We start from the raw sequence: 230,686 nt of genomic DNA, 5'->3' as shown, positions 1-230,686 counted from the left end.
CCCTTCATACTTATTAAGAAAGTATGAAGTCTTCATAAAAAAATCATGGGATCCCCGAAGACGCTGCTCTTTTCAGGGATCCCTCTGTCATCCATTTTTTTTACTTATTTCAACTGTTTCACTTCACTCTTAGGTTTTTCGGTTATTCCGGAGCCACCCCGAGTGCTCTCTGAAGATACGCTATCGAATGTTCCCGGTTTTTCAGAAGAAGACTGCGTGTCTCTTCTTTTCTGTCAAATGCCATTCGTTCAAAAGCTGCGCCTTCCTGCGCGCTGTCCATCAGGTGATCCGTAAGGTTCAGCGTCTTAAGCAGGTCGGATGTCCGGCTGCCCGTGCCCGAGTGAAGCATTGATATAAATGGTTTTTCATAAATCACGGAAAATACCGTGCCATGAAAAGAATTGGTGAGGACAAATTCTGCATTCTCGATATAATCCAGGAATTCTCCCGGTATCGATGTAAAACATGTCTCCAGTTCATTGATAAAATACGGCTGTTCTCTCTTCTGCACAATCGGAAGCCCCAGCAAACGGGACATATAATTTGCAAATTTCACCAGTTCCGTATTATACTCCATCATATATACAAAAATGTATTTTTCCCTATGCTCCCTTTTAACCTTCAGAGCCTCGTATTCTTCCTTATCAAGCAGCAGGGTCGGGTCCAGTACAACATCAATCTCTTTATCCGTCAATTGAGCGAGCGCCGGACGTGCACTGGCCTCACGGACCGAAATGAAATCGAGCTGCCCAAGTCCTCTGCGGTATTGCTCATGATACACCGGGAGGATGTAGTCGCTTCCTATACTCGCCGCATAAGAAATCTTTTTAACATCGTCGCCGAGAAATTCCAGAAAAAAGGCAGGGTCATAACCGCCTGTATGCTGTACATTCCATACCTGGTCGCTTCCTACGATACAGGCATCAAGACCCATATCTGCATTCTTCAGCTCCTCGTAAGTATGATACTCCCCAAGCAGATGATACTCATCCCTCATAAATTTTTCATATCTTTCATGCCGGAGTATCAGCTGCGGCCTCGTCAGTTTCCGATAAAAACGATATCTGCTCAGACCTTTCGTCCGCGCCATGGGATCGTAGAGATTGTCTATCACATGTGGTCTGTAATTGACTACAAAAGGTTCTGCTCCAATCCTCTCAAGCGCCGTCTGCAGCGCCCATGTCTGCAGGCTTGCTCCGAAATTATACGCACTGTGAAATGTTACGATACCTGTTTTCAATGTCACACCTCCATCATTCTACGGATGCTGCTGTGATCCAGATCCATAACACGGTAGTTTTCCTTGTTTTTTGTCTTTTGATAAATTCCGGTTCCTGTAAATTCCTGATTGATACAATATACATCAAATCCTGCTTTTCCTTTCATCATTGAATCCACCTTCGAGCGGTAGGCTTTCTTATTCTGATAGGACTCTAATGAAAACTTCGTAAGATTGCAGATCTTTTTGCCATGCATATAGCTCAGCATTTTCAGATTCATAAGACTCATTCCGTTAAAGTATATAACATAATCGAACTCAGCATTTCCAAAATACTTCTTCAGCTCTCTCTCACACAGACGCTTCATCTTTCTGTTGATCATGCCGTTTTTCATTCCAAGTCTCAGATACATCCTCCGCGCGGCGAGTTCACCGTTTGTTGCATCAAGTCCTCCGGCAAGCGGCAGATATCCGATCTCTTTTTTAAGTTCCCGCAGCACCAGGGTGTTTTTCTGTGCCGCACTTTCTTTAAAGCAGATATAATAGTCGCACTCATTGGTATTTACCTGATTGATTTCCTGGATCAGCTTACTGAAGTTTATTTTGTCCGAAATATTATCCAGATAAATCAGAACCTTTTCCCGTTTTGCCGCAGTCTCAGCACTTTCTGTCTCCACACCGCCTCCGACAGACACCAGAGAACGGCATACTTTCTCAGCCGTATCGGCAACGTCAAAAGAACAGTATCTCTCCCGGAATTCCCCATATCCGGCATTCGGCTCCGCAATCTCAGATATCAGTGTTTCAGCCGTATCGACTATCGGCAGTCCTAAATCATCGAGATCAATGTACATCCCGTTCTCGCTGAGATACGCTTCCCGGTCATATGTAAACAGAATCATTTTCCTGCCGGTAACCCCAAAGTCAAACATCACCCCTGAATAGTCCGTGACCAGAACATCCGCTGCACTTAAAAAGTCATATGTCTCATACTCTTCCGGAAACGAACGGATATGCCGGTAAACGGAATAGTCAACAGCATCTGCCACGTACGGATGCAGTTTTACAAAAAACAGTTGGTCATCCGTAAGAAGCCTGTCAATCTGTGACAGATACTGATAAATGATCTTCAACTGTATCTCAAAATTCTTTTTAATCTGCGCGCCCCGCCAGACCGGCATGTAAGCGATCACCTGTTTTCCGCTCAGACCACAATCCCGGATGATGCGTTCAGACATCTCACCCTGAATCAGTGCACTGCTGCGCGGATGCCCTGCAAGCATGATCTTTCCCGGATAAATGTTGTGCAGCATATAATCATCCAGGAAAATATCTCTGGAATATTCGTTCTGAAACAGCATCACGTCTGAGATCAAAGAGTTTCTCTGCTCATCTCCCAGTGCAAATTCGCGTCCCTGTACCTGCCTTCCCAGCATTTTCAAGGGAGTTTCGTTTGGAATATGGAAATACACCTGCCCCTCTCTTTTCACAAAGTATCCAGGCAGCGGTGTATCTGTAATCAGATAGCCGGATGCCGCAAGCGCCTCGGTGTAAGCCTGCGAATTGACTTCTAAGGTCTGCACTCTGTCCAGCTGATACATTTGTGAGAGTTTTTCCCACTTTTGCCTGCTTTTCTCACTGACCGCAAGCAAAATCTGATACTCTTCGAATTCCGGTCTGTGGAAGATGCGGATCATATGAAAAATATCGCTCCCGATGTCCTCTCCACGGCTTGACTCCAGAAAAATCTGCTTTTTACTGACACCTGATTTCAGGCAGGCAAGTGTGTAATCATAACCCGCAGACCTCCGAAACACACGAAGAAATTTAAGCTTCTGCGCAATTACTCTTTTCCTTGACCTCGCGTGCTTTAACTCATGCAGAAAACCTGATATTTTCTTTCCGAGCGCTCTCACCCTCTGCTGGATACCCTGAGGCACTATTCTGTTTAAAGTAACTGATATAAGCATTTTGTTTCTGCTGCAATATAGCTTCAGGCGTTTTTTAACAGCCGGTGAACTGGAATATTTTAAATAGTGGTTTTCTCTCCAGTCGGGGAAGTTACGGTCCAGGAAATCATGTGTCTCTTTCACCATTCGCTTTTTCAATTTCAGACTTGCTTCCTTAATATAAAACAGTGCCGGATAACGGTAGAAAAAATGGCGGGTACAGATGTAAGCCAATTCTTCCCTGTAGCATACATCAAACTCATGCTCCTTCATAAAACTCATAACATCATCAAACGCCTTGACAATATCAAGCGTGTCTTCAGAAAATGAATTCAAAAAACCGCCTGTTGTCGTTCGGCGATAATTATAGAGATGGTCCTTCACCACACCAATATTTTTCGCCACACATGCAAGCTTCAACACATATGCAAGATCCTCAAAACGCATATTCTCTGTAAATTTTACAGACAGAAACAATTCCCGTCTTACCAGCTTATCCCACGGAAACGGGGAAATCCAGCATAGTTCGAACGGATACTGTGAAATCGTAAAGTTCTGACTTGCCGTCATCATAAAGTTTTTATTTACAGTGTCCTTCCCTCCCGGGTTTTCGTATATATTGTTTCTATTGCAGAGTACAATATCATTGCCGTCGCCTGATGCTTTTTCATAGAGCACTTCACACATCTGAGGCTCCACAAAATCATCACTGTCCACAAACAGCAGGTACTCTCCGTTCGCCCTGTCTGCCCCGTAATTTCTTGCATAGCTCACGCCATGATTTTCAATGGAATATACTCTTACTTTCGGTGAATATTTCTTTTCGTATTCTTCCAGAATCGCCGGACTGTTGTCCGGGCTCCCATCATTAACAGCAATAATTTCAATATCTTCAAGTGTCTGGTTTACAAGACTGTCCAGGCAGGTGCGCAGATAACGTTCAACCTTGTAAACCGGCACGATCACACTAATTTTACACATACATTTCTCCTTTGTAGGTCAAGTCACATGGAATCATAGCATATTCTAAAAAGCTTTTCAATCTTTTCACGTTTCCTCTTTTTGTCAGACAGGACGGTAATGCCATACAGCCAGCAATACTGCCTGTACAACGACGATAAGGATACCCCTGTATATAAGCGGCTGCTCATACACAGAGAATATCCTCATTAACCATACCGCTGCCGGCTTACTGTTGTATTTTCTGATTGATATAGCTATTCAGTTCTCCGGCATTATCCACAGCTATGACGTCAAGCTGATAATACTTTGGCGCAAAAGTAGCTCTGATAATCTCATTTGCACAATTATTTTTCCTGCTGCCATTAAGCAGCACAAGTTCCGGAACAAGGTCTCTCTCCCAGCAGAAACACAGCATCTTTTCTATCGCGGAAATTCTCTTCTGAACTTGTTCCGTGTCGATATCCAGATTCATGTCATTCGAGCGTTTCCAGGTAGTTTTTTTATAAAATCCCAGTTCTTTTAAAATCCGCGCACATACATATCCGATTGTCTGTTTCGGATAATAAAACAGGGGATGGCTGTTTTTTTTCTTATCTGCCGTTTTCCCAAGCGCAAGAAACAAATGAGGATGAATATAGCTCCAGTCCCGGGGACTTATGGCCCATCCGAGCTCTTCAGCTTCCGAATAATCAAAGACTATGAAGACCTTTCCATTTTTCTTCACATGGCTGAAATAGGTCTTCAGCATCGCAAAATCCATATAAAATGACCGCTTATACGTCACACAATTATAAATTCCGCCATTAAATCGCGAAAAATCAATGTACTTCCACGCTTTCGTCGATCCTACAACCAGTCCGGGAACATTTCTCCACCGCAGATCCTGAAAAAAGCCGGCCGGCTTCTCCCTGGTCCACCATCTTACACTGAGCTTATCGGTGAGCAAAACTGCTCCGCAGATCAGGATCAGCAAAGCGTCTGCAACAATCGCGGGTATAATCCCAACCGTCATGGTAAAAACCAGTGTCAGAAAGACCAGCGCCAGAACGATTGCAGCTGCCACTGTTAATTTCAGGTTTTTCTTCGCAAATTCGCGAACTTTCCTATATATTTTTTTTAGCATCATCGAATCCCCTTAATACCCTGGACAGCATCTTGACTCAAGAAAGATCTTAAAATGGCTGTCCAGACCAGTAATCGCATCTCTGTCCTCCTCCGAAAGTGCAAAAGAAAAAATATCCGTATTTTCCTTTACTCTTTTCTCGCTGCTCGTCTTAACAACGGGCACCAGTCCGCGCTCTATATGCCAGCGCAGTATGATCTGTGCAAGGGATACGCCGTATTTCTCAGCGAGATGATTAAGAAGTTCATTTTCTCTTATTTCCGGTATCATACGGCACAGCGGACTGTATGCCTGAACCGTAATATGATTTTCCTCACAGTATTCAAGTACCTCATTCTCCGTATTCAGGGGATGTACCTCATTCTGCATAACAGCAGGAACGACGTTGGCTCCTGCTCTCTCAAGACCTTTAAAATGCCTCACAGAGAAATTGCAGACTCCGATATTTTTTACAATACCCTCCTCATACAGCTTCTCCATCGCAAGCCACGTTTTTGTATAATAGTCCGGCTGAGGCCAGTGGATCAGGATAAGGTCCCAGTAATCCAGATTTGTTTTTTCCAGACATTTTTCCACGAAAGGGCGGATCTCCCCCTTTTTGGCTATCATCTGCCACTCGTCAATCTTGGTGTCCAGAAAGAAATCACTCCTCGAAAGCCCTTCTCTCTTGGCAATGAGTCCCCGCACAGCTGCAGAGAGCATCTCTTCTGTTCTGTAGCTCGGTGATGTATCAAACCCCAACACGCCGTTGTCAACAGCCGTTTTTACAACGGCGTCCATATCCGCCTGTTCATTCATCTGAAAAGATCCAAACATCATCTGTGGTATTTGATTCCCGTTATTTAAAGTAATTGAATTCATGGATTATCCGTCCTCAGTTCTTTTTTCCGCCTGCACCTGAAATAATATTCCCCAGGGCCGTCTTCATCTTGCTTTTGATCGGCGCCGCAGTGTTGGGCTGTCTCATTTTAAAGCAATGTTCTTTGAGGCTGTCTGCATCATACTTCTTATCGGTGAAGACTTCCAGGAAGGCAGGTCTGTCAGCAGAAGGATTGATAAACTCGTCCAGCACAGAATCAAGCTCCTCCGTAGTCTTCGCAGAGTAATACCTGAAATTCTTGCTCTCGACCCAGCCCTGAGCACTGGTAAAATGTTCAGCCGCAATGTGCTGATTCAGTGTCGGAATGACCTTTTCCCCGATAAAATAATGGAATTCCGCAGCACCGCTGTTATTGATAAGCATAATTCTGACATTTTTTCCGAGATGACGGATCTGCAAAGCATTCATATCATAGAAAAAGCTCAGGTCACCAATCACAAGGAAACAAAGTTTATCCGCAGCGATCACAGACTGCCCCACAAATGTGGACATAGAACCATCTATACCGAATGCACCGATGTTACTGTACGCAGTAACACCTTCCGCAACCTCGCATTGCTGCATGATCCTGGTTGAATTTAGAATTCCCAGATGCATCAGTGATCTCGCCGGTATCTTCCTGGCAAGCGCTTTGATCGCATAAGAATTACTGAACGGGAAATCAGGGAATTCCGCTCTCACCCTGGCTTCTGCCCATTTATCATAATATTTTCGATCGTTTGCCATCATGGCTGACGCTTCATTCGCGAAGTACGCAAAGAAATCTGCCGAAGTACACTCAAAGATTGCGGTCAGGCTCTTAAACATATCGCACACTCTGCCGCCCTCATCGACTGACCAGTGCTCGAACTGTCCATGCTTCCCGATCAGCAGGTCTTTGATCCGGGAGACAAAATTTCCTCCGATCGAAATCACGATTTCCGGCAGGTACTCGTCAAATGATTTAAATGGCATCACCTCAGCAGCGCCAAATATATTCAGCGCGCCTTCACACTCAACATTGGAAATGTGTTCCGTTGCGATCACACAGTTGTATTTTTTCGCAAACCTCATCATGTCATCAAGTTCTTTTCTCTGTGGAGGGATATGTTCACCGCAGACAACCATGATCCTGCTCGCTTTTTTAAGCCTGACTGCCATTTCCTTCCACTTATCCATATCTCTCATATAATCAAATCTTCTGATCACTTTTACATCAGGAAGCTTTGGTTCTGTAAAAATACCGAGATCCTTCGGAATCGGAATATTGACCTGAACAGGTCCATTCCCATGATGCCTGACTTCAAGGAGCGCCTCGTTTATCATTCTCTGACAAGCCCATGCATCATCTTCGTCTTTGACAACCGGAAGGTTTACACATTTTTTACAGAAATTGCGGAACATGTCAACCTGGTTGATCATTTGGTTCTCCATCTGTTCCAGCATGTTCGGATTTCTGTCGGCAGTTATTACAAGAAGCGGCACTCTGAGATAAAATGCCTCTGTAATACCCGGGGTATAATTGCTTGCCGCGACGGATGACGTACAGCAGATTCCCACGATTTCATTTCCAAGCTGCTGAGAGAGGCCGATCGCAAAGTATGCTGCACTACGCTCATCCACAACAGAATAGCAAGTAAAAAATTCATCCTGTTCAAGGCAGTGATTGATCGGTATATTTCTTCCGCCCGGTGACAGCACAACGTGACGAACATTATGTGCTTTCATTAATGCGATCAGATATTGAACATTTTTTGTTTTTGAATACATATTTTCCTCCTGGTCCTTCAGAACAGTATATCTTATGATATACGTTTTTTCACTTTATCAAACATCGTCATAACCTTCATTGCCATCTTAACCGGCAGACGGTTATTCAGCCATCTGTATCTGGCAGCTGTCTTTAATGCGCTGAGGACATCTGCCGCCAGCGCTTCCGGACAGACGCCGTCGTTGATCGCAATGATATTGCTGATAACCTGTGCCACGAATTCCGGGGTTTTTCCCGCCGGGTTTGACTTTGCCACAATCCAGAAATACGTTATACATGCCTGGCGGTGGATCTCATAATAATCCCGGTTAAAATCTTTGAGAATATCCAGCATCCTCATATGGGCCTGCTGTGAGGCCAGTCTTGTACTGCTGAAGTTTCCGGCTGTATTCATTACGCTCTCATTATTGGTATAATAATGATAATAAGCCTTTCTGGCAAATACACCTTTGTTCCAATTTTGCCCGGCATACATCAGCCATATTCCATCTTCTGCAACTTTTATCGTTTCATCAAACAAAATCAGATTGCCGTTCTCATCCATAAGGGATTCTTTTTTATAGATTTTATTCCATATAAAATTGCCATACCCCTTCAGACCGCCGGCATTGCCGCATATAATAAGCATTCCATGAAAAATATCATACTGATCCCCGACACCGTCCAGGGCATGATCCGTCCTGCTGACTGAAGAAATGACACCTTTGTTCTCAGTATCCACATACCAGCCAAAAAGCGCCACATCCGCATCCTCCTCAACGAGCTTCGGTACGATGTCGGAATACGTTTCCGGCTCTATCCAGTCATCCGCATCGCAGAAATGTATATACTGGCCGGAGGCCGCGCTCATACCGGTATTCCTTGCGGCGCTCACCCCCCCGTTGCTTTTGTGGATCACTTTGACTCTGTCATATTTTCCGGCATATTCATCACAAATCTTTCCGGAAGTATCCGGTGAACCGTCATCCACCAGTATAATTTCTGTATTCTGATAAGTCTGATTCACCAGAGAATCAACACATTTTCTAATATGTTTTTCAGCATTGTAAATGGGCACAATGACGCTGACCAGCGCTTCGCCCTGCTGTGTTAACTCCATATTTTGCACCATTCCATATCCTTTCCTGATGGCTCATGCCAGTTTGCAAGCTTTGAATCCTATTATAAACATATTGTTAATCTCGGTCAACATATTTCTACACGCCATAATCCGAGTCAAATTCCGGCAAACTTGACAGAAGACGGGCATTGGCATAAAATGAATGCACACCAAGGAGGTAGCGCATGCAGACATCAACATTCGATATAGATAACGCCGTGATACTGGCTGCTGGTTTTGCGTCCAGATTCGCTCCGCTGTCACTGAAGACGCCAAAGGCTCTGCTGACAGTCCGCGGAGAAGTCCTGATCGAGCGGCAGATCCGGCAGCTGAAAGAGGCCGGTATCCATGATATTTACATTGTAACCGGATATCTGAAGGAACAGTTTCAATATCTTACCGGGAAATGGAATGTCACCCTGATCGAAAACAGGGAATATCAGGAACGGAACAATCATTCTTCCGTCTGGGCCGCGCGCAGCGTACTCGCAAACACTTTTATCTGCTCTTCTGACAATTACTTCCCGGACAATCCCTTTTCCCCGGACGGCACCCTGCCTTACTATTCTGCGCTGTATGCCCAGGGACCTACAGAAGAATACTGCCTGACAACAGATTCCACCGGAAAAATCACAGATGTTCAGATCGGGGGCAGTGATTCCTGGTATATGCTGGGACACGTACTGTTTGACGAGGAATTTTCTAATCAGTTCCTGCGGATCCTGGAGGCCGAATATGACCTTCCCGCCACGAGAAGTCTGATGTGGGAAAACATTTATATGAAACATCTTGCAGAACTCACGCTCTACATTAAGGAATATCCCGAACATGCGATCCTGGAATTCGATACGCTGGACGAACTTTGTCTCTTCGACCCTACTTACTGTTCATACCGTGATTCACTGAAATCGTAGATTTTACGGAAACAAAAAAGGAAGATTGCCCCCGGTCACCAGACCCGTGGTAATCTTCCTTTTTTATGTCACTCCCGCTTCCGTCAGCTGCGATGTTCGCCGAGACCGCTCTCAATAGCCTCCACGAGTGAATCCAGCGCTTCCTGCTCATCCGGACCCTCACATACAAGTTCAATTTCATCCCCGCATTTCACACAGGCACCGAGTACGCTCAGCACACTTTTTGCATTGGCTGTGCCCTTTTTATAGGTAAATGTAACCAGCGCCTTGTAGCGGATCGCGAGATTGCACAACAACCCTGCAGGTTTCAGGTGGAGTCCTGACGGATTTTGAATGATGACTTTCTGACTTACCATAATTTCACCCCTGTTTCTTTATTCCAGCTTCGACACATGTACCAGTGTTTCCACCGGCTCCAGCAGCTCACAGCCCGCCGGAAGAGCTATATTGACCGGCACTTCATAATCACCGGTTCCCATATCCCTCATATCCACACTCATGGCAATCGCGCTTTCAGTCAAAGCACCCAGTGTACTGTCATCGGCTTTCACCCCGATCACAATTTTATCTGTGTCAAAGACAACTCTGAGATTCTCATCCAGATTCTGCACACTGATATTCTTCGTCTGCAGCGTCAGCTGCTTGCTTCCGATCGGTATGATACTCATATTGACAATCGCCGTTTTCACGTTATTCGTTACTCTGAGCCCATCCGGCATATAATCGGAAAGATTCAGTTTTGTCTCAAAGTCTTTCTCCTGTCCGTCAACCACGACCGCACCCGCCGGCAGATCGATCGTATACCCGTTCTGCGCAAGATTTGCAAGTGCTTCGTCCGTCCCGGCAACGGAAATCGTAGACGGGGTGATCGAAACATTGCCGATCTGATACCCCTCCGCAGGTTCTCCCATATAGTTCACGTTCAGTTTCACCTCATCCCGGACCGACCAGAGATCCACATGCACATCCACCACCGGTTCTCCAATATCAAATTTCAGGTAACTCATCTTGGTATCAGAAATGGAATCCTGATTCTTATCGATCACCTTAAGACTGGATGTCACCGTTGTATCCTGCTTAATACCCGAAGCATCCACAGGTGCATCCACCCGGTCGATTTTTCCGATGAGGGAAGCCGGTCCGGATATCGTCACTTTCTCCGGAGAGGCTTCCGCCGTCCCCACTTCATATCCTTTTCCCTGCTTGTCGTTCTCCACATTGACGCTGATAGTAAAGTCCTTGCTCTCAACGTCTTCGATCTGAATCGCCATCGTCTTCGGTATGACTGTAATGTTTTCCGCCGGCACCCTGTCACATGTCGCCGTGATCGGCACCATGACCGGAGTCGTATCCATGTTGACGATCTGGGTCAGATCGGCAACGGCAACAATATCTTTTAACCTGTTCTCAACAACAGAGCTGTTCCCCTTTAGGATCACAGTCGCCATCTGCTGTTCGTCATCCACCAGATATGTCTTTCCTCCGCTCTCGATGTACGCTCCATTCTGGATCGTCACGGGAACGTTATAACTTCTGACTACCACCGGGTCGTTAATATTTACGATGATCAGCCATACGAATACCGCGATCACAACCGACACAATCTTCAGGAGCAGGTTATTTGTGAATTTTTTCTGCATTTTTCACCCTCCCTCTCCATCTTTTCCTGCCGGTTTCATCTCCCGGATTTTTTTTCTGAAGTTTATAGAGCTGCTCTCTCAGTTCATTCGGCGCTGCGCCTGTGTAAATCTTCCCTCCCAGTGTATAAGAAACATTCCCGGTCTCCTCGGACACGATGATCGTCAGCGCATCGCTGACTTCACTGATTCCGACGCCGGCTCTGTGTCTCGTTCCCAGATTTTTGTTCAGTGTCAGATTGTCGGAAAGCGGCAGATAACACGTCGCGGCCACCACCCGGTTATGACGCACAATGACGGCACCGTCATGGAGCGGGGTATTATGCTCAAAGATATTGATCAGCAGCTGACTCGTCAGAACTGAATCCAGCGGGATTCCTGTCTTCTCATATTCCCGCAGAATCACATTATTCTCAATCACAATCAGCGCGCCCGTCTTGACTTCACCCATATCATACGCCGCGCGTATCAGCTCATTGATCGTCGTATCGCTGATCTTCCACTCCTCAACCTTCGTATTGTCAAAACGCAGCAGCGAGTTAATCATATTCTTCTCTCCCAGCTGCTCCAGCGCCCTTCTGAGCTCCGGCTGAAAGATGATGATCAGCGCAGTGATGGCGACAACACCGAGGTTTGTAAAAATCCAAATGAGAACATCCATATGAAGCAGGTAGGCAAGTATCAAAAATACGACTACCATCATCAGCCCTTTGAGCAGCGTATATGCGCGGGTACTTTTTACCCACAGCATGACATAGTAAACAAACACCGCGATCAGGAGGATCTGTATGATGTCTATAACTTCTATGGACTTCGGAAGAGAAAGATTAACCCAGTACCGCTTTAGTAGTTCAATATATTTTTCCACGCAGTCACTTCCTTTCCATAGTTTTTATCAGATTTGATTTTCAGGTTAAATTCATATTTTTCAATGGATATGAATATCTTTCAGTGATTTCTCCAGCTTATCTTCCAGATTTTCCGGAATGTCATTGTCTGCTTCGATCGTCTTTACGGAACGCTCCGGCCTGGAAATCCTCATCTTTGGAATCGCTTTCACGTAATAGTAATACTCATCATCCTCATACTGCAGATATTCCGCCCTGGAATAATCTACGTTAAACACAAAAAATTCCAGGATCAGCAGCAGGATCACGGATACCGCCGTACCTGCAATCAATACGGCAATTGAACCTGCCATATCCAGGAAAAAGCCTCCGATGATCATAAGGATCAGATACAGAACCCCGCCGCTAAAGATAGCGATTGTCCATGCGTAATCGGCTGATGCCCTCCGGATACAAAAGACTACCAGCGTCACAGCGATAAACGTGATCACGGTCATCCACATCTCCTGGTTCTGAACCAGACCGTCGAGGAGTGTCGTAAGCCTCTGCGCCAGTTCTTTTATCTCACCATCCTGAAGCAAAACGGCTTTATCACTCACAAGACGCATAAAGTAATACAATACAGCCCCGCAGGAAACCGATACGCAGGAACCCGCATTTCCGGTCAGACCGTAAGCAATGGGAAGCGCACACGGTATCTGAAGCTGAAACGCGAGCGGAGTCAGTACAAGTGCAAGAGCATCTCTGCGGGAAAATCTAAGATACAGGATCATCAGAAGCAGCAACAGGACCAATGCGAACGCTGCAACTTCAATACCGACGGCATAACAGTGGCCAACGATCAGAAAACATCCAAAGACCATGATCGCCGTGATCGGCAGGATCGCACACAGCAGAGCAAGGATCAGCACTACAAAAACACTGTTCAGCTGCGGCAGAAAACCCAGCATCATATTGATGTTGATAAACACAACAAGTGCAAGGCCGAATTTCAATACAGGGTTCAGATACACACTGCTCTTTGTATAAAATGATTTTAGTTTTTCCTTAAATTCCAAAAAAAACGTCATGAATGGACACCTCCCCGCGGCTCCTTCTTTTTCCCTCTCTGCTCGTCCTGTCCGTAGAGCCGGGCCAGTTCATTCAAACCGTCATAATAATTCTTCACATTCTCCCTCGCTTCTTCATACCTGCGGCGCTTTCTGATATATGTAACAACCGAATACAGGATCAGGAACAATAAATATCCGATTACAAACTCCAGAATTACCACCGACATATTAACTTTATGAAGATTATCCAGCAGGTATTCCATGTTATAAGCAATGATGGCGCCCCACACGAGAAAGTATCCGATTGTGGTAAGTATAAAATTCTTTAGCAGCCCAAGTCCAATATAATCACCGCGGTAATACTTACTGATCCGCAGATCTTCTTTTCCCGCACCGTCTTCATAACGGGCAAGATTCGTCATAAGACGAATACGATTCTGATCCAACATAAGCCTTCCTCAAAGTCATCTCAAATCTTCTAATACATCACTAATTGTAGCATACATACTGTTCTATGAAAAGTTCTTTTTAAAAACCATGTCCGGTACAGGCAGTCAGCACAAAGACGGATTTTACGCCTTTTTGTTTCAGTCCGGATGCCACGGCATCCGCAGTGCTGCCTGTCGTATAAATGTCGTCCACCAGCAGAACCCGGCTGTAACTGCCCGCAGAATTTTCAACCGTAAACGCCCGGACCAGGTTCTTTCTTCTCATATCGCGTGTCAGCTCCTTCTGTGGTTTTGTCTCATGAACCCTTTTCACCAGATCGGTGCGCACCGGAAGTACTGCATGTTTCCCCAGACTGAGTGCCAGCACCTCAGCCTGATTATACCCTCTCATACGCTCTTTTTTCCTGTACATGGGTACCGGAATGATGACCTGTGGTTTCCAGCGGCCAAGCCTTTCCCTGCCGGCCGCCGCCATCGCCCTGCCATAAAATTCCCCGTACTCTTTCCTTCCGTGGAATTTGAAGCGCATCATGGAATCCTTCACCCATCCGCGATAAGGAAACACACCGTATCCTTCCTCAAACGTATGGCGGAATCTCCTGCAGTCGTCACAGTATTCATCCTCTTCCCGTTCAATAAACTTCCCGCAATGTCCGCAGTGAAAGCCTTCCATCACGGAAAGCTTCTCAGCGCAGCCAGGACAGAGGTTCCCGATTTTCAATCCGACAACCCTATCGCATACCACACATCTGGCCGGATAGATACATCCGAGAATCCACTCACTGATATTCATAAAGCGTCCTTTCTCCCCGGCGCCTTATTGTTTCCTTCTAAATCTTCATCTCCCGAATCCGAAGATCCAGTGACGTATATCGTTTCTGCTCCGACTCATTATGTATCATCTCACGGAACACCTGATCACTTCCGACTACCGTGACACATTTTCTGGCCCTTGTAACCGCCGTGTACAGCAGATTGCGGTTCAGCAGCATGCGCGGGCCCGAAAGGATCGGAAGCACAACGGCCGGATATTCACTTCCCTGTGATTTGTGGATCGTGATCGCATACGCAAGTTCCAGCTCATCCAGCTGCTTGAAGGTATAGTCCACAAATCTGCCTTCTTCAAATTCTACGCAAAGCGTCTCTGCAAAATGATTGATACTCCTGATGATACCCAGATCCCCGTTGAATACACCGACACCACTCTCAGCGGCGATCCCGTGCTGCCCGCGGATCTCCCATTCCAGCTGATAATTATTCTTAATCTGCATGACCTTGTCGCCTTCACGGAACAGACCGCTGCCATGTTCTTTCTCCTGTTTCTCATCAGAAGCGGGATTCAGATACTTCTGCAGGATCCCATTCAGCCGTTCAACACCAAGCAGGCCTTTTCGCATCGGTGTCAGCACCTGAATGTCCTGCGGCCTGGCATCAACGTAGCGCGGAAGCTTCTCCTGAATTAATGCGATGACTACACGGATAATGATATCTGCATCATAACGTTTCAGGAAGAAAAAATCCTCACTGTGGTTGTCCAGTGAGACCTCCTCCCCCGCGTTGATCCTGTGGGCATTTACGACGATATCACTTTTCGATGCCTGACGAAAAATCTTATTTAATTCGACCACGCAGAAAGCTTCTGACCGGATCAGGTCCTTCAATACGCTTCCGGGTCCGACACTCGGGAGCTGGTTCATGTCACCGACAAGAATGAGACGCGTCCCGACAGTGACCGCGGACAACAGCGCGTGCATCAGATGGATATCCACCATGGACATCTCATCGATGATCACCACATCTGCCTCGACGGGATTCTGCTCATTGCGCTCGAAATGAATGTTGGCGGAGGACTCTTCAACTCCTCCCGACAGTTCCAGCAGCCTGTGAATCGTCTGTGCCTCATACCCCGTGGCTTCTGTCATCCTTTTCGCAGCCCGTCCCGTCGGTGCTGCCAGGCAGATGTCCATCTGCTCCGAAGCAAAATAGCGGATGACTGCATTGATGGTCGTCGTCTTGCCTGTCCCGGGTCCTCCCGTCAGGATGAGCAGTCCATTTCCGACAGCTTCAACCACCGCCTGACGCTGACGCTCATCCAGCGAATAGTCATATGTGGACTCAATATTCTCCAGCTTTTTCCGGATGGCGCCCTCATCCTCCTCACACCGGACATTCAGTTCGCAGAGCATTCTCGCAGCATTCAGCTCCAGATAATAGTACTGCGCAGCGTATACCGCAGTCTCGGCTTCTTCCTCCTGCGTAACCGGATTGTAATCTTTTGGCAGTTCCTGCAGCACAACCTTACGCTCAATAGCCAGATCCATAATATATTTTTCAATATACTGCACCTCGATTCCCAGAAGTCCCGAAGCGCGGTACAGCAGCTGTCCCTTCGGCAGATAACAATGTCCCTCTGCTGCTGCCTGTGCGAGGATATAGAGCAGGCCGCTCCTGATCCTGAACTCCGAATCGGTATGTATCCCCACCTTTCCGGCAATCTCATCTGCAATCTTAAACCCGATCCCCTGGATCTCCTCCGCCATCCGGTACGGATTTTCTTTCAACATACCGTAAATCCGCTCGCCGTAATGGTTATATATTTTCACACCTAAAGAAATGGAGATTCCGTACTTCGAAAGAAAGAGCATCGCACTGCGAAGCTCTGTTTTTTCTTCCAACTGTACCGCAATCTCCCGCGCCTTTTTCTCACTGATTCCCCTGATCTCTGCCAGCCGCTCAGGCTCTTCCTCCATAATGCGCATCGTATCATCCCCAAAACGCCTGACAATGCGTGCTGCCAGTGCAGTTCCGATACCTTTTACCGCACCGGATCCAAGGTACCTCTCGATCGCCGCCGCATCTTTGGGTGCGCGGATCTCATATTCCTCCACCTTGAACTGCTGCCCGTACAGAGAGTGTTCCGTATAAGCTCCGCTCACTGCAAGGCTCTCGCCCTCTGTAACCCCCTGAAGGATTCCCGTGCAGGTAAGCGGCGATCCGTCTGTCATCAGATTAAAAACTGTATATCCATTCTCCTCATTGCGGAAAATAATGTGTTCCACATATCCTTCTATCGTATCCTGCATAAGTCTCTAAATCTTTCCCAGCTTATCCATCACTTCAGCATATCTGCCCGTTCCCTCAGCAACCGCATGCGACGGGTTTTCAGCTGTCATTGTATTAATGCCGGTTGCTTCCTCGATCAGTTCCTCCAATCCGGCCAGAAGCGAACCGCCTCCGGTCAGGACAATTCCGCGTTCCGCAATATCGGCGGCCAGTTCCGGCGGAGTTGTCTCCAGCACGCCGTGAATCGCCTCCACGATCTGTGTTGTCGAATCCGTCAGTGCTTCGCGTATTTCCTCCGAAGTCAGGGTGACTGTTTTCGGAAGACCTGTGATCACATTCCTTCCCTTCACTTCCATTGTGTCTGTCTGAGTGCGCGGATAAGCGCTCCCGATCCTGACTTTAACGGCTTCCGCCGTCTGTTCGCCGATAAACAGATTATGCGCTTTCCGGACATACCGGATGATCGCCTCATCAAAGTCATTGCCGGCAATTTTTATAGATGCGGATACCACCGTATCACCGAGTGAGATCACCGCAATATCGGTTGTTCCTCCTCCGACATCGACAACCAGGCTTCCGTAGGGAAGCGTAATGTCAATGCCCGCCCCGATCGCAGCAGCCACCGGTTCCTCTATCAGGATGACTTCCCGTGCGCCCGCCTGGTAAGTAGCCTCCTCCACCGCTTTTTTCTCAACTTCCGTCACTCCGCTCGGCACGCAGATGCTGATGCGCGGTTTCCTGAAAGCTCGTCTCCCCATGGCTTTCTGGATAAAATACTTCAGCATGCGTTCCGTTATCAGATAGTCAGAGATCACGCCCTGCCTAAGCGGGCGGATAGCCGTAATATTACCCGGAGTCCGGCCGATCATCTGCCGGGCCTCTTCTCCGATGGCTCTCACTCTGTCTGAATCTTTATCATATGCCACTACGGACGGTTCCTTCAATACAATTCCTTTACCCTTCGCATATACCAGAATGCTGGTAGTCCCCAAATCAATTCCGATATCTACAGACGCCATACAAATCCCCTTTCTTTGGTTCCCGATACCCTGGGAACTATACATGTCATTATATACAATCGCCCCTTAAATAGAAAGCGTTTTTTAGAGATATTTTTCGACATAACGCCCGGTGTAGGACTGCGGGCAGGCCGCTACCTCTTCCGGGGTTCCCTTCGCAATCACCGTGCCGCCCCGGTCCCCGCCTTCCGGACCGATGTCGATGATATAGTCAGCTGTTTTGATAACGTCCAGATTATGCTCTATCACGACAACTGTATTTCCGCCTTCTGAAAGGCGTTTCAGGATATCGATGAGCTTATGGACATCAGCAAAATGAAGTCCCGTGGTTGGTTCATCCAGAATGTAGATTGTCTTTCCCGTACTCCTCCTGCTCAGCTCCGTTGCAAGCTTAATCCTCTGAGCCTCGCCGCCCGAAAGCGTCGTGGAAGGCTGTCCCAGCCGGATATAAGAGAGCCCAACATCATACAGGGTCTGAATCTTCCTGCGTATCGAAGGCACATGTTCAAAAAACTTCAGCGCCTCTTCCACTGTCATATCCAGCACTTCAAAGATGTTTTTTCCTTTGTACTTTACTTCCAGCGTTTCGCGGTTATACCTCTGACCCTTGCAGACTTCACACGGCACATAGACATCCGGAAGAAAATGCATCTCAATCTTCAGGATTCCGTCTCCGCTGCACGCTTCACAGCGGCCGCCCTTTACATTAAAGCTGAAGCGGCCCTTCTTGTACCCTTTTGCCTTCGCATCGGCCGTAGCCGCGAAGAGGTCACGGATCAGATCAAAGACTCCGGTATACGTTGCCGGATTGGACCGCGGTGTTCTGCCGATCGGCGACTGATCAATATCAATCACTTTATCAAGCTGATCGTATCCGACGATCGTCCTGTGTTTCCCCGGTATCACGCGTGCGTGATTCAGCTTCCGCGCCAGCTTCTTGTACAGAATCTCATTGACGAGTGAACTCTTTCCGGAACCGGATACCCCGGTCACACACGTCATCACCCCCAGCGGAATGTCAACATCGATATTCTTGAGATTATTCTCAGCGGCACCTTTTATGGTGATAAAACCTGTCGGTTTTCTGCGCTCTGCAGGAACCGGTATCCTCATCCTGCCGCTCAGGTACGCGCCCGTAATGGAATCGGGGTTCTTCATCAGCTCTTCCGCCGTTCCGATCCCGACCAGCTCGCCGCCGTGCTCGCCGGCGCCCGGCCCGATATCAACGACGCAGTCTGCAGCAAGCATGGTATCCTCATCGTGTTCCACCACAATCAGCGTGTTCCCCAGATCCCGCAGGTGGCAGAGCGTCTTCAGCAATTTGTCGTTGTCACGCTGGTGCAGGCCGATGCTCGGCTCATCCAGAATATACGCGACGCCGACAAGTCCGGAACCGATCTGTGTCGCAAGCCGGATTCTCTGAGCCTCACCTCCGGAGAGCGTTCCCGTGGCACGAGCCAGAGTCAGGTAATCAAGACCCACGTCCAGCAGAAAACCTACCCTTGCACGAATCTCTCTGAGCACCTGGACTCCGATCATCTGCTGTGTTTCTGTCAGTTTCAGTTCTTCCATAAAGCGACTCAGCTTTTTGATCGACATATCCGTTACTTCATGGATATTCTTATCCCCCACCGTCACAGCCAGAGAAGTGCTTTTTAACCGCTGGCCTTTACAGGACGGGCATGGTGTGATCCGCATAAAACTTTCGTATTCTGCCTTGAGTGTCTCAGATCCTGTCTCACGGTATCTGCGTTCCACATTCCGTATCAGCCCTTCGAAAGCCACATCGTAGATTCCCTCTCCCCGCTGGCCTTTATAGTAGACTTTTACCTCTTTTCCCTTCGTCCCGTTGATCAAAACATCCCTGACCTGGTCTGAATACTGTTCGAACGGCGTGTCCAGCGAGAACTCATACTCTTTCGACAGCGCTTCCAGAATCGCATGAGTATAACTGCTTTTATCCGTACAGGACTGCCAGCCCATCACGGCAATGGCTCCATCCTCGATGCTCAGGGACTGATCCGGAATCATCAGATCGACGTCAAACTCCATCTTGTATCCCAGACCCAGGCAGACCGGGCAGGCGCCAAACGGATTATTAAATGAAAAGCTTCGGGGCTCAATCTCCTCCATACTGATACCGCAGTCCGGACAGGAAAAACTCTGGCTGAACTGCAGCTGCTCACCGCCAATGACATCGACCACCAAAAGCCCTTCCGACAGGTCCAGTACACTTTCAATGGAATCCGTCAGACGTTTTCCGATCCCGTCTTTCACCACCAGCCGGTCTACTATAATTTCTATATTATGTTTAATATTCTTATCCAGTTTGATCTCTTCAGAAAGCTCATACAGATTCCCGTCGATCATGACTCTCACATAACCGCTTTTTTTTGCCTGTTCCAGCAGTTTTTCATGACGGCCCTTGCGTCCGCGCACAACCGGGGCAAGAAGCTGAATCTTCGTGCCGGAGGGCAGATCCATAATGTGGTCCACCATCTGGTCTACGGTCTGACGGGCAATCACCTTACCGCATTTGGGGCAGTGGGGAATTCCGATACGTGCATACAAGAGGCGGAAATAATCATAGATCTCCGTCACGGTGCCCACCGTAGAACGCGGATTTCTGTTTGTGGACTTCTGATCAATCGAGATTGCAGGGGAAAGTCCCTCGATGCTCTCCACGTTCGGCTTCTCCATCTGTCCCAGGAACTGCCGCGCATAGGAAGACAGACTTTCCATGTAGCGCCGCTGGCCTTCCGCATAGATCGTGTCAAATGCCAGAGAGCTTTTCCCCGAACCGCTAAGACCCGTGAGAACCACAAACTCATTCCGCGGTATGTCTACGTTCAGGTCTTTGAGATTATTTTCCCTCGCCCCGCGTATTTTAATAAACTGTTTTTCCTGTTTCCAAGCTGCCATGCTGTGCTCCTTCTTCATTCTTATGTAAACTATATCGCCATTTTCCTGTCCCTGATTTTACCACACCCGCGGACCTTTTGCAAACATTTGTTCGTTCATCAGAAGGACAGAAGGAACTCCGACATAACAGCGTTACTCACAGATACTCCCTCTCTGGACAGACGCACTCTGCCGTTTGCGCGTTCCATCAGACCCAGCTCCACGAATCTGGCGATCACGGCACCGTAAATTTCGTCCATATCAGCCCCGTACAGCTGCAAAAATCTGTTTTCAGATACTCCCTTCGTCATCCGCAGACCCAGGAACATGAATTCCTCCATCTGTTCTTCGGCAGTCAGTGTTTCCCTGTTTTTCCGAATGCTGTCAGGCTCGCCGCTCACTGTCAGGTATTCCCCCATGTTCTCCGTGTTTGAAAACCTGTTCTCTTCAATCAGAGATGAGGCTCCGAGGCCGAGGCCGAGATACGGTGTCCGCATCCAATACCCAATATTATGGCGGCATTCATATCCCGCCTTTGCAAAATTTGAGATCTCATACTGTTCGTAACCGCGGAACTTCAGAAAGTCCACAGTTTCCCAGTACATCTGCCTCTCTTCTTCCTCACCGGGCAAATCAAGTTCCTGTCCTGCAAACGGGGTACCCGGCTCAACGATCAGACTGTAAGCGGAAATGTGTTCCGGTGAAAAGGCCGCCACAGTCTCAAGGCTCTTCCTCCATGATGCACGGTTCTGACCGGGCAGGGCCATCATCAGATCTACATTGATGTTTGAAAAACCGGCATTTCTGGCTTCCTCGAAATTCTCCTGAAAATCCCGGAACGTATGAATCCTGCCAAGGCGTTTCAGTTCACTGTCAACCGCAGACTGCAGCCCGATGCTGAGTCTGTTGACGCCTCCCCTGCGGTAAGCAGACAGCTTTTCCCTGTTCAGTGTACCGGGATTTGCCTCTATTGTTATCTCGGCATCCGCGGCAAGACAAAACCTGTCTCTTATTTTGTCCAGAAAATGTTGAATCCATTCCTCCGGTATGACAGACGGCGTACCTCCTCCAATAAAAATGGAGGATATCTCCGTATCATCCGGGAGCACTGTATTCTCAATTTCTCTAAGCAATGCCTTTGCGTAGGCATCCTGCCGTGCCGCGTCTGCCGGACCGGATAAAAAATCACAGTATTCACATTTCTTCACACAAAACGGTATGTGCAGATACAGCTCTGTCGCTTGTTTCATCTTTGCCCCTTTCCGGGATGGGTCTCGCACTAAGGGGACGGGACCAGCCGTCGTAGTCCCATCCCCCTGCTCATTACTTATCATCCAGTTTCAAAACGCTCATAAACGCTTTCTGCGGAATCTCCACATTTCCTACCTGGCGCATGCGTTTCTTTCCTTCCTTCTGTTTCTCCAGAAGTTTACGTTTACGAGAGATATCTCCTCCGTAACACTTTGCAAGTACATCCTTCCTCATCGCTTTCACTGTCTCGCGTGCGATGATCTTGCTGCCGATCGCGGCCTGAATCGGTATCTCAAACAGCTGCCGCGGAATCTCCTGTTTCAGTTTCTCACACATCTTTCTGCCGCGCTCATACGCGGATTCAGAGAATACGATAAAGGAAAGAGCATCCACCTCCTCGTGATTTACCAGAATATCCAGTTTCACAAGTTCACTGCGCTCATAACCCAGCATCTCATAATCAAATGATGCGTATCCTCTGGAACGTGATTTCAATGCGTCGAAAAAGTCATAGATTATTTCATTCAAAGGCAAATGGTATTTCAGAAGTGCCCTGGTAGTCTCCATATATTCCATCCCCTGGTACTGACCACGCCGCTCCTGACACAGGTCCATGATCGGACCGATAAATTCCGTCGTCACCATGATCTCTGCCTTTACCATCGGTTCTTCCATATATTCAATCTCTGACGGGTCGGGAAGATTCGACGGATTCGTAAGCTCGATGACTTCTCCGTTTGTCTTGTACACCTTATACACAACGCCTGGTGCGGTCGTCACGAGATCCAGATTGTATTCCCTTTCAAGACGCTCCTGTATAATCTCCAGATGGAGCAGGCCCAGAAATCCGCAGCGAAATCCGAAGCCCAGCGCAACCGAAGTCTCCGGCTCATAAAACAAAGAGGCATCATTCAGCTGAAGCTTTTCCAGCGCGTCCCGCAGATCCTGGTATTTCGCCCCGTCTGCCGGGTACAGGCCGCAGTATACCATAGGATTGACCTTTTTGTATCCCGGAAGCGGTTCTGCACACGGGCGGTCATTGTCTGTGATGGTATCACCCACACGTGTATCCTTCACATTCTTAATGCTGGCCGTCAGATACCCAACCATACCAGCGGACAGTTCCTCGCACGGGAGAAACTGTCCCGCCCCGAAGTATCCCACTTCCACGACTTCAGCCGTCGCTCCTGTCGCCATCATCCGGATGCTTGTCCCCTTTTTCACACTTCCCTCTTTGATACGGCAGAATACGATCACGCCTTTATAGGCATCATAAAGGGAATCAAAAATCAGCGCTTTCAGCTCTGCCTCCGGATTCCCTTCAGGTGCCGGGATCTTTTTTACGATCTGTTCCAGTACTTCTTCGATATTAGTTCCAAGTTTTGCCGAAATCTGCGGCGCATCCCCGGCCTCAATGCCTATGACATCCTCAACTTCCTGAATTACCCGTTCAGGATCCGCACTCGGCAGGTCAATCTTATTAATGACCGGCATGACGTCCAGGTCATGGTCCAGCGCCAGATAGACATTCGCCAGCGTCTGCGCCTCTACACCCTGTGCTGCATCCACGATCAGAATTGCACCGTCACATGCTGCAAGACTTCTCGAAACTTCATAATTAAAATCGACATGACCCGGGGTATCGATGAGATTAAAAATATACTCCTCACCGTCATTTGCCTTATATATGATACGCACTGTCTGTGCCTTTATTGTTATTCCGCGTTCCCGCTCCAGCTCCATATTATCCAGAACCTGTGACTGCATCTCCCTCTCAGTCAGCAGCCCCGTCTTCTCGATGATACGGTCTGCAAGCGTTGACTTACCATGGTCAATGTGTGCGATAATACAGAAATTGCGGATTTTGCTCTGGTCTACTGCCACACGAATTCCTCCCAAATGTACAATGTTTTCCTGATAATTTCCGGCACCGGTATTCCGATGCTAACTCAGTATTATAGCACACCTGCCTTCGGCTTGTCATTCACCTTTTAATACTTTATTTAAAATATAGGCAAACGGCTCCATTGCATTGCGGGCCTCCTCCACAGTATTTGTCTGCGCTCCCACCTCGAGCAGAATGGATTTCGGCCGCAGATCCAGGTTATAACGGTATCCTTTAAGATATACGCACCGGGTAAGCGTAGGATAATACCCAGCCGCTTCGTATTCCAGCCGGAAAGAAAACGCCAGATTCGCGATCACATTTTCATTTGGCAGATAGTCGAGCGCACCGCTTTCATTTGTATAACTCAGACCGTTAAAGTACATGATCTGTGCTGTCGGTTTGCCGTTAATATCCGTCACCAGATGTTTATCCTCCGACACTCCGTCCCTGTGCAGGTCAATGATCACTTCTATGGATGGATTTTCTTCCAGAATCTGCAGAAGTCCCTCTCGTGCGGTGTTGTACGCTTTACTCCTGTCAATCTCGCCATCGATAATATCAAAAGTCTGCGTATCATGGATCACATGGTAACCGTACTGTTCCGTGAGTATCTGTGTCAGGTAGTCCCCTACCCCCGTAACCCAGGTTGAGGTATCCTCCGGATCAGAATCAGCAAACTGTTCCTGAGAGTGTGTATGATAAATCAGAATCTGCGGCTGCGAATTATCCTGCTGCATGGTCAGATCGTGTTCCATCAGCGTATCGATGTTCAGTGTATCCTCACCGATCGTTGTATTCGGATCCACAACAAAAAAGTGGTTCAGCAGATAATCAAAATTGCGCAGACTCTCGAGAGAAATGTCAAACAGCGGATTCACCGGATTTACCGTCTCCACTGTATCCTGTGTCTCATCCTGATTCTGTTCTTTCTGTGCAGCAGCTTCATTTTCTGCCTCTACCGCTTTACCCTGATTTTCCCCCAGCAACCGCTCCGCAAGGGTTCTCCCATTCATCTCAAGAATGCTTTCACACGTTGATTCGTCTTCCAGAATCACAGTCTCATCTTCCGCCTGTGTCGTATAAAATAAACCGGGCATATATATGGAAACAGCCTGTTCTGTCAGCCCAATACCGATACGTTCCAGTAAAAGCTGCCTTCTCACCGCATCATCCTGCCGGAAAATCCATACTGCCTGTATCACATTATAAATGCCAAACCCCAGCATCAACAGAAAAAACAGGCTTTTTAATATCGTGTTTTTTTTCCTCAATCGGCATCACCTCATATCTATATATGAAGCTGCCTCCCATGTTATACTTCATTCAGTGCGATATTTAATCCTTCTGAGATGGTATAACTTAAATTTTTTACCGTTTCATCCACATCTTTCGGTGTGACAAACATGCTGTGAAGCTGCGGTGTGATCAGCTCTGAGAGAAATTCCTCCATTTCCGCTTCTTCGAGCGTCTCCAGAAGATGTTCCATGGCATCATGCACAATTGTCGCAGCATCTACAACTGTCGGAACCCCAATGGCAACGACCGGAACCCCAAGCGTCTCCTGATTCAGACCATTCCTGTGATTCAATACCCCGGAGCCCGGGTTGATACCCGTGTCCGTGATCTGGATAGTACAGTTCAGCCTCTTCGTGCTGCGGGCTGCAAGTGCATCGATCGCAACGACGATGTCCGGTTTCGTCTCACGTACAACCCCCTGCAGTATTTCTAGAGTCTCCATACCGGTCTGCGCCATAACCCCCGGTATGATGCTGCTTACTATATGCACACTTCCCTCGCCCACCGCTGCCGCACCGTATTCCTTTACGATGTGGCGATTGATATCCAGGTTCCTCACAACCTCAGGCCCCAGCGCATCCGGTGTAATATCCCTGTTTCCGAGACCGGCTATGAGCACAGATTTTTCCTTTTTCAGACCCATGACTTTTCGGAGATGATGCGCCAGTTCCTTCGAGACCTCACGATGGTAATCTTCATCCGGAACTGTCAGATTAGGTGCTTCCATCGTAATATATACACCTTTCGGCTTTTCCATGATTTTGGCGCCGCGGTCAGTTTCAATAATGACAGTGGTTGTCTTTATCTCTTTTTCGCTGTCATAGCGTTCCCTGATGACGACCCCTTCTATTTCTACGTTGTCCTTTTCAAACTTCTCTTTGCTCTCCACAGCCAGATCTGTACGCACGCGGTACTTCGATATCATATCTTCCGATCTCCTTGTCATAGATTTTTTAATATCTTCTGCACTTTCTCCATGAAATATGTATGCAGAACAAAGAGTCCAAAAAGAAGGCCGAAACAAACACCGCCGGCGGATTTCTCCGCCGGCGGTTCACATACTGCATAATCAGCTTAAAACTTTATTATTTCATATATTCATCTACATTATCAGCTGTAACAGGAACAAACGGTACCCAAAGGACATGTCCCGTCTCATCCAGTGTAAAATCTGTTCCTTCATTCAGAGGTTTTCCATCTACGAGATTCTGTGCGGATTTCATAGCTGCAACTCCCTGTCCTTCTGCGTCCTGGAATACCGTCATAGCCATCGTACCTTCTTTGATTGCCTGGCATCCGTCAACTGTTGCGTCTACACCTACGATCGGAACCGAAGCCGGATCAATGCCTACGGAATTCATAGCTTCGATCGCTCCCAGTGCCATCGCATCATTGTTGGAAATAATACAGTCATATTCAATGGTTGTCAGGAGCGGTGTGATCATATCCTGTGCTGTCGCACGGTCCCAGTCTGCCGCCAGCGGAGCTGTTGCCTCCGTCGCTGTAATTCCGGCGTCTTCCAGTGCCTGAAGACAGGACTCTGTACGCTGTGTGGTAGATGTCTGTCCAATCATACCGTTCAGCAGGATATACTTAATTTCTGTCTTGCCCGCTGCCTTAAACTGCTCAGCCAGGTATTCCCCCTGATACTTTCCGGATTCCATCTCGTCGGATCCCGCGTATACCACACTATCGCTCAATACAGATTCTTCTGTCGGATATCTGTTAATAAGTACAACTTTCATATCGCCTGCTGCCTCGACGATCTGAGAACATGTCGCCGGGTCAACCGGATTGACGATAATCGCCTTCTGTCCGTCGTTCCTTGCCGTCTCAACGAACTGAAGCAGTTTACTGGTATCATTCTGAGCATCCTGAGTTACCATGTTGACGCCCATGTCTTTAGCCGCATTCTGCACACCGGTTTCCAATGTAGAGAGAAATTCATCTCTGTTACTGAGAATCAGTGTAACTGTTCCCAGATCCCCCGACCCTTCTGCCGACTCGCCGCCTGCGTCTGAATCTTCCGCAGGCGCGGCATCTTCATCTCCGCCTGCATCTGATTTTTCTGCCGGAGCAGCATTTTTTTCCTCACCGCCGCCGCAGCCGGACAGCATCCCCAGTGCTAATACTCCAGTCAGTAAACATGCTAATAACCTTCTCTTCATAAACCTTTTCCTCCTATACCTTTTTTGACACTCCTAACCTTATGTCACTGAAGACTTTTTTCTGTAATGTCCGCCATTACTAAAATTTTAGTAAAACTAGGCTTCACTCCTATCAAAAGCCTGTCAATTGACTAATTTTATTGTACAATTTCACCCTGCATTTGTCAATAAATTTTTTGTTTTATTCACGCAGAGGAAGCCCTCTGTGCAGTGATTGCCAGCAACAGTCCAGACAGCATGAAAATCTGTACAGTGTCGGACATTAAGCATGTTACTTTTTTCTCCCGGATTTTCCTGAAATATGTATTGACAAACAAAAAGAAGTGTCATAAAATATATAAGCATGTGTATGTTAGAGCTTCGTGTCACTCTAATATATGAAAAATGAGAAAACAGAAAAAAATAATAAATCATCAGATGATTATTGGAGGTGTACGTTTTGGCTAATATTAAATCCGCAAAAAAAAGAATCCTGGTAAACAGAACAAAGGCTGCCAGAAATAAAGCAATCAAATCTGCTGTAAAGACTTCTATCAAAAAAGTAGAGACAGCAGTTGCAAATAAAGACAAGGAAGCAGCGAACAGCGCTTTACTGGAAGCTATTTCCACAATTGACAAGGCTGCTGCAAAAGGTGTGTACCATAAAAACACATCTTCCAGAAAAGTTTCCCGTCTGTCCAAAGCAGTAAATTCAATCGCATAATAACATGACAAAAAAAGAACAGCCATCCCGTCAGTGGCTGTTCTTTTTTATGCGCTCTTAACACACACTCCCGTATTCCTTTTACCATTTTAATTTCCCGTCTGCTATGCTGTAACTATAAGAAGGAGGGGTCCATATGACACGAGCAATTTCCATCACAAATATACATGCAGTGCATAATACCAGGATAAAAGAGATACGCTTTGCATACAGTCCAACCGCTGCCTTGCTGTCGGTATTTTTCGGACTTCCGATCCTCACGCTCGGCACTGTGTTTGCAGTCTGCTATCTGATCATGACGCCCGTTGCGTGGCTGTGCGGCTGGCCGCTTTGACGGGCATCGGCATACAGCGCGGCATCATGCCGCGCTGTATTTCACGATCAGCAGCTCTACGCTCATCACATCTGTCAGGCGGCCCGTTTTCACCTCTTCCTCAGCCTGCAGAAAATCATCCAATGCCTCCTGCAGCATCTGTTTCCTGTATTTGCCCGCATATCCCAGATAGTTCCGCACCACAAAGCTCTGTACTCCGATTTTAGAAGCCATTTCACTCTGGCTGTATCCCGCCTCTGACAGTTCTTTTATCTGCAGCAGATGATTGAACTGCCTTGCCAGAAGAAAGAGAATCCGCATCGGCGGTTCTTTGAGCTCAAGCAGGTCATAATACAGCTTCAGAGCCTGTTTCTGGTCCTTCTGAGCAACCGCACGCACCATATCGAAGATATGATTGGCCACCTGTACAGAACACACGGCCTCGATGTCAGCAGTCGAGATCACATCGCGTCCCGCTGTATAGGCAAGCAGCTTTTCCAGTTCATTCTCAATCTGATACATATCATTTCCGGTACATGACAGAAACAGTTCCATGTCCTGTTTCGTGATCTTCCTGCCCTCCTTTTTCAGTGTTCCAAGTACCCAGCGCATCAGTGTGCCCTCATTTTGACGGGCAAATTCCACGATCTTTCCCGTATTTTTTACCGCCTTATACATACGGCTTCTTTTATCAATCTCCTCCTCCACAAACAGGAGATACAGATAGTCCGGCAGCTGTGAAAGATACTCCGGCAGTTTTTCGCACTGTCCCTTAAAAAATCCCGTCTCCTCCAGGATGATCACCCTGTTCTGTGCCAAAAAAGGCAGCGTCTCTCCCAGATCGATCACTTCGCCCGGTGAAACTCCTTTGCCACGAAATACCGTGCGGTTCATCGTGTCATCTTCGGGCAGCCAGGCTGACGAAAGTTTATCCCGGTATTGCTTTTTCAGATATCCTTCCTCCCCGTAAAACAGATAGACGTGTTTAAATTCATTATTTTTAATATCTTCCAATATACTTTTCATACAACTACGATACCCATTTTATCCCGCTTTGTCAACGCCTGATTTATCCATAAAACTTGTCAGCCTCAGCTTTTCTTTTCCATCTGTCTCAAGCATGACTGCTCCCGTTTCCGTGGTCTGCCAGATCCTGGCCCCCGTACGTTCAATACGCTTTACCACCTCCGGATGAGGGTGTCCATATCTGTTGTCCGCCCCGCATGAGATAAAGCAGATACCCGGCAGCGCCGCATTCAGAAATTCTTCTCCCGTTGAGGAAACCGAACCATGGTGTGCAACCTTCAGAAGCTGACAGGAAACATCTCCTTCTGCCACCTGTTCCTCCGCTTTCCCGCAAAGATCTCCCGTAAAAACTGCCGTGAATCTCTTAAAATCAATTCTCAGGGTCAGAGACCCGCTGTTTTCGTCCTCCGGAATCTCGTGCGGCGGCGGATGGAGCACCGTAATGCAGACCTCACCGTCTATGATCCGATCCCCCTTTTTCAGATAGATGACCGGAATCCCCGACGCCTCTGCCGCCTCTGCCAGCTCTTTTTTTCCGGTTGTTTTCATCCAGTACGGCAACAGCAGTTTCTTTACACGCAGGGAGGTGCGGTGCTCCCTGATCGCCGTCAGTATCTCCAGTATTCCGTTTGTGTGATCTTCGTCACCGTGTGTTACAAACACCCCCTCGAGCGTCTGAATTCCGCTGCTCTTCAGGTATGGCAGAATCCGGTAGGTTCCCACGTTTCCTGTGCTGCTGCTCCCCCCGTCCAGCAGATAGTGCGCTCCCGACGGTAATCCGAACACAAAAGAATCCCCCTGACCGACATCCAGCATTGTCACCTGCAATCCGCCCGGAATGCGAATACACAGGCAGACCACGGCCAGCACAGGCAGCAGCAGTTGCCAGACACTTTTATCCCGCCTCTTTTGCCTCCCATACATCAGACAGATCCACATTCCCACGGCTATATAATAAATCGTCATCTGAATCTGCGATGGTTTTCCCAGAATCCAGGTGGCAAACGGAATTCTGCACACGATCTGCAGCACGGCGTCGTACGCTGCGAGTGCCAGCTTCCCAGGCAGGAGCAGCATTCTTCCAGCGCCCTGCGAAATCAAACCGCCAAGACATCCTGCGGCACCAGAACCCAGCACCAGAGGAAGTATCGGAAGCAGCAGAAGATTAAGCAGCGGGGCAAATACCGGCAGTTCATAAAAATAGTACAGCGTCAGCGGAAAAGTCATGATCCACACGGCGCCAAAAGACTTTAAGGCACTTCCCGCTCCTTCCCTGCTCCTGAATACCGGCAGTATCAGGCCAATCCCCAGCACGGCCGCATAAGACAGCAGAAAACCGCTGTACCACAGATATCCCGGATATTCGGCCAGGATCAGAAGCGCCGAGAACGCCAGACCAGACATCAGGTCATACGTTCTGCCGGTCAGTCGGGCTCCTGCAGTTAGAGCAAACATGATAACCGCCCGCATTGCTGAGACGCTGGAACCCGTAAAAATACCGTATCCCACCATCAGGAGCGCAGAAATACTCCCTGCCATCCTGCAGCCGCATCCAAGCTTCATCAGAAGACGGAACATGCCCATTCCCATCACTGTCAGGTGCAGTCCTGAAATGGCCAGTATATGCATCATCCCGCCCATCTGATAGGAACTCCTGTCGATGTCTTCCAACAGGCTTTTATCCCCCAGGACCATAGCCGCAAGCACCCCTGCCTCCCGCGGCGCCTCCCGCTGCAGGAAGCCGCACATTTCCTCTCGGATGCCGGCCAGGAAATTCCGTATGGGGTATCCGTTTCCATCCAGGACCTCGATCGTCTCAGCACTCATCAGCGCATCGATTTTCTGGACAGTATGATAGAATCCCTGGTCAAACTGCCCCGGATTCGTGGGGGACGGAATGCTGTACAATTCTCCCGTTACGAGGATTATGCTTCCGATCTTAACTGACTCTTTTTTCTCTGATTTAATTTTTATATTTCTAATGGAATAACGTCTGGTCTGAATGACCAGTTCCGTTTCTCTCAGATAGAGATAAGATTTGTCACTTTTTGTTTCCTGCCGGAAAATTCTTCCCGTTACCCGGCACCTGGCATTTTCTTCTGAAAATGCCGCAACGGCTTCATTCGGTCCGGGACCGCCCGCATGGGTGATCCCAAGACTTTCCAGAAGCCAGATACCTGCCATAACCGCGATGCACAGCAGGCATAATGGACGTCTATTCATCCGCATCCTCCACAAAGCTCATGTCCTGGACAAAGAATTGATCCAGGCTGACGCTGTCAAGATACTTCACCTTGGTTTCCCCGCCAATGGAAATCTGGACCTGTTTCACATTACCCGTGCGTGTCAGTGAATTGACAATGGAATACACCGGTATCTCTGCCAGCATATTAGGCGCCATATCCAGATAGGCTTTGTTAAGATTTACATAACACACACCATCAGCAACCGTTACTCCCAAGATCCGCGTTTCCTGCGGCATTGTAGCTAAATGTCCCTGCTCCTTCGGACCTTTCAGCAGCTGCTCTACGATCACACGTTCCAGAGGCATACTGGTGCTGTAGTACACGCTGCGGCTTTCTTCCGCCAATCGGTCACCGCTTTCATTCGCAAAGTAAAGCTTCATCGTAACAGACTGATAGGCGTTGATCTCACTGCCGGAATTCTCGACAAAGGAATCGGCGTTCAGAAGCTCCACATCCTTGCCGTAAGAATCCTTCAGACGTTCACCTTCTACCTGAAAACCCACACAGGTAACTCCCGGAATCTGAGTGAAAGTCCTGACCAGGCTCGCACGGATTAATACTTCTTCCGTCTTATCGATTCCATTGTACGCCTGATTAAAATTAAGCCAGAGCACATCCTCAGACAGCTTCCTGCTGATCAGATTCACACCGTCCGGCAAAAGGTCCGTGCCCGTTTCCTCCCCGAGTTTTTCAAAAACCTGTGTACACATCTCAGTGACCATGGCCTCTGTGCCGGTGTTTTCCAATACGCATTCCGTATTCACTACCCTGCTTTTCTCTTCGCTTACATAATACAGCTGATACTCACTGTCAGTTTCTTTTTCCTGTTTCCCGCCGGAACATCCGGCGGCAGCGAGACAGAATACTGCCAGGAATATTCCATATAATATCTTTTTCATGACTTCCCTTCTGACTGACGTTTAATCAATATATGTGAGCGGTATCCTTACAGAAAATGTAGTTCCCTCGTTTTCCTTGCTGTAAACTTTTACCGCACCGTGATGCATCAGAACAGCACTTCTGGTGATCGCAAGCCCCAGACCGGTACCCCCGATCTCTCTGGAATGCGATTTATCGACACGGTAAAATCTTTCAAAAATATGATCCAGGTTGTCCTCCGGAATACCGACCCCGGAATCCGCCACCGTCACATAAAAATATTTGTGGTCCGCATTCAGAGAAACGCGCACCCATCCTGCATCCACATTATATTTGATCGCATTCTCCACGAGGTTAGAAAGTGCAAGTGTCAGTTTCACCTCATCGACCTCCGCATTTACCGGCCGAAAGCTGTCCAGGATCAATTCAATATTCCGCTTCGCAGCGATCGGCTTCAGCCGCTTCAGTATCAGTTCCAGCAGCTCATTGATATTGATAGATTCTATATTGAGATCAGCCGCCTTTTTGTCCAGCTTGACCAGCGAGAGAAGGTCTGTGATAATCTTGTTCTCACGGTCGATCTCCTCCGTGATATCCTGCATGAATTCCTGATACATCTCGATCGGCACATTTTCCTGGCCTACGAGTGAATCCGCCAGCACTTTAACCGATGCAAGCGGAGTTTTCAGCTCATGAGAAACATTCGAGACAAATTCCTGCCTCGACTCATCCAGTGTTTTGACTCTGCTGAGCATCTTATTGAATGCATCGGTGATCAGTTCCGTCTCCGTATAATCCGGCACGGAAATATTTTCGTCCAGATATCCGTCCGTGATATCCTCGATCGCCTTGGTGACGCGAGCAAACGGTTTTACCAGAATGCCCGACAGAATATAGCCAAACACAAGAACCAGCAGCGCAATGACAAGAAGCAGCAGCATGCCTTTCTGTTCCAGAATATCGATGCTGACGGCTATCTCGTCCGTTGACACGCTGACAAGCATGACACCGCTTATCTCCTTCTCACCGCGGGATTCCTGGATGGGAACCGCGATCTCTATAAAACGGTTTTTGCTGTCATACTGGCTGGTATCCTGGCCGCGAAAACACTTGACAACCTCCTCCGAGATGATGACCTTTCCCTTATCCAGATCATACGTGTCAAATATGATTTTATAGTCTTTATTTATGACAAGGATCCTGCCGCTGTAAATGTTGGAAAACAGCGACAGTTCTCCATCCACAGAAGTGGAAGCGGAATCCTCAAAATACTTTTCCGATATCAGGAGGTTCGACAGAATATCACACTGATTTTTAACATTCGAGTTGCGGAGCGAAACCGCCCGGTCCTCATAACTGCTCACAATACCGTTTTCCACAACAATACTCGGCACAATTCCGATGATGACCAGGATCAGCATGATCCTGAAGCGCAGACTTTTAAAAAACCTGAAATGTCTTGTTATACTAAGCCTGGAAATAGTAACCCACTCCCCACTTCGTATGCACGTACTTGGGATCGCTCGGATTTGCCTCTATCTTTTCCCGCAGGCGTCTGATATGTACGTCCACCGTCCTGACATCTCCCAGATACTCATACCCCCAGATGATCTTAAGCAGATTTTCCCTGCCGTAAACCTTGTTGGGATTAAATACCAGAAGCTCCAGCAAATCAAACTCCTTGGCTGTCAGATTAATTTCTTTTCCCTGGATATACACGCGTCTGCTCTCGCAATCCAGTCGCAGTCCGTTGATCTCCACCACTTTTGCTTTTTCTTCTTTAGCTGCCGGTTTCGAAGTTCTTCTGATGATCGCCTTAATTCTCGCCTTGACCTCCAGAATATTAAACGGCTTCGTAATATAATCATCTGCACCGTATTCAAGGCCCAGGATTTTATCCATATCCTCGCCCTTCGCCGTCAGCATAATGATCGGTACCTGAGAAAATTCCCTGATCTGCTGACATACCTCCAGACCATTGAGCTTGGGAAGCATCAGATCCAGCAAGATAATGTCGTATTCATTATTCTTCGCCATTTCCAGCGCCTCTTCGCCGTCATAAGCGCATTCAACTTCCATATTGTCCTGCTCAAGACTGAACCGTATGCCTTTTACGATCAGCTTTTCATCATCCACGACCAGTACTTTTTTACTCATATTTTTTCACTCCTCAATTCACCGTGATGCTCTCTTTTATCTTTTCAAACGTCTTGTCTGCAATCCCGTCAACATTTTTGAGTTCCTCAATGTCCTGAAAGGTGCCATGTGCCTCCCGGTATGCCAGAATCGCCTCTGCCTTAGCCGCGCCTATTCCCGTTAATTCCGTCAGTTTCGCGGCATCCGCCGTATTTATATTGATTTTCCCATCCGTCTGCCCCTGCATATCGCCAGCGCCGTCCTGTACCGCCGCCTCGGCCTCAGCCAGAGTCAGAACGGTAATCTGTTCTCCATCAGACAGCTGCCTTGCCTGATTCAGGGCCCCGGCATACGCTTCCTCCGTCAGACCTCCCGCAGCTTCCACCGCATGGATCACCCTGCTGCCTGCTTCCAGTTCATAGACTCCCGGTACAGCGACCGCACCGCAGATATAGATACAGATATCTTCCCTCTCCTCTGCTGCCGGCCCGTCGAAATCAGTTTCCTTTTCCGGTGTTTCATCCAGTTCATAAACTGTTTCTTTCCTGCAGCCGCCAAGGATCATCATGCCCATCAGAAACAGAACCATTTTTCTTATGCTTTTTTGCCACAGCTTTTCCATTATTTTCCTCCTCTGCATTTCACACGTGGAGTCCCCGAAAAAGCCTCTGCACAGCTATAATCATTGTAACGAATTTAAGGTGTGATTACAAGTCATTTTTCCCATTTAAAAATGACGATACCCACGATGGCAATGAGTACCCCGATGATCTTCTGCCATTCAAACGGCTGACGCTCCGTTCCGAACATGCCAAACACCTCGATCAGATATGCTACGGCAAGCTGTGAGATGACAATCAGCATGACTGCCTGCGCCGGACCGAGAACCCCCATGCTCTGTATAACGGTTACGGTGATAAACGCCCCGATCACTCCGCCCAGAAGTGTATACTTATGGTCCACCGCAAACAGCGTTCCTACTTCCGGGCGTCCCGTAAAGAACCATGCAACCGCACAGACGGCAAACGCAGTCAGCTGTACCCAGCCTGTCGATACCCAAAGCCCTGCCTGCTTTGTCACTTCTGTATTAAATACCCCCTGCACACTCATCAGCGCCCCCGACAGCAGAGCGATTAAAATTCCCAACATAAAAATAACCTCCGGATTCCTTTTTCATGTAGGATATCCGAAGGCTCATACATTTATGCTTTTTCTTTTATTCTCCCTCTTTTTTGTCTGATCGGCACATGCGTCAGCCAGTCCATAAATTGCGTAAAAACCGGTGCAGAAAGCAACACGACGACAGCCAGCGAAAGACCGACCAGAAGCACAGTCTCCACCAGCCAGTTCATGGCAAGAAGCTGATCACTCCATGCTTTCATACAGGAATAAAAAAGTCCGTGAAACAGATAGATCGGCATCGTTCGGCTGCCGACACCTGAAAATCTGCTTTTTGTCTCCGGCAGTACGATCAAAAACAGCATCGTCACAGTAAAGGAAATCCCGTAACAGATGAGACGTATCAGGATTCCCTCCGCTGTATCCTCCTGAAGATAATTGTAATCATACCTTCCATAAAACACTTTCGCGGAAAGCCCGTATCCCACTGCCATCACCGCCAGGAGCATCCCGACAAACACGAACATCATATAGGCAGTCTTCTCCGAAATATGTATTCTAAGCTTCGTGACCCAGCGCCTTTCGAAATGAACCCCTAACAGAAAAAACGGGTAGAATACCAGCATACGGGGAATCGTGAGGAAATTGTCGTCGATGCCGGAACACCCCACCCAAAGCCCCAATGCGAGCGCGACTACGAGATGGCCCGGAACCTTTCTCACCCATGGCGTAATCAGTTTCCATACGAACAGCGCCATCAGGTACCAGAGGGAAAATTTCGGATAAAACAGATACAGCTCCGTCTCTTTGTGTATCACCAGCACATACAGCAGATAATAAAGCACCTCAAATACGAGGTACGGGACAGCCAGCTTGCGGATCAATTCCCATACGCTCGTCTCTCTTTTCGAAAAATAACCGGATATAAAGACAAACGCTGGCATATGAAACGAAAATATCGCCCATTTTAACATTCGAAGTATCACGTTTTCATCTGGAGCCAACTCAATAAAATGCCCTACGACCACCAGCACGATAAGCATGGCCTTATAATTGTCAAATAAAAAATCTCTCTGCTTCTCACCTGCAGCCATAACAAGGTACCCCTTTATATTTGCCAATCTCAGAAAAAAAAGTTATAGTTATTGTAAAAACAAAAAGAAGGAAATCTTATGAAAAAACGAACACTGCTCACAGCCGCCTGTCTCTGTCTGCTGGGAGCCGGACTGATTCTGCACAAAACCATAAACCGTACTCATCCCATACGCGTCGCCTGCGTGGGTGACAGCATCACCTGGGGCGCATATCTGGAGAACCGCAGCACTGAGTGCTATCCCTTCCAGCTTGGACGTCTTCTGGGGAAGGAATATACCGTGAAAAATTTCGGGGTCAATTCTGCCACTGCACAAAAAAACGGCGACAAACCCTACTGGGAGCAAAAATCTTTCGCCAAAAGTACTTCCTGGAAACCGGATATTGTCATTCTGATGCTCGGTACCAATGACACAAAGTCAAAGAATCGAACCAGTCCCGACAACTTTGCGGACGACTATGCCGAATTGACAGATCACTACATTTCCTGTTCATCCAGGCCAGAGGTCCTGCTGATGACACCGCCGCCTGTTTTCACACCCGAGGGGGAAGATTCCCCGCGCTTTGATATGCACCGGCAGACCCTGGAGCAGGAAATTACTTCCATTTATAAAATTGCCCGTGAAAGGGGACTCACCGTTATCGATCTGTATGATGTACTGAACGGTCAGTCCCAATATTTTCAGCTCGACGGCGTCCATCCAGACAAGGACGGAGCGGACGTCATCGCCCGCACCGTCTATCAAGCGTTAAGCTGACAGGCTTTTTTTCAGTTTTTCTATCATTTCATCCACATGTTCTCTCGTGATAACCAGCGGCGGAACGAGACGCAGTACATCGCTTCCCGCAGAGATCACGAGCAGCCCGTTTTCAAGCGCCCGGTTTACGACCTCACCGACAGGTCTCCCGGAGATCACAAGCCCCTGCATCAGACCCTTCCCGCGGCGTGCGGCTATACAGTCGTACTCTGCCGCCAGCTGATCCAGCTTTTCCTCCAGATATGGGGTTATTTCCCGTACATGCTCAATGATCTCATGTTCTTCAAACAGTTCAAAAACCCTGGAAACAGCAGCGCATACAAACGGATTTCCACCATACGTCGTGCCATGGTCACCCGGCTTCAGCGATGCTTCCGCCACTTTCTCATTCATCACAAATGCCCCGACAGGTACTCCGCAGCCGAGCGCTTTGGCGGATGTCATGATGTCAGGCCTGACGCCGTATCCCTGCCACGCAAAGTAATGACCGGTTCTGCCCATGCCGCACTGTATTTCATCCAGTATCATCACGATATCGTGATCATCGCAAAGCTCGCGGACGCCTTCTAAAAATTCCGGGTCTGCGGGATAGATTCCGCCCTCGCCCTGCACTGTCTCCAGTATAATCGCACATGTTTTATCTGTGATCAGTTTTCTTACACTGTCCAGATTATTATAAACGGCAAACTTAACACCGCCCATCAGCGGTTCAAACGGCTCCCTGTAATGTGCATTTCCGGTTACAGACAGTGCGCCGATACTCCTTCCGTGGAACGAATGCTCCATCGCAATGATCTCATGACCGGCATGTCCGTCACGCTGAAAGGCATATTTCCTGGCCGCTTTGATCGCACCCTCGATCGCCTCCGTTCCGCTGTTCGTAAAGAATACTTTATCCATCCCGCTGGCAGCGATCACTTTTTTCCCCGCCTCCATCATCGGCAGATTGTAATACAGATTAGACACGTGCATCAGCCTGTCGATCTGTTCCTTCAGTGCGTCCGCATATCCCGGATAGTTATAACCGAGGGCGCACACTGCAATACCGGCAGCGAAGTCCAGGTACTGCTTTCCTTCCACATCATAGAGGTATACGCCGTCTCCTTTTTCAAGAACGATTGGAAACCGGTTATATGTATGCAGGATATATTCTTCCGACGTCTCCATCAACTCAGTTGTCTTCATGATAAAATTTTTCCTCATCTTCCCGTAAAATAGCTGTCCCGATACCTTTGTTCGTAAAAATCTCCAAAAGCAGACTGTGCGGTATCCTTCCGTCCAGAATATGAACGCGGTTTACACCTTCACTGATCGCATCAATACAATTTTTGAGCTTTGGAATCATGCCACCTCCGACATTCCCATGTTCGATCAGCCGAACTGCCTCTTTTACCCTCAGTTCGGAGATCAGGCTGTCCGGATCGGAAGGGTCCCGGTATACGCCTTCGATATCCGTCAGGAACGCCAGTTTCTCCGCATTAACAGCCTCAGCGATCGCACATGCAGCATCATCCGCATTAATATTATATGTCTGAAAATGATCATCCAGTCCAACCGGACACACAATCGGAAGAAAATCTTTCTCCAGCAGGTCGTATAGTATCTTTGGGTTCACCTCCCTGATGTCGCCGACGAACCCGATATCCTCACCGTCTGATAGCTTCTTATCCACTTTCAGCAGTCCGCCGTCTTTGCCGCTGATGCCGACAGCCTTAATGCCGAGAGACTGCACAAGCGTGACCAGTTCCTTGTTGACTTTGCCGAGAACCATCTCCGCCACTTCCATCGTGTCAGCATCCGTCACCCGCAGCCCGTTCACAAAGTGCGGTTCCATTCCAACCTTGCCGACCCAGCGGCTGATCTCCTTGCCGCCCCCGTGCACGATGATCGGTTTAAATCCAACCAGTTTCAGCAGTACAACGTCCTCGATCACATTCTTCTTAAGCTCGTCGTCAACCATTGCACTGCCGCCGTACTTGACCACCACGATCTTCCGGTTAAAACGCTGAATATACGGCAGCGCTTCGATCAGCACCTCCGCCTTATCCAAATACATCTGATTCACCATAATCTTACCTCCGCTTATGAACGATAATCCGCATTTATTTTTACATAATCATATGTCAGGTCGCAGCCCCATGCCGTGGCAGATGCATCTCCCATCTTCACATCGGCAACCGCTGTCACTTCTTTTTCAGATAAAATTTTTGTAGCCTCTTCTTCACTGTAATCAAGTGCGATGCCGTCTTCAACGATCTTCAGTTTTCCGGCCTTGCTTTCGAAAAAGAGATCCACCTTCTCCGGATCAAACGCTGCTCCGGAGTAGCCCATCGCGCACAGAATCCGTCCCCAGTTGGCATCATGGCCGAAAATGGCCGCCTTTGTCAGAGAGGAGGTCACGATCGACTTCGAGAGCGTCACCGCCTGCTCCTTGCTCTCAGCACCGATCACCTTTACTTCGAACAGCGCTGTCGCACCCTCTCCGTCTGCAGCGATCGCTTTCGCAAGTTCTGTGTTTACTTCTTTTAACGCCTCTTTAAACGCATTGTACGACGCATTTTTTTCCGTGATCTTCGCATTTCCTGCCATCCCGTTCGCCAGCAGCAGGACTGTGTCATTGGTGGATGTGTCCCCGTCAACGGAGACCATATTATAGGTATCGCAGACAACATCGCCAAGCGCCTCCTGCAGCAGTTCTTTGGAGATGTCCACATCTGTTGTCACAAACCCGAGCATGGTGCACATATTGGGGTGGATCATGCCGGAACCCTTGCACATACCGCCAACCGTCACCGTAATACCGTCGATCTCAAACGTAACCGCCGTTTCTTTCCTGACAGTATCCGTCGTCATAATCGCCTGAGCCGCCAGTGTTCCCGCCTCCAGCGAATCCGAAAGCACCGGGACCAGTTTCTCGATCCCCTGCGCCAGATTCGTCATCGGAAGCTGTGCCCCGATCACGCCCGTCGAAGCGACAAGCACCGAATCCTCAGGAATGCCAAGCACACCTGCTGCGATTTCAGCGGTCATGCGGCAGTAAGCATATCCTTCCTCGCCGGTACACGCATTAGCCACACCGCTGTTGCAGATTACCGCCTGCGCAAACGGCTTATGATACACCTGATTCTGATCCCATTTGACAGGCGCCGCCTTCACCACATTCGTAGTGAATGTCCCGGCAGCCACACACGGCTTTTCACTGTATATCATCGCCATGTCTTTTATATTTCCCTTTTTAATGCCGGCAGCAATCCCGGCAGCCTGAAATCCTTTAGCGGCTGTGACGCCGCCCTCCATCTTCTTCATAATACTTCCTCCTTCTATCCGTTTACGGGAACATCGGAACCTGATACAGGCCTTCTGCCTCCTCAAACCCAAACATAAGATTCATATTCTGAACCGCCTGCCCCGCTGCACCCTTGACCAGATTGTCCATGGCCCCCATCATGATGATGCGGTTGGTACGCGGATCGATTTTAAAATTTACATCGACATAATTACTTCCTTCCACCCACTTCGTCTGCGGGCATACATCTCTATCAAGAACTCTGACAAACCGTTCGCTGCTGTAATATTTATCATAGACAGCTTTTACATCTTCATAAGAAACTGCACTCTTAAGGGATGCATACGCTGTCACCAGAATTCCCCGGTTCATCGGCACGAGATGCGGGGTAAAGTTAATCCGGATTTCTGAGCCTGCAGCATAGCCGAGCTGCTCCTCGATCTCAGGTGTATGCCTGTGTGAGGCCACACCGTATGCTTTGATATTTTCGTTTACCTCACAGTAAAGATTATCCATCTTGGCACCGCGCCCCGCACCCGACGTTCCGGATTTGGCATCGATAATGATCGTACTGCAGTCAATCAGCCCCTCTTTGATCATCGGGTAGACAGACAGCGTGCTGCACGTCGGATAGCATCCCGGATTCGCGATCAGACGGGCGTTCCTGATGGCTTCACGATTGATCTCACACAGGCCGTATACCGCCTCCGGCAGAAACTGCGGCGACTTATGTTCCAGCTTATACCATTCTTCATATACATGCACATCTTTTATACGGAAGTCCGCGCTCAGATCCACGATTTTGGTCTTTGACAGAATTTCTTCACTGACCAGTGAGGCACACAGTCCCTGCGGTGTCGCCGTAAAAATAACATCCGCCTCCTCCGCAAGTTCCCTCATATTATCATCGCGGCACACATTGTCCACGATCTGAAACATATTCTGATATACTTCACAGTATTTCTTATCAATATAACTTCTGGAACCATACCAGGCAATATCCACTTCTTTATGTCCGAGCAGCAGCCTGACTAGCTCTGATCCTGCATATCCCGTAGAACCGATAATTCCCGCTTTTATCATCTGTTTTCGTCTCCTTTTAATCTATGTTTTTCCACTGCATTTTATCTTTTTCGCCAAAAGGGCACTATTTTTATCATATACCAAATCGGGAAATTCGTAAAGTATTCTTTGCAGCTCTCCATGTTTGTATAATTATACATCCGCATAGTATAATATTCAAGTATTTTTTTTAATTTAGGGATTTCCTCTTGCATAATCAATGAGAATGATGTATATTATGCTCTAGAACATACAGCGGCCCACTCGGCCTGCATAAAACCACGACGGAGGATAAGGATTATGAAAGAAAAAGTAGTATTGGCATATTCCGGCGGACTTGATACAACGGCAATCATTCCCTGGTTAAAAGAACATTTTGATTATGACGTCATCTGCTGCTGCATCGACTGCGGACAGGGGAACGAACTTGACGGCCTGGAAGAAAGAGCAAAGCTTTCCGGCGCTACCAAGTTATATATTGAGAATATTATCGACGAATTCTGTGATGATTTCATCATGCCCTGCGTAGAAGCAGGCGCTGTATACGAGCACAAATATCTGCTCGGCACATCCATGGCACGTCCGGTCATTGCAAAGAGACTGGTTGAGATCGCAAGAAAAGAAGGTGCGACTGCTATCTGCCACGGTGCTACCGGAAAAGGAAATGACCAGATCCGCTTTGAACTCGGAATCAAAGCCCTCGCTCCGGACTTAAAGATCATCGCTCCATGGAGAATGACCGACGTCTGGACCATGCAGTCCCGTGAGGATGAGATCGAGTACTGCCGCCAGCACGGCATCGACCTCCCGTTCTCCGCTGACAGCAGCTACAGCCGTGACCGTAACTTATGGCATATCAGCCATGAGGGGCTCGAGCTGGAAGATCCGGCAAATGAACCAAACTACGACCACATGCTGGTACTCGGCGTGACTCCTGAGAAAGCTCCGGATGAAGGCGAGTATGTGACCATGACTTTTGAGGCGGGCGTTCCGAAGACACTGAACGGCAAAGACATGAAAGTATCTGAGATTATCACGGAGCTTAACGCACTCGGCGGTAAGCACGGCATCGGCATCGTCGATATCGTTGAAAACCGTGTTGTCGGCATGAAATCCCGCGGTGTCTATGAGACTCCCGGCGGAACCATCCTGATGGAGGCTCATGATCAGCTGGAAGAACTGATTCTGGACCGCGAAACACTCGAGACAAAGAAAAAGCTGGGCAGCCAGTTTGCACAGATCGTATATGAAGGAAAGTGGTTCACACCGCTGCGCGAAGCAATCCAGGCGTTTGTAGAATCCACTCAGAAATACGTGACCGGTGAAGTGAAATTCAAACTGTACAAAGGCAACATCATCAAAGCAGGAACCACCTCCCCGTACAGCCTGTACAACGAGTCACTGGCTTCCTTCACCACCGGCGATCTGTATGACCATAACGACGCTTCCGGATTCATCACACTGTTCGGCCTTCCGCTGAAAGTCCGTGCGATGAAGATGGCTGAGACCGAAGAAAAATAACATCATACAGTTAATGATTATAAAACACAAAAATTCCCCGCAGCGGATGATATCCTCTGCGGGGAATTTTTGTATCAGGATCTAAAAAATTTATGAAGGCTTTTGATCCATTTTCCATTTTTGTCAATCAGACACAGCTCAAAGTTATATGACTGACTTCCGTTATACGGGATATTCTCATCCATCAGGAATACGTTTCCTGCATTGTAGAATTCACCGCCGTAATTACGGTAGTTGCGGATCCTCTGCAGGGTACGGCTCTTCAGGCTGTACCGGTAAATTCCATCTGCATAGACACCCGCATACAGGTAATTTGCATCTGCGTTTGCACCTTTTATCTGTTCATTCCCGCTCACATAGAATAATGTACTGAAGCTGCCAAAGAGCGTGGTCCTGCTGCATACCGACCCATGGCTCCTGTTATAATAATAAATTTTTCCTTTGTCAAGTGCCAGCAGCTGCGCCCCTGCAATCGTCTTCACCGCACCCCCATCCACGCTCACGCGGCAGAGTGTATACCTGGAATATCCTCCCTTGTGATAAAATACATACTGACCGTCCGTCGTAATATCACGGACCCACGTGTTAGCTTCGGCAGTACAGATTTTTTTACGGGAACTTCCGTCCAATTTCATTTTATAGATACCGGTCGGCTGCAGGTCAAAACCATAGTTGTCCGCCTTATACGTTGTAAAATACAGCCACCCGTCAGCCGATGCCAGTTCTCCGCCACGCGTAATCTCTCTGAATCCGCTGCCGTCCAGATTCATACTGCATATGTAACGACTTGATCCACCGGTTCCGTATGCTTTGTCGTATACCATATAAAGTTTCCCATTACAGATGTTTAAATTCGAAAATCCATTGCGGTTCTTCACGGTTTTCAGTGCCTTTTTATCGCTGCCATCCTGCCTTACTCGGTAAATACCTTCACGCCATCCGTAATACACCCAGCCGCCGCTGTAGCAGGCCGTTCCGCCCCAGAGCATATTGGAAGCGGTATTTCCCAGCACGCCGGCCTTCCCGATCAGGTGCCCGTCACTCGCAAACCTGTATTTGGCTCCTCCGATGGTTTGAACGCCCCTGACCATCGCTCCTTTTGATCCTTTGCTTCCGGCCTTCTGGAAATAATACTTCTTCGAACCAATCGTCTGCCAGCCCAACAGCACTCTTCCTTTTCTTCCGTAGACACCGGCACGCTGAAAGTAGAAACGTTTTCCGGAAATATTCTGAAAACCGGTCAGCATCCTTCCTTTTCTTCCGTATGCTCCCTGCTGCTGAAAATAATAAGTATTCCCGCTTATCGTCTGCCAGCCCAACAGCATCTTTCCCTGCATCTCACTCGTTCCGCCTCGAATAAAATAGAAAATCTGTCCGCCAATCGTCTGCCACCCTGTTACTTTTTTTCCGTTTTTATAATAATAGATTTTTCCGTTTGCGCTTGCCCAGCCCTTCTTCGCACTGGCAGCCGCCCTTGGCTGTACGCCTTCAGATACGGCTTCCGGAAGCTCCTCCGCCTGCGGCAGAACCTCCGGCAGAGTCTCTTCCGGTTCATCAAAATCCGCATCCTCTTCCGGAAGCGGTTCTCCGGTTATTTCTTCGACTCCCGCTTCTACAGTCTCCTCTTCGGGCGGAATTGTCACCTTATCGTCTGTATCCTCCTGCCCCGGCACCTCCAGCTCTGTATCCTCCATTCCGGTATCCGGCATCTCCTCCTGCTCGGCTTCCCCCGTCAGCACTGCTCCTTGCCCATCAGGATTCATCCCTTCTGCAAGAGCAGATACCGTCATGCTGAAGACCAGCGCTGCCGTCAGCGCTGCTGTTCCCATACGTTTTAACATGTGTTCCCTCCTCATATCTATTTTCCTTTATTTTACTCCTTTTCCCTTTACTTTCCAATACCTGTCAGCAAAACATAAAAATAAATCCCCGGTCTTTACTTTTGGCCGGGGATTCCTGATTTTAAAGCTTTTTATTAAAATAAGCATAAAAGCCAACATACATCGCAGAAAGTATGATAATGACCGCCCAGAAGCACCAGAATACGACAATGCTAAAGAGACTTCCGATCAGCATCGCCGGGAGTGCCAGCAGCAATACTGTGAATCCCGCATACTGCATTGCTTTTTGCGCAATCATCGAACTTCTCTCATCACGGTTTTTCCTGCGTTCATCTTGCAGTGCTTTCTCATCACGCAGCAATTTTCTTCCATGCAGCAGTTTGACTGCAGAGCCGGCAATCAGCGCCGCTCCAAGTCCGACATAGACACCGCTTACAAAATCGGGTATATGCCTGCCTGTCATGCGCTCACCGATCAATATCCCAAACACGATCAACATGACGCCAAATACCATGATAAGCGCACATATCTTCTGATTCCGGCGGACTACATTTGCATAAGAACGATCCTCCGGTGACAGCCTTTCCAATATTTCTTCTATTAAACAGCTCATAAATTCTCCTCCTCCAAATCAAATATAAAAATGTCCTCAATCTTCATATCAAAATACTGTGCAATCTTATGCGCCAGCACGAGCGAGGCTTTGTACCTGCCGCTCTCCAGAGATATGATCGTCTGTCTCGTAACATCCACTGCGTCAGCCAGTTCATTCTGGGTGATCCTTCGTTCCTTGCGCAAATCCTGAATCCGGTTCTGCAACTCTCCACCTCCATGTATAGTTTGTTTTACATTTTTAGTATAGTACGCTTTACATTAAATGTCAAGTGCATTTTACATATCCATCTATCTTTTTCCTGGGGAGGCTTTATGGTGCAGGGAACGAAGTTTCTTATGCGATGAAAAACACCGCTGCAGACAGCCGATCTCTCAGCGGTCCTGCAGCGGTGTTACTATGTATCATATCTCAAAAATAAGAATTTTATAAGCCTGTTTTCTCAGCAATATATTTTCTTGCTTTGATCGCATATTCCAGCGGATTGGCAACAGCCGGATCCTGTTCTGCTTCTACGAGTACGTATCCTTCGTAGTTTGATTTCTCGATGATATCAAACAGCGGTGCAAAGTCAACATCTCCGTCTCCAGGTACGGTAAATACGCCGTTACGAACACCTTTCAGGAAGCTCCAGCGCTCTGCCTTGGATTTTTCTGCCATCTCTTTACGAACGTCTTTCAGATGGATGTGTCTGGTTCTGTCGATATATTTTCCGAGAACTTTTACAGGGTCAATGCCTGCAAATGTACAATGTCCGCTGTCAAACAGAAGAAATACATATTCCGGATCAACGCTGTCCATGAAACGATCGATTTCCTCTTCTGTCTGTACAACAGTTCCCATATGATGGTGGAAAGTCAGATACATATCTTTTTCTCTTGCGATCTTGCCCAGTTTGTTCAGACCGTCAACGAGCAGTTTCCACTCATCATCGTTCATCACATGTTTGCCTTCCCATACAGGCTGGTCCATCATTCCCTGGATGCTGTAGCTCTGCTCGGAAACGCCGATTACCTTAGAACCTACTGCTTTTAAGAAGTCAAGTTTCTCAACAAATTCTTTTTCAACTTCTTCGTATGGTTTTGTTACAAGGAAAGAAGAGAACCAGGAATTACAGATGGTCATTCCTCTTAATTTCAGAGCTTTGTTCAGCTCGTCCGGATCTGTCGGGTATTTGTTACCGATTTCACATCCCGTGAATCCTGCCAGCGCCATTTCACTGACACACTGCTGGAACGTATTCTCTGCTCCTAAATCCGGCATATCATCGTTAGTCCAACCAATCGGTGCAATTCCTAATGAAACTTTATTCTTATCTAACATCTTATCCTTTTCTCCTTTTCCATTCCTTATTTATTATAATACTTTGCGACAAATTCCTTTGTCACTTCTGCCGCTTTCCTGATGTTCTCTTCATGAGGCATTGCGTAGTATTCCGGACGGAATTCTTCGATTGTGCATACACCGTCGAATCCGATCTCATTCAAAGCTGCTGCGATCCCTGCATGGTCCACAACACCCTCACCCGGCCACAGACGTTTGTCATCGCCGCAGGATCCGATCGGCAGGTCTTCACAGTCATTCAGGTGATATACGAAGATCTTGTTCGGATCGGCCTTTCTCAGTGCTTCCAGGCTGGATCCCATCTCATGGAAATGGAAAGTATCCAGCGTAACGCCTACATTGGGAAGACCCACTTCCTCCACCACATCGTATGCTGTCTGGAACTGATTGACAGAGCATGTCGGCACGCCGCAGAACTCTAAAGATACGCGGATATCCGGCCCCATTTTCTCAGCGATGTAGCGCAGTCTTGCCGCTGCCTCTTTCTTAATATCATTGACGCTCTTGTCCAGTCCCACGTTGAAAGACGGAACGGCGATCAGCATCTTCATTCCGATCGCGTCACATACTTCCTTGATCCAGTCAAGGTGCCAGTCCATGGCCAGAGTCTGGAATGGATCCAGCTGGTTAAAGAATTCCAGCGTATTGTAAGCCCATGGTTTGATGTTATGGTTCTTAAACCATTCCCCCAGCTCTTCCAGTGTATGGCCTTCCTGAATGTATTTTGCGATGCAGTCATAGCGGATTTCAAAATAATCGAACCCGTATTTCTCACACATCTCCAGGTCTGCCATCAAAGATTGACCTTCACACTTCAAAGCTGTTGCTTCATTGAAACCAATCTTCATCCTAAATCCTCCTTATTCTCTTAAACTTCAGCGATCCACATATCATTGCCAACTACCTTTTACGTGTCCTCTCGCATAGATTTATTATAATTTTTTTCGGAGGATTTATCAACTGTTTTCATGAAAAACATCACATTTTTCACATCGGACGTTCAGCGGTAAAATTCCGGTTTTTCCCCTGTGACAATCGGTTCAACCTGACCGCTCTTCTGTGCCTTGACAAACGCGTCTGCCGTCACTGCTGCAACGTAGCCGTCCCACGCCGTAGGACCGTTGATGATACCTTCGGCAGCGGCATTTACCCAGTCCTGAAGTTCGGTATCGTACGATTCGATAAAACGGTTGATCCAGCTCGTCTCGATACCGGTTGCAACACTCGCGTCACTTTTAATGATCGGCGTAGCCGGCGCCGCCAGCTTCACAGTTCCTTCTTCGCAGACGACTTCGCAATTGATATCGTATCCGAATTTGCAGTTCACAAACACTTCAACGTCGATCGTCATGCCGCCTTTGGTCCGGAAAATCATGAACTGGGGATCCGCAAGGTGCGGCAATGCATTCTTTGTTCTCTTGTTCATAATAACCTGTGCCGATTCGTACTCGTCGTCGATCAGCCAGTGCATCACATCAATTTCATGGATCAGCGTATCATGCACGGCCATTTCCGTAGAGTAGGTATCAGCCACTACAGGATTGCGGTGCGTGCAGTGAGCCATCAGCGGTTCCCCATATTTCTTCGACATAAGTACTTCTTTCAGCTGATGGTAGCCCTTATCATACCGGCGGTTAAATCCCACCTGCACAAGATGTTTACCGGATGCCATCTCAGCCTCTACGATTTCCTTGCAATCCGCCGCTGTCGTAGCAAGCGGTTTCTCCGAAAATACTCTTTTTCCCGCCGCAATCGCCTGAAGTACGGTTTCCTTGTGCGCAAACCCCGGCGAGGTCACTACCACTGCCTCTACATCCGGGTCTGCAACAAGATCGGCTCCGTCTGTATAGACTTTTGCCCCGCAGATCCCGGCAGCTTTTCTGGCGCCTTCTTCAAACACATCAGACACAGCGACAACCTGTACGCCCTGCAGCTTTTTGCTCAGCCGCTTAATATGCTCCTGACCAATCATCCCACAGCCTACAACACCAACTTTTAACATAGCAAAATCCTCCTTAGAATGAATAATAAGTTTACTTCTCTGTCACTGTTTCCCACCTTAATCTATCTTCAGTATAACACCGCGTGCACGTGTACACCATTTGGAAATATGCCCAATATTATCGGATCATTTTTATGCATTTTTCCAGAAATAATGCCGCCTGTTATACAGGCGGCAGATTATATCTGGTTCGTATCGTAAGATCCGTATACTGAAACTCACACTGCGGTTTCTCTCCGTCAAACACGAGATGAAAAAGTACCATAATCGGTTCGTAGCCCTGAACTCTTGCATTCTGCTCCAGCACAAACGCGATGTTTCCGTCACACAGCAGTTTTCTGTTATTCTCATTCAAATCATTGGATATGATCTTCACCCTTCCGATGATCCCCTCTTTTTCCAGCGCCGCACAGACTCCCTGCTCCACATTTACCGTCAGAAATAATCCACTGATCTCCGGGTGGCGCTCCACCAGTTCCCTGGTAATATCCTCAGCAATAGCGTCGCTGTTGTACGCATACTGTACGCCAACGAGTTTTATTTCAGGAAAACGTGCTGCAATCTCATCACGAAATCCTTCCACCCGCTTGTTCAGACTAGGATTCGCCTCATAGCCCGTGATAACGCCCACTTCTCCGCGCCCGCCAATGATTTCACCCATCAGGCCGGCTGCCGCCCGCCCGCATTCATACGTATTCTGACCAATATAACAGAGACGGCTGCAATCTTCAAGATCGGTATTAAATGTGACAATCGGAATGCCATATTCATCCGCAAACCGGTCAATCGTCTCCTTCGTCCGTCTGTTCATGGATGGATTCATTGCAATCGCATGTACATTCTGTGACCGGAGCTCCTCCATCGCATCGATCACCGCTTTCGTGTTCAAACCTTTAATTTCTTTTAAGACCACGGAAGCCCCGAGATGACCCAGTTCTTCCCTTGCCGCCTCTATTCCTTCGAGAATCCCCCGCATGAACATCGTCTCGACTTCCTGGAGAACTACCCCGATGCAGATAGATCGTCTTGCCATGGCGAGCGCCTTGCCCGCACGGTTCGGACGGTACCCCATCTCCTCGGCGATCTGCCGGATACGGTCTGCCACCTCGGGTCGGATCCGCCCCCTGTTGTTCAGCGCACGGTCAACTGTCCCCCGGGATACTCCGGCGCGTTCTGCAATTTCCTGTAGTGTCACTGCCATAATATGTCCCCTTCCAACAGTCAGCAATCTATACGTTGCAGCAGATTTTATTAAACCTCATCCAGCCATGTGAATCTTTCATCATACGTGCCCACCGTCCACGGATTGTCATCGAAGTGACGGATCATCCATACGATAAACATCCGATACCCCGGTGCCGCAGACTGCGGATGCGTCTTGCCTCCCGGAATGGCACTGAAACTTCCATCCTTAATGTAGTAGACATCTTCTCCTACAAAGCTGGCTCCAAACCCCTCCGGACGCTCAAACTTAAAGTAATACACTTCCGGCTGCGGATGGGTGTGCGGAAGATAGCCGCACCAGTTTCCAGGTTCATTCATGATTTCTCCGATCACCATATTCGAATATGGTGCTGATTCATAGTCGAATATCGTACTGACTTTCCGCTTCGCCGTATCTCCATATTTCCCATGACACCTCTCGATCCAGGGCGCATCCTCGGGGCCGTACAGCTTTGAAGGAAAAGTCCTGTTATTATGAGTGGACTGTATCAGTAGTTCAACGTCATCAGACTTTGCCGTAACCGTGATCTCAACATTTTTGCAGACGTGCAGGCACCACAGCCCTTCCGTCCAGACATCTTTCCTGGAGACCTGCTGCACCTGTCCATCCCATGCCAGGCTTATGTTCCCCTGAAGCAGCAGCACTGCAGTCTCCTCCTCAGGTTTTCTCAATGTCTTCACAGATCCCAAATTCATTCTGAACAGCCGAATATCCATCAGCATATCGCTGTAATCGCCTTCATACTCTGTTACGATCTGTTCACCGTCCGCACTCCAGGCGGGATAGCCAAAATCTTTTCCCATTTTACACCTCCAGCATATCTTTAAATACAATTTTGGTGGAAGGCAAAAACCCTCCACCAAATTATAAATCGTATGATGTTGAGGCAAAGATATTTTGCCCCTGATTGATGCCACGGATTGCTTCGCACGATGTGCTCCCGCATCTCCGCTTCGGTCAGTGCTAAACAAGTGCCACCGGCACTCAGCACCCTGACATCAATATTTTCTTGCTTCTGCTCTTCCTTCCATAACACCTTCGCAGGCTTCGCGAACGCTTTCTTTCTCAGAAGTAGTAGCAATGCCAACATTCCACCATGACTCATATCCGTCAGTCATCGTTTTCGGAATAACTTTCAGATCAAACAGGCAGGCAACCGTCTGTTTCTTAGCATCTTCCAGAGCATCTTTCAGTTCCTGAATCGTCTTACATGTATATGTCTTCAGGCCGTATCCCTCGCCAACTTTTGCGTAGTCAACCGGGATCAGGTCACCACACGGCTTCTGTCCTTCACTGTAACGGAACTCAGTAGCAATGCTTCCGATACCATGGCCCATCTCCAGATTGTTGATGCATCCGAATCCACAGTTGTCAAATACTAAAATGTTAACTTTCTGTTTTTCCTGCATGATGGTCATGATCTCGCTGTGCAGCATCTGGAAGCTTGCATCTCCGACAACTGCGTATACTTCGTTGTCCGGATCAGCCATTTTCACGCCGAGTGTTGCCGCAACTTCATATCCCATACAGGAATAGCCGTACTCTGCATGGTATCCGCAGCGTTTATCTGTTGTCCACATTCTCTGTGAACAGCTTGGAAGACTTCCGCCTGCTGTAATGTAGTTGGCATCTTTGTCGATCACTTCGCGGATCGCTGCAAGTGCGGCCGTCTGTGTGATCATTCCGCCCGTCATTTTAACAAATTCCGGAACAGTACGCGGATCTCTGTTTTTGATGATCGGATCGAAGTCATCGCCTGTGTATGTAATGCCTGCCAGATGAGCCATTTCCTCATCCCATGCCTTTTTAGCCGCCTCAATCTCTCCGCTGTATGCAGAAACATAGCCCTTTGCTCTCAGCTTCTCAGCCAGCGCTTCGATCGTAACCTTGGCATCACCGACAGCCTTTACTGCATCCATTTTGTATGCGTGGTATCTGTTGTTATTAATTGTAACAAATTTTGAATCTGAATTTGTAAACAGTCTCTTAGAGCTTGTCGTAAAATCAGACAGTCTGCTTCCGATCGCAATGACAACATCTGCATCTTTCGCAATGACATTGGAAGCAAGTGTTCCCGTAACACCGATACCGCCCAGGCAGTATGGATGGCTTGATTTGCAGGCACTCTTACCTGCCTGGCTCTCGCCGAATGGAATTTTAAATTCTTCACAGAATTTCTCAACCGTTTCGCCTGCTTCAGAGTATTTCACACCGCCGCCTACAATGATAAGCGGTTTTTTCGCTTCTGCGATCACTGCCGCAACATCTTCCAGTTCTTCGTCAACTGCAACCGGTCTTGTAATCCTGTGTACTCTCTTCTGGAAGAAGTAGTCCGGGAAGTCAAAAGACTCACCCTCTACGTCCTGACAAAGCCCAATGCAGCATGCGCCTGCTTCAGCCGGATCAGTCAGCACACGCATTGCGCTGATCAGCGCCGTCATGATATGTTCCGGACGTGTCACGCGGTCCCAGTATTTACAAACCGGTTTAAACGCATCATTTGTTGTGACAGCAAGGCTGTTGCTCTGCTCCAGCTGCTGCAGAACCGGATCTGGCTGTCTGGAGGCAAATGTATCTGCCGGGAATACCAGCAGCGGAATATTATTTACAGTTGCAGTAGCACATGCTGTAACCATGTTGGCAGCTCCAGGTCCTACAGAAGATGCACAGGGAATGATCTTTCTTCTGTTGTGCTGTTTTGCAAATGCAATTGCAGTATGGCACATACCCTGCTCATTTCTTCCCTGCATAACTTTTAACTGACCAGGATTTGTATCCAGCGCCTCTCCAAGACCGACAGCGATACCATGTCCGAAGATGGTAAAGAAGCCTTCAACAAATTTTGTCTCCTGACCGTCAAGGCTGACGTACTGATTGTCAAGGAATTTTACAATTGCCTGGGCAACTGTCATTCTGGTTGTTTTTTCCATTGCTCAATATCCTCCTATTCTACGCGGCATCCTCCGATGCCTCACCTGCTTGCGTGCCTTTTTGACACGCAATTTACTTACCTTTTATGCACTTATTCTAACACCTGAGCCTCTTTCGCGCAAGCATTTTTTGTGGATATTCCCTTATTTTATATTATACACAAAAAAAAATCCCTCAGTTGGAGGGATTGCACAAAAGTTTTGGCACGCACTTGGCACGCACAGCGTGCCAATTAATTCTAAATATTGTATTTTGTAAGAATTTTAATGTCTGTGAACATCATATCCTGATTTAATTCTCTTCCCTTGATCAGATGATCATACAGAAGGTGAATCGCCCGGTACCCCTGAACATACCCTTCCTGATCAATCAGGAAATCAAAGTAATTCTTTTCCAGAGCCTCGGCATTTTTCGGTGTCATATCGTACACGATGACATACGGCCTGTGTTTTGGCCTGATTTTGTCAAGCGCACAGCACACACCGCCCTGCCCCCGTGACGCCACGAAAATCCCAGCCAGATCCGGCATCATATGCATGGTGTTCACAATAATCTGCTCCACTTCTTTGGCATCCCCGGAACTGCTCTGTACGCCAAGCAGCTCCATATCCGGAAACGACTGCTTTACTTCTTCGATAAATCCTTCTACCCTCAGGCTGTTGACACTGTTGGTAAAAAAACCGGTAATGATCAGTATTTTTCCGCTGCCCCGCGTCAGCATTCCCATCAGCCCTGCGGCGGCACGGCCGCTTTTTCTGTTATCAAGACCCACAAAACAGCTGCGCTTCGTACCGACGATATCAGAATTAAATGTCACAACCGGTATATGCCGCTCCTCCATCAGCCTGTTAAGGCGGCTTCTGACACTGTCACACTCCACGGGCATGATTGCAAGTCCCGATATCCGAAGTTTGTCCAGTTCATCGATGGCTTTTAACTGCTCCTGCTCATCCACCGAGACAATATTGCGGATATAAAGAACCACATTCCGTTCTCTCAGCTCTTTTTCAACGTCCGCGATACCCTGATGCACCGGAATCATGAAAGAGGACTCCGACATCTGTGTAATCACTCCGATACGAAGTTCGCCCTCTTGATTCTCGTCCGTTTCCGCTTTTTTTCGCGGATGATAATCCAGTTCCTCAGCTATTTCCCAGATTCTCCGGGCTACCTCAGGGTTTATTCTCCCTCTGTGATTAAGCGCCCGGTCAACTGTTCCGCGGGAAACCCCGGCAATCTGTGCTATCTGTCTTATCGTTCCAGCCATTTTCTCCTACTCTCACTCATATAAAAATTTCTGGTTTTCTTCGTGGTCTATATTACTGCTGTCTATCCACTGATAGCCTGCGTCGATCACTTTATCATTCTCCAGCCCCAGAATCGCCCTGGCAGCCGAAGTTATCGTCGCATATCCCATGCCAAACGGATTCTGACAAACAGTCCCATACTCTTTACCATCTCGGATGGCCTCCTGCTGTCTGGAACCGGAATCAAACCCCACCATCAGAATATGGGCATTTTCTTCTGTGTCCAGAACGTCCAGGACCTCAGATGCCATCGTCTCATCAGTCGCAAAGATCCCCTTGATGCCAGGTCTTTCCTCCAGCACTGACAATAATCTGTCTTTTACACTTCTGTCATCATCCGGATCATCCGCGTAAATTACCTCCATAACCACTACGGAACCGTGAGAATCCTGTGTTTCACTCAAAAATCCCTGCACACGTTCGGATATGGATTCCCCTTTACGCTGCGACGCAACAATCAGCACTTCTCCCGATTCATTCATCCCCTGACTCAAACGGCGTGCTGCTTCCGCTCCCGCCTCCCTGTTGTCCGTTTTACACACGGTATAGACAAGCTCATCCGTCATCACCCCAGAATCCAGGATAATCACCGGTATTCCGTTTTCCTCAGCCGTCTCCAGCTGAGCTTCACATGACCCCATATCAATGGCCGCCAGGCACAGCACCTGAGGATTCTCCGACAACACAGCATCCACAATGTTAATCTGGCCTTCCGCATCACTTTCATGTTCGGGTGCCTCAAAAGTCATATATATCTTGTCATCATCGACAAACCCTGCTTCTTCATTCAGATCATCAATCGCCTGCTGCATACCGGTCTGCACAGCTTTCCAGTAATTAGACTTCTTCCCTTTTACAACGACCGCAATATGAGAGGCAGCTGTCAGTTCCAGTCCTTTTACCGTCGTATAGTCCGTCTTCAGTTTCTGCTCATCCGGCAGTTCAATCTCCACTCCCGAATCTTCCGCCTGGCTTTCTTTAACCTCTTGCTCGTTATCTTTCTCTTCTGTCTGCTCCTCCCCCTCGTTTAACTTTGCGGAATCGTCTTTCCCGCACCCCACCGTAACTGCCAGTAATAACCCGGCCAGTAAAAGGCTCAGACATTTCTTACCCATTTCATTCTCCCTTCTTATTCAGCTTTTGCTTCTTTATAATACCGTTCAAGGTCCTCTTCCGGTATCTGAAAGCTCATTTTTTTACCCGTTGCCGGGTGCGTAAACCGCAGTTTATATGCACACAAAGCCAGCGTTTCATTTTCTGCCCCGGCATTGTATTTTGGGTCTCCTGCAAGCGGCATTCCCGCATGCGCCATCTGTACACGAATCTGGTGATGTCTGCCCGTCAAAAGTCTGATCTCCACTAATGCCCTCAGGCCGCGCTGTTCTATCAGCCGGTAATGTAATATCCCCCGTTTCGCATTTTTTTCCGACCGTTCAACTACCCTGGAACGATTTTCTCTGCCGTCTTTTACCAGATAATCTTCCAGCATACCCTCTCCCGGCACATGATCCGTCTCAGCAACTGCCAGATAATACTTTTCCAATGTACCATCGGTAATCTGCCGGCTCAGGTCTCTTGCAGCCCTTTTTGTCTTTCCGAAAATCACCAGACCTTCCACCGGCTGATCCAAACGATGAACGATCCCCAGATAAGGAATTCCCTGCAATCCAGCGCTGTTTTTCTCAGATAAATAATTTTTAACAGCGCTCTCCAGGTCCATCTGGCCAAATCTTGCACTCTGTACCGCCATCCCTGCCGGTTTGTTTATCACAATCATATCACAATCTTCATATACTATGCTTTCTTCGAGATTTCTCATTCGGAACTGGGTCATATTCATTACTCCCTTTCAATCAGGCAAGGATTTTACACAAATTACCTTTTGACTCCAACATCATTATATATAAAAGTACAAAAACAAGCAACCGCTATATCTGTTTTTCGATATAACGGCTGCTTATGAATCTTCGTTATTCAATTTTTTCTTCTCTCTCTCTTAAATATTATATGTCAAATTTACTTCTTTACGAAACATCAATAGTTCCATATTCAATTATCTATATAAATTTAAATATTTGATATTCCCTGCTCGTAAGTGATAAACTTACTTAGAAGTTATATATATTTATCTCATATTAAATTCTTTCTCTATCTTTTAAATAAATGAAATCATTTAATATGCTTCTCATATGCTTTGATTGAAATGTGATTTTTATAAATTCCTCTTACTTTAAACCTTTGGATTATACTTCTCTTCTTCGGATCACAGCTTCTCACTTCTATCTTCTGAATTCTTTTTCAGGAATGAAAGATTCTCTTTATTTGATTCTCTCCTCTGATGATTTCATTCGATATTTCTATAGATTTTTAAATTTCATTTCTGATTATTTAAAATCTCAACTATATCTCCTGGTTTCACTTTTGGATGTGTTCAATTCCACCTTCAAATACCCGATTTCTCGTCTCGCATATCTGATATTGGGATAAAGATTTTCTTTTGTTCCTTACTATTTTTCTTCTTCCGATTTTGTCCTTAACTCTTATCTTTCAATTTCGATCTATGAATCCTTAGATTTGTTTCAGATTCTTTTATAAAGTATTCACTGTCTCATCTTCTGCTTCTGAGGAATAATTCAAAATGTTGATTATCATATTTCTTTACATATCATAATCTTTGAATTATTTTTTGTGGTATATGTTCAATATGAAGGCCAGCTCTATATATACCTTTTAGCTTTTTCCTTTGTTTTTTCTTTTCGAAAATATGGAAGTCAATTTTTCATCTTATTAAAAGGTCTTCTCGCGGGGAACTGCTATGCCATACCACTTTCATATTGATTGTTATTATGTACCTCTCCCAATGGACTAACCTCCTTCTTCATAATTCTTTATATAAATTTATATGTAGAAATTATGAACTCTGTTGAGTGTTTGTTGACTGGTTTCTTTTGATGTATTTATAATAACAGATGCCGTTCTATTTGTCAACACATTTTTTAAATTTTTTTCTATTATTTTCATAACCATTACCTTTACCACAAGTACACTGTTTATTGTATGAATTATATTAAATTTCCTGATAATTATGTTTTTCACTAAAAAACAAAAACTGCGTCCTGAAATTGGACGCAGCTTCATATATATCTGTTTATATCATTGTATTCCCATCTGTTCTTATCTGATGATACTGCCAAGCAATCCGTATGACACGATACTCATAATCACAGACGCCAGGAAAATCCCAAGAAGAATCGCCAGAGATGATTTCTTAATATCAATATCAAGAAGCGATGCAATCAGTGCTCCCGTCCATGCCCCGGTTCCCGGAAGCGGAATCCCTACAAACAATACCAGTCCCCAGAACTCATACTTCTCTATCTTATCACTTTTTCCCATCGCCTTGCGTTCCAGCCATTCGATCATCGGCCGGAACAATCTCGTCTTCTTCATCCATTTGAAAATCTGTTTAATGAACAGCAGAATAAATGGAATCGGAAGGATATTCCCGATGATGCAAAGAGGCAGCGCCGTCAGATACGGTACCTGCAGCAGGGATGCGGCCAGCAGCCCTCCTCTAAGCTCCAGAATCGGCAGCAGTGAAATGATAAAAACTACAGCCGTTTCCGATATATAAGGTGTCAGGTTGGCGGTAAACCATTGTACCAGTGAATCCATGTTATGCTTCTCCCTTTTCTTTTCTCTCTGCTAAATAGTGTTCCAGAAACTCTATCAGCTTTCTCATCTCTTCCGGTGTTCCGATGGTTATCCTCAGGTGATTGCTGATCCGCGGCTTATTAAAGTAACGGACATAGATATGTTCCTCGCGGAGTCTGGCAAATAATTCCGATGCCGGGCAGCTTTCATGCGCCGCAAAGACAAAATTTGCCTTGGAATCTTTAAAAGAAAATCCCAGACGCGCCAGCTGCGCCTGTGTCCATTCCCGTGTCTCAGTGATCTTGCCGATCGTTTCCCGGAAATATGTTTCATCTTTTATGGATGCCTCACCCAGCTCCAGCACCGTGGCGTCCATCGTATAGGAATTAAACGAATATTTCACGTCGTTCAGACAGCGGATCATCTCTTCATTACCGCAGGCATAACCGATACGCAGGCCTGCCATGGAACGGGATTTTGAAAATGTGCGCACGACGAGAACATTGTCATACTCTCTGATCAGCGGCAGCGCCGTTTCCGCACCAAAATCCACATAAGCCTCGTCCACAACTACGACAGATTCTCTGTTGGATTCGATGATCTCTCTCACTGACTCCAGGGACAGCTCTGCCCCCGTCGGCGCATTGGGATTCGGGAAAACAATTCCTCCGTTCACCTTTTTATAATCACCGGCAACAATATCAAACTCGCCGTTCAGCGGTATTTTTTCATATGGAATTCTCAGAAGCTCTGCCCATACATCGTAAAATGAATATGTGATATCCGGAAACAAAATTGGATCGCTGCCGTTAAAAAAAGTCATGAACGCCATAGCCAGCACGTCATCAGACCCCACCCCGACGAATACTTCCGTCTCTCTCAGCCCGTGATAATCGGCGATCGCTTTCACAAGCCTGTGTGCTGTAGGATCCGGATAAAGCCGAAACGTATCTGTCCTCATATCCTTCAGCGTCTGTTCCACCATCGGCGACGGCGGATATGGATTCTCATTCGTGTTTAATTTTATCATATCCGGATCATCCGGCTGCTCACCCGGCACGTAAGGAACGACACTTCTTACATTATCTTTCCAAGTCTTCATCGATTTTCCTCTCTGTGTTCCATCAGGCATTAGCGCAATACCTGACCTGCATAAATTGTTCAATTCAGAACAACAGTATACCCGGTTTTACGGCAAAAAGCAACCGGGTATTCACCATCTCAATATATCATAAATACCCGGCTTCACGCCTCACGCCAGCTTTTAACCAGCTCCACTTATTCAGTTTAACAGATCGCGGCAAATGTGGAATTTGCCACTACTTCATCCTGCATCGCATCTTTCAGAACTGTATCTGATATAACCCTGCATAAATACCATCCTTTTTCAGCAGCTCCTCATGCGTCCCTTCCTCAGCAATGCCATCCTGTGTCAGCACAAGGATTCGCTTTGCATTGCGTATCGTCGAAAGGCGGTGCGCGATGACAAACGTAGTCCGGTTCTTCGCCAGATCTTCCAGCGATTTCTGTACGACCTTCTCACTCTCATTGTCCAGCGCCGAGGTTGCTTCATCAAAGATAAGGATCGGAGGATTTTTCAGGAATACTCTTGCAAGCGCAAGCCTCTGCTTCTGTCCGCCGGAAAGTTTGATTCCGCGCTGTCCGATGTCTGTATCATAGCCGTCCACCAGCTCACTGATAAATTCATGGGCGTTTGCCGCCCTCGCCGCCCGGATCACCTCCTCGTCCGAGGCGTCCGGTTTTCCGTAGCGGATATTATCCATGACCGTCCCCGCGAACAGATAGACATCCTGCTGTACGATCCCGATCTGCCGCCGCAGGTCTTTCAGTTTGATATCACGCACATTGATCCCGTCAATCTTCACCTCCCCGCTGCTCACGTCATAAAAGCGCGGAATCAGGCTGCACAGCGTTGTCTTTCCTGCCCCTGAACTGCCGACAAGCGCAACATATTCTCCCGCATTCACCTTCAGATTTACGTGCGAGAGAACATTCTGGCTATGGTCTTCATAGTGAAACGATACCTGGTCAAATTCCACATCACCGCTGACATGATCCACCGAAACAGCATCCGGTCCGTCCTTGATATCCGGAGCTATCTCCATAACCTCAAGGAACCGGTCATAACCACTGTATCCATTTTGAAACTGCTCCGTAAAGTTGACCAGCTTTTTGACCGGTTCAGTAAAGTTGTTGATATAGAGCAGAAAGGTCACCAGGTCTGCCACCAGCAGTTTCCCGTCTGCCATCAGAAGCGCACCTGCAATCAGAGATCCTACCGTGATCAGCGTCGTAAACGCCCCCATTCCGGAATGATATCCTGCCATATAACGATAGCTCTTCCGTTTTGAATCCACAAAGCGCTCATTGCCGCTTTGGAATTTGGATAGCTCTTTCTTCTCATTTCCAAAGGATTTGACGACCCGGATGCCTGCCAGGCTGTCCTCGATCTGGCTGTTGATATCCGCAATGCGGGCACGGTTCTCCTTAAACGCATGTTTCATCGCCCGGTTGAAATACACGGCATAGATCATCATCACCACAACAATGACAATCGCCACCAACGCCAGCGTGCCGTTGATGTTCAGCAATATGATAAAAGCACCAACCAGTTTGATCAGTGAGATCACCAGGTCTTCCGGACCGTGGTGCAGCAGCTCGCTGATGTCAAACAGATCACTCGTAATGCGTGATAACAGATGCCCCACTTTCTGATTATCGTAAAATGCAAAAGAAAGCTTCTGATAGTGCCCGAAGATTTCATTTCTCATATCCCGCTCTATGAATACACCCATCATATGTCCGAAATAAGTAATAAAATAGTTGCAGCCCGCCTCAATCAGTACCATGGCAATCATCAAAATACCAAGCTTCAGGATCATCTGCCTCGCATCTGCCAGATCCATCTCCGTCACATTTGATGTGATATAACGCACAAGAAGGGGAATTACCAAGGTAATTCCCGCTCCCGTAACTGCAAACAGCAAATCTGAAAAAAACAGACCTTTATATGGTTTATAATATGAAGCAAGCCGCATAAGTTTTTTGTTCATCGTCCATTTGTCCCCCTCATCCGTTGATATCATTCCTGCGCTCATTCTACCACAACTTTCGGGGGATGAATAGTCCTTCTACGCTTTCACGATCCGATAATAAGTTCTGGCCGTCAGCGCATAGACGATTGCATAAAAAACAGCAAAAATAATCAGTGTGGTAACGGTGCACCCTGCAAACAGCACCGTGTTCGTGAGGTTCATGAGTGCCAGCAGCCGGGAAATGATGGGAAATGCAAAGGCAATATGCACCCCGGCCATCAGAAGCGGCAGAAAGAACACACTTAACACCTGTGAACGGATGGATGCCTTGACTTCCTGCCTGCTCATGCCCACTTTCTGCATGATTTCGTATTTTCCGGCGTCATCATAGCCCTCCGAGATCTGTTTATAATAGATAATCAGCACTGTCGCCATCACAAACAGCGCCCCCAGGAAGATCCCAAGGAAAAACAGTCCCCCGTATGTCACATAAAAATCCGCCTCGGACTCCTGCTTTGATTCCACATAAGAGAAGTAAGAGTTATCGGCCTCCTGACTTACCGCAGTTCTTACCAGTTCTGCACAGGCCATTTTCTCCTCTTTGCTGCCGTTCATGTCCAATCCGATGATATAGTTGATTCCAGTTCCCTGATCGTCCCCAAATGCCTGTGTTTTCAGTTCGTATAAGTTCAGCAGCATCTCTTCATCCGGTACAACCACGCAGACAACCTGCACAATGTCCTGCATTGCACTTTTCTGAGGTATGGAATCGAGCCGTTTTTCTACAGTTAATTCATCTCCGAAAAGCTCGAAAGTATCCGATACTGATTCTGTCGAATCGTATACTGCCACCCCATCCGACAGTTCCAGCTGTTCTCCCCCTATACGTTTAAAATCTTCCTGGGTAAGTACATAGAAAGATATCATATCTGATACACCGGAAGATGCCTCCTCATCCGATGTAAACCCGTCATCCGTTTTAACGAGAGGGAAGTAGCGCTCCGTATAGTCCCGGATGTCTATATCCGTGCATGCAGACTGTCCGGCTGCCTCTTTTACTTTCTGCAGCTGCTGCGCTCTGTCGAATTCGTCTCCCGGCCTGTAATCAGCACTTATCTTCATGTCATATGCAAAGCGCGTATCCAGCAGATCGTCCATCCCGCTGTACAGTGACACCGTCGAGGAGATCATGACGAGCACCATGGTGCAGAGAATGCAGATCGTGGCAAGACCAGCCGCATTCTGTTTCATCCGGTAGATCATCCCCGACACCGATACAAAATGACTGGTTTTATAATAGTATGCCTTATGCTTTCGCAGCATCTTCAAAATAGCGATACTCCCCGCGGTAAACAGACAGTAGGTTCCGATGATCACGAGAAGCACCGCAAAAAAGAACCATGTCAGGGCTGCCAGCGGATTCTCGGTAGCAATCGCAATGTAATAGCCCCCGCCCAGACACAGAACCCCGATGACAGCCAGCAGCCATTTTGTCCTTGGTTCTTTCTCACCCACCTCAGTTCCGTGAAGCAGCTCGATCGGGCTTGCCGTGTGGACCTGACGCAGGCTGTTCAGCAGGATCAGCAGAAAAAGAACAAGGAAAAAGACGGCTGTCACAGCCAGGCCGTTTGCTGATATGGAAAACCCGTAAGCAATATCAAAATGCAGAATACGGTACAGCAGCAGAATCATCAGCTTACTGAACAGAATGCCGAACACCAGCCCCAGACCAATACCCGCCAGTGCCGTATACAGTGTTTCCCAGAGCATCACTTTTGCAATGTGTCGTTTTTCCAGTCCAAGTATATTATAGAGGCCGAACTCTTTTTTCCTGCGCCTGACCAGAAAACTGTTCGTGTAGAACAAAAAGAAAAAGGAAAAAATCCCGACCAGCCATTTTCCCATTTCCAGCATGGACTTGAGGCTTCCGCTCTTCGTGGCTGAATTTCCCGCCAGAAAATACATATTATAAAACATGGCGACCGTCATAATACAGGCTGCTATATACGGCAGATATGTCCTTGTATTTTTTTTGATATTCGTACGGGCCAGTTTCCGGTATAATCCCCGCTTATTCATGATTGCCTCCCATCCCTCGCCCGCTGCGATTCGAATCAGAGATGAGTGAACTGCCGAGTTCACCCTCATCACCGCCGGTCATAATCACAGACTGAGCGTCCGCGATTTTCTGATACATCTCTTCCGACGTGCTGGATGCTTTATAAATCTGATGGAACACCTCTCCGTCTTTGATAAAAAGCACACGTGAGGCATTGCTGGCGGCACGCACGGAATGTGTCACCATGAGGATCGTCTGTCCAGCCTCGTTGATATGCCGGAATGTCTTCAGCAGTCCCCGGCTGGCTTTTGAGTCGAGCGCCCCGGTCGGTTCATCTGCCAGGATCAGTTCAGGTTTGGTGATCAGTGCTCTGGCCACCGCTGCCCGCTGTTTTTGCCCTCCGGATACCTCATATGGATACTTTGACAGCAACTCCTCAATCCCCAGCTCTTTTGCGATCGGGTCCAGCCTCCGCTCCATCTCCTTGTAGTATTTTCCCGCCAGCACCAGCGGCAGATAGATATTATCCCGGAGTGAAAATGTATCCAGCAGATTGAAGTCCTGGAATACGAATCCCAGATGATCCCGGCGGTATGCTGAGATCTCGGCCTCCTTGATCGAATCACTGCTTTTTCCATTCAGTAAAACCTCTCCGCTCGTCGGGGAGTCCAGCATCGCCAGAATGTTCAGCAGCGTCGTCTTTCCTGACCCCGATTCCCCCATAATCGCTACAAACTCTCCTTTCTCCACTGAAAAAGATACATTTGAAAGCGCCTGCACGGGATTCCCCCCGAAACGTGTCGTATATACTTTTTTTAAATTCTGCACTTCTAATAATGCCATATCTGTTACCTCCAGTTTTTATCTCATAGAACTCTGTGTCCCTTTCATGTTTGAAGTATAGCAAAAAGGAGAATGCCTCGCCTTAGTTTTGGCTTACATTCTCCTTTTTAAACTTACAGTTTCGTAAGGTATCTTCTAATAGCAAACCTTGCATTTTCTGCTCTTTCCGCTCTGTGATACGGACCCGCTCTTAATGGTTTTAGATCTGGCAAGTGACGGGCAATCCCGGGTAGAATGGTATACTGACCCACCTGGCGTCCAGTAAACCGTCACGTTGATGCTGCCCTTTACGGTCACTTTACAGGAATAGCTTTTACCACCGATTTTCGCAGTTACCGTTGCCGTCCCCGCCTTCTTTCCGGTCACCACACCACTCGACGAAACAGCAGCCACCGCTGAATTACTTGAGGACCAGACCGCCTTCTGTGTCGTATCACACAGTTTCAATCCGTATTTTACACCTGCGTTAAGTGAAATGGATGTCTTTGACAGGTAAGGATTTCCCATTGTGATCTTTACACTTTTTGCAGCGCTCCATGAAGAATAATACGTCGTGCTGTAAACTTTTTTATAGGTGCGCACCCGGACATAATACGTATTTCCCTTTGGCAGATTTGAGACTGATGTGCTCAATGTGCTGTTCTTTGATATTGTCAATGTCTTTGCTCCGGAAAATGAATCATTCGTGGCATACTGAACCTGATATCCGGTAACCGTACCATTTTTATTCCAACTGATACTCATCTTGCGGGAATCACTGTTTTTTATACCTGAGATGAACGTTGCCTTCGGATTGACCGTCACGGTGATCGCTTTTGTCGCTTTGTTATAATTCGTTGTCGCCGCCGCGGTGATCGTGATCGTTGTCCTTCCAATACCCGTAATCGTGATCTTTCCTGTACTTGAAACTGTTGCAACCTTCGGATTACTGGATGTAAAACTTAATTTCCCGTTGCCTTTTGTCTGTCTGGCTCCTGTAAAAAATGCTGCGTTTCCGTAAACTTTCGTATGATTGGCTGCGCTCAATGTCTGTGAAGCTTTATTGATCATAAAGCTTTTCGTGACTTTTCCGCTGTAATTCGCTTTGAAAGTAATGACTACATTGTAGGTCCCCGCGTTTTTGCATCCCGGAGAGTACGAAACAGTATAGTTTGCAGGATGAATCTCTTTTCCATCTGCACCTTTTACGGTGACAGTCGGCTTCATCACCTTTCCATTGTAGGTATATTTTGTATTGGAAAGCGTAATAGTCTTCGGATAAGAAAGGATTTGTGTCGCCGTCTTGCCACAGCCTGTACATTTTCTTATGATCTTGCCGTCTGCACTAAGTGTCGCTTTCGTGAGACTGTCGAATTGGTAGGTGTGGCTGATGACAGGGATTTCTTCCTGCTCTTTTATCACAGTGTTACATACGGAACAATGGCTTCCTTCGGTCTTCCCCGGCTGTGTGCAGGTTGGTGATACCGCTTCATCTTTTACTTCCGTGTGGGCAATAAGAGCAATTTCTGTTTCGCTGTCTTCTTTTATTGCATCACATACGCTGCAATGAATGCTTTGAATTCCGGTTTCTGTGCAGGTCGGGTCTTTATCTGCTGCCCATTTATCATAAGTATGTACCTCTATAAAAATTTTTTGACTCTCGCCATTACAAGTCATAACCACTGTTGCACTGCCCTCTTTTATTCCAGTAACAACACCTCCTGCGTCAACAACTGCCACCTTATTACTGTTAATATTATCTTCAGATATTACACTGAAAGTCGGATCCAAGGCGCTCGCAGTTATATTCATACGGTTTGCTTTAATGCTACCAACAACATAGCCATGTTCACCATCAAAAACACCTGACGACATCATGCTCCCATACTGGTATGCGTTGATGCTGTCGGTTACTGTTAACCTGGAATTCGCATATAATTGGCCATAAACATATATATTTCCATTTATTGTAGAGGATGAATCAACATACAGTTGGGCGTCTGATGCAACATATACATTTCCTGTTACTTCCTTATTTGACCAGTGTACTTCTCCACTAATATAAGTCCATCCTTCTGGTACCCCATCCTCTTTACATTCCCATTGACACTCATCTGCGTTATAACCATCAATTTCCAGTCTCTTTGTTTCACCAACTCCAATCTTCAAAACACTTCCGGAACGACTATCCAAAACTGGAACTGATGAAGTTTCCGGAACTTCCTCCACTTCTAACTCAGCCTTCGGAAGCACAGTATCAACCTCATCTTCTGACTCAGGAGTTTCTATAATCTCCTCATCTTCCTCCTGTTCCAGAATCATTTCTCCACCCGACACAACATCCTCACTGGCTCCTGATACATCCAGTGGCAAAGCAGTAACCAGCATTACCGCCGACAATAATACCGTAAGACTTCTCATTCCCTTCATTATACTTTTCCTCCCTCATTTCATCCAAACAAAAAAGCACCCCCATCAGAGAATGCTCACCTAGTGCTGCAACTGGCTGTCGTACTTAATCGCTTAGACCCTGTAGTTTTGCGTCACAGGCTTCCGCCTGTTTGCCATGACTTCCACGTAACACCACAATTTCTGATACGTGTTAATATTAATGATTTAATTATATCATCTTTTGGCAAATTTGTCATGACTTCTATCAAGTGACTATGATATTTTCACTCATACTGTTGAGGCGTGATATTACAATTATTCCTTCACAAGTCCCAATGCCAGAAATATTGCGGGGATGCATAAAATCCAGGAGTGAATCACTGATATTTGTATAATAATTTCACCACCTATAAATCCTACTCCAATCCCAAAATTCAGAAAAAACAGCAAATAATAAATGACATATATTCCTATACCGGCATACAACATCACTCTATTTTTGTGCCCCAGTGTTACAACATTTTTTTTATTTAAAAACAGCAACAAAAACAACATCACAACAAATATTCCCACAACTCTTATGGTATTGCAATAGTAGAGGACATATGGTGTATACCGTATGCTTTGCAGCCGCGCTAAGTATGGATATAGCAGCAGATCTAATACCAGATATGCTACGGACAAAATTGCAGACATAACCAGTAATGCGGTCTTATTTTTATTCTGTTTTATTTTATTCTCTGACTTCATAGCCACTCTCCTTAAATTGCTCCATAATCATTTTAATATAAAATTGCTGATCGCTTTAAATATAAATTGCAGCTTTGCCTTTCATTACTCAAAATTCGGACAAAATAATTAACGCCTCTGACTAAGCGACTCTTGCATTTACTGACGTCTAAAATTCACCTTCCAAAAGTATTTAATATGGCTGTATCAAAGTAAGCATATCAGATGCCTCATCCAATATGCCTACTTTTTAAATACAAATTAAGTTAATATGTAAAGCATTATTATTTAATAATTAACATTACAGCTGATATAAACATATTTACCACCTATTGTTGCGTGAATAGTGGCACCTAAGTAGTGCCCAATACCATATCCATATTTTCCCGCAGGCCATGAGGGTGTAACCGTTGTGGTCGAATTTGAAGATAACCCAATAGAGCTATTTCTTCTATTTGTTCCTAAAGCCTGACCGTAAGTCATTGACATTCCGGAAATAGAAGTCGAACCACTTCTTCTCGTCCAATTTCCAGTAGCTTTTGTAAGATTCGCATAGGTTCCATTATCTGTATATGAAATTGTTACTGTACCACGCCAGCCAGAAAAATCATCATAATTAGATTGCCCTGCACGAGCCATATCACTTTGGCTGCCACCGACCTCAATAATAGTAGTTGTAACTGGTCTGCCTTCTCCATCAACCTCTGCTATTGATCTTGCATCATCAATTTCATATTGTTTTACTTCTCCAGTAGCTAAATCTGTGATTTTTACAGTTGTAGTAATCTTTGAAGATGTATCCTGCGCAAACACAGGAATGCACATCATTTGTGTTACCATACATATTAATAATAATAAACACCAAGTTTTTCTTTTGAAATTCCATCTGAACATATTCAAATTCCTCCTTATTTATTATTGAATAGTTTTATGGCCAAATTCACTTACCAATGGAATCTCCTCCTCTCATATTCCCCAATACGGTTTTAATTATTTTCCACTTTGTCCATAATAAAATACTTTGTAAATACATAATAACACATTATAATATAATTATATATCAATATATTATTTTTTTAGATTTACTTTATTTTGCAAAAATTATATTCTCAAAATTGACATATGTACCTTTTTCCAGCCGTAACAAGGGCAAACCAGATATCTCTATCCGATATGCCCATCATCAATCAGTAATCTCAACTTTCCACTCCATCATCGCCTGATACACCTTATCCGGTATATCTTCTTTGTATTGTTCCGCTAAATCCTGAATTAGATCTTCCTTGTATTCTTTGTATCTGGCAAATGCCTTTTCCGCAGAATCAAACCTTCCCAGTTTTATACTTTGTCCCATAAATGCAACGCAAGCCCGATATTTCTTTTTCTCTCTGTCGTAGCTAACCCCAATTGGCAAATCACCTCTGGCAGATTTCCCGTTAATAAATACCGTATTGATAATATGCGGCACAAAACAGCAGGTCTCCGGGCTATATACCGTATTGCCTTTAAACAAAATATCTTTGTCCAGATCCAGTTGCTCATCGCCATATTTATGTTTCTCATGCCAACATTTGAAGTTGCTGAAATTCTTCCATTCCTCGCATGCCGTGCCGTCTTTATACTGTGGTTGTCGCTGATGGAATTTTTCATTATAACAGCGGCTCAACATATCATGCCACCGATGATACGCCTCAGAATTACAGTCAACATTGTTACTTCCGCGATATCCAATCCCACACATCACCGGCTCCATGCATTTTTTACTCTATGTGTCCAGTTTAAATTTGATATCATTCATGACTTTGATAATAAACTCTTCTGAGTCCTCGCCATATTGATTGTAATGATTCTTTACGATTCTGTACTGTTCCTTATTCAGCGGAATCAGGTTTTTATAGTAATTATTCGCTTTGTCAAATCCTCGATGCCATACGTAAACATTATTTTCAATATCTGATTTTACGACAAATTCCTGCACGACTGCTTTCGGTGCATATAAGATTTCTCTTTTGGTAGTCCATTTGCCGCCTGAAAACACATTTTTTCTGACCCCATATTTCAATACCTGATATTTATCATAGCTTCCCGGTAACAACACATATTTTTCGCCATTCCTGAAATGAATACATCGCCCGTAATTGGACAGCCAATACCCGGGATAATCCATCAGCTTCACAAAGACCTCATCTTCACCAATTGGAACAATATCTGTCAGGGTTAAATCTAATATTCGTTCTGGTTTTATTTCTTTATACTGCCTGCGTATGATAATATCAATGTTGTCGCTTAATTTGTTTTTGTTCATCGCTCGTTCTTCATACCGGCATTTTCTGCATGTAGAGATACGATATGTCTTCCCATCCTTTGGTTTTATCAGCTCAAATCGATCAATCGGCAATTCCCTGCCACATGCCTTACATATTTTTGTTTCATCCATTTTGTTGATACATCTCCTTATTTTATGCGCAATAAAAGAGACAGCAGCAATCATGTACATACTGTCTCTGGTTCCCTGTTACGATTTAAAATACACCCCTGTATCAAATAAACAAAGGTATCAAAATTTAATATACCTTATTCCTCCTCATCATCTACCAGATCAAACTCTTCTTCGTCATCGATATGCTCAATAAAATGCTTTGTAAATTTAAACTTATACGTCGTATGCTCCGGGATGATATATTCTCCATCTGTCCAATCGTTTGAAAATTTCCTTTTCTTTACAAGTTGCGGGTAAAAAGAACCGAATTCCCGCAGATATATCCGATTCCCTTTTTGCAGCTCAGCTCTGATCACCTTCAAAAATGCTTTTAGGATCGGCTTAATATCTTGTTTATAATATCCGCTTTCCTCTTTTACCATATTGATTAAATCACCGAATACCGTTTTATTTTCCATCATGATGCCTCCTCTCATTTTGTCATGAAATCGTGTTTTCATTTTTACTGTATTTGTCGTCACAGAATACCCCTGTGACTTCGTATTTGCCCTGTAGAGCCATTTAAATGCAGTGGCTGTGACCTTATTTAGGCATTAAAATAAGCCCACTATCTGCTCGATCAAGAGTCAATAATGGACTTATGCTAATATCTGAATATTCAGTTTTTGGTATCATATCAGGGCTTTTTTCAAAGGGGTAAAATAGGGGTAAACTTCTCATCAAAATCCCCTGCAAACGCCGTAAAATCAAGAAAAATCAAGTTTTCTTTAACTTACAGTTTCGTAAGGTATCTTCTAATAGCAAACCTTACATTTTCTGCTCTTTCCGCTCTGTGATACGGACCCGCTTTTAATTGTCTTAGATCTTGCAAGTGACGGGCACTCTCTGGTGGAATGATATACTGACCCATTCGGTGTCCAGTAAACCGTCACGCTGATGCTCCCCTTTACGGTCACTTTACATGTGTATGTTTTGCTTCCGATTTTCGCGGTTATCGTTGCTGTTCCTGCCTTCTTTCCGGTCACCATGCCATTTGACGAGACGGCGGCCACCGATGGATTACTCGAGGACCAGGTTACCTTTTGCGTTGTATCACTCAGTTTCAACCCATACTTTGCGCCTGCGTTGAGCGAAATTGATGTCTTTGAAAGGTAAGGATTTTCAATCGCAATCTTTACACTTTTTGCCGCGCTCCATGAAGAATAATAAGTAGTACTGTAAACCTTTTTATAGGTGCGTACTCGAACATAGTATGTTTTTCCTTTGGTCAGGCTGGAAACCGACGTGCTCAATGTACTGTTTTTATTTATGGTTAATGTCTTTGCCCCTGAAAATGAGGTGTTCGTGGCATACTGAACCTGATATCCGGTAACCGCTGTGTTTTTATTCCAGCTGATATCCATCCTGGAGGAAGAGCTGTTTTTGACACTCGAGATGAACGTCCCCTTTGGGTTGACCGTCACGGCGATCGCTTTCGTAGCCTTATTATAATTCGTTGTTGCTCCCGCAGTAATCGTAATCGTTGTTCTTCCAATACCTTTGATCGTAATCTTTCCCGTACCTGAGACCGTCGCGATCTTCGTGTTGCTGGAGGTAAAGCTTAATTTGCCGTCACCCTTTGTCTTCTTAGTTCCTGTAAAAAATGGTGCATTTCCAAAAACTTTTGTGTGGCTGGATGCGGTCAGTGTCTGCGACGCTTTATTGATTGTAAAACTTTTCGTGACTTTTCCGCTGTAATTTGCTTTGAAAGTAATGATCACATTGTAAGTACCTGCATTTTTGCATCCCGGAGAATACGTAACGCTATAGTTTGCAGGATGGATTTCCTTTCCGTCTGCACCCTTTACGGTGACTGTTGGCTTGATGACCTTTCCATTGTAAGTATACTTTGTATTGGACAGCGTAATCGTCTTTGGGTAAGAGAGGATTTGTGTCGCCGTCTTGCCACAGCCTGTACATTTTCTTATGATCTTGCCGTCTGCACTAAGTGTCGCTTTCGTGAGACTGTCGAATTGGTAGGTGTGGCTGATGACAGGGATTTCTTCCTGCTCTTTTATCACAGTATTACATACGGAACAATGACTTCCTTCGGTCTTTCCTGCCTTGGTGCAAGTCGGGGGCACTGCCGTATCTTTTACTTCCGTGTGAGCTGCAAGGGGAATCTCTTCTTCACTGTTTTCTTTTATAACATTACAGATGCTGCAGTGAATGCTTTTGATCCCGGTTTCTGTACAGGTTGGTTCCTGATCAACTGTCTGTACTGCATTCCAGGTATGTCCGGTCGCAGAAATTGCTTCCTCTTTTTCCGCACCACATGCAGCACATAAATACTGCATGATACCTGTTTTTGTACAGTCTGGTGCTTCCTGAATCACACCACTTCCCCATTGATGAGCTGTTTTTAATAATTTTTGTGTCTGCAGGACTTTCCCGCAATTGACGCATTCTTTGGTCTGCTCTCCTTCCACGGTACAAGTTGGGGTAATATAAGTTCTCCATTCCCCCTGCTGGTGATCCGTTTTGGCAACCAACGTATCCTGATAAGAGGTGCCGCATACCTCACACTGGTGCAGCGTATATCCCGGTTCCGTACATGTCGGTGCAAACACCACACTGTTAAACCGATGACCAGCCGCCCAAATCACCTGGTGTTCTATTTTCCCGCACTCACTGCAGACGCGCTTTTCCATTCCCTGCACGGTACAGGAGGCTTCCTCTACGATCTGCCACATGCCAAATATGTGTTGATGTTCTTCCGGAATCCAGTCAGTAAGCGAATCCTGATAGGAATCCCCACATACCAGGCATGTGTGTAATGTATATCCCTGAGAAGTTTCTGTTGGTTCTAACACTGTATCCTGATATTGATGACCCATTGCATTAATCAGTGACGTTTCCGTCATGCCGCATTCACTGCAGCTTCTGATACATTCTCCATCTTCTGTACAAGCAGCTTCTTTTGATATCTCCCAATCAGTAAAGCTGTGCTCCCTGGCTTGTGTATAGTCCCCCTGATAAGCATCCCCGCATTCGCTGCAGACATAATTTGTATAACCATTAGCCGTACAGGTTGGCGGGATGATTTCCTGTTCATAGGAATGATGTCCGATCTCGTTTTTGTCTATTTTATAGATATCGAATTTTTGAGTATTCCAGTTATCACCTCTTCCCCATACCTGAAGGTTACTTGTTTGTGCGCTAAGATCTAAAACCATATCACAGCATATGGGTTTCACGTAATATGCACTATCCAAATAGTACAAATTAAACCTCTGTGCCGTACTGTCCCACTCATCGTATACCTGTACATTCGTGCCTGCGCCCGAACTTCCGTAATTTGTGACATCCATAGCTCTGCCATCGAGCATTGACAGGATTTTGTAAGAACCATCTGGCTGTCTTATAAAATGCCATACCTGATTGTTTCCACACGCTTTGGCGTCTCCCTCCACATTATTTCCGTTTTGGGTAATCACAGTTCCTGAATCCGTATGTTCAATATAAGCGTAGAATTCGTCTCCCAGATTTTTTTTATCAACAATCGTAAATGAAACATATTCTGTATCACACCCTCCGGAACCATTATATACACTGAAATAAGCGCTGTATTCTCCTGCTCCCAACGTCGATGCAGCAGCAAAGTAAGTATTATCCGTTACCTGTTCTGTGATCACGCGCCCTGCACCAACCTTATCAATTCCGATAACTGCCCCTTTTGCACAGATGCTGTCTACGGTGATTTTTATGTTCTCTTCCAAAAGGTAAGAACGCTTTTCTGTTTTGACGCTGCTATAAGAAGCCCCACCAACAACAGAAAACATAATTCCTTCCGTATCCACAGTTCCAGAGCCATTATACACAGAAAAATATACGTAATATGTTCCCATGCCAAGTGCTGATGCAGCAATCGAATATTTATAGTCTTTGACCTCCTCGGTAATCACACGTCCCACACCGACTTTATCGATTCCGATGACTGCCCCTTTTGCACAGACCGTATCTACAGAAATTTCTATTGTATCTTTGATATCATACCATTCCTGTGATTTATTTAGCCCTGTATATCCTGGTTTTCCTACGACTGCAAATTCGATCCATGAACTGTCAACCGTTCCATAGCTGTTAGTGCATGAAAAATATGCTGAATACTCTCCTTCTCCATAGGTGCCTGCTGCAAATGTATAGGTACCGCTGTTCACATCAGTTCCGACAATTTTTTGTCCGTCTTTAAATAAGGACATATAATAACTTGTGGCACCATCCGCATGAATATAAAGGGATATTGTATCTTTGATATCATACCAAAATGCACTTTTGGATACGGTTGGATTTGTCGGGGCAGACGAGGCATTTGTAGCTGCATAAGGTGCCACGTATACGTTTGTCAATGTGGCAGCCACTTCACTTTTTGAAATGGTTTTACCCCACATAATTTTACACTGCCTATCAGAATTACAATCTGCATAGGTAATGGTATCCCCATTTACCGCAGTCACCCAGATAGAATGCCCGTTATTTTTGTACCGAATCGCATCTCCTGCCTTTAACTGATCGAGTGATCTCGTTTGCCTCCATCCCGTACATATACTTCCATAATAATCAAACGTCAATTTATTCACAAATCCAAAACATTGGATCGCCTGTCCGAAACTATTACAGCCGCACCAGCCGGAATAATCTGTATCATTTTTAGAACAGTTTCCATGATGCGTACATGGGGTGTTGGTATATCCATCGGGATTATTCGAAGCGCTCCCTGCATGATTCCAATATTTTCCTTCCGGAAACTTTGCTTTCAAACCATCAATAGTCTCTGCCTGAACGACTGAAGCACTCATCCAAAGGCAAAAAAAGCACCAGACGAACAGACATAGCCTGATGAATCTTCTCCTCGACTGGTAAAGGCGGCATTTGTTCTCTGAAACATTTTCTTTCAACATTTTCCCTCCCTCATTTTGCCTAAACAAAAAAGCACCCCCATCAGAGAATGCTCACCTCATGCTGCAACTGGCTGTCGTACTTAATCGCTTAGACCCTGTAGTTATGCATCACAGGCTTTCACCTGCTTTGCTATGATGACCCACGTATCTCCACCATTGTTTTTTGATACGTACTTGTTTTTAGTGATTTTATTATATCATTTTTCGGTAAATTTGTCATAAGTTCTGGAAATATTTACAAAAACAAAATGGGGTGACACCGCTCCTCCCGGTATCACCCCGCTGTCGCTCTCACTGCCTTACCCTTTTGCCAGCCTGGTCAACTCCGCATGAATACTCCTGGCCACCTCTTCCGGGTCCATCTGCATCTGCCGGCGGCTGAATAACTCGGCGTTCCACCACCCGTCATACCCAGTTGCCTTCACCGCATCGCAGTATCGCTTATAGTCGACCACACCTTCGCCGAGCGCGCAGTTGCGGATTATATTTTCATCCGGTACTGTCCCCTCCTTTGCCTCAAGCGAATCACTGACATGGACTCCGTAAATATAGTTCTTATCCATATCTGCTATTTCTTCCGGGGTGTCTCCGGCAACATAGGCATGCCACGTATCGATCACACATTTCACATTATCACGGCCGCAGGTCCTTGCGATTTCATAAGCCTGTGATATTTTGTTAACGGGTGTCCAGCCAAGCGGTTCCAGATACAGGCAAAGTCCATAATCCATGGCCAGATCCGCCAGCGCTGTGACATTCTTTTTCAGCAGCTCCATCTGTTTGTCGGCAGGCAGCCCGAGAAGCCCCTGGTATCCCTCATACGGTTCGTGGTTCTTAAAATGCCGAACAGCATTTACATCGGCAGGGCCTGTCAGGCATTCGATTCCCCCGGCGCCAATGGCGTGGGCGATTTCAAACATTTCACGGGCTTCCTTCATCAGCTTTTCAAAATCTTCCCCCTGTCGTTCAATATCCGGAAGCCAGCCGATCCCAACGATATCAAATTCCTTTGTTAGTTCCGCCAGTTCTTCTAATGAGTGCCTCGCCTCAAGATATGGTTTGATCATCGGAATCACCGTAAGTTCAACGCAGTCGAAGCCAACCTCTTTCGCTATCCTCAGATTCGTCACCAGATTGCCGCTGGCCGCGACCGACGAGTGCATTACAATCGCATTTTTCTTCATTATTAGATACCATTTCCTTTCTGTGCTGATCTTTTGGCGTTGCCGCTTTACAGCAGCTAACATGTGTCATTCATCATTTAACTTATGTCTCCTGAGGCAGTCCGTTCGGATAGACGAGAATGCGGCACACTTGTTTGGAGCGCATCAACTCAATCCCGGTGCCTGTCTCCTCGAGCAGAATTTGGTGTAAACGTTGCAAATACGGGGGGACGATCCACCTCTTTATGTTCTACTGCGGTAAAAACTCGTTCTCTGGAATCCATCATAATTTCATCACCCCTTTTTTGTTTCAATTGTTGTGGTTTTATGATACCATTATCAAATGAAAACAGAACAGACTGACAAAAAATACGGATCCCATAACGTCATGCAGAATTATCTGGAAATCCTGTTCTATGAGCTCTACAGGATTAAACGATAGATTCCAATCTGATCGCGGAATCCTAAAGGCCCTGGGCAGCTGGGGTATTCCCCTAAATATTTTAAAAACATTGACTAACGCGTCATCAGGCAGCGATGTGTAATGTGCACGCCTGCGGTGAAAGCAAATTTTAATAGCAAAGGAGCAGAAATATGGAGTATAGAGAAATAGGAAAAACCGGAAAAAAGAGCAGCATCATAGGATTGGGCTGCGAAAATCTGGACGGAAAACCTTATCAACAGGTCAAAGAGACGATCGATGCCGCGCTGGAGAACAACATCAATCTGTTTGATGTATTTATGCCCGGCAATGAGGTGCGTGAAAATATAGCCAGAGCTTTGGGTGAACGCCGCAGCGAAGTGATGATACAGGGCCATATTGGATCTACTGATATCAAACAGCAGTATGATATCAGCCGTGATTTACCCAATGTGAAAAAATATTTTGAGAACCTGCTCCGTATCTTCGGATATATTGACTTTGGAATGATGTTCTTCATTGACTCAGAGGAAGATTATCAGGGCGTATTCGACACAGGATTTGCCGACTATGTACAAAAGCTGAAACAGCAGGGAGATATCAGGCATATTGGTTTCAGCTCTCATAATCCCGTTATGGCAACGCGCGTGATCAAAACCGGCGTGCCGGAGATGATGATGTTCAGCATCAACCTGGCATTCGACCTCTATCCGGCACAGACAAACGCGTTAGACGAGCTGCACCAGGGATTGGATAAAAATGCCTTCTGTGGATTTGATCCCACGCGGGCCGCTCTGTATGCGCTGTGTGAGAAGATGAATATCGGCGTCACTGCAATGAAGACTCTGGGCGGAGGCAAGCTGATCTCTGCCGAACATACTCCCTTTGACCAGCCTCTCACAGTGGCACAGTGCATGGAGTATACCCTGACGCGACCGGCTGTAGCCAGCGCGATGATCGGCTGCCAGTCGCGGGAAGAGGTACTCGATACCGTGCGGTATCTGGACTTAAGCGAACGCGAACGTGATTACACTCACGTGATGAACACTCTGCGCAATGACTTCAAAGGGAATTGTGTCTACTGCAGCCATTGCCAGCCCTGCCCCGCCAAAATTGACATTGCCACAGTAAACAAATATCTGGATATCGCCCGCCTTGACCCGGACAACATTCCACCGTCCATCCGCTCTCACTATTCGAATCTCACTTACAGCGGCAGAGACTGCATCGGATGCGGGAACTGTGAGGCGCGCTGTCCGTTCGCTGTTCCTGTCATAAAAAACATGGCTGATGCAACAGAGATTTTTACTTAGGAGCACAGGCAAATGCTCCGCAAGGGTGCACCCAAAACAGGCATATCAGATGCAACGTCTGATATGCCTGTTTTTTCGCTATATCCCCCGCACCCTGGTCATTATCTTCTGATACGTGTCGGTTTTTAAAGTTTTTATTATATCATCCTTCGGTAAATTCACCATAAATTCCGGAAATATTTTTAGAAATTCTATCAGCTCTGCTTCGTCGTCATTTATGAAATAGGACACGTAAAACTTCGCGTCGTCCATCTTTATGAATTCATTGATTTTTCTCTTCACCATAACTCATCTACTCCTTCATACTATGACTTAATTAACAGTTTAGAGTTTATAACTCTAATTGTCAATAGAGTTTATAACTCTAGGATACAATATACAGAAATAAAACCAACTGGAAAATCAGGAGACGGTATGAATTACTTGAAGAGGATTCGTGAACTAAGAGAAGATAATGATTATACGCAGGCATACATTGGCAGCTTCCTCAATATAGGTCAGCGAACCTACAGTGATTATGAGTCGGGTAAAACCCGTATCCCATTGGATGCCATGATCAGGCTTGCCAAACTATACAATGTGGATATGAATTATATCTGCTGTATTTCCGACTGTAAAAATCCCTTTCCGAAGATATAAATTTAAGAAGTATTGAACTTGACAGCAAGGGGAGCACTCCCATAGCGAAGCGCTCCCCTTTATTTTCTGCAATTTTTCATAATGACCTACGGCGAGTATATCTCCTGATTCTGCAAGATCTTAATACTTATTAATCAGTCCCACATTGAGTCCGGCAGGGCATGGCTGGCAATGGTTGCAGTAAACGCCTTCATAACAGAAATACCCACCCCCTCTGCTCCCTAAGCCGCTGAATATATGCCAGAACCCCGTTTTTCTGATATGCACTCCAGTCCACTTCTTCGTCCTTTGATTGATCCGATATCTCACACAGTATTCCCCCATCTGAATTCATGATAAGTCTGAATCTCCATTAATTCACATTTATCAGTTCATACTCTTTCGTCCCATACCCAAGCTTCACCGCGGCATCAATCGTATGGGTGCCATGCATGGATTCTACCCTCTGCAGAAAATGGTCCCTTCCCGGATCTTCCGACCGATAGATCAGGTCCATGCACGCCTGATCAAGCGCTACCGGATCGAGCGACGACAGAATACCAATATCTTTCATACATGGATCTTCTGCCACCGCACAGCAGTCACAGTCCACGGACAGATTGCACATCATATTGACAAATGCCGTATTGCCTCTGAAATACTCCAGAACACTTCCGGCTGTATCCGCCATGGCTTCACAGAAAACATCCTGCTCTGCCATATGATCCCACACAATGTTCTGATCATTCGTATATCCTCCGGAATGGATCAGCGATTTACCCTCGCTGGATGCGCATCCGATGGAGAGCTGTTTGAGCGCTCCGCCATAGCCGCCCGCCGGATGTCCCTTGAAATGGGACAGCACCAGCATGGAATCGTAATTCGCAATATTTTTTCCCACATAGTTTTCTTTTAATATTTTCCCATTCGGAATATTCAGGACCAGGTCCGGTCCCTCGGCATCCATCAGATCAACATGAAAATACTGGTTCCATCCATGAGCCTGAATCAGCTTGATATGCTTCCCGGTGGAATTCCGTTCACCCTCGTATGCCGTGTTACACTCCACGACGGTTCCATTAACCGCCTCGACCATCGGCTTCAAAAATGCCGGCCGCAGATAATTCTGATTCCCCTTTTCTCCGGAGTGAACCTTTACCGCAACCTTTCCCGGAAGTTCCTTTCCCAGCATCTGATACATCCGGATGACCGCTTCCGGTGTGATTTTTTCTGTAAAATATACTTTTGCCTTTTTCATCGTTTTATTACCCCTCTTTGACATCAACTGGTTTTTCTGTTACTATGATTGTAATACCTGAACCTGACTTTAGGTCAACTATAATTTTAAGTTTTTTATATTTTCATAAAATGTCTGGAGGGATTCTATGTATAGTATCGGTGAAGTCTCAAAAATGTTTGATTTACCCATCTCTACCTTAAGATATTACGACAAGGAAGGATTATTCCCCGATATCGTGAGGGAACCTTCCGGTATCCGCAGGTTTAATGACAAGACGCTCGAAGCCCTGCGCGTCATTGAATGCCTGAAAAAATCCGGTATGGAGATCAAAGATATTAAGGAGTTTATGAAATGGTGTTCCATGGGAAACAGTACCTATGAGCTCCGGAAAAACATGTTCGTGAAACAACGGGAATCCGTCGAGGCGGAGATCCGAAAACTGCAGAAAGTGCTGGATATGATCAAATATAAATGCTGGTATTATGAGCAGGCACTGAAAGACAACGGGGAAGAGCGTGTTCGAAGTATGACGGCTGAGGAGATGCCGGAAGAAGTTCGGGATGCTTATATCAACAGCCATTAGACATTTTAAGAGGCGGTGGTTCTTTTTTAAAAAACCAACGCCTCTGCATTACTTCAGCTTCGCGATCATCTCCCCTGTCCTGACCTGCTGTCCCTCCGAGACATAAATCCGCTCCACAATGCCCTTTGCACCTGCCAGAATATTTGTCTCCATCTTCATGGCCTCGATCACTGCGACCGGCTGCTTCGCCTCGATCAGCTCTCCCTCTTTTACCAGTACCTTCAATATATTTCCCGGTATGCTCGCGGCGATCTCCATCGGGTTCTGCTCATCGGCATACAGCACGGAATTCATCGCATTTACCGCCACATCCCTGTCCCTGACACGAATGATCCTCCGGTTGCCGTCGACTTCGAAGATCGCTTCCCGGTAACCCTCGCTGTTCACCGCACGCACCTCCTGCAGCCGGACCATCCGGATCTTTCCTTCTCCCAGCTTGACCTCACATGTCTCACCTTCCTCCAGACCGTGGAAGAAGATATCCGATCCCATATACCGGAATTCACCTTTCTCCCGTATGTTCCTCACATAGTCTTCAAATACCCTGGGATACAGCGCATAGCTGATGACTTCCTGCTCCGTCCCCGCAAGCCCCAGTGTATCCTGCAGATAACGCCGCAGTGCACCAAAATCCTCCGGCGGCAGAAGTTCTCCCGGCCTCACGGTCAGCGGCTCCCTGCCTTTCAGCACCAGCTTTTGAAGTCTCTGCGGAAATCCGCCCTTCGGCTGCCCCATCATCCCCTCGAAGTAGGAGACGACGGAATCCGGAAAATCGACGCCGGCGGCTTTTTCATAAATATTTTCCGGTGTGAGACCGTTTTGGACCATGAAGATCGCCATGTCACCCACCGCCTTGGAGGTCGGCGTCACCTTGACAATATCGCCAAGCATCTCGTTGACGGTCCGGTACATCTCCTTGACTTCCGCAAACTTATGCCCCAGCCCGAAGCTTTCCACCTGCGGTTTCAGGTTCGAGTACTGTCCACCCGGTATTTCATATTTATAAATCTCAGCGGTAGATGTGGCAAGTTCTGATTCGAATCCGGCATAGACCGGCCGCACATCCCTCCAGTATTCCGAGATCTTCTGCAGTCCGTCCAGGTCAAGCCCGGTATCCCTGTCGCTGTGCCGGAGCGCGGCTGCAACCGAGTTGAGTGCCGGCTGAGAAGTGAGCCCGCTCATGGAGTTAAACGCGGCATCCACGATATCTGCCCCCGCCTGTGCCGCCATCAGGACCGTGGCAACGCCGTTCCCTGAGGTATCATGCGTATGCAGATGAACAGGAATCCCCACTTCCTGTTTTAACGCGTGTACCAGCCGGTATGCCGCCATGGGCTTCAGCAGACCGGACATATCCTTGATTGCCAGAATATGACTGCCCCTTTGCTCCAGCTCCTTCGCCATCTTTACATAATATGCAAGGTTGTACTTCTCCCGTGACTCGTCCAGGATATCACCGGTGTAGCAGATGCAGGCCTCTGCGACCTTCCCCTGTTTCAGTACTTCATCCAGTGCCGTTTCCATACCCGGGATCCAGTTCAGGGAATCAAAGATGCGGAACACATCGATGCCTGAGGCCGCCGACTGCCGTACAAATTCACGGACCACGTTATCCGGGTAATTCTTATAACCGACTCCGTTCGCACCGCGCAGCAGCATCTGGAACAGTATGTTCGGTATTTTTTCTCTCAGTGTTTCCAGCCGCTCCCAGGGAGACTCCCGCAGGAACCGGTATGCGGTGTCAAAAGTGGCTCCGCCCCACATCTCCAGTGAGAACAGATCCTGTCCATAGACAGCGACCGCCGGCGCAATCTTCTCCATATCGACAGTACGCATCCTGGTGGCCATCAGCGACTGCTGGGCGTCCCGCATGGTGGTATCCGTGACCAGCAGCTTCTTCTGCCGCAGCACCCACCCGGCCAGTTTCTCCGGCCCCATCTCCTCCAGCATCTGCCGGCTTCCCCGAAGCCCCGCCATTTCCTCCGGACGAAATCTCGGGAAGGCCGGGACGTTAAACTGCGGTTTCTGCCCCTTCGTCCCATTGACATACTTATCTCCCAGAAATTCGATGATCTTCAGTTCCTTATCCTCCACTTTACCGATATCCATCAGCTCCGGGTGTTCTGCGATAAATCCAGTGTCACACGCTCCTGCGGCAAAAACCGGATGGTTCAATACATTCAGCATAAACGCCAGATTTGTCCTGACCCCTTTGATCATCGTCTCCCGCAGTGCCCGGATCGCCTTGCCTCTCGTATCCTCGAAAGTCCTTCCCCACACGACCACCTTGGCGAGCAGACTGTCATAAAAGGGAGTGACGGCGGCGCCCTGAAAGCCGTTGCCCCCGTCGATCCGTATCCCCGGTCCGCCGGGACTTCGGTACGTTTCGATCACGCCTGTATCCGGCATAAACTCATGAGCGGGATCCTCCGTCGTGATCCGGCACTGTATGGCATACCCCCGGCTCCTGACGGATCCCTGTCCTGTGATCCCTATCTTTTCTGAATCCAGCGTGTAACCCTGTGCGACCAGAATCTGCGCCTGCACGATATCGATCCCCGTCACCATCTCCGAGACGGTATGCTCGACCTGTATCCGCGGGTTCATCTCGATAAAGTAGTGCTTTCCCTGTCTGTCCACCAGGAATTCCACCGTCCCGGCGCTCTGATAGCCGACCGCCCTGGCGATCTTCAGCGCATCATCGCAGACCGCCTGCCGCTGTTCCTCTGTAAGACACAGCGATGGCGTGAATTCGATGACCTTCTGGTGCCGTCTCTGGATCGAGCAGTCCCGCTCATACAGATGCACGAGATTTCCCTCCCGATCCCCCAGCACCTGTACCTCGATGTGCTTCGGATGCTCCAGGTACTTCTCGATAAAGATGTCATCGGCGCCAAAGGCCTTTGCAGCCTCACTTCTGGCGCTGCGAAACTGCGGCAAAAGCTCCTCTTCCGTGCTGACGATCCGCATCCCGCGTCCGCCCCCTCCTGCGGCTGCCTTCAGCATCACCGGAAAGCCGCACATCCTGGCAATCTTAAGCGCCTCTTCCTCCGTCTGAATGGCCTTCTCCAAGCCCGGGATCGTCGGCACACCCACGGACTGCGCCACAAGCTTAGATCTGATCTTATCTCCCAGCCGCTCCATCATCCCGGCAGTGGGCCCGATAAACACAATGCCCTCCCTCTCGCAGGCTTCGGCAAACTCCGCATTTTCTGCGAGGAAACCGTAGCCGGGGTGAATGGCATCCACGCCTTTTGCCCTAGCAAGCGCGATGATCTCATCGATCCCGAGATACGCCGCGACCGGCGCCTTACCTTTTCCGATCTGGTAGGCCTCATCCGCCTTCGACCGGTGCAGTGAGTGTTTGTCCTCCTCTGAATAGACTGCTACCGTCCGGATGCCGAGCTCATGACAGGCCCGAAAAACCCGGATGGCGATCTCGCCCCTGTTTGCCACCAATACTCTCTTAAATTTTCTGATTTCTCCCATACCTTTCCCGCCTTTCACTTATTTTCACACCGGGTATCTACATGTTTTTTCTGATCATCTTAATCACATCATCCTTCATTCTCTGACGTCCCTCGGTTTCCGTATCAATATTTACGACACGGAAAATCATCGCCTCCTTTCTGAATTCACATCCGGTCAGCGCATTCTGTATCCGTGGAATAAAGTCGGCATCCATGGCGTCCGAGTACGCCCGGCACTCCGTGATGACTGCGTCGTGTATCAGATATTCCAGCGTGATCCCCCCCCACAAATAACGTTCTTCCATTGCACAGCCAATCTCATCAAATCTGTTATATTTCCATTGATCAGACTGATACTTCTGCGATATCTTCTGAATTTCCGCCTCGTCCAGTTCCTCTATCCGAAGGGGTGTCAGGCCATACACCCTGCCAAATGCCTCCAGAAGGGCGGCTTGCAGAGAATCGACCGTAATCTGTGAATTTAAATCTGTGAGATTCACCACCCGGGCCTTCACCGAGTCAATCCCTTTCGACTGTATCTTTTTAAGCGATACCTTCAAATAGCGGGACAGACGTTCCAGATCCACCTGCACCATAATTGTTCCGTGGTGACAGCATCTGTCATGCTCTTCCACGAAGGCATTTCCAGAGAATTTCCGGCCATTGATCACGAGATCATTTCTGCCCTCTGCCCTGGCATGGAGTCCAAAAGAATTTACCGCCTCCAGCACTACCTGCATCTGCTTCTCCAGATGATAATCGGATTTTGTGGTCAGAAATGTGAAATTCAGATTTCCCAGATCGTGATATACAGCCCCGCCGCCTGAGCACCGCCTCACGAACGTACCTCCTTCTTCCTCCAGCAGATCCAGCTTACATTCTTTCCAGCAATTCTGATTCCGCCCGATCACAACCGTATGCCGGTTTCTCCATAAATACAGAATGCAGCTCCCCTCCTCTGTCATATGTAAGAGATATTCCTCGATCGCCAGATTCCGGCAGGGCTCCGTTCCATCCGACACAAAGTATTTTGCCTGTCTTATCATATCCCGCTCTCCTCCTTAACTTTATATTATAAATTATTTATTATCGATAATTCCATCTTATAAGAAAGCGCCTTTGCTCCTGTAAAACAAAGGCGCTTTCTTATTCGCCGTGTTCACTTTGCCTGTAAATATATTCTTCCATCAGGTTGGTCAGATGACCCTCCATCCGGTCCTTGACACCGGCGGCATCCCGTTTCTCTATGGAAGAAAGAATCTTCTGATGTTCCTCTTTCAGCTTCTGCAGGCTGTCCGGATCCATGAGCGCCGAGACCATGAACCAGTTCCGCATATTGCACTGCTCCCATAATTTCAGAAGGACCTCATTCCCCGTAGCCTGAATGATCATCTGATGAAAATTGGTATCACAATCCGTAAATCCCCGCAGATCCCCGGCTTTCGCATACCTGTCCATCTCCTCAAGCATATGCTTTAACTGATTTACGAGATCTGACAGCGCCTGATCCGACAGAGTATCGATCACATCGCTCATACTTTTTGACTCCAGGCAGATCCGCACACCGTAATTGTCCCGTATCTCCTTTTTCGTCATGACTTTTACCCTGGACCCCTTGAACGGCACGGTCTCTACCAGTCCCATTGCTTCCAGATCCCGGATGGCCTCACGCACCGGTCCCTGGGAGACACCGATTTCATTCGCCCAGTATGTCTCCTTAATTCTGTCTCCCGGTTTTAATGTCCCCTCGAAGATTGCATCTCTTATGATATTGCGCACCTCTTCGCGGAAGACCAGTCTCTGGGATTTCAAAGTTTGTTCCTGGATTTCTCTTTTATTCTGCAACGTCTTATCTTCCTTTTTCAGCATTGATATGTTTTGAAAATTATATCAGTTTTTACCAGTACCGTCAATGCAGGCCCTCATTTCCGGCCCGTTTCTCCAATATGCAGTAAAATCCTGTCTAAATTTTGTGCAATTTTATTGATTATAAATTATTGATAATTGATAATTCAAGTGATATGATGAATGAGAAGAGACGTCAAATCTGCAACTGTCAACTTACTATTTCATCTGATGGAGGTGTTTTCCTATGTTAGATAAGAAAACCTGTCTCTGGATCTACACAAAGATGTGGGAGATCCGGGATTTTGAAGAAACCGCATGGACCTTGTTCACAGAAAACAAGCTGCGGGGTTCTGTTCACCTGTATACCGGCGAAGAAGCTGTCGCAGCGGCTGTCTGCTCTCAGCTCTCAGACGATGACTATATCGCTTCCACTCACCGCGGTCACGGTCACTGCATTGCGAAGGGCGCGCAGCTTGACCGGGCTCTGGCGGAGCTCATGGGCAAGGCAACCGGTTACTGCAAGGGCCGCAGCGGCTCCATGCATATCGCCGATTTTTCCAAAGGCAACCTGGGCGCAAACGCCATTGTCGGAGGCGGAATTCCCATCGCCGTCGGCGGCGGGCTTGCCATTAAAATGCAAAACCGCCAGAACGTATCCGTCGCATTTTTCGGTGACGGCGCATCCAATCAGGGAACCTTTCACGAGGCTATCAACTTGGCAGCCGTGTGGAAACTCCCGGTTATCTTTATATGTGAAAACAATCAATACGGCATGACCGTACCGGTCTGGCAGTCCACCTCTGTCGAAAATATTTCTGACCGCGCTGCCGGATATGGAATTTCCGGTGAAACCGTGGACGGAAACGATGCTGCCGCCGTATTTGACGCGTTTGCCCGTGCAAAGATGCGCGCTTTGAGCGGAGAAGGACCCACGATCCTCGAATGTAAAACTTACCGCTGGCGCGGTCACTGGACCGGCGACCCGGAACCGTACCGTACCCGGAAGGAGGTCGAGGACTGGAAACAGAACAAAGATCCGATCGTCCGATTCCGAAGCTATCTTCTGGAGCATGAAATTGCAGCCGCAGAAGAACTGGACGAAATCCAAACCAAAGCTGCTGGCAAAATGGCGGAGGCCGTGACTTTCGCCCTGAACAGCCCTGAGCCCGATCCTGCTCATGTTCTGGACGATGTATTTTATGAAAAACAGGAGGTGTAATATTATGGGAAAACTCTCTTATGCACAGGCGATCCGCCAGACGATCGCCCAGGAAATGCGCCGTGACGAAAAAGTCTTTGTCATGGGTGAAGATGTGGAAAAGCTTGGCGGGGTCTATGGATGTACCCGCGATTTATATAAGGAATTCGGTACAGACCGGGTCCGCAACACCCCGATCTCAGAGTCGGCAATTATCGGATCGGCGCTCGGCGCCGCATGCTGCGGCATGCGTCCGATCGCTGAGCTTATGTACTGGGATTTTGCATTTGTCGCCGCAGACCAGATCTTTAATCAGGTAGCGAAAACACGCTACGTATTCGGCGGCAATGCGAAAATTCCTCTGGTAATCCGCGGTCAGCAGGGAACCGGACGCGGCAATGCAGCGACACATTCGCAGTCGCTGGAAAGCATTTTTATGCACATTCCCGGTATCAAGGTTGCCTGCCCGTCCACGCCGGCCGAAGCTGCAGGATTGCTCCGCACCGCTATCCGCGAGGATAATCCGGTATGCTTTTTCGAGCACAAGGTTCTGTACGCGTCCAAGGGTGAGGTTCCTGATGATCCGGAATTTATGATTCCTTTTGGAAAAGCGGATATTAAAAGGAGCGGGACGGACGTCACCATCGTAGCCAATCTGCTCTACGTGCAGCGTGCCCTGGAAGCCGCCGAAGAACTGGCAAAACAGGGGATCGAAGCAGAGGTCATCGACCCGCGCACGCTGGTACCCTTTGACTATGATACCGTCGCCGAGAGTGTCAAAAAAACCGGCCGTCTGATCGTCGTACACGAAGCGCATCAGAATAACGGCTGGGGTGCACAGGTGGTATCGCAGGTATCGCAGATGGTATTCCCCTATTTAGATGCGGCCCCTGTGCACATCGGAACAAAAGCCTGCCCGCTTCCCTTCAATACCATATTAGAGCAGGCAGCGCTTCCCGGTGTTGCTGATATCGTAAGCGCGTGCAGAGCTGCCGTGCATCGTTAGAAAGGAGACAACTATACTATGGCAAATATGATTATCATGCCAAAACAGGGCCTTCTGATGGAAGAAGGCACCATCACCGACTGGCTTGTGAAAGAAGGCGGAACCTGCACAGAGGGTCAGCCCCTTTTCGAAATGGAAACCGATAAACTGACCATCACCATGGATGCAACCGCCACAGGTACGGTACTGAAAATCCTGCATCCCGAAGGCGACACCGTCCCTGTCACCGAACCCATCGCCATTGTGGGCAAGCCGGGCGAGGATATCTCAGCACTTCTGGCTGAGAGTGAAAGTTCCGCTGACCCCGCCGTGCCAGCGCATACCGAAGCGCCAAAACCACAGTCAGAAGTCATGCCTGCAGCCGATGTCCCCGCGCCTCTTGCGCCCGGAGCAAAACTCCTTGCCTCCCCCCGCGCGAAGCTGTACGCCGAGGAGCATAATATGAACATACCTCCTATCACCGGCTCCGGTCAGGACGGCATGATCACTGAGCAGGATCTGAAGGACTATCTTGCCGCTCAGCCCGCCGCCACACCACTGGCCCGCAGGCTGGCGGACAACCGGGGCATTGACCTGCACGATGTCTCCGGAACCGGCTCTCGCGGAAAGATCACCTCCGCCGACCTCTCCGGTTCATCCGACGCCAACCCGGAAACTGCTGCGGCAGCCACTGCCGATGCTGCGCCTGCCGCATCCCCACGTGGAACCCGCCGCACTGCCATGAACGGCATGCGAAAGGCCATCTGCCGTAATATGCTGGCGAGCAAGGAGCAGAATGCGCAGACCAGCCACCGTATGACGGTGGACATGACGGCCGCCGTTGCGCTTCGAAATCAGTACAAGGCTTTGGGAATCAAGGTGTCTTACAATGACATTATCGTACGCGCCTGTGCCAAAGCGCTGCAGGATTTCCCGGTCGTCAACGCCTCTGTGGACGGCAATGATATCATTTATCATGATTATGTAAATATAGGCACCGCTGTCTCCGTGCCAAACGGACTGATCGTACCCGTCATCAAGGATGCGGACATGATCGGCCTGACCGGCATCGCAGAACAGTCTGCCGGGCTCATCGCCAAAGCCCGGGACGGGCAGCTGACCAGCGAAGACTACCACGGCGGTACCTTTACCGTGTCTTCACTCGGCATGTTCGACCTGGATGATTTTGTGGCAATCATCAATCCACCGGAATCCGGTATCTTAGCAGTTGGAAAGATTGCCAAAACCCCGGTTGTCGAGACCGATGAGAACGGCGAGGACCGGATCGTCATCAGATCCATGTGTGCGCTGTGCCTTTCCTACGACCACCGCATCATCGACGGCGCCGAAGCGGCAAAATTCCTGCAGAAGCTGAAAACGTATCTGGTAAATCCAGTGCTGCTCATTTAGGAGGTATCTATGAAAAAGTTCGATGCTGTTGTACTGGGCGGCGGACCGGGCGGTTATGTCTGTGCCATCCGTCTCAGTCAGAATGGCCTGAATACAGCGCTTATTGAAGAAAAAGACCTGGGGGGAACCTGTCTGAACCGCGGCTGTGTCCCCACCAAATCCCTGCTGCACTCCGCAGAGGTCTACCGCGAGGCCAGAGAAGCCGGCCGCTTCGGCGTGTCCGTTGGCGAAGTCTCCTTCGATTATGCCGCCTTTGCCGGACGCAAGGATGCGGTCTTAAAGACGCTGAGAAACGGTATTGCCGGGCTGCTCAAAAGTCACGGTGTTACCGTATTTACTAACCATGCTGTCCTTGACAGTCCCCGCCAGCTCCTGCTGGACGACGGTGAAATTCTGGAAGCCGATCATATCGTACTTGCCACTGGCTCAAGGCCTGCACGGATTCCCATCCCCGGCATTGATCTGCCGGAAGTAGTGGACTCAACCGCCCTCCTTGAGCTCACCAGCTGCCCAAAAAAGCTGGTGATCGTCGGCGGCGGCGTGATCGGAATTGAATTTGCCACCTTATTTTCCAGTCTCGGCACCTCTGTGACAATCCTGGAGATGCTGGATTCCATCCTCGCACCTCTTGATGCGGATATTTCCTCAGCCATCGGCAGCAAACTGACTGCCGGCGGCGTTCAGATCATCACCGGTGTGCGTGTCACCTCCATTACAGAGGGAATCACTGTTCATTACACCGATAAAGCTGGAACAGAAGGAAGTGTCGAGGGTGATCTCTGCCTGATGGCAGGCGGCAGAAAGCCGAACTCAGACAATCTGGGACTTGATAAGGCAGGTGTACGCCTCACAAAGCGCGGTCATGTGGATACTGACGGGCTGTGCCGTACCAACGTGCCCGGCATCTATGCCATCGGGGATCTAAACGGCAAGATGGAGCTGGCTCACGCGGCCTCCGCACAGGGACTGACGGTTGCATCCCATATCGCCGGTCTCCCCTGCAGGGCTTTTGATCCGCATCGGATCCCATCCTGCGTGTACACCGTTCCGGAGGCGGCCATGGTCGGGCTGACCGAACCCAAGGCCCGCGAGACTGGACGCGATATCGGCACCGGCGTCTTTTCCCTGTCCGGCAACGGCAAAGCAATGATTATGGGGCAAAATGAGGGCATGGTCAAGCTTATCTTCGATAAAAGTACCGGTGAAATCCTCGGCGCCCATATCTTAGCGCCCCGCGCTACGGATATGATTGCGGAGATCGCCGCCGTCATGAACGCGGAGGGAACCATCGACGAACTGGCCGAGACCGTTCATCCGCATCCCACCGTCAGTGAAGTCCTGATGGAAGCTGCCCACGCAGCGTATGGCAACTGTGTCCATGCTCCGAAAGTCAGAACAAAATAGCAATCCGCTCCTCCTTATTTTTAGATGCCGGGATTGCGGGAGCAAGCCAGAGGCATCAGTTGGGGGCAAAAAACCTTTTGCCCCCAACATCTTATATACATCCCAACTCAGCAGCTTCTTTCCTACGAGAAGCTGCTGAAACATTCTAATGATCCTCAAACAGATTGGAAAAATTGATAATGAAGAACCAACAAACGAAAAACCAGCTAAGAATCACCCTGCTGGCAAATGCCGGAATTGTACTGGAATATAACGGCTGTACCCTGCTACTGGACGGCATCTACCAGGACGATCAGCATGATTTCAGCAATCTTCCGCCGCATGCGTGGGACTGCGTTTCTCATTACGACTATCTGCTGTTTACTCACGCGCACCCCGACCACTTTTCTCCCGAGCTGACCCTTCACTTTCTGAAGAAGTACTCTGTCTGGGGAATCCTGCTGCCAGACTCTCCCGCCTTCTGCCGGGAGACTTTATTCCCGTATCTGAACAAAGAGCAGATTCCTTATCTCCCGCTCAGCGGTGACACCCCGCACATGAAGATCCAGGTAAAATCTGATATAAGCATCCGCATCCTTCCCACCGCCCATCTTGACAGGCATTACCAGGATGTTCCTCACTTCTGCTATCTGATCACCTGCGGCGGACGCTCTATATTATTTACCGGCGACGTGGATTATACCACGGAAACCTTTTCCCTCCTGAACGGTCAGAGGCTTGACGCGGTCTTTCTCAATCCTCTGTTCTTTCTGATGCTGGACACCCCCGCATATTTCCATGGCGTACTGAATACCGGAATGCTCTGCGTCTATCATGTTCCTTTTCCTCAGGATGACACCCGGCAGATCAATGATCTGCTGGCACACAGACTGGAGATTCTCCGGGATTCGGGGAGAACGGTGGTTGTGTTGAATGAGCCTCTTGAACAGATTGTATTCCCACAGTGAAAAACACACCAGCCCCATGGACCGGTGTGTTTTCCTCCTGCATTTTTTCTATTTATCCCTTTTTCTCATCAGATAGTCATAAGTTACCCGCACATTGTTTGTCTGAACGTATTCCATGCACTCCGACTGCCCGATATCCACCGGACAGCGGTCCGCAAAATGAATGCGGCTTACGCACTCCTCTTTTTCCCAGCCTTTGGCGATTCCATCGGCCACAGCTGCCAGCCAGTCATACAGGAATTTTTTGTTTTCTATGACCGCTTCTTTTCCTTTCACCGGCCCGTGACCGGGTACGATATAATCCACATCCAAACTGTTCAGCCAGTCCAAACTGGCAAACAGATCATCAAAGTCTGCACTGTGCAGCCAGATCTGACAGTCGTTAAACAGATTATCTCCCACGAAGACAACCCGCTCCTGGGGTACATATACGCTGACCTGTTCCGGTGAATGACCTGGGGTATGTACACAGTGGAAAACATGATCGCCCAGGGAAAACATCAGTTGCTCTGTAAAAGTGAGGTCCGGCGCCGCCACAATATATTCTTCTCGGGAAGGCATCCGCTCCAGAGCTTCCGGATCCTGACGCTGAATAATATCTACATTATAATCATGGACATCCATCTGAAAAGCTGCAGGAATCTTGAAGAAGCCGTCCAGGATCTTCTCATGCCCTATGATGGTGGCCCCCTCTTTTCTCAGCCAGTGATTGCCAAAAATATGATCAATATGTGATTCCGTATTCACCAGATAGCGAATACTGCCTGCCTTTTCTTTGGCAAAGGCGATCATCTGCTCCAGATTGGTGATCCACTGGGCTGTGTCAATAAATACCGCGCCCTCTTTCGTCAGGACGATACTGGGATCACATCCGCGGATTTCTGTTTCTGTATAAACATGCTTTGTTATCTGCTGCATAACGCTTCCTCTTTCCTGTTATCTTTTTTCAGAAAACAAATCGGGGAGCAGCCGCTCCCCGTCTGCTTTTCGAATCAGTACAGCTGGTCTACAAACTCCTCTACATTGTCAATGGTAATCAGATCCAGCGGATAGTACATCGTTTTCTCCTCCACGGTGCCGCCCTCGATCACAGTCACAACCGCGTCGATTGCAGGAATAACCATCGCACAGGGTGTCGTGATATCCATCGCCTGCTCACCATTTTTCAGACGCTCGTAGGCATCGAACTGGAAGTTCGCACCGCCTACCAGGATACCCTCCCGCCCGGAAGCTGCGATTGCCTGGCATACGCCGCCTGCCATCTCATCATTCGCACACCACACCGCGTCGATTTCCGGATGGGCTTTCAGCACACTTTCCATCACCGTCATGGCATCGGAACGATTGTAGTTGCCGTCCGACTCTGCCACCACCTCGATATCCGGATACTTGTCAACAATATTGTGGAATCCAACCGTACGGTTTTCCGCGGTAGAAACACCGGTACGTCCGGTAATATAAACCACCTTGCCTGAGCCTTCCGTGACATCTGCAATCCACTGACCGCCAATCTCTCCCAGTTCTACATCATCAGTACCTGAAAAGCATACATACTTGTCCGCAGCATTCGGTGCATCTCTCAGAACTGTTGCCACAGGAATGCCGGCGTCATAGCAGGCCCCGATCCCCTCATCCACTGAGTTGCTGCTCACTGGAAGTACAATGATTCCATCGCACTTTGCCTGGATCAGAGAGTTGATATCGCCCAGCTGCTTGGAGGCATCCCCTTCCGCATCCGTCACCGTATACTTATAGCCGCGCTCATTACACGTTTCCTCAAATACAGACGCAACCTCTGCATTGATCGCATTGGAATAGGTATCCAATGCCAGGCCGATGTGGTATGTGCCTCCGCCATCCTCGGAGCTCCCTTTGGTTTCCTCTGTCGTTTTGCTCTCTTCACCAGCTGCATCCTGCTTTGTCTCCTCCGTGTCCGCACTGCCTCCGCAGGCCGCCATCGATAAAAGCATACATAAAATCAGAGCTATAGAAAGCATCGTTCTCAATTTCTTCATTTGTCGTCTCCTTTTCCTTTTCGTTCTATGATGAGCAGCTGTGCCGCTTACATCACGCCTTTTTACGATTGCTGACATCCAGCAGTACCGCTCCCAGCATCAGAAGTCCCTTCACCAGCTGATTGTAATGGGTTGGAATTCCCATCAAAACCATACCATTGTTCAGCACTGCAATTATGAACACACCCAGCATCGTGTTCATGATACCGCCGCGGCCGCCCCGAAGGCTGGTGCCGCCGATGATTACCGCCGATACCGCATCCAGAGACCACCCATCCGCTGCATTTGTCTCTGCTCCGGACAACCGGGCCGTCAAAAGTACGCCTGCCAGACCTGCCAGCATACCGGCTATAAGATAGGTGGAAACCTTTATGCGGGCAGTGCGGATGCCGGAGAGGCGGGCCGCCTCCTCGTTGCTGCCGACCGCATATACATGCCGTCCATAACACCCCCGGTTCAATGCCACAAACGTCACGGCAACAATAATCACAAAAATAATGATCAAGGTCGGAATTCCAAAAAAGCTGCTGCGGACGATCGCCGTCAGTTTTTCACTGATCAAATAGTAGTTTTTGCCCTTGGTGCCTGCCATCACAATACCGCGCACAACCCGGCTCATAGCCAGTGTAAAGATAAATGGCTGCACACCGCTTTTTTCCAGTACCGCGCCGTTAAAAAGCCCGACTGCCGCTCCGATGGCCACGCCTGCCAGGACTGCCAGCACCGGAATATTGCTTAAATACCCCGCTGCGAGGCCGGCCAGGCATACCGTTGCATCCACGGAAAGGTCAATGCCCCCGGAAAGAATTACATAGGTAAGACCGACTGCCAGCAGACCATTGACCGTATTTGTCTTGATCACGTCTGAAATGTTGCTGATCGTCAGGAACTGATCTGTCAATACAGCAAACACGGCGCAGATGATGATAAACACCATCAACAAGGTATTCCTTTTGATAAATTCTTTTGTTTTTTCCATAGTTTTACTCCTCAACCGCTATCATCATGATTTCATCCTGTGTTGCCCCTTCTCCTGCAAGCTCGCCGCGCGGCTGCCCATCCTTCAGCACTAAAATCCGGTGTGCCATGGAAATCACCTCCGCCAGCTCCGAAGACAGCAGCAGAATCGCCATGCCCTGCTTAGCCAATTGGGCGATCATCTCATAGATCTCATCCTTTGATCCCACATCGATCCCCCGCGTGGGCTCATCCAGAATCAGGATCTTCGGATCGCGCAAAAGCCATTTTGAAAGCACCACCTTTTGCTGGTTGCCGCCGCTCAGATAACGGACCAGCTGTTCGGCGCCGGTGCATTTCACCCGCAGCTGCTGCGTCATTTCCCTGCTGAGCGTCTCTTCCTTTTTAACGTCCACAAGGCCCAGGGATGTTTTCATCTGATGCAGATTGGAAACAGCAATATTCTGTTTGATACTAAGATCCTGCAGAAGTCCGCATCCCTTACGGTCTTCGTTGACCAAAGCGATCCCGCAGCGCATGGCATCCTGCGGATGGCGGATCGATACCTCCCTGCCGTCCACGCAGATACGCCCGGCTAAAAGCTTATCCTCTCCAAAAATCACATTGGCCAGCTCTGTTTTCCCCGCTCCGAGCAGTCCTGTCACGGCCAGTACCTCGCCCTCGTGCAGCTGGAAAGACAGATCCTTCAGCTTCCCGGTAGTCACATGGTCAAGCTCCAGCAAAACCTTTTCCCCGGTAAAATTACGGTTCTCAACAAAGCGGCGGCCGCTTATAACCTCCTTTCCCAGCATCTGATGGATTACTTCCTGAAGTGTTATCTCACTGATCTGGGAAGTCGCTACATTTTTCCCGTCCCGAAGCACCGTGATCCGGTCACAGATCTCAAAGATCTCTTCCATATGATGCGAGATATAAATGATGGAGATTCCCCGCTGACGCAGGGTACGGATCGTCTTTAGAAAATGCTGGTATTCCCTGGGTGTCATCGCTGAGGTCGGTTCATCCAGAATGACCACTTTTGCGTCCCCCACCAGACAGCGGCATATCTCAGTAAAAAATTTTTCTCCGATCCCCACTTTGCGGATCGGGGTCCGCACGTTCACATCCAGATCCAGTTCTTTCATCATCCGAGCCGCCTCCTGCTCGATATACTTCTGATTAACCAGACCACGCTTCTTTTTTTCCTGTCCCAGAAAAATATTATCGGCAATGGAAAGATCCGGTGCCAGAGAAAGCTCCTGGTAAATGCATTGAATTCCACAGGCTTTCGCATCCACAGGATTTTTGATATCGACCACTTGCCCGTTCACGCGGATCTCCCCGCTATCCTTGCGGTGTGCACCCGACAAGATCTTAATCAGCGTGGATTTTCCAGCGCCGTTCGCTCCCATCAGCGCATGGATCTCTCCGGTCTTCAGGGTAAAATTAACATCCTGCAAAACCCGAACGCCAAAAAAACTCTTACAAATATCTGTCATTACGACCGCATCACTCATCATCGTCCCTCCTTCCTCATACACATTCACTCTGTTGGCAATGACCAGTTAAAACAGTTAAAATATGGTTCGCTGGAGCGCCTGCGGAAATCATCCGCGTCTTTTTTGCTCCAGTCATAGACGCCCCTGCCGGTCTTAAATCCTAACTCACCCCGCTCACATCTTTCCCTGATCAGCCCCTGTGTTTCTCTGGCATTGCACAGAGTCGGAAAAAGATAGTCTTCAATGCTGATGATCATATCCAGCCCGGCATAATCAAAATGCTCAAATATGCCGATCGACGTATACCGCGGCGCAAAACTGGTTCGCAGTGCCTGATCGATGGCCTCCGGCGATGCGATTCCCGCCTCAACCATATAAACTGCCTCCCGAAACAAGGCATGCTGCAGCCGGTTCGCAATAAAACCCGGCGCCTCTTTTTGCATCGTTACCGGTTCCCTTCCCACAGAACGCAGAAATGTCTCGATGATCTGAATTGTCTCAGGACTAGTATGTTCACTTGGCACTATTTCAACGCACGGCACCAGATGCGGAGGGTTGTACGGATGTGCCACAGCCAGCCGTTCCTTTGCCTTTATCTTACTGCACAGATCTTTCGGTGAAATTGCCGAAGTTGTCGAAACGATTGCCCGGAATTTATCGCAATGTTCTTCCACCCTTTGATATATGCGGTGCTTTAACTCAAGATTTTCTGCCAGACATTCTACAATAAAATCCGCATCCCTGATCGCGTCGATATCCCGTGTGATGGTAAGATAGCTGCGGCAGATCGCGGCCTGTGCTTCCGTCACAAGACCCTTTTGGGCCAAATCTTGATAATGAGTCTGATAGCGGACAAGGCCAGTCTTCTCCCCTCTCTCACTCATCGCCAGCATGGTGGTACGGTAACCGTTTCCGGTAAACAAGGCGGCAAGGCTCGCGCCGATCATGCCGGTACCAATAATTGCAATATTGTTTATGTCATCAATCTTCATGTGTTCCTCCTTATTGCTTTCTTTGATTGATCGATAATCGATTACTATTATGCGATAGAATATAACTCACCGACTCTTTCATCACCGCGGCTTTTATACGTCCTCCTCCCCCTCTGCTTCCATTTTTGCAAGAATCTCATCGCGAAGCTCACTCAAATGCTGATGCATCACATGGCGGGCCCCTTCTGAATCCCCCTCCTCCAGCGCTTTATAAATAGAAGCATGCCTTCTGGACAGATTAACCAAGGTCCGCTCGCTGAGATTCGCCGTTACATGCGTATACAAAGACACGTTTACAAGGTTCCACAGCTTCTCAATGACTTTGTTGCCGCTGCTGCAGATGATCGTTTCATGAAAATGTACGTCATAATCCACAAAAGAACCGATATCTCCTTTTTCCGCCGCCTCGTTCATCTTTTCGATAAATGTATGTGCTTCCTGCAGCCGGCTTTTTGTAATCCGCTTGGCAGCCTCACCGACTGCGTATTCTTCCAGAACCTCTCTGGCATCATAGGCTTCTTTCAGCTCGCTCTTTGTCAGGCGTTTTACGTAGGTTCCCTGATAAGATATATTTTCAGTAAGTCCATAAAACTCCAATTCTTTCAGTGCTTCCCTTACGGTCGCCTGCGAAACTCCCATATCAGCGGCAATTTTCGTCTCCACGATCCGCTCACCCGGCTTGAGCTCCCCTTCCACGATCGCCTTTTGAAGTGAGGCAAAGACCTCATCCTTTAATTTCTTTTTATTGATCACATCCATGTTTATCCACCCTTTATATGGTATACCTGTCGGCATTGTTTAAAAATAATATCAAAATTATAGAATTTTCTTCCAAACTTGTCAATTTATGTACACGGAGTCTTACTCATCGATAATCGATTATTTATAAGTTGTTTTAAATATAGCAGACAGTACTCATTGTGTCAACGACACTTTTTCATAAATATGTTTAAAGAAAATTGTGTATTTTTACAAGAACACCCTCCTGTCATGCGCATTTAAGACTTTCAATCTACAAATACAGTTTTTAATAAATGTTATCATTAACTATCAAGCTGGCAGCCGCATAGTGACCTGGCCTGGCATAGTCCAGAGGTCGTTGATTTACTCATAAACAGGAGATACACCATCTAACGAAGCCGGAAATATGATCCGAATCTCCGTTCCCTCATCCTGACTGCTGCTGATCGTCATCTCGGCAGCAGAGCCATAAATATGCTTCAGCCGATATTTTATATTTGCAAGACTCACCTGTGTGCCGGAGTCCTGCGGCCGGACCTCTGCCTCAAAATCGGCTATCGCCTGTTTGCTCATACCGATCCCATCATCAATCACAGAAAGAATCATCTGATGGTCCTGTCTTTGCACCGTCACACATATGTAGCCGCCATGCGCCAGCGTGTTTCTGACCTTTCCCCCCATTAAACCATGGAAAATTGCGTTTTCCACCAGCGGCTGAATAATATTGATCGGAATCAAAACGGTTCTGGCATCCGGATCAATGTCCCATTCAACCTCAAAGTCTTTCAAATAGCGGTAACGCTGGATCAGCACGTACTCCTTCGTCAGCTCCGCTTCATGGATAATCGTCTGCATATTATTTTCTTCTGCTGTGGAGCTCAGTGTGTTTTTCAGGATTGCGGCTAGGGCATCGTTTACCCTGATCAGATCTTCATTTCGATTCTGTGTAGCAAGGATTTTGATGGTATGCATGGTATTATGGATGAAATGAGGATTGAGCTGCGATACCATGAGCTTATAGCGCATGCGGCTTTCTTCTTTCTCTTTTTCCACCAGAAGATCCAGATGCTTTTTCAGCTCATCCTTCATCTCATTAAACTTCTCACACAGCTCTTCGATCTCGTCGCCTGTCTTAATAGAAATTTCCTGCTCAAAATCCCCTCGTGAGAGCTCCTTCATGCTCTTCACCAAGAACGACAGCGGGCGCAGCTTACGGCTCAGCATCACTACGCAGGCAATGATCAGGACGACAGCCTGGCTCACCAGAACGAGAATTCCAAGATTCAGTATCGGCATATAGTCTTCAAACAGCTCCTGATCGTTCACCTGCCGGTAAATAGTGAGATTTCCCAGTTCTGTTTTTTCCGTAAAATAACTGCTTCTGTTCAATGTGACTGTATCTTCCAGCTGCCATGACCGGTCAGTGCCAGAATCCGCCTCGCCGTCTGCATAAAACAGATTGCCGTAGGCATCACAGACCGTAAACTTCCCAACCGTAAAGGCGGTATCCAGTATTTTCTTCGGCTTGCTAAACGTAGAAAAAATGCAGATCAGACTGCGCATACTCCCCACGTCACGCCACGTGCAGTATGCGTATAGCTGGGCGCCGCTGTGATCGGCTGCGGTGTTCTGCAGGATCTGCGCAGCAGAAAAAGGCTGTGAGACATACGTCCCATAACCTTTCTCCCTGAAACTCATATATCCTTCACTCTGCAGAAATTCGGACAGTTTTTCTTCATCTGCACCCAGAGAATAATGTGCCGAACCGTTTTGCGGCTGGATCATGACCGGACAGCCTGCAGCATTATCATATGATGCCTGGTAGCGGTTCAGCAGAACACGGAACATCCGCTCCTCTCGGTCGCGCTCCTCCCGGCTTAATTCCCCTTTTTCTATGTATACCAGTTTCTCATAGAGCTCTTTGTCCAATGTCATCATATTGGCCACCGTATCCAGCTGTTTCAGGATCGTATCCAGCTGGTCCACCGCCTGGTCATTGATCGTTCCCGCGTATTGGAGCGCCACCGAACGCGCGGTTGACAGGGTAAGCATATATAATGCCGCAATCGCAGCCAGGATAATGGCTGCCGCGATGATGATCTGGCTTCTTATAATTTTTCCGGTCAGGCTTTTATAGTTTTTCATCATTCATCTCATCTCTGTGTTCTGTGTTTTTATAAGTCCCCGGACTGATGCCCTCGACCTGTTTGAAAACTTTGCAGAAATACTGATTGCTGGAAAATCCCGTCATCTCGGCTATCTGAAAAATCTTATACCCTTCCCGGATATACTGTTTCGCCATGTAGATGCGGTAGCCCGTCAAATACTCGATGATTGTTTTGCCGGTTTCCTTTTTAAACTGTACAGAGATCCAGCTTTTGGATGCATGGATATGGTCTGCGACCATGTTCACATCCAGGTGAGCATTCTGAAAATTTTTTCTCAGATATCTCATCGTCTGCAGTACGCTGGATGTATACCGCGCTTTCATGTTTTCCGCGTTTGTTTCAATCAGCCTGCGTGTCGCATCTTTGATCCATGCGATCGCTTGCTCATATGAATACCACGACTGTCTGTTCTCTGCCTGCAGCAATTCCATATTATTTCCCGACTGGATATTCCACAGATTTTTGTAGCCCTCCTTCAGATACTGCAGGACACCGGACATCGCCCGGTTCAGATATTCCCCATCCTGCTTTCCAAAAGCCGGCCGGAAGATCTTTTCCAGTTCCCCTTCTGCCTCCTCAGGCAGATAATTTTCCACACATTTTTTATAGGAATCCAGCTTATATTCATCCGTACACGTTCCGCACAGGATTTCACGAAAGCAAAAAATCCGGCGATGAGGTTCAAAAAATTTACAGCAAAATTTCCTTTTCTGTTCTAAATATTTTACGAAAAGCATTTGAGGCGTATCTTTCTCAGCAAAACAAAACACGCAGAAATGCATGGTCGTATTTAATCGCAATTTTTTATCAAGCTCTTTGATCTTAAACATAAAATCATGATAATTGAGTTCAAACGGCCGCTCGTCTGATACATCGTATAACAATAAATATCGGTCTGTGCCTATTCGCGCAATGTTCAGGTAACAGCTCTTGTCCTGCATACCGCTCACAATTGCCCGCAATTCCTGATAGTTGATCCCGCCGTTAACGCTTGTCTGCTGTATCTCAGATTCAAAACACGGGATGGCAGAAGCGCCCTCAATAACAGCCGCAAAATATTTCTGATCAAAGAGCTTCCTGAGCTTGAAACTCATCCCCTCCAGCGAAAAAGCGTCTGCGCCGTTATGAAACAATTGCGTGAGCTCATATTCGAACTGGGTTCTCGTTCTCATCCATAGATTATAAAACTCTGTCTGAAGCTTCAGAAGCTTATCCAACAAATAAGTGTGTGATAATTCGTGCTTCAGTATATAATCGGCCGCACCGATTTTAACCGCATCTTTGGCATACGTGAATTCATCAAATGCGGTTAAAAAAATGATGTGGCAGGAATCCGTAATCCTCTTGATCGACTGCGCCAGCTCGATGCCATTCATAAACGGCATCGAGATATCCGTGATCACAATATCCGGGCGATATCTTTTGTACAGGGCAAGCGCCTCCCGCCCGTTATAGGCCGACGGTACCAGTTCAAAGCCGTAGGCTTCCCAATTGATTAATTCTTCAATGTACTGTACTGAACGCTGTTCGTCATCGGCTATCATTATCTTCAGATTCATAACGACCTCTTCTGTATCCCTCTTCATTCTTACATTACTGTAACACATTTTTGCCAAAAGAAAATCTGCTATTTTCTGGAAATCTGTTATTTGTAAAATTAGAACCAGCGGGAGGAGGGGATTCGGGACGCATATGTCTCTAACGGAACCCATCCGGTCCATAAAAATTGTGATAATGTCTTTTGCGTCACACCCAACGTGATAAATTCTTCCGGACACATGCCATTTTCATCATATACACGCGGAAACTCGCGATGTTTGTACAGCTCTGCTATAATCGCTTCCGGAATTTTCTCGTCGATCTTTATGGTCCTGGGCGGATCCTCCTCCAGAACCATCCGCTGTACCCGCGGCTGTAAGGAAAATACCATATCGCTTCCCGTAAGCTCCGTGAGATGACTGGTGCGCCGCAGACCGGCCGGCATGATCTTTGCGGAGATCCCTTTCTTTTGAAACAGCTCATACAGTTTCTTGCAGACTGCATTTCCCGCATGCCTGATGCATTTCGTATCCAGATCGGTCTGATTGTCGACCGCAGTCTCTGTCAGATATTCGTCCAGCCTTCCGCCCTGCTGGACTACGAAGCACGGCCTGACCGGAATCCTGTTTTCTTTTGCTTTTTTCACTCCGCGTTCGTACGCTTCGCCCACAGACAGCCCCTGTGAGACAGAGAAGTTGAGGGTGGTACACACCGCGATGCCGCGCGCAGCCAGCTCCTCGACGACCGGCAGGGCGGATTTTACCGTCGGCAGCTTCACTGCAATGTTGTCCCCCCAGGAATGGTAGCGCAGCGCCTGTTCCAGCATCAGCCTGCTGTCATGGCAGATGGCCGGATTGAGCTGGCCCAGGGCATATCCCTGCTGCATATCGCTCGCCTCATAGATACTGTAAAATTGTTTTGCCGCATCGACCGCCACGATGCGAAGCAGTGCCTCAGCTCTCTCTTCGGGCGATAATCCTTCCGGAATCTTTGTGACCTCCTCCGACCAGTAATCCGGATCCGCCTGCAGCGCTTTGATCGTCAGGACCGGATTCGTCGTAACCCCTGTCGCACCGTTTTGAATTGCCTCTGCGATCTCCTGTGGAACTGCAGAATCATTCCACCAGGCAGTCGGAGTTTCATCTGCAAGCCATTTCAAATAATTCTTCACCATCTACCTTTTCACCTGCTCTCCCCATGCTAAATACGGATTGGGAACCTTCGGTCCTTCCCCTAACTCAAAACCGCCGGTGACATGCAGATCTTCGCCGGTGATAAAGCTTGCCCACGGACTTGCCAGAAACAGCATCGCATAGGCAACCTCCTCCGCCTCACCGCCGCGTCCCAGCCACTGCAGGCTGTCCGAATATTTTACAAAGCCCTCCGGATCCTCCTGAAGACTGGTCGTACACTCAAACATCTCTGTGTTAATGTGACCCGGCTTGATCTGATTGACCCGCACACCATTGCGCGCCTCATCGATCGCCAGAGAACGGGTGAAGGTATGGATCGCACCTTTGGTGGAACAGTATGCCAGAGAGCCCTCGTCACCGGTTGTTCCCAGTACGCTGCCCACGTTGATGATATTGCCCCTGGAGCTGCGCAGATAGGGCAGAGCATATTTGCAGCTCATGAAATAAGCCTTCAGGTTGGTATCCAGGACATCCTGATACATTTCCAGGGTGATCATATCGATGGGCTGCTGCAGCGGAAAATAGCCGGCACAGTTGATCAGAATGTCTAATTTCCCAAACTGCTGTACCGTAAGCTCCACGATCTCACCGATCCTGTCATAGTCGCGGACATCGCACTCATAAAAAACACAGGTTCCCCTGCCTTCGCGGTTGATCTCCCCGGCCAAAGCTTCCCCCAGTTCCACGCTGCGCCCCATTGTCACCACATGGACACCTGCCGCACAGAAGGTGCGGACACAGGCCTTTCCAATACCCTTTGTCCCTCCTGTGATAATCGCAACTTTTCCCTTCATTCCCTCTTCAAATGGTTGATATTTCAAACTTGAATTCCTCCTTTGATGTCCGCCGCATATTCCGGCAGCCCTTTGATATCGGTGTGGATACAGTAAACTCTGCCGTTATGAGGCGCATTGAAATCGTACCCCTGGGGTGCAATCGAATGGCGGACAACTTCCGCAGAGGACGTCACATAGATATCCGTCAGTTCCTCTCCGCCAAACATCACAGAGGACGTCTGTCCCGACGGAATATGGATTTTTCGTTCAATACACCCATCCGGATCGCATCGCACAATGCCGTAGCCATACCACAGTGCCGACCATAAGAACCCTTCCGCATCGACGGTCATCCCATCCGGTATTCCCTCATAATCCGGAATTTTTACTACAACGCGCTTATTGGAAATGCGGCCTGTTGCAGCTTGATAATCATAGGCATAAATCTCCCGCGTATACGTATCGGTCACATACAGGGTCTTCTGATCCGGAGAGAATGCAATGCCATTCGAAAGGCCAAATCCTTCATCCAGAATCGTAAGACTGCCGTCAGAATCGACCGAATAGAGCCGCCCGCGCTCAAAGTCGTCTCCGACTGTCTGACCATAAAATGTTGTTCCAAAGAGGAACCTCCCCATGGGATCGGCGGCCGCATCATTGCAGTGAAGCACCTGTCCCTGACAGGAATCCGCAAGCAGACGCCATCCATGCACAGCGTCCCAGAGATATAAACCCTGATGTGTCGCACAGACGAATCCCCCGTTTTTATTTAACGTAAATCCACTGACATTTTTCCCCTGTGCAATCTTTTGAATTTCCTTACTGGCCGGACGATAAGAAAACAACTCTCCCGCCAGCATGTCAGACCAGTAAAATGTCTGATTCTGCACATCCCACATGGGGCATTCCCCGCACCGGTAGGAAGCTTCTGAAATAATGCTGTAGGTACTGGATTCCATTCCGTTCACTCCTTTCAAAGCTTAAACATAATTTTATAGCCTGTCTTTTCGAAAGCCGCTGCAAATGCATCCTGCCATTCCTCCAGGCTGTACTCCCGGCTGATCAGCCGGTCAACCTTGAGCAGTCCGTCCTTCATCAGACGAATTGCCGTCGCAAAGGATGAGCGTTCGGAACCGAAGCTGTTGACGATGTGCTTCTGGTTGATCAACGCATGATCCATATCGAATGCGATCTGTCTTCCAAACAATCCGACCTGCACGTACTGCCCGCATTTTCTGAGAAGCCTGAGGCAGGTATCGGCAGAGGGCTGCGCTCCCGCACACTCATAGACAACGTCATACATCTCGCCGCCGGTAATATCCGCCGCCTTTTTGAAGACGTCCTCCTGCTGCACATTTACCACATGGTCCGCGCCCAGCTCTTTTGCAAGGCTCAGGCGATTTTCATCAACATCCGTACCGCCCACCGTCACATTGGCTCCTGATATTTTTGCCAGCTGCACCACAATCTGTCCCATGGCTCCCGGACCAGACACGTAGACGTAATCTCCCGCTCTGAGCCTTGAAATTTCCAGAACTGAGCGCACGCAGCAGCCAATGGGCTCTATGAGCGCCGCCTCCCGCAGCTGTACCTGTTCGGGTATTTTAAACACCCGGTCTGCTCTGACGGCGATATACTCTGCCATCGCCCCATCCATACCGGAACCAAAAGACTTCCGCTCGGTACACTGCAAAAGCAGTCCTTCCTGGCAGAAACGGCAGCGGCCACAGGTATAACCCGGCACCATCGAAACAATCCGGTCACCTGCTGTAAATCCGCTGACACCGCTTCCGGTTTCACAGACCGTTCCACTAAACTCATGGCCCATAATAACCGGTAAATTTGCAGGATATTCATCCCTGACAACATGCATATCCGTACCACAGATTCCCACATGAGAGACCCTGACCAGCAGCTCATCCTCTTTGATTTTTGGTGCCGGCACTTCTCTGATTTCGACCCCGCCGTCTCCTTCATGCACCTTACATAACGCTCTCATTTTTCTACCTCCGTTTCCGGTTTCAATGTATTCATTGAGTCCCTCTTTTCACAATTTCCGCAACCTCAAACATCGTAAATGCCGGAAACTGTATCCTGGTGCTTCCATTTTTTATTTCTGTCTCAAGCTCCCGGTCACTGTTGAGCAGCCTGGCCGATGCCGCTTCGTACGGCAGGGTAACACTGACGTTACTCATTGTAGCCGGAGGCATCACATCCTGCATATTTACAGCAGATATATACTGTCTGCCATCTTTCAGCCAGGACATAACCTCGACAAAAACCGGCGCCTCCGTCTCATATACAAGCTCGCCGCACAGACTTTTAAAGATCCTGCCCACGGTAAGCTTTGCGGAATAATAGTCCAGCATTTCTATGGGACCGCCGACCCAGAAGATGCTGCCTTTGCCGACTGTTTTCAGGACGGCGCAGGGCTCGTCCGTAAAGACGCCCGGCGGATCCGAATGAATCGCAGCATAGTCGTGTGTATACGGCGCTGTATAGGGAAGCGCCAATGTTGCCAGCGTCTGCTGCTCCCCATAAAACCGTAAGCGCGCCTGCCTGTTGGTGTACATCGGAGACTGACTGTCAAATTCCCGGAAATATTTCTTTCCCATCTCAGTCGGAACCATATAAGCCGCATAATGAGCGGTATCCCCGAGATCCTCCGCTTCCAGAAGCTCCAGCAGCCGCACATGCCCGGGTTTTCCGGAAAGATAGACATGGCCTCCGTTTCTGATATAAGTTTCAATCGCTTCCATCTCCTCATCGCGGATGTTGGCAACGTCTGAAATGATGAGCAGATCATCCTGCAGGTTTTTGAGATTTTGCGAGGCAACAACATCATACGGAATATTGTGCAGCCCCAGAATCCTTCCCGCTGCGACTTTCGCATGATAAAACTGATTGTCCGCGGCCGCTTTTCGTTCCGCCTCAATCACTCGTTTTCCATTATCTGCGCGGTCATACTTGGAATGACTGGGATACCATACCGCCGCATTTTTCAGATAATTCCCATTGACATACGGCTCATAGGGCCTGGTGGCCGCAAAGCAGTTCTTGATAATGCCCTGGTAGACAGACGCACACAGCTCTCCGGAGGGATCGATACCGTCACAGATCGAAAAAGCACCGTTATGCTCCAACGCAATAAATCCCTGCCGCACCAGCTGCTCCATTGCCTTTGTCGTCGTGTGATACGAAAGATTCCTGTCGCAGCGAGAGCTGATAAACACAAAGGGAAGGCTTTTCGATATGTTTTTATAGTACTTACAGAAAAATGACTGTTCAAAATAGCTGTCGTAAGTATCGCCGCCCACATAATCACAGCTTTCATTGACAAGATCTGTATGACCGGATATCCAGGAAAAATGAACACATCCCTGGTTGTGTTCACAGGTGCACTCCGGATCCGCCTCTTTCACCGTATCGCTGAGCATTTTGGTGAATTCAGACAGCCACAGCTCGCGCCGCTGCTGAAAATCACGGAAGGCCGCATCATCCCAGTCCACATACTGCGGCATCTCTCTTCCGGTCTCTTCGTAATACCGTTTGCGGCAGGATGCACAGAAGCACACCGTCGGCCATAATGGCATGTCCAAAAAAATGGAATCAAATTTGTATTTCGATACGATTTCATATACGCAGTTTTTTGCATACGCCCGGTACTCCCGGTTATTCGGACATACCATCGCATACCTGGCCCTTTCAAAATGGGGAATCCGCGAGGTAGAGTACGCATGATAATCCAGCGCCTGTTTCCCATCCTGATCGATACACCGCCAGTCAGGATGATGGTCATACGCATAGTTATCGTAAATCTGTGAGAAATAACCTTTTACGGCCAGGCCATTTTTTCGCGCCAGCTCTGTCATGGTTCCCACATAGTCAAACTGCTGTTTTTTTAAGGTCGGATGCATCTTCCCAAACTCTGTCGGGAAATAAGCAAGACCCGACCAGGGACGGCATTTGACCAAAATGGTCTGCCCTTCCGCCTCTTTCACCAGAGCAATCATTTTTTCCGCATTTAAGCGGGACAGATACTCCTCATTTTCCCAGCCGATATGCATATCAATAAAGCACCATCGGTATTTGTCATTTGTCCACATATCATTCCTCTGCTTTCTGTCAGATCAGCGGATAATCTCTGCACTCTTTGGCAGCCTCCACCATCGCGATCACATTCTCCACCGGTGCATCCGGCTGGATATTATGGTTTGGGGTAAAGACGTAGCCGCCGCCTTTGCCGAGCACCTGTATGTGATGCTTCACGTGCTCCCGTACCTCCTCGCGGGTTCCTGCGCGCAAAACACTCTGGGTGTCCATGCCGCCTCCCCAGAATACGATCTTTTTATCAAACTCCGCTTTCAGTTCCTCTGCCTTCATACCGGCTGCGTTGGTCTGCACCGGATTGAGGATATCGATCCCCGCCTCGATCATATGAGGAATCAGATTCCTGATGGAGCCGCAGCAGTGCATCATTACTTTAACACCGAAATTTTTGTGGATATAATCGCTGATTCGCCTGTATGCCGGAACATAGACCTCCGCAAATACATCCGGTGAGATCAGCTCGCTGGCCTGACCGCCGAAATCCGCGGTCGAGATCAGTACGCTGTGCAGATATTTTCCTGTGCCCTGAAGATAAATGCCAAGATTTTCAATCGTCCAGTCAACCATCGCCTCCACATGCGTCCTGCAGTAATCCGGCTCCGTCACCAGAAGCACAAGCCAGTCACTGTATGTATGTCCGCCAATATTGAATCCGAAGAGATCATTCATGACAAAGGTTCCGTGCAGCGCGTACTCGGTGTTCTCATAATACAATTTCGCCCGTCTTTCCAGCGTACGGACATGCTCTTCGTGCATCATCGGAAGAGAGGCCACGAACGCTTCAGGATCCGTATAGTCGATGGTTTCGCTCATCCGCGTTGCCAGAGTGCTGTCAAAATAAATGCCGTCCGGACTCATGCGGTAGGTTACCTCCCCATCCGCATTCAGCACATGATAATACCCTGCCTCGTCCTTAACCGGATGGAAGCCCCCGGGAACCATGATACGGTTTCCCAGATTGGTGACAAAGACCTTCCAGTCCTGATTGGGAATATCGAAGCAGTTGACAACAGACTCCAGTTGGATCACATCCGCCTGCATCCACTGGACCATCTCCATATCAATGTGTGCCTTCATCAGACAGGCGTCAAACGCCCTGACCGGCTCCAAATCATATCCAAGCCCGCGCACAAGCCGGGCATACGCATCCACATGAAAAGTAGTTGACCTGGTTGCCCCAAGCCCAATCGGAACTTTATCCGGCTCCTCAAAGTTACACGCTGCAATTACACGTTCTCTTGATGTCATATCCATGACCCTCCCTATGTTCACTACAAAGCTATAATCCCCGAATTCTCCGGTATCGTAAGAAATGTCTGCAGTTCCTGAAAATTCAGCATGGAACCCGCATACAGTACGGCTCCGATCCAGTAGGCCAGATCATGATCCATTTTTCCCGTTACGATGCGTTCATACACTTCGGCAGTCATCAGCATCCGCCCCGTAAAATCACTGCTCTCGCCCTCTTCCAGTACGCAGGTTCCATTTTGAATGCGCACAGTCCAGACTCCGTCGTTTTCGCCGCTTCGATTGATTTTATATATCAGTACCAGCTTTCGTCCGGTATATTTGTCCGGATCAAAAAAGACCGGTATTTTTTCCAAATGCTCTTTCACAGAAAATCCCATAGCCGCCTCCTTTATACGCCGCCGGCAAAATCATCCGCTGCCCGGCGGATTGCGTTCAAATGTTCTATGGTCGTACCATAGGGCACAGAATCACCTGAGCCCAAAAGAACACCGTTTCTTCCCCGGGTCCGTTCCAGGATCATCATTGCCTTTCTGTAACAGGTCTCCGGATCCTCCGCAATAAAATCATGGCACTCCAGTCCGCCTTTGACTGCCTTATTGGGCCACATCTCAGCCGCCTCCCAAAGCTCTGTGTCTCCGGTCGGACTCGGCGAAATATCACCGATGGCATCGTATCTTCCCGCCAGGAGTTCCTTCTCCAGCAATTTCAGCTTGCCGCACATATGAACGACGTGCAGCTTTCCCGTATCATGAATGATATCCGCATAATCATTGAGCGGATCAAGCAAATAGTCCTGATACATCGTCGGAGACTCCGTGGTCGTACTGACATTTTCAGACTGCAGAAACACCTCAGCCTCACTGCGTGCTGCTGCCTGCCTGATCAGCTCTTTATTCTGCTCATGCATCAGCTCCATAGTCGCATCGAAGAGGTCCGGTTCGTCCTGCATCAGATAATAGGTATTCTCCACGCCGGCAATAAGCTCAATGAAATTTTTGAAGGGAGACATCTCCTGAGAGATCACACTTACACAGATTCCATCATCCCCGATCTGCCGCTTTTCCCACCGGTAATGTTCACGCAGATCGATCAGTCTGGGAACACTGTGCTCTCTTACATAGTAAAACACCTTTAGATCTTCGGGTGTTTTCAGCAAATACTCCACATGAGGATTCAGGGAATTGAACGCGCCGCTGCGATATCGCTCTGTGATGGTTCCCACCGGGGTTTCATACCCCAGCAGAAGATCCCCATCCACGAACCTGCGGATCAAGGTGATGCCGCTGTCCGGCAGGGGCACAACGGAGCGCTTGTAATCCGCGGCATACTGTGTCCAGATATCAAGTCCGGCCGCCCGCATAATATCCGGAATATAATGCGGCATATCGTCCGCAAACGCCCCGGCGCTGTACGCTACCACCAACGGCACACACGGCACCCGGTCCACCTCCTCACAGCGAAGCGCTGCCAGGATACGTTCTTTTCCGCTCATTACTTCCGTGCTCAAATCATCTGCCCCCTTTTTCAAAAAACCCGGGATGTTCTACTTCAAATCCATTGTGTTTAATAACTTCTGCATACCAATAAGCACTGTCCTTCGGTGTCCGTTCCAGAGTTTTATAATCGATATATACCAATCCAAACCGCGTTCCCAGGCCATCGATCCACTCAAAATTATCGTGATAGGACCAGATATGATAGCCGGTGATTGGCACACCTTCCTGAATCGCTCTGTGAATTTGGAGCAAATCATTTTTCAAATAGGTGATGCGGTTTGGATCATGCACCTTTCCATCACAATCCTTCCAGTCATTGGATGCGCAGCCGCTCTCGGTGACAATGATATTGTCCACCGGGTAATTATCGTAAACATAGTGGATCGCATCATAAAAGCAAGTTTCCTCCATCAGCCACCTGTGATCTGTACGCGGATACTCGTAATTCGGTTTTCTTTCCAAAAGCACATTGGCCCCCAGCGGCCATGCCTTTTTATCCGCTTCCACGTAATGAGGATTGTAGGTATTCAAGCCGAAGAAATCTACGGGCTGACAGATCGTCTCCATATCGCCGGCTTCCACTTCCGGCATTTTTACTCCGGCAGCCGCATAGGCTTCCATCAGCTTTTCGGTATAGCTGCCTTTTAAGATCGGATCCATGATATAGTCGTTGTAGGACATACTGATCAGCTCGGTCTTCTCCCGGTCTGCAGCGCATTCCGGATCATAGGGCCGCATCATGTGCAGACTGATCTTGATGCCGATACGGCTGCCAAGACCTGTCTTTCTGAAGGCTTTTACAGCCTCCCCATGGCAAAGAAATACGTGATGGCCTGCCTGCAGAAACTCATGATAGTCATTGTGCGCCGGCGCGTATCCGGAGCCATTGAACCCGAACAGCACCGACAGAGGCTCCACAAAGGTAATCCAGTCATCCACCAGATCGCCAAACTCCTGATAACAGATGTTGGCATAATCGGTAAACCATGTCACGATTTCCCGGTTTGCCCATCCGCCCCGATCCTGAAGAGCCTGCGGCAGGTCCCAGTGATACAGCACCGCCATCGTCCGGATGCCATGTTCGCGGCATTTTTGAAAGACTGACCGATAATATTCCACGCCCTTACGGTTGACCTCGCCGACTCCTTTCGGCAGGATCCGCGGCCAGCTTATGGTATATAAAAAGCTCTGGTAACCCAGTTTTCCCATCGTATCAATGTCTTCCCCATATCTGTGGTAAAAGTCGGCAGCCACATCCCCCGTCGTGTTGTCCGCTACATTCCCCTGGATATGTACCAGGCGGTCCCAGATGCTCTCACCTTTTCCATCCTCATTCCATGCGCCCTCGATCTGATAGGAGGACGACGCCGTACCCCATAAAAAATCCTTGGGAAAATCATATCTGTTCATACTGTAACCTCCAAAATTCCTATTTTCTTCTGTAATTTCCTGCCGTCTCAAAAAATGCGATCACATTTTCCGGCGGCGTGCCGGCCTGCATGGCATGGGAAGGAGCAATGATATAGCCACCGTCTTTTCCCAGGACATCGATGCGTTCCCTGACCTCCTGCTCCACATCCCTGACTGTCTTAAACGGCAGCGTGCTCTGCACACTGACACCGCCATGAAAGCAAAGCCGATCACCCCAGTTGTCTTTCATAACCTGCGGATCCATCCCCCTAGCATCAAACTGCAGCGCCTCCAGAACATCCACACCGGCATCCATCAGCTCCGGAATCACCGGCATGATAGCTCCGTCACAGTGATACAGTACTCTGGCGCCGTATTCGTGGATGACGTCAAACAACCGTTTGTGATGCGGTTTGATCACCTCCCGATAAACCTCGAGAGACATCTGCAGACTGATCTGTGTACCCAGATCATCTCCGCAGAAGACCAGATCGACCTGCCCGTCTGCTGCCTCCAGCGCCCTGCGGAAATATGCAATATAGAAATCCGCAACCCGGCGCATCACTTCACTGGCAAACTCCGGATTTTCGAGCAGATCGACAAACATTTTCTGCATGCCGGTCATCTGCCATGCATGCTCATACACGGTTGCTACCGGTGTCAAGAGAATCGCTTTTTCGCCTCCGGCATTCACACGCGCGATATGCTCCTTCATCCTGCTGAAATCATACCAGTCGGCCGAAGGCCACCAATACTGTTCCAGCTCTTCAAGCGTCTCACACTTTGCCAGCGGATAGTCTGTATATTCGTCATAAAACCCCTGGTTCTCGCCTTTTCCATAGCTTTTCTGCTGCCGTACAATACCAAAGAAGTCCACCTTTCGCGCTGCGTCTGCATCCAAAAACGAACCTCTTTCTTTGGGTCCCTTCCAGTCTGCTTTTACCCAGGCCAGATCCGCAAGGCTGTCACACCAGCTCATACCGCCGTCCACTTTATCCTCCAGGTTCAAATACTTTGCCAAGGCCCGCGACAGCGGCGGCTGCGGTCCGAAACCGCGGCTGATTGGAACACGGTCTGTCTCCTTATGTGCCAGAGCCGTCAGGACTCTCTCTTTCGAGGTCATCTTTTCCGTCATACCTTCACACCGCCTTCCCTGTTTTCCATAGACTCCATGATCGCTCTGGCCCTCCGCCGATTGCTGAAATATTGATTGACGCGCTCCTGATTCGTCGAAATACTCATAAATACCAACAGGAAAATACCGATGCATACATTCTGCCAGGTAGCACTGATACCTAATGAGAGCAAGCCGGAGGCCATCATTTTCATAACGAAGGCTCCGATAAACGTTGCAAGAATCTGGTCACAGTTTCGAGAAAGAAACTGGCCGATGACCACTGCCATAAGTGCCGTGAATACTCTTGCAACGGATGACATATTTTCAGCAGAACTTAATTTGGAGTTATAGGAGAGCATCATCACAGAAGCAACCCCCACTAAAAACCCGCTGATCAAAAACGCTTTGAATTTTATTTTCCTGACATTTAATCCCATAGTAGCTGCATTCGCCTGGTCACTTCCCAACGCACGCAGCTGATTTCCACTCTTCGTAAAATGCATGATAAAAACTACTATGCATGCGCATATCAGAAAGACGATATAACACGCCGGAACCGTTGCCAATCCCAGATAGGTCGTGGAAATTCCTTTGGAATCATTTACCATAATTGTCAGCGCCTCATACACCAATACCAGTCCTAACGTCACCACCATACTCGGCAGCTTTGTGAATATAACAGCGCAAGCCGTTACCATGGATATCACCATACAGCTTAAGATAATGCAGATCACCCATCCGGCCATTCCAAAACCATTGGCCTTGGCTATGCTGCCCCCTATGATCGCTCCCAGTATGGCAGCGGCTCCGATACTCATATCCAGCATTCCCGTGATCATAATGATCATCAGAGCCCATGCCAGGATGGCCCCTTCACAGACATTCTTGAGTACAGTGATCATGACATTGGCATTTCCAAATACTCCGCCGGAGATAATGGTGAATAACAGGTATACAGCTACCGGTATGACTAATGTCTTTAATGCGCGAAAAATGAAATGATTATTTTTGTTCATTTGTTTCATAAAGCACCACCATTTCTTACCTGTCACAGGGCCTGTCCCGGCCCTGTGAATTCTACATTTTGCTTAACCAATGAAATCCGCATGACGCTCAATAATCTTATCCAGAGTCAACGTATCTGCTAACTCATAGAAATCTTCAAACGTTGCCTCCGGATTCAGCCATTTGAAATATGGCTCATACTCCTGAAATGCAATCATCGGATACTTCTCGTCGTATGCATATTTGACGTAATTCTCGTAATCCTCTACACTCTCTATATACACATACGGCCAGTCTACGATCTCAGGTTTTTCGCTGAGTGGAGTTCCCATAAGACGGTTAAGAAGCATCACAAAAATATGGGTGGGGGATGCATGGGTGCCATCTGCCGTGAAGATCAAGATACCGTCTTGCAGCGCTGCCTCCGTGTCCTCAAATACAGATACGGTCTGATACGCGATCTGGCCAACCTTTCCTTCCGAACGGATCGCAGCAACTGTCGCCTCTCCGTACCCGGCACTGCCTGCGGTATCACATACGCCATCAAGGTTGGGATAGAGGGATATAAAATTTTTCATCGCCTCATTTCTGTCCTCACCTTTATATTCATGTACGATAATATCAGGGTACTCTTCCAGCATTTCGTACCAAATTGGCCACATTTTATCATGCTGTTCGTTTCCGGGGGCAGGCCCCATAAGAGCAATTTCCTTACAGCCCTGATCCAGCAGAGCCTGCAGGCCATCTATTGTTGCGTCCACCTTTTTCTCATGGATTGTTCCTACCCAATAAGGAGACTGCATCGCATATTCTTCTACCTCATCGGGGAATACCGTGTAGCACCCAAAGAGAGTCTCATTTTCATTAAATACATCAACCATTGCGGTATTCAGGCGGATGGTTATGACAGCATCCACGCCCTTTCTGCACAAAGACTCGCATACATCAAGATTCTCATCCTGTGTACAGGCTACCCATTCCCAATTCACCTTTATGGGCTGCTCCAGTGTCATCAGTCCATCGGTGATCGCCTGCAGAGAGCTTTGATACCCCTGTGCCAATACATCGGAATAACCCCAGCACACAAATGCGAAATTGAATTCCATCGGTTCCTTTGATCCGGCATCCTCACTCGCTTTTTCTGCAGTTCCTTCTTCCTGTGTTTTCGCTTCCTCATTTTTCGTAGTCTCCCCGCTGTTTGCAGAAGAACCTCCGCAGGCTGTGAGTGATGCGCAGAACATTCCGATCGCGATCATCCCTGCCAGTAACCTCGTTTTTCTCATACTGCTTTTCCTCCTTTGGATTTGAATTATTTTTAAAAGACACAAGCGTCCTTTAAGATCTGTGTTTTAAATTTCCCTATGCAATCGCCTCTCCTCTGGAACGCTCAAAGGTCATAGCGACCATCCCGATAAATAAGAGTCCTTTTAAGATCGTGATATGTTCATGCTGCAGACCACATAATAGCAGGCCGCTTTCCAGGATGACCAGAATCACACACCCGATCACTGCACACCAGCTCCTTACCTTTGCTCCACCGCTCAGCGGGATGCCCCCGAGCAGCAGTGCCAGAAAGATATCGATTTCAAATCCGGAACCGGTATTTGCTCTTACCATGGATGCCCGGATCACATTGATGGACCCTGCAATCGCCACTGTAACGCCTACGATAATGTAAGCAGCAATCTTGGCATTATCCACCTTAATTCCAGACTGCTTCGCCGTCTGCTCGTTGCCGCCGATCGCTTTCAAATTTTTACCATAGCGTGTTTTTTCAAAGACCAGAATCACCCCTGCCACAATCACAAGGATCAAAATGAATTTGACGTAGATATTATCATATCTGGAAAACTGCGCAGGTGCATACGCCGGATTCAGTTCTGTTACGGCGGTTACGATTCCTCTCAGAATATAGTTCATGCACAGCGTCATAATCAGCGGCTGAAGCTTCAGTTTGGCTGTCATCAGCCCGTTGAGCAGGCCCACCAGAAATCCGGTGGCAATGGTCGCAAGCAGAATCACCGCCATTTTTCCTGCTGTAAGCACATTGGAATCGCCCACAATCAGCAGCGTTTCCATCATGCACAGTCCCAGCAAAGAGCCTACGGACAGATCAATACCGCCGTGTGAATAGACGAACACCGCCCCCATAGCGACAATGATCATCGGGAAGATCGTATTTGTCATGGTTCCGATATTTGCCAGTGAAAACAGGACACCCTTTGTCGCAATCTCCAGACCGATCGAAAGTACGATCAATACAAGAAACGGCAGATAGTTGGTCAGCTTTTTTTGTTTAATTTCTTCTAAAAAATTACTGTGTTTCCCCATTTTTCCTCCTTATCCTCCGTCAGATCATATATTCCACAATCTGCTTTTCTGTCGGCATCTCATCCCGAAGAATTTCTCCTGTTATTTTTCCATCCTTCATAACAACAATCCGATCGCTCATGCCGATCAGCTCCGTCAGCTCCTCTGAAATCAAAAGGATTGCTTTCCCCTGCTTTTTCAGCTTGTACATCAGCTTGTACATACCCGCTTTAACGCCGATATCGATACCCCGCGTCGGACAGTCCATGATGAAAATGTCGGAACCGTTGCCCATCCACTTCGCAAAAACGACCTTCTGCTTATTTCCCCCTGATAACTCGCTCACATACTGATCAAGCGAATTGCATTTGATCTTGAGCAAATCTGATTCTTTTTTTGCAAAATTTTTTTCTGCTTTTGATGAGATATAATGATGCTTTTCAATCAGCCTGTAGGAGGGCATAAGGATGTTGTCTTTGATGCTTGCATTCAGGACAACAGCCTCCAGATCTCTGTTTTTCGATACATACCCAATTCCGCTGTTCTTTGCGGTATAGCAGTCCCTGATTTCCACACTCCGAAGGTGATTGAACACCTTGCCGGTGATCGTCGGATTGATGCCGTATGCAAGCCGTCCAAGCTCATGCATGCCGCATTCAGAAAGACCCGCGATGCCGAGAATCTCACCTTTATGCAGCGTAAGACTCAGATCAGTAATAAGTGCATCATCCGAAACGTGTTCCAGCGATAAGGCAGCCTCTTTGCTGTGCGCCCCATCCATATCCGCACGGTAATAATGTCCGCTGAATTCCCGTCCAACCATCATTTCCCGAATCTCATGGATACTGGTCTTTTCTTTCTCCATGGTATCGATATAGATACCATCCCGCAAAACCGTGATGCTGGTGCACACTTCCATCAGTTCATCCAGATCATGCGTAATAAAAATAACCGCTTTATTCTCCGCCTTCTGCTTTTTGATGATCTCATACAGAATATCCCGTCCCACCTGTGACAATGCGGTTGTCGTCTCATCTATGATCAGCACTTCCGGCTTCTTATACATGATCCTCGCGATCTCCACCAGCTTTCGGCTCTCTGCACCCAACTGTGAGATTTTCGTTCTCGCATTGATATCCTGCATACCCAGGCTGTCAAGCAGCGTCTGAGCCGTTTTATTCATCTTGGCGCTGAGAAAAACGCCCCCTTTCGTAAAGTTTTTCTCATATCCGAAAAAAATATTGGCTGCAACGGAGAGATCCCGAATGGTCCCCATCTCCTGCACGATCATGCCGATCCCTTTTTCACTGGCTTCCAGTACATGCCTGGGTGCGAATTTTTCGCCCTTAATGTACATGTCTCCACTGTCCATCGGCTGAATCCCGGCAATGATAGAAGATAACGTCGATTTTCCCGAACCGTTTTCCCCCACCAGTCCTCTGATTTCTCCTCTGTGTATCTCCAGAGATACATCGCTTAGAGCCTTAGTCGGACCAAATGTTTTACAGATGTTTTTACATACAAGCAATGAATGATTGTTCAATATTTACCCCACCCTTCCCAGAAGAATTCTTGATTTAAGTTTATAATCCCCAGGTATTTATAGCAATTTGAAAATTATTCATTTGTTGTAATATAATTTTTTGTATAATATTTTATTATTTTAAAATTTTCACTTTGAGATTCTTGTATTTTTACACAAAAAGAACGTGCTTTCGCACGTTCTTTTGTCTTTTTTGTCTCCGTTTATCATGATTTATTTTTAGGACTCTGAATCCGGCATTTCAGAGATTTTGATTCCCCAAAAAAATATATTACTTAATAAAACCAACCTCCCGGCAGATGCGGGCTATTTCTGTTTCTTTTCGTTCATTAAACACAAGCCTGTTCTGCTCAAAGAGATTATTGCCCTGGGTGTCAATTGAAACAATTAGCGGTCCATAGCCTTTTACCTTGCAAACCCATAATGCTTCCGGCATTCCTAATTCCGCCCACTGGACATCAAGGATTTGCTCCACCTTCTGCGCTGCGAGAACCGCATTTCCGGCCGGATAGACCAGGTGCAGAGCATGATATTTCATACATCCGTTCTGAGTATCGATCCCCATTCCACCTTTTCCAACAATTAATTTCACTCCCGTTTCTTTCATAAATTCTTCTTCAAATTTCTCCATCCGCATACTGGTGGTTGGGCCGACTGAAATCATTTGAAAGGTGCCATCTGCATTGGCTTTTATGATCGGTCCGGCATGCAGAATTGCCTTGTCACGCACATCCACCGGAAGCGGCCGGCGTTCTTCCACCACACGCCGGTGTGCAATGTCCCGGCAAGTTACGATAATTCCATTCAGATAAACGATATCACCAATTCGGAGATTCTTAATGTCCTCGTTAGAAATGGGGGTCGTCAAATAAAATTCTCTCATAATATCACTCCCCTGTTCATCGGTAATTGATAATTCAACTGACGGTCAAATAAGATCCTGCCGCGCCGGTGTGACCAGCAGCCGGTATTGACTGCAACGCCGATCGTGGAAGGATGCCGGGCGGTGTTGACGATGTTCACACCCAGGACGGATTTCTTTCCCCCAAGGCCCTGCGGGCCGAGACCGATGTTGTTGATGCCGTCTTCCAGCAGGCGTTCCATTCTGGCAGCATTGGTATTAGGACTGACACTGTCCGCCCTGCGCATCAGGGCCAGCTTGGAATTCATCGCAGCTGTCTCCACACAGGTGGCAATCCCAACACCAACTAAAAGCGGGGGACAAGCGTTAAGGCCATAGCTGGTCATCTGATCCATGACGAAACGAACAACCCCTTCATAGCCTTCACCCGGCATCAGGACTTTTGCTGCTCCCGGCAGACTGCAGCCACCGCCGGCCATATAGACGTATAGCTCCAGCTTGTCGCTGTCGCCATCAATTTCCATGAAAACTGATGGCAAACCGGTTCCAATGTTCAGGCCAGTGTTGTACTCATCAAAGGTCTCCACAACATTATGACGTAAGGGGATCTTCTTCGTAGCCAGATAAACCGCCTGCCTCAAAATGACATTGAGTTCTGCCAGCAATGGGAATTGCGCCCCACATTTAATAAAAAATTGCAATACTCCCGTATCCTGACAGCTGGGTCGTTTCAATTCTTCTGCCAGTGACTGATTCTCTCTCATTGTCTCATAAACCAACCTCTGCAGCGGCTCTGTTTCAATTTCGGCCAGTTCTTCTAATTTGCAGATAATATCGTCTGGCAGCCGTCGGCTGACAACATCGATGTAATTCACCAGTATGTCACATAATCTTCTCCCGTCATCTGAGAGAACTGGTTCCTGATAGTCATATTTCATGATTTTCCTCTTATCTTCTTTTTTATCAAATTTTGATATCCAGCGCTTTCATCTGTTCCGACATGGACGCATCGCAGGGGAAGAAGACACACGCTCCTTCGCCCAGCCATCACCGCTCCGACCAGCGTGAGAACCGGAAAGATCATCGCCGCCAGGATTCCGGCATGCAGATCATTGCCGAAGCAGCCTGAGACGGCGCCGGCCAGCGCCGGACCGGCGGCGCATCCCAGATCCCCCGCAAGAGCCAGGAGGGCGAAGAGAGCCGTGCCGCCGCCTTTGATCAGCGCCGAGGCTTTGCTGAAGGTTCCCGGCCAGAGGATCCCCACGGAAAACCCACACAGAGCACAGCCGAGCAGTCCTGCGGCCGGATGCGGGATCAGGGCGGTTCCCGCATAGGATGCAATGCAGAGCAGGCAGCTGCCTTTGATAAAGCGGTTCAGATCAATCCTCTCCCCATATGTCCCATAGATCAGCCGCGCGAGCCCCATCAGCATGGCGAATGCCATCGGTCCGGCCAGGTCGCCGACTGTTTTGCTGATGCCGAGTCCCTGCTCAGCAAATGCTGAGGCCCATTGACTGACCGCCTGCTCACTGGCGCCGGCCCCCAGCATCATCAGCATCATCACCCAAAAAATCTTCCGGGTGCACAGCGTTTTGAGACTGAGGCTCCCTTCATGCTCCTCCTGCAGGGAGTAGATGGGCACCTTGAGAAACAGTACCGTATTGACCGCAGGAATCAGTGCCCATAGCACGATCAGCACCTTCCAGTTTTTCAGACCAAACAATGCAAAAAAGAGAGTTGACATCAGCACCACGCCCATATGTCCCCAGCAGTAAAAGGAATGCAGCAGGCTCATCGCCTTCTCTTTGTGATCCGTGGGACATGCCTCAAGGATCGGACTGAGCAGAACCTCGAGCAGCCCGCCGCCGATCCCATAGATGATCACCGCGGTCAGAATGCCGGTGAATGCATCAGCAAACAGTTCCGGCAGTACTGCCAGCAGGCATAACCCGATTACGGTGAAAATATGAGCAGTGACCACCGATGCCCGATAACCGATTTTATCTATAAATCCAACTGACAACAGGTCGATCAGCAGCTGAATCGTAAAATTAGCTGCAATGAGCAGGGCAATCTTCGCAAGCGGTATCTGATACGTCGTTTGAAAGGTGACAAACAACAGGGGAGCAAAATTATTGACAATCGCCTGCACGATATAGCCGATGAAACAGGCGTACACGGTTTTTTTATACTTGGTACTCATCACGTTCATCCTTTTACAAATATAAGGGTGTCCTTCTGCTTGAATCTGAACATTCACAGCAAGGAGCACCCTCAATCATATCATGTTTTTACAGTAGATTATACCCTTTCTTTTTTCTGGCCTTTTTTTGGATTCCAGATGCAGACAAAGATAAGACAGATCAGTAGAGCAGCGGCAGGAAGTCCAATAAATACCCCGATAATGCCATTCTGTGTTGCTGTTGTCTGAACCGTCTCGACTGCATTCCATCCTACCCACGTGAGACACCAGCCCACCAGCGCAGCCCCCACACCGGATCCGATCTTGGTGCCGATGCTGGAGCACATGGAAACGACCTCTGAGGGGTTTTCACCATTTGTCTTCTGGGCGACTACATCTGTCAGATCAGCGACAAAGGAATAAATGACAGCCGTGATAGGAGCCATGCCAAGCGTCTTTAATGCCATCAAAACCATCGTTCCGATAACGCTTCTTGCTGTAAATATCATTCCCACACTTACTGCCAGATAAAAAACCAAACCTCCGATTACAAACCTCTTTGTGCCGATTTTTCCGGCAAAAAACGGCGTGAGCAGTATCATAATAAGGTTCGCAACATTGCAGAGCAGAGAAGATGTACTGTACGATGTCATCGCAAAGTCCCCATGGATATACATCCAGAAATAAGCATTAATCCCTGCGCAGCCACTGGCGAGATAATAAAACGTAAACATTCCGAGAAGGATCCACGTGTATGGGTTTTTAAGAACGATCTTCAGGATATCCATGTATGACATAGCCTTTCTGTTTCCGACTGTTGCCTGCTCTTTATGATCTTCCAGCAGTTCTTCCGGCATCTCCTTTTCTTTAATAAAAATGCCCATGAGAGCCACCGTAACCGTGACCACAATTGCATACACGACAGACAGCTTACTCCAGGCACCCAGCTCTGCCTGACCGCCCCAAAGCCCAAGAAGAATTGGCGACAGGTATACAAGTACCATCACACCGCCCATAAGAAGAAACATATATGAGGAACTGAGTGTAACCCTGTCCTGTTCGTCATAAGACATAATAGGCAGGATCGCGGATGCTGCCAGATTGTAAATGGTATACGAGACCGCTGCGGTAAAGGAATAGGTAATGTAGATGTAAACGACCGTACCTGCCTCCGAAAGCGACGCCGGAACATTAAAGCATGCGATCAGACTGATCCCAAGAAGCGGCGCGCAGATGAGAAACCACGGCCGGATCTTTCCCAGTTTAAAGTGACATCTTTTTATGACCCATGAGAAGAGGAGATCACTGACGCCATCCAGGAGCCTTGCCACCAGCATCATGGTACCCGCTACGGCAGCCGCAATGCCGACGCTGTTTGTATAGTAAACCGTCATGTACATGGACATGAACGTCCACACAAACTGTGAACCGGCACCACCGATACCGTAAATAATCTTCTCAAATAGTGTCGATTTTGGTTTTAAAGTCGTTCCCATTCGTTGTTCCCCCTAAATTTTAGTTTTTTCTCTTGTTTTTCTTTTGCCTTCGGTCCGGTATCCTTTATAAAAAAGCAAATAACCGGTCCCACAATACTGATCACCGCAAAACAGTACATCGCCTGCTGAAGCTCCATATGTTTCATAAGGACCGACAGGATCATGGGCGTAAAAAATGATACAAAGCTGCCAAGCCCGAACATCATTGCATAGGCCATACTGGCGATCTCGGGCGTTGCCCCGTCGATTTCCGTTGACATCGTCTGCATCAGCGGCGAAAACATACTTGAAAATACACCGTAAGTGATCAGTGTAACGATCAGAAATACCGTACCCAGGCTGTTAAATAACATTAAAAGTGCGATGAAGCCCACTATATTTCCCACGATGCAGACCGGCTTCCGTCTTCCGACAGCCGCCGAGACAACCCCTGCTATAAAACCGCCGGCCATATTCGCAACAGATATGAAACCCGCATAGGCAGACGCTGTCTGGGCGCTGTAACCGCGCACCAGTTCCAGATAGGTCGGCATATAGGTAAGCATACAGGACTGGGCGAACATCAGCACACATACATAGAGCGCCATAAGCCAGACATCCCTTCGTTTCACTACTGCCGCGAACGCCCCGCCTTTGTCCTTCTTTTTTACATGTTCCGGCTGATATTCTTTATTATCTTTTCCGACACACATCCATATAAGCAGAAAGATAAATTCCAGTGCAGCCATTGCCAGAAATACGTTCTGCCATCCGCCCAGGGCAGTTAGCAGCGGAATTGCAGCATTGTATGCCGCAAAGGTGCCGCAGGCAACCCCGATCTGGATAAAAGAAAATAGCAGCGGTCTCTCCCTGGGCGGCAGCCACATAGTTCCACTTGAGACACAGGCCACAGAATTAAGGCCGACTCCCAGTCCCAGAAGCGCCCGCCCCGCCAGTATGACCGGGAAGCTTCCTGACAGCCCCGCCATCAGATTGCCTGTAATCACAGCGGCAAATGCAATCACAATCGCATGTTTGGAGCCAACCCTGACGATTACAAGATCACTGCCCAGCAGCATCATGACACCCATAGTCAGGAGGACAGCCGTGACGATAATACCCGCCGTACCGATGTCTGTTTTTAAGCTTTGTGAAATCGTCGTCAGCATCGGAACCGCAATGCTGTAAGACATATACATGACTACCGTATTGATCACCAGCAGCGCCATGATCAAGAATCGATAGCCTGAAAATGTTTCAATTTTTTTCATTCATTGTCACCTATGGGATTAACAGTACTTTAAACGCTGTCTTGTTAATAGTCGCGTCAAACCCCTTTTCCCACTCCTCAAGCGGCAGCTTCAGGCTGATGATCGGGCTTAAGTCCACCTTGCATTTGTTGAGCAGATCCATCGTGATCTCCCAGGTCGTCGTAGCCGTGGAGTTGGTCGAGGTCACATACAGTTCTTTGTCAAATAAGGTATTAAAATTGCATTTGATATCACTGCCGTACATGCCGATCTGCAGAAGCGTGCCGTGGATTTTAATAATCCGAAAACACACGTCCAGGGACGGGGCCGCACCACTGGCCTCGCAGACAATGTCCGCGCCCTCCGGATTTTTTGCATAAACCGCCTCCTGCAGCTGTTCAAAGCTGTCCACGACGCGGTCGGCCCCGAGCCGTTTTGCCATCTCCAGCCGGTGATGATCCGCCGGAAGGCCGGACACGATCACATAGGCGCCGCGGCTTTTTAATGCCTGCAGTGTAAACAGACCCACCGCTCCCGGACCGCTGACCACCGCCACATCGCCCGGCTTTACATCGATGCGCTCATAGACGCCCCGCACCGCGCAGGCCAGCGGCTCCGCGGCCGCATAGTTGATCTTGTCTTCACTGTCTTCCGCCACCTTGTAGCAGAACTTCGCCGGCATCACCATGTACTCCGCCATGCTTCCATTCTTGAACACACCCACGGATTTGTGATCCGGGCAGAGGGTCACCTCGCCCTTTTGACAGTAGATGCACTCCCCGCAGTTATAGCAGGCGGGAATGCCTGTCACCCAGTCTCCGACCTTCAGATCGCCGCAGTCCCCGCACATCTTTTCAATCATGCCGACAAACTCATGGCCCAGGACTACCGGCAGCGCCGTTTTCCGTTCATCCAACATCGCATGGATGTCCGATCCGCAGATTCCCGCCGCTTTGATGGCAATGCGGACCTCCCCCGGTTCCGGCTCCGGAACCGGGATATCCTTCAGCACCATCCCCTCGCGGCCTTTTCCTTCTTTTACCAATGCTTTCATTCGTCTATGCTCTCCATCTGAATTTATTTGCGGTTACCCCTCTGACTCCCGGCCGCACGGCAAACATGGCGCCCGCCAGAGGCTGCTGCTCTCTCTCCTGTTCCGTAAGGCCGATCGAGGCTGTAGTGATATAGAGCGTCCCCATGTCTTTGCCGCCAAAGGCACAGCAGGTCACCTGGGCGCATGGAAGGGGAATCTCCATCAGCTTCTTCCTTCGCACCGGATCCCAGCGGGACACCTTCCAGCCGCCGAAGTGGGCGACCCACAGCATACCCTCAGCGTCGATGGTCATGCCGTCCGGCGAGCCCTCCGCCAAATCGATCTCAATGATCGGCGTCCTGTTTGCGATCTCTCCTGCTTCTACCTCGAAATCAAACTCGTAAATACTCTGCGGCGTCGTGTCCACATAATACATCTTCGTCTCATCCCGATTCCAGGCGATGCCGTTGGAGATACCCACGTTTCCGAAATACTTCCTGATCCGCCCGTCATGCTCCAGCTTGTAAAAGCTTCCGGTGATCTCGAACTTGCGCTCCGGCTGGTTGGCCGTCATCGACATCGTCCCGAACCACAGCCTTCCCCGGGAATCACATTTGCCATCATTGATGCGGTTGTTTGTGATCTCCCGCTCCAGGTCACTGATTTCCTCCAGCTCCTGTTTTCCGGTATCAAACAGATAGATGCCGTCCTGGAGGTTCAGCAGGATGCGTCCGTCCGCCGCAGGGATGGCACAGCCGATGTGCTTCCCGATATGCCAGCATTTGTCCTCGTCGCTTCGTGGGTCATAGCAGTGCAGGTCATTTCCCCTGCCAAATTCGCTTAATCCGTCAATCCACCAGAGTTTTCTGCGCTCGTGATCCCAGCACGGCCCTTCCCCCAGCGTAGCTCTGTATTCATTTACAACTGTCGGTTTTTCCACATTTTCACCTTCTTTGTCTATTCATCGAACGCATAGTACTTGGGGATTGTCCCAAATTCCATGCCGCCGGACACGTTCAGGCACACACCTGTGATGTATCCCGCCCAGGGGCTGATCAGAAACAGGGCTGTTTTCCCCACCTCCTCCGGCGTACCGCCGCGCCCCAGCCACGAATAGTGATCGCACCGGTCCGCATAAGCCTCGGGATCCGCTGCCCGCTTCATTTCCGTATAGAAGAGCTCCGTCACGATATGGCCCGGGCAGATGGCATTGACCCGCACCCCGTGCCGTGCCTCCTCGATGGACAGCGTCTGCGTCAGGGAATTGATCCCTCCCTTGGTGGACGAATAGCCGCATGTCTGCTCCTGCCCCACCCTGGAAATGATGCTGGACATATTGACGATCGCCCCTTTTGTCTTCCTAAGATGCGGGATAGCAAAATGGCACCCGTAGAACTCTCCCATCAGGTTGCATCGGATCACATTTTCATAGCTCTCGATGGACATATCACAGCAATCCTGATGCGGCGGCACGTAGCCGGCATTGTTGACAATTGCATCCAGCCTGCCGTATTTTTGGACGGTAAAATCCACCAGCGCCTTCACCTGCTCCGGCAGGGAGACATCGCAGGGGAAGAAGACACACTCGCCCCCGCCGCGCTCTGTAATCTTTCCGGCCGCTTCTGTCCCCAGTTTTTCCCGTCTCGCCGAGATTACAACCTTCATACCGGCATCGGCGAATGCCTCGGCACATCCGTATCCGATCCCCGTATTACCGCCTGTGACGATCGCCACCTTGCCCCGCATTTCCTCTTCGATTGTTCTCATTTTCCCTCTCTCCCTCGTCCAACGCTCTTGTTATAAGTTCATGATCCCGCTGTCCGCCGGTATATTGAGGCAGTACTGCAGCTCCTCATAGGCAAGTCGTTTTCCAATAAATCGAATGGTTCCCATCCAGTACGCCAGCTCCGACGCAACTCCATACACGGTTTTCAGGTAATTGTCGGAGGTCATGCGCAGCTTTACATCATAGTCGTCACTGCCCTCCGGCTCTACGGTACAGGCGCCATTTTTGATTCGGATCGTATACTTCTCTCCCATATCATGGATATCATAGACAATCGTCAGATCACTCTCGCAACCTTTCTCTTCATCAAAATACTCCGGTATTTTATTAATAAATTCCTTTACTGAACTCATACTTTCACCCCTTTTCCTTATGCATAAAAATCATCGACCGCGCGCCGGATTTCTTTTAAATGCTCCATGGTCGTGCCGCAGGGGACGGAATCAGCGGAACCTAACAATACGCCTCTTCTGCCGCTGGTTTTTTCAAGGATCTCCATCGCCTTGAGATAGCAGTCATGCGGATCGGGTGAGGTGAACGGTCCGACTCCGATACCGCCCTTGACCGCATGGTTCGGCAGTGCTGCCGCTGCCTCCCAGAGCTCTGTATTGCCGGTCGGCTCCGGTGCAATGTCACTGACGCAGTCAAACTTGCCCTGTGCAATTTGCGGAAACATGGCCTGCAGCTTTCCGCACATATGGACAACATGGATTTTTCCGTGCTCATGCAGAATATCAGCATACTCATTGTCATAATCCAGCACATATTTTTCATAGTGGGACGGGGACATGATCGTCGAGCTGATATTTTCCGCCTGCACGAACACCTCCGCATCGCTCTCTTCAGCAACCTTGCGAACCACCTGCAGATTTTGCTGATGGTAAAGCTCCATCACCTCTGTAAATAGATCCGGATCTTCATCCTCGATGTAATACGTATTGTCAACACCGGCCTTGTAATTGAGAAAATCCTGCAGCGGTGAAAGCGGAATGATATTGGCAAGAATTCCATCGTCGCCGGTATTGGCCCGGTTGAAATCATCGATCGGTTTCGTGCTGTACCCATACATAACGCTGTGTTCCAGAATATATTTGAACACCTTCAAATCCTCCACCGAACAGATCATATGTTTAACGTGCGGGTTCATGGAACTGTTGATGCCGCTGCGCAGAATCTCACAGATCGTTCCCACCGGAGTCTCATAGGTGATCGTAAGGTCTCCATTTTTGAAGGAACGGGATTGTCTGACGCCACTGTCCGGAGTCGGCACCCACATGGCGTTATAGTCAGATGCAATCTGTGTCCAGACCTCGTGGCCGGCCGCCTTCATAATATCAGGAAGATAATATGGCGCATCTTCGGGAAACTGCGCCGCTGTGTAAGGCACGATCAGCGGTACGCAGGGAACACGGTCAACCTCCTGCATTTTCAATGCGGCAAGGATCCTCTCTCTGCCGCTCATTACTTCTGTACTCATATTCCCTGTCTCCTTTACACTTCTAATCCATTGTTTTTGATCACATCGGAGTACCAGTACGCGCTGGCCTTCGGTGTCCTCCTGAGGGTCTCATAATTCACATGAACGATACCAAAGCGGATGGAAAGCCCCATCAGCCACTCGAAGTTGTCAAACAGTGACCAGATATGATAGCCGGTTACCGGTACGCCTTCCTCGATCAACTTGTGCAGCTGCATCAGCACCGACTTCAGAAGGATGATGCGGTTGGTATCGTTGACGGTGCCGTCAAAGTCAACCCAGTCATTGTTGGCGCAGCCGCTCTCGGTGACAATGATCTCTTTGACCGGATAATTATCGTAGAGATAGTGAGCCGCGTGATACATGGAGGTTTTACTGAACTCCCACTGATACGGCGTTGCTTCTACATCCGTCTTTCCGAATATAGCCATGCTCTGGGCATAACCCAGCGGCCATTTTGCCGGATCTGCCTTTGCATAAAAACGGGTATAATTGTTCAGTCCCACAAAATCCAGGGGCTGGCAGATCAGCTCCATATCTTCCGGCGTAATCTTCGGCAGGACAACACCGGCATTCTGATAGGCATTCATCAGCTTTTCCGGGTATTCTCCCTTCAGCAATGGTCCACAATAGTAATCGTGCTCACAGAGATTTGCCATTTCAACAGCCTCCAGATCCCGCGGGTCATCAGGATTCTGAGGTTTAATTTCATAAAACCAGAGTTTGATTCCGATGCGGCTTTTCAGCCCTGTTTCCCGGAAGGCCTTTACCGCTGCCCCGTGACTCATAAACAGGTTATGGCCTGCCAGCAGCATGGCACTGCGATCGTTATAGCCCGGCGCCATACCGCTTCCCGTATAGCCGTAAAGCACGCTGTTTGGCTCGACAAAGGTAATCCAGTCGTCAACCAGATCGCCGAATTCCCGGTAACATACCTTCGCATAGTTCGTGAACCAGCCGACCATCTCTCTGTTGGTCCATCCGCCTCGGTCCTGGAGTGTCTGCGGCAGATCCCAGTGATACAGAACCATCATCGTATGCATGCCCAGCTCCCTGCATTTTTTCAATACATTGCGGTAATATGCGACCCCTTTGGGATTTACTTCACCGTCTCCGTCCGGGATAATCCGCGGCCAGCTGAACGTATAGAGAAAACTCTTATAGCCCAGTTCCGCCATCATTTCAAGATCCTGCTCATACTTATGATAAAAGTCTACCGTTACATCAGCCGTCGTACCATCCATGATCCGGCCAGGCGTGTGCACCATCCTGTCCCAGATGCTCTCTCCTTTTCCGTCCTCGTTCCATGCGCCCTCGATCTGGTAGGAACCTGTCGCCACACCCCATAAGAAATCTTTTGGAAATTCATATTTTGCCATCGTGTTGCCTCCTTTTTCTGTACCATATATATCTTCTGTATAACAGCAAATGCACTGGCAATTTTGTCTGTTTTTCTTGATATATATGTTTTCTTTTTGTATATTTATTGTAAGTCATCACGCAGCGTCGCAGTCAATTTCCATATTTCCAGTTGTTTTACGTCCATTTTTATTGCATTTTGCACAATTTTTCATATATAATCAGTTTAAAACCGTTACCCTGCGAAGCGCTTCAGACAGGAGGAAAAACATGAGAATCAAAGACGTTTCTGAAAAAACCGGACTCAGCCGGCGTGCCATACGGCTTTACATCGACGAAAAACTGATAAGCCCGGCAAGCGGGTGTAATGGATATTATGATTTTTCTGATGAAGATGTAAAAACACTGAGCACCATCAAGAATCTTCGGGATATCGGCATTACCATCGACAATATCCGCGTGGTCCTGAAAGACCCCAAATGTGCAATCTACATACTGATGGCTCATAAACAAAAGCTGCGAATGGAACTCGAACTGAAAAAACAGCAGTATTCCTTCAGCGACCAGCTGCTCAATGAACTGCTCAGCAAGCCTTTTACAAAGTTTCGAGGTATGATTGACTCTTTTGATTTTTCTATCAACAGGCCTGATCCGAACCGTCCCATTGACAATGCAGATGCAGAGCTGCTTCTCAGCGGTTTTCTCAGCATCTTTCCATTGGACAGTGATTGGGATGAATTCCGGCTGTTTCTGTTCGAGCGTTTGAAAAAGGCGTATATGAACGACCAGTCGGACGACCTCAAAATTCAGCGGAATGTCTTATATGCCTCCGAATCTTCCGTCGAACAGGTGGAAGAATGCAACGCCTATTACAGGACTGCGTACTCCCGGATTGCCTCCCTCACAGACTCCACTCTTCCTGCCTTTGTTGATGAAATGTTCGAGCATGTGAGAGAACACCTCACGACACCCCTGTGGGTCAAATACTGGAATAAAGCCTACACTTCAATGACCCGGCCAAGTTTTTCACTCTACAATAAAAATGTGGTTAAAATCATGTGTCAGTTTTCTCCCATGTTTGCCGCCTACTATGAAAATTACCTTGCCGTCTGCCAGTCATTTATCGAAAAACTGGAATCTGAAGATGGCCGGGAGCTCAGGGATTTAATTTATGAAAAACTCGGGAGTTCCTTTTATGTCTACGATTACAACAATATTATCCGGTTGTTTTTCTTTGGAGACAGTCCCGGCGAATTATCGGCGATCACCCCGTAAACAACGAGGGCGTCCCCCAGGTCAGTCATACCGGCCTGAGGGACACCCTCGCATGCGTTATCATCCTTATTCAGTTTGCCATACACCCGGACCTCATCCCTCCAGGCATTTCTAACGACTGTTTCTCTTCTGCATGTCAGAAATGACATGTTTGGCCTTCGAAACATCCTCCCTTGAAACATAGACGTAATACATGATCTCCAGATTCACTTTCTCGCCAACCCGTCCCAGGAATATACCGCGGCTCCTGTTCTGTGTTCCCATGTTCACCTGTTTCGTCTCGCAGGCAATCCCTGCCTGTTTCAACTCCTGCAGCACCTGTCCGAATAGTTCCACGTTATTCGATAAAAAGACTTCTTTCTTTTTCCAAAACATAGATACCCTCCCGCCTCCTGAGTAAGAACCACCTAATCTTCTTATAAAGATGCTAACACGTCAGGGTATCCAAGTCAACTGAGACCGTAAATCCGCTTCCTAAGATTCCTCCCCTCTCGCCTTCTTCACCGCACGCATAAACGCCAGTACATTTTCCACCGGTACATTGTTCATAACCTCCTGAGAAGGTGCAATGATCAGTCCGCCGCCTTTTCCGAGAACATCGATCACTTTTAATGTTTCTTCAAATACCTCCCCGGGAGTACGGAAGGTGAGCAGATCCTGCGTATCCACTCCGCCGTAGAAGGTCAGGTCTTTACCGTATTCGTTCTTCAGGAACTGAAAATCCATACAATTCTGTACCGGTTCGAGAACGTCCAGACCGGCATCAATCAGATGTGGAATAAACGGCGTAATCTTGCCGCAGGAATGCATCTGGACCGGTAACCCGGCATCTTTAAACACACGGAATACTCTTTTGATCCTTGGCAGAAAATAATTCACAAACATGTCTTCCGAGACGAATGTACTGATCTGTGTTCCCAGATCGTCGCCGTAATGTCCAATCGGAAAGCCTCTCTTAACCGTTTCTTTTGCCACTTCCACCTTATACTCGCAGATCACATCCATCAGATAACATGCCTTTTCCGGTTCTACCGCCAGCAGATACATGAAATTTTCAATTTCAGTCAGCTGATATGCTTTCTCCCAGATTCCATTGTAACCGCTGAGTTCCACGAGGAAATCATCGCCGTATTTCTTCAGGTCCTCCTCCGCAATTTTAAACTGCAGATCCATATCTGAAAGCTCAGGTGCCTTGTAATTGTAGATCAGCGATTCATCTTCGTCACATCCTCTTAGCGGATGGCAATAATTAAAATACCCCCCGTCATTTACATTATATTTCATCCCCCAGAGATCGTAGATAAATCCTTCCTCCTCCGGTATATGAATATAGCGGCCTGCATCATACGCCACCTGCATGCGATGCGGGTCCAGTTTATCAAGCTGGACAATATCATCCAATACACCGGTAAACTTGATGTGATTTCCCAGATAGACATCCACCTCTTCTTCATTAAGTCCCAGCGCTTCGGCCACTTCCATCTTTTTTGCCCTCGCTGCAAACGTACACTGACTCGGAAGATAAGAAGTGTTCTTTTTGCTGATTACGTCCAGTACTAATTGCGATCTCGTCATTGTGATCTCCTCTCACTCGTTTAAATATTTAGGCGTTTGCAAAACGCCATAAGCCTTGATTTTGCAGGCTTTTTTACTGTTTAAAATGGAATAACTCCTCACAGGTATGTTATAATTGAATTGTCGAGAAACAATTAAACAAAACCCTGAAAGGAGTTATCTTATGGCTATTATACCATGTAATCAGCTTTCATTGGCAGATGTTTTTTCAGATTGTCAGGAAATTTATGAATCTGACAAGCCTGAGTTTCTGTCACTTCTTCAATCAAACATCGATCTTGATGAAATTATTCCCGATTCCTTCCGGAATCACTTCTATGCATCAACGGGTAGATCCCGTAAATACCCTTTGCATGCCTTTTTATGGGCACTTATTATTCAGCGGATTTTTTCAATTCCGACTGATTCCTTACTTCTTGTTTTTCTCAAGTATTCCAGACATCTTCGTGAGTTCTGTGGCTTTACCAAAGTTCCTGATGCATCTAAAATCACTCGTTTTAAACAAGTCTTTCTTTCGGACTTACAATTAGTTTTCAATAACCTTGTTGATGTTACCGAACCTATCTGCCAAGCAATTGATTTTGAAAAAGCCAACATGACCATTTTTGATTCTTCTGGAATCGAAGCATGGGTAACTGAAAATAATCCAAAGTTTGCTAACCGAATCATCAAACAGCTAAAAGCCTATGCAAAAGCAAATCACTTTGATTCTAACTTTGACCCTTACAAGGCTGCTTATGGATCTATGCCAGCTCATTGTGCTTCTAATGTTCAAATCAAGCAGCTTTATGTCGATGGTCATTTCTGCTACGCTTATAAGATCGGTATTGTCACAAATGGTCTGGGCATTGTCCGTCATCTTGAGTTTTACAATAAGGACTTTTTATTGGCCCATCCTGAACTTGTTCCAAACAAGAAATCTGATTCTCCTGATGAAGATAAATCCATTCATGATGCAAGGCTCCTCATTCCAATGCTGCAGGACTTCTTCAAGGCGCATCCTCTGATAAATCCAAAAACTTTTCTTGGTGATGCTGCTTTTGATTCTGTAGGATTATATAAATCGCTTCTCACCGGTGATACATTTGGCGGGGACAAACACTTTAAGGCTGCATATATTCCCTTAAATTCAAGATCTCATCTTGAAAATGTTGATTACAAAATCAATGAAGATGGCATCCCTTGCTGTCCAAAAGATGAAACACTCCCAATGAAATATGAATGTATCTCCAAACTCCGCAGCGGGGTTCCAAGATACAAGTTCGTATGTCCTAAAATGATTTGGGATTATAATCCTGAAACGCAAAAATCACATCGTAAATGTACTTGTGATAGTCCTTGCACGAATTCCAAATGCGGCCGCATGATATACATTTATCCCGAAAAAGATCTTCGTGCCTATCCTGGTACACTTCGTGGTACTGCCGAATGGGATTCAATATATAAAATCCGTACAACAGTCGAACGTTCCATAAATCACTTCAAAGACTGCTTTGGACTTGCTGGTCGTAAGACTCAAAACGAAAGGACACTTCATGCAGACCTTATTCTTTCAGGAATAACACAACTTATTTCAGTCGTGCTAGCTGACAAAATACATCAACATCAATTTATACGAAGTATCAAACCGCTCATTGCGTAGGTCTTACCAACTTAATAGTTTCATAGCTTTATTAAGTGCGCCTATTTTATGAAAACTGTAACTTTTATCTTAGAATTGCTGCAATGCAGCAATTCTACCCTGTTTGGAATCAAGATTGCGAACTTGTTTCGCAATTACCTAGTTTAAATATTTCAATAAATTACTGTTCCGGCAAAACTTTTACATCCGTGTTGATTTCATGCTCCACTGTTCCGCCTTCCAGAACGGTAATGCAGGCATCAATTGCCTCTTTGGACATATCTGCCGGGAACTGTGCCACAGAACCGATCACACAGGAGCCTTCTTCCTCTGCCATCGCAACGATCTCATTGGATCCGTCAAAGCCAAGCACCTTGATATCTGCCGCCTTACCGGCCTGCGTAACGGCTTCCGCTGCCCCTAACGCTATCAGGTCTGCCGCACAGTATACCACGTCAATATCCGGATTTGCAGTCAATACATTCTGCATGACGCTGTACCCCTGATCTCTTGACCAGTCAGTCGGCTGATTGGATACCACTTCCAGCTTTGGATTTGCAGAAATCGCCTCCACAAAGCCGTCAATACGCGCATCCCCTGCGGGGTTTCCGACGGTTCCGCTCAATATGCAGATTTTTGCGCCATCCGGGTATTTTTCATTGATGAACTCACCGCCTACAACACCACCCTGGTAATTATCCGTGCCTATGTACGTCACATATTCCGCCCCCTGAGCCTTTGCAGCTTCTTCGTCGATCGTGTCATTTACCAGTATAACAGGAATATCTGCCGCATTTGCCTTTTTAATCGACGGGAGCAGAGCCGCCGGGTCTGTCGCAACCAGGATGATGGCATCAAATTTCTGCGTGATCATATCATCCATCAGCTGCACCTGTTTCTCAACGTCTGAATGCTTCTCAGACGACATAAATGTCAGATCCACGCCGATTTCTTTCGCGTACTCCTCCGCACCCGAACGAAGCGTCTGCATAAATTCATCCAGCTGATGTTTACATACATATCCTATTCTGTATGTCTTTCCGCTGTCCGCCGTCTCTTTCTGTGCATTTTCCCTGGCTGTTTCTTCCGTCTTTGTCTCTGCCGCAGCCGGCTGCGTGCTCTCCTGCTTGTCCGAAGCCGCATCACCGCCGCCTCCGCATGCCGCCAAACCAACCATCATTGCCGCACTGAGCATTACCGCCAGCATTTTTCTTGTAAATCGTCCCATTTTAAAATCCTCCTTTTACATCATACTTTATATATTTTGCCATGTCGGCAAGATACCCTGATAATTTTTACGATTCTTTCTTCGCCACGTCCAGCAGCACCGCCAGGATGATAACACATCCGATGATTCCCTGCTGTAAGTATGAGTTTGCATTCAGCAGATTCAAACCGTTCCGGATGACTCCGATCACGATCGCCCCCAGCAGCGTACCCCAGATACTGCCGACGCCTCCCGTAAGAGAAGTGCCGCCGATGACTACCGCCGCAACCGCATCCAGTTCATAGTTCATACCGGCCGTAGGCTGTGCGGCATTCAGTTTTGCAGTCAGCACGATCGCCGCAAATGCTGCCGTGAATCCGCTTATGATATAGGTAAGCATCTCGTACATGCGGACACTGACACCGGATAGCCTTGCCGCCTCTTTATTTCCTCCTATCGCATAGACAAAACGTCCTGTCTGGCGATACCTCAGCAGATAGTAGCCAAGCAGATATAGAATCAGCATAAACAATACCTGCACGGGAATTCCCGTTCCGAAAATTGTGCCCACTCCGATCCATGTGAAACTCTCCGGAAATGCTGACATGTTGCCTCCCTTACTGATCGTAAGTGCGATTGCTCGGGCAATATTCATGATTCCCAGCGTGGCAATAAAGGGTGGCAGTTTTCCGATCGTCACCAGCACTCCGCTGACCGCACCGCACGCAACTCCCACGATAATGCTGGCGATCAGAGCGATCCCTACCGGCATTCCGGCCTTCATCATCATTCCCATTACGATACCCGCAAGTCCCAGCACAGAGCCAACCGAGAGGTCGATCCCTCCGGTCAGGATAACAAATGTCATGCCGATCGCAACGATGGCATTTACCGTGACCTGTGTGATAATGTTGATCAGATTGCCCGGCGTCAGAAATACCGGCTTCAGAACAGACAGTATCACGCATAATACAATCAAGACCAGCAGTGTTGTCATCTGACTAAAATCAATTCTTTTTTTTACAGTATTCATACTTTTCAACCCTCCGTTTATCTCACGATGCACTTACTGCCGCCGCGTATTTAATGACGTCATCTTCCGTAAGGCCTTCCATCTGCTCGAAGCAGTTCATGATCTTTCCGTTCTGCATCACATACAACCGGTCACTCACACCGATGGCCTCCGGCAATTCCGAAGATACCATAATGACAGCCTTACCCTGCTGCTTTAATTCGTTCATTATTTTATAAATCTCTACTTTTGCGCCGACGTCAATCCCCCGGGTCGGTTCATCAAATATCAATACTTCCGGGTCAGCATTGAGCCATTTTGCAATCACTACCTTCTGCTGGTTACCGCCGCTCAACAGCTTCACCTTTTGCTTCATGGACGGGGTTTTCGTCTGCACGGATTCCGTCAGTTTTTCTGCCACTTCCATTTCTTTTCCGGGATTAATCCCGAAAATATTCATGACCTTTCGATAGTTGACCAGCGAGATGTTATCCTGTATCGAAAAATCCAAAATCAGGCCCTGCTGTTTGCGGTCTTCCGTCAGAAGTGCCAGTCCATGTTTTTTCGCCGTCGCACAGTTATTGATCCTGATCGGTGTCTGGTTCACGCAGATTTCTCCTGAATCATAGGCGTCTGCCCCAAAGACAGCCCGCATCAGCTCCGTCCGCCCGGCTCCCATCAGCCCGTAAAATCCGACGATTTCTCCGCGCCGCACATAGAAAGAAATATCCTGCAGCAGCGGTTTTTGCTGTAAATGTTTCACCTCCAGCAGTGTTTCCCCCGGTTTCACTCTCACTTTGGGAAATTTTTCCGAAAGCTCACGGCCTACCATTAAACGGGCAAGTCCATCCACATCGGTATCCTTTACAGGTATCGTCTGAATATATTTTCCGTCACGCAGTATCGTAACCCGATCTCCGATCTGTACGATCTCCTCCAGACGATGCGAGATGTAAACCACACCCACATTCTTTGCCTTCAACTGTGAGATAATATGGAATAAGGCTTTCACCTCTACTTCCGTCAGCGCCGATGTGGGCTCATCCATAATAATGATGTCCGAGTCAAAGGAAATCGCTTTTGCAATTTCTACCATCTGCATCTGCCCGACGCTAAGCGACGATACCTTTGCTCTTTCAGATACGTTCGAATGGATCGAATCTAACAGGCTGCGGGCATTTGCATGCATGGCCTTCCAGTCAACGGCACCTGATGGTTTTTTGGGGTACCTTCCGAGAAAAATATTTTCTGCCACCGTCAGGTTTCGCAGAAGATTAGTCTCCTGAAAAATAATGCTGATTCCCCTCTCCTGCTGCTCCCTGACACTTGCACACCGGATTTCTTCTCCCTTGTAAATAACTGTTCCTTTATAATCCGTATTCACTCCCGCCAGGACTTTCATGATCGTTGATTTTCCCGCACCGTTCTCCCCGAGCAAAACATGCACTTCTCCGCGTTTCAGCTCAAACTGCACATCATCCAACGCTTTCACTCCGGGAAATTCAACCGATATATTGCTCATCTCCACGATCTTTTCTCCGTTCATCCCATCAACTCCCTCACTTTCATTGATCACCATTAAACTCTTTTACCGCATCCAGCATAGCAATGATATTTTCTGTAGGTGTATTGGCCTGAATAATATGAATCGTGTTGAAGATATAGCCACCGTCTTTTGAAAAGATTTCACAGCGTCTTTTGACCTGCTCTTTTACTTCCTCCGGTTTTCCGAACGGTAATACCTTCTGTGTATCAACACCTCCCCCCCAGAACAGAATATCCTTTCCGTATGTATCTTTTAATGCCTGCGGGTCCATACCCGCCGCAGAACACTGCACCGGATTGACGGCGTCAAATTCACTTTCAATCAGCAGCGGAAGTATCGGAAAGATGCCGCCACAGCTGTGTTTTAATGTCTTCCATTCGGTATGCTGGTGAATCCAGCCGTTCATCTTTCTGTAGTAGGGCAGATAAAATTCCCGAAATATTTCCGGGTTTACAAACGGTCCTCTCTGTGTGCCAAAGTCCGTTCCGCAGATATACATCACATCGATGTCATTGCCAATCACCTCATAGATCCTTTCAAAAGAAGCGATGGCACGCTCCGTCTGTAATTCAAATACTTTATGGACATAATCCGGATACAGCAGGGGAGCCATGTACCACTCTGACAGGCTGCGGATACCTCTGGGATTTTTAATATTCGGTCCCGGAATGTTTGCCGCATCCCCTAAGGCATAATACCCGGGCGCAGCCGTCAGCGCTCTTTTGCTTTCTCTGTATTCATCCGCTTTCTTCCGGTAATATACCAGATCCTCGTCTGATATGATCTGACAGTCTTCCGCATTATCTTCCGGATCGGCCGTCTCCTCATCAAATTCCGGTGACCGCATAATATTGTCAAAATAGAAACCATTTGCCGGCATGTGTCCACTGGCAGGAACGGATGTATCCCCCATCGGATATACGTAATATCCTCCCTTCCCGTCGTCATCCACCGCACAGTTTCCCGGAATCAGTACGGACTTTCCGTGATATGTCCACTCTTTCCAATTATCATTTGCGTGGCCAAATGTATCGTATTTCGGATCCAGCGCCTGCACATCGCTTCCCATCGCATCTTTCAGGTCCGGTTCCACAAGTCCCGTCATCGTGGACATATCGATGATCTTCACCGGCTCGCTCCCAAGGCCAAAATACTCCCGTAATTCTCCTACCACCAGCGCATTCATCTGCGAGCAGCAGAACCCTCCAAAATCCACCGCCATTTTATCCGGCTGTCTGTGGCTGAACGATGTCCTGATACGTTCTTTTGATGTCATAATGCCTCTCCTTTCAGCTTATCAATATCTATCCCAAGATTCCATTACCTCTTCTGTATGTTCAGATTATATTCTCATCCCGCGCATTTTTCTATAAATCTTATTGCCCAACCTCTCATGAATATTGCCCAACATCGCAGCCTTGTAGTTGAATTGTATGATTCATCTTATAATGGGAATATCGAATGATTTTTTACGCAACAATATTTTTATAAGGAGGCGGATCTCATGAAAAGCGTTGACCCCGGTGTTTTATCACAATCAACCTGTTTTTCCTTTACCCCATCGGCAATTGCTGAAAAATTATATTTTTATATCCCCTGGTGCGGTCATTATTTCTGCACCTCTAAGTACTTCATGAAACGGGATTACTATTTTGCTTTGCTCGCTGTCTACGTATGTCAGGGATGTCTTCACGTTCAGTATCGAAATCACACTTATAATGCTGTGAAAGGCGATGTTGTCCTCCTTGACTGCCGGGAACCTCATTATTATCACGCAGCAGATGGATTAGAATTTGTATATATGCACTTTGACGGCTCCAATTCTCATGAAATCTGCCAGCACCTGCTTCGAGTCAGAGGACCTCTTATCCGCAGTTCCAACAATATATTGATTTACAATCTTATTTACAATACTGTTAAATTTTATGAAAATGGTGAAATCGAGCATATGATCGACACATCCATGCGTGTTTACAAATTGATTCGATATCTGCACGAAAACGCAGCATACGAACCGCATAATGAGACGCCGGTCGAAAAGACGATTCATTATATTCGAGACCATATTGACAAAAAGATATCTTTGAGGAACTTAGCTGAAGTCGCTAATTTAAGTGAATATTACTTTACCAGATACTTTAAAGCGCAGACCGGCTATACGCCAATCGAATACGCCACGATGGCAAAGCTTGACCACGCGAAGGTTTTATTAATACGCACAGATATGACCATCCGTGAAATCGCAGCCAGCGTAGGCTACCACAACAGTAATGGCTTTACGAATCTTTTTAAAGATAAAATCGGTTGTTCTCCGCAGATGTTTCGGAAGTTAATGCGTTGATTCCCTTAATGTTTTCAAGAATCTCGAACTCTCCGGCATGTCACAAGCCAAAAATTCCCCCGCTTAAACACTCAATGCCGAACTGGCATGGTATACAAACGGGGGATTTGAGAGGTTGAGTCAAAAATCTAATTTCTTACATTGTATTATTTCATATTGTCTTTTGTGATCAGTTCTGCTTTCGTAACGGTGTGTGCCTCTAATGTTTTTCCATCCAGCACATCCAGGCATGCCTGGATCGCACCCTTTGCCTGCAGGTCCGGATACTGTGCTACGGAACCGACCAGTGTTCCGTTTCCGATTGCCTCCATGTCGTCATCAGATGCATCAAAGTCAAATACGGAGATTCCGGATTTTCCTGCCTGCTCGATCGCCTGAATCGCGCCCTGTCCCATCTCTGCGTTGACTGCCCAGATCACATTCACATCCGGGTTGGAAGTGAGGATATTCTGTACAACGTTGAACGCTTCATTGCGGTCACAGTTCGCCGTCTGTGATGCTACGATCTCGAACTTTCCGGATTCTTCAATCTTGTCTTTGAACCCTGCAAGTCTCTGGTCCAGTGCATCAACGCCTGCAACGCCTTCGAGTAATGCAACTTTTCCGCCGTCTATATTTTCAACCGCATAGCTGCCCGCCAGCGCTGCCGCTTCGTACTGGTCAATTCCCACGTAGGTTTCCACTTTTCCGCCGTCAGCCTCCAGTGCTTCCATATCAATGGTATCATTCACCAGAACGACCGGGATATTGGCTTCGTTTGCTTTCACGATAGACGGGTTCAGTGCCTTGGAATCTGCCGCAGACAAGATAATGGCGTTGTATCCGCTTGTGATCGCATTTTCTACGTACTGTATCTGAACTTCTACATCCGTCTCTTTTTCAGGTGCCTGGAAATCCACGACAACCCCGAGTTCCTCCGCAGCCTTGTCCGCTCCTTCTTTCATGTCAATCCAGAACTGATCGCTCATCGCCTTTACGATATAAGCAATCTTAACATCGCCGGAATCTTTAGAAGCATCCTCTGCATCTTCACCTGTATCTGCCGCTTCTTCAGTCTTTGCTGCTCCTTCAGTCTTTGCCTGATCACTCTGTCCCCCACATGCCGCGCATGACAATACCATTGCTGCCGCCATTAAGATTGAAACTACCTTTCTCTTCATCTTCCTTCTCCTTTTCGTGTTTAATATTTATATAACCTTTTCGTTATATCATTTTATAACTATTTCTTACGATTTTTATATGAGTCAAATAATACCGCCGCGATAATGATCGCGCCCAGGATGAGCTGCTGTAAGTACGAGGATACATTTAGTAGGTTCAGCCCGTTGCGAATCACACCGATAATCACTGCACCGAGCAGGGTTCCCCAAATACTCCCAAATCCGCCGGTCAGGCTGGCTCCTCCGATAACTGCGGAAGCAATCGCATCCATTTCATATCCTTCTCCCGCACTGGACTGTGCAGAATTCAGTTTTGATACCAGGATAATCGAAGCAAGTGCACACGTGATTCCACTTACTGTGTACGCAAGCATTTTATACTTTGTCACGTTGATACCGGAAAGCCTTGTCGCCTCCTCATTTCCGCCGATCGCATAGATGTAACGGCCAAATTTGCGGTATTTCATGATATAAAATACAACGGCGTAGAGGATCAGCATGAAAATAATCTGTACCGGAATCTTCGTTCCCGGGATCATACCGGAGCCGATCCAACGGAAGCCTGCACTGTATCCTGTGATTGTTTTTCCGTTTGCGATCGTCAGTGCTGCACCGCGGGCCATACTCATCATGCCGAGTGTGGCAATCATCGGCTGCAGTTTAAACCTGGCGATCATCAGACCGTTGAAGGTCCCGCATGCGGCACCTACAAGGATACCGACCGGCATTGCGATCAGCGGATGAACTCCCATGTCCACCATGAGTTTACCCATGATGATACCGACCAGAGCCAGGATGGAACCTACCGAAATGTCGATACCGCCGGTAAAGATAACGATGGAAATCCCGACTGCCAGGACTCCGTTGACGGTAACCTGCTGCAGAATGTTAATCAGGTTTCCGCCGGTCAGAAACACAGGAGACATGATCGCCAGCAGCACACACAACACAATCAGCACCAGCAGCGTCGTCATATTACTTAAATCAATCTTTTTCCCCTTCATATTCAAATCTCCTTTTGTTGTTTATTTGCACCGGTTGCATACTTGATCACCGTATCTTCTGTCAGCCCCTGCATATCCGATGGTTCCAGAACTCCTGTCATCTCACCTTCGTGCATGATATAGATCCTGTCGCTGATACCCATACACTCCGTCAATTCGGAAGATACTACGATTACCGCCTTCCCTGCCTGTTTCAATTCATTCATGATGCGGTAGATCTCTACCTTCGCCCCCACATCAATTCCCCTGGTAGGTTCATCGAAAATAATGATGTCAGAATTTGTATTCAGCCATTTACAGATAACGACTTTCTGCTGGTTACCCCCGCTCAGGTTTTTGGCTTTCTGTTTCAGGCTTGGTGTTTTAACCCGGATTGCATCCGTCAGCTTCTGGTTGTTGTCTGTCTCTTTTTTGGCATCGATCCCGAATCTGCTCATGGCAGTATTCAGGTTTGCGAGTGAGATATTTGTGTTAAGATCGAATTCCAGAATCAGTCCCTGATTCTTCCGATCTTCGGTTAGCAGCGCGATTCCGCATTTTTTTGCTTCCTCACAACTTTTTATCTTTTGTTTCTGGCCTTTTACCAGCACCTCACCGCTGTCATACGGGTCGGCGCCGAACACAGCGCGCATCAGTTCTGTCCGGCCGGCTCCCATCAGTCCGTAAAACCCCGTGATCTGACCGGCTCTGGCCTGGAAAGATACACCTTTTAATGTTCTGCCCTGTTTGATATTCTTTGCCTCCAGCATCACTTCACCAGGTGTTACATCTACCTTCGGATAGTAATCCGTCATCTCCCTGCCGACCATCTGTGTAACCATCTCATCGATCGTGATGTCTTTTACATTTAAAGTGCTGATATATTCACCGTCCCTGAAAATCGTTACGCGGTCTCCGATTTTCATGATCTCTTCCAGCCTGTGAGAAATGTAGACAATCGCCTTTTTCTGCTCTTTTAACGTGCTGATGATCTCGAACAGTGAGTCCACTTCTTTTTCCGTCAGTGCCGACGTCGGCTCATCCATGATGATAATGTCTGACTCGAAAGATAACGCCTTTGCGATCTCTACCAGCTGCATCTGTCCTACGCTTAGTTTCGACACCAGCGTTTTCTCCGATATGTCTGCGTTGATCGAATCCAGCAGGTCTCTGGCCGTCCGGTTCATCGTACGCCAGTCAACATTTCCCGCTTTTGTTCTCGGCTGTCTTCCCATGAAGATATTTTCCGCAACCGTCAGGTTCTTTAACAGGTTCATTTCCTGAAAAATGATGCTGACTCCGCGCGCACGCTGTTCATCGATGCTCGCACATACGATAGCTTCTCCTTTGAGCGTCACGGATCCGGTATACTTTGTATTAACTCCTGCCAAAACCTTCATGATGGTCGATTTTCCGGCTCCATTCTCGCCCAGAAGCACATGTACTTCACCTCGGCGGGCGTCGAACCTGGCTTTATTCAGCGCAAGTACTCCGGGGAATTCTACGGTTATATCCCGCATCTCAAGAATACATTCTCCTCTGCTATCTCCCATTCCAATCCTCCTTCTCTTACCTTATCTTTTAGCAATACCGTCAGTCACCGTTAAACTCCCTTACGGTATCCAGCATGGCCGCTATATTCTCCACCGGTGTTTTCGCCTGGATGATATGAATCGTATTAAAGATGTATCCCCCGTCCCTGGAAAAGATTTCGCAGCGCTGTTTCACCTGTTCTTTTACTTCTTCCGGCGTTCCAAACGGAAGGATCTGCTGTGTATCAACACCGCCGCCCCAGAAGAGGATATCTTTGCCGTAGGTGTCCTTCAAGGCCTGCGGATCCATCCCCGCTGCGGAGCACTGAACCGGATTGACTGCATCAAAGCCGCTTTCGATCAGCAGAGGGAGTATCGGGAAGATACCGCCGCAGCTGTGTTTCAAAGTCTTCCATTCCGTATGCTCGTGAATCCATCCGTTCATTTTTTTGTAATACGGAAGGTAAAACTCTTTGAATACATCCGGGTTTACAAACGGTCCTCTCTGTGTTCCAAAATCCGTCCCACATATGTACATCACGTCGATATCATTTCCAAATGCGTCATAACATTTTTCAAAGCTCTTGATGGAACGGGTTACCTGTTCTTCAAACACCGCGTGCACATAATCCGGGTATAACAGCGGCGCCATGTACCATTCCGATAGACTGCGGATACCCTTTGGATCTTTGATATTCGGGCCCGGAATATTGGCGGCATCGCCCAGAGCAAAATATGCCGGAGCAATGGTAACTGCCTTATTGCTGTCCTTATACTTTTCAATCACGCCTTTATAGTACGAGATAGTTTCATCCGATACCACCTGGCAGTCCTCGGCGTTGTCGAGAGGATCCGCATCCTCCTCGTCAAATTCTTCCGTTCTCATGATATTGTCAAAGTAAAAACCATTTTCCGGCATATGTCCGCTCGGTTTCACAGAAGTATCTCCGCACGGGTAAACGTAGTATCCGCCGTTTCCGTCATCAGACAGCTTACAGTCTCCGGGTATCAGTACGGTTTCTCCCTGATAAGACCACTCCTTCCAGTTATCGTTCGTATGGCCGAACGCATCATACCTTGGATCCAGCATCTGCACATCACTCATCATGATATCCGCAAGGTCCGGTTCAATAATACCGGTCATGGTAGCCATGTCCAGAATTTTTACGGGCTCTTCTTTCAGTCCGTAATACTTTCTCAGCTCCCCTACTACCTGTGCGTTAATCTGTGAGCAGCAGAATCCTCCGAAATCAACTGCCATTTTATCCGGCTGTTTATGTGTAAATGATGTTTTTACACGTTCTCTTGATGTCATACTTTTTCTCCTCTTTCTATTATCCTGCATCAACAGCACATCATATATGTGCTTATTTCAGAGCACAAAAATCCTTTGCCTTCTTTCATCATAAAATATAAAATTAATATGATTTTCCTGTATTTAAAGGCTTTCTTGCATCTCTCTTGAACATATTGTATAATACAAAAAACGCATAATCACTACTTGAACATGCTAATTGATATTAAATTTGTGCTGTGTGTTTTTCGTAAAAGGAGAAGATATGAATAAAAAACAAAGAGAAAAGGCCGCCTATTTTGACAGGGGCCTGGTGTCGAAAAAAGGAGTGTACTTTCACACCTCGTCAGACTTTGCGAAGGAACATCTTTTTTGCCTTGCGTGGGGCGGAGAGTTCCTGTGTGACTCCACTTATGAAATCAACAGGCGAACCAAAGAACAGTTTTTAGATTATTATCTTATTTTTCGAATATTGGAAGGAAGCCTGCAATTTGAATATGAGGATTCCAGGTTTACGGCTTATCCGGGGGATATCGTATATCTGGATTCCCATATACCGAACCATTACTGGAGTACCGGCAGCGTACGCTTTCAATATTTTCATTTCAACGGACCATTGGCAAAAGCTTTCTATGAACTGCTGCACGCGCAGCAGGGTGTCCGCTTTACCGGCAAATCAGAATCCGCGTTCTTATTTAACAGCATCTTAAAAGAAATGTCTCAGACAAATGCCAACGATCAGAAATTGTCGCTCATGATGTATAACCTGATCGCGGGTCTTGCCATCCCCGGCTCAGAAGATGCCGATGAAAATGTACTGCGTGCCCAGCAATTTATCGATGATAATTTCTATAAGCCAATTACCGTCGACGACATCGCCGACTACGCCGGCCTGAGCCGATACCATTTCTCACGCATATTCAAAAAGGAGACCGGCTACAGTCCCCATCAGTATCTGATCAATATCCGGCTTCGCCATGCAAGAGAACTTCTGAGTACGGATTCGGCATCCCTCGACACAATAGCCGCAACGTGCGGCTTTTCAAGCACCTCACACTTCATCTCAGTCTTCAAAAAAGAAGCCGGCGTTACGCCGGTCATGTTTAAGAAATACTTTGATATGAGTGGTTTTTCCTGAAACAGACACAAGTCCACTGTCAGTTCACACATAAAACTGACAGTGGACTTATATACCTCTCTCTGTTTGCTCCTATGCCGAAGGAATGTCCGCCTCATCAGGATATATGATGACCCGGCAGGCCTCCTTATTTCTCAAAAGTTCCAGCGCTGTTTTTATATCCTTCAATGCAAAGCGATGGCTTACGATTTTATCAATCCCAAGTCTTTCATCCTGCAACAGCGTAATGGAATCTGTAAATGCCTTGCCAAGTGCTCCGCAGACCTTCAGCTCTTTCCGCGTAAAAACAGCCGGCGGTACTTCTGCAGACTCATTAAAGTTTAATCCGAAGAGCAGCAGTCTTCCGTGGCTATTCAAAATGCGAATCGCCTCCTCCATGATCCTGCCGGTGCCCACTGCATCCACTACGACATCAGCGCCTCCTCCCCATTCCCGTTCCAGAACACAGGCAGGCGATTCTTTCTCAGAATTGATCACGATATCCACCCCGCACTCTTTAGCCTGAGAAATTCTTTTCTCCCCTTTTGCACAGACCGCCAGCCTTCGTATACCGTACATTTTCAGGACACGGATAAAAGTAAGTCCAATGGGGCCCGCGCCATACAGCAAAACCGAATCAACGGGTGTCGGCTTTACCATCAGTATCCCACTCAGAACACAGGCGAGCGGCTCTGTCTGAGGAGCAATATCCGGACTGATATCCGTCGGAAGTTTATAAAGCTGCCCTGCTTCTGCCACCACATACTCTGCAAATCCGCCGTCACCTGTCTGTCCATAATGATATGGATTCATGCACAGGTTTTTCATATCATGCCGGCACTCCCAGCATTCTCCGCAGGGCACACAGGGATTTACCACAACGCAGTCTCCGACCTTAAAGGAGCCAGCCTTTTCACCCACTGCCTCTATGTATCCGTAAAATTCATGTCCCATAACCACTCCGGGTTTGATATACTGCCCAGGCGGTACATGGAGTCCATGGATATCACTTCCGCAGATACTTGCCGATTTTACCTTCACCAATACTTCCGTCGGCTCTTTAACATCAGGAATATCCACTGTTTCGATTTCCAGTATTCCATTTCCCTTAAACACTGCAGCCGTCATTTTTTTCATGCTTTCACCCTTACCTATTCACTGTATCATTCCAGTGTATTTGCCCACAGTTCATCACTGTCAATGTTATCTTTGGTTCCAATCACCGGTGATAACGCATCGTTGATTTTCCCATTGAGTTCAACCTCACCGTCCAAAGCCTTTACCAGATAGTCAATTGCATCATTCGCCATCGTGATCGCCGGCTGAGCACAGACTGCATCGATATATCCCTCTTTGATATAGTCAATAACGCCCGGTGTTCCGTCTACCGTGGTGATAATAATATGCCCGTCTTCACCGACAGGTTTTAATTTCCCTACCTGTTCCAGCGCGCTTACCACAGCATCTGCCATTACTCCGTCCGATGCCAGGTATATCGCATTGATATCGCTGTTTGCCTGCAGCGCATCGAGCGCCGCATTATATGCCGTATCAGATTCCCAGTATGTCGGCAGTGATGAGACAATCTCAAATCCCAGTTCTTCCGCTGCTTTCTGGAATCCCTGTGAACGCTCCAGTCCGGATGTAGACGCCAGATCTCCCTGAAGCTCTACTACCTTCAGGTCCTTCACATCAATGCCCTGAGCCTTAGCAGCCTCCGCCAGTTCAACACCGCCGTCGTATCCGCAGGACACATTGTCAGACGCACACACGGCAACGTAATCTCCCTCTTCGACTGTCCTGTCTGCCAGTGTCACAGGAATACCCGCTTCATTGATCATGCCCACAGAATCTGACAGCGCCTGCGCGTCTACAGGACACAACATGATCGCATCAACGCCTTTTGATATAGCGTCTTCGATTGCCGCCGTCTGTGTTGCAGCATCATTTTTCGCATCCACATAATAAATGTCAAAACCATAGGATTCTGCCCGTGCGGCAGCCGCCTGATATACCGCATAGATGAATTCGTCCGCTACACTGTGCATGAGGATTGCAACTGTCTTGCCCTCACCCGGAAGCGCGTCACCGGAATTCTCCGGCTTCTCTTTATCATTCTCCGAAGATGCCTCTTGGGAATCGGTATCCTGTGAAGCTGCTTCCTCCGTTCCCGCCCCTTCCTTCTTCTTTGCTGTTTCCTCCGCATTCCCTCCGCACGCTGCCAGGGACGAGACGATAAGAATGATTGTCACCAACAAACTGATCCACTGTAAACTTCTTTTTTTCATAGCCGATACCTCTCCTTTTCATTTGTATTGTTTTGTTTCATGTTACTCTGCCGAGCGCATCCTGTTTTTAACGGCATCAAAGAGGACCGCCAGGAATATGACCACTCCCTTTGCAACATCCTGCCACTCGGCACTGACACCAAAAAGATTCAGGGCATTATTGATAACGCCGATCAGCAGTGTTCCTACCAGTGTTCCCATAATACTGCCGGTTCCTCCGGCGAGGCTCGTCCCTCCGATGACAGCCGCAGCTATCACCATAAACTCCATGCCGTCTCCCATGGCAGCATAGTAACTGCCGATTCTGGCCATCGTCATAAATCCGGCAAGACCGCTTATGATTCCCAGAAATACATAAGTGCTCAATATAATTCTTCTGTTATTGATACCGGATACCTTTGCAGCGTTTGCGTTGCCTCCTACCGCCATGACTTTTCTTCCATATACAGTGCAGTGGAGAAGTATATACCCCAGCACGTATATGAAAACCACAATCCAGATCTGTACAGGTATATTCAGAATGCTTCTTTTCCCTACAAATGTAAAACTGCTTCCCAGATTCCGGTATGAGACACCTCCTGTCAGAACCAGCGAGACTCCGCGGCCGATACACTGTGTTGCGAGTGTGACCAGAAATGCAGGCATATTCAGGTAAGCCACTCCGATACCATTGATCAGTCCCATAGCCAGAGCCACCGCCAGAATCATAAGCAGCCCTGCCGGTTCCGACCACCCATGATTCTGCGTCAGCACAGCATAGACACTGGCGCTCACAACCATCGTGGCACCCACCGATACGTCAATTCCACCCGTCATGATCACCAGAGTCATTCCCACGCCAAGCACCGCATAGGACGATACCTGAAGCATGACATTCGTTGCATTATTCAGTGACCTGAAACTTGCGTTTGTAATGAGCAGCAGTATCACGATCAGCAGAAACATCAGATATACACCGTATTTCAACAGTATCTGCATTACTCTGTTAGTATCAACGCCATTCTTTGATTTTTCGGTTGCACCTGACTTTCCCATTACGTCGCACCTCCCATTGCTGCTTCCAGCAGTTTGTTTCCGTTCAAACCATCTTCCTGTCCCAGCTCCATGACCTGCCGCCCCTCCTTCAGCACGATAACCCGGTCGCACAGACCCAGAATTTCCGGCAGCTCAGACGAGACCATGATTACGGCAACGCCCCGGGCCAAAAGCTGATCGACGATCATATAAATTTCCCGCTTCGCCCCTATATCAATCCCTCTGGTAGGCTCATCAAGCAGCAGCAGATCCGGCTTGGTATGCAGCCATTTGGATATGACAACCTTCTGCTGATTCCCCCCGGAGAGGAATTTGACTGCACGATTGACCGTAGGCGTTTTTATATTCAGTTCTTCCACACCCTGTTTGGCCATATCTGTCTCTTTTTTTCCATCAGTCAATCCTTTTCTTCTGATTCTTTTCAAATTTGCAAGAGATATGTTGAACTTCACAGAGCGGTCCAGTACCAGACCTTCCAGATGTCTGTCCTCCGTCACCATAGCCATGTTTTGCGCGATAGCATCACGCGGACTTTTGATATGGAGTCTTTTTCCTTTATAGATAACCTCCCCCGCGTCATAAGGATCCAGTCCAAATATACTTCGCAGAACTTCTGTTCTTCCCGAACCCAGCAGTCCATAAAGACCGAGCATCTCTCCTTTCCTCACGCTGAATGTAATCTGATTCAGTTTATTTTTTCTCGTCAGGCCTTTTACCTCGAGAATCTCTTCACCGGGGCTTCTCTGCTGATGGCTGTACTGCTCCTCCATCGCCTGGCCCAGCATACTGTTTACAACTTCCGGCCTTGAAATATCATGGACGCCGCACTTCATAATCCTGCTTCCATCGCGCATAATCATCATGGTATCGCAGATCTCATAGATCTCATCCATACGGTGCGTGATAAATACAATGGCCGTTCCTTTTTCTTTTAATCTCCGGACGATCTCAAATAATACCTCAATTTCCGAAGCAGTCAGTGAAGACGTGGGTTCATCCAAAATCAAAACCTTTATATCCTGCGCAAGACATCTACCGATCTCCACCAGCTGCTGTTCGCCAATTTTGAGTTCTCCCACCTTCTGTTCCGGTTTGCAGTGCTCTAGTTTTACTATTTTTAAAATCTCGGCTGTCTTTTTATACAGTTGTCTTTTCGCTAAAAATCCTTTTGTATTTGGAAGCTTCTGTATGCAGATATTAGTGGCAACATCCATATTCCGAAACAATGACAGTTCCTGATGTATGAAGGCAATGCCAAGTTCTTTTGCCTCCTTCGTATTTTTTATGTTCATCTTCCGGCCAGCGAGATAAATGCTGCCCTCCTCGTTCTGAACGACTCCTCCAAGAACATTCATCAGTGTAGATTTGCCTGCGCCATTCTCACCCAGTATCGCACATACTTCACCTTTCTTCAGGTCAAAGTCAACTCCTTTCAGAGCATGGACACCGGGATAGTATTTGTGAATGCCCTCCATTTTTAGGATTTCTTCATTATTCCCTTTAATAATCACGCTCCCCCCTCCTTATGCAAAAGCCCGCCGCACGGTCCTGATATCTTCTTCCAGCAGCGAAAAAGCATCGGCATTCAACAGACTAAGCGGTTTTTGATTGTAATAATTTTCCAGCAGCAGCCATGTTGCGCAATGACTCGCTTTGATAAGCTGTACGGTTTTATAGAATCCCGTATCTCCTTTTCCAAGAAGCGCTGAACTGATCGTCTGATTAAAACCATCTTTTATATGTATCTGGCATATATGATCTTTCAACTCACTGAGAATTTCCTGCTGTGAATATCCTTTTTCCAGATGATAATTCTGGCTGTCATAAAATATCTTCAGGTTATCACAGCCCACCTCCCGGATCATTCGCAGGGATTCTTTCGCAGATAAAACATTCTCAAAGGCAATGACAATGCCATGTCTCTTTGCCAGATCACAAGCCAGCCTTACCTTTTCACACGTATTCCAGAAATCCTCCTCGCTTTTGATGGCACCGTCATCGAAGCTTGGCACCTGAACGATGGGAATTCCCATATCCGCTGCCGCCTGCACCCCTCTGTATATCGTTTCAACAGCGATCATTCCGTCGTATGTATCCCTTTCATTTCTCATGCCATGTGCATTTAACGCGTTCAAAGCAATGGAAGGAAATTCAACGCCGTACTCCCTGCCGCATTCGAGATACGCTTTCTGAATAACAGGGTTTGACAGTTTGAATCCTGTTTCGTAATCTCCAAAATCAAGCTCCATTCCCTCGATTCCCATATCTGCCGCTATTTTCAGGCCATACGGTCCCGGAAAGGGAAATGCCCATTCCACGATTCCTATTTTAAAATCCATAGTTGCCTCCCGTCTGGTCAATGATTTTCCCGTCCGCCTGAAATATTAAACGATGACCCGGTAATAAATGCCGCGTCATCAGACGCCAGGAATACACACAATTTGCCGATCTCCTCCGGCTCTCCCATTCTCTTCAGCGGAGTCGCCTCGTTAAACTCTTTTAAGTATTCCTCATAGCTGAGTCCGTACAAAGGCGCCCGGTCATGCAGGCATCTGCTGATCATCTCCGTATTGATCGTCCCGGGAGCTATACTGTTTACATTAATCCCGTATTCTGCAAGTTCCAGTGCCAAAGACTGTGACAAAAGCCTGACCCCCGCTTTTGAAGCACAATACACTGCATTAAATGCCTCTCCTGTTTTTGAAGCGCAGGAGTCAATCAATACCATTTTTCCGGAACCCTGTCTTTTCATTTCCCTGCCGACGTACTTACAGTATAGAAATGTACTCCTGAGGTTGACGTTGATCACAGCATCCCAGTCCTCTTCCTCCTGTTCGATGACCGGACAGGAACGTAAAATCCCGGCAGCATGAGTCAGTATATCGATTCGCCCATAGGCTTTTCGTGTACTGTTTACTACATTTCTGACGTCTTCGCTCCTAGCGACATCCCCTGTCAGAAATATGCATTTTCTTCCCAATAACCTTATCTCCTCACAGACGTTCACCAATTTCTCGTGATTGATATCCGTTATCATCAGATCTGCACCGTTTTTAGCGTATTCCAGTGCAATGCCGCGGCCGATTCCCTGTGCAGCACCGGTAACGATCGCAATTTTACCATCAAGCTTCATACTTTTGCCTCCCCACCTTGCTAACATTTTGTTTTTGTTCGCATTTTGTTTTCAATTTGATTGCTCATTGTTTTGCTTTATGTTTTCATTATAGTTCGCCTTTTGTTTTTTGTCAATCCTTTGTGTAATGGGATATTTTATAAAATATTAGACAGGTTTTTGTCAAAAACGCTCAAAATCGCACTTATTTTCCATATATTTACAAAACTACGCCTGCACAAAATCAATACATACTTGTCTTTTATATTATTCATTTGTTTCTTTATTTGTTTTAATGTCTGTCACTCACTTGACTTTTAAGCGTTTTTGCAATAGACTATAAACAAACCCAAAACATTCGATTTATGTTTTCATTTTACAGTGGAAAGGAAATAAGATATGACCATCCGACAAATAGCCGAAATGTTAAACGTTTCACCCTCAACGGTCTCTGTCGTCCTTAATAACAGACCAGGTGTACGCAGTGAATTGAGAGAACGGATCAAAAACGCATTGATTGAGAATGGCTATGCAATCAAAGAACCGAAAACCACCGCCGGAACGATTCTTTTTGTCTATTATAAAAGTACAAATTATTTGGCTGCACGCAAGGATGACACGTTAACCGTTACCCTGAACGCCATCGAACAGGTATGCCGTGAAGAGCGATACTCTTTCTCCCTGGCAAATGCAACCTATCATAACATTGACGAATTGTTCAGTAAAAATAATCTTTCCGACATCGACGGCATTATACTGCTGGGAACGGAATACTACCACGAACCCAGGGAATCCTTTTACAAACTCCCGGTTCCTCTCGTTGTCCTTGATGGTTTTTTCCCCGAATATCCCATCAATACCGTGAATATCGATAACAGCTACGGTGTTCATCAGGTTATTACCTGTCTGCTCGAAAACGGCCACAGAGATATCGGTTACTTAAAAAGCGCCGTGGAATTCGGATGTCTGCGAGACAGGAAGGACTGCATCCGTTCCTCCATGGAACGACTCGGACTTCGGCTGAATCCGGACTACCTCATCGAAGTCAGTCAGGAATCCGAGAAAATACAGGCCGAAATGACACACTTTCTGGAGCACTCCGATACACTCCCTACTGCATTTATCGCAGATAACGATATCATCGGTGTTTCAGCTATTCAGGCACTGCAGCGGAAAGGGCTTCGCATACCCGAGGATATCTCAATCGTCGGTTTCGATGATTCCAATATCTGTACTATATTTTCCCCTCACCTCACCACCGTGAAATCAGACTTTAAGCGGATGGCTGAACTCGCCACCCGGCGTCTGATCCAGATGATAAGACTTGATGACCCCGGCGTCATCAAATCAACCGTAGGAACCACGTTTATTCCCCGCCAAACGGTTTCCAAAAGACTATAAAACAAAAGAACAGCAAAAAACAGATGGCAGTGAAGCCTTTTTAGACTTCACTGCCATCTGCAGTCTAACCGCACAGCACAACCTGCGGGTTAATTATGTAAATCTTCTGATCGCAAGGATTGTCTTGCAGTCAGCGCTTCTGTCATGTGTGATTCCCCACTGGCTTCCTTTCGCCTCTACGATTCCGCCGTATCCGTCGTAGATCGCCACGTGGCCGGAATAGCAGATGACGTCACCGGCTCTCGCTTCGGACAGGCTCGCCACCGGCTGTCCAAGGCTTCTCCATCCCCCTGACGTAGTATAGCCGCCGCTGTACACGCCGCAGTTCTTCAGAACCTGCCATACGAAATGGGAACAGTCGATACCATTCGTCAGTGAGTTGCCGCCCCATACATATGGATTACCCACAAACTGATCTGCATAGGCTACAATTGCGCTTCCCGAGGATCCCCCCTGGGAATAACTCGGCTCTTCTTCATAGGAACCGCCGGAAGTACCGGAATCGTCGGATGAGGAGGAGCTGCCGGAATCAGAGCTGCTGCCGCCCGAAGACTCGTCGTTATCCGAAGAACTGCTGTCGGTATCCGAATCGCTGCCGGTATCATCATTATCATCCGTGCCGCTGTCAGATGTGTTCTCCAAGACATTTCCGCTGTCGGAATCCGACTCAGAATCCGTGGAGGATTCATCATTGGAAGACTGCTGCTGTCTCTGAGCTTCTTCCGCCGCTGCCTGACGCCTGGCCTCTTCCGCTGCCGCCTGTCTGGCCGCTTCTTCTTCAGCACGTCTTCTCTCTTCAGCAAGACGGTTCAGCTCTGCTTCCTGCTGTGCGATCAGATTGCTGATTTCAGCTGCCTGCTGACGAGCCGTTGCAATCTGACTCGCATAATCACTGCTGGCCGCCTGCTTCTCATCGATACGCGCCTGCAGATCTGCCTGCTGGCCTTCCAGGTCGGCTTTCTGGCTTTCCAGAGATGCCTTCTGTGTTTCCAGTTCCGCTTTCTGGGCTTCCAGTTCTGCCTTCTGCGCTTCCAGGTTTTTCTTTAACTCAGTAACCTGATTTACAACCGCCACATACTGCTCCAGCTGATCACGGTCGTAATCATGCAGGCTCTGAGCATAGTCTGCACGGTTCAGTACCTTTGAAAAATCTTCCGCCTCAAAGATCATCTTGATCCATGCGGCGTCACCGCCGTTTTCATATATGTACTGGATACGTTTTTTCATATCCTCATACTGTCTGTCACGATCATCTTCTGCATCCTGTAAATCTTTTTTGGTCTGCTCGATCTCTGCCTTTTTATTTGTGATATCATTTTCGGTATTCGCAATTTCTGTTTCTGTATTCGCAATGTCGGTTTTTGCCGCATCGATCTGTATCATCAGATCGACCATATCTGCATCCATCGCATTGATTTCCGACTGGATCTGCGTCTGTCTCTCAGACAGGCTGTTAATGACTGAATTCGTTTCGCTCAACTGGCTTTCCGCCTGGTTCTTTTCCTGTCTTAGCTGGTCTTCCGTTGTAGCCAGAACCGTCATAGTCTGAGACAACATCATAACAAGACCTAGGAATAAACAAACTATTTTTTTTCTCATTTTACAATTTTCTCCCTGCATCCATCATGATTTTTGTCATGTTGTGCCGTAAATGTTTCGTAATATTTTCAAGACTTCCTCCATATACTATCATGTTCCTAAAAGAATTTCAACCTTTTTGATTGTTTTCCTTAAATCTTTTTAATATTTTCGTAATATTTAACTCCTGTTTTTGTAACATCACAAGGGTCAGAAAAAGCCGGATGCCCTGTTTCCATGACATTCTCAGCCTTTGTCCGCATCTCGTCCGCTCACGCGGGTCATACTCTCAAAACCGATAAGCACTCTCGTGCCCTCACCGATTTCCGACGCGATCGTCATCACATGGGACAGACGCGTCAGTATCTTCTTGCACAGATAGAGCCCGATTCCCGTTGACTTCTGATGGCTGCGCCCATTATAGCCCGTATATCCGCGCTCACACACACGCGGCAGGTCCTCCGGCGCGATCCCGATGCCGGTGTCCTCAATTACCAGCGTATCAGGCTGCTCCCGGGACCGATAGATCGATATCTTCCCCTGAGGCGTGTATTTCAGGGCATTTGACAACAGTTGTTCAATGACGAATACCAGCCACTTCTCATCCGTGATCACAACACATCCGATCGCATCATATTCCAGTGTGATTTTCTTTTGAATAAATGTTCTTGCGTATTTTTTCACTGCCTGGCGGATGATATCATCGACAGAGTAGGCCTTCAATGTGAGATCCCCCGATATATTTTCCGCGCGCAGATACTGCAGTACCATATCCACATACTGTTCAACCTTAAAAAGCTGCGCCGCCAGTTCTTTCTTATCAACGGTGCCCTCTTCCTGCAGCAGGAGGTTCATGGCGGATATCGGAGTCTTAATCTGATGCGCCCACAGTGTATAGTAATCATTCAGTTCAGCCATAGAACGGTCTTTCTCAAGAATAGCCGCCGCTCTGCCGTGTGCAGCCGTCAAAAGCAGTTCCTGATAGTCCGCCTCCAGGATGTCCCCCGGTTCAGGCAGCGTAATCATCTCGTTCTCAATCACAGACTTCTGGCTGTGCAGCTGCAGATGTTTCCGATAGTATCCGTAGAAGCGTACAGCCTCCGTCACCCCCAGCACGAAGGCTTCCATGATGATCAGATAAACGCCCATCTCCAGCGGCAGCCTGTACAGCCAGAACAATATCACAATGATGACCGATATCAGCACAGCTGCTGCTATAACCGGCACCTGTCTCCTTATATAAGATTTCATTCCAAGCAATATATCCTTTATTCTCACTTCACCAGATACCCAATCCCTTTTTTGGTAACAATAAACTCCGTTATTCCTGCCTCATCCAGTTTTTTGCGCAGCCTCGTCACGTTTACAGTCAGTGTGTTATCATCGATAAAGCTGTCGCTCTCCCAGAGACACTCCATGATCGTATCCCGTTCCACAACATGTCCCGTCCGTTCCATCAAAAGCTGCAGGATACGAAATTCATTCTTTGTCAGGTCGATCTTTCTCCCCTCATAAGTCAGCGTCGCATCTGCAAGATTCAGCAGCACTCCGCGGTGCTCCAGCGCCTTCGTATTCTCGGCAAAGGAATACGCCCTGCGCAAAAGAGCCTGTACCTTCGCCGTCAGTACCTGCAGGTCGAAGGGCTTCGCGATAAAATCATCAGCCCCCATATTCATCGCCATCACCATATTCATATTATCGGACGCAGAAGACAGGAATACGATCGGAACGCTCGACTGGCGCCTGATCTCGGCACACCAGTAGAAACCGTTAAAAAAGGGCAGCATGATATCGAGCAGAATCAGATGCGGTTCAAATGCAAAGACCTCCTCCGTCACCTTCTCAAAGTTCTTGATACTCGCCGTCTCATATCCCCATTTCTTCAGATGCTCACCGATTACCTTCGCAATCGTCACATCGTCTTCTATGATCATGATTTTATACATCGGACGCCTCCTGTGATTTATATTATTTTTTTATCATATCATATTTATCCAAAAAGTATAATACCCCCGAAAAAGGCTTACAGGCCTCCCCGGGGGTATGGTTACAAAAATCATTACTCTTCAGAATTTTCCGTCAGCACAAAATGTCCGCGTTCCACCTCCTGCATTCTGCCTTTTCCGGTAAAGTCCCCACTGTCAAACTTCTCCAGTGTTTTATCCTTCTCCGCCGCAGGATCCGGCACCGGAACAGCGGACAGCAGCGCTCTCGTATAGGGATGTACCGGATTGCCGAACAGTATCTCTGTCGGCGCAGTTTCTACTAACTTCCCCCGGTAGAGGACTCCCACACGGTCACTGATAAACTTCACGATCGAAAGGTCATGTGCAATAAATAAAAATGCAAATCCAAACTCTTTTTGAAGCCGCTTAAACAAGCTGACGATCTGAGCCTGAATCGACACATCCAGGGAAGCGAGAGGCTCATCAGCAATCAGAAGTTTAGGATTCAGAGCTATACTTCTGGCAATCGCGACCCGCTGTCTCTGCCCGCCCGAAATCTCAGAGGGATATTTTTTCCGGAATGTTCCATTTAAGCCTACCTGCTCCAGCAGCTCCTCCACCCGGGTATCCAGTTCCTGCCTGCTTTTATACACATGGTTTACCCGGATGGGTTCTTCTATGATTTCTTCCACTGTCATCCTCGGATTTAATGCCGCCGCACAATCCTGGAAGATGATCTGCAGATCCCTGTGCAGACTTTCCTGCTTATGGCGCATTTTCCTTTTATCCGAAATCAATTGTCCCTCAAAATATACCTCTCCGTCTGTCGGAGTATAGTACCCCATAACAGAGCGGGCTACCGTAGATTTTCCAGAACCGCTTTCGCCTACCAGCGCAAATATCTCTCCTTCATACACTTCAAAAGAGATATCATCTACCGCCTCTACAGAATAATGAGAATTAATTTTAAAATACTGTTTTAAACCTTTTACCTCTAACAGCGGCTGTTCTCCCATTTGCCTTATGCTCCTTTCCCCGATCAGCGGATAATCTTCGGCGCCCGGCGGTCTAAAAGCCAGGTTGCCGCATAATGCGTATCTGTTATCTTAAACATGGGCGGCATCTCTTCATAATCAATTCTCATAGCGTATTTATTCCGCACAGCGAATGCATCTCCCCTGGGCAGGTCAATCATAGTCGGAGGAACACCCGGAATCGTCTCCAGCTTTCCGTCCTTCGCAAAGTCCGGCAGCGCCCCCAGCAGCCCCCATGTATAGGGATGCCGCGGATCATAAAAAATCTCCTCCGCAGTGCCGGTCTCAACAATTTTTCCGGCATACATAATCGCGATTCGGTCGGCAACACCCGCCACCACTCCCAGATCATGAGAAATAAAAACAAAAGAAATACCCTTTTCTTCTTTCAAAGAACGAATCAGGTGCAGGATTTCCGCCTGAATCGTCACGTCCAGCGCAGTTGTCGGTTCATCTGCAAAAATCACGCGGGGCTCGGACGCCATGGCCATAGCGAGTACACAGCGCTGTCTCATGCCTCCCGAAAAATAATGGGGCTGCAGATAAAAGCGCTCTTTGGCGTCGTCTATTTTCACCAGCCGCATCAGGTCCACCGCAATCCCTTTCGCTTCTTCCCTGCTGATTTTACGATGCTTCCTGATAGCCTCGACCATTTGTTTCCCGATTGGAATCGTTGGGTTTAACGAAGTCATAGGATCCTGAAAGACCATGGAAAATTCGCTGGAACGCAATCTTCGCATCTGCTTTTCCCCGTATCCGGTGATATCCTCACCGGATACCAGAATCTTTCCCTGCCTGATCTTTGAATTTTCAGGAAGTAATTTCATGATCGACTGTACCATTACGGTTTTTCCGCAGCCGGATTCACCCACAACAGCGAGTACCTCTCCGGCATCCAGCTGCCATGAAACATCCCTGACCGCTTCTACTTCACCCCTCGGCGTATCAAAGCTCACTGATAAATTGGAAACTTGTAAAACAGGCTGCATAATCTATCCTTCTCTGTGGTATTTACTTTTGTTTACTCCAGTGTCCATTCTTCAACGTTCCACATAACACCCCGGGCATGGTGTCCAAGTACCCTGCTGGTATCGAGTCCCTTCAGTCTGGAAGTACCGACATAGAAGCCGTCCAGATAGGCGATCAGAAGGATGGAAGGCTGCTTGGCATATACCTCTTCAAATTCCCCGTAGAGCTCTTTTCTGACAGACTGATCCCGTTCGTGGCGCGCAGCGCTCAGCAGTTCATCCACCTTTTCATTGCTGTATTTCTGTGAATTCTGGCTTCCGTCACTCGTAAACATTTTGAAGCACTGATCCGCATCATACTGGCACGCTTCTCCGTACACAAAGCCGTCAAATTCTGTAGAATCCCAGGAACTGTCAATTGCAATATCCATTTTCACGCCGGCATCCTCCAGCTGTTTTGCCAAAAGCTTGCCTATGTCCACACGCTCTTCTTCAGAGTCTGTGATATGTACCGTAAATTCAAACTTCTGCCCATTGCGTTCATAGATACCGTCGCTGCCCTTTTTCCAGCCCAGTTTTTCCATCTCTTCGGCGAATTTTTCGGTATCATAAGTATATATATCCGCACCGGTATTTCCGCCCATCTCACTCAGCTGGATCGGGCTGTAGGCTGCGACGCCCTCCCCGTCCAAAACGCTGCTGACGATGGCTTCTTTATCAACCGCATAGTTTAATACCCCGACGCTGTCCGCATTATTTTTCCAGAAATCCCTGTTAAAGTTCATGGAGACACCGCGGAAATCTGCTGTTTTATATTTTGTGATAGTAAATCCGTCCTTACCCTCAAAGGTCTTTGCAAATGTTGCGTCCAGCCATGCCAGATCCACCTCACCGGTCTGCAGCATGGAGGTCTTTGTAGTTTTATTATCTACAGGCTTAAAAATAAGTTTTTTGATATTCGGTACTTTATCATAATACTCTTCATTGCTTTCAAAAGTAATGGTGCCGCCGGCAGTGTCCCAGGAAACAAATTTGTAACGGCCCGTACCTACCGGATTCTGGTTAAAAGTATCCGTAGTGACATCTTTCCCCTCAAGCAAATGCTGCGGAAGAATACCTATGGTAAAATAATTCGATATTGCAACGTTATATGCTTTCATCTTAATTGACACGGTATGGTCATCCACTTTTTCAATGCTTTCGATATCCTTATAATCGCTGGTAACAGAGGAAGACAGTGTTTCATCCTCCGTCAGAAGTTTATAAGTGAACAACACATCATCCACTGTAAAATCCTCTCCGTCATGCCATTTCACGTCATCGTGAAGTTTAAACGTATAGGTCATCGTCTCTTCGTCATAGCTGTAACTTTCCGCCAGATCTTCGACCGGCTTATTATTGCCGTCGTATTTCAGCAAACCTGAAAAAACAATATCCGTCATTTCATTTTCATTGACAAGGGGATTGATCGCACTTTTTGACTCACACGCAAACACCAGCGTGCCGTCTGTTTCTGCCGGAGCCTCTGAAGCTGATTCTTCCGTTGATTTTGCAGAATCAGTTTTCTGACTGCAGCCGGCCAGACCGGTACATAACATTGCTGCAATCACAGCAATGGATACAATTGACTTAAGTTTCATCATATTACCTCCTGAGATAACTTCTTTTTTATTTTTAATCATTACAAGTTTGATAAACGGCGATTGACCTCTTTCCTGAAATACTGTCCGATGTTCGTGATGCACACCAGCGTTATCGTCAAAAACAATCCGGGGATCAAAATGACCCACCAGGTATTCAGCATCAGTGCGCGGTTGGCAAGAGAAAGCATGCTTCCCCATGAAACCACTTCGACCGGAAGCCCCAGGCCAAGGAAACTGAGTGTTGCCTCTGTTGTCATGCTGTTGCTGATGCTGGATACTATCACAAACATAATCGCAGATACAAAGTTCGGAATCAAATGCCGCAGCATAATGTGACCGAAACCAGCGCCCATACTGCGGGAAACCAGGACATATTCCTGATTGCGGATCTGCCGCACCTCACTTCTCACGATACGCGCCAGATTAAACCATCCGAGAGCGCCGATCACCAGGGAGAGTGTCCATACATTATTACTGTCAAAAAAGCTGGTGAACAGCAGGATCAGCAGGATAGAAGGAATGCTTCCCGCAATCTCTGTCATGCGCATCATAACCGAATCCACATGTGAGCCGGCAATGCCGCTGATACATCCATAGGCAATACCGATCACCGTCGTAATTGCCGCACTCAGAAGTCCGATCGCAATCGATGCTCTCCCACCGCTCCAGATCAGAGAAAAGATATCCCGTCCCATAGAATCCGTACCAAAAAAGAATTCACTGTTGGGTGCCTGATTGATATTGTCCAGATAAAAATAGCCTGGATCATGATTTGCGATCACATTTGCAAACAGACAGCCTCCGAAGATCAGCGACAGAACCAGAATGGAGAATACCGGTTTCCCCCTCAGCCTGTCACGAAAGGAGGGTTCTTTCAATTCAGATACCTGTTTCCGATAGTCCAAACCGACTATCTCAAACAGCCCCTGCTCACTCGTCTTTTCTTCCACGCAGATTCCTCCCCCATCTTCATTCTCGGATCAATCACTTCATTTACAGACTGTGCGATCAAACTGCTGGCAATCACCAGAACGCCAGTAATCAGTACAACGAGCATCAGAAGATTATAGTCATGATACTTTGCACTGGAAACACCCAGCGAACCAATCCCTGCATAGTTAAAGACAGATTCCGCAATATAGGTTCCGCTAAGGACATGCGGAACGGAGATTGCCATAATACTTATGATCGTCGGCGCAATGTTTCGCAGGCAATGTCCCCACAGGATTCTGTTTTTTCCCAGGCCATTCGATTTTGCAAGCAGCACATAGTCCTTACGGACCTCGTCCAGCAGCTTATTGCGGAACATGCAGGTATAATACCACAGATGACTGGCTACAATAACGATCAGCGGCAGAATCATATGGCTGATCCGGTTGCCGATGCTGTCCTCCATGCCCGGATCATACGCCCCGCTGCTCGGCAGCCATCCCAGGCCAATACTGAAGATCATAATGAGCACAACGCCAAACCAAAAAGGCGGAATATAGTACATAATGGTTCCAATTTTACATATCAGCCTGTCCAGCCAGCTGTCCTCAAACCGCGCACACACAACGGCAAGCAAAACCGACAATAAAAAAACAAGAATATAACCTGCCGCTCCCAGGATCAGTGTATTTCCGATAAGCGGGGCAATGACTTCCATCGCCGGCATTTTGTACTGAAGGGAGATACCAAAATCACCCTGAACCGCGTGCTCCACCCACCGTACATACTGAATCCAGACAGGACCGTCCAGGCCCAGCCTGGATCTTGCCGCTTCCAATTCAGCCTCCGACATTGTCTGTGCATCAGAGCCATAGAAAGTCTGTACCGGATCGCCGGGAGCATATCGCGCAAGACAAAATACAACTACGGACAATACAAAAATTGCAGCACAGAACACGAGGCAACGCTTTATCATATTTACTGCGATTTCTGCTTCTCTCTTCCTTTTCACCCGTACCTCCCCTTCCATTTTCCGGCCTGCTTATTCTGCTTTTGTTCCTTCTCCGCAGATCCATTCTCTGCCTTCTTTTCCGTGAATATGTACATCCTGATACCCTGCTGCTGTTAACAGTTCTCCAAACTCAGCAAAAGAAAGATTACGCATATTCATACTGCTCAGATGTGCTTTTTCTTCCTCAGAAAGCCCGTCTCTCCAATGTACACAGCCTGTAATGTAAACCTTTCCTCCCGGCTTTAAAACCCTTAGAATTTCTTTGAAATCCTGTTCCAGATCAGGCCAGAAAAAATAGCTCTCAATAGAATAGACCTTATCAAATGTATGATCCGGAAAAGGAAGCCTGGAAACACTGGCTTCGATAACAGTAAGGCTGCCCCCCGCAATGTTCTCAGCATTTTCTTCTTTCGCAGCGAGGACTGCCGTTTCCGAATAGTCCACTCCATATAGCTTTCCTGATGTAATCCGGCAGGCTGCCCGCTTTAATGCATGTCCACCGCCGCATCCAATCTCTAAAACTATTTCATCCGGCTGTATATCCAATAGCTCCAGCGTCCAGTCAGTTACCGGAGCATGATGATGCGACATATCTGCCAGCATTTTTCTTCCATCCTCTCCCATCGGGTAACCACAATAATTCTCTCTTTTATTCACCTGATTCATTCCACTGCCTCTTTCTTAATCTTCCTATGCACAGTTCCTTGTTTACTGACAGATACATAATACTATCGCAATTTCTCACTCACAAGCCCCGGTCGGGGTTCTTTTCACAAAATGAATTCTCCCCTGTTTTATCCGCTTTTTGCCGGCAAATTATTTTGTCATATCCCTATCCGCAGGATATGGGGTCCCGGATAGGAACGTTCTTTAAACCAAAACGGCTGACAAAGACGGTTTCGTACCGTCTTCATCAGCCGTTTTCATATACCTGCCTTTACATCTCGTCACTCACTTCCCCCGATGCGGGCGACAGATTCTCTTTCTATAAATTCCGTACCGATATACAGTTTTTCCACACATTTATCCTTCTCTTCCATCATTCTCAAAAGCCTGTACACCGCTCTTTCCCCCATTTTTTCGAAATCAGCACGAACAGTAGTCAGTTTAGGCGTTGACAGCTGGCACAGTCCGGCATCGTCAAACCCGATCACTGAAATATCTTCCGGAACCCTCAATCCGCGCGCCTGCATCGTTTTAACCGCCATAATCCCGATCAGGTCATTGTCCGCAATAAACGCGGTCGGAAGCTGCTTCTGTCTGTCAAGATAAGTGCCGATCTCCTCTTCTAATGCTTCCGTGTCCTGGGTCACTTCCACAATATCTTCCTCCCTGAGCTGCAGCCCCATCTGGCGGAGCACCAGTTCCACGCAGTTTCGCCGGTCCTGCAGGCATCCGTACGGCAAACCGCATCTCAGATACCCCACCGCCTGATGGCCTTTTTCTTTCAGATACTTCACTTCCTCATAAATGCCATATGCATTATCTATATTGACCGTATTCAGAGGATAATCCGGGAAAAAGCCATCCAGGACCACAAGCGGGGTCTTTGCCCCCAGCAGAACCTTGTCCGGCGAATGAAAATATTCCGTGCCCAGAAATACGATTCCCCTGATATCCGCCTTTTCGTCTGCCTCTCTGATTTTCTCCTCAAGTTCTCCATGTCCGGCATAAATTAAAGAACAGATATAATTTTTCTGTTTACAGACTTTCTGCACCCCGCCCAAAAGCATCGCAAACGTGTTGTCTTTGCGATTGGACAGATATCTGGAACTGATGTAATAGATAAACAGAATTGTCCCCCGTTCTTCCTGTTCCTTTTTGATGGTATAACCATTCTCGATTAATTTCTCTTCAATGGATTTTCGAAGTTCATCTCCCACTCCCGGTTTCCCGTTCAGCACCAATGATACCGTAGATGGAGCCACACCAAATACCGCTGCTATTTCCCGAACTTTCATATGTGCCCTGCCTTTGCATTCTTAATAACATACTAATCATATTATCAACAAACTTATGAATAATGTCAATAAAAATCCAGTCGCTTCGCCAGAGCAGGGAACATACCAATATCGTTTCCGGCACAGTTTTGTCTCAAAAAACTGACATAAATGCCTTTACCGCTTCTGCTGAAGATGCAAGCGGAAAGAGTTCACACCCGACAAGCCCATCATATCCCAGCTCCTGCAGCTTTTTCACCACACGGGGATAGCAGACTTCTCCGGTCCCCGGCTCGTGCCGGCCGGGGACATCCGCGATATGTACTTCCGCAATCATATCTTGATACTTCTCAAGAGAATTACAAATATCGCCTTCATTGATCTGCATGTGATACACATCGTACAGCAGCCTGACATACGGCGAACCCAAAACACCGATAAAATCGGCCGCCGTCTGTGTGTTCTCCATAAAATAGCCGGCATGGTCATATCGGATATTTAACGGTTCCAGCATCATGACGATTCCTGACTTTTCCCCCATATCCGCCACTTCTTTAAGCGTATCAAACATGGAGCAGATCTTCGTCGTTTCCGAAAGATCCTGACACCGCTCATATACACTCCCGTCACGGTTCAGCGCATTGGACTGTATGATCAGGCCTTCTGCACCGACCAGCTTTGCCGCCTCCACGGATCTTTCCAGATATTCCAGATAGGAAGCCTTATGTTCCGGACGTATCATGGAGTGAACGGTATCCCCGCCTAAAAATCCGGCAATCCCAACCCCGTTTTTCTCTGTTTCTTCCTTTATGACGTTTAAATCTTTATCGATCCAATGCCAGAACTCCACATGCGAGAATCCGTCAGCCGCTGCCGCCTCGATTCTTTCATAAAACGGAAGCTCCGTGTAAACAGCCTCAATACATACGCTTTTCTTCACAATTTACCTCCCAGATCAGGTTGCTTCCCGTCATCATCATCCGTAACTCACTGCGGGAGTTTCGATTCCAGATCTTTTACAAATTCCGCCCCGTTTTCCTGCGTCACGATGATCTGTCCGGAATCTATCCGTGGATTTACTTCTTCACCGTTTGCTATGGAAACTGCCGTATCCACTGCGATGATCCCCATCGTGTAGGGGTCCTGCGCCGTTGTTCCCAGCACCTTCCCCTCTGCGATCAGCTTCGCAAAAGAATACTGTCCGTCAAATCCGTACACCTGAATCTTATCCGTCATACCTGCCTGTTCAATCGCACGATAGGCTCCCATCGACATGGTATCCGCGGTCGTAATCACCAGGTCAATGTTGTCATATTTTTGTATCAGGTTTTCGGTCACCTGCAGCCCTTTCTGTTCCTCACAGTCGGCGGTCTGTATTTCGAGCACATTGATCCCTGTTTCTTCCAGTCCTTTTTGCAGGCCTGCCTCGCGCTCGTCGTGATTGCTGTCCCCGAGTTTCCCCCGGAGTACAATGGCATTCCCGCCTTCCCCGATTTGCTCTCCGGCCCATTTCGCTCCTTCGTAAGCCGCGGTCTCATTTTCTGTCCCGATAAATGTCACTTTCTCCTCTAATGTAGTATCGTTGTCCACAGCCATAACCTTCACGCCTTGTTCCACAGCCTGCTGCAGTACCGGAAGCAGTGTTTCATTGTGCGCCGGGGCAATGCCGATCACATCCACCCCTTTTGCCAGCAGAGTTTCAACGTTTTCCACCTGTTTCTGTACATCCGCTTCAGAGTTTGGAGCAATAACGGTCAGTTCTATGTTCCCCACTTCTTCAGCCCGGTCCTCCGCGCCTTTTTTCAAGAGTGTATAATACTGGTCTGATAAAGATTTCACGACAATTCCAAGTCTTACAGGGCTCTCCGATGCCCCCTTGTCTACTTTGTTTTCCTTCGCATCAGCGGTATCCTCCGCGCGCTCCTGTCCTGCGGCGGTCTTAGACGTGTCATCTTTTCCTCCGCACCCGGCCAGAGAGACCATAATTATCCCCGCTGTCATCCATACGGCTATCATTTTCTTGGTTTTCATACGCTACCTCCTGCAACTTATCTGCTGTTATCTGACTGCCCGTCTCAGAGCTTCCACATCCATCTTCATAATTTCATAACGATCCGTATGTATATCCCGCATATCTTTTCGCTCATACAGATTCTCCAGAATAATCCACCCCGAATAATTCTTCTCTTTTAAAAAGTTAACAACCTCATAAAACCGTGTGATCCCGGTACCCACCACCGCATTCGCCAGGCACCCTTTGGTACTGTCCTTCAGGTGTAACTGGTCCCCGATAAAAGGATAAACGACCTTCAGCACTTCATACCCGTCAATGTCCTTAAAATACAGGTGATTGGCATTATCATAAAATATACGAAAATTTTCTTTATCAACCAGTTCCACGAGCATCAGCTGGTGATTGACCGTCATTTCACTTTCACACGCAATACAGATTCCTTTTTCCGCTGCATAATCGCAAATTTTTCGAAACCGCAGTGCAGCTGTTTTCAGTTCCTGTTCTGTCTGGATGCTGCTCTGCCTGAACAGCGGAATAAACACAAGCGGAATCCCCATATAATCAGCCGCATCCACAGCGCCTCTCCACAGAATATCCGCCGCTTCCCCTAAAGGATGCCCTGTTTCCGCCGCAAAGGGGATGTCGTCGTACCCGCTGCATCCTATATTCGGATACTCGATTTCATAGATGCCTTTTGCCTCCAGATACGCCTCCTGCATCCTTACCTGTCCCAGCGGAAATCCCTGCTCAAAAGTGCCGAAATCGATCGACATACCGTCCAGACCACATTCTTTCACAAACTTCGGTGCAAACACACCTGTTCCCGGCACACAAAAATTACATATCCCCAGCTTTACGTCCAATGGCAGTTTCCTCCTTTTGTTTTGTTGATTTACAAAATATTTTTCGTATTTGTTTCTTCTAGTTTTGCATATTTTGCTGTTCCAGTCAATTTATTTTTAAACTTTTTTACAACTTCTCCTTTTTTCACAGTTTTTGATTTGTTTTTTTGTCTAAATATTATTTTTTGTTTTATAATTGTTTTGTTTTTGTTTTGTAACGGGATATGACCGCGCATCTTTGCATGAAGTGCTTTTATCATACAGGAGGTTACGGACGAATTTCCCATGCATTAAAAAAAGTACCGGTCTTACGACCAGTACTTTTCGTCCTTACAGTTTTTCTATAAAACGAAGAAATGCGGCGTTACCCTCATCCGTTCTTTTATAAACACCGGCGTCTTCCAGGACTTCCCGGAACACGCGTCCAATCTCCCGCCGCAGAATCTCATGGATATTATCCCGGTTCAAATCCGGATAGGAAGGCAGGAATTCCGCCACCCAGTCTGCATGTTTTTCCAGCACGCTGTCGCTCCGAATATCCCTGTTCTCCAGGATCGCCTGCGCAAGCTGTTCCATCTCCGTCTTCAGGCGGGACGGCAGTACTGCGAGTCCCATCACTTCGATCAGTCCGATATTCTCCTTTTTGATATGGTGGAGTCCGGCATGCGGATGGAACACTCCCAGAGGGTGCTCTTTCGTCGTGATGTTGTTTCGCAGAACAAGATCCATTTCAAAGTGCTCCCCTCTTTTTCTGCAGATCGGCGTGATCGTATTGTGCGGCACTCCGTTAGTCTCAGCATAAATAAAAGCCTGTTCATCCGTATAGGTCCGCCATGTGTCAAGAATGTGTTCCGAGAGCGGCGCGAGGCGCCCTGCATCCCGCGAACGCAGCCTGATCACAGACATCGGCCACTTTACAATCCCAGCCTCCACATCCTCATAATCACTGATATGGATATGTCTCTCAATCGGAGCCTTCGCCATCGCAAATTCATGGTGTCCCCCCTGGAAATGTTCGTGACTCAGGATAGACCCCCCCACTATCGGAAGATCGGCATTCGATCCGACAAAATAATGTGGAAACTGAGCGGTAAAATCCAGCAGTTTTTCAAATGCCCTGCGGTCGATCTTCATCGGCACGTGTTCCATATTGAATACGATGCAGTGCTCCGGATAATAGACGTAAGGAGAGTACTGCAGCCCCCACGACTCACCGCTGACGGTCAGCGGTATCACCCTGTGATTCTGCCGCGCCGGATGGTCCACCCGCCCGGCATAGCCTTCGTTTTCCCTGCACAGCAGGCATTTGGGGTATCCCGCTGCCCTGGCTTTTCCCGCCGCCGCGATGGCCTTCGGATCCTTTTCCGGCTTCGCCAGATTAATAGTGATCTCCAGAGTCCCATATTCCGTCTGTGTGTCCCACTTCTCGTCTTTTTTGATCCGGTACCGGCGGATATAATCACTGTCCTGGCTGAGTTTATAAAAATAATCTGTCGCTCTTTCCGGATTTTCCCGGTAAAACTTTCGGAAATTTGCGATCACCGTACTTGGTCTCGGCATCAGTCTTCCCATCAGGGCAGTATCGAACAGATCCCTGTACACCGTCGTATTCTCCTCCAGCAGTCCCTGCTGCCATGCATAATCCAGGATGGCTGCAAGCACCGGTTCCAGTTCTACCGCGTGATATTCTTTTGCAGGCTCCTCATAGAAGGACATTCCCAGCAGATCCAGCAGCTGGTTCGTGGCATCCGTTACATCCTCCGGTTCCAGCAGGCCCGTCTCCACACCATAAGTCACCAGTTTTTTAATATCCGTACAGATCATCGTACTCCTCCTTCGCTTCACCCGGCATATCCCTGCGGATGCTTCTTATGCCATTTCCATGCCGTCTCGATAATGTCCTCCAGACTGTCATGTTCCGGTTTCCATTTCAGTATATCCCGTGCTTTTTGACTTGAGGCAATTAACTGTGCCGGATCGCCCGCGCGGCGCTCTTTTGCCACTGCCGGTATCGCATGTCCTGTCACCTTTCTGGCAGTCTCGATCACTTCCCGCACAGTAAAGCCAACACCGTTCCCAAGATTGAAGATATCACTTTCCCCGCCGTCCAGCAGATATTTCAGCGCCAGTATATGTGCCTGCGCCAGGTCCGTGACATGGATGTAATCCCTGACACAGGTCCCGTCTTTCGTGTCATAGTCGTCTCCGAAAATGCTGATGGATTCCCGCTGCCCGTTCGGAACCTGGAGAATCAGCGGAATCAGATGCGTCTCCGGATGGTGGTCCTCCCCGATATTTCCGCTGACATGCGCACCACATGCATTGAAATACCGAAGAGAAACGTATCTCAGGCCGTGTGCCTTTCCGGTCCATTTAAACATTTTTTCCATGGACAGCTTTGTCTCACCGTATGTATTGGTGGGCTCCGTCCGGTCCGTCTCCATGATCGGGATCCGTTCAGGCTCACCGTAGGTCGCTGCCGTTGATGAGAAGACAATCTTATCCAGGTGATGAGCCACCATACTCTCCAGCAGGACCTTTGTTCCGCACAGGTTATTGTCATAATATTTCAGAGGATCCGTCATGCTCTCGCCCACCAGCGAATTCGCTGCGAAATGGATCGCTGCATCGATCTTTTCACGATCCAGCACTTCATCCACGAAGCTTCGGTCTCTCAGATCTCCCTTATAGAAAACTGCATCCGGATGCACCGCCTGCTTATGTCCTGTTTCCAGATTATCGGCAATCACCACCTCATATCCCGCATCTATCAGTTCATAAACCGTATGGGACCCGATATAGCCGGCCCCTCCCAGAACAAGAATTTTCATCGCAATCATATCTCCTTTCCTTTACCTTTACAGTACCTTTATTCCGCCGTATTTTCTGACTTTCAGCACGTGACAGGCTCCATCGCCAAAAAGCCGTTCCACCGCTTCTTTATACTCGCCGACAAAATCATTCTCCACAAATGCCTGAATCGTCCCGGCGAAACCGCCCCCATGTACTCTGCACACACCGTGATCCCCCAGTACGCTCTCACTGACAGCAAGTCCGACGGACATGCTCTGATTCTGCACATCATGGTTCGTGTACACATTCTGAAGATACTGAAAGGATGAATTCCCGGATTCTTTCACCAGTCTCAAAAAGCTTTCAAACCTTCCGTCTTCCAGGGCTTTTGCCTGTTTCTCCACTCTTTTGTTTTCTTCAAAAAAATGTATCGCACGCAGTACCGGCCTGTCACCCAGCTCTTTTCTCATGTCCGCCATATGTAAGTACAGATCCTTTTCCTCTACGTTTCTCAGTACTTCCTTGCCAAAATAAGCAGCGGCAGCCTTCATCTCCAGCGGAATCTGCGCATAATCATCTGTCAGGTCTTCGTGTGAACCCTTGGTGTCCACAATACACAGACTGTAAGCATACTGCTCCAGATCCACATTCAGTTTTCTTACAACCGGCTGTTTCGGCTCCTGAAAATCAATGTGAATCATGCCGCCGACAGAACACGCCGTCTGGTCCATCAGTCCGCACGGCTTCTCAAAGTATACGTTCTCTGCAAACTGCCCGATCTGTGCAATTTCCACCGCGCCCACTTTCATATCATTAAAAAGCCCGGATATTACCGTGCCCAGTATCGTCTCAAACGCCGCCGAGGAGGAAAGGCCTGCTCCGATCAGTACATCGCTCGTCACATACAGGCTGCATCCGCCCAGAAGATATCCCCTGCTCCTAAGACCTGCAAGCACTCCGCGGATCAGTCCGGCCGAAGTCCCCGCCTCTTCCTTTTTCTTTTCCAGATCATCAAGCGGCACAACGGACATTTCATATCCGTCCGATACAACCTTTACACAGTTTTCCTGATTTTTTCCGGCCACTGCTACCGCATCCAGATTGATGGAGGCAGCCAGCACCATTCCCCGCTGATGGTCCGTATGGTTTCCTCCTACCTCGCTTCTTCCAGGTGCGCTGTAAATGGATACCTTCCCCCCGCCAAACAGCACTTCATAGCGGTTTAACGCCTGTATATAGCGCTTTTTCTGATATTCCAGCACACTCTCGTCCAGATAAATCTCTTTCAGTTTTTCATCATAGTCTCCACGTTCCAACCCGGCTGTCAAAGTTTTGGAATCTTCCATATTGTGTTCCCTCCAATGCCTTACATCTGCTTCTTAAGTAAATCATATTACTATTTTACTAAAATATCAATTGTTTTTTACTCAATAAATAACCTAATTTTTATCGCAATCTTTGTGTGTTTTCCACAAAATACAAATTTTTCATTTGATCCTCTTCCCTTTTTTATTGTTTTGGTATAATATTAACTTGTTATTTCGTAAATATTTACCGGGAGGCGCACGCATGACTACAATTAAGGATATTGCTGAGGCAGCAAATGTCTCAAGTGCCACTGTTTCACGGATTCTCAATCAGGATTCCTCCTTAAATGTTACACCCGAAACCCGTCAGAAGGTTCTGGAAACTGCCAAGGCACTAAACTATATAAAAAAAAGACGTTCTGTCAAAACGTCTTACGCTCTCGGTATCGTCCAGTGGTTTTCCGCCCAGCAGGAAATCGATGACAGTTATTATCTCAGGATTCGTCAGGGCATCGAGGATTACTGCCGTGATCACTGTATCCACGTGATCAGGACCTATAAAGCCGATCTCGGATATGCCGAGCAGCTCAAGGGAGTTGATGGTCTGATCTGTATCGGAAAATTCAGTGAAAAAGAAATTGAATATTTTCGAAATATTACAGACAGCATCCTGTTTCTGGATATGGCAGTCGACAATATTGATATTTCCACGATTACGCTGGATTTTGAACAGGCTGTCCGGTCTGCACTGCAGTATCTTACCGGACTTGGTCATCAGAAGATCGGATTTTTGACCGGAAAAGAGTATGTTTCTGAGTCCGAACCTTTTACCGATATGCGCCGAGAAGTCTTCATTCGTTTCTGTGAGGAGCACAGCATCGATTATCAGCCTTATATGAAAGAAGGCGCATTTACCGTAACCTCCGGCTATGAAATGATGTCGGATCTGCTGCAGGACGCAGCCCTTCCAACAGCCATATTTGCAGCAAGTGATCTGATCGCCATCGGCGCCTTAAAAGCGCTGAACGAACACGGACTGTCCGTTCCGGAAGATATCTCGCTGATGGGATTTGATAATATCACGATGACGGAGTTTACGACTCCGCCGCTCACGACGCTTCACGCTCCGGCCTATGAGATGGGGAATTACGGTGCACACATTCTGTACCATATCCTGACTCCCAAAAGCCAGGCAGCTATGAGGATCAAACTCCCCTGCCGCCTGATCGAGCGCGCGTCGTGCAAAACACTGCTTCCTTAAATATTTTACATACTAATGAGCAGAAGCCCTGTATGGATCATTCCATACGGGGCTTCCGCCATTTAGAAGAATTGAAAAGAATATAATGATGCCAGGGTCAAAATGTCAAATACCGTTCATGCTTGCATGATAAGGCATTTGATCTTGGGACCCGCCAAACATGAGGAAGAAGCGATTTACTCAGTAAATCAGCGGATTCCGAATGTTTACAGGATTGCGGGAGCACGAGGTGCGGAGCAAGCCGTAGGCATCAGTTGGGGTCAAAAGGTCTTTTGACCCCAACATCATATAATTGGTTTAATTTTTTATTGACGTGCCTGTGCAAGTCTTCTTGATTTCTCTTCCTGCTTGCCGCGGACCACATCCACGAATACCGCAAGGATTACCACCAGTCCGAGGATCATCTTCTGGATATCCGACTGTGCCCCCAGAAGATTCAGTCCGTTGTTCAGGACAGCGATGATCAGCGCACCGATCAGAGTACCGCCTACACTGCCGCGGCCGCCGTTAAAGGAGGCTCCGCCGATGACACATGCAGCGATCGCATTCATCTCATAACCGTCACCGGCATTCGGATATGCAAGGCTGACACGTCCGATCATCACGATGCCGGCAAGTGCTGCGAGAAGACCGGATAAGATGTATGTCAGGTTTAACAGCGGTTTCACCTTGATACCGGACAGACGCGCCGCTTCTCTGTTTCCGCCGATGGAATAGATATAACGTCCGAATGCCGTTCTGTTCAGGAATATGGACGCCACAATGGCTACCACAATGACAAGGATAAAGCAAATCGGAAAACCGGCAATGTTCTGATATCCGAGCCACATAACACCATCCGGAAAACCTGACATGGATGCCGAACCCGTAATCCAGAGGCAGAATCCCCGAATCACCAGCTGTGTTCCGAGAGTCGATACAAACGGATGCGGAAGATCCAGCTTCGTGAACAGAAGTCCGTTGATCAATCCGATGACCAGGCCGCAGAGCATACCCACCAGCAGCAGCAGAAAGGTATTTGTAATACCGCCTTTGATCATAATACCCATCATACAGCCGGAACAAGCGATCGTTGCACCGACAGACAGGTCAATTCCCCCAGTCAGGAGTACAAACAACATACCGAAGGATACCAGCGCATTGATGGCCGCCTGCCTCAGAATATTCAGAAAATTACTTGTCTTAAAAAACTGATCAGTTACGACGGTCAGCAGCACGCACAGAACAAGCAATGCGATAAGCGGACCTAATATGCTCGAAAATTTTTCATTCTTAAATATTTTATTTTTCATCTCAACCAACCTCCCATGCAGCTTTCATAATACTTTCCTGGTCAAACTCATTGCTGTCCCTTTCGATCTCTCCCGTGATATGGCCATGTCTCATGACGATGACACGGTCGCACATTCCGAGGATCTCAGGAAGCTCTGAGGAAATCATGACAACTGCTTTTCCCTCTCTGACCAGCTCATTGATGATGTTATAAACCTCTATTTTGGCTCCGACATCGATACCGCGGGTCGGTTCATCAAAGATAAAAATGTCTGCATCCGTGTTAATCCACTTTCCGATTACGACTTTCTGCTGGTTGCCGCCGCTTAAGTCTCCGGAATTTTTATTAATACTGTCTGTTTTGATCTTTAACTTTTCAACAGTGTCTTCCGCCTGTTTTCTCAGTTTATCGTCATCCACAAACAGACCCCTGGATAGACTTCCCATATTGACCAGTGCGATATTTTTACTGATACTCTCAGTCAGTACCAGCCCCTGGCCTTTCCTGTCCTCTGTCAGGAAGGCGATTTTACTCTTGATAGCCTCCCCGGGACTTTTGATTGTGCATTTCCGCCCGTCCACGTACACTTCTCCTCCGTCGATCGGATCTGCCGCAAAGATACCTCGGAACACCTCCGTACGCCCGGCACCTACCAGTCCTGCAAATCCAAGGATCTCACCGCGCCGTACCGAAAAGCTGATATCGTTATACACGCCCTTTCTGGTAAGATGTTTCACTTCCAGCGCCACGTCTTTGATCTCTGCTTCCACTTTCGGATACAGGTTGTCGAGGCTTCTTCCCACCATATAAGTGATCAGATCATCCTGCGTCATCTGGTCCGTATCCATCGTTATCACGTGCTTTCCGTCACGCATGACGGTCACGACATCACACAGCTCGAAGATCTCTTCCAGCTTGTGGGACACAAACAGGATCGCCATTCCCTGACTCTTCAGCAGATTGACTGCCTTAAAGAGCTCCTTCGTCTCCTGCTCGCCCAGACTCGACGTCGGCTCATCCAGAATCAATACCTTCGCCTCCTGGAGGATAGATTTCCCGATCTCGATCATCTGCAGCTGGCCCATACCCATGTTGCCGCAGATCTTCGTCAGGTCGATGTCCTGATTCATAGATTTCATGACTTCCTTTGTCTTCTGATTCATATACGTATAATCCAGAAAACAGGAATTTCCTTTATGTTTCATATTTCCAAGAAACATATTGTCTGTCGCATTCAATTCGGCCACAATATTCAGTTCCTGATAAACGCATGCAATGCCTCGTTTTTTGGCATCCAGCGGTCCGGAAAATGTCACTTCCTGACCTTCACAGAAGATTTTTCCTTTATCTGGTTTATGTACGCCGGTAAACGTCTTGATCAGTGTGGATTTTCCTGCACCGTTCTCACCGATCAGTCCGTGGACCTCTCCCTTCTTCAGCGCCAGTGAGACTCCGTCCAGTGCGCGCACACCCGGAAAGTTTTTTACGATATCTTTTAATTCTACGGCTATACCCTGCTCCTGCAAACACTCCACCTTCATTTCTATTCGAATTTTTAAAACAAATGGGCCGCCGTGGCAGCCCATCTACTACTCGTTTCTCAGCTGATGATTATTCCTTGTAATCCTCATAATTCGATGCATCGATGATCTCAACGTCCACCGGAATCTGACGTTCATACGTCTCGCCTTTCAGCGCGCCGACGCCGCACATCACGCTGTCATAACCCATCTTATACGGCTGCTGAGCGATCGTCATCTCCATGTTGCCCTGCTCGATCTGCTGAATCGCCACCTGGAATCCGTTAAAGCTGCAGACTTTGATCTTGTCTGTTGCATTGTTCTGTTTGATCGCCTGGATTGCACCCATAGAAGCGTCGTCATCTGTACACATCACGGCATCAATACCATCCACACCGTATTTCTGGAACCAGTCTTCCACCTGTGAAGCGGTGAGGTCTGCGGAGTTATCACAGTACTGAAGATCCAATACGTTGCACCCTGCTTCTTCCATCGCATCCTTATAGCCTTTTGAGCGTTTTTCATGATTATCGTCACCCTGCTGTCCGGTTGCGATCACAACATTTGCGCCTTCCGGCAGCCTGGATGCAAATTCTTTTGCGCCTTCAAAAGCAGCATCATAGTTTGCCGTTCCCACATAAGTAACCGGGTTTTCGAAGTTCGGTGAATCCGTATCTACGAGGACCACCTTGATATCTTTTGCTACCGCATCGTTCAGAACGTTGAGCACTGAATCTGCGATATTCGGGTCTACCAGCAGGATATCCACATCCTGAGAGATAAAGTTCTCAATCATCTGTACCTGCTGTGCAGCATCTGTGATATCATCCGGGGCGATACAGGAGATCTTTGCTCCGATCTCTTTCGCCGCATCCTCGGCACCGTCGATAACCTTATTCTGGAATTCATCGTACAGCTTCATGACCACGCCGATCGACAGTTTACTCGTATCGAGTTCGCCTGATTCGCCTGCATCGGAACCTTCGTCACTCTTCGCCTCCGTGCTCTCCTGAGCCTTGCTGTCCGTGTCCCCGGAAGTTTCTTTGGAATCCGAACTGCCTCCGCAAGCCATCATCGAAAATATCATACATCCGGCTACCAACATTGCTAACATCTTCTTCATATTTCTTCTCCTTCTTGTCAGTCATCGTTTCCTGTTCTCAATCATCTTCAATTCGTATCGATACGTTTTTTGTAAATTCATTGTAACAGTACTTTTACAAATACAACACTTACGTTTTTTAGAAAAAGGTGTACGATTTTTGGAAACTTCTTTATTCAAACAGCTGTCTGATATCCTGCCGGTTCTTTTCATACATTTCCCCGCCCTTCATCACGATCGTCCGCTCCCCCATGATACTGGCCTCTGAGACTGACATCGTCAGGATGATAACTGCAATGCCGCTGTTCACCGCAACGCGGATCAGATGCTGTGTTAATTTCTGGATATTATAGTCAGCTGCCGAGAACGGCCTCAGGCAGACGATGACACGGGGGCGATAAAGAATCCACCGGTAATATGCTGCTTTTTGAAGCAGGTAAGGCCCGGCCTTGTAGACGGATTTATGGAGCTCCTCACTGTCAAACTCTCCTGTGGCGAGGAGTTCTTCCTCCAGGCATTTCATATATTTCGGCGAAAATCCATTGATTCCAAGTTTCCTGGACATCACCATCGAGATATTATCCAGAATCGAAGCATCAAAATATGAATATGCCTCATAGGAGTTTTCTTCGATGATGCCAATTCCATGTTCAACCGCATCACTGAACATCCGCGGCCGGAACTCTTTCTCCAGTATGTATATCTTGCCCTTTCTCACCGGAACATCACCGCTCAGGATGTCCGCGAGTATCCTCCAGTTCCCGGTATCCATGTTCACGAAATTTACGATCTCTCCCTCATGCACCTCAATGCTTATGCGCTCACAGCGGTCGGTTTCCACATCTGAAAACCGCAGCACGGTGCGCCCCACGCTTCTTGTTTCTGATAAAGAATCGTTCACATTAAAGCTTTCCAGAAGTACCGTATACAGATGTTCCAGACTGTATCTCTGTCTCAAAATCCGATGCCGCGTCCTCCCGTGGGAGAACACATACATATACTCCGTATATCCGAACAGCACCCTGGTATGATTGGAGACGATAAGAAAATCCATGCCAAGCTCTTTCAGCCTCAGTATCAACCCGAAAAATTCTGTGATGGTCTCCTCGGTAAAAAATTCATCCATGTCTGATATGACAACCAGCTTTTTCCCCGAGACATAGGCATGGATCAGTTCCACTTCCTTTCGCTGGTGTAACAGAAGGTTCCCGATCATTTCCTCCGGATCTATGCTGCATCCAAGCTCCTGAAACAGCTGACCCGCAGACGCACAAAGTTTGCCCGTCCCTGCGATCAGCCTGATTCCCCCATGCAGCACAAACACATACTCCTTGACCCTCAGCTGCCTGACGCAGCGGTCTTTCCGGTTCATGGCGAATACATGCTCCTGCAGTATCCTGTCATACGTATCCCAGGAAAGTTCCGTATCCTCAAAATAAACCCATCCGTAATCGAGCCGCAGATCCCCCGATAATATATCAACCAGACATTTCCTTTCCAGATTGTTCTCCACGATCAGCCCGCAGATCTCATCACGGTAGATCTGAATCGAAAAATCCAGGATCCGCTCGGTGATCCCCGTCTTTTTAATGCCGCTTTGTATTCTCAGTACTTCTTTTTTCAACGCACTCCCTCTTCCTGGTTCATCTCTATCTTCTTCATATACTTTTTCGCCGCCTCCTCATCCAGATATGGCAGCGTGATCCTTATCTCCGTCCCGGAATACGTTGATCCCAGTACATGCAATCCATACTGCGTGCCAAAGAGCAGCTTTATCCGGGCATTCACATTGCGCAGCGCGATTCCTGACTTTTTCTTGGAAAATGCAGCCGTAATCTGCTTATCCGGTTCCTGGAACATGCGGTTCAATTCGATGATTTTTTCCTCATCCATTCCGACGCCGTAATCGCGTACGGAGATAAATACCCGTGTGCTCGTCCTCTCAATGTCAATCTCGATCGTTCCCTCCCCGATCGTAGCCTCCAGTCCGTGCTGGATCGCGTTCTCCACAAGGGGCTGAAGCGTCAGTTTGAGGATCCTGCACTGAAACAGCAGTTCTTCATCGTCGCAGTGTATTTCCAGATTAATGCGCTCCTCAAACCGGTATTTCTGAATCAGAAAATAATTTTTCACACTGTCCAGCTCGTCCGCCAGCGTCACGATGTTCTCCTTGTTGGTGATGGTATAACGAAAGAATTTCGCCAGAGCCTCCGACATTCCCGCAATCGATGCCTGTCCCGCCAGCAGCGCTTCCGCCCGGATGGATTCCAGAGTGTTGTACAGGAAATGAGGGTTGATCTGATTCTGCAAAGCGAGATATTCCACCTGTTTTTCCGCCATATTGACGGCGTGGTTGCGGTCTATCATAACTGCAAACTTTTCCAGCGCCTTTTTCATCTCCTCGTCCATGGAGAAATTATTGTGAAATACCTCATCATAGATATACCCGTGGTTAAAAAGCTCAAACGCCTGACTCAGATTTTTCATAGGCCCCAGGATATACAGTTTTCCCGCAGCATAGGAACCTGCAATCGCCAGCCCTGCCGCAACTGCAAACACCACTTCCAGGGTCTCGGAAAAAGCAATTTTATTGGCGGCTGCCAACAGCAGAAGCACCAGCAGTATCCCCATCACGACATACATGCCGCGGATCCAGAACTTCAGTTTCCCATACCAGAATTCTGTCTTTTTCATAGCGCCTCCTATCCGAAAAATTTGCGGTACTGCGAGGGCGTCAGTCCGCTGACTTTCTTAAACTGTTTCGAAAAATATTTGGCGTCCCCGATTCCGATGAGTTCCGGTATATCATTGACCTTAATTTCCTTGTTCTTCAACAGCTCCCTGGCCTTCTCCATACGCACCTGAAGAATATACTCTGTCAGCGTCTGTCCGGTTTCTTTTTTAAACATGGTAGAAAAATATGCGGAATTAAACCCCGCCATCTCACTCATTTCTTCCAGCTTGATCTGCTGGGCGTAATGATTCTGAACATAAGATTTGACCATTTTAATCGGTTTGATCTCTACCATACGGTTCTGCTCAATTTCCTTCTCAATGATCATACTGATCAGACCCAGAAACTTTTCGAAAACTTCGTCCACCGAAGTGCAGCGGTAAAACACATGCCGAAACTCTTCCCTCATCCACTCCTCACTGCTCATCATTTTATTCTTTTTTAACTGCAGCACAAAAAGCCCGAACAGCTCCTTCAGCGCAAGGTAGATTGAATTTCCATCGCATTCCTGCCTGCTCCTGCATACTTCGTTCAGGATTCCAAGCTGCTGTGCGATTCCGTCCAGATCATACATGTCGGTCATTTCCAGAAAACGGTTCTTGAAATCACCGTCTGTCAGCGTGTAAGGATCAAAAACCTTCGCCTCTGATTCTTCGTCCACCCCGATGATCTTATCACTGCCAAGGCAGATACGGTTCAGTATGGCGCTTTTCGCATCCGACAGCGACTGTCCGATCTGCCACAGCTCTTTTGCCTCGCGCCCAATTCCCACCGTCACATGGATGTCCTGAAAGATTTCATGCAGATTTGCCGTATTGACGCGGATGTGTTTCAACCGCCAGCGAAATTCATGGATTCCCTCCGCCGGATAGTTCAGGAGGACATAAGTGCCCAGATCATGTTCATATGTAATGATTTCAAAACATTCTTCCATAAATTCTTTCCTGCTGATCTCTCCGACTTTCCTCGTGATCTGGCGATAGATCAGATCATATTCTTCCGTCTCCTCAAAATCCGGCTTTACCAGCAGCACCCGGAAACACCCTGGCTGAAACCTGCAGTGGTATCGGCTGTTGATTGACTCCAGATCCCGGCACTGCAGATCATCCAGCTCCTGACTGACCAGATTCTTCAGAAATGTCTGCTTGATCTGCGTAGACTGCTGCTGCACCTTATTTCTCAATATATTGACATTCTGTTCATGTTCCTGATTTTCCAGTCTCTCCGCAGCCACCCGCTGCAGTGTCTCCTCCAGCTCATCTTTCTGGACCGGTTTGGAGAGATAATCACGGACGCCGTATCGAATGGCCTTCCTCGCATACTCAAAGTCCTGATAACCACTGATAATAATAAAGTGTATGTCCTGCTTCCGCTGCTGAACCTGCTGTATCAGTTCCAGGCCGTCACATCCGGGCATCTTGATGTCTGTGATGATGATCGCCGGTTCCAGTTCCTCAACCAGGCGAAGGGCGTCTATACCGTTATATGCCACGCCCGCGACTTCGAGCCCCATTTTCTCCCAGTCCACCAGAAACTGAATCAGCTGACAGATCTTCTTCTCATCGTCCACAATAATAACCTTCATTCCCATAGCTTTCGCCTCCTTCAGGATGCACTCACCCCATATTACTATCACTATACCAGATTTGACGGGAATTACTTTAAGTTTATTGTCTACATCTGCTGGAATTTCCTGTAAATAAAAAAGCACCCGGCTTTCGCTCAGACGCTTTTTCAAATTTCCTATAAATATTGGGCAAACTCAATCTTTTCCTGATTTGGTCCCTCCGCGATAAAATATCGAACCCCGTTTTCCCAGAAAGACAGATGAGTGATCGGTTCCAGAATTCTGACTCCCAATGACTCAACATAAGCAAAGGCCTCATCCAGGTCCTTCACATCAATGGCAAAATGGTCGATCACACCGGGACACCCGGCGGGGCTTTCACACTCGTAAGTCTCCAGCACCAGCTCCTTCAGCTTCAGAAACACCACCGGAATCCCTCCGTTATCTGTCCTAAGCACCGGCTCAAATCCAAGCTTTTTGTAGAATTCCTCTGTCTCTTTCATATCACTGGCGGGTATCCCTATATGCTGCAGTCCGTTAACATTATCCATCCACTCCATGTCTGCACTCCTTTTTTATAACCGACACAGGTCATTCCTTCTCTTCCGTATTCACAGTTATCACATTCACTTCTTTTTCCAGGCTCTCCATGACCCTGCAGTCCAGCTGATCATCGGTCAGCAATCCTGTGATTTCACTCCATTCTGCGTATTTCACAATCGCCTTGGTGCTCGCTTTGCTGCTGTCAGCGAGCACGTAAGACTTAGCGGCATTCTGCAGCATCCTTCTTTTTACATCCGCCTCCGGAAAATTCTCCACGCAGGGTCCGCTGGAATCCAAAAATCCGCTTGTTCCCAAAAATGCCAGATCCGCATGTACATGGTCAATGCAGTAAGCCGCCAGCATTCCCGTGGTTGCCCCGCTGACCTGACGGATTTCACCACCGATAAGGATCACCTTGATCTCATTGGCGTTCATCAGTTCCGCGATCGGTGTGAAATTCGTAACTACAATGATATCCTTTCGCATGATCAGCTGGCGGGCCAGCTGGTAGTTCGTACTGCCCGCATCGATAAAGATCACACTGTGAGAAGGGATCAGCCGGGCAGCTTCTCTTGCTATCTTCTTCTTCGTCTCTATGAATTTTTCCGATTTCCGGGAATATGCACTGGCACTGGTCTCCACCAGCACTTCCGCAGAACCTTTATTTTTTTTGATAAATCCCTGGGCTTCCAGCTCCAACAGATCTTTTCGGATGGTCTCCGTACTCACCTGAAACCTTCGCGCCAGGTCCCCTACCTTTACTTTGCCTTTCTGCAATAATAAATCAGAGATTTCCCGTCTTCTGTCTGATACAGTCATAGCTTCCTCCCTTGCAATCTGCCACTGTTCTTCTACTAACTATAGCTGATGACAGGATATGTTTTCAAGTGATTTTGCAGTTATTCATAGGTAATTACGATTTTTTTTGTGGGAACATGCTTCTCTACCATCTCAAACGCATCCAGGATCTGTGAAAACGGTACCCTGTGAGAGATATAATCGCCTAATATTATGTTTCCCTGACGCACCCACTCCACAATCTGCGGAAATGCCGCGGCCTGCTGTTCCTTTACCGGTACATGTAAAAAACGTAGTGTCCAGTTCTGCGGCGCATCTTTCCAGGACAGCTGCATCTCCTTTTCGGGACATATTCCGTATACACAGATCTGTCCGTTTTCTTTCAGCAAATACATGGCTGTGTTAATAATTCCATTCACACCCACTGCGTCCAGCACGTAGTCCACACCTTCCGGGACGAGCCTGCGTATATTCTGTACCACATCCTCCGTGCTGCTGTTCACAAAGGCGTCCGCCCCTGCCCTCTTGGCCTCTTTTCTCTTCTCCTCCAGGACATCCACGGAAATCACCGTTTGGACTCCCAGAAGTTTCATAAGCCTGATAAAGGTCATACCCACAGGGCCGGCGCCAAATACTGCAACCCTGCTTTCCCGGTCAAAACCAAAGTTCCTGACAGCAGCCAAAACCTCGCAGAACGTGATGATCATGACACCCTCCACAGGATCAATATCATCGGGCAGAACCTGCTGTGTATAATAGGCATCCCAGAATTCGGGATGTCCCGGACCCTTTCCCTCTTCCATCATCACCTCGTAATCCCTGGCCACTGTGTACTCAGAATAACCGCTCCAGAAGGAATAATATCCTGCATATTTCCCGTCTGTATCCGTCTCCAGAAACGGCACCATGACCCGGTCCCCTTTCTTGAAGCGCTTCACTTTTTTTCCGACAGCAATGACTTCCCCGACCGCCTCATGACCCAGAAGACAGGGATACTGGTTGATCCCTTTAAATTCGCCATGCAGGATCTTCATATCAGTTCCATTACAAATGCCGCTGGCAATCGTCCTGGTCAGCACACAGTCATCCCCAATTTCCGGTACGGGCAGATCTACAACCTCTAATTTATGATCTGTTGTTACAACTAAAGATTTCATATATTTTATAATCCTTTCGTACGCTCATATAATTCCAGATACTTCTTATATTTTTGATCTGTTTCATCCGGATCACACTTCGGTTCCAGCCAGTCACCATCCGGAACCGGAATCCCGTTTTCATAGTCATCGATCCAGCCAAGGGCTTTGGCTGCTATATAATATACACCTCTTGTACCCGCCTGCACGTCTCTGGTTTTATAGATATTTCGCTGCAGGATGTCACTGCGCACCTGAACACCTTTTTCCGACCTGGCCCCGCCCCCGGCTGCCAGAATCCGATTTACCGGAAGTCCGCATGCCTCCATGTTTTCCACATTCAGCCTCATATCGTAAGCGATACCCTCCAGGGCTGCCCGTACCAGTGCTCCTCTGGCGGTATCCATCGTCAGTCCATAGATCACTCCCCGGTCCGCAGTGTTCATCTGCGGCGTTCCGGTCCCCGCCAGATGCGGCAGATAATAGAGTCCTTCTGTGCTGTCCGGCATTTCATCCACCATGACCTCATAGACATCCCTGCCCTCCCGCCTGGCATCCTCACGCTCTTTTCCATACATCTTATTTCTGAGATCACTCAGTACAATTCCTCCGGAAAACAACACGCCGTATGTCACGAATTTTCCCTCTGCTACATGGGGCGCGCAGACCAGATGCGCCTTCTGCATAGCCGTTGACTGTTGAAATTCGTCCAGAACAAGAGTAAAACACTCTACGGTTCCCATGCCGTAAGCCACATCTCCGCCGTGAATGGCGCCCATTCCAAGTGCCACGCAGGGCTGGTCATGGCCTCCCGCCAGAATCGCAGGAGACTTCTTCATTCCAAACTGTTTCACCAGCTTTTCCGAAACCAGTCCGATTTGGTCTCCTGCCTTTACGATCTTCGGAAGCTTTTCCATATCAATGCCGGCAGCCTGGCAGATTTCCGTGCTCCAGACACCCTTTCGCACATCATATGCCATACTCCGGGCTGCCAGGGTATTTTCCGCACAACACTTTGCTCCCAGTTTTCTCTCGATAAATCCTGCAAAGAAGAGGAACTTATGAGTCCTTTTGTACAGCTCCTCCTGATTCTTTTTCATCCACAGCAGCCGGCTGACCGTATACATAGGATGAGAAATATGACCCGTAACCGCAGCGATCCTGGCACTTCCAACCTTCTGGTCCAGGTATTCCCATTCTTTGACGGCATTGGCATTCGTGTACAGGATCGCACCGCTCAAAGCATTCCCCTGTTCATCCACAGGCACTGCAGATTCCCCGAAGGAAGTGGTACATATAGCCTCTATTTCAGGAAAATCAGCGGTACATTCTCCGACTGCAGAGCAGACCTCATCCCATACGCCCTCGGCATCTATGATGCCTCCGCGTTCAAGATACAGATATTCCCTGTAGGCGTGCGCACAGACATTTCCATTCTGGTCAAAGACATTCGCCTTACACCCCGTCGTTCCGATATCCAGGCCCATTATGTATTTCAAGGTTTAAATTCCCCTTTCTCTCTGTGACAGGTAATTTCCGGCAAATACCCGCACCGCCTTTTCCACATCCTGCTTGATTCCTTCCTGACCCCAGCTGCAGATTTCATGGAAATAAATCGGCGTTGCAATCCCTTTCATTTTCTGTCCCACATATTCCGCTCCCGCTTTTGCCATATACGTATAATAATTGATTTTTCTCACTCCGCAGCGGATGGATTCCTGAAAATCCTCCGCGCTGACGCCGGAGCCGCCGTGCATCACAACGGGGATATTTGCCTCTTCATGAACCCGGGAGATGATTTCCATCCGGAGGTCCGGTTCTGACAGGTAGAAGCCATGGGTCGTTCCGAAGGAACACGCCAGCGCCGCCACCCCCGTCTGTTCTACAAATACCCGTGCCTCCTCCGGATCGGTATAGACCTTACCCAGGTCATCGTTATCCCTGGCATTTTTATAGACCGTGTTTCTTTTGCCCATATCTCCCAGCTCTCCCTCCACGGAAGCGCCGAAGGATCCGGCAAGTTCCACATATTTTTTTGTCTGCTCCACATTTTCTTCAAAAGGCTGCGAGGAACCGTCATACATAATGCCTGTGAAGCCCAGATCCAGTGCCTTTTTAATATAGTCGCCGGTTTCCCCATGGTCCAGCTGCACGCAGACAGGAACGGATGACTTCTTCGCAAAATCTACCATAATAGGACCGATGACCGAGATCGGAATGACCGTCTCATGTACCTCGGCATGCTGCAATACTACAGGAACCTTCAGACTCTCCGCCACCTGCAGCACCGCGATCACACTTTCCAGATTTGGCGTGTTAAACGCACCGACCGCATACGCCCCTCTCTCAGCCTCTTCCAATACCGTTTTTAAATTCACTAACATTCTTTCACCCTAGCCTTTCTAAACCAGTCCCTTTTACAATTCACGGCACCAGCATTACCTTATAAGCATCCGGATCCTTCTCCGCCACTTCAAATGCCTGCTTCCAGTCCTCCAGCTGAAACCTATGGGACATCAGACCTTCCGTGTGGATACTTCCGTCCATGATCCCCCGGATCACGGGCTCATAGCAGTAAGGGCCCAGGTGGGAACCGTTGATCGTAATCTCCTTGCCGTCTCCTATGTCGTTCCAGTCTACGTTTATCGCATCAGGGAATACTCCGAACTGCACATACGTTCCGCGGAATCGAATGCACGCAAGACCCTGCTTTACGCTTTTTTCACTGCCGGAAGCCTCTATGTACACGTCACAGCCGTAACCGTCCGTCAGTTCCTTAATTCTGGCAGCCACATCGGTTTCCATCGGATTCAGCACCAGATCCGCTCCGTATTCCAGCGCCTTATCCAGGCGCTGACGGCGCAGGTCCAGACCGATCAGCAGTTTCGGTTCCAGCTTTCTTGCCACACTGACCATTCCCAGTCCGATTGCTCCCAATCCGCTTATCACCACCACATCGTTGTGTCCGATATTCCCCCGCTCTACCGCATGCATGGCACAAGCCAAAGGCTCAATCAGCGCCCCCTGCTCCACCGTCATTCCTTCCGGCAGCTTATGATGAATTCCGTTTTTATGAAATTTCATGTACTCTGCCATCCCTCCTGCGGTCTCCTGACGGAATCCATAGATATAATGGCGCTGACACATGGAATAAATGCCCGCCTTGCAGAATCTGCACTCCCGGCAGGGCACGATCTGCTCAGAGACCATCCGGTCCCCGATCTTCACGCCCTGGACCTTATCTCCATATTCTACCACACGTCCCACAAACTCGTGACCGCCTGTCACGGGTGCTTCTATATTACATGTCTCGGGCGAGGTACCCCACACACGGATACCGCCATGGAGTGTCTTGATATCCCCGGCACAGATACCGCAGCCTTCCACCTGAATCAAAATCTCTTCCGGCCCGATTTCCGGAATCGGAATCTCATCGATACGAAAATCATACGGTGCATACATGCGTAAAGCTTTCATTGTTCCTCTCATAACAGCACACTTCTCCTTTTCCTAATTTTTATTGATTCTGCTTGTTCCCTGCTGCAGCAGGACTGCCAGTATAATGATGATACCCTTTATCACGTCCTGCGGATAAGACGGCACGGACAGAAGATTCATAATGTTTCCGATCATTGCCAGTACCAGAACACCGACCACTGTCTTCAATGAAGAACCGGACCCTCCGCTTAAGGAAGCGCCTCCGATCACACAGGCCGCAATGCAGTCAAGCTCCAGACCCTGTCCAACCGCTCCGGAACCGATACCCGTCCGCGATGTGGCGATGACGCCGCCGAGTGCCGAGCAGAAACCAGAGATTGCATAGACGGATATCAGATGCGGCGTTACACTGATGCCTGCCAGATGAACGGCCTCCTGATTGCTTCCGATCATGATGACGGTCCGTCCGCACGCTGTTTTGTAAAGACAAAATCCGCTGGCTGCCACTACGATAATCGCAATTACCGTAAGCCACGTCAGAAACGGGAATAATTTAGCCGTACCCAGTCTGCTGATGGATCCTGCCGGAGTGTTAATCGGTGTGCCATTTGAAATCATGTACGCGACACCCCTGCAGATAGTCATCATCGCAAGGCTTGCCACGAACGCCGCAATCTTTGCCTTGGCTACCAGAATACCGGTGATCAGTCCGCAGACAGTCCCCAGAATCATGGATAAAATCACGGACACAATAATCGGCAGATGCAGTTCCACCATGGCATACGCTGAGAAAACACTGCCAAGAGCCATGACGGAGCCAACCGACAGGTCAATTCCTCCGGTCAGAATCACAAACAGCATACCGATGGATACGATCACCGTTCCAGAATACTGCTGACAGATGTTCACAAGATTTGCCAGAGTCAGGAAATGCTCTGACGCAAGGCTGCAGATCACAAACAGTAGTACCAAAATAAAATATGTATTGTTAGTGACGATAAAATTTAAAATCTTAGATGAAGTCTTATTTTTTTCTGACATACTACTGAACCCCTCCCATTGCCAGTCTGATCATATTGTTCTCCGTAAATTCTTCCTTGCTGATTTCGCCTGCCACCTGTCCCTGCCGCATGACGATAATATGGTCGCTCATACCCATGAGCTCCGGCATTTCGGAAGAAATCATCACGATTCCGATTCCCTGTGCAGCCAGCTGGTTGATACATGTGTAAATCTCTGTTTTCGCCCCGACATCAACTCCGCGTGTCGGCTCGTCAAAGATAATGCATCTGCTCCCGGCGGCCAGCCATTTCGCGAGCGCCACCTTCTGCTGATTTCCTCCGCTCAGCTGTGAAACTTTATGGTTGATGGAGGCGTACTTTGTGTTGATGCTGTCCAGAATCTCCTTTGTATATTCCGATTCTTTTTTATGATCGAAGGCATGCAATCGATTCTGCACATCCCGCATGGATGTCACCGTGGTATTGGCCCTGATGCTCTGATCCAAAATCAGTCCCTGCTTTTTTCTATCCTCCGGAACCATTCCCAGACCCATTTTGACGGCTTGTCTGGGATTTTTAAACCGTACTTTTTCTCCGAACAGCAGTATCTCTCCGGATTCCAGTGCATCTGCACCAAATACGGCTCTCATCGTCTCCGTCCTCCCGGCACCCACCAGGCCATAGAATCCCAGTACTTCTCCTGCATGCAGCGTGAAGCTGACATTCCTCACCAGCGAGCCTGCACAGAGATCCTTCACCTCCAAGACCGGCTCTCCTATCGTGACATTCTGACGTTTCGGAAAGATGTCTTTGATATCTCTTCCCACCATCAGGCTGATCAGTCGGTCTTTGTCGATATCCCCTGTCTTTACCTGTTTTACAAGGCATCCATCCTTCATGACTGTGATTTCATCACATAGCTGAAAGATCTCTTCCAGACGATGGGAGATATAAATAATACTTACCCCCTCCTCCTTCAGTCTCCTGAGAAGGGTAAACAGCTTCTCTATTTCTCTAAACGTTAAAACTGCTGTGGGTTCGTCCAGAATCAGCACCTTCACTTTCTGTGACAGAGATTTGCAGATTTCTACCACCTGCTGACAGGCGACACTCAGAGTATTGACTTTTGCCGAAGGGTCAATTTCTCCAAAACCCAGTTCCTCTAAAAGCTGCCTGGCTGACTGATTCAGGGTTTTCCAGTTGATAAGTTTCTTCCCCGACGTGAGATTTTCTATAAAAATATTCTCAGCCACCGTCAGATCGGGAGCCAGCATAAACTCCTGATAAATGGTTGCGATGCCAAGCCTGTGTGCATCCCTCGGCGTCTGCATTTCTGTCTTCTGACCATCGATGAAAATTTCACCGCTATCTCTTTTCAATGCTCCCGCCAATATTTTCATCAGGGTCGACTTTCCTGCACCGTTCTCTCCAATCAGAGCATGTATCTCCCCTGCACGCACCTGCACCCCGGCTCCGTCAAGTGCCTGAACTCCTGCAAAGCGCTTTTTTATATCTACCATCTTAACTCGAAACGCTTGATCCATTTTGTCTCCTCCTGCACAAAAATGAATAGAAAAAATCTGTTTTTTGAAAAAGTGTCTGAAACCTCATTCAGGAGATTCCAGACACTTTTTAACTTTAGAACGCTGAATCCGGGTCATAATACTCGTCTACATTATCCGGATTAATGCAGGCAGGATTCGTTAAAGTTACCCGGTCAAAGCTCGTGGGGTCTGCTCCGTTTACCAGAATATCAACCGCAATCTCCATAGCCGCCTCAGCCGTTGCACCCGGCTGATTATTACCGGTACATGCGTAGTTCGTGCCGCTCTTAATAAGTTCCAGCGCCTCTTTTTGTCCGTCCGCATCAGCGGCCAGAATCACCTGGTCAGACAGGCCCGCATTTTCGATCGCAGTCATGGCACCCAGAAGCATCGCGTCGTTCTCACCAAACATCAGATTCATATCAGGGTTGGCAACTACCAGGTCTTCTGCTGCATCAAGACCGCCGTTTGAGGTATAAGCTCCCCATCCGATTCCTCCCACGCTGAATTTTGCGTCTTCATTTACTGCAGAACCCTTTGCTATGACTTCTTTTTCCATGGCGGTTCCCATCTCAATCGCCTCATCCTCTGTAAGATTAAGTCTTTCCATAAGTATGCCGGCAATAAATCCCATACGCCGCTCTCTCGCTGCTTCCAGGTCTTTTTGACCGCCCATACATACCGAATTAATCTGTTCATCCGCCTCGAACCTGTTGGCCGCCACCCAGCTGCCGCACAGAAGTCCGTTCTTTACATTGCTGGGATATACGATCGACACCACCTTTGCAGCTTCTCCGCATGAATTATCCATACAGATCACGGGAATTCCGGCGTCAACCGCACGGTTGATAGCCTCCACACAACCCTCCGTCTCATAAGGGTCGATAAAGATCAGATCATATCCCTGTGTGATAAATGTATCCATATTTCCCGATTCTTTCATGGTGTCAGAATCCGCATTCGCCACGGTAGCTTCCCATCCCAGTTCTTCAATCCGTGTGGTAAATTCTTCAGCAAGGGTAACAAAAAAACCGCTGTCCAATGTCTTCATCTGGATGCCTATTTTAAATTTCTTATCACTGGATGTCTCATCTTCCCCGTCTGCTGAGACTGTTTCTTTGTCGTCGGAATCTGGTGTCGCCTCCGCCTCTGTACTTTTTGAAGATGTGTCACCGCCGCATCCCATCATTGAGATCCCCATTAATCCGGCACATACCAGTGCCAATACACGTTTGTAGTTTTTCATTAGCTATTATCCTCCTTTTCTTATTCCCAGTCCAGTGCTCCGCCTGGAAGGTAACGCCCATACTTGTGAATTGCGTGCTGCATTGCTACAAAGTTCTCCGGTTTTGCAGAAGAATGAACACTGTTGCTGGTGGCACATATGTATCTTCCGCCCGGTGCATGTGTTTTCAGGATTCCCCGCACATATTGTTCCATCTGCTGCGGCGTATAGTCAGTCAGCGGCTCATCACAGTCCACCGCACCCATGATGGTCAGCTTCGGAAATTTCTTTTTAACTTCAATCTGATCAATACCGGAATTCTCATCCAGCGGATGCATCCCTTTGATACCGAAATCTACCAGATCACCGATCAGCGGATTGATATTTCCACAGCAGTGCTTCAGCATGTATGCACCCCGGCCTGTCACGTAATCACAGATCTTTTTCAGTCCCGGCAGGAAAAATTCATCAAAATGCTGCTTGGATACCAGCAGACTGGTCTTTGATCCATAATCATCACCGCTTAATATGAAGTCCGCTCCGATATCCAATGCTTTTTCCGCCAGCTTCAGGTTATGTTCCACAGAAAGGTCCACCAGCCGGTGAACCAGCTCCGGCTCTTCTATCAGATTGCACATCATATCCTGCATGCTGCTCAGATAATAGCTGTAATTAAACCCGTCATGAAGATGAAAACCGATCAGTCTTTTTCCTTTAAATCTTCTGACCAGCTCCCGCAGGTAATCGAAGCGGAAATCATCCATGGGGTCCGGTGCCGCATAATTCATCGCGTCCTCCAGGGTCTCAATGGGACCGTGCAGAGGATGTGAAACCACCTCACCATTGTACTGGCGCATGATTCCCCACTCGTTGCGGACAATCTGTTTTTCTCTGTCGATGCATTCTTCGCGGTACAGTTTGGATGGGGTCTGTGATATTACCAGATCAATGTCCAGCTCATCGCAGAGATCCGGATAACTGTCCGTACCGATGATTCCGCGTATTACCTTCGGATCAATAAGCAGTTCGAACGACGGAACCCTGTCAGGTATCTCTCCGTTCAATACAGTAATCGCTCTTTCATATGAATTCATTCCTGCGTTCCTCCCGTATGTGATATTCACCGTGTTTCCTTTGTTTATGTTTAGACTATATCACACGCTATTGCGATTGTCAATTTATCGCAAGTTAATATGTTGCGATTCTATGATTTTACCAATATTTTAACTTGTTTTTTGTAGCTTTTTATGCTTTCAGTTGTTTATACAGGATTTCCGCTTCCCGTCTTGTGGTAAGCTGCTCCGAAAATGCACTGGCACTCCCTGCAGCCAGCCCCATCCGAAAGGCGTGTTCATATGAGTGTTGTTCCAGCCACCCTGCCAGAAATCCGGCTACCATGGAATCCCCCGCCCCCACCGCATTCACGAGCCTGCCTGCCGGGGGAGGTGAGGAGTGGACGCCTCCATCTGCATCAACCAGTACTGCCCCTTCTTTAGACATGGAGACCAGCACATTGGACGCCCCGCTGTCTTTGAGTTTTTTCGCATAAGGGATTACTTCTTCCCTGGTAGTCAGCTCCACGCCAAAAAGCCCGCCCAGCTCGTGATGGTTTGGTTTTACCAGGAACGGATGATACATCAGCACCTCCTGCAGCAGTTTCCCGGAGGCGTCTACCACAACGGGAATCTGTCTGGGCGCCAGCCGCTTCATGATATCACGGTATATCGTATCGGGAATGCTGTCAGGAATACTTCCCGCCAGCACCAGCATATCCTTTTCCGTAAGATCATCGAGCTGGTCAAACAGCTGCTTGAGGTGATCCGGGCTGATGACCGGCCCTTTCCCGTTGATTTCCATCCCGTCGTAGTCTTTCAGTTTGACATTTATCCGTGAGCAGCCCTGATCGAGATGGATAAACCGGGCGGAGATCCCCTGAACCGCCAGCTTTTTTTGTATTTCCCGGCCCACAAAACCTGCCGCAAATCCAAGCGCGGTACTTTCAAAGCCCAGATTTTTCAGCACAATCGAAACATTGATCCCTTTCCCGCCCGGATACATCTGTTCAGCGGATGTGCGATTCGTCTTTCCCATCTGAAGATCAGGTACAGAAATAATGTAGTCCAGCGCAGGATTAAATGTTACTGTGTAAATCATACCTCTCCTCCTTTTGCGTTGTTTTAATTTTCGCAAATTATTTTATTGCGATTTATTTATAATCGCAATATATTTGTTGCTTTCTATCTTACGTTCTCCACACTTAACTGTCAAGAATATTGACCTAAGAAAAGTTTACAAAATTCCAGTATGAAAATTGTAAAGATTGCAAAAAAGACAGCCCTTTCAGGCTGTCCTTCTCTTCCATACATTATTTTATGATAGCTGATACTCTTCATAAAGCTTTTGACGGTACGCTTCATCTGTGCAGACTCTCCTGGCATCATCCAGCCGATTCTCTTCAAGTAATTTCTGCAACAGTGCCAGGCTTTTGTCTTCTCCTCTTTTTTCGCCTCTCTTTTCACCTTCCCGCCTTCCATCTAAAATCATTTCATCAATCGCAGTACACATATCAACCCCTCCTTCTTTATTCCGATACCTCATTTTCCGTTCCTGCAGCAGCGGAATTTTCAAAAATGCAGCGACCAGATCACTTCTTTCCGCATCCAGATTCCGATAGTGGTTTTCGTGTTCTTTTAAAAATTCCCGCATGCCCCTTTTGTCCGCTGCCACCCTCAGCAGCTCAAACACCTCCCGCAGGCCGGTACAAAAGTCCTCCGGGTCGACCGTCCGGCAGTTCACCAGATGGATCGGATAGTCGGGAACAAACTCCCTCCAAACCCGGGCTTCTCCGGGAAACGCCAGCATATCGTGCAGGCTCATGGGTCCATCCCATTCCTGTCTTTCTCCGTAATGCACCACGGCAGTAAGTACCGGTAGTAGCCGGTCTTCTTTTTTCAAACCGGAGAGAAACTCTGTACCGGGCAGCAAATCCTTCCTTTGACGATGCCTGCCCTCTATTTCCTGAATCTGTTTCCAGTAATCAACGGCATCATAGAGCATAGTGCGCGCCGGCATGCCAAAGTCCACCTGCCGCTGCCCCTCAATTGCCAAAATGGCCAGATTCATATCCACACTTCCGCTTTTCTTTACATCCCGATATCGACGAATCACCACATCTGTGCCATCCCGCGCCTCAATGCGCCCGCTCTGGCTGCTGTCCTGCTCCTGCAGATTCTCCGCCCGGATTACCTGTTCCCCTTTAAAGAATGCGCCGTTAAACACATCGGCAAAGATCTCTGCCCGGTTCAGTCTCGAACGCACCTCAGAATCCTTTGCTTTATAAATCACCTGTTTCTTCATGCATATTTCTCCTTTGCTTTCGAAAACCGCAGCATGGAAAATACACCTTATAACTGTATTATAAGAATAAAGAGGCTTGTTTTCAACCACACCGGCAGTTTTCTTTTATTTTTCTTCTGGAATACGTCGGCAGAACTGCCTTGAACATATAGACATGATGTTCCAGATAAATTCATTATAGTGGATGCGCTTTCGCATTGCAAGAAGTAAAAGAACCACCAATACACATGTAATGGCGGTTCTTGAACTTCTTTAATAAAACACAGTTTAGATGACTTAGTCTTAAACATTCGAAATGATCATAAAGTTACATATATGAATTTTGTAGCCTTGCTCACCTGCTCCTGCTTCGCCTTTATTCTGAACTTTAACAATCCCTCTTCGTTCTACTCTCTCCAAAGCCTACTTTATTACACCTAGCATTGGTACAATACGCTTCCATTAAATTATAAGATTGCCAACGTTATAAGTAACTATTTTTTTATTCCATTTTGACTGTATGTAGTCAAACTTCTTATTCTCAAAATGTAGATAAATACACTCTTTCGGAGGCCACTTTAAACACATATCAAATCGCTCTTCAGCATTCATCCCTTTCTTGCAAAAATAGAGATAAAGGCTTCCACACTTCTCATTCTTTTTTCCGTTAAATACTTTCGTTCCTACAATACCGACCTCTTTGATATCATCCCAACGAAGTTCTTTCAAAGTAATCCCCAAGGTATGCAAACGAACACAGTCTTCATTAACCGTCACAAAAGCTCCTGCTGAAAAAATTGAAATACCCAGATAAAATAATGCCAGCACACATAACAATATACCAGATAACGGATAGTTTAATAAGAACGCCTGTACCGCACATCCGCTCAGAACGATTCCTGTTAATAGAAATATAATGAATTTAATTGTATGAACCTGATATGTCATTTTTCTTTCTCCAATTTTTAATCATTTGCCAGAAATCACTTAAAACTTAATTCTCGAGCTCTGCAGCAAGATACAAAATGTCCTTCTGAGATGGCTTCCAATACCTGTGACTCCTGACATTGTTTAGCTGCATATTTGCATCTTGCAGCAAATCTACATCCCGGTTTCGGATCAATCGGAGAAGTAATTTCTCCTTTTAGTATTTCGATCTCTTTTGTTTTATGCACATCTACTTCCGGAATTGCACTGAGCAAAGCCTGTGTATACGGATGAATCGGTTTTTCAAACAATTCTTTTGTTGGACTTTTTTCAACTACCTGCCCAAGGTACATAACACAAATATCATCCGAAATATGTTTCACTACAGAAAGATCATGTGTTACAAACATATATGTAAATTCTTTTTCTCTCTGTAATTTTTTCAACAAGTTCAATACCTGCGCCTGAATCGATACATCCAATGCCGAGACTGGCTCATCACAAACGATAAACTTAGGATTCAATGCAAGGGCTCTGGCGATCCCCACGCGCTGTCTTCTGCCGCCATCCAGCTCATGAGGATATGCATTTGCTAACCGCTGATCAATCCCAACCAGTTCGACCAGTGCATCTGTCGCATCATTAATTTCTTTTTTGGACATTTTCCTCGATATTTTCATCGGCTCCATAACAGTTTCACGGATTGTCTTTCTCGGATCAATTGAAGAATACGGATCCTGAAAAATAATTTGCATCTCCTCTCTTAATGCTTTTAATCTTTTTCTGTTTAAATGAGTAACGTCTTCACCTTTAAAATATATATTACCGCCGGTACTCTCCAGAAGATGAATCAGTGTTCTTCCCAATGTTGATTTTCCACATCCAGACTCACCAACAACCCCTAATGTTTTCCCCTTTTCAATCGTCAAATTGATATTATCTACCGCATGTAACATTCCATGTGCGGTCGAAAAGTATTTTTGCAAATTTTTTACTTCAATTAAATTTTCTGCCATTTTTAATTCCTCTCATTTCTTCGTCTGTTTCACAACTTGTTCTGTGTTACAGCAACGGCAGTTATGTCCATCCGGCGTCTTATATAGCGAAATTTTATCAGCCTTACATGCTTCTGTCGCATATGGACAACGCGGATGGAATGCACATCCCTTCGGTAAATTTGTTGGATCTGGCGGTAGCCCATCTACCGGATGCAGCCACTCCTCATCGCTGTTCAGATCCGGGATCGCTCCAAACAATCCAATCGTGTATGGATGCGTTGGATGATCGAAAATATCATATTTTGTTCCATATTCCACGATTTCCCCTGCATAGACAATTGCTACTTCATCACATGTATTGGCTACAACGCCAAGATCATGAGTAATCAGGATCATAGAAGTATTATTTTTTTCTTTCAATTCCATAACCATCTTCAATACCTGCGCCTGAATCGTTACATCCAAAGCGGTCGTAGGTTCATCTGCTAATAACAAATCAGGCTGACAGGCAAGGGCAATGGCTATCACAACCCTCTGTTTCATGCCACCGGAAAACTGATGGGGATATTCTTCGAATCGCTGTTCCGGAATTCCCACCATCTGCAGCATTGCAACTGCACATTTTCTTGCTTCTTCTTTTGAAATTTTATTATGTTTTTCAATAACCTCACTGATTTGATCACCTATACGCATCGAAGGATTCAATGCCGTCATAGGATCTTGAAAAATCATGGAAATTCTATTTCCTCTAATTTTCTGCATATCCCTTTCTGGTAATGTTAATAGATTATCTTTATCTAAGTAAACCTCTCCATTACAGATCTTAGCACCTCGATCCGGCAGAATCCGAAGGATTGATTTTGCAATTGTTGTTTTTCCAGCACCAGTCTCACCGACCAGTCCCAATGTTTTCCCTTTTTTCAATTCCAGAGAAACACCATTAACTGCATGTACGATTTTACCATCTGATGTATATTCCACCACAAGGTCTTTAATCGATAAAAATTTTTCCGACATAATCTCACCCCATATTAATTATTTAACTTAGGATCCAGTGCATCACGAAGACTGTCACCAAATATATTTAGTGCAAATACCGTAATCATAATCGCCAAGCCCGGAAAAATAACCAAATACGGGTATTCCATCATATTCTGTCTTCCCGCCGAAAGAAGTGCTCCCCATTCCGGATTCGGTGCTTGTACACCAAGTCCTATAAAACTAAGACTTGCTGCAGCTAAGATAGAGTTCGCAACTCCGAGCGTCAGATTTACTAACATCGGAGAAATGGCATTTGGAATAATATGAGATACCACGATTCGTACGGGATTACAATTGATTGAACGTGAAGCCTCAATATATTCCTGATTTCTCACCTTCAGCACCAGTGCTCGAAACAACCGAACATAGGCCGGACTTCCCGATATTCCAATTACTGCAATAATGATTGGTACTGAATTTCCAGCCGCCGCCGCAACAACAATCATCAGCAACATGGATGGAATCGCCTGGATAATATCAAGGAAACGCATCAAAATGTCGTCAAACAGCTTCCCGATATAGCCCGTAAGCGCTCCTAACACGATTCCAATCAACATACAAAGCAGCATAGCACCAATACCGATTATTAAAGAAAATCGTGCTCCATAAAGGATTCTGCTAAACATGTCTCGTCCCATGGAATCCGTTCCAAACCAATGTACCGCATTTGGAGACTGATACATTGCTGTAAGATCCATCTCATCATAAGGAAAGGCTGAAATATATGGTGCAAGAATCGCAAGGATTACTTCAATTACGAAAATGATTAATCCGAATGTTGCCAGTTTATTTCGAAACATGCGTCTGCATACGATTCGGAACATACCATTATTTTTCTTCTTATGCATGTTTTTTCCTCCTCTTTCCACTCGTATATTGGGCACGTATACGCGGATCTACCGATGCATAGATCAAATCCACAGCCAGCATGATAAAGCTAAATGCAATTGCTAAAAAAATTGTCCCCCCCTGTACAATCGGATAATCACGATTGCTTACAGCGCTGATTACATATAACCCAACACCTGGTATCTGGAAAATAGTTTCCAGAATCAGTGCGCCACCTAGCAAGCTTCCAAATCCATTGCCTGCCACTGTAATAACTGGAATCAACGCATTCTTTAATGCATGTTTTAAAATAACCTTTTTTTCCGAAAGCCCCTTTGCTCTGGCTGTGATTACATAATCTGCTCTAATTTCTTCCAGCATACTGGACCGTGCCTGCCTCGCTTGTCTCGCCAGATCCTGCATTGATCCGGCAATCGCAGGCATGATATAATACTGTATTCCACCAATTCCCATAGCCGGAAGCCATCCTAATTTTACAGAAAAAAGCAATACTAAGAGCAATGCTAGCCAGAAGTTTGGCATAGAAACACCTATCAATGCCACTACCATACACACTCTATCAGCCCAACTATTTTGTTTTACTGCCGCAATGATTCCAAGCGGAACGCCTACAACGACAGAAATCACCATACAGGCAAAAGCCAGACCTAAAGTTCGCGGAATTCTCACTGCCAATTCTGAAGTTACTGACACATTTGTCAGATACGATTTTCCAAAATCACCTTTTAATACATTTTCAATATAAGTGGCAAGCTGTACAAAGAAAGGTTTGTCCAAGCCCCAGGACTCACGTATGGTATCTACCTGTTCCTGCGTTGCCTCTGCCCCTGCGATAATTTCTGCCGGATCACCCGGACAAAATCTTAAAATTGTAAAGACGATAACTATTACCCCTAAGACAACAGGAACCATCCACACTAATCGTTTTAAAATATAACGTATCATTTTATCACCTTTACCTTTAGAGAATGTTTGCGAGCAAGCATGCACGCAAACATTCGCAATTTATACACTACAAATTATTTTCCCCAATCATATGTACACGCCCCATATACCGGTAAACCGCAATCCCAATATACAAGCTCTGTGATCACACTATCCGCAGGTACAACATAAGATTCTGCTAACCAGCAAAGGGGACCTACTAAAGCATGTTCCGTTACATAATTACGTACATCATTAGCTGTTTCAACAGAATTGGTTTCTGCTGCACATGCCGTTTCAATTAATGCCTGTAAATTGTCGTCTTTCAACCCCATAAGTGTCGTTCCCGAAGAATAATTGCGTACATCAAATAATGAATTGTAAATTTTAGATGAATACAAACCATATTTCTGAGTAATCGTCAGATCATAATTTGCCGGAGTTCTCTGTGTGTCTGCATAGATTCCAGGTTCTTCTGATACAACTTCTGCTATAATGCCAATTTGCGATAAATACGCCTGAAGAATTTCAGCAATTTTCTTTCTTACATCATCAGACTGGAATACAATTCTGATTTTTGTTCCTTCCCCATAATCAGATGCCCCCAGATACTCTTTTGCTTTTTCTACATCATACTCATAAGGATATGTTTCATCCAGCCATGCTTCATCAAAATCTTCTGCAATTTTAATTCCAAGAACTGCTTTTTCAGCGTATTCTCCATATACTGCTTCGATTAATCCGTCTCTGTCAATCGCACACAAGACAGCTTTACGGAAATTTTCATCGGAAAATGGACTGTTCGCATCTTTTGACAACTGGAAATACTGAATATGCGGCCAATTTACAACAAATTCTCTATATCCTTCACCTTTTAAAGCCACTGCTGACTCTGTATCAAGCGGAGCGGCATCTACAGTTCCTGACTGCAATGCTACTTTTCTCTGAGAAATTTCTGCAATACACTGAAGGTTTATGACATCCACATTTGACTGTGAATATGTACAAAGAAGAGATTCGTCTGTCTGCCAGTAATCATCTCGCTTTTCCATGGTTACGGAAGATCCTGATACAAAATTTGTAACTTTGTACGGAGATGTTGATATCGGAGCAGTTGCCATCTCGTCACCTGATTCTTCGTATGCTTTCTGTGAGACAATCGGAACATACTCCATAATAAATTCGAAAGCACCAATAATAAAACTCGAGAATTTCATCTTAACCGTATAATCCCCGGTTGCTTCAATGCTTTCCATGTTATTCATACCAAGGTTCGTAAAGTTTCCTGTTTCAAATGCTGTCTGCATACAGAACACTACATCTTCCGCTGTAATATGGTTACCTGCCGAATCATATACATAATCATAAATTTCGATTTCATATTCTAAACCATCTTCAGATACTGTATAGTCCTTTGCAATCTGTGACTCCAATTCTCCTGATGTCGGATTATAGATAAACAGAAATTCGTAAGCTTGCCATTTCCATGGGTTACTATCATCCGCAGGTCCCCCAAATGGATATAATGATTGAACATTTGCCTTTGACACGCCTGTAACCTGTGTTCTTCCATCTTCTAATATATTCGTTGTTGGTGTTCCACTTTTTGCCGCAGTACTCTCCCCGCTTTCGGTTGCGGTACTTTCTCCACTCTTCTCTGCTGTTTCTTTTTGTTGGGCTGCACACCCAGCTAGTACTGTTACTGACATGACTATCACCAATAATAATGCTATCACCTTTTTCATCTTGCTTTCCACCTCATTTTTCATTTTACCTTCTCCTTTCTTATTGCCTTTAGATTAGTATGTATATTTTAACCGCGGATATATTTCTTCCCAAACCGCGGTCAAAATCTCCTGAGAACGTTCTTCATCTGCTGTAATTGCAATAACGGCATCCAGCTTCTCATCAATAATACAAAACTGACTATCCTTTCCGTCGGCTCTGACCGCTCCCGTTTGGCACATCCAAAACTGGTAGCCATATCCGCATCCCCAATCTGGCATTGCCTCCCTATCACTGTCTGCTTCCGTCTGACTCGGCACAATCTGTACTTTAGTAGCTTCATTGATCCAATCTGCAGATATCAGCCGCTCGCCTAACCAAATCCCTTTTTGCAGATAAAGTTGTCCAAATTTCAAGAGCTCTTTCGTGCGCAAAAATAATCCATCCCCAGCTATATTCCTTCCTTTAGGACATTCTAACCATGCCGGACGATCTATCTCAAACTTATCAAATAGCCGTGGCATTAAAAAATCTACTATTTTTTTTCTTGTCACCTTCTGTACCATAGCCCCTGCCACATAGGTGCACCCTGTATCATATACAAATTTTGTTCCGGGTTGCAAGTCCATGGGTTGGTTCAAAAAATATTTGACCCAGTCAGGTTCCATCACCTTATCTCTCTGATGAATCAGAAGATAAGGTTTATCATGCCCAGATGCCATCATTAACAAATCACGAAGTGTTACATTTTCTAGTTTGTCGTCCACCTGTTCAGGAAGTAATTCCGCAAAGATATCTACCGGTTTGTCTGTAAGCCTTAAATATCCTTCATCTATAGCCATTCCCACTGCCGTTGATGTAAAGCTTTTGGAAAGTGAATATAAGCGGTGCGGAGAATCAGCAGTCCACCGATGTTCATCGATACATTTTCCATGCTGCGAAACTGCAATCCCTGCCAGGTTTAACATTGCTTTATCTATTCTTTCAATAAATTGCTTCAATACTAAATTATTCATTATCCCTTATCCCCTTTCATACATCGCTCAACAATAGGCCTTTGACTGGTCAATAATTTTCAACACATTATAAACTTAAAATTATTAATAACATCAAAATCGCCTATATTCAAGTTACATGTTTTTCCAACCGCTGATCAATCTTTATATTTCGAAAATAAATACCTATATCAATTGCAACCATTACAATATCTGCTATGTAAAACCAAGCCGAATAAGCAAGGGTTCCGGTATGATAACAGGACACTATTTTCCCAAGAAATCCGAGCATATATCCGGCAATGACAATAAACTCGAACGCAATACTTTTCCCTTTTGTTGTTTGCGATTTCCAGGATTTTATAATATTAAATGGCCACGAGGCCCCAAATAATATCAGCATCCCAATTTCACAAATTTGAACAGTATCCATATAATTCTAGACTCACTTCCTTTTAATAATTTTGTGATTGAATTTTTTCCCCATCAACAGTATAATTTTTTTAATAAATAACCGGTGTATTATTATATAATTTATATTATCAGAGCATTTGTATTTTGTAAAATACATGTTTATTGCTTAATGTATACTAATTTTATTATAGAAAGGAGTTTTGTTTTAATGAAGACTGAACATTTAAAAAATTTTATAACTGTCGTTGACCTTGGTACTATATCAGAAGCAGCCAGAACTCTGCATATTGCTCAACCCGCCTTAAGTACACAAATAAAAGCCCTTGAAACCAACATCGGGACTCCTCTTTTGAAACGTAATGCCAAAAAAATTGAATTAACGGCTGCAGGAAAGATTCTTTATGACAAGGCAAAAACAATTAATTATCTGGAGAATTCCATTTACAGTGAAATCAAGGATTGCATCAATGGCAGCCGAGGAAATTTACGAATCGGATTGACTCACTCTTATCCTGATGAATTGGTAACAAAGTTATTTTCCAGTTTTCATCGAGTTTTCCCTGATGTATCATTTGATTTATTCGAGGTACACACCGAGGAAATGCTTCGTCTGCTCCGGGATGGTATTATTGAAATTGGTATAATGCGTATTCCTGGCAATGTTCCCCCATCACTTGATGCATGGTATATTATACAGGAACAGCTTACTGCCATTTACACACCGAATTCCAATTGGTTCCCCCCTGATATCGAAGCAATTCCTGTTCGAATGCTTAAGGATGTTCCCCTCAGTGTTACTAAAGGATTCTCAGACCGCATTATAAATTTGTGCGAGGAAAACGGATTTTCACCTCGTTTTCTGAGTATATGTTCATCACGTCTGTTAGCACGGATGTGGGGTGAGAATGGAGCAGCAGTTACCATTCTGACTGATACCCCAGGTATTCGCTACCCGGATCTGTGTACAAACCCACTAATGGGCACCGGAGCATTGGTCTCAAGAGCGGTAGTCACAAAAAAAAATACACGTATCTCAACGATTGCAAAATCTTTCCTGGACTATTGTCAAAATTGGCTTCCGCCAGTTACTAATCAGTAATATCACAATCCAGTTACAAAAATAAAAGTACCATTGATTTCAATCATATAGGTACTTTTTTTGCATAATAAAAACCGCCATTGATTTAATATCAATGACGGTCCTAAATATTAGTATGCAATTTGAGGGTTGCCAATCACATAATCGGCGACCAAACAAATACTCTCTCTTAACAGAAATTAATCCTGAACGTAAGGCATGATCGCAATATGGCGTGCCTTCTTGATCTCTACTGTCAGAGCTCTCTGATGTTTTGCACAGTTTCCTGTGATTCTTCTCGGGAGGATTTTTCCTCTCTCAGAGATATATCTTTTTAATTTATTCACATCTTTGTAGTTGATCTCATTATTTTCTTTACCGCAGAATACACAAACTTTTTTTCTTCTGCGTCCGCCTCTTCTCTTCATCGGAGAATCCGGTCTGCTGCTTTTTTCATAAGCCATGATAACTTACCTCCTGTATTATTTCACTCAATGTTTAGTTAAATGGCAATTCTTCATCGATGCCATCCGGAATATTCATAAATCCGTCTGCTGACGCCGCGCTCGGTGTCGGTGCCGGAGATGGTGCTGCATTGGAATATCCACTGGTGTCGCCCGCATTTGCGTTCTTACTCTCAGCGAACTCCTGATCTTCCACTACCACTTCCGTTGTATACACTTTCTGTCCATCCCTGTTGGTATAACTTCCGGTCTGAATTCTGCCGCTGACTGCAATCTTGATCCCCTGACGGAAATACTTTTCTGCAAATTCTGCAGTTCTTCCAAATGCCACACAGCTGATAAAATCTGCGCTGGCTTCTCCGTCACGCTTAAATCTGCGGTCAACCGCCAATGTATATCTTGCAATTGCCAATGCGTTTTCTCCTGCGGAATAACGTACCTCAGGATCTCTGGTCAGACGTCCCATTAAAATTACTTTGTTCATATTCTTACCTCACTGTTCAATACTCATCCTGGCTACTATACAAACCTTTAATGGGTTTGGTCACGCAGATTACGCTTCTTTTTTTACAATTAAATATCTGAGCACGTTGTCCATGATACGTACATGTCTTTCCAGCTCTGCCGGGCATTCCGTATCCGCTTCAAACTGAATGAAATAATAGAAGCCTTCACGCATTTTCTGAATTTCGTAAGCAAGTCTCTTCTTACCCCATTCTTCAACTTCTGTCACGGTGCCGTTGTAACGTGTGATGTAGCCTTTTGCTTTCTCAACAACAGCTTCGCGCGCTTCGTCTTCAATTTTTGCATTCACAACTAATGCTAATTCATACTTGTTCATGCTGTTTACCTCCTTTTGGTCTCTGGCCTCCCAACACTGTGGGAAACAAGGATAAAATAATATATCACGAGGATTCATTCTACCATAAACAGCTTTTGAATGCAAGTACAAATTTACTCTTTTTCGTCCTTTTTCCGCAGTCCTTTGGTGTTTTTCTCCACCAGTTTTCTTGCAATCATGATCTGATGTCCGCATCCTGCACATTTCAGGCGGAAATCAGCTCCGACTCTCAGAATCTCCCACTCGTAGCTGCCGCACGGATGCTTTTTCTTCAGTTTTACGATATCTCCGATTTCATACTGCATCATTTCTCAAACTCCTGTTTCAATCTGTGAAAATACTTCTCCGATCGGGCTTTTGATGAGCAAATCCGCACTGCGGTCACGGGAGGTCGCCCCTTTATTGATCAGAACCAGGCAGTCTCCGCGAAAATAGTCGAGCAGCCCCGCCGCCGGATAGACCACCAGCGATGTTCCGCCTACAATCACAGCATCTGCCCGCGAAAGCGCAGCGACAGATTTCTCGATGGTCTCCTGATCCAGCCCTTCCTCATACAGCACAACATCCGGCTTGATCATCCCGCCGCAGCTGCAGCGGGGAACTCCGCCCGCGGCCTTCACATACCGCGCATCATAAAACTTTCTGCATTTCATGCAGTAGTTGCGGTGAACACTTCCATGAAGTTCATAGACCTCCCTGCTCCCCGCCAGCTGATGCAGTCCGTCAATGTTCTGTGTGATCACTGCTTTCAGTTTTCCCGCCTGCTCCAGCTCCGCCAGTTTGATATGCGCCGCATTCGGTTTTGCATCCAGCTCCAGCATCTTATTCTGATAAAACCGATAGAATTCTTCGGGATTTCTCACGAAAAAACTGTGGCTCAATATCGTCTCCGGCGGATAATCATATTCCTGATGGTAGAGACCGTCCGTGCTGCGAAAATCCGGTATCCCGCTCTCCGTCGATACCCCTGCACCTCCGAAAAAGACGATATGATCGTGCTCGTCAATGATCTTCTGAAGTTCCTCGATCTGGTTCATAGACATGACCTCCTATCCCAGGCGTTTCCCCTGGACGATAAAACGTGTTGATGTGTCTCCGGTGCATGTGGACAGTGATACGACACGATCCATCTTATCAAACGCCACATCGCCCACCGGTATCTCAGACAAGTCTTTCATTTTCTTCATATAATCCTCGAACGCTTTATCCGGTCCGCTGAAGAGTGTATATGCTTCGCTCTCCACCTGGACTTCGTGTGCTGAGAATATCCGGTATTTATAATTTTTTTCCGGCGTACAGATCCAGAAATACATACTCTTGGAGTATACATCTTCGTCACGGAACTGTTTCAGTGTACCGAACATGGAACCGTTTTTCATGTTATGTCCGTATACGATTGAATGGCAGTCCGAAAAATCCGGCTTATTCATATAGTCCAGAAAGATAGAGCCGGCAAAGTTGTATGTCTTTTCCGTGGTCCGGTGCAGATAAAAATCATTGTCCTCTGACTGGACGATTGGATAGCTGATATCAAGCGCCTCCACCACAAGCCAGCCGATGATATCCTCGTTGACCGCTTTCAGCGCGGCAAAATCAATTACCGGTCCTTCTTCCTCCTCCACTTCATCTGAGGTTGTCACTTCCGCGGGAACTTCAGCATACTCTTCTTCCAGCTTTTCGTACTCATTGTCCGCTTTTTTGTACTCCAGCATCGTTGATGCAAGCTTATATCCGGATACACAGAAAACTGCAACTGCGATCAGCAGCACCAGCCACCAGATCACTCTGCCTGCACCTGACTTTTTCTTTTTGTTTCTGCCCATGATCCTCTCCTTAAAAGATTTCATTTTACAGGAAACGCCAGGAGATCCTCCTGGCGCTAAAAGTTGCGGGAGTAGGATTTGAACCTACGACCTTCGGGTTATGAGCCCGACGAGCTTCCAGACTGCTCCATCCCGCGCTGCTATATTATTGATTATATTCCTTTAGATGATATTTGTCAACTCTCCTGAATGTATGATTTATCCGCCGCAAAAATATGCCTCTGCGGAAATTCCACAGTCGTCATAAATGGACACTGAACGCTTCGGACATTCACCTGATAGAATATTCTGTTTCCTGTAACCATATACGTACTTCCTGCTTTATAGGAAACAGCCCCACTGTTTGAGTATATGCTCCATCCGACCGGGGTATACCCAGAATATACCGGAATTTCAGGAAGTGTCATCTTTTCGCCTCTGATCCCTGTCTTTGTCAGTATATTCAAACGGTCAGTCGCCTTCCCGTTGTTTGTGCGAAATGATATGGTGTACAGCTTCTGCCATACCGGATAGAGGGTCACATCCTCAGTAATCAGATAGCTTTTTCCAGATGTGTATTCCGCCGACTCCGCATCCGGATCCTCTGCCCATCCCGCACTGCGGTATCCGATTTTCTCCGGCAGTTCAGGCATGATATAACGGGCGCCTTCCTCCAGCGTCTCAGTTTTAAGCTCAGTTCCGGCATCCTCAAATGTGAGCGTACAGCCTGTCTTTTCATACACCGCATAAAACACAGGTTCCTTTCCCTCTGTCATATCGTCAGCCTTAATCCGATCTCCGGGATAGTATTCTGCTCCGGTCCCATTCTCCTCAAGGCTCCACCCGATCCCCCGATGGAATTTCCTGACAGGAAGTTTTGGAAAAACAATATCCTCCTCCGGCAGTACACTGTCCGCCAGCCCCGTCAATTCTACTGCCCCGTCAAAGAAACGGACATAATGATATACGATGAAACCATTCTCAATCTCCTCTGGTTTCTCTGTGCTGACTATATTTTCTGACTGTTCTTCTGATACCTCCGGCAATACAGGCTCCAGCTGGGGTAATTGTTTTATTCCAGATGCGAATACAGTCTCTGTAAATCCAGTCAACAGTAAAAGCGTCAATATCATTCCGGATCTCCGGAACCTTTTCTCTCGTTTCTTCCTCTGCTCCATAATCTTTACTCTCCCCTAAGTAATTGTAAATTATAGCCCAATTACTGGAAGATATCAATGAAGACTCTCTTAAGAATCCATTAAAAATGTCAATTTACCGGGATGTCTATCTGTGTAATATACTCCTCCATCGAATCTATCATGCTTTCATTGACACCTGTTTCATATGCATGACCCATCAAGGTAAGCCCATGGTTTTTGGCATAGCTCAGTATCTCTTTATACTTCTCCGGAAGCTTATCCCAGCTGCCCTTGCAATATGCCCTCAGATATTTTCCTTTCGGCCGCACATACAGCCCACAGTCCTCTTTGGGGCCGGGAATTTCTATGAACAGCGCAGAATAGTTTTCCAGATCGCCGGCATAAAGGCTCTCAGCGGACAGCATCGACCCGTAAGAAGCATCGTACAGGCGATTCAGGTGATATTTTTTCGTCTCTGCAACGACTGCTTCGATCTCTTTCTCCAAAGGCATATCCGCATCCGTATGAATAATAGCCAGATACTTTTCTTCCTGTTCAACAATACTTATTTCTGACAGATTCAAGGTCAACAGCGCAGAAGTCTCCGCCTGACGAGCCTCCAGCGTTTTTCTGACAGCTTTCAGATGGAGAATCTTCTTATCCACTTCCCGTATCTTTTCCTTCAGAAGCGTATTAAGCGCATCAGCAGAACGGTTCTTCATAAATTCTGTGATCTCATTAATCGAAACTCCTAACTCCCTCAGCATCAGGATTGTCTCCAGCACAGAGCTTTGGTGATACGTGTAATATCTGTAATTGTTCTCCCCCGAGAACCGCAGGTTTAAACAGCCCCACTTCATCGTACCACATCAGAGTCTTCTTATTGATCTCATGCAGGGCTGCAAACTGACCTATCGTAAATAATTTCGTTTTACTGTTCAACATCTTTGTAATACCTCTTGACCGTACAGTTACTGTACGGATTATGATGCTATATGTCGTCACCAGTGATAATTAAAGTATAAAGGAGATCATAAAAAATGCAAGAACATGTAACGCTCAGAAACTTTCAATCATCGGATTATGAGGCTATCAGAGACGTGATACGCGAAACCTGGCAATATGACAGATTCTGCAGTCAGAAAACCGCCCGGAAGCTGGCGGCGGTCTATCTGGACAGCTGCCTCGCCAATCAGACATATACGCAGACAGCCGTTGTCGGCGGCGTTCCCGTGGGTATTATCATGGGGAAAAACATCGCCAAACACCGATGCCCTTTTTCGCTTCGTATGAGATTGTTGTTCTCGACCCTGTCCCTGCTGTGTTCACGGGAAGGCCGAAAGGTATCTGGGATTTTTAAGAATGTGAGCAGCGTAGACAAAGAACTTTTAGAAACCTGTAATCAGACATACCCCGGTGAAGTCGCGTTCTTCGCGATCAGCGCGAAATACCGCGGTAAAGGAATCGGCAAAGCGCTCTTCGGCCGTCTGACAGAATATATGAAAAGAGAGGGGATTCATACCTTTTACCTGTTTACTGATACGAGCTGCAACTATCAGTTTTATGAGCATCAGGGCATGGTACGAAAATGTGAAAAGGAGTCATCCTTCACGATCAACGGGCAAAAGCAGGGGATGCAGTTCTTTCTCTACGAGTATACTAGGGTGCCGCATACGGTCACGGACTGACGGTCTAAAGTTCATTTTTCTGCGCCTTTTCCTCTTTATCAAATTTCGCCCACAAAATGCGGTTGATCACAAAAATGATTCCCAGTATGCCAGCCTCCAGCAGCGCAAACGGGCTCTGCAAGAACAGCACCAGCTTCCCGGCAAACGGAATGTGCATCACGTACGTTCCCAGGATATCTTCCCGGTACGTCGTATAATCATCATAGCGGTCAGCGCCCTCCGCATGGGTGTAGTACTGCTCCCTGCCGGTTTCATCGACTTCCTTCTTCCGGTAATAATGTGTGAACACCGAGTCCTCACCGAGGCGGTCCACGCGAAACGAGATGATGGTTCCCTCCGGGATCTCCTGGTCATCTCCGATATTTTTTGCAACCACAAGAGAACCCACGGGGATCGTCGGCACCATACTGTCGGTCAGGATCACGAACGTCTGAAACCCGACCGTATGTTTCAATTGTTCCGGAAAGAATTTCATTCCGATTATGTAGGCGACCAATGTCACTGCGATGATGGCGGTGATGATGTTGCCTGTGATTTTCAGGGCTTTTTTCATTGGAATCTCCAAAAAATATATAAGTCAAATCTAATATATATTTAGCAAAGAAAAAACACCATCTGAATAGAGATGGTAGTTTTTCCTTTTATATAGGGCATTTTATAGCGTTCGTATCTGTAAACTCACTCACGGTGTTTTTTCTGATAATGTTCCCTTGACGTCAACAGTCAACGCTGTTCCTGCTTCTGCCAGTGCTCTGGCATCATCCGTATCATCCGGTGTTATAGTTATATGGTATGTATTTGCCCCTTCCGTCACATCTGCATCTGTCAAGCCGCTTAAACCTGAGGCACCATCCGCTTCAGTTACCGCAACAGTAAAATGATCCTTTACAGAATTTTCACCACTTTTGATGCTGCAATCTAATGCCAATTGTACATTATTTGGATCTGGCACATTTTTAACGTCAAATACCACGTCTGCCTGATAAACAGGTGCTTTAACACCAAGCTCACCTGCAGTCTCCTCATATGTAGGGGCTGATGTGGTGCTTACAACAACCGCCTTGTCTGTCATTGTCAGTGTACCAGTGGACGTAGCATCCAATACATCCCACACCGCAAACGACCCCACCGTCGTTACAACAACCGCTGCCACTGTCAGCAGGCTCAATAAACCTTTTTTCCCAAGTTTCTTAAACATACAAATTCCTCCTTATTTATGACAATTAACGTCTCGTTTAATTTATACTCATTATAGCGGAGGAGTTCGTTTTTGGATAATGCTTATTCCTGATGGCTCCGTGATAACAAAATATTATCACCAGCTTCCTCAGTCGCCATAGTTCTCCATAATAATTTCCAGAAATTCTTCTGCCTGTTCTGACAAGATTTCTTTCTTTCGTTTCAGCCACAGAAGTTTTTTCGTTATTTCACAGTCTTCAAGCCTGCAGCTTCCGATGTGCCCTTTCCGCAGCTCTTCTATCTGCCACTTGCTTCCGAAAATAAAGGAATCCGTGCGCTTTACCATATTGACAATGGCATGATAATTGTTGATCACAATCGTCTTTTTAAAATCCATCAGACGAATGCTGCCCAGGGAAACCATCTGGTTGATACTGGCAAAATAATCAGCAGGCAGGTGAATATATCCGTATGGAAGCAGTTCTTCAGGCTTTATACTCTCTCTTCCGTACAGGGGATTCTGCTCGCCCACATGGGCATATAGAGGGCTGGATGAGATCTCACTTGCAGCCAGTCCTTTAATATCCAGTATTTTTTTCACCGTCGGAAGCTGCCGTGTATTTATTACGATAATCCCAATCTCTGATTCAAGATTCGCCACATGTTCCAGTACACGTTCCACAGAAGTCTCATAGATTGAGATATTGGCATGTCGGGTTTGCATATTGTCATGAAAACGCAGCATGATCTCGTCTTTCAGAATAATATTCCCAATGGAAAGCTCAAGTTTATTCTGCATGTATTCCCGGTCTTTTCTTTTCAGTGATTCAATCTCATGAAGCTGGCTGATCACGGACTGTGCGTAGTAATACAGGCTCTCCCCCGTAGTCGTCAGGCTGACTCCGTGGTTGGACCGGATCAAAAGCTGTTCCCCCATCTCCTCTTCCAGGTTCTGAATCGCCCTGGTCAGATTGGGCTGTGTCACATACAGCGCAACCGCCGCTTTTCTCATACTCTTCTGTTCCGCAATTTCCACAAAGTACTGCAAGTATTTCAGTTCCATATGAATTTCCTTTTCCACATTTAAAATATTCTAACTAAGTATACCATGTTTATCTGGAATGATGTAAAATAGTGTAGAATTTTGTACAAGAAAAATAAACCAAAAGATTATGAGGAAACGTATATGACATGGTATGAAAACATAGAACACCGCGCAGCACAGCTGCAGCCGGAACTGGAATCTCTCAGAATGGATTTTCACCGCCATCCGGAACTTGGGTGGGAAGAGTATCGCACGAGCAGAAAAATCGCCGGGCTGCTGTCCGGGTGGGGATATGAGGTTATAAGCAGCAAGGAAGTCTGCGGCCATGAGACCGGCGTGATCGGTATCCTGCGGTGCGGTACCAGTCCCGGACCAGTCACCGCGCTCCGCTTTGACATCGACGCACTTCCGGTGTGTGAACAAGAGCAGCCTGAGCATCTCCCGTTTCGAAATGGTTTCCAGTCACAGAACCCCGGTGTCATGCACGCCTGCGGCCATGACGGACACGTTGCCATAGGGCTGGGCTGTGCACAGCTTCTGTCCGAAATCCAAACAGAGCTGAACGGTACGCTGAAACTGATCTTTCAGCCGTCGGAAGAAGGCGCCCGCGGAGCGCTCCCGATCACACAGCGCGGCTGGCTCGATGATGTAGATTATTTTCTGGCGGGACACATCATCAGCCATGAGCTGGCACGCGGCGAGGATGCCAACGTCATTCCCGGAGTCTCGTCCTCTCTGGCCACCACAAAAGCGAATGCCGTATTTCACGGCAGGTCGGCACATGCCGCGCATCCGGAGCTTGGAAGTGACGTGATTCCCGCCATCGCCGATGCCGTAAGCGCCATGCACGCTGTGGGAGGGCCCGGATTCATTCACACCGGCACCATCCATGCGGGAAGCGGACGAAACATCATCGCAGACTATGGAAAACTCGAACTGGAAACCCGCGCACAGACTACGCCGCAAAATGAGCAGCTGAAGACTCAGATGTGTCTGGCTCTCCAGTCTGCCGCCAGGAAACACGGGGTTGCCTGCGAGATCGATATTCTGGGAAGCGCACCCTCTCTCGAGAGCACCCCGCAGCTCACGGAATTTCTGAGGAATCTTTATTATGAAAAACTCACGCTGGTAAGACCAACCTCATTCGCCTCCACAGAGTTTCCCGCCAGCGAGGACGCTGCTCATATGATGGACCGGGTAAAGTCCCATGGCGGACAGGCGTCTTTCCTGCTTTTTCCGGCACGCATCGCCTCCGGACTGCATAATTCCGATTTTGATTTCCCAATGGAACTGCTCTCTGTCGGTACTGCGGCATTTACGTCCGCAGTTTATGCGTTTATGCATCAATAGCGCAGCTGGATCCCCTGTTCCTCGATCCACTCCTCCAGATCATCCTGGGCATCCGCTGCCCAGGTCTCTGAGAGATCCTTCTCTGCTTTGTTCTCTTTCGTATCGGTAACTCCTGTTATTTTCATAAACGCTTTAAGGAAACACCGAAAGATTACCGGAAAAAAGTGCTTTTAAAGGCAAAAAAGATACCTCCTACCGCGTAGGAGGTACCTTCCTTTTGTTGTCACGCTGAACCGACTACAATGCGGTTCCGTCTTGCCAGAGCGACTGCTATATGAAACCGCTCCACGCACGCACAGAATTTGTCCGCACAAGATATGATCCATGCCTCTTTGCTGCTGGGAAGAGGACCCAGTGGAAACATATGAGTCAGAATGGCCTTTTGCTCCTTTTCACTGACTTCAAAATGCTCCTGACTTTTTTTTGCCGCAGCTTTGGGATGATGGAATACCTGAGCTTCCCCCGATTCCGACTTTCCGTCAAAATCGAACAGGCAGAAGTCATGCAGTATGCCTGCACGTGCCGCCGCCCTGGCGTCGCACCCTGTCTTTTTTGCTATCACCCATGAAATATAAGAAACATTAATACTGTGCATCAACCTTGTTGTATTCTTATGCTGGATATACCTGGACAGCTTTTTGAACTCGCCGTCTTTCAGGATAATTTCCACTTCTTCCAAAAACTCTGCGTCAATATCTTCCGAGACTGTTATGTCCATTGGAATCACCCGCTTTCTATATTGCATACTTCTATTATGAATTCATAATACAGGTTTGGCAAGTGATTTTATGAAAATAATTAAACCGGTTGTATCTCATCAAAGCGCGATATCAAAAAATCCTTCATATCCGCCTTGTCTTTTCCCAACGCAAGCGCAAGCTCTGCATGCAGATTGTCTTCCGCTATATGGAAGTATTTTTCATCCATCACCGTGATCTTTTTTCCCTGGGCCATCCGTTCCTGCTGTCTCATATACAGCGCCTTTATGATCTTGACCCACTGTCTGCAGTCACAGCTTCTGACCGCTTCCTTATACTGCTCTTCACGCACCTTATCCTGCGGAAACCAGAGCTGTTCAATATCCGGTATCTCGTCTACCAGCTCCAGGGCTTCCTTTTTTGTAAGTGCTTTCCTCACGGCAATCTTCTGATTATCAACAGGTGAATAGACCCTGCTGTCCACAGCACTCAAAGGAATCAATACGTAATACAGTTTTTTACTGTCTGTGCCCTGCATGTCAAGATGTGTCACTGCATCCACCTGACATATTCCATTGTGACCGTGTATGATATATTCACCTTTTTTAAACATTTGTTACCTCCTTTGGCATTGCAAGAAACTTCGTTCCTTTTTCAGTATAACAGAATTCTGCCCACTTTGTAAGAAGATCTTACCAATCTGCCTGAACTTTGTAACATTTGCGCATAAAACACGCAGAATAGCCTGTACATTTTTAAAGCCGGCTGCCGCGTATCCTTTCGGTTGTACGCGGCAGCCGGCTCCTTCAAATTCATCCGTTATGACTGAAATTCTGCTATATTTTCTTTATCGACCGGCTCGAACGGGATCCAGATGATATACGGGGATATTCCCGTGTCATCCAATTCTCTATCGATCCCCTCATTGAACTTCCGGTTATTTTCCAGATTTATTGCGGTCTCGACCGCTGTCTGTGCCTGGCCGTCCACATCCTGTAAGACACTCATCAGCATCTTGCCCGACGCGATCGCCTCCCTGGCGTCTGCGAGCAGGTCTATGCCGACCACCGGAATACTCTCCGGACTGATGTCCAGATTCTCCATGGCCTGGATGGTCCCCAGCGCCATCGCGTCATTATTTGCAATGATACAGTCGATATCTTTTGTATTCTGCAGTACCGCCGTCATCTTTTCCTGTGCAGTCTGTCTGCTGAAACCGCATTCTTGAGCCTTTGCTGCTTCCACTGTCCGTATCCCCTGGTCTGCAAGCGCCTTCAAAGCCCCTTCAGAGCGCTGCCTGGTGTGTTCCATTCCGCCAGTTCCCTGAACCATCAGATAACGCACCTGCGTTTTACCCAGCCTTTTAAAATGATCAGCGAGTGCCGCTCCCTGATAGTAACCGGATTCACGTTCATCCGAGCCCACATAGACCACATTTTCATTTAACAGGCTGATGTCCTGCGGCATTCTGTTGACAAACACAACTTTCATATCCCCCGCTGCACTTACGATTTCATTTGCAAGTTCATTTCTTGTCAGATTCACGATCAGTACCTCGGCCCCATTCTCACACGCCATTCTGACACAGTCCAGCTGTTTTTCATTGTTATCTCCTGCATCATAACACTTGAGGTCGTATCCCTTGTCAGCAGCCGCTTTGACTGCAGCATCCTCAAACTCGGACAGCCATTCATCCCGCTGCGCCATAAGCAGCGCGACCGTCTGCTTATGAGGCTCCTGCCCCGACTTGGCGGAAACCTTTGCAGTCCCGTACCCCGCGGCGAACCCCAGCGTGATCATTGCCACCATTACCAGCACCATACTTTTCTTCAACATACTAACGCCTCCCTTTTCTTAAAAAAATCTTACGATTTATGGTCGTATATTCTTTGGTTCTGACATTATTATACGTCTGTCAGGGCTCCGTTTGAATGGGAGAACTTGTTGATTTGAACCCCGATATCGCTGATAAACTGGTTTTCCAGCATATTGCATATGAACTTTTTTGCTATTATTATTAAACGTTTAAGTTTTTCGAGTTCTTTTATTTCGATACTCCGATGGAGACATTCCGGCATATTTGGAAAACAGCCGTGAAAAATGTCCGGCATCCTCAAATCCGACCCGCTCTGCAATATCCGTCACGCTTGTTTTCGTATCCATAAGAAGGCTCTGCGCCTCACCGATGCGCCGTCTGATTATATATTGTTTTAATGTGTAACCAGTCTGCTCCTTAAACAAATGCGCGAGATAATACGAACTGATATGAAACTCTTTCCCGAGCGTCTCCAGTGTCAGATCCTCACTGTAATGCCGCCCAATGTAATCTTCCACCTCAATACACAGGGAACGCTCTTTCGGTACCGTCTGTTCCTGGCGTCCTTCGATCATCTGATTAATCAAAGCCATGCAGGACAGCATGAGGTTCTGGCAGATTTCCCGGTCGCCCGGCTGCATGCTTCGCGCATGGCGGTCCATCATTTTCATCAGTGTACAGATATCATGGAACTGGTCCGGCTGATGAAAAACCGGACATTGACGTTCATCGATCAGGTGGTTGGAAGGAAGTCCCGGCATACACAGATTGGTGATGGCAAAACAGAGCGTCTGATATCCCTGCCATGTCTTGGGAACTTCCTCATGCACCGTATTACTGTTGCACAGTATGATGTCTCCTTCACAGACTTCATACTGGTGATAGCCCAGTGTATACAGTCCCCTTCCCTTGTGGATCAGCAGCACCTCAAAACAGTCGCTGTGCTGATGCATCAGGTGAAGATGGCCGTTTTCCATCCACTCGTTGTCATTGATATGCATCAGATGCGGCACATCCGGCGGCAGCATGCGCCTCTCCTCTTCATCGTATACAATATGTTTCATCATTTCCGCCATAAATGTACTAACCTTCCTTCTCTAACCGGACACTTCCTCCAAAAAATCTCTGACGAACCGCCGCCTGGGAAACTGAAAATACAACAAACATAAGGCAAAGTATCATTCCATCTGCCGTGATCGCAGGAGCCAGTCCCACTCGTTCTCCGATGGCCCCGATCACGTAGGGAACCAGTGAATTTCCGATATAGCTGAATAAGAATGCAATCGAAATGGTGCTCCCGCTGTCATATCTGTCGTCATCCACCAGCTTCGATGCGGTGAGCGGCCAGATCCCCGACATACTGAGTCCCAGCACAACCGCAGCCCCCCAAACCGCCGTACCCTGCAGGTGCGGAATGGCAAGCACACATGCCGCGCTTACCGGGATCGTACTCATCACAATGACCGCAGGCCGGATCCTCCTGGTCAGCTTTGCACAGATCAGCCGCCCCACAAACACGCCTCCCCAGACAGTCCCCGTTACTGCTGACGCCTCCAGCGAGGCAAAGCCAAGGCTTTCCGTCAGATACGTCACCAGCCAGCTGCAGATTGCCGTTTCGGCCCCCGCGTACAGAAACAGACAGAGAAACGTCGGCTGAAGGCTCCTGTTCTTCAGTATTCCTTTCATCTCACGAAATCCGCCTGCTCCGGAACACGGAATTGCAGGAAACCTAATCCTCAGTATATAGACCGTCGACACGAGTGATAATGCCGCAAACGACAGATAACTCATCCTCCATGAAATCCCCATGGCAAGCACCATACCGGACCACAGCAGGCCTGCCAGCGCACCGGATCCGCAATACGCCTGCACTCCGCTCACCGCGGAAGCCGTATCTCCTGCAGCGATATCAGCCGGTATGGAAACTGCAGTCACCTGCATGATCAGGGTCGCAAATCCCAACAGGAACAGCGCGGTGCAAACGAACCAGAACGACGGGGCCGCTCCGATCATACCGCAGAGAACCGTCATACATATCAGACTGCCATAGAATATTCTGACTTTTCCAAATCGTCCCACCAGCCGGCCGCTGACGATGCAAGCTGCAACATTGCCGGCAAAAAAAGCCAGGAACATACCACCGCTTTTCTGCAGTCCGATTCCGAATTCTCTGCTGATGGATACCAGCAGCGGGGCAAGGATATTGGTACAAAGACTGTATAAAAATGCGGCAAGTTTACACGCACCCAGGACACGTTTATTTTCCATCATAAGTCCTCCTTCTTTCATCTTATACACATTATAAAGCAGAAGGCTTTTCCTTAGATATGGAAAACTTTGTGTATTTTCAGTGCGTTTTTATCACATTCTGCCGCCCCTCACAGCTGAATATGGACTTTCTTGCGAAAATCCCCCATTTTAGTTCTCATTGAAATGTACCGTGATCCGGCAGACTTCGGCGATCGTGCCCACCCTCATATTCGGACCAAACAACCCTACCCCCGAGGTGACAATATTATGCATCTTGTCCTTTTGCAGGTAACCGCAGGCATTTTCCCACATCAGCCCGATCGTGAGGTTCCCCGGGAACATCTGTCCGTCATGCGTATGGCCGCACAGATCCAGATCCACACCTGCATCCGCCAGTTCCTGAAGTTCCTTCGGCTGATGGTCTATCACAAGGATCGGTTTGGATCGGTCCATATCCGCCGTAATCTCTTCCGGCGTTTTTCTGACCGAAATTCCCCTTCCGGGCCGCTCCCTGTCCGGCCGCCCATACACATAAAAGCTATCATCAATCAGAGTTCCCTCGTCTCTCAACAGCCTGATTCCCGCTTTTTCCAGAAATTCATCCATCCGTACATCACTGACCTTCTTTTCTCCCTTTTTATGAAATGTAAATCCAGCCAGAATCTTTTCTTCAATATCATGGTTCCCATAGCAGGCATATACGCCATAACGGCTTTTAATGCCTCTGAAAATGCTGATCAGCCGCTCAGGGTCATCCAGCGCTTCGTACTCATTGTCAAAGATATCTCCCGCGAAAACCACAAGGTCCGGATCCTCCGCATTAATCTTCCTGACCATACGTTCCATCTGGCGGCATCCGATATTGTAGCCCAGATGAAGGTCTGCCGCCAGAACAATATTCAGAGAATCCAGGCCGCCTGCAGCCTTGTCAACCGTCACGTCATATCTTGTCGTCCGCACCACTCTGGCATTCGCGGCTCCCCCAAGGCTGACCGCCGCAATCAGCACGATGCAGCATGTACCGGCGGTCACAAAGGTTCTCCGCGACCGCAGTTTTCTCTTGTCTATGCGCGGTATTCTGAGCAGGATCATCCTGATTATATCGGCAATGATAACCGTCAGAATCACATAGAGCAGTACGCCAAGCCAGTAATTGCCGATCAGTTTCATGAAGCGCTGCGCCTTTCCGACCGGCAGCAAAAAACCTGTGAGAAGAGAGAGCGCAAAAAACGCATAGATTACGATGACCGCCGCACGCACCCATTTTTTCTTAAAATGTCTGCTGCAGGCACTCATCCACCAGATCAGCCACCGCATGATGTAAAGATTCAGCAGAATATATATCGGTGATAAATAGATTGCCAGCATATACCAACTTCCTTCTTTCTATATGATTGTGCCGCTGCCTCCCGGCATCTGCCGGCGCTCACTGCAAGCTTCATAATCTGTGATTCCCCTGCCCGTATTCGGATGTTTTGAGGAATATGCCTGATCCGTGATAAACGCCGCCAGAAGTAATGCGCACACCGGAATCAGAATCCTGTACTGTATTTTCTTGAACACGTTATCCAAAAGCGGCGCCAGAATATAGACGAATGCCACGCCCCCGATTCCGAACACCAGCAGCCCCTCCGCGCAGATACGTCCGTGCAGATTCAGAAAATAGCCGCTGTAATCCCACCACTTCTTGCCGTCATGGGTTACTTCCAGGTAATATGACGTGCCGTACTCAACGATCCCGCACAGAACAACGGCACACAGAAACTCCATGGCCGGGTATCTCCGCACTTTGTTCAGCAGTACCAGGATCAGTACCGCTCCCGAACCATAGATCGGCAGCCACGGTCCGTGCAGTACCCCGCGGTTGACAAACTCCCCGTCAGAGATCAGGTGAAGACTGACCTCCCAGAGCCACCCCACAAAGGAAAAGCTGAAAAACAGCATCACAAGCGACCAGATCGAATAGTGACGCATATAGTTCAGTGTTTCTACCCTGGTCCGCTTCATAGCCTCCGGAATGGGTGACAGCCTGCCCGGATATACGACTCCTTCCACTGCATATGTCAGTGCATGGAATTGAATCTTACGTGCCTGATGTTCTTCATATTCTTTTTCCTCTCTGGTGTTCAGCAGTATAATGCCCAGATAATTGACAAAAAAGCCCCGGATTCCGCCGAGTTTTTCCATCTCCGCCGGCGGCTCCTTTATCACCGCAAGCACATCCGCATATTTTTCTTCCAGCAGGCTCTTATCCGGCTTCTCGAACAGATAAACATCGTCTAAATATGTACTTCCTTCTATTTCGGCCGCCTTCGCCTGACTGCGCAGCTGTGTATAGTATTCACTGAACGCAGCCACTTTATATGGATTGGAATACAAAATCCCGCACAGCCCGAGGGAGACGAGGTCCAGAATATACCATCCAATAAACGACAGTTCGAACAGAAAGCACTCCCACTTGTGCCCCTTCATCATTTTTCTGGATAGGGTGACTGCCCGAAGAGCGGGAATATCCGGATTCTCCGCGACTATATACGGTACCAGATAGTAGGAATACCGCTTTATAACCCAGCCTGCGATCGTCAGACACCAAAGGGTGTAAAGTACATAGGTGACCAGCATCGTCCAGGACGCCCTGAGCCATTTTTTGACCCGGAGCAAAAACATAAAACGCTGTACGGGAACTTTCTCATAGCACCGTCCCTCCAGAAAAATTCGTCTGGAAATGACCGCATATACATTGTTTATGAAAAACCATACGCCAAATGAAAGCAGCAGACTGGCTATGATCAAAATTGCGACCGCAATGCTCTCAGAGCCAATCACGGAATTCAGGGCTGAAAGGATCGTGACAAAAATCGAGCCGGAACTGACGGCGTTAACAGCCTGCGCCAGCACACCCCTGCTTCTGCCGAGCGCAGGATTCCCTTTTTCCGCCTGCTCGATCTGCTGTCTGGTGAGTTCATCTGACAGCTTTCTCCCCTCTTCTTCCCTGCCGCTCAGAATCTCATCCAGCACATCCGACATACCCCGGCCTCCGCTCAGCGCGCCTGTGGAGGCGCTGTCCTCATGACCGGAAATCTGTATGTTTTCAGCCGAATAAGACCGAATCATATTGAGGGAATTGGTAAATTCCGCTCCTAAAAATCCGGCGATCAGACAGACGGCTACAAACATCAGATAGTGTTTTTTTAAAGAATGTCTCCCTCTTTTTTTCATATCCTTTCTGGTTAACATCTCGGTTCCTCCTGCAGCAATTTCTTCATTCATTTTCCTGTTTGTAATAATTGTTCACACAGTGTTCATTGTATCATATATCATACCGGTTTTTTTCTTTTTTCTTCAAAATCTCTTCAGAAATCATTTATTTCTCTGTCACACTCTGCACACATTTTTCAGCTATACTGTTTATAACAGTAAAAATCATTTTACTTTTATCATATAGTTTCTTTTTCATACCTGCCGGGGTTTATACCCCGGCCCTCCTTTTTTTACAAAAGAAACTCCCCCTGCCCGGATGTCGGTTTCCCAACGTTCCGCTGCAGGAGGAGCTTTTTATGTATACAGGATTGAGTTTTTTATCAGCATTCTTCCATGATTGCTTTTACTGCTGTCTTTGTATCGGTCAGCGGGAATAATTCATATCCCACCAGTCCCTGATAGCCACATGCTTCCAGGTGTCTCAGTACTTTTTTGTAATTGATCTCGCCTGTTCCCGGCTCATGACGTCCCGGTGCATCCGCCACATGGATATGACCGAACTGATCGCCATAATTAGTGATGGTATCACAGATGCAGCCTTCATTGATCTGCATATGGTATACATCGTACAGAAGTTTCAGTCTCGGAGAACCAATCAGGCGGCACATCTCAGCGCCCATCTGTGTGTATTTCAGAAAGTTTCCAACATGGTCTGTTGTAATGTTCAGAGCTTCCAGATTCAGGTTGATCTCTTCCTCCTCTGCGATTTTCGCACATGCCAGCAGCATGTCATACATGGAGCAGAGCTTCACTGTGTCAGACAGATCATCGTAGTGGTTCACTACGATACCACCGTCGCCCAGTGCGTTGGAATGGATCGTTACGCTTTTGGCGCCAACGGTCTTCGCTGCCTGAATCGACTGTCTCAGATAGTCAATATATTTTTCTTTATGCGTCGGGTCTACCAGAGAGTAATCCGCATCTCCGTTGAATCCGCTGATCATGATGCCGGCTGCCTCGGCTGCCTTTCTGGTCGCTTCCAGGTCACGGATTCGCCAGTCCCAGAACTCTACCGCTTCGAATCCGTCATTTTTCGCTGCCTGAAATCTCTCTTCCCACGGAAGTTCCGTATACAACGTATCAATACATGCACATTTTCTTACACCCATTTTATTCTACCTCCGAAATTTTAACTGGTCTTCCCTCTTTCAGGGATTTGGTTGCTGCCGCCGCCATCAGAACCGGATATAAGCCGTCGATGCCGGTTACAGGGGTTTCTTTATCATTTACGATCGCATCCACAAAAGCCTGGATCTCGGAAACAAACGCTCCTGTGTAACGGTCCCACATGATCTTGTAAGTATTCTCATAGCTGGTTCGGCACTCATCCGATAATATCACGGTATTCGGCACATCATTTTCATTGCGCACACAGCCTTTTGATCCGAATACTTCCACCCTCTGATCATAACCATAAACGGCTTTCCGGCTGTTGTCAATAGTCGCGATGATACCATTTTCAAATTTCAGCATTACGACTGCTGTGTCAACATCTCCCGCCTCCCCGATCGCCGGATCGATCATCACGGAACCTGCCGCCATAACCTCTGTAACCTCTGCGCCTGCCAGGAAACGCGCCATATCAAAATCATGGATCATCATATCGTAGAAGATTCCGCCGGATACTTTCACATAGTCGATCGACGGCGGCTCCGGATCTCTGGAGCTGATCCTGATCATCTGTACATCTCCTGCTTTTCCTGCCCGAACCATGTCATACACGCCTCTGTGGTTATGGTCAAAGCGGCGGCAGAATCCGATCTGCAGCTTCACGCCGGCTTCTTTCGCCGTGTCAATTGCCTCGTGTACCTTTGCCAGATCATAATCAACCGGCTTTTCACAGAAGATATGTTTTCCGGCTTTCGCCGCTTCTATTATGTATTTGGAATGTGTGTCTGTTGATGAACAGATCAGCACAGCCTCGATTTCCCTGTCGTTTAAGATGTCTTCCGCATCTTTTGTCACATTTTGAACTCTGCAGGTTGTCTTCAGGTATTTCTCTGTCTCATCATTCATAAATGGATCAGCAACCGTCTTGATCTCAACCTCCGGTACAAACATTGCAATATTCTTTGCATGTACCTTACCGATTCTTCCCGCTCCGATAATTCCTGCTTTCATGGCAAATCCTCCCGATCATCCTTAATTTTCAGTAACAATTTTCATTTCTAGTTTTTATTATTTGTGCTTTTGTAACATTTGTGCTTTTGCACTTTCAATTATATTCGCTGGTCCGTAGAATGTCAATAAGCGTTATTTTTTTATCAGATATTTTGTTGATTTTGCATATGTTGATTTTGGGAAATCCTTATTTTACGCGGGTTTCACGGTACTCCAGTTAGTAAAAATACCGAAAGTACTATTTACAACTACGCTGTGCACGTGTTAAAATCCAACTATACTCAAATTGTTTGTTTTGTTGTTTGTCGTGTGCCTTTGCACACGCCATCTATGCGCTGCCTAGGCGCCCCATTTATGAAAGGGATCTTCACATTATGCTGAATAAAAAACCTACCATCCAGATGGTGGCTGATATGGCGGGGGTCTCACGCGGTACGGTAGACCGTGTGCTGAACAACCGCGCCCATGTCAGTCCGGAAGTCTATGAAAGGGTCATGGACGCCATCCAGAGTACCGGATATCTCTCTCCCCGAAACGCCTATCAGAAGACGCTGCTGAATCAGAATTTTACGCCTCTTAAGATCGGCGTACTTCTGCCCAACTGGTCCGGGCATTTTAAATGGGAAGTCTCCGACGGCATTGAAGCGGCGCAGTCGGAGCTGTCTGATTTTAATGTAAAAATCGTAGTCGAGGAATGTCAGACTGACATTCCGGAAGAAAACCTGGAAAAACTTGAGAACCTGATCCGTCAGAATGTACAGGGCATCGCTTTGTGTACCGTCAATGATCCCTCTATCAAGGACAGGATCGCTCAGCTTGACGAACATGGCATCCCGGTGATCACATTTAATTCAGATCTTCCCGACAGCCGGCGTCTCTGCTTCGTGGGACAGGACTACAAAAAAAGCGGCCGCATCGCCGCTGAACTGATGGGGAAATGTATTCCTCAGACGGGTAAGATACTTGCCGCCGTAGGAAATCTGGAGTTCGACGGACACCGCACCCGGCTTCAGGGGTTCTGTGACCGCATGGAAGAGATTGGCTTTTCAGAGGAGCAGATTGAAGTCATCGAAACTTACAACGACTATCAGATCACTTATAAAAAGATTCTGCAGGCCTTCGAGGATAACGGCGCTATCGCTGCCGTCTATATGGCGAACCGCAGCGTCTCCGCCTGTGTCAAAGCCGTGGAAACGGCGGGCTGCACAGGGAAGACAAGAGTGATCTGCCATGATATCTCCGAGCGCACACGTTCTCTGCTGCAAAACGGTGAGATTGACTTTTCCATCTCTCAGGATCTGTTCCAGCAGGGCTATCTGCCGCTTATCTACCTGCGTGATTACCTTCACAAGGATAAGATCATTACACATCAGGACACGGTAAATCAGATTTCTATTATCTGTTCACAGAATCTGTAGGACCCTGCTGTTCATTGCAAAAACAAAAACGGAAATGTAGCATTTATTACAGACATAGCATCACTCTCATCATAAAATATAACCGTATCCCGCGATCACATCAGCATGGAAGTGTTTCCTCCGAACAATAATCTGCCAGCGCCGGCAAATCGACGATCTCGATCCGTTTCCGGTGTGTGGCGATGATATGTTCATTTCTGAGCCGCGCAAAGTGTCTGGCCAGATTCACACGATTGACTGCCAGAATGTCCGCTATCTCATCCTGTGTCAGCTGTATGGTGAGCGCCTGGCCTTCAGATACATTTTGTGTAAACAGAAACAGCAGATTGCACAGCTTGATGAACGAATGATTGTATTCCTGGTGAGCAGCTTCATAGAGCAATAAATTTACATAAGACGAATACCACTCCACCACTGCCGCGCTCAGCTGCAGATTGTTTTCAAACATAATGCCAAATTCCGCCTTTGAAAACTCCAGCACCTGCATATCTGAAATTGCTTTCGTGATAAGGGCCCCCTCAATCTTAAAATTTTGCTGATGGTATCCCGGAAATACTGTTCCCCTGCTGTGAAACGATATGATCTTTCGATGACCGTTTTCGTGTTCCAGATAATTATGTGCAATGCCGGAAAGAATATAATGAACTTTCTCAAATGGCCGTTCCGGTTCCCATAGATACTCTCCTTTTGTGACTGCCCGTTTCCGGTGCGGCTGCGAACAGAAATATTCATAAAACCGGCTGAAATCGTCTGTGAAAAAATAGCGCGGTGTGAGCATGGCAAATTCCCTTCCTTCGGCTGGCTGATCAGTAACTGTAACGTCCTTATTTTATCACAGTTTTATGGGATAACAAAGAAGATATCCACACCTGAAAGGAGTTAAAAACAATGAAAAAAGTAAGAATCACAGTACTAAAAACCACCCTGGACCAAGAATTAGCCGCAGAATACGGCATCGAAGGCCTGACCGCCTGTCCGATGCTTAAAGAAGGTCAGGTGTTTTTCGCTGATTACGCCAAACCCGATGGTCTCTGCGATGAGGCATGGAAAGCAATCTATCAATACGTATTTGCTCTGTCACACGGTCTGAAGACGGAACTGTTCTACTACGGAGACTGGATCAGAAAACCGGGCGTCGCCATCTGCAGCTGCAATGACGGCCTGCGGCCCGTAATCTTCAAACTGGAAGCTACCGACGAAGAATCTGTGATCGATTATGCCCCTGTGCGCTGATCATATCCTTACCCGATGATACCTCCGAGGATGCCGGTCACCACGATCACTTTGATCGGATTCAGTTTCCATTTTTTCAGACAGAAAAGAGACGCCAGAAAGACTGCCACAGCCATCCAGTCAACACTGCTCCCGTTCATCCACTGTGCATCTCCTGTAAATGCCACCATCAGTATTGTAACCGCGGCCGATGCGATAAGGCCTGATGAAGCTGCTTTCAGCCCCTTAAAAATCTCCAGTACATATACGGATTTCTGGTGTTTCTTCAGAAATCCGTATAATGCGGAAGAAATCACAACTCCGGAGATAACACAGCCGAGAGTCGCCAGCATTGCCCCCGGTATCCCTGCCACCTGCAATCCGATAAAGGTTGACGTGTTAACCGCCAGCGGTCCCGGCGTCATCTGAGAAATGGTAATGATATCCGCAAATGTCTGCTGAGACACCCATGCATGACTTGCAACCACCTGCTCCTGAATCAACGGGATAACCGCATATCCTCCCCCTATACTGAACAGTCCAATCTGAAAAAATGCGATAAAAAGCTGCCATGCGCTCATATCACCGCTCCTTTCTGAACCGAACCTGCGCCGCACACAGGCAGCAGCAGACAACCAGGATCAAGGCGACGTTGATCTTAAAAATAAAGCATGCGGCAAATGACGCAGGCATCATAACAGTCAGCAGCAGCGAGTTTTCTTTCAGAACCATAGCCGTCATATCTGCCACAAAATCTACGATCAGTGCGGCGACCCCTGCCTGCATTCCTTTTAAGACTGCTGCAATCAGGGTATTTGCCGCAAATGCCGCATACCATGCAGAGATTACTGACAAGATGACCAGCGGGGGTATCACCGCCGAGATTCCGCTGATTACGATTCCGGGCACACCGGCCGCACGGTATCCGGCCAGCACAGACAGATTCACAGCGATGGCCCCCGGCGAGGACTGGGCGATCGCCGCCATATTCATCAGTTCCTCTTCGCTGAACAGTTTCTTCTGAAAAACAAAGTATTTTCGAATCATCGGAACGACCACATAACCGCCTCCGAACGTGAATGCACTGATAAACAGATTGATCCCCGAAAGCCACATCCACAATTTAATTTTTCCCCGCATTCCTTTTATCCCCGCTTCCCTTTCATTGCTTTTCATTATAGCACTTGCAATCCCATATGAAAAACGATATTATTTTATCATAACCATAAGTTTTTTTTATGAAAAAGGAGGCGGATTCTGCCATGATGTCTCTCCGGCATTTTATGATATTTAAAACCGTTGCGGAAACCGGTAATTTTACGAAGGCAGCCGGCCGGCTGTATATCACACAGCCGGCTGTCTCCCTGGCCATCCGTGAGCTTGAAGCACGCACAGGCACGGTCCTGTTTGACAGGCTGGGCAAATGCGTGCAGCTCACCAGGAGCGGCCGTCTTCTGCTTGAAGATGTGGTTCCCATCCTGTCCGCCTGTGAATCACTGGAGGACCGCATGGACCGTCTGGAATCCGAAGCCCCTGTACATATCGTCTCCAGCATCACGATCGCCGCCTTCTGGCTGCCGCCGCTTCTGAAAACCTTTCAGGCACAGCGGCCCGATGCCGAAGTCTCAGTGGAAGTCGTAAGCGCTGCCAGCGCAATGGAGATCCTGCGCCTTGGAAAAGCCGATCTGGCACTGATCGAAGGCTCTCATCCCCAGGGATGTTTCTCCTGCAGACCATTTGCAGAATATTCGCTGAATGCTGTATGTGCCCCCGGGCACTCATCCCCTGCTGTCCCTATGGACCTGGAATCATTTTGCAGTGCAAGCCTGCTGCTGCGTGAAAAAGGAAGTGCGATCCGTGATGCGCTTGACAGTATGCTTCTCCTGGCCGGACATACTGCGCGGCCTGCGTGGACCAGCGTCAATTCCCTGGCGCTGATCGAAGCCGCAAAAGCCGGTCTTGGCATCACCGTACTTCCGGACCTCCTCGTAGAGCAGGCGATCAGGCAGGGAGAACTTGTCCGGCTGTCCGTCGCCGGTCTTCCTCTGCGCAATGAACTGCTGGCAGTGTGGCACCGTGACAAATACCTGACCTCCCCCATGGAAACTCTCCTCACTCTTCTGTGCGGCGGGCAATGACAATCACGGAAAGGCCCACAGGCAGCCCGATCATCCCGGCCAGTCCAAACAGCTTTAGTCCTGTAAACATGGCGATAAGGGCTGCCAGAGGATGCAGCCCGATCTGCTTTCCTACCAGTCCGGGTTCCAGGATATTTCTGACTGCAGTCGTGACCAGATACAGAATCAGCATTCCTGCCGCCATCTTAAGATCGCCTCTGACTGCCATCACAACTCCCCACGGGATCAGGATCCCGCCGGTGCCAAGAACCGGCAGCAGATCGAAGACGGCAATCGCCAGCGCTATCAGCACGGCATGCGGCACGCGCATCACCAGAAGCCCAGTACAAAGTTCCGCAAATGTAATGACCATCAGCAGCGAATACGCCCGGATATATACGCCGATGACACTCAGACTGTACTTTTTTATTTTCTTGTAATAATTCCTCCATTCTTCAGGAAGCAGTCCCTCCATTACTCCCACAATCTTCTCATAATCCATTGAAAAGAAGAAGGTTGCCACCACAGTAACGATTGTTTTCGCCACGATACCGGGAATCTCCGCCACATATCCCGAAAAAGATGACAACGCGTTTACAGACACCTGGGTAACCCACTGCCCAAGATTCTGTGTAAGCTCATTCAGACTTGTGTTCAGCATGGATATTGTCGTCTTATCTCCCCCTGCAAATATGGATATCATCTTATCCATAGCCTCATTCAGCCAGGGCAGGATCTCCCGAAGATAAATATCCGGCAGTTTCATCAGCAGGCCCCCGAGTAATCCTGTGATCTTACTTCCCGCTGCAGCAATCAAAAAAACCAGAAGAATATAAACTCCCGCCGTAAGAAAAATCGCTGCCGGTTTCTGCATTGCAGGTTTTATCCCCGAAACTTTCTGTACGGGACGATTGAGTATCGCAGCCACCAGAAAAGCGATCAGAAACGGCATCAGCATCGGCACCAGATATTTCACACCCCAGATAATCATGGCAGAGACTGTCAGATAATAGCCGACATTGACCAAAAAATTTATTCTCTTCTCCATCTCACACTCCCGACATGTCAGCTTAAAATATATACACTGAGAAATTATATGCCGGAAACTGTTGTCAGATGATGAACTTGCCGTTCTGCTGCTCTTTTATCTTCAGCCAGATTTCCATTTTCTTCGTATCCCGGGTGTGGCTTTCATAACGTTCTGCGCAGAATGGTTCCGTCTGCAGCCGGCGCCGCGGAAGCCACGTGCCGAAGATATACTGCTGTACTTTATAGAGCGTATCCATGACCAGCGCCTCAAAGTTCTCAGCCTCGAACGAACAGATGAGATATTCCCCCGGGCAAAGCTCCCAGCTTTCATATCCCTCTGGCCCTTCTCCATCCATCGCTTTTCCGCCTGCAAAATAAGTAAAGTATCCCTCCTCGGCACACGGATGTGTCACACCAAGCTCATCACCCTCACGTGCAAGAACATCAAGACTGTTTTTCTGATCATGAAATGTACGCCACAGAGTGTCAAGCGGATCGACTCCCGATTCCACACCGAGGCCCTCGATAAACCGGACCGGCATCTTTTTCTCCAAACCAACAAAATACTCCGGCGTCTCCAGTGTGCATCTGTTGATCTCCAGCACGATCCCATCTGTAATCAACGGCACCCCCTCGTCCAGAAACACATAGTTCATGAGAAGCTGCGGCTTTGTCATTCGGTTCAGAGGAATGGGATTGCGCCGGTATGCCTCCGGCGTCATGCCAAACGCCTCTTTAAAAGTTCTCGTAAAATGTTCATGAGACTGGAAACCGAGATCCAGAGCAATATCTAAGATCCTGCCGCCTTTTTCTGACAGCTCCTCGGCTGCTCTGGCAAGCCGCCGCAGCCTGACATACTCCATCACAGGCTTTTTCACAAGGCGGGCAAAAAGCCGCTGATAGTAAAACGGTGACAGAGCCGCCATCTCCGAAAGCTGCTCAATCCCAAGCGGTTCCCCCAGATTTTCATCGATGTAGTCCAGAGTTTTCTGGATTTGTTCCCATGCATGCATTTGTTGTACCTCCCTTTTTAGGAGAGAATAACATACACAAGGTTCTCCCCGCTTGACTGTCAATGCCCTGAATCTTACTGTTCTTCACTCCTGCGCAGTCTCTCAATAATGCTTTCTTTTCGGCTCCTGCGGTATAACAGTGCCGGCGCTGTCATGCATAAGCCCGTGATCACCGTAAACAAAAGCAGGTTTTCCAGCCATGGTATCGTATAGGGTATACGATATATATTCATATTTTGAAAGACTACGTAGCTTGCCGGAATGCCAAACAGCATTGCTGCCATGTTTGAAATCACCGCATATCCCGCTCCTTCAATTGTCAGCATTTTTTTGATCTGCCGTGAGGTCATACCGATGCTTTCCAGCACGGCAAATTCCCGCATCCTGTTCTGAATACCGGCTGCCATCATATTGAGATAGTTCAGCACCGCCAACAGCGCCATGATGATCCCGATGCTGTTTCCCAGCACCTTCACCTGCATCTCAGAATTTTTCATATCTGCATACCGCTCAAGTTTTGACTCACAGGAAATCTTTTTCTCACCCGCAAAAACTTCTTTCACTCTCTGTTCTGTCTCTTTTGAGTAGGGTTCTTCATACTCCACATCGATCAGTTCAGCGAATGTCTCTTCGAGCAGTTCTTTCGCAAATTTTTCGCTGACAATAAGATCCGGTATGTAACCGCCCGCAAAATATGCAGGATTGATGGTCCCGTCCCCCACCGCTGCGATCCGGACAGCATTTTCTTTTTCAGGCTCCCGCCCTTCCGGCAGGGAAAATCGGACCGTTTTCCCTGTTAATCCGCTGTCCCCCTCCGTCAGATAATTGACCGACACAGCCGTCTCGCCATTTTCAAATTCCGTTTTATCCAGCACATGACCAAGCGATTCATTCAGCACTTCAAATCCTCTCTCATCGATACCGATAAAGCGGGGCATGAAGCGGCCATTCTCAGGGTTTTCCCTGTAGGAAATCATATCCTCCCCGTAATCTCCAGGGCTGTATCTCGACTCGTACAGTTCCTTCAGATAGGTTCCATACGCCTCTTCCTGATAAGGCACGACAGCGTCGGTAGATGACACCCTGCGCACACTCTTTATTCCCGGAATCGCTGCTATGGCTGCAATCTTGTCATCCGTAATCAGCTGCTGCCTGTCATCCTCAAGAGTCGTTTCATTCTTAAATTCTATATCCCGGG

206 protein-coding genes, 1 tRNA gene, 2 pseudogenes and 2 riboswitches (1 of these 211 only partly in view) are annotated in these 230,686 nt (G+C 47.5%); of the genes and pseudogenes, 26 read left to right on the top strand and 183 right to left on the bottom strand.

Going from position 1 to position 230,686, the window contains the following annotated elements:
• Nucleotides 1-142 precede the first annotated feature (142 nt).
• The 6 genes from NQ502_RS13515 to NQ502_RS13490 form a co-directional block, all read right to left on the bottom strand.
• Nucleotides 143-1,240, bottom strand: coding sequence for a polysaccharide pyruvyl transferase family protein (locus NQ502_RS13515; protein ID WP_028528186.1), 1,098 nt, complete (start codon nucleotides 1,238-1,240; stop codon nucleotides 143-145).
• A gap of 2 nt (nucleotides 1,241-1,242) precedes the next feature.
• Complete coding sequence (locus NQ502_RS13510) at nucleotides 1,243-4,149, bottom strand: bifunctional glycosyltransferase/CDP-glycerol:glycerophosphate glycerophosphotransferase (protein ID WP_028528185.1); 2,907 nt, start codon at nucleotides 4,147-4,149, stop codon at nucleotides 1,243-1,245.
• Nucleotides 4,150-4,357: 208 nt separating this feature from the next.
• Nucleotides 4,358-5,257 carry a hypothetical protein gene (locus tag NQ502_RS13505; protein ID WP_148511908.1) on the bottom strand — a complete coding sequence of 300 codons (900 nt, stop codon included), beginning with the start codon at nucleotides 5,255-5,257 and terminating at the stop codon, nucleotides 4,358-4,360.
• Between the two features lie 9 nt (nucleotides 5,258-5,266).
• Nucleotides 5,267-6,115: an aldo/keto reductase gene (locus NQ502_RS13500; RefSeq protein ID WP_028528183.1), complete on the bottom strand. Its 849-nt coding sequence runs from the start codon at nucleotides 6,113-6,115 to the stop codon at nucleotides 5,267-5,269.
• Nucleotides 6,116-6,128: 13 nt separating this feature from the next.
• Nucleotides 6,129-7,883, bottom strand: a complete 1,755-nt coding sequence (gene menD, locus NQ502_RS13495) for a 2-succinyl-5-enolpyruvyl-6-hydroxy-3-cyclohexene-1-carboxylic-acid synthase (protein ID WP_049898084.1) — start codon at nucleotides 7,881-7,883, stop codon at nucleotides 6,129-6,131.
• 32 nt (nucleotides 7,884-7,915) lie between these two features.
• Nucleotides 7,916-8,995, bottom strand: a complete 1,080-nt coding sequence (locus NQ502_RS13490) for a glycosyltransferase family 2 protein (protein WP_049898083.1) — start codon at nucleotides 8,993-8,995, stop codon at nucleotides 7,916-7,918.
• A gap of 173 nt (nucleotides 8,996-9,168) precedes the next feature.
• Between NQ502_RS13490 and NQ502_RS13485 the strand changes: the two genes are divergently transcribed.
• A complete protein-coding gene (locus NQ502_RS13485; RefSeq protein WP_049898082.1) occupies nucleotides 9,169-9,897 on the top strand; it encodes an NTP transferase domain-containing protein in 729 nt (242 codons plus the stop codon).
• Nucleotides 9,898-9,980: 83 nt separating this feature from the next.
• Here the strand turns inward: NQ502_RS13485 and NQ502_RS13480 are convergent, their stop codons facing one another.
• From NQ502_RS13480 to NQ502_RS13415, 14 genes are all read right to left on the bottom strand, one after another.
• Nucleotides 9,981-10,253 carry an HPr family phosphocarrier protein gene (locus NQ502_RS13480; RefSeq protein ID WP_028528182.1) on the bottom strand — a complete coding sequence of 91 codons (273 nt, stop codon included), beginning with the start codon at nucleotides 10,251-10,253 and terminating at the stop codon, nucleotides 9,981-9,983.
• 18 nt (nucleotides 10,254-10,271) lie between these two features.
• Complete coding sequence (locus tag NQ502_RS13475) at nucleotides 10,272-11,537, bottom strand: CdaR family protein (protein WP_028528181.1); 1,266 nt, start codon at nucleotides 11,535-11,537, stop codon at nucleotides 10,272-10,274.
• Nucleotides 11,515-12,402, bottom strand: a complete 888-nt coding sequence (gene cdaA, locus NQ502_RS13470) for a diadenylate cyclase CdaA (protein WP_028528180.1) — start codon at nucleotides 12,400-12,402, stop codon at nucleotides 11,515-11,517. Before cdaA ends, NQ502_RS13475 begins: the two co-directional genes overlap by 23 nt.
• A gap of 60 nt (nucleotides 12,403-12,462) precedes the next feature.
• Complete coding sequence (locus NQ502_RS13465; protein ID WP_044983134.1) at nucleotides 12,463-13,452, bottom strand: hypothetical protein; 990 nt, start codon at nucleotides 13,450-13,452, stop codon at nucleotides 12,463-12,465.
• Nucleotides 13,449-13,883: a hypothetical protein gene (locus NQ502_RS13460; RefSeq protein ID WP_028528179.1), complete on the bottom strand. Its 435-nt coding sequence runs from the start codon at nucleotides 13,881-13,883 to the stop codon at nucleotides 13,449-13,451. The genes NQ502_RS13465 and NQ502_RS13460 overlap by 4 nt, the downstream gene beginning before the upstream one ends.
• Before the next feature lie 79 nt (nucleotides 13,884-13,962).
• Nucleotides 13,963-14,676, bottom strand: a complete 714-nt coding sequence (locus tag NQ502_RS13455) for a ComF family protein (protein ID WP_028528178.1) — start codon at nucleotides 14,674-14,676, stop codon at nucleotides 13,963-13,965.
• Between the two features lie 37 nt (nucleotides 14,677-14,713).
• The gene (recD2, locus tag NQ502_RS13450; RefSeq protein ID WP_028528177.1) at nucleotides 14,714-16,966 is read right to left on the bottom strand and encodes an SF1B family DNA helicase RecD2; all 2,253 of its coding nucleotides are present in this window, start codon (nucleotides 16,964-16,966) and stop codon (nucleotides 14,714-14,716) included.
• A 6-nt stretch (nucleotides 16,967-16,972) separates the two neighbouring features.
• Nucleotides 16,973-17,965 (bottom strand): rod shape-determining protein, encoded by a 993-nt coding sequence (gene mreB / locus NQ502_RS13445; protein WP_028528176.1) that lies wholly within the window; start codon nucleotides 17,963-17,965, stop codon nucleotides 16,973-16,975.
• A gap of 84 nt (nucleotides 17,966-18,049) precedes the next feature.
• Nucleotides 18,050-20,887, bottom strand: a complete 2,838-nt coding sequence (gene uvrA / locus NQ502_RS13440; protein WP_028528175.1) for an excinuclease ABC subunit UvrA — start codon at nucleotides 20,885-20,887, stop codon at nucleotides 18,050-18,052.
• Between the two features lie 98 nt (nucleotides 20,888-20,985).
• A complete protein-coding gene (gene hemW / locus NQ502_RS13435) occupies nucleotides 20,986-22,116 on the bottom strand; it encodes a radical SAM family heme chaperone HemW (protein ID WP_028528174.1) in 1,131 nt (376 codons plus the stop codon).
• Nucleotides 22,117-22,189: 73 nt separating this feature from the next.
• Nucleotides 22,190-24,001: a translation elongation factor 4 gene (gene lepA / locus NQ502_RS13430; protein ID WP_044983133.1), complete on the bottom strand. Its 1,812-nt coding sequence runs from the start codon at nucleotides 23,999-24,001 to the stop codon at nucleotides 22,190-22,192.
• A 96-nt stretch (nucleotides 24,002-24,097) separates the two neighbouring features.
• Nucleotides 24,098-25,276, bottom strand: coding sequence for a stage II sporulation protein P (locus NQ502_RS13425; RefSeq protein ID WP_028528172.1), 1,179 nt, complete (start codon nucleotides 25,274-25,276; stop codon nucleotides 24,098-24,100).
• A 41-nt stretch (nucleotides 25,277-25,317) separates the two neighbouring features.
• On the bottom strand, nucleotides 25,318-26,226 hold the full coding sequence (gpr, locus tag NQ502_RS13420) for a GPR endopeptidase (RefSeq protein ID WP_028528171.1): 909 nt from the start codon (nucleotides 26,224-26,226) through the stop codon (nucleotides 25,318-25,320).
• A 160-nt stretch (nucleotides 26,227-26,386) separates the two neighbouring features.
• The gene (locus tag NQ502_RS13415) at nucleotides 26,387-27,469 is read right to left on the bottom strand and encodes a substrate-binding domain-containing protein (RefSeq protein WP_044983132.1); all 1,083 of its coding nucleotides are present in this window, start codon (nucleotides 27,467-27,469) and stop codon (nucleotides 26,387-26,389) included.
• Between the two features lie 439 nt (nucleotides 27,470-27,908).
• Here NQ502_RS13415 and rpsT point away from each other — a divergent pair, with 439 nt between their 5' ends.
• Both rpsT and NQ502_RS13405 read left to right on the top strand, forming a co-directional pair.
• Nucleotides 27,909-28,172: a 30S ribosomal protein S20 gene (rpsT, locus tag NQ502_RS13410; protein ID WP_028528170.1), complete on the top strand. Its 264-nt coding sequence runs from the start codon at nucleotides 27,909-27,911 to the stop codon at nucleotides 28,170-28,172.
• Between the two features lie 136 nt (nucleotides 28,173-28,308).
• Nucleotides 28,309-28,506, top strand: coding sequence for a hypothetical protein (locus NQ502_RS13405; protein WP_028528169.1), 198 nt, complete (start codon nucleotides 28,309-28,311; stop codon nucleotides 28,504-28,506).
• Nucleotides 28,507-28,530: 24 nt separating this feature from the next.
• Here NQ502_RS13405 and holA read toward each other — a convergent pair whose 3' ends face one another.
• The 8 genes from holA to NQ502_RS13365 all read right to left on the bottom strand — a co-directional run bounded on the left by holA (nucleotide 28,531) and on the right by NQ502_RS13365 (nucleotide 36,985).
• A complete protein-coding gene (gene holA / locus NQ502_RS13400) occupies nucleotides 28,531-29,511 on the bottom strand; it encodes a DNA polymerase III subunit delta (RefSeq protein ID WP_028528168.1) in 981 nt (326 codons plus the stop codon).
• Between the two features lie 18 nt (nucleotides 29,512-29,529).
• Nucleotides 29,530-31,734, bottom strand: a complete 2,205-nt coding sequence (locus tag NQ502_RS13395; RefSeq protein ID WP_028528167.1) for a DNA internalization-related competence protein ComEC/Rec2 — start codon at nucleotides 31,732-31,734, stop codon at nucleotides 29,530-29,532.
• The gene (locus tag NQ502_RS13390; protein ID WP_028528166.1) at nucleotides 31,727-32,656 is read right to left on the bottom strand and encodes a GerMN domain-containing protein; all 930 of its coding nucleotides are present in this window, start codon (nucleotides 32,654-32,656) and stop codon (nucleotides 31,727-31,729) included. The genes NQ502_RS13395 and NQ502_RS13390 overlap by 8 nt, the downstream gene beginning before the upstream one ends.
• Before the next feature lie 21 nt (nucleotides 32,657-32,677).
• Nucleotides 32,678-34,057 carry a sensor histidine kinase gene (locus NQ502_RS13385; RefSeq protein ID WP_044983131.1) on the bottom strand — a complete coding sequence of 460 codons (1,380 nt, stop codon included), beginning with the start codon at nucleotides 34,055-34,057 and terminating at the stop codon, nucleotides 32,678-32,680.
• A gap of 46 nt (nucleotides 34,058-34,103) precedes the next feature.
• On the bottom strand, nucleotides 34,104-34,793 hold the full coding sequence (locus NQ502_RS13380; RefSeq protein WP_028528164.1) for a response regulator transcription factor: 690 nt from the start codon (nucleotides 34,791-34,793) through the stop codon (nucleotides 34,104-34,106).
• Between the two features lie 13 nt (nucleotides 34,794-34,806).
• Nucleotides 34,807-35,394: a ComEA family DNA-binding protein gene (locus NQ502_RS13375; RefSeq protein ID WP_028528163.1), complete on the bottom strand. Its 588-nt coding sequence runs from the start codon at nucleotides 35,392-35,394 to the stop codon at nucleotides 34,807-34,809.
• 92 nt (nucleotides 35,395-35,486) lie between these two features.
• Entirely contained in the window at nucleotides 35,487-35,921 is a 435-nt protein-coding gene (locus NQ502_RS13370) for a DMT family transporter (RefSeq protein ID WP_028528162.1), read from the bottom strand.
• 53 nt (nucleotides 35,922-35,974) lie between these two features.
• Nucleotides 35,975-36,985 (bottom strand): acyltransferase family protein, encoded by a 1,011-nt coding sequence (locus NQ502_RS13365; RefSeq protein WP_028528161.1) that lies wholly within the window; start codon nucleotides 36,983-36,985, stop codon nucleotides 35,975-35,977.
• 78 nt (nucleotides 36,986-37,063) lie between these two features.
• Here NQ502_RS13365 and NQ502_RS13360 point away from each other — a divergent pair, with 78 nt between their 5' ends.
• A complete protein-coding gene (locus NQ502_RS13360) occupies nucleotides 37,064-37,741 on the top strand; it encodes a GDSL-type esterase/lipase family protein (protein WP_049898081.1) in 678 nt (225 codons plus the stop codon).
• Here the strand turns inward: NQ502_RS13360 and NQ502_RS13355 are convergent.
• The 4 genes from NQ502_RS13355 to argC are packed head-to-tail and all read right to left on the bottom strand — an operon-like array spanning nucleotide 37,733 to nucleotide 42,110.
• Entirely contained in the window at nucleotides 37,733-38,926 is a 1,194-nt protein-coding gene (locus NQ502_RS13355; protein WP_028528160.1) for an aspartate aminotransferase family protein, read from the bottom strand. The genes NQ502_RS13360 and NQ502_RS13355 overlap by 9 nt on opposite strands.
• Nucleotides 38,913-39,809 carry an acetylglutamate kinase gene (gene argB / locus NQ502_RS13350; protein WP_028528159.1) on the bottom strand — a complete coding sequence of 299 codons (897 nt, stop codon included), beginning with the start codon at nucleotides 39,807-39,809 and terminating at the stop codon, nucleotides 38,913-38,915. Before argB ends, NQ502_RS13355 begins: the two co-directional genes overlap by 14 nt.
• Nucleotides 39,810-39,823: 14 nt before the next feature.
• Entirely contained in the window at nucleotides 39,824-41,047 is a 1,224-nt protein-coding gene (argJ, locus tag NQ502_RS13345; protein ID WP_028528158.1) for a bifunctional glutamate N-acetyltransferase/amino-acid acetyltransferase ArgJ, read from the bottom strand.
• Between the two features lie 22 nt (nucleotides 41,048-41,069).
• On the bottom strand, nucleotides 41,070-42,110 hold the full coding sequence (argC, locus tag NQ502_RS13340) for an N-acetyl-gamma-glutamyl-phosphate reductase (RefSeq protein ID WP_028528157.1): 1,041 nt from the start codon (nucleotides 42,108-42,110) through the stop codon (nucleotides 41,070-41,072).
• 279 nt (nucleotides 42,111-42,389) lie between these two features.
• Here argC and NQ502_RS13335 point away from each other — a divergent pair, with 279 nt between their 5' ends.
• On the top strand, nucleotides 42,390-43,610 hold the full coding sequence (locus NQ502_RS13335) for an argininosuccinate synthase (RefSeq protein ID WP_187374517.1): 1,221 nt from the start codon (nucleotides 42,390-42,392) through the stop codon (nucleotides 43,608-43,610).
• A 74-nt stretch (nucleotides 43,611-43,684) separates the two neighbouring features.
• On the opposite strand, the gene NQ502_RS13330 is transcribed toward NQ502_RS13335, so the two are convergent.
• The 25 genes from NQ502_RS13330 to NQ502_RS13210 all read right to left on the bottom strand — a co-directional run bounded on the left by NQ502_RS13330 (nucleotide 43,685) and on the right by NQ502_RS13210 (nucleotide 76,148).
• A complete protein-coding gene (locus tag NQ502_RS13330) occupies nucleotides 43,685-45,451 on the bottom strand; it encodes a DUF5050 domain-containing protein (protein WP_028528155.1) in 1,767 nt (588 codons plus the stop codon).
• Nucleotides 45,452-45,572: 121 nt separating this feature from the next.
• Nucleotides 45,573-46,064 carry a hypothetical protein gene (locus NQ502_RS13325; protein WP_028528154.1) on the bottom strand — a complete coding sequence of 164 codons (492 nt, stop codon included), beginning with the start codon at nucleotides 46,062-46,064 and terminating at the stop codon, nucleotides 45,573-45,575.
• Nucleotides 46,061-46,270 (bottom strand): helix-turn-helix transcriptional regulator, encoded by a 210-nt coding sequence (locus tag NQ502_RS13320; protein ID WP_028528153.1) that lies wholly within the window; start codon nucleotides 46,268-46,270, stop codon nucleotides 46,061-46,063. Before NQ502_RS13320 ends, NQ502_RS13325 begins: the two co-directional genes overlap by 4 nt.
• A gap of 220 nt (nucleotides 46,271-46,490) precedes the next feature.
• Complete coding sequence (gene iolE / locus NQ502_RS13315; RefSeq protein ID WP_028528152.1) at nucleotides 46,491-47,387, bottom strand: myo-inosose-2 dehydratase; 897 nt, start codon at nucleotides 47,385-47,387, stop codon at nucleotides 46,491-46,493.
• A 26-nt stretch (nucleotides 47,388-47,413) separates the two neighbouring features.
• Nucleotides 47,414-48,256, bottom strand: a complete 843-nt coding sequence (locus NQ502_RS13310) for a sugar phosphate isomerase/epimerase family protein (protein ID WP_028528151.1) — start codon at nucleotides 48,254-48,256, stop codon at nucleotides 47,414-47,416.
• 152 nt (nucleotides 48,257-48,408) lie between these two features.
• Complete coding sequence (locus NQ502_RS13305) at nucleotides 48,409-49,410, bottom strand: Gfo/Idh/MocA family protein (RefSeq protein WP_028528150.1); 1,002 nt, start codon at nucleotides 49,408-49,410, stop codon at nucleotides 48,409-48,411.
• A 163-nt stretch (nucleotides 49,411-49,573) separates the two neighbouring features.
• Complete coding sequence (locus NQ502_RS13300; RefSeq protein WP_028528149.1) at nucleotides 49,574-50,611, bottom strand: LacI family DNA-binding transcriptional regulator; 1,038 nt, start codon at nucleotides 50,609-50,611, stop codon at nucleotides 49,574-49,576.
• A gap of 50 nt (nucleotides 50,612-50,661) precedes the next feature.
• Complete coding sequence (locus NQ502_RS13295; RefSeq protein ID WP_028528148.1) at nucleotides 50,662-51,438, bottom strand: 5-deoxy-glucuronate isomerase; 777 nt, start codon at nucleotides 51,436-51,438, stop codon at nucleotides 50,662-50,664.
• A gap of 195 nt (nucleotides 51,439-51,633) precedes the next feature.
• Nucleotides 51,634-53,565 carry a 3D-(3,5/4)-trihydroxycyclohexane-1,2-dione acylhydrolase (decyclizing) gene (iolD, locus tag NQ502_RS13290; protein ID WP_028528147.1) on the bottom strand — a complete coding sequence of 644 codons (1,932 nt, stop codon included), beginning with the start codon at nucleotides 53,563-53,565 and terminating at the stop codon, nucleotides 51,634-51,636.
• A 239-nt stretch (nucleotides 53,566-53,804) separates the two neighbouring features.
• Nucleotides 53,805-54,833 carry a LacI family DNA-binding transcriptional regulator gene (locus NQ502_RS13285; RefSeq protein ID WP_028528146.1) on the bottom strand — a complete coding sequence of 343 codons (1,029 nt, stop codon included), beginning with the start codon at nucleotides 54,831-54,833 and terminating at the stop codon, nucleotides 53,805-53,807.
• A gap of 12 nt (nucleotides 54,834-54,845) precedes the next feature.
• A complete protein-coding gene (locus NQ502_RS13280) occupies nucleotides 54,846-55,988 on the bottom strand; it encodes a substrate-binding domain-containing protein (protein ID WP_049898080.1) in 1,143 nt (380 codons plus the stop codon).
• 14 nt (nucleotides 55,989-56,002) lie between these two features.
• On the bottom strand, nucleotides 56,003-56,707 hold the full coding sequence (locus NQ502_RS13275; RefSeq protein WP_242830252.1) for an RluA family pseudouridine synthase: 705 nt from the start codon (nucleotides 56,705-56,707) through the stop codon (nucleotides 56,003-56,005).
• A 1,340-nt stretch (nucleotides 56,708-58,047) separates the two neighbouring features.
• Nucleotides 58,048-58,548: a COG2426 family protein gene (locus NQ502_RS13270; protein WP_028528144.1), complete on the bottom strand. Its 501-nt coding sequence runs from the start codon at nucleotides 58,546-58,548 to the stop codon at nucleotides 58,048-58,050.
• 1 nt (nucleotide 58,549) lies between these two features.
• A complete protein-coding gene (gene hisC / locus NQ502_RS13265; RefSeq protein WP_028528143.1) occupies nucleotides 58,550-59,629 on the bottom strand; it encodes a histidinol-phosphate transaminase in 1,080 nt (359 codons plus the stop codon).
• A 241-nt stretch (nucleotides 59,630-59,870) separates the two neighbouring features.
• On the bottom strand, nucleotides 59,871-61,601 hold the full coding sequence (locus NQ502_RS13260; RefSeq protein ID WP_028528142.1) for an ABC transporter ATP-binding protein: 1,731 nt from the start codon (nucleotides 61,599-61,601) through the stop codon (nucleotides 59,871-59,873).
• 78 nt (nucleotides 61,602-61,679) lie between these two features.
• The gene (locus NQ502_RS13255) at nucleotides 61,680-63,662 is read right to left on the bottom strand and encodes an FtsX-like permease family protein (protein ID WP_028528141.1); all 1,983 of its coding nucleotides are present in this window, start codon (nucleotides 63,660-63,662) and stop codon (nucleotides 61,680-61,682) included.
• On the bottom strand, nucleotides 63,655-64,485 hold the full coding sequence (locus NQ502_RS13250; RefSeq protein WP_083963215.1) for an ABC transporter ATP-binding protein: 831 nt from the start codon (nucleotides 64,483-64,485) through the stop codon (nucleotides 63,655-63,657). Before NQ502_RS13250 ends, NQ502_RS13255 begins: the two co-directional genes overlap by 8 nt.
• Before the next feature lie 135 nt (nucleotides 64,486-64,620).
• A complete protein-coding gene (locus tag NQ502_RS13245) occupies nucleotides 64,621-66,894 on the bottom strand; it encodes an Ig-like domain-containing protein (protein ID WP_260046562.1) in 2,274 nt (757 codons plus the stop codon).
• Nucleotides 66,895-66,958: 64 nt separating this feature from the next.
• A riboswitch (cyclic di-GMP riboswitch) is annotated at nucleotides 66,959-67,040 on the bottom strand.
• Nucleotides 67,041-67,170: 130 nt separating this feature from the next.
• Nucleotides 67,171-67,605, bottom strand: coding sequence for a hypothetical protein (locus NQ502_RS13240; RefSeq protein WP_028530320.1), 435 nt, complete (start codon nucleotides 67,603-67,605; stop codon nucleotides 67,171-67,173).
• A gap of 267 nt (nucleotides 67,606-67,872) precedes the next feature.
• Complete coding sequence (locus NQ502_RS13235; protein WP_028530321.1) at nucleotides 67,873-68,478, bottom strand: hypothetical protein; 606 nt, start codon at nucleotides 68,476-68,478, stop codon at nucleotides 67,873-67,875.
• Nucleotides 68,479-68,767: 289 nt separating this feature from the next.
• Nucleotides 68,768-69,325: an AP2 domain-containing protein gene (locus tag NQ502_RS13230; RefSeq protein ID WP_242830313.1), complete on the bottom strand. Its 558-nt coding sequence runs from the start codon at nucleotides 69,323-69,325 to the stop codon at nucleotides 68,768-68,770.
• Between the two features lie 24 nt (nucleotides 69,326-69,349).
• Nucleotides 69,350-70,021, bottom strand: coding sequence for a hypothetical protein (locus tag NQ502_RS13225; RefSeq protein ID WP_028530322.1), 672 nt, complete (start codon nucleotides 70,019-70,021; stop codon nucleotides 69,350-69,352).
• Nucleotides 70,022-70,158: 137 nt separating this feature from the next.
• A complete protein-coding gene (locus NQ502_RS13220) occupies nucleotides 70,159-70,545 on the bottom strand; it encodes an HU family DNA-binding protein (protein WP_083963537.1) in 387 nt (128 codons plus the stop codon).
• Nucleotides 70,546-70,818: 273 nt separating this feature from the next.
• Nucleotides 70,819-74,964: an RICIN domain-containing protein gene (locus NQ502_RS13215; protein ID WP_260046561.1), complete on the bottom strand. Its 4,146-nt coding sequence runs from the start codon at nucleotides 74,962-74,964 to the stop codon at nucleotides 70,819-70,821.
• A gap of 59 nt (nucleotides 74,965-75,023) precedes the next feature.
• Nucleotides 75,024-75,106, bottom strand: a riboswitch (cyclic di-GMP riboswitch).
• Between the two features lie 157 nt (nucleotides 75,107-75,263).
• Nucleotides 75,264-76,148: a sugar phosphate isomerase/epimerase family protein gene (locus NQ502_RS13210; protein ID WP_044983417.1), complete on the bottom strand. Its 885-nt coding sequence runs from the start codon at nucleotides 76,146-76,148 to the stop codon at nucleotides 75,264-75,266.
• 573 nt (nucleotides 76,149-76,721) lie between these two features.
• Between NQ502_RS13210 and NQ502_RS13205 the strand changes: the two genes are divergently transcribed.
• Nucleotides 76,722-77,861 carry an aldo/keto reductase gene (locus tag NQ502_RS13205; RefSeq protein WP_028529438.1) on the top strand — a complete coding sequence of 380 codons (1,140 nt, stop codon included), beginning with the start codon at nucleotides 76,722-76,724 and terminating at the stop codon, nucleotides 77,859-77,861.
• A gap of 78 nt (nucleotides 77,862-77,939) precedes the next feature.
• On the opposite strand, the gene NQ502_RS13200 is transcribed toward NQ502_RS13205, so the two are convergent.
• Nucleotides 77,940-78,146 (bottom strand): hypothetical protein, encoded by a 207-nt coding sequence (locus tag NQ502_RS13200; RefSeq protein WP_028529437.1) that lies wholly within the window; start codon nucleotides 78,144-78,146, stop codon nucleotides 77,940-77,942.
• A 129-nt stretch (nucleotides 78,147-78,275) separates the two neighbouring features.
• On the opposite strand from NQ502_RS13200, the gene NQ502_RS13195 reads away from it, so the two are divergent.
• Nucleotides 78,276-78,500 (top strand): helix-turn-helix domain-containing protein, encoded by a 225-nt coding sequence (locus NQ502_RS13195; RefSeq protein ID WP_028529436.1) that lies wholly within the window; start codon nucleotides 78,276-78,278, stop codon nucleotides 78,498-78,500.
• Between the two features lie 190 nt (nucleotides 78,501-78,690).
• On the opposite strand, the gene NQ502_RS13190 is transcribed toward NQ502_RS13195, so the two are convergent.
• Entirely contained in the window at nucleotides 78,691-78,834 is a 144-nt protein-coding gene (locus NQ502_RS13190) for a hypothetical protein (RefSeq protein ID WP_169579925.1), read from the bottom strand.
• A gap of 18 nt (nucleotides 78,835-78,852) precedes the next feature.
• Nucleotides 78,853-79,737 (bottom strand): DUF362 domain-containing protein, encoded by an 885-nt coding sequence (locus NQ502_RS13185; protein WP_028529435.1) that lies wholly within the window; start codon nucleotides 79,735-79,737, stop codon nucleotides 78,853-78,855.
• Between the two features lie 127 nt (nucleotides 79,738-79,864).
• On the opposite strand from NQ502_RS13185, the gene NQ502_RS13180 reads away from it, so the two are divergent.
• A complete protein-coding gene (locus tag NQ502_RS13180) occupies nucleotides 79,865-80,302 on the top strand; it encodes a MerR family transcriptional regulator (protein ID WP_028529434.1) in 438 nt (145 codons plus the stop codon).
• 48 nt (nucleotides 80,303-80,350) lie between these two features.
• On the opposite strand, the gene NQ502_RS13175 is transcribed toward NQ502_RS13180, so the two are convergent.
• The 3 genes from NQ502_RS13175 to NQ502_RS13165 form a co-directional block, all read right to left on the bottom strand.
• Nucleotides 80,351-83,791, bottom strand: coding sequence for a pyruvate carboxylase (locus NQ502_RS13175; protein ID WP_044983416.1), 3,441 nt, complete (start codon nucleotides 83,789-83,791; stop codon nucleotides 80,351-80,353).
• Between the two features lie 37 nt (nucleotides 83,792-83,828).
• Entirely contained in the window at nucleotides 83,829-84,818 is a 990-nt protein-coding gene (locus tag NQ502_RS13170) for a lipoate--protein ligase (RefSeq protein WP_028529432.1), read from the bottom strand.
• A 100-nt stretch (nucleotides 84,819-84,918) separates the two neighbouring features.
• Nucleotides 84,919-85,617 carry a GntR family transcriptional regulator gene (locus NQ502_RS13165; RefSeq protein ID WP_049898299.1) on the bottom strand — a complete coding sequence of 233 codons (699 nt, stop codon included), beginning with the start codon at nucleotides 85,615-85,617 and terminating at the stop codon, nucleotides 84,919-84,921.
• A 247-nt stretch (nucleotides 85,618-85,864) separates the two neighbouring features.
• Between NQ502_RS13165 and NQ502_RS13160 the strand changes: the two genes are divergently transcribed.
• The 3 genes and pseudogenes from NQ502_RS13160 to NQ502_RS19525 form a co-directional block, all read left to right on the top strand.
• On the top strand, nucleotides 85,865-86,839 hold the full coding sequence (locus NQ502_RS13160; RefSeq protein WP_028529431.1) for a thiamine pyrophosphate-dependent dehydrogenase E1 component subunit alpha: 975 nt from the start codon (nucleotides 85,865-85,867) through the stop codon (nucleotides 86,837-86,839).
• Nucleotides 86,840-86,843: 4 nt separating this feature from the next.
• Nucleotides 86,844-87,824, top strand: a complete 981-nt coding sequence (locus NQ502_RS13155) for an alpha-ketoacid dehydrogenase subunit beta (protein WP_028529430.1) — start codon at nucleotides 86,844-86,846, stop codon at nucleotides 87,822-87,824.
• An 18-nt stretch (nucleotides 87,825-87,842) separates the two neighbouring features.
• A pseudogene (locus NQ502_RS19525) lies at nucleotides 87,843-88,007 on the top strand (biotin/lipoyl-containing protein); the annotation flags it as partial.
• On the opposite strand, the gene NQ502_RS13150 reads toward NQ502_RS19525, so the two are convergent.
• Complete coding sequence (locus NQ502_RS13150) at nucleotides 87,941-88,273, bottom strand: hypothetical protein (protein WP_242830286.1); 333 nt, start codon at nucleotides 88,271-88,273, stop codon at nucleotides 87,941-87,943. The pseudogene NQ502_RS19525 and the gene NQ502_RS13150 overlap by 67 nt on opposite strands.
• On the opposite strand from NQ502_RS13150, the gene NQ502_RS13145 reads away from it, so the two are divergent.
• The 3 genes from NQ502_RS13145 to NQ502_RS13135 all read left to right on the top strand — a co-directional run bounded on the left by NQ502_RS13145 (nucleotide 88,266) and on the right by NQ502_RS13135 (nucleotide 91,564).
• Nucleotides 88,266-89,213: a dihydrolipoamide acetyltransferase family protein gene (locus NQ502_RS13145; protein WP_242830285.1), complete on the top strand. Its 948-nt coding sequence runs from the start codon at nucleotides 88,266-88,268 to the stop codon at nucleotides 89,211-89,213. The genes NQ502_RS13150 and NQ502_RS13145 overlap by 8 nt on opposite strands.
• Before the next feature lie 9 nt (nucleotides 89,214-89,222).
• Nucleotides 89,223-90,617 carry a dihydrolipoyl dehydrogenase gene (gene lpdA, locus NQ502_RS13140; RefSeq protein WP_028529428.1) on the top strand — a complete coding sequence of 465 codons (1,395 nt, stop codon included), beginning with the start codon at nucleotides 89,223-89,225 and terminating at the stop codon, nucleotides 90,615-90,617.
• A gap of 179 nt (nucleotides 90,618-90,796) precedes the next feature.
• Nucleotides 90,797-91,564: an MBL fold metallo-hydrolase gene (locus NQ502_RS13135; protein ID WP_028529427.1), complete on the top strand. Its 768-nt coding sequence runs from the start codon at nucleotides 90,797-90,799 to the stop codon at nucleotides 91,562-91,564.
• A 48-nt stretch (nucleotides 91,565-91,612) separates the two neighbouring features.
• Here the strand turns inward: NQ502_RS13135 and NQ502_RS13130 are convergent, their stop codons facing one another.
• The 33 genes from NQ502_RS13130 to NQ502_RS12970 form a co-directional block, all read right to left on the bottom strand.
• Nucleotides 91,613-92,482, bottom strand: coding sequence for an MBL fold metallo-hydrolase (locus tag NQ502_RS13130; RefSeq protein WP_044983414.1), 870 nt, complete (start codon nucleotides 92,480-92,482; stop codon nucleotides 91,613-91,615).
• A gap of 74 nt (nucleotides 92,483-92,556) precedes the next feature.
• Nucleotides 92,557-93,579 carry a sugar ABC transporter substrate-binding protein gene (locus NQ502_RS13125; protein ID WP_028529426.1) on the bottom strand — a complete coding sequence of 341 codons (1,023 nt, stop codon included), beginning with the start codon at nucleotides 93,577-93,579 and terminating at the stop codon, nucleotides 92,557-92,559.
• A gap of 52 nt (nucleotides 93,580-93,631) precedes the next feature.
• The gene (locus NQ502_RS13120) at nucleotides 93,632-94,558 is read right to left on the bottom strand and encodes an ABC transporter permease (protein WP_028529425.1); all 927 of its coding nucleotides are present in this window, start codon (nucleotides 94,556-94,558) and stop codon (nucleotides 93,632-93,634) included.
• A gap of 4 nt (nucleotides 94,559-94,562) precedes the next feature.
• The gene (locus tag NQ502_RS13115) at nucleotides 94,563-96,056 is read right to left on the bottom strand and encodes a sugar ABC transporter ATP-binding protein (protein WP_028529424.1); all 1,494 of its coding nucleotides are present in this window, start codon (nucleotides 96,054-96,056) and stop codon (nucleotides 94,563-94,565) included.
• 23 nt (nucleotides 96,057-96,079) lie between these two features.
• Nucleotides 96,080-97,027 (bottom strand): 3-hydroxyacyl-CoA dehydrogenase family protein, encoded by a 948-nt coding sequence (locus tag NQ502_RS13110; protein ID WP_028529423.1) that lies wholly within the window; start codon nucleotides 97,025-97,027, stop codon nucleotides 96,080-96,082.
• Between the two features lie 93 nt (nucleotides 97,028-97,120).
• Nucleotides 97,121-97,786 (bottom strand): GntR family transcriptional regulator, encoded by a 666-nt coding sequence (locus NQ502_RS13105; protein WP_028529422.1) that lies wholly within the window; start codon nucleotides 97,784-97,786, stop codon nucleotides 97,121-97,123.
• A 345-nt stretch (nucleotides 97,787-98,131) separates the two neighbouring features.
• Nucleotides 98,132-99,916, bottom strand: a complete 1,785-nt coding sequence (locus NQ502_RS13100) for a sensor histidine kinase (RefSeq protein WP_028529421.1) — start codon at nucleotides 99,914-99,916, stop codon at nucleotides 98,132-98,134.
• Nucleotides 99,900-101,495 carry a response regulator gene (locus NQ502_RS13095; RefSeq protein WP_044983412.1) on the bottom strand — a complete coding sequence of 532 codons (1,596 nt, stop codon included), beginning with the start codon at nucleotides 101,493-101,495 and terminating at the stop codon, nucleotides 99,900-99,902. Before NQ502_RS13095 ends, NQ502_RS13100 begins: the two co-directional genes overlap by 17 nt.
• Nucleotides 101,496-101,593: 98 nt before the next feature.
• Entirely contained in the window at nucleotides 101,594-102,649 is a 1,056-nt protein-coding gene (locus NQ502_RS13090; protein WP_028529419.1) for a transaldolase family protein, read from the bottom strand.
• Nucleotides 102,650-103,489 (bottom strand): SDR family NAD(P)-dependent oxidoreductase, encoded by an 840-nt coding sequence (locus NQ502_RS13085; RefSeq protein WP_049898292.1) that lies wholly within the window; start codon nucleotides 103,487-103,489, stop codon nucleotides 102,650-102,652. It lies immediately after the preceding gene.
• Nucleotides 103,486-104,403, bottom strand: a complete 918-nt coding sequence (locus tag NQ502_RS13080) for an SMP-30/gluconolactonase/LRE family protein (RefSeq protein ID WP_049898290.1) — start codon at nucleotides 104,401-104,403, stop codon at nucleotides 103,486-103,488. The genes NQ502_RS13085 and NQ502_RS13080 overlap by 4 nt, the downstream gene beginning before the upstream one ends.
• A gap of 14 nt (nucleotides 104,404-104,417) precedes the next feature.
• Nucleotides 104,418-105,443: a zinc-dependent alcohol dehydrogenase gene (locus tag NQ502_RS13075; RefSeq protein WP_028529418.1), complete on the bottom strand. Its 1,026-nt coding sequence runs from the start codon at nucleotides 105,441-105,443 to the stop codon at nucleotides 104,418-104,420.
• 31 nt (nucleotides 105,444-105,474) lie between these two features.
• Nucleotides 105,475-107,550: an alpha-amylase family protein gene (locus NQ502_RS13070; protein WP_028529417.1), complete on the bottom strand. Its 2,076-nt coding sequence runs from the start codon at nucleotides 107,548-107,550 to the stop codon at nucleotides 105,475-105,477.
• A 19-nt stretch (nucleotides 107,551-107,569) separates the two neighbouring features.
• Nucleotides 107,570-108,802, bottom strand: a complete 1,233-nt coding sequence (locus NQ502_RS13065; RefSeq protein WP_028529416.1) for a uroporphyrinogen decarboxylase family protein — start codon at nucleotides 108,800-108,802, stop codon at nucleotides 107,570-107,572.
• A gap of 23 nt (nucleotides 108,803-108,825) precedes the next feature.
• Nucleotides 108,826-109,182, bottom strand: coding sequence for a hypothetical protein (locus NQ502_RS13060; protein WP_028529415.1), 357 nt, complete (start codon nucleotides 109,180-109,182; stop codon nucleotides 108,826-108,828).
• An 11-nt stretch (nucleotides 109,183-109,193) separates the two neighbouring features.
• The gene (locus NQ502_RS13055; RefSeq protein ID WP_028529414.1) at nucleotides 109,194-110,312 is read right to left on the bottom strand and encodes a uroporphyrinogen decarboxylase family protein; all 1,119 of its coding nucleotides are present in this window, start codon (nucleotides 110,310-110,312) and stop codon (nucleotides 109,194-109,196) included.
• Between the two features lies 1 nt (nucleotide 110,313).
• Nucleotides 110,314-111,711 (bottom strand): GH1 family beta-glucosidase, encoded by a 1,398-nt coding sequence (locus NQ502_RS13050; protein WP_044983411.1) that lies wholly within the window; start codon nucleotides 111,709-111,711, stop codon nucleotides 110,314-110,316.
• Between the two features lie 19 nt (nucleotides 111,712-111,730).
• Entirely contained in the window at nucleotides 111,731-112,846 is a 1,116-nt protein-coding gene (locus NQ502_RS13045; protein ID WP_028529413.1) for a uroporphyrinogen decarboxylase family protein, read from the bottom strand.
• Nucleotides 112,843-113,853, bottom strand: coding sequence for an ABC transporter permease (locus NQ502_RS13040; protein ID WP_028529412.1), 1,011 nt, complete (start codon nucleotides 113,851-113,853; stop codon nucleotides 112,843-112,845). The genes NQ502_RS13045 and NQ502_RS13040 overlap by 4 nt, the downstream gene beginning before the upstream one ends.
• Before the next feature lie 63 nt (nucleotides 113,854-113,916).
• Entirely contained in the window at nucleotides 113,917-115,116 is a 1,200-nt protein-coding gene (locus NQ502_RS13035) for a type 1 periplasmic-binding domain-containing protein (protein WP_028529411.1), read from the bottom strand.
• Between the two features lie 76 nt (nucleotides 115,117-115,192).
• Nucleotides 115,193-116,164, bottom strand: coding sequence for an ABC transporter permease (locus NQ502_RS13030; protein ID WP_028529410.1), 972 nt, complete (start codon nucleotides 116,162-116,164; stop codon nucleotides 115,193-115,195).
• Nucleotides 116,165-116,183: 19 nt separating this feature from the next.
• On the bottom strand, nucleotides 116,184-117,686 hold the full coding sequence (locus NQ502_RS13025) for a sugar ABC transporter ATP-binding protein (protein WP_028529409.1): 1,503 nt from the start codon (nucleotides 117,684-117,686) through the stop codon (nucleotides 116,184-116,186).
• Between the two features lie 271 nt (nucleotides 117,687-117,957).
• The gene (ttdB, locus tag NQ502_RS13020; RefSeq protein ID WP_028529408.1) at nucleotides 117,958-118,569 is read right to left on the bottom strand and encodes a L(+)-tartrate dehydratase subunit beta; all 612 of its coding nucleotides are present in this window, start codon (nucleotides 118,567-118,569) and stop codon (nucleotides 117,958-117,960) included.
• Nucleotides 118,566-119,486 carry a L(+)-tartrate dehydratase subunit alpha gene (gene ttdA, locus NQ502_RS13015; RefSeq protein ID WP_028529407.1) on the bottom strand — a complete coding sequence of 307 codons (921 nt, stop codon included), beginning with the start codon at nucleotides 119,484-119,486 and terminating at the stop codon, nucleotides 118,566-118,568. Before ttdA ends, ttdB begins: the two co-directional genes overlap by 4 nt.
• Nucleotides 119,483-120,751: an MFS transporter gene (locus tag NQ502_RS13010; protein ID WP_083963389.1), complete on the bottom strand. Its 1,269-nt coding sequence runs from the start codon at nucleotides 120,749-120,751 to the stop codon at nucleotides 119,483-119,485. Before NQ502_RS13010 ends, ttdA begins: the two co-directional genes overlap by 4 nt.
• Nucleotides 120,752-120,849: 98 nt before the next feature.
• The gene (locus NQ502_RS13005) at nucleotides 120,850-122,226 is read right to left on the bottom strand and encodes an MFS transporter (protein WP_028529406.1); all 1,377 of its coding nucleotides are present in this window, start codon (nucleotides 122,224-122,226) and stop codon (nucleotides 120,850-120,852) included.
• Entirely contained in the window at nucleotides 122,211-123,476 is a 1,266-nt protein-coding gene (locus NQ502_RS13000) for an MFS transporter (RefSeq protein ID WP_028529405.1), read from the bottom strand. Before NQ502_RS13000 ends, NQ502_RS13005 begins: the two co-directional genes overlap by 16 nt.
• Nucleotides 123,477-123,486: 10 nt before the next feature.
• Nucleotides 123,487-124,509, bottom strand: a complete 1,023-nt coding sequence (locus NQ502_RS12995) for a zinc-dependent alcohol dehydrogenase (RefSeq protein WP_028529404.1) — start codon at nucleotides 124,507-124,509, stop codon at nucleotides 123,487-123,489.
• Between the two features lie 4 nt (nucleotides 124,510-124,513).
• The gene (locus NQ502_RS12990) at nucleotides 124,514-125,428 is read right to left on the bottom strand and encodes an SMP-30/gluconolactonase/LRE family protein (protein ID WP_028529403.1); all 915 of its coding nucleotides are present in this window, start codon (nucleotides 125,426-125,428) and stop codon (nucleotides 124,514-124,516) included.
• A gap of 17 nt (nucleotides 125,429-125,445) precedes the next feature.
• Nucleotides 125,446-126,255 (bottom strand): SDR family NAD(P)-dependent oxidoreductase, encoded by an 810-nt coding sequence (locus NQ502_RS12985; protein ID WP_049898285.1) that lies wholly within the window; start codon nucleotides 126,253-126,255, stop codon nucleotides 125,446-125,448.
• A 30-nt stretch (nucleotides 126,256-126,285) separates the two neighbouring features.
• A complete protein-coding gene (locus NQ502_RS12980; protein WP_028529402.1) occupies nucleotides 126,286-126,627 on the bottom strand; it encodes an SCP2 sterol-binding domain-containing protein in 342 nt (113 codons plus the stop codon).
• 17 nt (nucleotides 126,628-126,644) lie between these two features.
• Nucleotides 126,645-127,751 (bottom strand): uroporphyrinogen decarboxylase family protein, encoded by a 1,107-nt coding sequence (locus tag NQ502_RS12975; RefSeq protein WP_028529401.1) that lies wholly within the window; start codon nucleotides 127,749-127,751, stop codon nucleotides 126,645-126,647.
• Nucleotides 127,752-127,765: 14 nt separating this feature from the next.
• Nucleotides 127,766-129,130, bottom strand: coding sequence for a GH1 family beta-glucosidase (locus tag NQ502_RS12970; protein WP_028529400.1), 1,365 nt, complete (start codon nucleotides 129,128-129,130; stop codon nucleotides 127,766-127,768).
• A 250-nt stretch (nucleotides 129,131-129,380) separates the two neighbouring features.
• On the opposite strand from NQ502_RS12970, the gene NQ502_RS12965 reads away from it, so the two are divergent.
• Nucleotides 129,381-130,385, top strand: a complete 1,005-nt coding sequence (locus NQ502_RS12965; protein ID WP_049898283.1) for a MerR family transcriptional regulator — start codon at nucleotides 129,381-129,383, stop codon at nucleotides 130,383-130,385.
• A 111-nt stretch (nucleotides 130,386-130,496) separates the two neighbouring features.
• On the opposite strand, the gene NQ502_RS12960 is transcribed toward NQ502_RS12965, so the two are convergent.
• Together NQ502_RS12960 and NQ502_RS12955 are read right to left on the bottom strand one after the other, a co-directional pair.
• Nucleotides 130,497-130,760 carry a hypothetical protein gene (locus NQ502_RS12960; protein WP_028529399.1) on the bottom strand — a complete coding sequence of 88 codons (264 nt, stop codon included), beginning with the start codon at nucleotides 130,758-130,760 and terminating at the stop codon, nucleotides 130,497-130,499.
• A gap of 99 nt (nucleotides 130,761-130,859) precedes the next feature.
• A complete protein-coding gene (locus NQ502_RS12955) occupies nucleotides 130,860-131,960 on the bottom strand; it encodes a uroporphyrinogen decarboxylase family protein (protein WP_028529398.1) in 1,101 nt (366 codons plus the stop codon).
• A 169-nt stretch (nucleotides 131,961-132,129) separates the two neighbouring features.
• Here NQ502_RS12955 and NQ502_RS12950 point away from each other — a divergent pair.
• Nucleotides 132,130-133,522 (top strand): annotated as a pseudogene (locus tag NQ502_RS12950) (transposase).
• A gap of 240 nt (nucleotides 133,523-133,762) precedes the next feature.
• Here the strand turns inward: NQ502_RS12950 and NQ502_RS12945 are convergent.
• From NQ502_RS12945 to NQ502_RS12930, 4 genes are all read right to left on the bottom strand, one after another.
• Nucleotides 133,763-134,809 carry a sugar ABC transporter substrate-binding protein gene (locus tag NQ502_RS12945; protein ID WP_028529948.1) on the bottom strand — a complete coding sequence of 349 codons (1,047 nt, stop codon included), beginning with the start codon at nucleotides 134,807-134,809 and terminating at the stop codon, nucleotides 133,763-133,765.
• 67 nt (nucleotides 134,810-134,876) lie between these two features.
• The gene (locus NQ502_RS12940; RefSeq protein ID WP_028529947.1) at nucleotides 134,877-135,821 is read right to left on the bottom strand and encodes an ABC transporter permease; all 945 of its coding nucleotides are present in this window, start codon (nucleotides 135,819-135,821) and stop codon (nucleotides 134,877-134,879) included.
• A 22-nt stretch (nucleotides 135,822-135,843) separates the two neighbouring features.
• Nucleotides 135,844-137,346, bottom strand: coding sequence for a sugar ABC transporter ATP-binding protein (locus NQ502_RS12935; protein WP_028529946.1), 1,503 nt, complete (start codon nucleotides 137,344-137,346; stop codon nucleotides 135,844-135,846).
• Nucleotides 137,347-137,365: 19 nt separating this feature from the next.
• Nucleotides 137,366-138,622, bottom strand: a complete 1,257-nt coding sequence (locus tag NQ502_RS12930; protein ID WP_044983556.1) for a uroporphyrinogen decarboxylase family protein — start codon at nucleotides 138,620-138,622, stop codon at nucleotides 137,366-137,368.
• Between the two features lie 228 nt (nucleotides 138,623-138,850).
• Here NQ502_RS12930 and NQ502_RS12925 point away from each other — a divergent pair, with 228 nt between their 5' ends.
• Complete coding sequence (locus tag NQ502_RS12925) at nucleotides 138,851-139,687, top strand: helix-turn-helix domain-containing protein (protein ID WP_028529944.1); 837 nt, start codon at nucleotides 138,851-138,853, stop codon at nucleotides 139,685-139,687.
• A 146-nt stretch (nucleotides 139,688-139,833) separates the two neighbouring features.
• Here the strand turns inward: NQ502_RS12925 and NQ502_RS12920 are convergent, their stop codons facing one another.
• The 4 genes from NQ502_RS12920 to NQ502_RS12905 are packed head-to-tail and all read right to left on the bottom strand — an operon-like array spanning nucleotide 139,834 to nucleotide 144,677.
• Entirely contained in the window at nucleotides 139,834-140,847 is a 1,014-nt protein-coding gene (locus tag NQ502_RS12920; RefSeq protein WP_028529943.1) for a sugar ABC transporter substrate-binding protein, read from the bottom strand.
• 59 nt (nucleotides 140,848-140,906) lie between these two features.
• On the bottom strand, nucleotides 140,907-141,851 hold the full coding sequence (locus NQ502_RS12915) for an ABC transporter permease (protein ID WP_028529942.1): 945 nt from the start codon (nucleotides 141,849-141,851) through the stop codon (nucleotides 140,907-140,909).
• Between the two features lie 2 nt (nucleotides 141,852-141,853).
• The gene (locus tag NQ502_RS12910; RefSeq protein ID WP_028529941.1) at nucleotides 141,854-143,383 is read right to left on the bottom strand and encodes a sugar ABC transporter ATP-binding protein; all 1,530 of its coding nucleotides are present in this window, start codon (nucleotides 143,381-143,383) and stop codon (nucleotides 141,854-141,856) included.
• A gap of 40 nt (nucleotides 143,384-143,423) precedes the next feature.
• Nucleotides 143,424-144,677 carry a uroporphyrinogen decarboxylase family protein gene (locus NQ502_RS12905; protein WP_028529940.1) on the bottom strand — a complete coding sequence of 418 codons (1,254 nt, stop codon included), beginning with the start codon at nucleotides 144,675-144,677 and terminating at the stop codon, nucleotides 143,424-143,426.
• Between the two features lie 244 nt (nucleotides 144,678-144,921).
• Between NQ502_RS12905 and NQ502_RS12900 the strand changes: the two genes are divergently transcribed.
• Nucleotides 144,922-145,794, top strand: coding sequence for an AraC family transcriptional regulator (locus NQ502_RS12900; RefSeq protein ID WP_028529939.1), 873 nt, complete (start codon nucleotides 144,922-144,924; stop codon nucleotides 145,792-145,794).
• A gap of 72 nt (nucleotides 145,795-145,866) precedes the next feature.
• Here NQ502_RS12900 and NQ502_RS12895 read toward each other — a convergent pair whose 3' ends face one another.
• Genes NQ502_RS12895 through NQ502_RS12870 form a run of 6 tightly spaced genes read right to left on the bottom strand, consistent with a single transcriptional unit; the run spans nucleotide 145,867 to nucleotide 152,229 of the window.
• Nucleotides 145,867-146,910, bottom strand: a complete 1,044-nt coding sequence (locus tag NQ502_RS12895; RefSeq protein ID WP_028529938.1) for a zinc-dependent alcohol dehydrogenase — start codon at nucleotides 146,908-146,910, stop codon at nucleotides 145,867-145,869.
• 26 nt (nucleotides 146,911-146,936) lie between these two features.
• Nucleotides 146,937-148,061 (bottom strand): sugar ABC transporter substrate-binding protein, encoded by a 1,125-nt coding sequence (locus NQ502_RS12890; RefSeq protein ID WP_049898424.1) that lies wholly within the window; start codon nucleotides 148,059-148,061, stop codon nucleotides 146,937-146,939.
• A gap of 42 nt (nucleotides 148,062-148,103) precedes the next feature.
• The gene (locus NQ502_RS12885) at nucleotides 148,104-149,096 is read right to left on the bottom strand and encodes an ABC transporter permease (protein WP_049898422.1); all 993 of its coding nucleotides are present in this window, start codon (nucleotides 149,094-149,096) and stop codon (nucleotides 148,104-148,106) included.
• Nucleotides 149,096-150,607, bottom strand: a complete 1,512-nt coding sequence (locus tag NQ502_RS12880; RefSeq protein WP_083963486.1) for a sugar ABC transporter ATP-binding protein — start codon at nucleotides 150,605-150,607, stop codon at nucleotides 149,096-149,098. Before NQ502_RS12880 ends, NQ502_RS12885 begins: the two co-directional genes overlap by 1 nt.
• Nucleotides 150,608-150,619: 12 nt before the next feature.
• Nucleotides 150,620-151,435 carry a sugar phosphate isomerase/epimerase family protein gene (locus NQ502_RS12875; RefSeq protein WP_028529935.1) on the bottom strand — a complete coding sequence of 272 codons (816 nt, stop codon included), beginning with the start codon at nucleotides 151,433-151,435 and terminating at the stop codon, nucleotides 150,620-150,622.
• 17 nt (nucleotides 151,436-151,452) lie between these two features.
• A complete protein-coding gene (locus NQ502_RS12870; RefSeq protein WP_028529934.1) occupies nucleotides 151,453-152,229 on the bottom strand; it encodes an SDR family NAD(P)-dependent oxidoreductase in 777 nt (258 codons plus the stop codon).
• A 378-nt stretch (nucleotides 152,230-152,607) separates the two neighbouring features.
• Here NQ502_RS12870 and NQ502_RS12865 point away from each other — a divergent pair, with 378 nt between their 5' ends.
• Complete coding sequence (locus NQ502_RS12865; protein WP_083963484.1) at nucleotides 152,608-153,609, top strand: LacI family DNA-binding transcriptional regulator; 1,002 nt, start codon at nucleotides 152,608-152,610, stop codon at nucleotides 153,607-153,609.
• 93 nt (nucleotides 153,610-153,702) lie between these two features.
• On the opposite strand, the gene NQ502_RS12860 is transcribed toward NQ502_RS12865, so the two are convergent.
• The 16 genes from NQ502_RS12860 to NQ502_RS12785 form a co-directional block, all read right to left on the bottom strand.
• A complete protein-coding gene (locus tag NQ502_RS12860) occupies nucleotides 153,703-155,208 on the bottom strand; it encodes a C40 family peptidase (protein WP_028529932.1) in 1,506 nt (501 codons plus the stop codon).
• Nucleotides 155,209-155,433: 225 nt separating this feature from the next.
• Nucleotides 155,434-156,438: a sensor histidine kinase gene (locus NQ502_RS12855; protein ID WP_207637664.1), complete on the bottom strand. Its 1,005-nt coding sequence runs from the start codon at nucleotides 156,436-156,438 to the stop codon at nucleotides 155,434-155,436.
• Nucleotides 156,439-156,461: 23 nt separating this feature from the next.
• Nucleotides 156,462-157,133, bottom strand: a complete 672-nt coding sequence (locus NQ502_RS12850) for a response regulator transcription factor (RefSeq protein ID WP_028529931.1) — start codon at nucleotides 157,131-157,133, stop codon at nucleotides 156,462-156,464.
• Nucleotides 157,134-157,246: 113 nt separating this feature from the next.
• A complete protein-coding gene (locus tag NQ502_RS12845) occupies nucleotides 157,247-158,149 on the bottom strand; it encodes an ATP-binding cassette domain-containing protein (protein ID WP_028529930.1) in 903 nt (300 codons plus the stop codon).
• A gap of 23 nt (nucleotides 158,150-158,172) precedes the next feature.
• Nucleotides 158,173-159,156 (bottom strand): ABC transporter ATP-binding protein, encoded by a 984-nt coding sequence (locus NQ502_RS12840; protein ID WP_028529929.1) that lies wholly within the window; start codon nucleotides 159,154-159,156, stop codon nucleotides 158,173-158,175.
• 32 nt (nucleotides 159,157-159,188) lie between these two features.
• Complete coding sequence (locus tag NQ502_RS12835; protein WP_028529928.1) at nucleotides 159,189-160,778, bottom strand: ABC transporter substrate-binding protein; 1,590 nt, start codon at nucleotides 160,776-160,778, stop codon at nucleotides 159,189-159,191.
• Between the two features lie 38 nt (nucleotides 160,779-160,816).
• Entirely contained in the window at nucleotides 160,817-161,728 is a 912-nt protein-coding gene (locus NQ502_RS12830; RefSeq protein WP_028529927.1) for an ABC transporter permease, read from the bottom strand.
• Nucleotides 161,689-162,720: an ABC transporter permease gene (locus NQ502_RS12825; RefSeq protein WP_341349435.1), complete on the bottom strand. Its 1,032-nt coding sequence runs from the start codon at nucleotides 162,718-162,720 to the stop codon at nucleotides 161,689-161,691. Before NQ502_RS12825 ends, NQ502_RS12830 begins: the two co-directional genes overlap by 40 nt.
• Nucleotides 162,721-162,750: 30 nt before the next feature.
• Nucleotides 162,751-163,386, bottom strand: a complete 636-nt coding sequence (locus NQ502_RS12820; RefSeq protein WP_044983554.1) for a class I SAM-dependent methyltransferase — start codon at nucleotides 163,384-163,386, stop codon at nucleotides 162,751-162,753.
• 281 nt (nucleotides 163,387-163,667) lie between these two features.
• Nucleotides 163,668-164,681: a LacI family DNA-binding transcriptional regulator gene (locus NQ502_RS12815; protein ID WP_028529925.1), complete on the bottom strand. Its 1,014-nt coding sequence runs from the start codon at nucleotides 164,679-164,681 to the stop codon at nucleotides 163,668-163,670.
• A 133-nt stretch (nucleotides 164,682-164,814) separates the two neighbouring features.
• The gene (locus NQ502_RS12810; RefSeq protein WP_028529924.1) at nucleotides 164,815-165,600 is read right to left on the bottom strand and encodes a TIM barrel protein; all 786 of its coding nucleotides are present in this window, start codon (nucleotides 165,598-165,600) and stop codon (nucleotides 164,815-164,817) included.
• A gap of 47 nt (nucleotides 165,601-165,647) precedes the next feature.
• Nucleotides 165,648-166,691: a sugar ABC transporter substrate-binding protein gene (locus NQ502_RS12805; RefSeq protein WP_028529923.1), complete on the bottom strand. Its 1,044-nt coding sequence runs from the start codon at nucleotides 166,689-166,691 to the stop codon at nucleotides 165,648-165,650.
• 27 nt (nucleotides 166,692-166,718) lie between these two features.
• Complete coding sequence (locus tag NQ502_RS12800) at nucleotides 166,719-167,537, bottom strand: sugar phosphate isomerase/epimerase family protein (RefSeq protein WP_028529922.1); 819 nt, start codon at nucleotides 167,535-167,537, stop codon at nucleotides 166,719-166,721.
• A gap of 309 nt (nucleotides 167,538-167,846) precedes the next feature.
• Nucleotides 167,847-169,340 carry a UDP-glucose--hexose-1-phosphate uridylyltransferase gene (gene galT, locus NQ502_RS12795; RefSeq protein WP_028529920.1) on the bottom strand — a complete coding sequence of 498 codons (1,494 nt, stop codon included), beginning with the start codon at nucleotides 169,338-169,340 and terminating at the stop codon, nucleotides 167,847-167,849.
• A 17-nt stretch (nucleotides 169,341-169,357) separates the two neighbouring features.
• Entirely contained in the window at nucleotides 169,358-170,347 is a 990-nt protein-coding gene (gene galE, locus NQ502_RS12790) for a UDP-glucose 4-epimerase GalE (protein WP_028529919.1), read from the bottom strand.
• Between the two features lie 27 nt (nucleotides 170,348-170,374).
• Nucleotides 170,375-171,655: a galactokinase gene (locus NQ502_RS12785; RefSeq protein WP_028529918.1), complete on the bottom strand. Its 1,281-nt coding sequence runs from the start codon at nucleotides 171,653-171,655 to the stop codon at nucleotides 170,375-170,377.
• Between the two features lie 223 nt (nucleotides 171,656-171,878).
• On the opposite strand from NQ502_RS12785, the gene NQ502_RS12780 reads away from it, so the two are divergent.
• On the top strand, nucleotides 171,879-172,877 hold the full coding sequence (locus NQ502_RS12780) for a LacI family DNA-binding transcriptional regulator (RefSeq protein WP_028529917.1): 999 nt from the start codon (nucleotides 171,879-171,881) through the stop codon (nucleotides 172,875-172,877).
• Between the two features lie 305 nt (nucleotides 172,878-173,182).
• On the opposite strand, the gene NQ502_RS12775 is transcribed toward NQ502_RS12780, so the two are convergent.
• The 25 genes from NQ502_RS12775 to NQ502_RS12655 all read right to left on the bottom strand — a co-directional run bounded on the left by NQ502_RS12775 (nucleotide 173,183) and on the right by NQ502_RS12655 (nucleotide 201,574).
• A complete protein-coding gene (locus tag NQ502_RS12775) occupies nucleotides 173,183-174,169 on the bottom strand; it encodes an ABC transporter permease (RefSeq protein ID WP_044983371.1) in 987 nt (328 codons plus the stop codon).
• 1 nt (nucleotide 174,170) lies between these two features.
• Nucleotides 174,171-175,676, bottom strand: a complete 1,506-nt coding sequence (locus NQ502_RS12770; protein ID WP_242830281.1) for a sugar ABC transporter ATP-binding protein — start codon at nucleotides 175,674-175,676, stop codon at nucleotides 174,171-174,173.
• 85 nt (nucleotides 175,677-175,761) lie between these two features.
• Nucleotides 175,762-176,793 carry a sugar ABC transporter substrate-binding protein gene (locus NQ502_RS12765; protein ID WP_028529304.1) on the bottom strand — a complete coding sequence of 344 codons (1,032 nt, stop codon included), beginning with the start codon at nucleotides 176,791-176,793 and terminating at the stop codon, nucleotides 175,762-175,764.
• A gap of 151 nt (nucleotides 176,794-176,944) precedes the next feature.
• Entirely contained in the window at nucleotides 176,945-178,396 is a 1,452-nt protein-coding gene (locus NQ502_RS12760; RefSeq protein WP_028529303.1) for a hypothetical protein, read from the bottom strand.
• Entirely contained in the window at nucleotides 178,393-179,466 is a 1,074-nt protein-coding gene (locus tag NQ502_RS12755; protein ID WP_049898252.1) for a sensor histidine kinase, read from the bottom strand. The genes NQ502_RS12760 and NQ502_RS12755 overlap by 4 nt, the downstream gene beginning before the upstream one ends.
• Nucleotides 179,467-179,474: 8 nt before the next feature.
• Complete coding sequence (locus NQ502_RS12750) at nucleotides 179,475-181,097, bottom strand: response regulator (protein WP_028529302.1); 1,623 nt, start codon at nucleotides 181,095-181,097, stop codon at nucleotides 179,475-179,477.
• 152 nt (nucleotides 181,098-181,249) lie between these two features.
• Nucleotides 181,250-181,633, bottom strand: coding sequence for a VOC family protein (locus tag NQ502_RS12745; RefSeq protein WP_028529301.1), 384 nt, complete (start codon nucleotides 181,631-181,633; stop codon nucleotides 181,250-181,252).
• A 31-nt stretch (nucleotides 181,634-181,664) separates the two neighbouring features.
• Nucleotides 181,665-182,435 (bottom strand): DeoR/GlpR family DNA-binding transcription regulator, encoded by a 771-nt coding sequence (locus NQ502_RS12740; RefSeq protein ID WP_028529300.1) that lies wholly within the window; start codon nucleotides 182,433-182,435, stop codon nucleotides 181,665-181,667.
• An 80-nt stretch (nucleotides 182,436-182,515) separates the two neighbouring features.
• Nucleotides 182,516-183,571 (bottom strand): zinc-dependent alcohol dehydrogenase, encoded by a 1,056-nt coding sequence (locus tag NQ502_RS12735; protein ID WP_028529299.1) that lies wholly within the window; start codon nucleotides 183,569-183,571, stop codon nucleotides 182,516-182,518.
• A 5-nt stretch (nucleotides 183,572-183,576) separates the two neighbouring features.
• Nucleotides 183,577-185,049 carry an FGGY-family carbohydrate kinase gene (locus NQ502_RS12730; protein ID WP_148511943.1) on the bottom strand — a complete coding sequence of 491 codons (1,473 nt, stop codon included), beginning with the start codon at nucleotides 185,047-185,049 and terminating at the stop codon, nucleotides 183,577-183,579.
• Between the two features lie 3 nt (nucleotides 185,050-185,052).
• The gene (locus tag NQ502_RS12725) at nucleotides 185,053-185,934 is read right to left on the bottom strand and encodes a class II fructose-bisphosphate aldolase (RefSeq protein ID WP_028529297.1); all 882 of its coding nucleotides are present in this window, start codon (nucleotides 185,932-185,934) and stop codon (nucleotides 185,053-185,055) included.
• A gap of 40 nt (nucleotides 185,935-185,974) precedes the next feature.
• Nucleotides 185,975-187,039, bottom strand: coding sequence for a zinc-binding dehydrogenase (locus tag NQ502_RS12720; protein ID WP_028529296.1), 1,065 nt, complete (start codon nucleotides 187,037-187,039; stop codon nucleotides 185,975-185,977).
• A 21-nt stretch (nucleotides 187,040-187,060) separates the two neighbouring features.
• On the bottom strand, nucleotides 187,061-188,029 hold the full coding sequence (locus NQ502_RS12715; RefSeq protein ID WP_028529295.1) for an ABC transporter permease: 969 nt from the start codon (nucleotides 188,027-188,029) through the stop codon (nucleotides 187,061-187,063).
• 1 nt (nucleotide 188,030) lies between these two features.
• Nucleotides 188,031-189,533, bottom strand: a complete 1,503-nt coding sequence (locus tag NQ502_RS12710) for a sugar ABC transporter ATP-binding protein (RefSeq protein WP_028529294.1) — start codon at nucleotides 189,531-189,533, stop codon at nucleotides 188,031-188,033.
• A gap of 94 nt (nucleotides 189,534-189,627) precedes the next feature.
• Nucleotides 189,628-190,779, bottom strand: coding sequence for a substrate-binding domain-containing protein (locus NQ502_RS12705; RefSeq protein ID WP_028529293.1), 1,152 nt, complete (start codon nucleotides 190,777-190,779; stop codon nucleotides 189,628-189,630).
• Nucleotides 190,780-190,799: 20 nt separating this feature from the next.
• Nucleotides 190,800-191,852, bottom strand: coding sequence for a uroporphyrinogen decarboxylase family protein (locus tag NQ502_RS12700; RefSeq protein ID WP_028529292.1), 1,053 nt, complete (start codon nucleotides 191,850-191,852; stop codon nucleotides 190,800-190,802).
• Nucleotides 191,853-192,003: 151 nt separating this feature from the next.
• Nucleotides 192,004-192,912: a 1-phosphofructokinase gene (pfkB, locus tag NQ502_RS12695; protein ID WP_028529291.1), complete on the bottom strand. Its 909-nt coding sequence runs from the start codon at nucleotides 192,910-192,912 to the stop codon at nucleotides 192,004-192,006.
• Nucleotides 192,913-193,128: 216 nt separating this feature from the next.
• Entirely contained in the window at nucleotides 193,129-194,115 is a 987-nt protein-coding gene (locus NQ502_RS12690; RefSeq protein WP_028529290.1) for a hypothetical protein, read from the bottom strand.
• A gap of 441 nt (nucleotides 194,116-194,556) precedes the next feature.
• On the bottom strand, nucleotides 194,557-195,042 hold the full coding sequence (locus tag NQ502_RS12685) for a hypothetical protein (protein ID WP_028529289.1): 486 nt from the start codon (nucleotides 195,040-195,042) through the stop codon (nucleotides 194,557-194,559).
• Between the two features lie 35 nt (nucleotides 195,043-195,077).
• Nucleotides 195,078-196,037 carry an ABC transporter ATP-binding protein gene (locus tag NQ502_RS12680; protein WP_028529288.1) on the bottom strand — a complete coding sequence of 320 codons (960 nt, stop codon included), beginning with the start codon at nucleotides 196,035-196,037 and terminating at the stop codon, nucleotides 195,078-195,080.
• 12 nt (nucleotides 196,038-196,049) lie between these two features.
• The gene (locus NQ502_RS12675; RefSeq protein ID WP_044983370.1) at nucleotides 196,050-197,036 is read right to left on the bottom strand and encodes an ABC transporter ATP-binding protein; all 987 of its coding nucleotides are present in this window, start codon (nucleotides 197,034-197,036) and stop codon (nucleotides 196,050-196,052) included.
• Between the two features lie 14 nt (nucleotides 197,037-197,050).
• Nucleotides 197,051-197,908, bottom strand: a complete 858-nt coding sequence (locus NQ502_RS12670; RefSeq protein ID WP_044983369.1) for an ABC transporter permease — start codon at nucleotides 197,906-197,908, stop codon at nucleotides 197,051-197,053.
• Nucleotides 197,901-198,854 (bottom strand): ABC transporter permease, encoded by a 954-nt coding sequence (locus tag NQ502_RS12665; RefSeq protein ID WP_028529286.1) that lies wholly within the window; start codon nucleotides 198,852-198,854, stop codon nucleotides 197,901-197,903. The genes NQ502_RS12670 and NQ502_RS12665 overlap by 8 nt, the downstream gene beginning before the upstream one ends.
• A gap of 74 nt (nucleotides 198,855-198,928) precedes the next feature.
• Nucleotides 198,929-200,602, bottom strand: coding sequence for an ABC transporter substrate-binding protein (locus NQ502_RS12660; RefSeq protein WP_028529285.1), 1,674 nt, complete (start codon nucleotides 200,600-200,602; stop codon nucleotides 198,929-198,931).
• A gap of 30 nt (nucleotides 200,603-200,632) precedes the next feature.
• Nucleotides 200,633-201,574, bottom strand: coding sequence for a serine hydrolase domain-containing protein (locus tag NQ502_RS12655; RefSeq protein WP_044983368.1), 942 nt, complete (start codon nucleotides 201,572-201,574; stop codon nucleotides 200,633-200,635).
• A gap of 601 nt (nucleotides 201,575-202,175) precedes the next feature.
• On the opposite strand from NQ502_RS12655, the gene NQ502_RS12650 reads away from it, so the two are divergent.
• Nucleotides 202,176-203,066, top strand: a complete 891-nt coding sequence (locus NQ502_RS12650; protein ID WP_028529283.1) for a LysR family transcriptional regulator — start codon at nucleotides 202,176-202,178, stop codon at nucleotides 203,064-203,066.
• A gap of 179 nt (nucleotides 203,067-203,245) precedes the next feature.
• Here NQ502_RS12650 and rpsR read toward each other — a convergent pair whose 3' ends face one another.
• From rpsR to NQ502_RS19425, 10 genes are all read right to left on the bottom strand, one after another.
• Complete coding sequence (rpsR, locus tag NQ502_RS12645; protein WP_028529282.1) at nucleotides 203,246-203,509, bottom strand: 30S ribosomal protein S18; 264 nt, start codon at nucleotides 203,507-203,509, stop codon at nucleotides 203,246-203,248.
• A gap of 34 nt (nucleotides 203,510-203,543) precedes the next feature.
• Complete coding sequence (locus NQ502_RS12640) at nucleotides 203,544-203,993, bottom strand: single-stranded DNA-binding protein (RefSeq protein WP_028529281.1); 450 nt, start codon at nucleotides 203,991-203,993, stop codon at nucleotides 203,544-203,546.
• A 69-nt stretch (nucleotides 203,994-204,062) separates the two neighbouring features.
• Nucleotides 204,063-204,350, bottom strand: a complete 288-nt coding sequence (gene rpsF, locus NQ502_RS12635; protein ID WP_028529280.1) for a 30S ribosomal protein S6 — start codon at nucleotides 204,348-204,350, stop codon at nucleotides 204,063-204,065.
• A gap of 113 nt (nucleotides 204,351-204,463) precedes the next feature.
• Nucleotides 204,464-204,655 (bottom strand): DUF951 domain-containing protein, encoded by a 192-nt coding sequence (locus NQ502_RS12630; RefSeq protein ID WP_341349424.1) that lies wholly within the window; start codon nucleotides 204,653-204,655, stop codon nucleotides 204,464-204,466.
• Between the two features lie 6 nt (nucleotides 204,656-204,661).
• On the bottom strand, nucleotides 204,662-205,387 hold the full coding sequence (locus NQ502_RS12625; protein WP_341349423.1) for an NAD-dependent protein deacylase: 726 nt from the start codon (nucleotides 205,385-205,387) through the stop codon (nucleotides 204,662-204,664).
• A 12-nt stretch (nucleotides 205,388-205,399) separates the two neighbouring features.
• Complete coding sequence (gene srtB, locus NQ502_RS12620; protein ID WP_028529277.1) at nucleotides 205,400-206,173, bottom strand: class B sortase; 774 nt, start codon at nucleotides 206,171-206,173, stop codon at nucleotides 205,400-205,402.
• A 63-nt stretch (nucleotides 206,174-206,236) separates the two neighbouring features.
• Nucleotides 206,237-206,310: transfer RNA gene (locus NQ502_RS12615), tRNA-Met, on the bottom strand.
• 39 nt (nucleotides 206,311-206,349) lie between these two features.
• Nucleotides 206,350-207,330 carry an InlB B-repeat-containing protein gene (locus NQ502_RS12610; RefSeq protein ID WP_028529276.1) on the bottom strand — a complete coding sequence of 327 codons (981 nt, stop codon included), beginning with the start codon at nucleotides 207,328-207,330 and terminating at the stop codon, nucleotides 206,350-206,352.
• Between the two features lie 89 nt (nucleotides 207,331-207,419).
• Nucleotides 207,420-208,076 carry a MerR family DNA-binding protein gene (locus NQ502_RS12605; protein WP_327240942.1) on the bottom strand — a complete coding sequence of 219 codons (657 nt, stop codon included), beginning with the start codon at nucleotides 208,074-208,076 and terminating at the stop codon, nucleotides 207,420-207,422.
• Nucleotides 208,030-208,236 (bottom strand): MerR family transcriptional regulator, encoded by a 207-nt coding sequence (locus tag NQ502_RS19425; RefSeq protein WP_327240940.1) that lies wholly within the window; start codon nucleotides 208,234-208,236, stop codon nucleotides 208,030-208,032. The genes NQ502_RS12605 and NQ502_RS19425 overlap by 47 nt, the downstream gene beginning before the upstream one ends.
• Before the next feature lie 95 nt (nucleotides 208,237-208,331).
• Here NQ502_RS19425 and NQ502_RS12600 point away from each other — a divergent pair, with 95 nt between their 5' ends.
• The gene (locus tag NQ502_RS12600; protein ID WP_028529275.1) at nucleotides 208,332-208,979 is read left to right on the top strand and encodes a GNAT family N-acetyltransferase; all 648 of its coding nucleotides are present in this window, start codon (nucleotides 208,332-208,334) and stop codon (nucleotides 208,977-208,979) included.
• A gap of 4 nt (nucleotides 208,980-208,983) precedes the next feature.
• On the opposite strand, the gene NQ502_RS12595 is transcribed toward NQ502_RS12600, so the two are convergent.
• From NQ502_RS12595 to NQ502_RS12585, 3 genes are all read right to left on the bottom strand, one after another.
• Nucleotides 208,984-209,532 (bottom strand): S26 family signal peptidase, encoded by a 549-nt coding sequence (locus NQ502_RS12595; RefSeq protein WP_028529274.1) that lies wholly within the window; start codon nucleotides 209,530-209,532, stop codon nucleotides 208,984-208,986.
• A gap of 129 nt (nucleotides 209,533-209,661) precedes the next feature.
• On the bottom strand, nucleotides 209,662-210,177 hold the full coding sequence (locus NQ502_RS12590; protein ID WP_028529273.1) for a hypothetical protein: 516 nt from the start codon (nucleotides 210,175-210,177) through the stop codon (nucleotides 209,662-209,664).
• Between the two features lie 129 nt (nucleotides 210,178-210,306).
• Nucleotides 210,307-211,221, bottom strand: a complete 915-nt coding sequence (locus NQ502_RS12585) for a LysR family transcriptional regulator (RefSeq protein ID WP_028529272.1) — start codon at nucleotides 211,219-211,221, stop codon at nucleotides 210,307-210,309.
• Nucleotides 211,222-211,344: 123 nt separating this feature from the next.
• Here NQ502_RS12585 and NQ502_RS12580 point away from each other — a divergent pair, with 123 nt between their 5' ends.
• Nucleotides 211,345-212,553 (top strand): amidohydrolase, encoded by a 1,209-nt coding sequence (locus NQ502_RS12580; protein WP_049898249.1) that lies wholly within the window; start codon nucleotides 211,345-211,347, stop codon nucleotides 212,551-212,553.
• Here the strand turns inward: NQ502_RS12580 and NQ502_RS12575 are convergent.
• The 10 genes from NQ502_RS12575 to iolG all read right to left on the bottom strand — a co-directional run bounded on the left by NQ502_RS12575 (nucleotide 212,547) and on the right by iolG (nucleotide 222,699).
• Nucleotides 212,547-212,678 carry a hypothetical protein gene (locus NQ502_RS12575; RefSeq protein ID WP_260046549.1) on the bottom strand — a complete coding sequence of 44 codons (132 nt, stop codon included), beginning with the start codon at nucleotides 212,676-212,678 and terminating at the stop codon, nucleotides 212,547-212,549. The genes NQ502_RS12580 and NQ502_RS12575 overlap by 7 nt on opposite strands.
• Nucleotides 212,679-212,776: 98 nt before the next feature.
• The gene (locus NQ502_RS12570) at nucleotides 212,777-213,271 is read right to left on the bottom strand and encodes an HD domain-containing protein (protein WP_028529270.1); all 495 of its coding nucleotides are present in this window, start codon (nucleotides 213,269-213,271) and stop codon (nucleotides 212,777-212,779) included.
• 80 nt (nucleotides 213,272-213,351) lie between these two features.
• A complete protein-coding gene (locus tag NQ502_RS12565; RefSeq protein WP_028529269.1) occupies nucleotides 213,352-213,864 on the bottom strand; it encodes a CarD family transcriptional regulator in 513 nt (170 codons plus the stop codon).
• A 206-nt stretch (nucleotides 213,865-214,070) separates the two neighbouring features.
• A complete protein-coding gene (locus NQ502_RS12560; protein WP_028529268.1) occupies nucleotides 214,071-215,087 on the bottom strand; it encodes a substrate-binding domain-containing protein in 1,017 nt (338 codons plus the stop codon).
• Between the two features lie 189 nt (nucleotides 215,088-215,276).
• A complete protein-coding gene (locus tag NQ502_RS12555; RefSeq protein ID WP_028529267.1) occupies nucleotides 215,277-216,143 on the bottom strand; it encodes a helix-turn-helix transcriptional regulator in 867 nt (288 codons plus the stop codon).
• Between the two features lie 7 nt (nucleotides 216,144-216,150).
• Nucleotides 216,151-217,338, bottom strand: a complete 1,188-nt coding sequence (locus tag NQ502_RS12550; protein ID WP_169579924.1) for an MFS transporter — start codon at nucleotides 217,336-217,338, stop codon at nucleotides 216,151-216,153.
• A 147-nt stretch (nucleotides 217,339-217,485) separates the two neighbouring features.
• Nucleotides 217,486-218,685, bottom strand: a complete 1,200-nt coding sequence (locus NQ502_RS12545) for a metallophosphoesterase (RefSeq protein ID WP_028529265.1) — start codon at nucleotides 218,683-218,685, stop codon at nucleotides 217,486-217,488.
• Nucleotides 218,686-218,703: 18 nt separating this feature from the next.
• A complete protein-coding gene (locus NQ502_RS12540) occupies nucleotides 218,704-220,554 on the bottom strand; it encodes a DUF975 family protein (protein ID WP_028529264.1) in 1,851 nt (616 codons plus the stop codon).
• A 344-nt stretch (nucleotides 220,555-220,898) separates the two neighbouring features.
• The gene (locus NQ502_RS12535; RefSeq protein ID WP_028529263.1) at nucleotides 220,899-221,687 is read right to left on the bottom strand and encodes a TIM barrel protein; all 789 of its coding nucleotides are present in this window, start codon (nucleotides 221,685-221,687) and stop codon (nucleotides 220,899-220,901) included.
• Nucleotide 221,688: 1 nt separating this feature from the next.
• Nucleotides 221,689-222,699: an inositol 2-dehydrogenase gene (gene iolG / locus NQ502_RS12530; protein WP_028529262.1), complete on the bottom strand. Its 1,011-nt coding sequence runs from the start codon at nucleotides 222,697-222,699 to the stop codon at nucleotides 221,689-221,691.
• Nucleotides 222,700-223,073: 374 nt separating this feature from the next.
• Between iolG and NQ502_RS12525 the strand changes: the two genes are divergently transcribed.
• Entirely contained in the window at nucleotides 223,074-224,117 is a 1,044-nt protein-coding gene (locus NQ502_RS12525; protein WP_242830280.1) for a LacI family DNA-binding transcriptional regulator, read from the top strand.
• 100 nt (nucleotides 224,118-224,217) lie between these two features.
• Here the strand turns inward: NQ502_RS12525 and NQ502_RS12520 are convergent, their stop codons facing one another.
• Nucleotides 224,218-224,895, bottom strand: coding sequence for a Crp/Fnr family transcriptional regulator (locus tag NQ502_RS12520; protein ID WP_028529260.1), 678 nt, complete (start codon nucleotides 224,893-224,895; stop codon nucleotides 224,218-224,220).
• Nucleotides 224,896-225,005: 110 nt separating this feature from the next.
• Here NQ502_RS12520 and NQ502_RS12515 point away from each other — a divergent pair, with 110 nt between their 5' ends.
• Entirely contained in the window at nucleotides 225,006-225,350 is a 345-nt protein-coding gene (locus NQ502_RS12515; RefSeq protein ID WP_028529259.1) for a TIGR04076 family protein, read from the top strand.
• Nucleotides 225,351-225,358: 8 nt separating this feature from the next.
• Here NQ502_RS12515 and NQ502_RS12510 read toward each other — a convergent pair whose 3' ends face one another.
• Both NQ502_RS12510 and NQ502_RS12505 read right to left on the bottom strand, forming a co-directional pair.
• Nucleotides 225,359-225,910 carry a chromate transporter gene (locus NQ502_RS12510; protein ID WP_028529258.1) on the bottom strand — a complete coding sequence of 184 codons (552 nt, stop codon included), beginning with the start codon at nucleotides 225,908-225,910 and terminating at the stop codon, nucleotides 225,359-225,361.
• A 1-nt stretch (nucleotide 225,911) separates the two neighbouring features.
• Complete coding sequence (locus tag NQ502_RS12505) at nucleotides 225,912-226,505, bottom strand: chromate transporter (RefSeq protein ID WP_044983367.1); 594 nt, start codon at nucleotides 226,503-226,505, stop codon at nucleotides 225,912-225,914.
• A gap of 62 nt (nucleotides 226,506-226,567) precedes the next feature.
• Here NQ502_RS12505 and NQ502_RS12500 point away from each other — a divergent pair, with 62 nt between their 5' ends.
• Entirely contained in the window at nucleotides 226,568-227,467 is a 900-nt protein-coding gene (locus tag NQ502_RS12500; protein ID WP_242830279.1) for a LysR family transcriptional regulator, read from the top strand.
• On the opposite strand, the gene ytvI is transcribed toward NQ502_RS12500, so the two are convergent.
• The 3 genes from ytvI to NQ502_RS12485 form a co-directional block, all read right to left on the bottom strand.
• Entirely contained in the window at nucleotides 227,442-228,494 is a 1,053-nt protein-coding gene (gene ytvI / locus NQ502_RS12495) for a sporulation integral membrane protein YtvI (protein WP_028529255.1), read from the bottom strand. The genes NQ502_RS12500 and ytvI overlap by 26 nt on opposite strands.
• A gap of 64 nt (nucleotides 228,495-228,558) precedes the next feature.
• Entirely contained in the window at nucleotides 228,559-229,488 is a 930-nt protein-coding gene (locus NQ502_RS12490) for an AraC family transcriptional regulator (protein ID WP_028529254.1), read from the bottom strand.
• Between the two features lie 74 nt (nucleotides 229,489-229,562).
• Nucleotides 229,563-230,686 carry the 3' end of an ABC transporter permease gene (locus tag NQ502_RS12485; protein ID WP_028529253.1) on the bottom strand. The gene runs 1,387 nt beyond the window's last position, so only the last 1,124 of its 2,511 coding nucleotides appear in the window; its start codon lies off the right edge, out of view; its stop codon occupies nucleotides 229,563-229,565.

Origin of the sequence: Ruminococcus gauvreauii (assembly GCF_025151995.1) — a bacterium.
Taxonomy (GTDB): domain Bacteria; phylum Bacillota; class Clostridia; order Lachnospirales; family Lachnospiraceae; genus Ruminococcus_G; species Ruminococcus_G gauvreauii.
This window is presented reverse-complemented; position numbering and strand designations above follow the sequence as displayed.

Excerpts from the sequence above, each read along its gene's own strand:
- NQ502_RS12490 (WP_028529254.1), bottom strand. The coding sequence starts at position 229,488 with ATGCATGCATGGGAACAAATCCAGAAAACTCTGGACTACATCGATGAA.
- NQ502_RS13110 (WP_028529423.1), bottom strand. The coding sequence starts at position 97,027 with ATGAAGATTGATGACATAAACAATATTGCAATTATTGGTACCGGCATG.
- NQ502_RS12765 (WP_028529304.1), bottom strand. The coding sequence starts at position 176,793 with ATGAAGAAGATGTTAGCAATGTTGGTAGCCGGATGTATGATATTTTCG.
- iolD (WP_028528147.1), bottom strand. The coding sequence starts at position 53,565 with ATGGAAAAAACAACCAGAATGACAGTTGCCCAGGCAATTGTAAAATTC.
- NQ502_RS12815 (WP_028529925.1), bottom strand. The coding sequence starts at position 164,681 with ATGAAAGTTCGGGAAATAGCAGCGGTATTTGGTGTGGCTCCATCTACG.
- NQ502_RS13070 (WP_028529417.1), bottom strand. The coding sequence starts at position 107,550 with ATGTGGACAAATGACAAATACCGATGGTGCTTTATTGATATGCATATC.
- NQ502_RS13105 (WP_028529422.1), bottom strand. The coding sequence starts at position 97,786 with ATGGATGTGATCAATAAAAAGAAATTAAAGGATGAGGTCTTTGCCTCA.
- NQ502_RS12600 (WP_028529275.1), top strand. The coding sequence starts at position 208,332 with ATGCAAGAACATGTAACGCTCAGAAACTTTCAATCATCGGATTATGAG.
- NQ502_RS12625 (WP_341349423.1), bottom strand. The coding sequence starts at position 205,387 with ATGAACCAGATCGAGGAACTTCAGAAGATCATTGACGAGCACGATCAT.
- NQ502_RS12865 (WP_083963484.1), top strand. The coding sequence starts at position 152,608 with ATGACCATCCGACAAATAGCCGAAATGTTAAACGTTTCACCCTCAACG.
- NQ502_RS12940 (WP_028529947.1), bottom strand. The coding sequence starts at position 135,821 with ATGAATACTGTAAAAAAAAGAATTGATTTTAGTCAGATGACAACACTG.
- NQ502_RS12690 (WP_028529290.1), bottom strand. The coding sequence starts at position 194,115 with ATGAAGAAACAGGTGATTTATAAAGCAAAGGATTCTGAGGTGCGTTCG.
- NQ502_RS13155 (WP_028529430.1), top strand. The coding sequence starts at position 86,844 with ATGGGAAAACTCTCTTATGCACAGGCGATCCGCCAGACGATCGCCCAG.
- NQ502_RS13270 (WP_028528144.1), bottom strand. The coding sequence starts at position 58,548 with ATGGATTCACTGGTACAATGGTTTACCGCCAACCTGACACCTTATATA.
- NQ502_RS13245 (WP_260046562.1), bottom strand. The coding sequence starts at position 66,894 with ATGAAGGGAATGAGAAGTCTTACGGTATTATTGTCGGCGGTAATGCTG.
- rpsF (WP_028529280.1), bottom strand. The coding sequence starts at position 204,350 with ATGAACAAGTATGAATTAGCATTAGTTGTGAATGCAAAAATTGAAGAC.
- NQ502_RS13095 (WP_044983412.1), bottom strand. The coding sequence starts at position 101,495 with ATGAATCTGAAGATAATGATAGCCGATGACGAACAGCGTTCAGTACAG.
- NQ502_RS12565 (WP_028529269.1), bottom strand. The coding sequence starts at position 213,864 with ATGTTTAAAAAAGGTGAATATATCATACACGGTCACAATGGAATATGT.
- NQ502_RS13375 (WP_028528163.1), bottom strand. The coding sequence starts at position 35,394 with ATGGAAAAGCTGTGGCAAAAAAGCATAAGAAAAATGGTTCTGTTTCTG.
- NQ502_RS12710 (WP_028529294.1), bottom strand. The coding sequence starts at position 189,533 with ATGGATCAAGCGTTTCGAGTTAAGATGGTAGATATAAAAAAGCGCTTT.
- NQ502_RS13005 (WP_028529406.1), bottom strand. The coding sequence starts at position 122,226 with ATGGGAACGACTTTAAAACCAAAATCGACACTATTTGAGAAGATTATT.
- NQ502_RS12750 (WP_028529302.1), bottom strand. The coding sequence starts at position 181,097 with ATGGGAATGAAGGTTATTATTGTGGACGATGAGAAGAAGATCTGTCAG.
- NQ502_RS12680 (WP_028529288.1), bottom strand. The coding sequence starts at position 196,037 with ATGGCAGAAAATTTAATTGAAGTAAAAAATTTGCAAAAATACTTTTCG.
- NQ502_RS13035 (WP_028529411.1), bottom strand. The coding sequence starts at position 115,116 with ATGAGAAAAACGAGGTTACTGGCAGGGATGATCGCGATCGGAATGTTC.
- NQ502_RS13135 (WP_028529427.1), top strand. The coding sequence starts at position 90,797 with ATGAAGAACCAACAAACGAAAAACCAGCTAAGAATCACCCTGCTGGCA.
- NQ502_RS13030 (WP_028529410.1), bottom strand. The coding sequence starts at position 116,164 with ATGGGGAAACACAGTAATTTTTTAGAAGAAATTAAACAAAAAAAGCTG.
- NQ502_RS13230 (WP_242830313.1), bottom strand. The coding sequence starts at position 69,325 with ATGTGTGGGATTGGATATCGCGGAAGTAACAATGTTGACTGTAATTCT.
- NQ502_RS12570 (WP_028529270.1), bottom strand. The coding sequence starts at position 213,271 with ATGGACATAACAGTCTCGGAAGATATTGACGCAGAGTTTTTGGAAGAA.
- NQ502_RS12930 (WP_044983556.1), bottom strand. The coding sequence starts at position 138,622 with ATGACATCAAAAGAACGTATCAGGACATCGTTCAGCCACAGACAGCCG.
- NQ502_RS13510 (WP_028528185.1), bottom strand. The coding sequence starts at position 4,149 with ATGTGTAAAATTAGTGTGATCGTGCCGGTTTACAAGGTTGAACGTTAT.
- NQ502_RS13205 (WP_028529438.1), top strand. The coding sequence starts at position 76,722 with ATGGAGTATAGAGAAATAGGAAAAACCGGAAAAAAGAGCAGCATCATA.
- NQ502_RS12500 (WP_242830279.1), top strand. The coding sequence starts at position 226,568 with ATGAAAAAGGAGGCGGATTCTGCCATGATGTCTCTCCGGCATTTTATG.
- NQ502_RS13370 (WP_028528162.1), bottom strand. The coding sequence starts at position 35,921 with ATGTTGGGAATTTTAATCGCTCTGCTGTCGGGGGCGCTGATGAGTGTG.
- recD2 (WP_028528177.1), bottom strand. The coding sequence starts at position 16,966 with ATGCAGGATACGATAGAAGGATATGTGGAACACATTATTTTCCGCAAT.
- ttdA (WP_028529407.1), bottom strand. The coding sequence starts at position 119,486 with ATGAAATATGACTATCAGGAACCAGTTCTCTCAGATGACGGGAGAAGA.
- NQ502_RS12775 (WP_044983371.1), bottom strand. The coding sequence starts at position 174,169 with ATGAAAAATAAAATATTTAAGAATGAAAAATTTTCGAGCATATTAGGT.
- NQ502_RS12820 (WP_044983554.1), bottom strand. The coding sequence starts at position 163,386 with ATGAATCAGGTGAATAAAAGAGAGAATTATTGTGGTTACCCGATGGGA.
- NQ502_RS13075 (WP_028529418.1), bottom strand. The coding sequence starts at position 105,443 with ATGAGAGCGTTATGTAAGGTGCATGAAGGAGACGGCGGGGTCGAAATC.
- menD (WP_049898084.1), bottom strand. The coding sequence starts at position 7,883 with ATGTATTCAAAAACAAAAAATGTTCAATATCTGATCGCATTAATGAAA.
- NQ502_RS13460 (WP_028528179.1), bottom strand. The coding sequence starts at position 13,883 with ATGTTGGATCAGAATCGTATTCGTCTTATGACGAATCTTGCCCGTTAT.
- NQ502_RS13210 (WP_044983417.1), bottom strand. The coding sequence starts at position 76,148 with ATGAAGAAAAATGCGATTGTAATGCACTCGTCGGTCGCGGCCAGCGGC.
- NQ502_RS12560 (WP_028529268.1), bottom strand. The coding sequence starts at position 215,087 with ATGTTGAAGAAAAGTATGGTGCTGGTAATGGTGGCAATGATCACGCTG.
- rpsR (WP_028529282.1), bottom strand. The coding sequence starts at position 203,509 with ATGGCTTATGAAAAAAGCAGCAGACCGGATTCTCCGATGAAGAGAAGA.
- NQ502_RS13310 (WP_028528151.1), bottom strand. The coding sequence starts at position 48,256 with ATGAAGATTGGTTTCAATGAAGCAACAGCTTTGAAGTGTGAAGGTCAA.
- NQ502_RS13185 (WP_028529435.1), bottom strand. The coding sequence starts at position 79,737 with ATGAAAAAGGCAAAAGTATATTTTACAGAAAAAATCACACCGGAAGCG.
- srtB (WP_028529277.1), bottom strand. The coding sequence starts at position 206,173 with ATGGGCAGAAACAAAAAGAAAAAGTCAGGTGCAGGCAGAGTGATCTGG.
- NQ502_RS13475 (WP_028528181.1), bottom strand. The coding sequence starts at position 11,537 with ATGCAGAAAAAATTCACAAATAACCTGCTCCTGAAGATTGTGTCGGTT.
- NQ502_RS12550 (WP_169579924.1), bottom strand. The coding sequence starts at position 217,338 with ATGATGGAAAATAAACGTGTCCTGGGTGCGTGTAAACTTGCCGCATTT.
- NQ502_RS13045 (WP_028529413.1), bottom strand. The coding sequence starts at position 112,846 with ATGACGGAAAAGATGACCTCGAAAGAGAGAGTCCTGACGGCTCTGGCA.
- NQ502_RS12610 (WP_028529276.1), bottom strand. The coding sequence starts at position 207,330 with ATGGAGCAGAGGAAGAAACGAGAGAAAAGGTTCCGGAGATCCGGAATG.
- NQ502_RS12920 (WP_028529943.1), bottom strand. The coding sequence starts at position 140,847 with ATGAAGAGAAAGGTAGTTTCAATCTTAATGGCGGCAGCAATGGTATTG.
- NQ502_RS13255 (WP_028528141.1), bottom strand. The coding sequence starts at position 63,662 with ATGAATAAGCGGGGATTATACCGGAAACTGGCCCGTACGAATATCAAA.
- NQ502_RS12995 (WP_028529404.1), bottom strand. The coding sequence starts at position 124,509 with ATGAAAGCATTGGTAAAAGAAGGAAAAGGCCGCGAGGGGATGGTGCTG.
- NQ502_RS12735 (WP_028529299.1), bottom strand. The coding sequence starts at position 183,571 with ATGAAATCTTTAGTTGTAACAACAGATCATAAATTAGAGGTTGTAGAT.
- gpr (WP_028528171.1), bottom strand. The coding sequence starts at position 26,226 with ATGATATCGAAGTACCGCGTGCGTACAGATCTGGCTGTGGAGAGCAAA.
- NQ502_RS13010 (WP_083963389.1), bottom strand. The coding sequence starts at position 120,751 with ATGAGTACCAAGTATAAAAAAACCGTGTACGCCTGTTTCATCGGCTAT.
- NQ502_RS12785 (WP_028529918.1), bottom strand. The coding sequence starts at position 171,655 with ATGGAAGATTCCAAAACTTTGACAGCCGGGTTGGAACGTGGAGACTAT.
- NQ502_RS13385 (WP_044983131.1), bottom strand. The coding sequence starts at position 34,057 with ATGCTGATCCTGGTCATCATCGGAATTGTGCCGAGTATTGTTGTGGAA.
- NQ502_RS12555 (WP_028529267.1), bottom strand. The coding sequence starts at position 216,143 with ATGGCGGAAATGATGAAACATATTGTATACGATGAAGAGGAGAGGCGC.
- NQ502_RS12685 (WP_028529289.1), bottom strand. The coding sequence starts at position 195,042 with ATGACATATCAGGTTCATACAATTAAATTCATTATATTTCTATTAACA.
- NQ502_RS13505 (WP_148511908.1), bottom strand. The coding sequence starts at position 5,257 with ATGATGCTAAAAAAAATATATAGGAAAGTTCGCGAATTTGCGAAGAAA.
- NQ502_RS13280 (WP_049898080.1), bottom strand. The coding sequence starts at position 55,988 with ATGGGTAAGAAATGTCTGAGCCTTTTACTGGCCGGGTTATTACTGGCA.
- NQ502_RS13405 (WP_028528169.1), top strand. The coding sequence starts at position 28,309 with ATGACACGAGCAATTTCCATCACAAATATACATGCAGTGCATAATACC.
- NQ502_RS12745 (WP_028529301.1), bottom strand. The coding sequence starts at position 181,633 with ATGGAGTGGATGGATAATGTTAACGGACTGCAGCATATAGGGATACCC.
- NQ502_RS12960 (WP_028529399.1), bottom strand. The coding sequence starts at position 130,760 with ATGTTTTGGAAAAAGAAAGAAGTCTTTTTATCGAATAACGTGGAACTA.
- NQ502_RS12725 (WP_028529297.1), bottom strand. The coding sequence starts at position 185,934 with ATGTTAGTGAATTTAAAAACGGTATTGGAAGAGGCTGAGAGAGGGGCG.
- NQ502_RS13100 (WP_028529421.1), bottom strand. The coding sequence starts at position 99,916 with ATGATGAAAAACTATAAAAGCCTGACCGGAAAAATTATAAGAAGCCAG.
- NQ502_RS12640 (WP_028529281.1), bottom strand. The coding sequence starts at position 203,993 with ATGAACAAAGTAATTTTAATGGGACGTCTGACCAGAGATCCTGAGGTA.
- NQ502_RS13200 (WP_028529437.1), bottom strand. The coding sequence starts at position 78,146 with ATGGTGAAGAGAAAAATCAATGAATTCATAAAGATGGACGACGCGAAG.
- NQ502_RS12850 (WP_028529931.1), bottom strand. The coding sequence starts at position 157,133 with ATGTATAAAATCATGATCATAGAAGACGATGTGACGATTGCGAAGGTA.
- NQ502_RS13500 (WP_028528183.1), bottom strand. The coding sequence starts at position 6,115 with ATGAATTCAATTACTTTAAATAACGGGAATCAAATACCACAGATGATG.
- NQ502_RS12705 (WP_028529293.1), bottom strand. The coding sequence starts at position 190,779 with ATGAAAAACTACAAACGTGTATTGGCACTGGTATGTGCCGGATTAATG.
- NQ502_RS13360 (WP_049898081.1), top strand. The coding sequence starts at position 37,064 with ATGAAAAAACGAACACTGCTCACAGCCGCCTGTCTCTGTCTGCTGGGA.
- NQ502_RS13415 (WP_044983132.1), bottom strand. The coding sequence starts at position 27,469 with ATGAAGAGAAGGTTATTAGCATGTTTACTGACTGGAGTATTAGCACTG.
- NQ502_RS12955 (WP_028529398.1), bottom strand. The coding sequence starts at position 131,960 with ATGACGAGATCGCAATTAGTACTGGACGTAATCAGCAAAAAGAACACT.
- NQ502_RS12580 (WP_049898249.1), top strand. The coding sequence starts at position 211,345 with ATGACATGGTATGAAAACATAGAACACCGCGCAGCACAGCTGCAGCCG.
- mreB (WP_028528176.1), bottom strand. The coding sequence starts at position 17,965 with ATGGCGTCTGTAGATATCGGAATTGATTTGGGGACTACCAGCATTCTG.
- NQ502_RS12935 (WP_028529946.1), bottom strand. The coding sequence starts at position 137,346 with ATGAACGGAGAAAAGATCGTGGAGATGAGCAATATATCGGTTGAATTT.
- NQ502_RS13305 (WP_028528150.1), bottom strand. The coding sequence starts at position 49,410 with ATGTTAAAAGTTGGTGTTGTAGGCTGTGGGATGATTGGTCAGGAGCAT.
- NQ502_RS13190 (WP_169579925.1), bottom strand. The coding sequence starts at position 78,834 with ATGAATTCAGATGGGGGAATACTGTGTGAGATATCGGATCAATCAAAG.
- NQ502_RS13295 (WP_028528148.1), bottom strand. The coding sequence starts at position 51,438 with ATGGGAAAAGATTTTGGCTATCCCGCCTGGAGTGCGGACGGTGAACAG.
- NQ502_RS12860 (WP_028529932.1), bottom strand. The coding sequence starts at position 155,208 with ATGAGAAAAAAAATAGTTTGTTTATTCCTAGGTCTTGTTATGATGTTG.
- NQ502_RS12805 (WP_028529923.1), bottom strand. The coding sequence starts at position 166,691 with ATGAAAACCAAGAAAATGATAGCCGTATGGATGACAGCGGGGATAATT.
- NQ502_RS13275 (WP_242830252.1), bottom strand. The coding sequence starts at position 56,707 with ATGACCCAGTTCCGAATGAGAAATCTCGAAGAAAGCATAGTATATGAA.
- NQ502_RS13395 (WP_028528167.1), bottom strand. The coding sequence starts at position 31,734 with ATGAATAGACGTCCATTATGCCTGCTGTGCATCGCGGTTATGGCAGGT.
- NQ502_RS12505 (WP_044983367.1), bottom strand. The coding sequence starts at position 226,505 with ATGAAAAGCAATGAAAGGGAAGCGGGGATAAAAGGAATGCGGGGAAAA.
- NQ502_RS13325 (WP_028528154.1), bottom strand. The coding sequence starts at position 46,064 with ATGAGCTGTTTAATAGAAGAAATATTGGAAAGGCTGTCACCGGAGGAT.
- NQ502_RS13160 (WP_028529431.1), top strand. The coding sequence starts at position 85,865 with ATGTTAGATAAGAAAACCTGTCTCTGGATCTACACAAAGATGTGGGAG.
- NQ502_RS13130 (WP_044983414.1), bottom strand. The coding sequence starts at position 92,482 with ATGCAGCAGATAACAAAGCATGTTTATACAGAAACAGAAATCCGCGGA.
- NQ502_RS13485 (WP_049898082.1), top strand. The coding sequence starts at position 9,169 with ATGCAGACATCAACATTCGATATAGATAACGCCGTGATACTGGCTGCT.
- galT (WP_028529920.1), bottom strand. The coding sequence starts at position 169,340 with ATGATCTGTACGGATATTAAAAAACTGGTGACTTATGGTGTGGAGACG.
- NQ502_RS19425 (WP_327240940.1), bottom strand. The coding sequence starts at position 208,236 with ATGTTGAACAGTAAAACGAAATTATTTACGATAGGTCAGTTTGCAGCC.
- NQ502_RS12540 (WP_028529264.1), bottom strand. The coding sequence starts at position 220,554 with ATGTTAACCAGAAAGGATATGAAAAAAAGAGGGAGACATTCTTTAAAA.
- NQ502_RS13050 (WP_044983411.1), bottom strand. The coding sequence starts at position 111,711 with ATGAACAGATATGATTTTCCCAAGGATTTTTTATGGGGTACGGCGTCG.
- argC (WP_028528157.1), bottom strand. The coding sequence starts at position 42,110 with ATGATAAAAGCGGGAATTATCGGTTCTACGGGATATGCAGGATCAGAG.
- lpdA (WP_028529428.1), top strand. The coding sequence starts at position 89,223 with ATGAAAAAGTTCGATGCTGTTGTACTGGGCGGCGGACCGGGCGGTTAT.
- NQ502_RS12660 (WP_028529285.1), bottom strand. The coding sequence starts at position 200,602 with ATGAAAAATGAGGTGGAAAGCAAGATGAAAAAGGTGATAGCATTATTA.
- NQ502_RS13150 (WP_242830286.1), bottom strand. The coding sequence starts at position 88,273 with ATGTTCATATTATGCTCCTCGGCGTACAGCTTCGCGCGGGGGGAGGCA.
- NQ502_RS13390 (WP_028528166.1), bottom strand. The coding sequence starts at position 32,656 with ATGAAAAAGATATTATATGGAATATTCCTGGCAGTATTCTGTCTCGCT.
- NQ502_RS13090 (WP_028529419.1), bottom strand. The coding sequence starts at position 102,649 with ATGGTGAAGAATTATTTGAAATGGCTTGCAGATGAAACTCCGACTGCC.
- NQ502_RS12740 (WP_028529300.1), bottom strand. The coding sequence starts at position 182,435 with ATGACTGTATCAGACAGAAGACGGGAAATCTCTGATTTATTATTGCAG.
- NQ502_RS13285 (WP_028528146.1), bottom strand. The coding sequence starts at position 54,833 with ATGGCTGGAACGATAAGACAGATAGCACAGATTGCCGGGGTTTCCCGC.
- NQ502_RS12970 (WP_028529400.1), bottom strand. The coding sequence starts at position 129,130 with ATGGCAAAATATGAATTTCCAAAAGATTTCTTATGGGGTGTGGCGACA.
- NQ502_RS12510 (WP_028529258.1), bottom strand. The coding sequence starts at position 225,910 with ATGAGCGCATGGCAGCTTTTTATCGCATTTTTTCAGATTGGACTGTTC.
- NQ502_RS12855 (WP_207637664.1), bottom strand. The coding sequence starts at position 156,438 with ATGAAATCTTATATAAGGAGACAGGTGCCGGTTATAGCAGCAGCTGTG.
- NQ502_RS12650 (WP_028529283.1), top strand. The coding sequence starts at position 202,176 with ATGAAGACTGAACATTTAAAAAATTTTATAACTGTCGTTGACCTTGGT.
- NQ502_RS12915 (WP_028529942.1), bottom strand. The coding sequence starts at position 141,851 with ATGAAGGGGAAAAAGATTGATTTAAGTAATATGACGACGCTGCTGGTG.
- holA (WP_028528168.1), bottom strand. The coding sequence starts at position 29,511 with ATGAAAAGTATATTGGAAGATATTAAAAATAATGAATTTAAACACGTC.
- NQ502_RS12675 (WP_044983370.1), bottom strand. The coding sequence starts at position 197,036 with ATGTCGGAAAAATTTTTATCGATTAAAGACCTTGTGGTGGAATATACA.
- NQ502_RS12720 (WP_028529296.1), bottom strand. The coding sequence starts at position 187,039 with ATGAGAGGAACAATGAAAGCTTTACGCATGTATGCACCGTATGATTTT.
- NQ502_RS13225 (WP_028530322.1), bottom strand. The coding sequence starts at position 70,021 with ATGGATGAAACAAAAATATGTAAGGCATGTGGCAGGGAATTGCCGATT.
- argJ (WP_028528158.1), bottom strand. The coding sequence starts at position 41,047 with ATGAAGAAGATGGAGGGCGGCGTCACAGCCGCTAAAGGATTTCAGGCT.
- NQ502_RS13195 (WP_028529436.1), top strand. The coding sequence starts at position 78,276 with ATGAATTACTTGAAGAGGATTCGTGAACTAAGAGAAGATAATGATTAT.
- NQ502_RS12985 (WP_049898285.1), bottom strand. The coding sequence starts at position 126,255 with ATGAGAACAATCGAAGAGGAAATGCGGGGCAAGGTGGCGATCGTCACA.
- NQ502_RS12545 (WP_028529265.1), bottom strand. The coding sequence starts at position 218,685 with ATGCTGGCAATCTATTTATCACCGATATATATTCTGCTGAATCTTTAC.
- NQ502_RS12840 (WP_028529929.1), bottom strand. The coding sequence starts at position 159,156 with ATGCAGCCTGTTTTACAAGTTTCCAATTTATCAGTGAGCTTTGATACG.
- NQ502_RS13490 (WP_049898083.1), bottom strand. The coding sequence starts at position 8,995 with ATGGTGCAAAATATGGAGTTAACACAGCAGGGCGAAGCGCTGGTCAGC.
- NQ502_RS13120 (WP_028529425.1), bottom strand. The coding sequence starts at position 94,558 with ATGGAAAAAACAAAAGAATTTATCAAAAGGAATACCTTGTTGATGGTG.
- NQ502_RS12890 (WP_049898424.1), bottom strand. The coding sequence starts at position 148,061 with ATGAAAAAAAGAAGTTTACAGTGGATCAGTTTGTTGGTGACAATCATT.
- NQ502_RS12655 (WP_044983368.1), bottom strand. The coding sequence starts at position 201,574 with ATGAATAATTTAGTATTGAAGCAATTTATTGAAAGAATAGATAAAGCA.
- ytvI (WP_028529255.1), bottom strand. The coding sequence starts at position 228,494 with ATGGAGAAGAGAATAAATTTTTTGGTCAATGTCGGCTATTATCTGACA.
- NQ502_RS13240 (WP_028530320.1), bottom strand. The coding sequence starts at position 67,605 with ATGAAGTCAGAGAATAAAATAAAACAGAATAAAAATAAGACCGCATTA.
- NQ502_RS12870 (WP_028529934.1), bottom strand. The coding sequence starts at position 152,229 with ATGAAGCTTGATGGTAAAATTGCGATCGTTACCGGTGCTGCACAGGGA.
- NQ502_RS12755 (WP_049898252.1), bottom strand. The coding sequence starts at position 179,466 with ATGAAAAAGACAGAATTCTGGTATGGGAAACTGAAGTTCTGGATCCGC.
- NQ502_RS12630 (WP_341349424.1), bottom strand. The coding sequence starts at position 204,655 with ATGCAGTATGAAATCGGAGATATCGTAAAACTGAAGAAAAAGCATCCG.
- NQ502_RS13465 (WP_044983134.1), bottom strand. The coding sequence starts at position 13,452 with ATGACGTTTTTTTTGGAATTTAAGGAAAAACTAAAATCATTTTATACA.
- NQ502_RS12875 (WP_028529935.1), bottom strand. The coding sequence starts at position 151,435 with ATGGATTTTAAAATAGGAATCGTGGAATGGGCATTTCCCTTTCCGGGA.
- hemW (WP_028528174.1), bottom strand. The coding sequence starts at position 22,116 with ATGAAACAAGCGACAGAGCTGTATCTGCACATACCGTTTTGTGTGAAG.
- uvrA (WP_028528175.1), bottom strand. The coding sequence starts at position 20,887 with ATGGCAGCTTGGAAACAGGAAAAACAGTTTATTAAAATACGCGGGGCG.
- galE (WP_028529919.1), bottom strand. The coding sequence starts at position 170,347 with ATGAAAATTCTTGTTCTGGGAGGGGCCGGCTATATCGGGTCCCATACG.
- NQ502_RS13040 (WP_028529412.1), bottom strand. The coding sequence starts at position 113,853 with ATGAAACAAATGAACAAAAATAATCATTTCATTTTTCGCGCATTAAAG.
- argB (WP_028528159.1), bottom strand. The coding sequence starts at position 39,809 with ATGGTGAATCAGATGTATTTGGATAAGGCGGAGGTGCTGATCGAAGCG.
- NQ502_RS12520 (WP_028529260.1), bottom strand. The coding sequence starts at position 224,895 with ATGCTCACACCGCGCTATTTTTTCACAGACGATTTCAGCCGGTTTTAT.
- NQ502_RS12585 (WP_028529272.1), bottom strand. The coding sequence starts at position 211,221 with ATGGAACTGAAATACTTGCAGTACTTTGTGGAAATTGCGGAACAGAAG.
- hisC (WP_028528143.1), bottom strand. The coding sequence starts at position 59,629 with ATGAAGACTTGGAAAGATAATGTAAGAAGTGTCGTTCCTTACGTGCCG.
- NQ502_RS13065 (WP_028529416.1), bottom strand. The coding sequence starts at position 108,802 with ATGACATCAAGAGAACGTGTAATTGCAGCGTGTAACTTTGAGGAGCCG.
- NQ502_RS12925 (WP_028529944.1), top strand. The coding sequence starts at position 138,851 with ATGAAAAGCGTTGACCCCGGTGTTTTATCACAATCAACCTGTTTTTCC.
- NQ502_RS12525 (WP_242830280.1), top strand. The coding sequence starts at position 223,074 with ATGCTGAATAAAAAACCTACCATCCAGATGGTGGCTGATATGGCGGGG.
- NQ502_RS12535 (WP_028529263.1), bottom strand. The coding sequence starts at position 221,687 with ATGGGTGTAAGAAAATGTGCATGTATTGATACGTTGTATACGGAACTT.
- NQ502_RS13380 (WP_028528164.1), bottom strand. The coding sequence starts at position 34,793 with ATGAGTAAAAAAGTACTGGTCGTGGATGATGAAAAGCTGATCGTAAAA.
- NQ502_RS13215 (WP_260046561.1), bottom strand. The coding sequence starts at position 74,964 with ATGTTGAAAGAAAATGTTTCAGAGAACAAATGCCGCCTTTACCAGTCG.
- NQ502_RS12845 (WP_028529930.1), bottom strand. The coding sequence starts at position 158,149 with ATGGGAGAACAGCCGCTGTTAGAGGTAAAAGGTTTAAAACAGTATTTT.
- NQ502_RS12905 (WP_028529940.1), bottom strand. The coding sequence starts at position 144,677 with ATGACATCAAGAGAACGTGTAAAAACATCATTTACACATAAACAGCCG.
- NQ502_RS13355 (WP_028528160.1), bottom strand. The coding sequence starts at position 38,926 with ATGAAGACAACTGAGTTGATGGAGACGTCGGAAGAATATATCCTGCAT.
- NQ502_RS12945 (WP_028529948.1), bottom strand. The coding sequence starts at position 134,809 with ATGGGACGATTTACAAGAAAAATGCTGGCGGTAATGCTCAGTGCGGCA.
- NQ502_RS12780 (WP_028529917.1), top strand. The coding sequence starts at position 171,879 with ATGACTACAATTAAGGATATTGCTGAGGCAGCAAATGTCTCAAGTGCC.
- NQ502_RS12975 (WP_028529401.1), bottom strand. The coding sequence starts at position 127,751 with ATGAGTACAGAAGTAATGAGCGGCAGAGAGAGGATCCTTGCCGCATTG.
- NQ502_RS12715 (WP_028529295.1), bottom strand. The coding sequence starts at position 188,029 with ATGTCAGAAAAAAATAAGACTTCATCTAAGATTTTAAATTTTATCGTC.
- NQ502_RS13145 (WP_242830285.1), top strand. The coding sequence starts at position 88,266 with ATGAACATACCTCCTATCACCGGCTCCGGTCAGGACGGCATGATCACT.
- NQ502_RS12590 (WP_028529273.1), bottom strand. The coding sequence starts at position 210,177 with ATGTTTAAGAAACTTGGGAAAAAAGGTTTATTGAGCCTGCTGACAGTG.
- NQ502_RS12895 (WP_028529938.1), bottom strand. The coding sequence starts at position 146,910 with ATGAAAAAAATGACGGCTGCAGTGTTTAAGGGAAATGGAATACTGGAA.
- NQ502_RS12515 (WP_028529259.1), top strand. The coding sequence starts at position 225,006 with ATGAAAAAAGTAAGAATCACAGTACTAAAAACCACCCTGGACCAAGAA.
- NQ502_RS13000 (WP_028529405.1), bottom strand. The coding sequence starts at position 123,476 with ATGAAAAAAATTGAAACATTTTCAGGCTATCGATTCTTGATCATGGCG.
- NQ502_RS13365 (WP_028528161.1), bottom strand. The coding sequence starts at position 36,985 with ATGGCTGCAGGTGAGAAGCAGAGAGATTTTTTATTTGACAATTATAAG.
- NQ502_RS13125 (WP_028529426.1), bottom strand. The coding sequence starts at position 93,579 with ATGAAGAAATTGAGAACGATGCTTTCTATAGCTCTGATTTTATGTATG.
- NQ502_RS13170 (WP_028529432.1), bottom strand. The coding sequence starts at position 84,818 with ATGATAAGACAGGCAAAATACTTTGTGTCGGATGGAACGGAGCCCTGC.
- NQ502_RS13250 (WP_083963215.1), bottom strand. The coding sequence starts at position 64,485 with ATGGCATTATTAGAAGTGCAGAATTTAAAAAAAGTATATACGACACGT.
- NQ502_RS12575 (WP_260046549.1), bottom strand. The coding sequence starts at position 212,678 with ATGAAAATAACAGGAGTTACCGATACGAAAGAGAACAAAGCAGAGAAG.
- NQ502_RS13260 (WP_028528142.1), bottom strand. The coding sequence starts at position 61,601 with ATGAACAAAAAACTTATGCGGCTTGCTTCATATTATAAACCATATAAA.
- NQ502_RS12665 (WP_028529286.1), bottom strand. The coding sequence starts at position 198,854 with ATGATACGTTATATTTTAAAACGATTAGTGTGGATGGTTCCTGTTGTC.
- NQ502_RS12900 (WP_028529939.1), top strand. The coding sequence starts at position 144,922 with ATGAATAAAAAACAAAGAGAAAAGGCCGCCTATTTTGACAGGGGCCTG.
- NQ502_RS13080 (WP_049898290.1), bottom strand. The coding sequence starts at position 104,403 with ATGGAATCCAGTACCTACAGCATTATTTCAGAAGCTTCCTACCGGTGC.
- NQ502_RS13330 (WP_028528155.1), bottom strand. The coding sequence starts at position 45,451 with ATGTTAAAACGTATGGGAACAGCAGCGCTGACGGCAGCGCTGGTCTTC.
- NQ502_RS12885 (WP_049898422.1), bottom strand. The coding sequence starts at position 149,096 with ATGGGAAAGTCAGGTGCAACCGAAAAATCAAAGAATGGCGTTGATACT.
- NQ502_RS12670 (WP_044983369.1), bottom strand. The coding sequence starts at position 197,908 with ATGCATAAGAAGAAAAATAATGGTATGTTCCGAATCGTATGCAGACGC.
- NQ502_RS13060 (WP_028529415.1), bottom strand. The coding sequence starts at position 109,182 with ATGGGATTTTCTGTGAAAGAGCATTTGGAAAAAATACCGGTCTTTTTT.
- NQ502_RS13175 (WP_044983416.1), bottom strand. The coding sequence starts at position 83,791 with ATGGGAGAAATCAGAAAATTTAAGAGAGTATTGGTGGCAAACAGGGGC.
- NQ502_RS12980 (WP_028529402.1), bottom strand. The coding sequence starts at position 126,627 with ATGAGTTCAGTAAAGGAATTTATTAATAAAATACCGGAGTATTTTGAT.
- NQ502_RS12910 (WP_028529941.1), bottom strand. The coding sequence starts at position 143,383 with ATGGGAGATAGCAGAGGAGAATGTATTCTTGAGATGCGGGATATAACC.
- NQ502_RS13480 (WP_028528182.1), bottom strand. The coding sequence starts at position 10,253 with ATGGTAAGTCAGAAAGTCATCATTCAAAATCCGTCAGGACTCCACCTG.
- NQ502_RS12595 (WP_028529274.1), bottom strand. The coding sequence starts at position 209,532 with ATGAAAAAAGCCCTGAAAATCACAGGCAACATCATCACCGCCATCATC.
- NQ502_RS13300 (WP_028528149.1), bottom strand. The coding sequence starts at position 50,611 with ATGGCAGTGACACTACAGGAAATTGCAGAACGCGCCGGAGTATCCCGG.
- pfkB (WP_028529291.1), bottom strand. The coding sequence starts at position 192,912 with ATGATTTACACAGTAACATTTAATCCTGCGCTGGACTACATTATTTCT.
- iolE (WP_028528152.1), bottom strand. The coding sequence starts at position 47,387 with ATGTTAGATAAGAATAAAGTTTCATTAGGAATTGCACCGATTGGTTGG.
- NQ502_RS13335 (WP_187374517.1), top strand. The coding sequence starts at position 42,390 with ATGAAAGAAAAAGTAGTATTGGCATATTCCGGCGGACTTGATACAACG.
- NQ502_RS13115 (WP_028529424.1), bottom strand. The coding sequence starts at position 96,056 with ATGATGAGTGATGCGGTCGTAATGACAGATATTTGTAAGAGTTTTTTT.
- NQ502_RS12965 (WP_049898283.1), top strand. The coding sequence starts at position 129,381 with ATGAGAATCAAAGACGTTTCTGAAAAAACCGGACTCAGCCGGCGTGCC.
- iolG (WP_028529262.1), bottom strand. The coding sequence starts at position 222,699 with ATGAAAGCAGGAATTATCGGAGCGGGAAGAATCGGTAAGGTACATGCA.
- NQ502_RS13235 (WP_028530321.1), bottom strand. The coding sequence starts at position 68,478 with ATGTTCAGATGGAATTTCAAAAGAAAAACTTGGTGTTTATTATTATTA.
- ttdB (WP_028529408.1), bottom strand. The coding sequence starts at position 118,569 with ATGAGAGAATTTTATTTGACGACCCCCATTTCTAACGAGGACATTAAG.
- NQ502_RS13180 (WP_028529434.1), top strand. The coding sequence starts at position 79,865 with ATGTATAGTATCGGTGAAGTCTCAAAAATGTTTGATTTACCCATCTCT.
- NQ502_RS12700 (WP_028529292.1), bottom strand. The coding sequence starts at position 191,852 with ATGAATTCATATGAAAGAGCGATTACTGTATTGAACGGAGAGATACCT.
- NQ502_RS12835 (WP_028529928.1), bottom strand. The coding sequence starts at position 160,778 with ATGATGAAACTTAAGTCAATTGTATCCATTGCTGTGATTGCAGCAATG.
- NQ502_RS13455 (WP_028528178.1), bottom strand. The coding sequence starts at position 14,676 with ATGAATATCAGTGAGTGGATTCTCGGATGTATCTATCCGGCCAGATGT.